General features: G+C 74.0%; 199 protein-coding genes, 4 tRNA genes, 4 pseudogenes and 1 riboswitch (1 of these 208 cut by a window edge). Of the genes and pseudogenes, 92 read left to right on the forward strand and 115 right to left on the reverse strand.

Features of this window, described 5'->3' with window-relative positions:
- The 5 genes from BM165_RS18870 to lepA all read right to left on the reverse strand — a co-directional run.
- On the reverse strand, window positions 1–1,073 hold a 1,073-nt coding region (locus tag BM165_RS18870; RefSeq protein WP_075013853.1), incomplete at its 3' end, for an ABC transporter ATP-binding protein.
- Window positions 1,074–1,203: 130 nt separating this feature from the next.
- Window positions 1,204–2,943 (reverse strand): MFS transporter, encoded by a 1,740-nt coding sequence (locus BM165_RS18875; protein WP_083427514.1) that lies wholly within the window; start codon window positions 2,941–2,943, stop codon window positions 1,204–1,206.
- Entirely contained in the window at window positions 2,912–3,604 is a 693-nt protein-coding gene (locus BM165_RS18880) for an LppX_LprAFG lipoprotein (RefSeq protein WP_075015108.1), read from the reverse strand. The genes BM165_RS18875 and BM165_RS18880 overlap by 32 nt, the downstream gene beginning before the upstream one ends.
- A gap of 60 nt (window positions 3,605–3,664) precedes the next feature.
- Entirely contained in the window at window positions 3,665–4,336 is a 672-nt protein-coding gene (locus BM165_RS18885) for an MOSC domain-containing protein (RefSeq protein ID WP_075015109.1), read from the reverse strand.
- Window positions 4,333–6,162, reverse strand: a complete 1,830-nt coding sequence (lepA, locus tag BM165_RS18890) for a translation elongation factor 4 (protein ID WP_075015110.1) — start codon at window positions 6,160–6,162, stop codon at window positions 4,333–4,335. Before lepA ends, BM165_RS18885 begins: the two co-directional genes overlap by 4 nt.
- A gap of 179 nt (window positions 6,163–6,341) precedes the next feature.
- Here lepA and rpsT point away from each other — a divergent pair, with 179 nt between their 5' ends.
- Complete coding sequence (gene rpsT, locus BM165_RS18895) at window positions 6,342–6,602, forward strand: 30S ribosomal protein S20 (protein WP_075015111.1); 261 nt, start codon at window positions 6,342–6,344, stop codon at window positions 6,600–6,602.
- A gap of 77 nt (window positions 6,603–6,679) precedes the next feature.
- On the opposite strand, the gene holA is transcribed toward rpsT, so the two are convergent.
- The 17 genes and pseudogenes from holA to BM165_RS18965 form a co-directional block, all read right to left on the reverse strand.
- Window positions 6,680–7,684: a DNA polymerase III subunit delta gene (gene holA / locus BM165_RS18900; RefSeq protein ID WP_075015112.1), complete on the reverse strand. Its 1,005-nt coding sequence runs from the start codon at window positions 7,682–7,684 to the stop codon at window positions 6,680–6,682.
- Window positions 7,685–7,740: 56 nt separating this feature from the next.
- Window positions 7,741–9,774, reverse strand: coding sequence for a beta-galactosidase (locus tag BM165_RS18905; protein WP_075015113.1), 2,034 nt, complete (start codon window positions 9,772–9,774; stop codon window positions 7,741–7,743).
- A complete protein-coding gene (locus BM165_RS25250; protein WP_244274328.1) occupies window positions 9,771–10,118 on the reverse strand; it encodes a carbohydrate ABC transporter permease in 348 nt (115 codons plus the stop codon). The genes BM165_RS18905 and BM165_RS25250 overlap by 4 nt, the downstream gene beginning before the upstream one ends.
- Entirely contained in the window at window positions 10,037–10,687 is a 651-nt protein-coding gene (locus tag BM165_RS25805; protein WP_244274329.1) for an ABC transporter permease family protein, read from the reverse strand. The genes BM165_RS25250 and BM165_RS25805 overlap by 82 nt, the downstream gene beginning before the upstream one ends.
- Window positions 10,684–11,556: a carbohydrate ABC transporter permease gene (locus BM165_RS18915; protein WP_244274330.1), complete on the reverse strand. Its 873-nt coding sequence runs from the start codon at window positions 11,554–11,556 to the stop codon at window positions 10,684–10,686. Before BM165_RS18915 ends, BM165_RS25805 begins: the two co-directional genes overlap by 4 nt.
- 85 nt (window positions 11,557–11,641) lie before the next feature.
- On the reverse strand, window positions 11,642–12,061 hold the full coding sequence (locus BM165_RS25810; protein WP_244274331.1) for a type 2 periplasmic-binding domain-containing protein: 420 nt from the start codon (window positions 12,059–12,061) through the stop codon (window positions 11,642–11,644).
- 55 nt (window positions 12,062–12,116) lie between these two features.
- Window positions 12,117–12,560, reverse strand: a pseudogene (locus BM165_RS26345) (ABC transporter substrate-binding protein); the annotation flags it as partial.
- 6 nt (window positions 12,561–12,566) lie between these two features.
- Window positions 12,567–12,983: a type 2 periplasmic-binding domain-containing protein gene (locus BM165_RS25255; RefSeq protein WP_208976808.1), complete on the reverse strand. Its 417-nt coding sequence runs from the start codon at window positions 12,981–12,983 to the stop codon at window positions 12,567–12,569.
- Window positions 12,984–13,038: 55 nt separating this feature from the next.
- Window positions 13,039–15,381 (reverse strand): ComEC/Rec2 family competence protein, encoded by a 2,343-nt coding sequence (locus BM165_RS18925; RefSeq protein WP_075015115.1) that lies wholly within the window; start codon window positions 15,379–15,381, stop codon window positions 13,039–13,041.
- A complete protein-coding gene (locus BM165_RS18930; protein WP_244274332.1) occupies window positions 15,378–16,343 on the reverse strand; it encodes a ComEA family DNA-binding protein in 966 nt (321 codons plus the stop codon). The genes BM165_RS18925 and BM165_RS18930 overlap by 4 nt, the downstream gene beginning before the upstream one ends.
- Window positions 16,344–16,482: 139 nt before the next feature.
- Window positions 16,483–17,466: a DegV family protein gene (locus tag BM165_RS18935; RefSeq protein WP_075015116.1), complete on the reverse strand. Its 984-nt coding sequence runs from the start codon at window positions 17,464–17,466 to the stop codon at window positions 16,483–16,485.
- Window positions 17,467–17,534: 68 nt separating this feature from the next.
- A complete protein-coding gene (locus BM165_RS18940; protein ID WP_075015117.1) occupies window positions 17,535–18,275 on the reverse strand; it encodes a histidine phosphatase family protein in 741 nt (246 codons plus the stop codon).
- Complete coding sequence (rsfS, locus tag BM165_RS25815) at window positions 18,272–18,868, reverse strand: ribosome silencing factor (RefSeq protein ID WP_083427515.1); 597 nt, start codon at window positions 18,866–18,868, stop codon at window positions 18,272–18,274. The genes BM165_RS18940 and rsfS overlap by 4 nt, the downstream gene beginning before the upstream one ends.
- Window positions 18,868–19,548 (reverse strand): nicotinate-nucleotide adenylyltransferase, encoded by a 681-nt coding sequence (gene nadD / locus BM165_RS18950; protein ID WP_244274333.1) that lies wholly within the window; start codon window positions 19,546–19,548, stop codon window positions 18,868–18,870. Before nadD ends, rsfS begins: the two co-directional genes overlap by 1 nt.
- Before the next feature lie 91 nt (window positions 19,549–19,639).
- The gene (locus BM165_RS18955) at window positions 19,640–21,088 is read right to left on the reverse strand and encodes a vWA domain-containing protein (protein WP_075015118.1); all 1,449 of its coding nucleotides are present in this window, start codon (window positions 21,086–21,088) and stop codon (window positions 19,640–19,642) included.
- A complete protein-coding gene (locus tag BM165_RS18960; protein WP_075015119.1) occupies window positions 21,088–21,975 on the reverse strand; it encodes an AAA family ATPase in 888 nt (295 codons plus the stop codon). The genes BM165_RS18955 and BM165_RS18960 overlap by 1 nt, the downstream gene beginning before the upstream one ends.
- A gap of 27 nt (window positions 21,976–22,002) precedes the next feature.
- Complete coding sequence (locus BM165_RS18965) at window positions 22,003–23,256, reverse strand: glutamate-5-semialdehyde dehydrogenase (RefSeq protein ID WP_083427516.1); 1,254 nt, start codon at window positions 23,254–23,256, stop codon at window positions 22,003–22,005.
- A gap of 65 nt (window positions 23,257–23,321) precedes the next feature.
- Between BM165_RS18965 and BM165_RS18970 the strand changes: the two genes are divergently transcribed.
- From BM165_RS18970 to BM165_RS18985, 4 genes are read left to right on the forward strand one after another with little or no spacing between them, the layout of a single operon-like run.
- A complete protein-coding gene (locus tag BM165_RS18970; protein ID WP_075015120.1) occupies window positions 23,322–24,314 on the forward strand; it encodes a metal ABC transporter substrate-binding protein in 993 nt (330 codons plus the stop codon).
- Entirely contained in the window at window positions 24,311–25,117 is an 807-nt protein-coding gene (locus BM165_RS18975) for a metal ABC transporter ATP-binding protein (RefSeq protein WP_075015121.1), read from the forward strand. The genes BM165_RS18970 and BM165_RS18975 overlap by 4 nt, the downstream gene beginning before the upstream one ends.
- A gap of 1 nt (window position 25,118) precedes the next feature.
- Entirely contained in the window at window positions 25,119–26,144 is a 1,026-nt protein-coding gene (locus BM165_RS18980) for a metal ABC transporter permease (RefSeq protein ID WP_075015122.1), read from the forward strand.
- Entirely contained in the window at window positions 26,141–26,560 is a 420-nt protein-coding gene (locus tag BM165_RS18985) for a Fur family transcriptional regulator (RefSeq protein WP_075015123.1), read from the forward strand. Before BM165_RS18980 ends, BM165_RS18985 begins: the two co-directional genes overlap by 4 nt.
- Here the strand turns inward: BM165_RS18985 and BM165_RS18990 are convergent.
- Window positions 26,551–26,991: a MarR family winged helix-turn-helix transcriptional regulator gene (locus BM165_RS18990; RefSeq protein WP_244274334.1), complete on the reverse strand. Its 441-nt coding sequence runs from the start codon at window positions 26,989–26,991 to the stop codon at window positions 26,551–26,553. The two genes, BM165_RS18985 and BM165_RS18990, sit on opposite strands and share 10 nt — an antisense overlap.
- A gap of 72 nt (window positions 26,992–27,063) precedes the next feature.
- Between BM165_RS18990 and BM165_RS18995 the strand changes: the two genes are divergently transcribed.
- Entirely contained in the window at window positions 27,064–27,720 is a 657-nt protein-coding gene (locus BM165_RS18995) for a maleylpyruvate isomerase family mycothiol-dependent enzyme (RefSeq protein WP_075015124.1), read from the forward strand.
- Entirely contained in the window at window positions 27,717–28,022 is a 306-nt protein-coding gene (locus BM165_RS19000; RefSeq protein ID WP_075015125.1) for a hypothetical protein, read from the forward strand. Before BM165_RS18995 ends, BM165_RS19000 begins: the two co-directional genes overlap by 4 nt.
- 24 nt (window positions 28,023–28,046) lie before the next feature.
- On the opposite strand, the gene BM165_RS19005 is transcribed toward BM165_RS19000, so the two are convergent.
- The 9 genes from BM165_RS19005 to BM165_RS19045 form a co-directional block, all read right to left on the reverse strand.
- On the reverse strand, window positions 28,047–28,829 hold the full coding sequence (locus tag BM165_RS19005; RefSeq protein ID WP_075015126.1) for an isocitrate lyase/PEP mutase family protein: 783 nt from the start codon (window positions 28,827–28,829) through the stop codon (window positions 28,047–28,049).
- 19 nt (window positions 28,830–28,848) lie between these two features.
- Window positions 28,849–29,331 (reverse strand): peptide deformylase, encoded by a 483-nt coding sequence (def, locus tag BM165_RS19010; RefSeq protein WP_075015127.1) that lies wholly within the window; start codon window positions 29,329–29,331, stop codon window positions 28,849–28,851.
- A 12-nt stretch (window positions 29,332–29,343) separates the two neighbouring features.
- Window positions 29,344–30,465 (reverse strand): glutamate 5-kinase, encoded by a 1,122-nt coding sequence (gene proB, locus BM165_RS19015; RefSeq protein WP_075015128.1) that lies wholly within the window; start codon window positions 30,463–30,465, stop codon window positions 29,344–29,346.
- The gene (obgE, locus tag BM165_RS19020; protein WP_075015129.1) at window positions 30,462–32,003 is read right to left on the reverse strand and encodes a GTPase ObgE; all 1,542 of its coding nucleotides are present in this window, start codon (window positions 32,001–32,003) and stop codon (window positions 30,462–30,464) included. The genes proB and obgE overlap by 4 nt, the downstream gene beginning before the upstream one ends.
- A 142-nt stretch (window positions 32,004–32,145) precedes the next feature.
- Complete coding sequence (rpmA, locus tag BM165_RS19025) at window positions 32,146–32,403, reverse strand: 50S ribosomal protein L27 (RefSeq protein WP_075015130.1); 258 nt, start codon at window positions 32,401–32,403, stop codon at window positions 32,146–32,148.
- A gap of 7 nt (window positions 32,404–32,410) precedes the next feature.
- The gene (gene rplU, locus BM165_RS19030) at window positions 32,411–32,722 is read right to left on the reverse strand and encodes a 50S ribosomal protein L21 (protein WP_075015299.1); all 312 of its coding nucleotides are present in this window, start codon (window positions 32,720–32,722) and stop codon (window positions 32,411–32,413) included.
- 185 nt (window positions 32,723–32,907) lie between these two features.
- Window positions 32,908–36,345: a ribonuclease E/G gene (locus tag BM165_RS26135; protein ID WP_083427517.1), complete on the reverse strand. Its 3,438-nt coding sequence runs from the start codon at window positions 36,343–36,345 to the stop codon at window positions 32,908–32,910.
- Between the two features lie 321 nt (window positions 36,346–36,666).
- The gene (locus BM165_RS19040) at window positions 36,667–37,434 is read right to left on the reverse strand and encodes a TIGR03936 family radical SAM-associated protein (RefSeq protein WP_075015131.1); all 768 of its coding nucleotides are present in this window, start codon (window positions 37,432–37,434) and stop codon (window positions 36,667–36,669) included.
- Window positions 37,434–39,359, reverse strand: a complete 1,926-nt coding sequence (locus BM165_RS19045; RefSeq protein WP_075015132.1) for a TIGR03960 family B12-binding radical SAM protein — start codon at window positions 39,357–39,359, stop codon at window positions 37,434–37,436. Before BM165_RS19045 ends, BM165_RS19040 begins: the two co-directional genes overlap by 1 nt.
- A gap of 113 nt (window positions 39,360–39,472) precedes the next feature.
- Between BM165_RS19045 and BM165_RS19050 the strand changes: the two genes are divergently transcribed.
- Window positions 39,473–41,932, forward strand: a complete 2,460-nt coding sequence (locus BM165_RS19050) for a putative bifunctional diguanylate cyclase/phosphodiesterase (RefSeq protein WP_075015133.1) — start codon at window positions 39,473–39,475, stop codon at window positions 41,930–41,932.
- 15 nt (window positions 41,933–41,947) lie between these two features.
- Here the strand turns inward: BM165_RS19050 and BM165_RS19055 are convergent, their stop codons facing one another.
- From BM165_RS19055 to ndk, 4 genes are read right to left on the reverse strand one after another with little or no spacing between them, the layout of a single operon-like run.
- The gene (locus tag BM165_RS19055) at window positions 41,948–42,778 is read right to left on the reverse strand and encodes an ABC transporter permease (protein ID WP_075015134.1); all 831 of its coding nucleotides are present in this window, start codon (window positions 42,776–42,778) and stop codon (window positions 41,948–41,950) included.
- Entirely contained in the window at window positions 42,775–43,551 is a 777-nt protein-coding gene (locus BM165_RS19060) for an ABC transporter permease (protein WP_075015135.1), read from the reverse strand. Before BM165_RS19060 ends, BM165_RS19055 begins: the two co-directional genes overlap by 4 nt.
- A 1-nt stretch (window position 43,552) precedes the next feature.
- A complete protein-coding gene (locus BM165_RS19065; protein ID WP_075015136.1) occupies window positions 43,553–44,506 on the reverse strand; it encodes an ABC transporter ATP-binding protein in 954 nt (317 codons plus the stop codon).
- Between the two features lie 44 nt (window positions 44,507–44,550).
- On the reverse strand, window positions 44,551–44,958 hold the full coding sequence (gene ndk / locus BM165_RS19070; protein ID WP_075015137.1) for a nucleoside-diphosphate kinase: 408 nt from the start codon (window positions 44,956–44,958) through the stop codon (window positions 44,551–44,553).
- Between the two features lie 73 nt (window positions 44,959–45,031).
- Here ndk and BM165_RS19075 point away from each other — a divergent pair, with 73 nt between their 5' ends.
- Together BM165_RS19075 and BM165_RS19080 are read left to right on the forward strand one after the other, a co-directional pair.
- Window positions 45,032–45,253, forward strand: a complete 222-nt coding sequence (locus BM165_RS19075; RefSeq protein ID WP_075015138.1) for an RNA polymerase subunit sigma-70 — start codon at window positions 45,032–45,034, stop codon at window positions 45,251–45,253.
- Between the two features lies 1 nt (window position 45,254).
- Window positions 45,255–45,788, forward strand: a complete 534-nt coding sequence (locus BM165_RS19080) for a Clp protease N-terminal domain-containing protein (RefSeq protein ID WP_075015139.1) — start codon at window positions 45,255–45,257, stop codon at window positions 45,786–45,788.
- A gap of 5 nt (window positions 45,789–45,793) precedes the next feature.
- On the opposite strand, the gene BM165_RS19085 is transcribed toward BM165_RS19080, so the two are convergent.
- The 3 genes from BM165_RS19085 to folC are packed head-to-tail and all read right to left on the reverse strand — an operon-like array spanning window position 45,794 to window position 48,434.
- Entirely contained in the window at window positions 45,794–46,669 is an 876-nt protein-coding gene (locus tag BM165_RS19085) for a proline dehydrogenase family protein (RefSeq protein WP_075015140.1), read from the reverse strand.
- Between the two features lie 32 nt (window positions 46,670–46,701).
- Window positions 46,702–47,097 (reverse strand): DUF4233 domain-containing protein, encoded by a 396-nt coding sequence (locus BM165_RS19090; RefSeq protein WP_075015141.1) that lies wholly within the window; start codon window positions 47,095–47,097, stop codon window positions 46,702–46,704.
- Window positions 47,094–48,434: a bifunctional tetrahydrofolate synthase/dihydrofolate synthase gene (folC, locus tag BM165_RS19095; RefSeq protein WP_075015142.1), complete on the reverse strand. Its 1,341-nt coding sequence runs from the start codon at window positions 48,432–48,434 to the stop codon at window positions 47,094–47,096. The genes BM165_RS19090 and folC overlap by 4 nt, the downstream gene beginning before the upstream one ends.
- 42 nt (window positions 48,435–48,476) lie before the next feature.
- Here folC and valS point away from each other — a divergent pair, with 42 nt between their 5' ends.
- The 4 genes from valS to BM165_RS19115 all read left to right on the forward strand — a co-directional run bounded on the left by valS (window position 48,477) and on the right by BM165_RS19115 (window position 53,867).
- The gene (gene valS / locus BM165_RS19100) at window positions 48,477–51,062 is read left to right on the forward strand and encodes a valine--tRNA ligase (protein WP_075015300.1); all 2,586 of its coding nucleotides are present in this window, start codon (window positions 48,477–48,479) and stop codon (window positions 51,060–51,062) included.
- A 100-nt stretch (window positions 51,063–51,162) separates the two neighbouring features.
- Window positions 51,163–52,149, forward strand: a complete 987-nt coding sequence (locus BM165_RS19105; protein ID WP_075015143.1) for an asparaginase — start codon at window positions 51,163–51,165, stop codon at window positions 52,147–52,149.
- 36 nt (window positions 52,150–52,185) lie between these two features.
- Entirely contained in the window at window positions 52,186–53,067 is an 882-nt protein-coding gene (locus BM165_RS19110) for a polysaccharide deacetylase family protein (protein WP_075015144.1), read from the forward strand.
- Between the two features lie 11 nt (window positions 53,068–53,078).
- Entirely contained in the window at window positions 53,079–53,867 is a 789-nt protein-coding gene (locus tag BM165_RS19115; RefSeq protein WP_075015145.1) for a hypothetical protein, read from the forward strand.
- Here the strand turns inward: BM165_RS19115 and BM165_RS19120 are convergent.
- A complete protein-coding gene (locus BM165_RS19120) occupies window positions 53,786–54,715 on the reverse strand; it encodes an oxygenase MpaB family protein (RefSeq protein WP_075015301.1) in 930 nt (309 codons plus the stop codon). The two genes, BM165_RS19115 and BM165_RS19120, sit on opposite strands and share 82 nt — an antisense overlap.
- Before the next feature lie 531 nt (window positions 54,716–55,246).
- On the opposite strand from BM165_RS19120, the gene BM165_RS19125 reads away from it, so the two are divergent.
- A complete protein-coding gene (locus tag BM165_RS19125; RefSeq protein ID WP_075015146.1) occupies window positions 55,247–55,843 on the forward strand; it encodes an endonuclease domain-containing protein in 597 nt (198 codons plus the stop codon).
- A gap of 127 nt (window positions 55,844–55,970) precedes the next feature.
- On the opposite strand, the gene clpX is transcribed toward BM165_RS19125, so the two are convergent.
- The 6 genes from clpX to BM165_RS19155 all read right to left on the reverse strand — a co-directional run bounded on the left by clpX (window position 55,971) and on the right by BM165_RS19155 (window position 62,300).
- Window positions 55,971–57,245, reverse strand: a complete 1,275-nt coding sequence (clpX, locus tag BM165_RS19130; protein WP_075015147.1) for an ATP-dependent Clp protease ATP-binding subunit ClpX — start codon at window positions 57,243–57,245, stop codon at window positions 55,971–55,973.
- A gap of 308 nt (window positions 57,246–57,553) precedes the next feature.
- Window positions 57,554–58,186: an ATP-dependent Clp protease proteolytic subunit gene (locus BM165_RS19135; RefSeq protein WP_075015148.1), complete on the reverse strand. Its 633-nt coding sequence runs from the start codon at window positions 58,184–58,186 to the stop codon at window positions 57,554–57,556.
- A gap of 20 nt (window positions 58,187–58,206) precedes the next feature.
- On the reverse strand, window positions 58,207–58,842 hold the full coding sequence (locus BM165_RS19140; protein ID WP_432276822.1) for an ATP-dependent Clp protease proteolytic subunit: 636 nt from the start codon (window positions 58,840–58,842) through the stop codon (window positions 58,207–58,209).
- A 311-nt stretch (window positions 58,843–59,153) separates the two neighbouring features.
- Window positions 59,154–60,674, reverse strand: coding sequence for a trigger factor (tig, locus tag BM165_RS19145; RefSeq protein WP_075015149.1), 1,521 nt, complete (start codon window positions 60,672–60,674; stop codon window positions 59,154–59,156).
- Window positions 60,675–60,760: 86 nt separating this feature from the next.
- Window positions 60,761–60,834 (reverse strand) — tRNA-Pro (locus BM165_RS19150).
- A 14-nt stretch (window positions 60,835–60,848) separates the two neighbouring features.
- Window positions 60,849–62,300 carry an amidase gene (locus BM165_RS19155; protein WP_075015150.1) on the reverse strand — a complete coding sequence of 484 codons (1,452 nt, stop codon included), beginning with the start codon at window positions 62,298–62,300 and terminating at the stop codon, window positions 60,849–60,851.
- A 45-nt stretch (window positions 62,301–62,345) separates the two neighbouring features.
- Between BM165_RS19155 and BM165_RS19160 the strand changes: the two genes are divergently transcribed.
- Window positions 62,346–62,416 (forward strand) — tRNA-Gly (locus BM165_RS19160).
- A gap of 802 nt (window positions 62,417–63,218) precedes the next feature.
- Here BM165_RS19160 and BM165_RS19165 read toward each other — a convergent pair.
- Both BM165_RS19165 and BM165_RS19170 read right to left on the reverse strand, forming a co-directional pair.
- Entirely contained in the window at window positions 63,219–64,859 is a 1,641-nt protein-coding gene (locus BM165_RS19165; protein ID WP_075015151.1) for an SIR2 family protein, read from the reverse strand.
- Window positions 64,860–65,290: 431 nt separating this feature from the next.
- Entirely contained in the window at window positions 65,291–66,385 is a 1,095-nt protein-coding gene (locus tag BM165_RS19170; protein ID WP_075015152.1) for a three-Cys-motif partner protein TcmP, read from the reverse strand.
- A 385-nt stretch (window positions 66,386–66,770) separates the two neighbouring features.
- Here BM165_RS19170 and BM165_RS19175 point away from each other — a divergent pair, with 385 nt between their 5' ends.
- On the forward strand, window positions 66,771–67,538 hold the full coding sequence (locus BM165_RS19175; RefSeq protein ID WP_075015153.1) for a DUF5131 family protein: 768 nt from the start codon (window positions 66,771–66,773) through the stop codon (window positions 67,536–67,538).
- Window positions 67,539–67,712: 174 nt separating this feature from the next.
- Here the strand turns inward: BM165_RS19175 and BM165_RS19180 are convergent, their stop codons facing one another.
- The 3 genes from BM165_RS19180 to BM165_RS19190 form a co-directional block, all read right to left on the reverse strand.
- Window positions 67,713–68,492, reverse strand: coding sequence for a transposase (locus BM165_RS19180; RefSeq protein WP_244274335.1), 780 nt, complete (start codon window positions 68,490–68,492; stop codon window positions 67,713–67,715).
- Between the two features lie 652 nt (window positions 68,493–69,144).
- Window positions 69,145–69,894 carry a DUF2290 domain-containing protein gene (locus tag BM165_RS26350; RefSeq protein WP_083427520.1) on the reverse strand — a complete coding sequence of 250 codons (750 nt, stop codon included), beginning with the start codon at window positions 69,892–69,894 and terminating at the stop codon, window positions 69,145–69,147.
- Window positions 69,800–71,956 carry a DEAD/DEAH box helicase gene (locus tag BM165_RS19190; RefSeq protein WP_075015154.1) on the reverse strand — a complete coding sequence of 719 codons (2,157 nt, stop codon included), beginning with the start codon at window positions 71,954–71,956 and terminating at the stop codon, window positions 69,800–69,802. The genes BM165_RS26350 and BM165_RS19190 overlap by 95 nt, the downstream gene beginning before the upstream one ends.
- A gap of 1,020 nt (window positions 71,957–72,976) precedes the next feature.
- Here BM165_RS19190 and BM165_RS19195 point away from each other — a divergent pair.
- On the forward strand, window positions 72,977–73,675 hold the full coding sequence (locus tag BM165_RS19195) for a GIY-YIG nuclease family protein (protein WP_075015155.1): 699 nt from the start codon (window positions 72,977–72,979) through the stop codon (window positions 73,673–73,675).
- Between the two features lie 96 nt (window positions 73,676–73,771).
- Here BM165_RS19195 and BM165_RS19200 read toward each other — a convergent pair whose 3' ends face one another.
- Window positions 73,772–74,032: a hypothetical protein gene (locus tag BM165_RS19200; RefSeq protein ID WP_075015156.1), complete on the reverse strand. Its 261-nt coding sequence runs from the start codon at window positions 74,030–74,032 to the stop codon at window positions 73,772–73,774.
- 537 nt (window positions 74,033–74,569) lie between these two features.
- On the opposite strand from BM165_RS19200, the gene BM165_RS19205 reads away from it, so the two are divergent.
- A complete protein-coding gene (locus tag BM165_RS19205; protein WP_143108237.1) occupies window positions 74,570–75,928 on the forward strand; it encodes a hypothetical protein in 1,359 nt (452 codons plus the stop codon).
- Between the two features lie 42 nt (window positions 75,929–75,970).
- Here BM165_RS19205 and BM165_RS19210 read toward each other — a convergent pair whose 3' ends face one another.
- The gene (locus tag BM165_RS19210; protein WP_075015158.1) at window positions 75,971–76,576 is read right to left on the reverse strand and encodes a hypothetical protein; all 606 of its coding nucleotides are present in this window, start codon (window positions 76,574–76,576) and stop codon (window positions 75,971–75,973) included.
- 971 nt (window positions 76,577–77,547) lie between these two features.
- On the opposite strand from BM165_RS19210, the gene BM165_RS19220 reads away from it, so the two are divergent.
- Together BM165_RS19220 and BM165_RS19225 are read left to right on the forward strand one after the other, a co-directional pair.
- Complete coding sequence (locus tag BM165_RS19220) at window positions 77,548–77,763, forward strand: excisionase family DNA-binding protein (RefSeq protein ID WP_075015160.1); 216 nt, start codon at window positions 77,548–77,550, stop codon at window positions 77,761–77,763.
- A gap of 41 nt (window positions 77,764–77,804) precedes the next feature.
- Window positions 77,805–78,935 (forward strand): site-specific integrase, encoded by a 1,131-nt coding sequence (locus BM165_RS19225; protein WP_177225254.1) that lies wholly within the window; start codon window positions 77,805–77,807, stop codon window positions 78,933–78,935.
- Window positions 78,936–79,118: 183 nt separating this feature from the next.
- On the opposite strand, the pseudogene BM165_RS19230 reads toward BM165_RS19225, so the two are convergent.
- Window positions 79,119–79,948, reverse strand: a pseudogene (locus tag BM165_RS19230) (IS5 family transposase).
- A gap of 67 nt (window positions 79,949–80,015) precedes the next feature.
- On the opposite strand from BM165_RS19230, the pseudogene BM165_RS19235 reads away from it, so the two are divergent.
- Window positions 80,016–80,225: pseudogene (locus tag BM165_RS19235) on the forward strand (IS3 family transposase); the annotation flags it as partial.
- Window positions 80,226–80,746: 521 nt separating this feature from the next.
- Here the strand turns inward: BM165_RS19235 and BM165_RS19240 are convergent.
- Both BM165_RS19240 and BM165_RS19245 read right to left on the reverse strand, forming a co-directional pair.
- On the reverse strand, window positions 80,747–81,613 hold the full coding sequence (locus BM165_RS19240; RefSeq protein ID WP_075015162.1) for an AfsR/SARP family transcriptional regulator: 867 nt from the start codon (window positions 81,611–81,613) through the stop codon (window positions 80,747–80,749).
- A 70-nt stretch (window positions 81,614–81,683) separates the two neighbouring features.
- On the reverse strand, window positions 81,684–81,899 hold the full coding sequence (locus BM165_RS19245; RefSeq protein WP_143108239.1) for a hypothetical protein: 216 nt from the start codon (window positions 81,897–81,899) through the stop codon (window positions 81,684–81,686).
- Window positions 81,900–82,149: 250 nt separating this feature from the next.
- Between BM165_RS19245 and BM165_RS19250 the strand changes: the two genes are divergently transcribed.
- The 19 genes from BM165_RS19250 (at window position 82,150) to BM165_RS19335 (ending at window position 111,165) form a co-directional block, all read left to right on the forward strand.
- Window positions 82,150–82,707, forward strand: coding sequence for a Pvc16 family protein (locus tag BM165_RS19250; protein ID WP_177225255.1), 558 nt, complete (start codon window positions 82,150–82,152; stop codon window positions 82,705–82,707).
- Window positions 82,704–83,591, forward strand: coding sequence for a hypothetical protein (locus BM165_RS19255; RefSeq protein ID WP_075015165.1), 888 nt, complete (start codon window positions 82,704–82,706; stop codon window positions 83,589–83,591). The genes BM165_RS19250 and BM165_RS19255 overlap by 4 nt, the downstream gene beginning before the upstream one ends.
- 20 nt (window positions 83,592–83,611) lie before the next feature.
- The gene (locus tag BM165_RS19260) at window positions 83,612–85,534 is read left to right on the forward strand and encodes a phage tail sheath family protein (RefSeq protein ID WP_075015166.1); all 1,923 of its coding nucleotides are present in this window, start codon (window positions 83,612–83,614) and stop codon (window positions 85,532–85,534) included.
- Between the two features lie 10 nt (window positions 85,535–85,544).
- On the forward strand, window positions 85,545–85,997 hold the full coding sequence (locus BM165_RS19265; RefSeq protein WP_075015167.1) for a phage tail protein: 453 nt from the start codon (window positions 85,545–85,547) through the stop codon (window positions 85,995–85,997).
- Window position 85,998: 1 nt separating this feature from the next.
- Window positions 85,999–89,088 (forward strand): hypothetical protein, encoded by a 3,090-nt coding sequence (locus BM165_RS19270; protein ID WP_075015168.1) that lies wholly within the window; start codon window positions 85,999–86,001, stop codon window positions 89,086–89,088.
- 1 nt (window position 89,089) lies between these two features.
- Complete coding sequence (locus BM165_RS19275; RefSeq protein WP_075015169.1) at window positions 89,090–89,557, forward strand: phage tail protein; 468 nt, start codon at window positions 89,090–89,092, stop codon at window positions 89,555–89,557.
- A 1-nt stretch (window position 89,558) separates the two neighbouring features.
- A complete protein-coding gene (locus tag BM165_RS19280; protein ID WP_075015304.1) occupies window positions 89,559–90,254 on the forward strand; it encodes a CIS tube protein in 696 nt (231 codons plus the stop codon).
- A gap of 3 nt (window positions 90,255–90,257) precedes the next feature.
- Window positions 90,258–90,419 carry a hypothetical protein gene (locus tag BM165_RS24945; protein ID WP_177225256.1) on the forward strand — a complete coding sequence of 54 codons (162 nt, stop codon included), beginning with the start codon at window positions 90,258–90,260 and terminating at the stop codon, window positions 90,417–90,419.
- Window positions 90,420–90,504: 85 nt separating this feature from the next.
- Window positions 90,505–91,503 carry a phage late control D family protein gene (locus BM165_RS19285; protein WP_177225257.1) on the forward strand — a complete coding sequence of 333 codons (999 nt, stop codon included), beginning with the start codon at window positions 90,505–90,507 and terminating at the stop codon, window positions 91,501–91,503.
- Between the two features lie 50 nt (window positions 91,504–91,553).
- Window positions 91,554–92,180, forward strand: coding sequence for a phage baseplate assembly protein V (locus BM165_RS19290; RefSeq protein ID WP_208976810.1), 627 nt, complete (start codon window positions 91,554–91,556; stop codon window positions 92,178–92,180).
- Window positions 92,181–92,187: 7 nt separating this feature from the next.
- The gene (locus BM165_RS19295) at window positions 92,188–93,798 is read left to right on the forward strand and encodes a hypothetical protein (protein ID WP_075015172.1); all 1,611 of its coding nucleotides are present in this window, start codon (window positions 92,188–92,190) and stop codon (window positions 93,796–93,798) included.
- Window positions 93,798–94,193: a GPW/gp25 family protein gene (locus BM165_RS19300; RefSeq protein WP_075015173.1), complete on the forward strand. Its 396-nt coding sequence runs from the start codon at window positions 93,798–93,800 to the stop codon at window positions 94,191–94,193. Before BM165_RS19295 ends, BM165_RS19300 begins: the two co-directional genes overlap by 1 nt.
- Before the next feature lie 5 nt (window positions 94,194–94,198).
- Window positions 94,199–96,448, forward strand: a complete 2,250-nt coding sequence (locus tag BM165_RS19305) for a putative baseplate assembly protein (RefSeq protein ID WP_075015305.1) — start codon at window positions 94,199–94,201, stop codon at window positions 96,446–96,448.
- A gap of 7 nt (window positions 96,449–96,455) precedes the next feature.
- Window positions 96,456–99,236 (forward strand): phage tail protein, encoded by a 2,781-nt coding sequence (locus BM165_RS19310; RefSeq protein WP_075015174.1) that lies wholly within the window; start codon window positions 96,456–96,458, stop codon window positions 99,234–99,236.
- Entirely contained in the window at window positions 99,229–101,001 is a 1,773-nt protein-coding gene (locus BM165_RS19315; RefSeq protein ID WP_075015175.1) for a hypothetical protein, read from the forward strand. The genes BM165_RS19310 and BM165_RS19315 overlap by 8 nt, the downstream gene beginning before the upstream one ends.
- A complete protein-coding gene (locus BM165_RS19320) occupies window positions 100,998–103,334 on the forward strand; it encodes an IPT/TIG domain-containing protein (RefSeq protein ID WP_075015176.1) in 2,337 nt (778 codons plus the stop codon). Before BM165_RS19315 ends, BM165_RS19320 begins: the two co-directional genes overlap by 4 nt.
- Before the next feature lie 9 nt (window positions 103,335–103,343).
- Window positions 103,344–105,140 carry a hypothetical protein gene (locus BM165_RS19325; protein ID WP_075015177.1) on the forward strand — a complete coding sequence of 599 codons (1,797 nt, stop codon included), beginning with the start codon at window positions 103,344–103,346 and terminating at the stop codon, window positions 105,138–105,140.
- Window positions 105,140–107,242, forward strand: a complete 2,103-nt coding sequence (locus BM165_RS19330) for an ATP-binding protein (RefSeq protein WP_143108240.1) — start codon at window positions 105,140–105,142, stop codon at window positions 107,240–107,242. Before BM165_RS19325 ends, BM165_RS19330 begins: the two co-directional genes overlap by 1 nt.
- Entirely contained in the window at window positions 107,239–111,165 is a 3,927-nt protein-coding gene (locus tag BM165_RS19335; protein WP_143108241.1) for an eCIS core domain-containing protein, read from the forward strand. Before BM165_RS19330 ends, BM165_RS19335 begins: the two co-directional genes overlap by 4 nt.
- Before the next feature lie 81 nt (window positions 111,166–111,246).
- Here the strand turns inward: BM165_RS19335 and BM165_RS19340 are convergent, their stop codons facing one another.
- Window positions 111,247–114,132 (reverse strand): glycosyltransferase, encoded by a 2,886-nt coding sequence (locus BM165_RS19340; RefSeq protein ID WP_177225258.1) that lies wholly within the window; start codon window positions 114,130–114,132, stop codon window positions 111,247–111,249.
- A gap of 968 nt (window positions 114,133–115,100) precedes the next feature.
- On the opposite strand from BM165_RS19340, the gene BM165_RS19345 reads away from it, so the two are divergent.
- A complete protein-coding gene (locus tag BM165_RS19345; protein ID WP_075015181.1) occupies window positions 115,101–115,406 on the forward strand; it encodes a hypothetical protein in 306 nt (101 codons plus the stop codon).
- Between the two features lie 817 nt (window positions 115,407–116,223).
- Here the strand turns inward: BM165_RS19345 and BM165_RS19350 are convergent.
- From BM165_RS19350 to BM165_RS19380, 7 genes are all read right to left on the reverse strand, one after another.
- Window positions 116,224–116,535, reverse strand: a complete 312-nt coding sequence (locus tag BM165_RS19350; protein ID WP_075015182.1) for a type II toxin-antitoxin system PemK/MazF family toxin — start codon at window positions 116,533–116,535, stop codon at window positions 116,224–116,226.
- A complete protein-coding gene (locus tag BM165_RS19355) occupies window positions 116,525–116,758 on the reverse strand; it encodes a hypothetical protein (protein ID WP_075015183.1) in 234 nt (77 codons plus the stop codon). Before BM165_RS19355 ends, BM165_RS19350 begins: the two co-directional genes overlap by 11 nt.
- Before the next feature lie 105 nt (window positions 116,759–116,863).
- A protein-coding gene (locus tag BM165_RS19360) for an IS5 family transposase (protein WP_432276823.1) occupies window positions 116,864–117,714 on the reverse strand; the annotation gives its coding sequence in 2 pieces (ribosomal slippage) (window positions 116,864–117,342 and window positions 117,342–117,714; 852 coding nt in all).
- Between the two features lie 42 nt (window positions 117,715–117,756).
- Window positions 117,757–118,587 carry an ABC transporter permease subunit gene (locus BM165_RS19365; protein ID WP_083427526.1) on the reverse strand — a complete coding sequence of 277 codons (831 nt, stop codon included), beginning with the start codon at window positions 118,585–118,587 and terminating at the stop codon, window positions 117,757–117,759.
- Window positions 118,588–118,618: 31 nt separating this feature from the next.
- Complete coding sequence (locus BM165_RS19370; protein WP_075015185.1) at window positions 118,619–119,515, reverse strand: ABC transporter ATP-binding protein; 897 nt, start codon at window positions 119,513–119,515, stop codon at window positions 118,619–118,621.
- Window positions 119,516–119,561: 46 nt separating this feature from the next.
- Window positions 119,562–120,539, reverse strand: a complete 978-nt coding sequence (locus tag BM165_RS19375) for an NAD(P)-dependent alcohol dehydrogenase (protein ID WP_075015186.1) — start codon at window positions 120,537–120,539, stop codon at window positions 119,562–119,564.
- A complete protein-coding gene (locus BM165_RS19380) occupies window positions 120,536–120,805 on the reverse strand; it encodes a hypothetical protein (RefSeq protein ID WP_244274337.1) in 270 nt (89 codons plus the stop codon). Before BM165_RS19380 ends, BM165_RS19375 begins: the two co-directional genes overlap by 4 nt.
- 220 nt (window positions 120,806–121,025) lie before the next feature.
- Here BM165_RS19380 and BM165_RS19385 point away from each other — a divergent pair, with 220 nt between their 5' ends.
- A complete protein-coding gene (locus BM165_RS19385; protein ID WP_075015188.1) occupies window positions 121,026–122,321 on the forward strand; it encodes an MFS transporter in 1,296 nt (431 codons plus the stop codon).
- Window positions 122,322–122,333: 12 nt separating this feature from the next.
- Here the strand turns inward: BM165_RS19385 and BM165_RS19390 are convergent, their stop codons facing one another.
- From BM165_RS19390 to BM165_RS19400, 3 genes are all read right to left on the reverse strand, one after another.
- On the reverse strand, window positions 122,334–125,063 hold the full coding sequence (locus BM165_RS19390; RefSeq protein ID WP_432276824.1) for a winged helix-turn-helix domain-containing protein: 2,730 nt from the start codon (window positions 125,061–125,063) through the stop codon (window positions 122,334–122,336).
- 76 nt (window positions 125,064–125,139) lie between these two features.
- Window positions 125,140–125,391 carry a putative antibiotic biosynthesis monooxygenase gene (locus tag BM165_RS19395; protein WP_075015190.1) on the reverse strand — a complete coding sequence of 84 codons (252 nt, stop codon included), beginning with the start codon at window positions 125,389–125,391 and terminating at the stop codon, window positions 125,140–125,142.
- Between the two features lie 31 nt (window positions 125,392–125,422).
- Entirely contained in the window at window positions 125,423–126,418 is a 996-nt protein-coding gene (locus BM165_RS19400) for an NAD(P)/FAD-dependent oxidoreductase (RefSeq protein WP_075015191.1), read from the reverse strand.
- A 91-nt stretch (window positions 126,419–126,509) separates the two neighbouring features.
- On the opposite strand from BM165_RS19400, the gene BM165_RS19405 reads away from it, so the two are divergent.
- From BM165_RS19405 to BM165_RS24425, 4 genes are all read left to right on the forward strand, one after another.
- Window positions 126,510–127,103 carry a helix-turn-helix domain-containing protein gene (locus tag BM165_RS19405; RefSeq protein ID WP_075015192.1) on the forward strand — a complete coding sequence of 198 codons (594 nt, stop codon included), beginning with the start codon at window positions 126,510–126,512 and terminating at the stop codon, window positions 127,101–127,103.
- Between the two features lie 125 nt (window positions 127,104–127,228).
- Complete coding sequence (locus BM165_RS19410; protein ID WP_075015193.1) at window positions 127,229–127,918, forward strand: hypothetical protein; 690 nt, start codon at window positions 127,229–127,231, stop codon at window positions 127,916–127,918.
- A gap of 107 nt (window positions 127,919–128,025) precedes the next feature.
- Window positions 128,026–128,646, forward strand: a complete 621-nt coding sequence (locus BM165_RS19415) for a DUF2306 domain-containing protein (RefSeq protein ID WP_208976811.1) — start codon at window positions 128,026–128,028, stop codon at window positions 128,644–128,646.
- 243 nt (window positions 128,647–128,889) lie between these two features.
- Window positions 128,890–129,039 (forward strand): hypothetical protein, encoded by a 150-nt coding sequence (locus BM165_RS24425; RefSeq protein ID WP_244274339.1) that lies wholly within the window; start codon window positions 128,890–128,892, stop codon window positions 129,037–129,039.
- Window positions 129,040–129,589: 550 nt separating this feature from the next.
- Here BM165_RS24425 and BM165_RS19420 read toward each other — a convergent pair.
- Entirely contained in the window at window positions 129,590–130,222 is a 633-nt protein-coding gene (locus tag BM165_RS19420; protein WP_075015194.1) for a TetR/AcrR family transcriptional regulator, read from the reverse strand.
- 91 nt (window positions 130,223–130,313) lie between these two features.
- Here BM165_RS19420 and BM165_RS24950 point away from each other — a divergent pair, with 91 nt between their 5' ends.
- From BM165_RS24950 to BM165_RS26140, 6 genes and pseudogenes are all read left to right on the forward strand, one after another.
- Complete coding sequence (locus BM165_RS24950) at window positions 130,314–131,267, forward strand: DoxX family protein (protein ID WP_075015195.1); 954 nt, start codon at window positions 130,314–130,316, stop codon at window positions 131,265–131,267.
- Between the two features lie 245 nt (window positions 131,268–131,512).
- Window positions 131,513–132,277 (forward strand): alpha/beta fold hydrolase, encoded by a 765-nt coding sequence (locus BM165_RS19430; RefSeq protein WP_280140736.1) that lies wholly within the window; start codon window positions 131,513–131,515, stop codon window positions 132,275–132,277.
- 583 nt (window positions 132,278–132,860) lie between these two features.
- A pseudogene (locus BM165_RS19435) lies at window positions 132,861–133,777 on the forward strand (IS481 family transposase).
- 284 nt (window positions 133,778–134,061) lie between these two features.
- The gene (locus tag BM165_RS19440) at window positions 134,062–135,891 is read left to right on the forward strand and encodes an MFS transporter (protein ID WP_177225259.1); all 1,830 of its coding nucleotides are present in this window, start codon (window positions 134,062–134,064) and stop codon (window positions 135,889–135,891) included.
- Between the two features lies 1 nt (window position 135,892).
- Window positions 135,893–136,330, forward strand: a complete 438-nt coding sequence (locus BM165_RS19445) for a universal stress protein (protein ID WP_075015198.1) — start codon at window positions 135,893–135,895, stop codon at window positions 136,328–136,330.
- 323 nt (window positions 136,331–136,653) lie between these two features.
- Window positions 136,654–136,959 (forward strand): Rid family hydrolase, encoded by a 306-nt coding sequence (locus BM165_RS26140; protein ID WP_075015199.1) that lies wholly within the window; start codon window positions 136,654–136,656, stop codon window positions 136,957–136,959.
- Between the two features lie 149 nt (window positions 136,960–137,108).
- Here the strand turns inward: BM165_RS26140 and BM165_RS25265 are convergent, their stop codons facing one another.
- The 4 genes from BM165_RS25265 to BM165_RS19465 form a co-directional block, all read right to left on the reverse strand.
- Window positions 137,109–139,082: a family 43 glycosylhydrolase gene (locus BM165_RS25265; RefSeq protein WP_075015200.1), complete on the reverse strand. Its 1,974-nt coding sequence runs from the start codon at window positions 139,080–139,082 to the stop codon at window positions 137,109–137,111.
- A 567-nt stretch (window positions 139,083–139,649) separates the two neighbouring features.
- Complete coding sequence (locus tag BM165_RS19460) at window positions 139,650–140,789, reverse strand: flavin monoamine oxidase family protein (protein WP_143108242.1); 1,140 nt, start codon at window positions 140,787–140,789, stop codon at window positions 139,650–139,652.
- Window positions 140,690–141,019 carry an FAD-dependent oxidoreductase gene (locus BM165_RS26145; protein ID WP_208976814.1) on the reverse strand — a complete coding sequence of 110 codons (330 nt, stop codon included), beginning with the start codon at window positions 141,017–141,019 and terminating at the stop codon, window positions 140,690–140,692. The genes BM165_RS19460 and BM165_RS26145 overlap by 100 nt, the downstream gene beginning before the upstream one ends.
- 214 nt (window positions 141,020–141,233) lie before the next feature.
- Window positions 141,234–141,815, reverse strand: a complete 582-nt coding sequence (locus BM165_RS19465; RefSeq protein WP_075015201.1) for a dihydrofolate reductase family protein — start codon at window positions 141,813–141,815, stop codon at window positions 141,234–141,236.
- Window positions 141,816–141,943: 128 nt separating this feature from the next.
- Between BM165_RS19465 and BM165_RS19470 the strand changes: the two genes are divergently transcribed.
- A complete protein-coding gene (locus BM165_RS19470; protein ID WP_075015202.1) occupies window positions 141,944–142,831 on the forward strand; it encodes a DUF4349 domain-containing protein in 888 nt (295 codons plus the stop codon).
- Window positions 142,832–142,838: 7 nt separating this feature from the next.
- Here BM165_RS19470 and BM165_RS19475 read toward each other — a convergent pair whose 3' ends face one another.
- From BM165_RS19475 to BM165_RS19515, 9 genes are all read right to left on the reverse strand, one after another.
- On the reverse strand, window positions 142,839–144,029 hold the full coding sequence (locus BM165_RS19475; protein WP_208976815.1) for a benzoate/H(+) symporter BenE family transporter: 1,191 nt from the start codon (window positions 144,027–144,029) through the stop codon (window positions 142,839–142,841).
- Window positions 144,030–144,109: 80 nt separating this feature from the next.
- Window positions 144,110–144,197, reverse strand: a riboswitch (ZMP/ZTP riboswitch).
- Between the two features lie 104 nt (window positions 144,198–144,301).
- A complete protein-coding gene (locus tag BM165_RS19480) occupies window positions 144,302–146,203 on the reverse strand; it encodes an acyl CoA:acetate/3-ketoacid CoA transferase (RefSeq protein ID WP_075015203.1) in 1,902 nt (633 codons plus the stop codon).
- Between the two features lie 13 nt (window positions 146,204–146,216).
- Entirely contained in the window at window positions 146,217–147,581 is a 1,365-nt protein-coding gene (locus tag BM165_RS19485; protein WP_075015204.1) for an MFS transporter, read from the reverse strand.
- Between the two features lie 331 nt (window positions 147,582–147,912).
- The gene (locus BM165_RS19490; protein ID WP_083427529.1) at window positions 147,913–148,392 is read right to left on the reverse strand and encodes a tryptophan-rich sensory protein; all 480 of its coding nucleotides are present in this window, start codon (window positions 148,390–148,392) and stop codon (window positions 147,913–147,915) included.
- Window positions 148,389–149,795, reverse strand: a complete 1,407-nt coding sequence (locus tag BM165_RS19495; RefSeq protein ID WP_075015206.1) for an alpha/beta hydrolase fold domain-containing protein — start codon at window positions 149,793–149,795, stop codon at window positions 148,389–148,391. Before BM165_RS19495 ends, BM165_RS19490 begins: the two co-directional genes overlap by 4 nt.
- A complete protein-coding gene (locus BM165_RS19500) occupies window positions 149,792–150,745 on the reverse strand; it encodes a CPBP family intramembrane glutamic endopeptidase (protein WP_075015207.1) in 954 nt (317 codons plus the stop codon). The genes BM165_RS19495 and BM165_RS19500 overlap by 4 nt, the downstream gene beginning before the upstream one ends.
- Window positions 150,742–152,016, reverse strand: coding sequence for an FAD-dependent oxidoreductase (locus tag BM165_RS19505; RefSeq protein ID WP_075015308.1), 1,275 nt, complete (start codon window positions 152,014–152,016; stop codon window positions 150,742–150,744). The genes BM165_RS19500 and BM165_RS19505 overlap by 4 nt, the downstream gene beginning before the upstream one ends.
- Before the next feature lie 35 nt (window positions 152,017–152,051).
- Entirely contained in the window at window positions 152,052–152,609 is a 558-nt protein-coding gene (locus BM165_RS19510; RefSeq protein WP_075015208.1) for a hypothetical protein, read from the reverse strand.
- 9 nt (window positions 152,610–152,618) lie between these two features.
- On the reverse strand, window positions 152,619–153,083 hold the full coding sequence (locus tag BM165_RS19515; protein WP_075015209.1) for a hypothetical protein: 465 nt from the start codon (window positions 153,081–153,083) through the stop codon (window positions 152,619–152,621).
- A gap of 206 nt (window positions 153,084–153,289) precedes the next feature.
- On the opposite strand from BM165_RS19515, the gene BM165_RS19520 reads away from it, so the two are divergent.
- The 3 genes from BM165_RS19520 (at window position 153,290) to BM165_RS19530 (ending at window position 159,625) form a co-directional block, all read left to right on the forward strand.
- The gene (locus tag BM165_RS19520; RefSeq protein ID WP_075015210.1) at window positions 153,290–156,586 is read left to right on the forward strand and encodes an ATP-binding protein; all 3,297 of its coding nucleotides are present in this window, start codon (window positions 153,290–153,292) and stop codon (window positions 156,584–156,586) included.
- Between the two features lie 547 nt (window positions 156,587–157,133).
- Window positions 157,134–157,922 (forward strand): SDR family oxidoreductase, encoded by a 789-nt coding sequence (locus BM165_RS19525; RefSeq protein ID WP_075015211.1) that lies wholly within the window; start codon window positions 157,134–157,136, stop codon window positions 157,920–157,922.
- Window positions 157,923–157,927: 5 nt separating this feature from the next.
- Entirely contained in the window at window positions 157,928–159,625 is a 1,698-nt protein-coding gene (locus tag BM165_RS19530) for an FAD-dependent oxidoreductase (protein ID WP_075015212.1), read from the forward strand.
- A 205-nt stretch (window positions 159,626–159,830) separates the two neighbouring features.
- Here BM165_RS19530 and BM165_RS19535 read toward each other — a convergent pair whose 3' ends face one another.
- Both BM165_RS19535 and BM165_RS19540 read right to left on the reverse strand, forming a co-directional pair.
- The gene (locus tag BM165_RS19535; RefSeq protein WP_075015213.1) at window positions 159,831–160,574 is read right to left on the reverse strand and encodes an arginase family protein; all 744 of its coding nucleotides are present in this window, start codon (window positions 160,572–160,574) and stop codon (window positions 159,831–159,833) included.
- A gap of 25 nt (window positions 160,575–160,599) precedes the next feature.
- Window positions 160,600–161,424 (reverse strand): M55 family metallopeptidase, encoded by an 825-nt coding sequence (locus tag BM165_RS19540; protein WP_075015214.1) that lies wholly within the window; start codon window positions 161,422–161,424, stop codon window positions 160,600–160,602.
- Between the two features lie 219 nt (window positions 161,425–161,643).
- Here BM165_RS19540 and BM165_RS19545 point away from each other — a divergent pair, with 219 nt between their 5' ends.
- Window positions 161,644–163,305 carry a glycoside hydrolase family 13 protein gene (locus tag BM165_RS19545; RefSeq protein WP_075015215.1) on the forward strand — a complete coding sequence of 554 codons (1,662 nt, stop codon included), beginning with the start codon at window positions 161,644–161,646 and terminating at the stop codon, window positions 163,303–163,305.
- Window positions 163,306–163,391: 86 nt separating this feature from the next.
- On the opposite strand, the gene BM165_RS19550 is transcribed toward BM165_RS19545, so the two are convergent.
- The 3 genes from BM165_RS19550 to BM165_RS19560 all read right to left on the reverse strand — a co-directional run bounded on the left by BM165_RS19550 (window position 163,392) and on the right by BM165_RS19560 (window position 166,792).
- Window positions 163,392–163,877: a DUF4396 domain-containing protein gene (locus tag BM165_RS19550; RefSeq protein WP_075015216.1), complete on the reverse strand. Its 486-nt coding sequence runs from the start codon at window positions 163,875–163,877 to the stop codon at window positions 163,392–163,394.
- A 155-nt stretch (window positions 163,878–164,032) separates the two neighbouring features.
- Entirely contained in the window at window positions 164,033–165,046 is a 1,014-nt protein-coding gene (locus tag BM165_RS19555) for a sigma-70 family RNA polymerase sigma factor (RefSeq protein ID WP_083427543.1), read from the reverse strand.
- Window positions 165,047–165,139: 93 nt separating this feature from the next.
- Entirely contained in the window at window positions 165,140–166,792 is a 1,653-nt protein-coding gene (locus BM165_RS19560; protein ID WP_075015310.1) for a hypothetical protein, read from the reverse strand.
- Between the two features lie 222 nt (window positions 166,793–167,014).
- Between BM165_RS19560 and BM165_RS19565 the strand changes: the two genes are divergently transcribed.
- Both BM165_RS19565 and BM165_RS19570 read left to right on the forward strand, forming a co-directional pair.
- A complete protein-coding gene (locus BM165_RS19565; RefSeq protein ID WP_075015217.1) occupies window positions 167,015–168,319 on the forward strand; it encodes a sensor histidine kinase in 1,305 nt (434 codons plus the stop codon).
- Window positions 168,316–168,981, forward strand: a complete 666-nt coding sequence (locus BM165_RS19570; RefSeq protein ID WP_244274343.1) for a response regulator — start codon at window positions 168,316–168,318, stop codon at window positions 168,979–168,981. Before BM165_RS19565 ends, BM165_RS19570 begins: the two co-directional genes overlap by 4 nt.
- On the opposite strand, the gene BM165_RS19575 is transcribed toward BM165_RS19570, so the two are convergent.
- On the reverse strand, window positions 168,966–169,388 hold the full coding sequence (locus tag BM165_RS19575) for a MarR family winged helix-turn-helix transcriptional regulator (protein ID WP_075015218.1): 423 nt from the start codon (window positions 169,386–169,388) through the stop codon (window positions 168,966–168,968). The genes BM165_RS19570 and BM165_RS19575 overlap by 16 nt on opposite strands.
- Before the next feature lie 64 nt (window positions 169,389–169,452).
- Between BM165_RS19575 and BM165_RS19580 the strand changes: the two genes are divergently transcribed.
- Window positions 169,453–170,700 carry a GNAT family N-acetyltransferase gene (locus BM165_RS19580; RefSeq protein WP_075015219.1) on the forward strand — a complete coding sequence of 416 codons (1,248 nt, stop codon included), beginning with the start codon at window positions 169,453–169,455 and terminating at the stop codon, window positions 170,698–170,700.
- On the opposite strand, the gene BM165_RS19585 is transcribed toward BM165_RS19580, so the two are convergent.
- Window positions 170,701–171,192 (reverse strand): ribose-5-phosphate isomerase, encoded by a 492-nt coding sequence (locus BM165_RS19585; protein WP_075015220.1) that lies wholly within the window; start codon window positions 171,190–171,192, stop codon window positions 170,701–170,703.
- A 26-nt stretch (window positions 171,193–171,218) separates the two neighbouring features.
- On the opposite strand from BM165_RS19585, the gene BM165_RS19590 reads away from it, so the two are divergent.
- Together BM165_RS19590 and BM165_RS19595 are read left to right on the forward strand one after the other, a co-directional pair.
- A complete protein-coding gene (locus BM165_RS19590) occupies window positions 171,219–171,887 on the forward strand; it encodes a DUF429 domain-containing protein (protein WP_075015221.1) in 669 nt (222 codons plus the stop codon).
- Window positions 171,884–172,660: an MBL fold metallo-hydrolase gene (locus BM165_RS19595; RefSeq protein WP_244274344.1), complete on the forward strand. Its 777-nt coding sequence runs from the start codon at window positions 171,884–171,886 to the stop codon at window positions 172,658–172,660. Before BM165_RS19590 ends, BM165_RS19595 begins: the two co-directional genes overlap by 4 nt.
- A gap of 16 nt (window positions 172,661–172,676) precedes the next feature.
- On the opposite strand, the gene BM165_RS19600 is transcribed toward BM165_RS19595, so the two are convergent.
- Window positions 172,677–173,429 carry an SDR family oxidoreductase gene (locus BM165_RS19600; RefSeq protein WP_075015313.1) on the reverse strand — a complete coding sequence of 251 codons (753 nt, stop codon included), beginning with the start codon at window positions 173,427–173,429 and terminating at the stop codon, window positions 172,677–172,679.
- A gap of 72 nt (window positions 173,430–173,501) precedes the next feature.
- Entirely contained in the window at window positions 173,502–174,164 is a 663-nt protein-coding gene (locus BM165_RS19605) for a mycothiol-dependent nitroreductase Rv2466c family protein (RefSeq protein WP_075015222.1), read from the reverse strand.
- 130 nt (window positions 174,165–174,294) lie between these two features.
- Between BM165_RS19605 and pepN the strand changes: the two genes are divergently transcribed.
- A complete protein-coding gene (gene pepN / locus BM165_RS19610; protein ID WP_075015223.1) occupies window positions 174,295–176,844 on the forward strand; it encodes an aminopeptidase N in 2,550 nt (849 codons plus the stop codon).
- A 68-nt stretch (window positions 176,845–176,912) separates the two neighbouring features.
- On the opposite strand, the gene BM165_RS19615 is transcribed toward pepN, so the two are convergent.
- Genes BM165_RS19615 through BM165_RS19625 form a run of 3 tightly spaced genes read right to left on the reverse strand, consistent with a single transcriptional unit; the run spans window position 176,913 to window position 179,314 of the window.
- Window positions 176,913–177,365: a DUF5130 family protein gene (locus BM165_RS19615; protein WP_075015224.1), complete on the reverse strand. Its 453-nt coding sequence runs from the start codon at window positions 177,363–177,365 to the stop codon at window positions 176,913–176,915.
- 54 nt (window positions 177,366–177,419) lie between these two features.
- Window positions 177,420–177,851: an aa3-type cytochrome oxidase subunit CtaJ gene (ctaJ, locus tag BM165_RS19620; protein ID WP_075015225.1), complete on the reverse strand. Its 432-nt coding sequence runs from the start codon at window positions 177,849–177,851 to the stop codon at window positions 177,420–177,422.
- A gap of 29 nt (window positions 177,852–177,880) precedes the next feature.
- Window positions 177,881–179,314, reverse strand: a complete 1,434-nt coding sequence (locus BM165_RS19625) for an amidase (RefSeq protein WP_075015226.1) — start codon at window positions 179,312–179,314, stop codon at window positions 177,881–177,883.
- A 37-nt stretch (window positions 179,315–179,351) separates the two neighbouring features.
- Here BM165_RS19625 and kynU point away from each other — a divergent pair, with 37 nt between their 5' ends.
- Window positions 179,352–180,608 (forward strand): kynureninase, encoded by a 1,257-nt coding sequence (gene kynU / locus BM165_RS19630; protein WP_075015227.1) that lies wholly within the window; start codon window positions 179,352–179,354, stop codon window positions 180,606–180,608.
- 59 nt (window positions 180,609–180,667) lie between these two features.
- On the opposite strand, the gene BM165_RS19635 is transcribed toward kynU, so the two are convergent.
- Window positions 180,668–181,534 (reverse strand): SCO6745 family protein, encoded by an 867-nt coding sequence (locus BM165_RS19635; RefSeq protein WP_075015228.1) that lies wholly within the window; start codon window positions 181,532–181,534, stop codon window positions 180,668–180,670.
- Window positions 181,531–182,139, reverse strand: a complete 609-nt coding sequence (locus BM165_RS19640) for an HNH endonuclease (RefSeq protein ID WP_244274345.1) — start codon at window positions 182,137–182,139, stop codon at window positions 181,531–181,533. Before BM165_RS19640 ends, BM165_RS19635 begins: the two co-directional genes overlap by 4 nt.
- Window positions 182,140–182,260: 121 nt before the next feature.
- Here BM165_RS19640 and BM165_RS19645 point away from each other — a divergent pair, with 121 nt between their 5' ends.
- The 5 genes from BM165_RS19645 (at window position 182,261) to BM165_RS19665 (ending at window position 188,846) form a co-directional block, all read left to right on the forward strand.
- Window positions 182,261–184,378 carry a prolyl oligopeptidase family serine peptidase gene (locus BM165_RS19645; RefSeq protein ID WP_075015230.1) on the forward strand — a complete coding sequence of 706 codons (2,118 nt, stop codon included), beginning with the start codon at window positions 182,261–182,263 and terminating at the stop codon, window positions 184,376–184,378.
- Between the two features lie 32 nt (window positions 184,379–184,410).
- Window positions 184,411–185,433, forward strand: a complete 1,023-nt coding sequence (locus BM165_RS19650) for a mechanosensitive ion channel family protein (protein WP_075015231.1) — start codon at window positions 184,411–184,413, stop codon at window positions 185,431–185,433.
- Window positions 185,430–186,722 carry an MFS transporter gene (locus BM165_RS19655; protein ID WP_075015232.1) on the forward strand — a complete coding sequence of 431 codons (1,293 nt, stop codon included), beginning with the start codon at window positions 185,430–185,432 and terminating at the stop codon, window positions 186,720–186,722. The genes BM165_RS19650 and BM165_RS19655 overlap by 4 nt, the downstream gene beginning before the upstream one ends.
- Window positions 186,719–187,150, forward strand: a complete 432-nt coding sequence (locus BM165_RS19660) for a globin (protein WP_075015233.1) — start codon at window positions 186,719–186,721, stop codon at window positions 187,148–187,150. Before BM165_RS19655 ends, BM165_RS19660 begins: the two co-directional genes overlap by 4 nt.
- 133 nt (window positions 187,151–187,283) lie before the next feature.
- Window positions 187,284–188,846: an ATP-binding cassette domain-containing protein gene (locus tag BM165_RS19665; protein ID WP_075015234.1), complete on the forward strand. Its 1,563-nt coding sequence runs from the start codon at window positions 187,284–187,286 to the stop codon at window positions 188,844–188,846.
- A gap of 98 nt (window positions 188,847–188,944) precedes the next feature.
- On the opposite strand, the gene BM165_RS19670 is transcribed toward BM165_RS19665, so the two are convergent.
- On the reverse strand, window positions 188,945–189,313 hold the full coding sequence (locus BM165_RS19670; protein WP_075015235.1) for a hypothetical protein: 369 nt from the start codon (window positions 189,311–189,313) through the stop codon (window positions 188,945–188,947).
- Between the two features lie 666 nt (window positions 189,314–189,979).
- Here BM165_RS19670 and BM165_RS19675 point away from each other — a divergent pair.
- Window positions 189,980–190,579: a biotin transporter BioY gene (locus BM165_RS19675; RefSeq protein ID WP_075015236.1), complete on the forward strand. Its 600-nt coding sequence runs from the start codon at window positions 189,980–189,982 to the stop codon at window positions 190,577–190,579.
- Between the two features lie 103 nt (window positions 190,580–190,682).
- On the forward strand, window positions 190,683–191,123 hold the full coding sequence (locus tag BM165_RS19680) for a YccF domain-containing protein (RefSeq protein WP_075015237.1): 441 nt from the start codon (window positions 190,683–190,685) through the stop codon (window positions 191,121–191,123).
- A 9-nt stretch (window positions 191,124–191,132) separates the two neighbouring features.
- Here BM165_RS19680 and BM165_RS19685 read toward each other — a convergent pair whose 3' ends face one another.
- The gene (locus BM165_RS19685) at window positions 191,133–191,546 is read right to left on the reverse strand and encodes an acyl-CoA thioesterase (RefSeq protein ID WP_075015238.1); all 414 of its coding nucleotides are present in this window, start codon (window positions 191,544–191,546) and stop codon (window positions 191,133–191,135) included.
- A 72-nt stretch (window positions 191,547–191,618) separates the two neighbouring features.
- Between BM165_RS19685 and BM165_RS19690 the strand changes: the two genes are divergently transcribed.
- Window positions 191,619–192,047, forward strand: a complete 429-nt coding sequence (locus BM165_RS19690) for a protein-tyrosine phosphatase family protein (protein ID WP_075015239.1) — start codon at window positions 191,619–191,621, stop codon at window positions 192,045–192,047.
- Between the two features lie 146 nt (window positions 192,048–192,193).
- Here BM165_RS19690 and ettA read toward each other — a convergent pair whose 3' ends face one another.
- Entirely contained in the window at window positions 192,194–193,864 is a 1,671-nt protein-coding gene (gene ettA / locus BM165_RS19695) for an energy-dependent translational throttle protein EttA (protein ID WP_075015240.1), read from the reverse strand.
- 115 nt (window positions 193,865–193,979) lie between these two features.
- Window positions 193,980–194,504, reverse strand: a complete 525-nt coding sequence (locus BM165_RS19700) for a single-stranded DNA-binding protein (RefSeq protein ID WP_075015241.1) — start codon at window positions 194,502–194,504, stop codon at window positions 193,980–193,982.
- Window positions 194,505–194,685: 181 nt separating this feature from the next.
- Between BM165_RS19700 and BM165_RS19705 the strand changes: the two genes are divergently transcribed.
- A tRNA-Arg gene (locus BM165_RS19705) sits at window positions 194,686–194,758 on the forward strand.
- Between the two features lies 1 nt (window position 194,759).
- Here the strand turns inward: BM165_RS19705 and BM165_RS19710 are convergent.
- Window positions 194,760–196,190, reverse strand: a complete 1,431-nt coding sequence (locus BM165_RS19710; RefSeq protein ID WP_075015314.1) for an ATP-binding protein — start codon at window positions 196,188–196,190, stop codon at window positions 194,760–194,762.
- 263 nt (window positions 196,191–196,453) lie between these two features.
- Here BM165_RS19710 and BM165_RS19715 point away from each other — a divergent pair, with 263 nt between their 5' ends.
- Window positions 196,454–197,197, forward strand: coding sequence for a DUF4333 domain-containing protein (locus tag BM165_RS19715; protein ID WP_075015242.1), 744 nt, complete (start codon window positions 196,454–196,456; stop codon window positions 197,195–197,197).
- 93 nt (window positions 197,198–197,290) lie between these two features.
- On the opposite strand, the gene BM165_RS19720 is transcribed toward BM165_RS19715, so the two are convergent.
- A complete protein-coding gene (locus BM165_RS19720) occupies window positions 197,291–198,322 on the reverse strand; it encodes an LLM class flavin-dependent oxidoreductase (RefSeq protein ID WP_075015243.1) in 1,032 nt (343 codons plus the stop codon).
- A gap of 133 nt (window positions 198,323–198,455) precedes the next feature.
- Between BM165_RS19720 and BM165_RS19725 the strand changes: the two genes are divergently transcribed.
- The gene (locus BM165_RS19725; RefSeq protein WP_244274346.1) at window positions 198,456–200,426 is read left to right on the forward strand and encodes a putative bifunctional diguanylate cyclase/phosphodiesterase; all 1,971 of its coding nucleotides are present in this window, start codon (window positions 198,456–198,458) and stop codon (window positions 200,424–200,426) included.
- Window positions 200,427–200,429: 3 nt separating this feature from the next.
- Here the strand turns inward: BM165_RS19725 and BM165_RS19730 are convergent, their stop codons facing one another.
- From BM165_RS19730 to BM165_RS19740, 3 genes are read right to left on the reverse strand one after another with little or no spacing between them, the layout of a single operon-like run.
- On the reverse strand, window positions 200,430–201,233 hold the full coding sequence (locus BM165_RS19730; RefSeq protein WP_083427544.1) for an SGNH/GDSL hydrolase family protein: 804 nt from the start codon (window positions 201,231–201,233) through the stop codon (window positions 200,430–200,432).
- A gap of 28 nt (window positions 201,234–201,261) precedes the next feature.
- Window positions 201,262–202,176 carry an NAD(+)/NADH kinase gene (locus tag BM165_RS19735; RefSeq protein WP_075015245.1) on the reverse strand — a complete coding sequence of 305 codons (915 nt, stop codon included), beginning with the start codon at window positions 202,174–202,176 and terminating at the stop codon, window positions 201,262–201,264.
- Window positions 202,177–203,598: a dihydrolipoyl dehydrogenase family protein gene (locus BM165_RS19740; RefSeq protein WP_244274347.1), complete on the reverse strand. Its 1,422-nt coding sequence runs from the start codon at window positions 203,596–203,598 to the stop codon at window positions 202,177–202,179.
- A 34-nt stretch (window positions 203,599–203,632) separates the two neighbouring features.
- Here BM165_RS19740 and BM165_RS19745 point away from each other — a divergent pair, with 34 nt between their 5' ends.
- Both BM165_RS19745 and BM165_RS19750 read left to right on the forward strand, forming a co-directional pair.
- The gene (locus BM165_RS19745; RefSeq protein ID WP_075015246.1) at window positions 203,633–204,127 is read left to right on the forward strand and encodes a flavin reductase family protein; all 495 of its coding nucleotides are present in this window, start codon (window positions 203,633–203,635) and stop codon (window positions 204,125–204,127) included.
- A gap of 44 nt (window positions 204,128–204,171) precedes the next feature.
- Window positions 204,172–206,775: a bifunctional FO biosynthesis protein CofGH gene (locus BM165_RS19750; RefSeq protein WP_075015247.1), complete on the forward strand. Its 2,604-nt coding sequence runs from the start codon at window positions 204,172–204,174 to the stop codon at window positions 206,773–206,775.
- On the opposite strand, the gene BM165_RS19755 is transcribed toward BM165_RS19750, so the two are convergent.
- Window positions 206,776–208,641: a putative bifunctional diguanylate cyclase/phosphodiesterase gene (locus BM165_RS19755; protein WP_075015248.1), complete on the reverse strand. Its 1,866-nt coding sequence runs from the start codon at window positions 208,639–208,641 to the stop codon at window positions 206,776–206,778.
- Between the two features lie 51 nt (window positions 208,642–208,692).
- Complete coding sequence (locus BM165_RS19760; protein ID WP_083427532.1) at window positions 208,693–209,571, reverse strand: ATP-grasp fold amidoligase family protein; 879 nt, start codon at window positions 209,569–209,571, stop codon at window positions 208,693–208,695.
- 77 nt (window positions 209,572–209,648) lie between these two features.
- Between BM165_RS19760 and BM165_RS19765 the strand changes: the two genes are divergently transcribed.
- Window positions 209,649–210,662 (forward strand): NADPH:quinone reductase, encoded by a 1,014-nt coding sequence (locus BM165_RS19765; protein ID WP_075015249.1) that lies wholly within the window; start codon window positions 209,649–209,651, stop codon window positions 210,660–210,662.
- 9 nt (window positions 210,663–210,671) lie between these two features.
- Here the strand turns inward: BM165_RS19765 and BM165_RS19770 are convergent, their stop codons facing one another.
- Both BM165_RS19770 and BM165_RS19775 read right to left on the reverse strand, forming a co-directional pair.
- Window positions 210,672–212,573: a hypothetical protein gene (locus BM165_RS19770; protein ID WP_075015250.1), complete on the reverse strand. Its 1,902-nt coding sequence runs from the start codon at window positions 212,571–212,573 to the stop codon at window positions 210,672–210,674.
- A 136-nt stretch (window positions 212,574–212,709) separates the two neighbouring features.
- Window positions 212,710–213,921, reverse strand: a complete 1,212-nt coding sequence (locus BM165_RS19775) for a hypothetical protein (protein WP_075015251.1) — start codon at window positions 213,919–213,921, stop codon at window positions 212,710–212,712.
- Between the two features lie 167 nt (window positions 213,922–214,088).
- Here BM165_RS19775 and orn point away from each other — a divergent pair, with 167 nt between their 5' ends.
- The 4 genes from orn to BM165_RS19795 all read left to right on the forward strand — a co-directional run bounded on the left by orn (window position 214,089) and on the right by BM165_RS19795 (window position 215,788).
- Window positions 214,089–214,778, forward strand: a complete 690-nt coding sequence (gene orn / locus BM165_RS19780; RefSeq protein ID WP_075015252.1) for an oligoribonuclease — start codon at window positions 214,089–214,091, stop codon at window positions 214,776–214,778.
- 58 nt (window positions 214,779–214,836) lie between these two features.
- Window positions 214,837–214,912: transfer RNA gene (locus tag BM165_RS19785), tRNA-His, on the forward strand.
- Window positions 214,913–215,127: 215 nt separating this feature from the next.
- Window positions 215,128–215,442, forward strand: a complete 315-nt coding sequence (locus tag BM165_RS24955; RefSeq protein WP_075015253.1) for a Wadjet anti-phage system protein JetD domain-containing protein — start codon at window positions 215,128–215,130, stop codon at window positions 215,440–215,442.
- A gap of 112 nt (window positions 215,443–215,554) precedes the next feature.
- Window positions 215,555–215,788: a hypothetical protein gene (locus tag BM165_RS19795; RefSeq protein WP_075015254.1), complete on the forward strand. Its 234-nt coding sequence runs from the start codon at window positions 215,555–215,557 to the stop codon at window positions 215,786–215,788.
- Window positions 215,789–215,897: 109 nt separating this feature from the next.
- On the opposite strand, the gene BM165_RS19800 is transcribed toward BM165_RS19795, so the two are convergent.
- A complete protein-coding gene (locus tag BM165_RS19800; RefSeq protein WP_083427545.1) occupies window positions 215,898–216,806 on the reverse strand; it encodes an MmyB family transcriptional regulator in 909 nt (302 codons plus the stop codon).
- Between the two features lie 178 nt (window positions 216,807–216,984).
- On the opposite strand from BM165_RS19800, the gene BM165_RS19805 reads away from it, so the two are divergent.
- Window positions 216,985–217,839, forward strand: coding sequence for an SDR family oxidoreductase (locus BM165_RS19805; protein ID WP_075015256.1), 855 nt, complete (start codon window positions 216,985–216,987; stop codon window positions 217,837–217,839).
- A 148-nt stretch (window positions 217,840–217,987) separates the two neighbouring features.
- Here BM165_RS19805 and BM165_RS19810 read toward each other — a convergent pair whose 3' ends face one another.
- Complete coding sequence (locus tag BM165_RS19810; protein ID WP_075015257.1) at window positions 217,988–219,328, reverse strand: GNAT family N-acetyltransferase; 1,341 nt, start codon at window positions 219,326–219,328, stop codon at window positions 217,988–217,990.
- Between the two features lie 109 nt (window positions 219,329–219,437).
- Window positions 219,438–220,703 carry an alpha/beta fold hydrolase gene (locus BM165_RS26150; protein WP_075015258.1) on the reverse strand — a complete coding sequence of 422 codons (1,266 nt, stop codon included), beginning with the start codon at window positions 220,701–220,703 and terminating at the stop codon, window positions 219,438–219,440.
- Window positions 220,704–220,902: 199 nt separating this feature from the next.
- Here BM165_RS26150 and BM165_RS19820 point away from each other — a divergent pair, with 199 nt between their 5' ends.
- The 8 genes from BM165_RS19820 to BM165_RS19855 all read left to right on the forward strand — a co-directional run bounded on the left by BM165_RS19820 (window position 220,903) and on the right by BM165_RS19855 (window position 228,631).
- Entirely contained in the window at window positions 220,903–222,408 is a 1,506-nt protein-coding gene (locus BM165_RS19820; RefSeq protein WP_075015259.1) for a mannitol dehydrogenase family protein, read from the forward strand.
- Entirely contained in the window at window positions 222,405–223,136 is a 732-nt protein-coding gene (locus BM165_RS19825; RefSeq protein WP_075015260.1) for an HAD family hydrolase, read from the forward strand. The genes BM165_RS19820 and BM165_RS19825 overlap by 4 nt, the downstream gene beginning before the upstream one ends.
- Window positions 223,137–223,281: 145 nt before the next feature.
- Window positions 223,282–224,907, forward strand: a complete 1,626-nt coding sequence (locus BM165_RS19830; protein WP_075015261.1) for a peptide chain release factor 3 — start codon at window positions 223,282–223,284, stop codon at window positions 224,905–224,907.
- Between the two features lie 84 nt (window positions 224,908–224,991).
- Complete coding sequence (locus BM165_RS19835; protein ID WP_075015262.1) at window positions 224,992–225,933, forward strand: 3-hydroxyacyl-CoA dehydrogenase NAD-binding domain-containing protein; 942 nt, start codon at window positions 224,992–224,994, stop codon at window positions 225,931–225,933.
- Window positions 225,933–226,670, forward strand: coding sequence for an acetoacetate decarboxylase (locus BM165_RS19840; protein WP_075015263.1), 738 nt, complete (start codon window positions 225,933–225,935; stop codon window positions 226,668–226,670). The genes BM165_RS19835 and BM165_RS19840 overlap by 1 nt, the downstream gene beginning before the upstream one ends.
- Before the next feature lie 51 nt (window positions 226,671–226,721).
- Window positions 226,722–227,945: a CaiB/BaiF CoA transferase family protein gene (locus BM165_RS19845; RefSeq protein ID WP_075015264.1), complete on the forward strand. Its 1,224-nt coding sequence runs from the start codon at window positions 226,722–226,724 to the stop codon at window positions 227,943–227,945.
- A 98-nt stretch (window positions 227,946–228,043) separates the two neighbouring features.
- Window positions 228,044–228,262, forward strand: a complete 219-nt coding sequence (locus BM165_RS19850) for a hypothetical protein (protein WP_075015265.1) — start codon at window positions 228,044–228,046, stop codon at window positions 228,260–228,262.
- 120 nt (window positions 228,263–228,382) lie between these two features.
- Window positions 228,383–228,631: a hypothetical protein gene (locus BM165_RS19855; protein ID WP_075015266.1), complete on the forward strand. Its 249-nt coding sequence runs from the start codon at window positions 228,383–228,385 to the stop codon at window positions 228,629–228,631.
- 7 nt (window positions 228,632–228,638) lie between these two features.
- On the opposite strand, the gene BM165_RS19860 is transcribed toward BM165_RS19855, so the two are convergent.
- The 4 genes from BM165_RS19860 to BM165_RS19875 all read right to left on the reverse strand — a co-directional run.
- Complete coding sequence (locus BM165_RS19860; RefSeq protein WP_075015317.1) at window positions 228,639–228,920, reverse strand: MoaD/ThiS family protein; 282 nt, start codon at window positions 228,918–228,920, stop codon at window positions 228,639–228,641.
- Entirely contained in the window at window positions 228,917–229,999 is a 1,083-nt protein-coding gene (locus tag BM165_RS19865; RefSeq protein WP_075015267.1) for a WD40/YVTN/BNR-like repeat-containing protein, read from the reverse strand. Before BM165_RS19865 ends, BM165_RS19860 begins: the two co-directional genes overlap by 4 nt.
- Window positions 230,000–230,085: 86 nt before the next feature.
- On the reverse strand, window positions 230,086–230,499 hold the full coding sequence (locus BM165_RS19870) for a hypothetical protein (protein ID WP_075015268.1): 414 nt from the start codon (window positions 230,497–230,499) through the stop codon (window positions 230,086–230,088).
- 61 nt (window positions 230,500–230,560) lie between these two features.
- Window positions 230,561–230,686, reverse strand: partial view of a L,D-transpeptidase gene (locus BM165_RS19875; protein ID WP_244274348.1) — the end only. The gene runs 1,062 nt beyond the window's last position; the window shows 126 of its 1,188 coding nt (coding positions 1,063–1,188); the start codon falls outside the window, past its right edge; it ends in the stop codon at window positions 230,561–230,563.

The raw sequence follows: 230,686 nt of genomic DNA on the forward strand, positions 1-230,686 counted from the left end.
GAGAAGACGTGGGACTCCCCCGGGCGGATGCCCACGTGGACGACCTCGCCCTTGGCCGGCGGCTTGCGGGCGTCGACCCGCAGGGTGAGCATCTTGTCGCTGGTGCCGGCGGTGTCGGCGGCGTGCAGGTTGCCGTAGGCGAAGGCGTCCGAGCCCAGCTCCTCGACCACGACGACCTCCACCGGCACGCCCTCACCGGCGCCGACGAGCTGCACCGACTCCGGGCGGAACCCCAGCGTCGCGGTGCGCGCGCCCTCGGCGGACAGCGCGCCGACCGCCGAGCGCGGCAGCGGCACCGTGTGCCCACCCAGCCGCGCACCCCCCTCGGTCAGCTCCACCGTCACCAGGTTCATCGCCGGCGACCCGATGAAGCCGGCCACGAACTCGTTCACCGGCCGGTCGTAGAGGTTGCGCGGGGTGTCGCACTGCTGCAGCAGCCCGTCCTTCAGCACCGCCACCCGGTCGCCCATCGTCATCGCCTCGACCTGGTCGTGGGTGACGTAGACGGTGGTGACGCCCAGGCGCCGCTGCAGCGAGGCGATCTCGGTGCGGGTCTGCACGCGCAGCTTGGCGTCGAGGTTGGACAGCGGCTCGTCCATGAGGAAGGCCTGCGGCTGGCGGACGATCGCCCGGCCCATCGCCACCCGCTGCCGCTGGCCACCCGAGAGCGCCTTGGGCTTGCGGTCGAGGTAGGGCTCGAGGTCGAGCACCTTGGCCGCCTCGGTCACCCGCGACCGGATCTCGTCCTTCTTCATGCCGGCGATCTTGAGCGCGAAGCCCATGTTGTCGGCCACGGTCATGTGCGGGTACAGCGCGTAGTTCTGGAACACCATCGCGATGTCCCGCTCCTTGGGCGGCAGGTGGGTGACGTCGCGGTCCCCGATCCGGATCGACCCCTCGGTCACCTCCTCCAGCCCCGCCAGCATGCGCAACGCGGTGGACTTGCCGCTCCCCGAGGGCCCGACCAGGACCAGGAACTCCCCATCGGCGACGTCGAGGTCGAGACCGTTGACCGACGGCGTGGTCGCACCGGGGTAGGTCAGGGTGGCGTGGTCGTAGGTGATGGCCGCCATGAGAGGGGTCCTTCCTGAGCCGAGGAGTTCAGGCGAACTGTGACACGCATGACGTTCCCACACCACAGCCAGGGGGGTACTGGCTCACTTCCGTGACCCGGCCGGGCGGCCCGCGCCGGGGTCCCGGGGGTCACCGCCCGCCGCGGCCCTCCCGCAGCAGCGCCAGCGCCGCGGCCGCCGCCAGCCCGGCGGCGACCGCGGCCCCGGCGAAGACGGTGTGCAGCTGGGTCAGCACGGCGGCGCCGGTGGCCGCGTCGTAGGCGGGACAGTCGGCCGGCGAGCCCGGGCAGACGGTGAGCGGGGAGCCGATCGCCTCGACCTCGGCGGTGAACCGGCGCAGCGCGACCGCGGTGAGCAGGGACAGCCCGACCAGCATGCCGACCGTCCGCGCCACGACGGCGAGCGCGCTGACGCTGCCGTGCACCGCCGGGCTGGTCACCGCCAGCAGCACGGCGTTGACCGGCGCGATGGCCAGGCCGAACCCGAGGCCCGCGGCGAGCAGGACGACGGTCGACCAGGCGCCGTCGAGCGACGTCTCGTCCCAGCCGGTCATCGCCCACAGCGCCACCGCGGCCAGCGCCATCCCGGCGGCCGCCACCACCCGCGGTGCCACCCGGCGGCACAGCCACCCGCCGGCCACCGCACCGACGGGCACCGCGACGAGCAGCCGCAGCAGCACCAGCGCCGCGCCCAGCTGGTCGCCGGGCGTGGTGGTGTTGCGGGCGAACAGCGGGACGTCGACCAGCGCGGCCACCAGCGCCACGCCGACCAGCAGGTTCACCACCAGCGCGCCCCAGGCACCGGCCGGGCGCAGCTCGCGCAGTGGCAGCACCGGGTCGGGGGTGCGCCGCTCGTGCAGCCAGAACGCGACCGCGGCCAGCGCGGCGAGGGGCAGCAGCACCGCGCCGTACGCCACCACCTCGGTGGCCGGGTCCGCCGCGGCGAAGGCCCACACCAGCGACCCCAGGGCCACGACGGCGAGCAGCGACCCGACGACGTCGACCTCGCGCACCAGCGCGGGCACCCCGCGCAGCGGCAGCACGGCACCGCGCGGCGAGGCGAGGCTCCGGGCCACCAGCGCCGTCCCCGCGGCGGCGGCGACCAGCACCAGCGGCGTCGTCGCGCCGGCGCCGTCGAGGAGCGGCACCCAGGCCAGGCCCAGCGTGACGTCCTCGGCCAGGGCGGGCGGCTCGGCCAGCTGCAGGCCCGCCGCGGCGCCACCGAGCAGCAGCAGCCCCAGCCCGACGGGGTCGGGCCGCCGCGCCGCGCCGGTGAGCACGACCCCGGCGGCGAGCACCAGCCCGAGCAGCAGGTTGAGCCAGAACACCGCCCGCCAGTCGGCGACGGCGAGCACCGCGGCGCCGGCCAGCGGCCCGAGCACGGCACCGGCCTCCTGCACCGCCCCGACGACGCCCAGCGGCACCGCGCGGCGCTCGGGCGGCCAGCGGTCGGCGACCAGCGCCAGCGTGGCCGGGACCAGCCCGCCGGCCCCGACACCCTGCAGCCCCCGCCCGGCGACGGCGAGGCCGAGGTCGGTCGCCGACGCGGTCAGCAGCGACCCCACGGCGAACAGCAGCAGGCAGCCGGCGAGCACCGGGACCCGGCCGCGCAGGTCGGCCAGGCGCCCCAGCAGCGGCAGCGTGGCGGTGTAGCCGAGCAGGAAGCCGCCGATGATCGGCGTCGCCCGCTGCAGCTCGTCGATGCCGACGCCGACCCCGGTGAGGATGTCGGGCAGCGCGAGGACGACGACGTAGGTGTCGGCCGCGGTGACCAGCACCGCGAGCGTGGCGAGGACGACCAGCGGCAGGCCGGGGACCGCGCGGCGGGCGGCCTCGGGTTCAGCCGACAGGCGGTGCGGTGATCTCGACATCGGCGTCGGGGTCGGAGAGCTCGATGGTGAAGGTGGCGTCCTGGCCGGCGGCGTAGAAGGGCCCGGTGAGCTCGGCGCGGCGCAGCTGGCCGCTCTCGGTGGCCACGGAGAAGCGGGCCTGCACCGGCTGACCCGGGTCCGCGCTGGTGAGCACCTCCTCGACGAGGGCGCCGGGCACCTCGGCGGTCACCTCGCGCACGACCTCGCCGTCGAGCCGGCGCTCCTCCCCCAGCTCGGCCGACTCCGCCTCGGCCAGGAACTGCGAGATGCCGGTGTCGGGGTCGAGCAGCGCGCCGGGGTCGCCGAAGCCGAACTGCGCGGGGTCGACGACGCTGAAGCCGCTGGTGAAGGGCAGCTGGGCGAACACGGTGCCGTCGACCGAGACCACCGCGAGGTCGAGGGAGGACCCGGCCGCCAGCACCTGCAGGGTGCCGTCGAAGGACGACGGCCGGGCGATGTCGCCCTCGCCGCCGGTGAGTGCCGTCCCCGTGGTGGGGGCGCCCTCGCTGGTGAGCACGAAGTGCAGGCTGCTGGTGTCGTCGAGCGTCGTCTTGGCGCGGGCCAGCAGGTCACCGGCCGACTCCTCCGGCTCGCTCGACCCGCAGCCGGCGAGCGCGACCAGCAACCCGGCCGCCAGCGCGGCAGCGCGGCGCAGCACCATCCCCGACCTCCCCGTTCGTGCCGGTGGGCCCGGCGCGGGCACGGTAGCGCGCCCCGGGGCTCAGGTCCGGGCGGTGGCCCCGGCCCCCGCCGTGGCGCGGGCGATGCGCGCGGCGAGCCTCGCCTGCGCCTTGACCGGGAAGGCCGCCAGCGCCGGCTCGAGCTGCGGGATCCGGTACGGCTGGGTGGTCAGTGCACGGAAGGCCAGGCCGGTGGTGACGCCGTGGCCCGGCCGGTGGACCACGGTCACCTCGTCACCGGCACCGAGCGCACCGGTCTCGAGCACCCGCAGGTAGGCGCCGGTCGCGCCGCGGGCGGTGAACCGCTTCACCAGGTCCGGCACGCCCCAGAAGCGGGCGAAGTTGGCGCACGGGGTGCGCGGTGCGGTCACCTCGAGCAGCGTCGTCCCGACCCGCCAGTGCTCGCCGATCTCGGCGCCGGTGAGGTCGAGCCCCGCCGTCCGCAGGTTCTCCCCGAAGCGACCGGGCGGCAGGTCGCGGTCGAGCTCGGCCGCCCAGACGTCGGCGTCCTCCTGGGCGAAGGCGTACACCGCCTGCCCCTCGCCGCCGTGGTGCTTCCGGTTGACCTGGACGTCACCGTCGAGGCCCAGCCCACCGACGGCGACCCGTCCGGCGACGGGGCGCTTGTCGATCCCGCTGCGGTCGGGGCGCCGGCCGGGCACCGGGAGCAGGTCGGCACCGGAGGTGCAGACGGCCAGGAGACGGCCGGTCACTTCTTCGAGGCGGTCGACTCGTTGGTGGAGAGCGCGGCGACGAACGCCTCCTGGGGGACCTCGACGCGGCCGACCATCTTCATCCGCTTCTTGCCCTCCTTCTGCTTCTCCAGCAGCTTCCGCTTGCGGGTGATGTCACCGCCGTAGCACTTGGCGAGCACGTCCTTGCGGATGGCGCGCACCGTCTCGCGGGCGATGACCCGGGAGCCGACGGCGGCCTGGATGGGCACCTCGAACTGCTGCCGCGGGATCAGCTCGCGCAGCTTGCCGGCCATCATCACGCCGTAGGAGTAGGCCTTGTCCTTGTGCACGATCGCGCTGAACGCGTCGACGGCCTCGCCCTGCAGCAGGATGTCCACCTTGACCAGCGAGGACTCCTGCTCACCGGCCTCGCTGTAGTCGAGGCTGGCGTAGCCGCGGGTGCGCGACTTCAGCGCGTCGAAGAAGTCGAAGATGATCTCGCCGAGGGGCAGCGTGTAGCGCAGCTCGACGCGGGACTCGCTGAGGTAGTCCATGCCGCCGAGCTGGCCGCGGCGGCTCTGGCACAGCTCCATGATCGCGCCGGTGTAGTCGCTGGGCGCGATGATCGTGGCGTTGACGACCGGCTCGAAGACGCGGTCGATCTTGCCCTCGGGCCAGTCGCTGGGGTTGGTGACGGTGTGCTCGGTGCCGTCCTCCATCACCACCCGGTAGACGACGTTGGGCGCGGTGGAGATGAGGCTGATGCCGGCCTCGCGCTCGAGCCGCTCGCGCACGATCTCCAGGTGCAGCAGGCCGAGGAACCCGACGCGGAACCCGAAGCCCAGCGCCGCGGAGGTCTCCGGCTCGTAGGTCAGCGCGGCGTCGTTGAGCAGCAGCTTGTCCAGGGCCTCGCGCAGCAGCGGGTACTCGCTGCCGTCGATCGGGTAGAGGCCGGAGTAGACCATCGGCTTGGGGTCGCTGTACCCGCCGATCGGCTCGGCGGCCGGCTTGTGCTGCAGCGTGACGGTGTCACCGACGCGGGACTGGCGGACGTCCTTCACGCCGGTGATGAAGTAGCCGACCTCGCCGACGCCGAGGCCCTGGACCGGCTTGGGCTCCGGTGAGATGACGCCGATCTCGAGCAGCTCGTGGACGGCGCCGGTCGACATCATCTTGATCCGCTCGCGGCCGGAGATGCGCCCGTCCACGACGCGGACGTAGGTGATGACGCCGCGGTAGATGTCGTAGACGCTGTCGAAGATCATCGCGCGGGCGGGAGCCGTGGCGTCGCCGACCGGCGGCGGGATCTGGGCGACGATCTCGTCCAGCAGCTCCCGCACACCCTCGCCGGTCTTGCCGCTCACCCGCAGGACGTCGTCGGGGTCGCAGCCGATGATGTGCGCGATCTCGGCGGCGTACCGCTCCGGCTGCGCGGCCGGCAGGTCGATCTTGTTGAGGACCGGGATGATCGTGAGGTCGTTCTCCAGGGCCAGGTAGAGGTTGGCCAGGGTCTGCGCCTCGATGCCCTGCGCGGCGTCGACCAGCAGGACCGCGCCCTCGCAGGCGGCCAGCGACCGGGACACCTCGTAGGTGAAGTCGACGTGGCCCGGGGTGTCGATCATGTCGAGGACGTACTCGTCGCCGTCGACCTGCCACGGCAGGCGCACGTTCTGCGCCTTGATGGTGATGCCGCGCTCGCGCTCGATGTCCATGCGGTCGAGGTACTGGGCCCGCATCTGCCGTGCCTCGATGATCCCGGTGACCTCGAGCATCCGGTCGGCCAGCGTCGACTTGCCGTGGTCGATGTGGGCGATGATGCAGAAGTTCCGGATCCGGGCGGGATCGGTGGCAGCAGGAGTCGTCACAGTGACCCCATCGTCCCACGGCGGGCTGCCCGCGCGGAGCGCCGTGCCGGGAGGCCCCCTCCCGGCCGGGGTGGGACGCCACGCCGCACGCTGGTAACCTGGCAGGCCGGTCCGCTGACGCATGCCGTCCGGACGCACCGACAGACCCTTTCCCTCCTGCGAGACACCGAGGCTCACGCGTGGCGAACATCAAGTCCCAGATCAAGCGGATCAAGACGAACGAGAAGGCGCGGCAGCGCAACGTCGCCGTCAAGTCCGCCCTGAAGACGGCCGTCCGCCGCTTCCGCGAGGCCGCCGCGGCCGGCGACGCCGAGGCCGCCGCCACCGCGCTGCAGAAGGCCGGCAGGGCGCTCGACAAGGCCGCCAGCAAGGGCGTCATCCACAAGAACCAGGCCGCCAACCGCAAGTCGGGCATGGCCAAGCAGCTGACCAGCCTGTGAGCTGAGCCCCGGCGCTCCTGGCGAGCCCCGTCCCCGCGAGGGACGGGGCTCGTCGCGTTCCCCGGCCCGAGCGGGCCTCAGTACCGGCCGCGCGCCCGGGAGTCGCGGCCCGTCGTGGCACGGATGTCGACGATGCGGCGCACCGCCCGCTCCAGTGCGTAGTCGGCGCTGGCCGCCACGCCCTTGACGTCGGCGTTGAGCTCGGCGGCCACGCCGATCGCCTGCTGCAGCCCGTCGATGCTCCAGCCGCGCGCCTGGGACTGCGCCTTCTTGACCTTCCACGGCGGCAGCTTCAGGGCGCGGGCGAGCTCCCCGGGGTTGCTCGTGTTCAGCGACGTGACGCGGGCCGCGGTGCGGATGCCGTCGGCGATCGCGTCGGCGATGAGCACGTGGGCCACGCCGCGGTCGAGCGCCCAGCGCAGCATCTCCAGCGACCCCCGCCGGTCACCCACCAGCACCCGCTCGGCGACGGTGAAACCGGTGACCTCCGCCTGACCGCGGTGGAAGCGGGCGACGGCGTCGGCGTCGATGGTGCCGCCGAAGTCGGCGACCAGCTGGGTGGCGGCGGCCGACAGCGACCGCAGGTCACCGCCGATCGCGTCGACCAGCGCGCTGAGCGCGTCCGGGGTGATGCGCCCGCCGGCGGCGCGGACCTCGTTGCGCACGAACGCCGCCCGGTCGCCCGCCGAGGTGATCCTCGGGCAGTCGTCGACGGCCCCGCCGGCCGCGGTCAGCGTCTTGATGAGCGCCTCGTTGCGCTTGCCGCCGTGGTGCACCAGGACCAGCGTCAGGTCCGGGTCGGGGTCCTTGCAGTAGCCGGTCAGCGCGTCGACCAGTGCGCCGGCCGCCTCGTGCACGCCGGCGACGACGACGAGGCGGTGCTCGCCGAACAGGGAGGGCGCCAGGACGTCGGCGAGCTGCCCGGCCGGCAGGCCGAGGGCGGGCAGTTCGTGCAGCTCCGCCTGCGGGTGGCGCTCGAGGACGGCGGCCCGGACGGCGGCCACGGCGCGCGAGCGCAGCAGCTCCTCCTCGCCGACGACGGCCCGCAGGCGGGAGGTCGGTGCCGGGGGTGCTGCTGCCACGTGCCGATGGTGTCACGCGCCGCCGACGTCCCCGCGGGGCTCCGCAGGGGTGCCGGTCAGTCCGCGGACTCCCGCACGACGGCCGCGCCCCGCGCCGGGACGACCACCTCGCCCCCGACCGCCGTCCCGGTGAGCAGCTCCGTCCCGCGGGCCGGCACGCGCTGCTCCTCACCGGTGTGGTCGAGGAGGAAGAGGTAGGAGCGCGCACCGTCGTCGGAGACGCGGCGGACGGCCTCCACGCCCGGTGGCACCGCGGCGGCCGGTTGCACGCCGGCCTCCCCGAGCACCCGGCGCAGCAGGGCGTCCCAGGCCGCGTCGTCGAGCTGGGTGGCGACGTACCAGGCGACCCCGCCCCCGGGCAGTGCGCGCCGGGTGACCGCCGGCTGGCCCGGCACGGGTCCGGCGAGCACCCGGGCGACGACCTCGACGTCGTCGTCGACGTCCCCCTCCTCGGACCAGACGGTCCCGCGCCAGCCGTGCTCGAGCTCGAGGACCTCGCCGGGCAGCAGCGGCAGGACCTCGGTCATCCGCACCCCGAGCAGGTCGCGGAACGCACCGGGGTACCCGCCGAGCCGGACGTGGTCGTGCTCGTCGACGACACCGGAGGAGCAGGTGACCACCACGTGGGCCCCGGCGGCGGCCGCCGCTGCGACCGCCTCGGCCGTCGCGTCGGTGCACAGGTGCAGGGTCGGGACGACGACGACGCGGTGCGCGGCGAGCACGCCGGCCAGGTCGGCGGTGGCCACGGGGACCACGTCGCTGGTCACCCCGGCGGACCGCAGGACGCGGTGCACCGCGAGGCCGGCGTCGAGGTAGCGCAGCAGCTCGGTGGGGCGCGAGGGGGCGTCGTTGGCCCACCAGGCCTGGTGGTCGAAGAGCTGGGCGACGTCGGCCCGGACGCGGGTGCCGCGCACCTCGTCGATGCTGCGGAGGGCGCGCCCGAGCTGCAGGACCTCCCGCCATGTCCGTGAGTCGGTGCCGGCGTGCGGCACGAGCCCGGAGTGGTGCTTCTCCGCGCCGGCCCGGCTGGCCCGCCACTGGAAGAAGGCGACGCCCTCGGCGCCGCGGGCCACGTGGACGAGGCTGTCGCGCACGGCCTCCCCCGGTCGCTTCGCCACGTTGACCGGCTGCCAGTTGACCGCCGAGACGGAGTGCTCCATGAGCAGCCAGCGCCCACCGCCGGCCAGCCCGCGGGTGAGGTCGGCGCAGAAGGACATCTCGGCGTGTGGGTCGGGCAGTCGGTGGTCGAGGTAGTGGTCGTTGGAGACGACGTCCTGGGTCGGCGCCCAGGTGCCGTAGTCCATGGCCCACTGGTGGCTGGTCACCATGAAGTTGGTGGTGACCGGGACGTCGGGGGTGATCCGGCGCAGCACCTCGGCCTCGGCGAGGTACTGGTCGAGCAGTTCGTCGGAGGAGAACCGGAGGTAGTCCAGCCGCTGGGTGGGGTTGCCGGTGGCCGTCGTCCGCCGGGGGACGCCGATCTCGGCCCAGTCGCCGTAGCGCTGGCTCCAGAAGGCGGTCCCCCACGCCTCGTTGAGCGCCTCCAGCCCGTCGGCACCGGTGCCGTAGCGGCGCTGCAGCCAGGCGCGGAACGCCTCCGCCGAGACGTCGCAGTAGCAGTGCACGTTGTGGCAGCCGAGCTCGTTGTTGACGTGCCACATGGCCAGCGCCGGGTGGTCGGCGTAGTGCCGGGCCAGGTGCTCGACCAGCGCGAGGGAGCGCTCGCGGAAGACCGGCGAGGACGGGCACCAGGTCTGCCGCCCGCCGATCGCGAAGCGGGTGCCGTCCTCGGCGACCGGCAGCACCTCCGGGTGCAGCCGCGCCAGCCACGGCGGCGCCGAGGCGGTCGCGGTGGCGAGGTCGACGCGGATACCGGCACCGTGCAGCAGGTCCATGACCTCGTCGAGCCACCCGGTGTCGAACCGGCCGGGCTCGGGCTCGAGCAGGGCCCAGCTGAAGACCCCGACGGTGACGAGGTCGACACCGGCCTCGCGCATGAGGGCGACGTCCTCGGCCCAGACCTCGCGGGGCCACTGCTCGGGGTTGTAGTCCCCGCCGAAGGAGATCGAGTCGGTGGGCCAGCGGCTCACCTGTCCGACCCCGCGGCCAGCCCGGCCCGCCAGTAGCGCTGCAGGACCAGGAACGTGACGATCAGCGGGATCACGGAGACGAGCGAACCGACGACGGTGAGGATCTGCAACTGCGGGTCCCGCGACACCTGCGACTGCCAGGAGAACAGCCCGAAGGTGATCGGCCACAGCTCGTTGTTGCGCAGCATGATGAGCGGGAGCAGGAAGTTGTTCCAGATCACGACGAACTGGAACAGGAAGATCGTCACCAGCGCGGGGCTCATCAGCCGGACGGCCACCGTGGAGAAGATCCGCCACTCGCTGGCCCCGTCGAGCCGGGCGGCGTCGATGAGCTCGTCGGGCACCGACGCCGCGGCGAAGATCCGGGACAGGTAGACGCCGAACGGGCTGACGACGCTCGGCAGGAACACCGCCAGAACGTGTTGGTCAGGTCGACACGCGCGAAGAGCAGGAACAGCGGCAGCGCCAGGGCGGTCGCCGGGACCAGCACCCCGCCCAGGACCAGGGCGAACAGCGCCTCCCGGCCGCGGAACTGGTACTTGGCCATGGCGTAGCCGGCCATCGCGGCCAGCAGCGTGCCGACGGCCGCGCCCAGTCCGGCGTAGAGCAGGCTGTTGAGCGCCCAGCGCAGGTAGATGCCCCCGTCGCGGGCGAACAGCTCCGAGAGGTTCTCCCCGAGGTTCCACTCGGCGAACCAGAAGCCGTTGCTGTCGATGAGGTCCGGCTGGGTCTTGGTGGCGTTGACGATCAGCCAGTAGACCGGCAGCAGGAAGTACACGGCCGCGCCGACCAGCAGGATCATCGCGGCGGCCACGGAGAGCGGGGACTCCCGGGTCGCTCCCCCGCGGGTCAGCCGCGAGCGGGAGGTGTCCTCGCGCTGGGGCCCGCTCTCGACGGGTGCCACGGTGCTCACAGTCCCGACCTCTTCGCGGTCGCGCGCAGGAAGGTGAAGGACAGGATGAACGTCGCGACGGCCAGGACCACCGAGATGGCCGCGGCCAGCGGGTAGTTGTTGGCACTCGCGGTCGTGTAGGCCAGCAGGTTCGGGGTGTAGCTCGACGTCACGTTGGTGGAGATCGCCCGGAAGACGATCGGCTCGGTGAACAGCTGCAGGGTGCCGATGATCGAGAAGACCCCGGTGAGCACCAGCGCGGGCATCACCAGCGGGATCTTGATCGACCAGGCGGTGCGGATCCCGCCGGCGCCGTCGACCTTCGCGGCCTCGTAGACCGACTGCGGGATCGCCTGCATCGCGGCGAAGATGATCAGCATGTTGTAGCCGGTGTAGGTCCAGGTCACGACGTCGGCGATCGACCACAGGATGGTGCCCGAGCCGAGGAAGTCGACGTCGAGGCCGCCGCCCTCCAGCAGGTCGACGATCGGGCTCAGCTGCGGGCTGTAGAGGAAGGCCCACATCAGCGCCGCGATGACGCCGGGGATGCCGTGGGGCAGGAAGAAGGCGATGCGGAACGTCCGCTTGAGCCGGGCGACCGCCGAGTCGAGCACCAGGGCCAGGAGCAGGGCGAAGGCCAGCATGATCGGCACCTGCACGACGCCGAAGAGCAGGACGCGGCCGACCCCGCGGAGGAACGCCGGGTCGGTGACGACGCGGGAGTACTGCTCCAGCCCCGCGAAGGTGGTGGTCGTCTCGCCGAAGATCCCGCCGGTGCGCTCGGTCTTGGTCAGGCTCTGGACGATCGCGTACCCGATGGGCAGCAGGTAGAAGAGGACGAACGGCACCAGGAACGGCAGGGTGAACCACAGCCGGGCCCGGGACCGCACCCCCGACCTCCCCGGCCGCCGCGGGGCGGCGGCCGGGGAGGCGGAGGTGGTTGGCGGAGCGACGACGGTCATCGGAGCTGCGAGGTCAGTCCGCGACCTGGACGCCCTGGTCCTCCAGGGACTGCCGCGACGCCTCCTGGGCGGCGGTCAGCGCCTCGGAGAGCGTGCCCTGGCCGTTGAGGGCGGCGGTGAAGCCGTCGCTCATGGCCGTGTAGGTGTCGGTCATGGTCGGGCCCCAGGTGAAGTCGGTGTCGACGTTGCCGGACGCCTCCTGGAAGATCGAGAAGATCTCCTGACCGCCGTAGAACCCCACGCCGCCCTGAAGCGCCGGGAGGTCCTCCCCGGCGTTGGCCGCCGGGAACAGGCCACCGAGCTCGTTGGCCATGGCCAGCGCCTCGGGGTCGGTGTTGAGCCACAGCGCGAAGCGCGCCGCCTCGGCCGGGTGCTCGGTGCCGGAGAGCACCGCGGTGGTCGAGCCACCCCAGTTGCCGGCGGGCCTGCTCACCCTCGCTCCACTGCGGCATCGGGGCGACCCGCCGGAGACCGGCGGTGCCGGCCGCGTTGTCGCGGATGGTCGAGTAACCCCAGGCCGCCGACGGCCAGCTGGCCACCTGACCGCCGTTCCAGGCCGCGTACAGGTCCGGGGAGAAGCCCTGCAGGTTGGTCGCGACGAGGTCCTCGTCGATCATCCGCTGCCAGTAGTCCGCCACCTCCTGCGCCTCGGGGCTGTCGACGTTGACCTGCACCTGGTCGCCGTCGAGCTCGAAGAGGCTCGCGCCGCGCTGCCACAGCAGCCCGGTGAACCAGTTCGCGTCGCCCTGCGGGAAGTGGGTGATGTAGGCGCCGGTGGCCTGCTTGAGCTGGACGGCGGCCTGGTAGTACTCCTCCCAGGTGGCCGGCGGCTCGGTGATGCCGGCCTGGGTGAAGAGGTCCTCGCGGTAGAAGAGGGCCATGGGACCGGTGTCCTGAGGGATCGCGTAGACGCCCTCGTCGCCGAGCTGCACCTGCGATCACGTCCAGTCGACGAAGTCGCCGGAGGCGTCGGAGACGCCCTCGCAGGCGCTGATGTCCTGCAGACCGTCCTGCAGCCGGAAGCTCGACAGCGAGTCGTACTCGATCTGGCTGAGGTCGGGCGCCGTGTCGGCCTCGAGGCCGTTGAACAGGTTGTTGTAGGTACCCGCGTTGCCCGCCGGGGTGGTCTCCACCTCGACCTGGACGTCGGGGTTCTCCTCGTTCCACATCTCGACGACCTGGTCCATCCCGGGCACCCAGGTCACGAAGTCGAGCGTGACCTCGCCGTCGGAGGCCTCGCAGGCCCCCCCGCCGCCACCGGCAGCGGTCTCCTCGTCCCCGCCGCCGCCACAGGCCGCCAGGGCCAGCACGGGCAGGGTCATCGCGGCCACCATCAGGCGGCGCTGGTGCTTCACACGAACTCCTCGTCGTTGGGGGTCCGGCAGAGGTGACGCTTCGTCCGGGCACGCGTCAAGGAACCTGGCCGTCTCCCACGACACCCCAGTCGTCGGCGTCACCGACGACGGCGAGGTCACCGTGCAGATCGGTCCGGTGGACCCGCATTCCTGCTCTGACCAGGGTCGATAGCAGTCCGGGCGCCGGATGCCCGTAGGTGTTGTCCGCACCTACGGATATGACGGCGATCCTGGCCCCCGTCGCGGCCAGGAACGCCTCGTCGGCGTCGGCGCTGCCGTGGTGCGGCACCTTCAGGACGTCGGCGGTGAGGTCCACGCCGCGGGCGAGGAGACGGGCCTCGGCCGCGGCGCCGAGGTCGCCGGTGAGCAGCACGCGGACCCCGCGGTGGGTGACCCGCACGACCAGCGAGAGGTCGTTCGGCTCGGCCGCGGCGGTCACGATCTCCGCGGGCGGGGCCAGCACCTCGAAGGTCGCGCTCCCCACCGTGCGCACGTCGCCGGGCAGCAGCACCTCCCGGCGGGCTCCGGCGCGGCCGGCCTGCGCGTCGAGGGCGGCCGAGCGGTCGTCGGCCGGCGACAGCGTCCCCGTGGCGATCGTGCCGACGTCCCGGCCGGACAACGCCCCGACCAGTCCGCCGACGTGGTCGGCATCGAGGTGGGACAGCAGCACCAGTGGCAGCACGTCGACGCCGAGCCGGTCCAGGCAGCGGTCGATCGGGCCGACCTCGGGTCCGGCGTCGACGAGCACGGCCTCACCGGGGCCGGTGGGCACGACCAGCCCGTCACCCTGGCCCACGTCGCAAGCGACGATCACCGCGTCGGGACGCGGCCACCCGTCACTCACCTGGCGCAGCGGCCAGCCGAGGACGACCACCCCGACGAGGACGGCGAGGGCGAGCGCGCGCAGCCGCGGGTGGCGCCACAGCAGCAGCCCGGCGGCCAGCAGGAGCAGGGTGAGCAGCAGGGCGCCCCGGGTGCCGGCGGGCCAGCCGCTCGCGCCGTCGGGCAGGGACGCGGCGGCCCGCGCGACGGCGACCAGCCAGCGCACCGGCCAGCCGGCCAGCCACACCAGGGCGTCACCGGCCAGGGGCACGACCGCGCCGACGAGCGCGGCGAGCAGGCCGAGCACCGTCGCGGGCGCCACGGCGGGCGCGGCCAGCAGGTTGGCGGGCAGGGACACCGGACTGACCAGGCCGGACAGCCCGGCGACCAGCGGTGCGGTGGCCAGGCCGGCGGCCGCGGCGACGGCGACCGCGTCGGCGAGGACCCCCGGCGAGCCACGACCCCGCAGCCGGCGGGACCACCCGGGGGCCAGCAGCACGATGGCCGCGGTGGCGGTCACCGACAGGGCGAAGCCGGCGTCCCGGGCCAGGCGGGGATCGAGCAGGAGCAGGACGACGACCGATGCCGACAGCGCGGGCAGTGCCGCGCGGGAGCGGCCGGACGCCAGGGCGAGCAGGCCGACCGCCCCCATGGCGGCGGCCCGGACGACGCTCGCGCTCGGGCGGGCGAGGACCACGAAGCCGGCGAGGGCCACCACGGCGACGAGCGCCTGCAGACGGGGGTCGGCCGCGCGTCTGCGCAGCGGCGCGAGCACGCCCGCGAGGACGATCGAGACGTTCGCGCCGGACACAGCGGTGAGATGGGACAGGCCTGCCCGTCGGAAGTCCTCGGTGAGCACGGGGTCCATGGCGCGGGTGTCGCCGACGACCAGGCCGGGCAGCAGGCCGGCCGCCGGGCTGTCCAGGACACGGTCGGCCGAGTCCGCCAGCCCGTCGCGCACCCCGCCGGCGGCCCGCTGCACCCACGGCGCCCCACCGACCGGCTCGGGCGGTCCGCGCGCGGAGAGCCGGGCGACGACGCCGTCGGCGGGCGCGGCGGGGCTGACGGTGACCCGGGCGCGGACGAGCTGGCCGGGCAGCAGGCCCGTCCAGCCGTCCTCGGGTGCGAACACCACGACCACGGCCGACAGGCGCGCCGTGCCCCCTCCGTCCTCGAGGGCGGTGACCGTGGCGTCGAGGACCAGACGTGGTGCGGCCGCACCGCCGATGCGGCGCGGGTCCCCGTCCACCTCGAGGACGACGTGCACCTGGCGGTCCCCGCCGAGCTCGGTGAGCGGGGACGAGGCGTGGACGGCGCCACGCACGGCCGCGGCAGTCGCGGCGGTGGCCACCGCCGCCAGCACCACGAGGACGACGAGCGCTCCGGAGCGGTCGCGCCGGGTGACCACGACCGCGGCACAGAGGACCGCAGCCGCCGCGACGGCGACCGACACGAGCGGTGGGACGTGGCCCGCGCCGAGGGTGACGGCCCAGACGGCGACCGCGACCGGCACCAGCCGGAGGTCGACCCAGGTCCAGCGCGGCGGGGCCGCTCGGCTCCCGGTCGTGCCCGTCACACCCGCACCAGGTCGGCCAGCTCGGCGTAGATGGCCGGGCCGATGCCGGGGACGTCGTCGAGCTGTTCGACGCTGGTGAAGCGGCCGTTCGCCTCGCGGTGGTCGACGATCCGCTGCGCGAGGACCGGCCCGATGCCGGGCAGGGCGTCGAGGTCGGTGACGGTCGCCGCGTTGACGTCCAGCGGCCCCGCCGACCCGGACCCGCCGCTCGGTGTGGGCCCACCCGCCGTGGCGGCGCCGGGCACGCCGACGGCGACCTGCTGGCCGTCGGCCACGACCGCGGCCAGGTTGACCGACGCGGGGTCGGCCTCGGGGAGCAGTCCGCCGGCCGCCGCGATCGCATCGGCCACCCGGGCGCCCTCCGGCAGCGTCACCAGTCCCGGACGGACGACCAGGCCCACGACCGACACGACGACGGTCGGCTGCTCCTCGGCGGCCCCCACCGCCGACGGCTCGGCAGGGGCGGAGGGCGTCGCCACCGGGGGTGCCGGCTCGACGCTCGGCCGGTCCAGCCACGTCCAGCCGACCAGCGCCAGGGCCGCGAGGAGCCCGGCCACCCACAGCGCCCGGCTGCCGCGCCGGCCGGGGTCGACGCGCACCGTCCGCGCCGGCACGCGGTGGCGTCCGAGGCCTGCCGGCAGGTCCGCCCGGTCGTCGTCGAGGTGGTCGTCGAGGTCGTCGTCGATCCCCTCCTCGAGGTCATCGAGGTCCCGGGGTCCGTGGAGGTCACGGGCGGGAGGCCCCGGGCGATCGCGCGGGACCGGGCGCCGGAGGAGGGCGACGCCGGTGACCCGGCGTCCGGTCGGGCCGTCACCCGGGTGGTCGGCATCGTCGTCGGGGTCGTCGGGGTGGTCGCCGGGGTCGTCAGCGGGAAGCCAGCCGGATCGCCGGCCCTCGGCGAGGAGCACCCGCATCCGGGCGCGGATGACGTCGGCGTCGTCACGGCGGGAGGTCAGGCGCACGCGGCGGACGTTAGGCAGGCCCGGGGGCGTTCCGGGCTGCCCTGGGAGGGGCTGTGGACGGCCTCCCCGCCTGTGGACGGGACGGCCACGGACGGACCCGCCCGGGTGCAGGCTGCGCTCCGTGTCCGGCCTCCTCCGCTCAGTCCAGCGGCCGCTCCTCCGCACCGGCGCCGGGATCGGCGCCCGCTGCTCGGTCGTGTCCGGGGTCGTCGTCGGCGCCCGTCGGCTGCCGCGCCGGCTGCTCCGTGGGCTGCTCCGTGGGCTGCTCCGTGGGCTGCTCCGCCGGCGTCACCACGACGCCGACCGCGCCGGGGCCGACGTGGGCGCCGATCACCGCGCCGAGCTCGCTGACGTACAGCTCCCGGATGCCGGGGATCGCCTCCTGCAGCTGGACGGCCAGCCGCTGCGCTCGGTCGGCGGCGGCCAGGTGGTGCACGGCCACCCCGGCACCCGGCCCGCCCGCGGCCTCGGCCGCCCGCTGCACGAGCCGGGTGATCGCGCGGGCGGAGGTGCGCACCCGCTCCAGGGGCAGGACGCGTCCGTCGGCGACGTGCAGCAACGGCTTGATCGACAGCGCGGTGCCGAGCAGGGACGCGGCCGGGCCGATCCGGCCGCCACGGCGGAGGTGCTCGAGGGTGTCGACGACGAAGAACGTGCGGGTCCGCTCCGCGGTGCGGTTCGCCGCCGCGGCGACGTCCGGGGCGCCGGCGCCCTCGGCGGCCGCACGCGCCGCCGCCAGGACGGCGAAGCCGGAGCCCATCGCCGTCGACCGGGTGTCGACGACGGTCACCACGTGCTCGCCGACCTGGGCGGCGGCCAGGCGGGCGGCGTCCCAGGTACCCGAGAGGTCGGCGGAGAGGTGGACCGAGACGATGCGGTCGGCGCCCTCGGCCAGCCGCCGGCGATAGGCGGCGACGAAGTCACCGGGCGTGGGCCGGGAGGTCGACACCCGCTGACCACGGGCGCCGAGGGCCCGGGCGACGTCCTCGGGGGTGATCTCCTCGCCCTCGCGCCCGGACCGGCCGGCCAGGACCACGTAGCAGGGCACCACCTCGATGCCGTACCGGCTCACGACCTCGGGCGGGAGGTAGGCCGTGGAGTCGGTGACCACGGCGACGGGCATCCGGCGAGGTTAGCCCGCCGCTCCCGGCCGGACCGCTGCGGAACGGACGGGGAGCGGACCGGCGGGGTTCAGGCGACGGCGTCGGCGTCCTGGGCCGGCGGCGCACCGCCCTCCGGGGTGGCACCGGCGTCCAGTCCGCCCCGCCCGGCGAACCCGTCGCCCCCGGCACCGGGGACGGCCGCGACGGCGCAGTTGTGCCGCGCCAGCCGCCAGCGTTCCCCCTGCCGGACGAGCTCGCTCCAGCCGCAGTTCGCGAGGGGGCCGAACACGCGGCGGTGCTGCGGGCCCAGCTCGAGCAGCGCCTCGATCAGTCGCCCGGCGGTCCCGCCGTGGGTGACGACGACGGCGACGTCGGCCGGCGGCAGGTCGGCCAGCGCGGCCAGGGCCCGGGCGACGACGGCCGCGTTGTCCTCCCCACCGCGACCGTGCACCGGCCGCCCGGCGAGCCAGTCGGCGTACTGCTCGGGATGGCGGGCGGCGACCTCGTCGCGGGTGAGCCCCTCCCAGGAGCCGAGACCGTGTTCGCGCAGCCGCTCGTCGAGTCGAAGCGGGACGTCGAGCAGCGCGGTGAGGGCCGCGGCGGTGTCCGCGGCGCGGACGAGGTCGCTGGAGACGACGACGGTCGACCCCGGGCGCAGGCCGCCGGCGAGGAGGTGCGGTGCCGTGCGCGCGGCCTGCGCCCGGCCCTCGTCGTCCAGCGGCGGGTCGAGCTGGCCCTGGAAGCGGCCCGCGGCGTTCCACGCCGTCCGGCCGTGCCGCCAGACGACCAGCCGAGGGACCCGCAGGTCGGGCAGGAGCGCGGCCGTCACCGGCCGGTCGGGTCGGTGTCCCCGGGCTCCTCCGCCGTCCCGTCGAGCAACGGGTCGCCCTCGAGCAGGTCGTCGTCGAGCAGGTCCTCGTCGGTCGCGCCCTCGGCCGCGGCGCCCGCGCCGTCGGCCCCCGGCTCGGCCGGTCCGGGCGCCAGGACCACGGAACCGGAGCTGCCGGGGTCCACGTCGTCGGCCGCCGGCGTCCCGGCGGAGCGGGCGACGGCGGGCGGGACGGCGCGGTCGACGAAGGGGATGGTCGGGCAGTCCTTCCAGAGCCGCTCGAGGGCGTAGTAGGCGCGCTCCTCGGCGTGCTGGACGTGCACGACGACGTCGACGAAGTCGAGCAGCACCCAGCGGGCCTCGGCCACCCCTTCGCGCCGGACCGGCTTGACGCCGTGCTCGCGCAGCCGCTCCTCGACCTCGTCGACGATCGACTGGACCTGGCGTTCGCTGGGGGCGGAGGCGAGCACGAACGCGTCGGTGATCGCCAGCCGGTCGCTGACGTCGACGATCGACACGTCGGTCGCGAGCTTGTCGGCGGCGGCCTGGGCAGCGAGCAGTGCGGTCTCCCGCGCCTCGGCGGAGGCGGTCATCAGGGCACCTCCTGGAGGTGGGTCGGCGGTGGGTCGGACGGACCGGCACCGGGCCGGTCGGCGCGCGGGCCGGCCGGACGCCCGGCCACCGGGTCCGCGCGGTAGAGGCGGCGCTTCTCGATGTACTGGACCACCCCGTCGGGCACGAGGTACCAGACCGGCATGCCGCGGGCGACGCGGTCGCGGCAGTCGGTGGAGCTGATCGCCAGCGCCGGGATCTCGACCAGGCTGACCGCCCCCTCGGGCAGGTGCCCGTCGGCGAGCGTGAACCCGGGTCGGGTGACCCCCACGAAGTGCGCCAGCCGGAGGAACCGGTCGCTGTCGCGCCAGCTGAGGATCTGGGCGAGCGCGTCGGCGCCGGTGATGAAGAACAGCTCGGCGTCGGGGCGCAGGCGGTGCAGGTCGGTGAGCGTGTCGATGGTGTACGTCGGGCCCTCGCGGTCGACGTCGACGCGGCTGACGGAGAAGCGCGGGTTGGAGGCGGTGGCGATGACGGTCATGAGGTAGCGGTCCTCGGCTGGGCTGACCGCCCGCTCGGTCTTCTGCCACGGCTGGCCGGTGGGCACGAAGACGACCTCGTCGAGCCCGAACAGACCGGCCACCTCGCTGGCGGCCACCAGGTGGCCGTGGTGGATGGGGTCGAACGTGCCACCCATCACGCCGACCCGGGTCCCCGCCACCGACCGAGCCTAACCGGACCCCGTCGGAGCCCGCGGCACTCCCGCGGGATCCGGTCGAGGGTCCCCAGGTGGGGGGCGAGGGGGTCCTCCGTCAGAGCGTGGTGACGAAGTCGGCGAGCTGGGTGGCGTTGCGGCACTCCACCATGTCGATGACCTCGCCGTACCGGTCGGCGGCGGAGTCCCCGCTCCCCCACAGCCGGCGCGGCTCGGGGTTGAGCCAGTGCGCCGACCTGGCCCGGCGGACCAGGTCGGCGAGCACCGGCAGTCCGGGCTGGCGGTAGTTGGTGCGCCCGTCGCCGAGCACCAGCAGCGAGGTCCTGGGCCCCACGGCGGTCGGCCAGCGGTCGGCGAACACCTCCAGGGCGTTGCCGTAGTCGCTGTGCCCGTCGAAGGCCACCACGTCGGCCTCCCGCCCGATCCGGGCGATCGCACCCGCGACGTCGGCGCCGGGCCGGAAGAAGCGGGTGACCTCGTCGGTGGCGTCGACGAAGGCGAACGCGCGGACCCCGGAGAAGTGCTCGCGCAGCGCCTGGGTGAGCATCAGCGTGAAGTGGCTGAACCCGGCCACCGACCCGCTGACGTCGCAGAGCACGACCAGCTCCGGTTTGTGCACCTTCCGGGGCCGGTGGTGGGTCACCACCGGCACGCCGCCGGTGCCCAGCGACGCCCGCACGGTCTTGCGGAAGTCCAGCCGGCCCTGGCGGCCCATCCGCCGCCGCGCGGACAGCTTGACCGCCAGCCGCCGGGCCAGCGGGGCCACCGCCCGGCGCAGCTCGGCGAGGTCGGACTGCTGCGCGCGCAGGAAGTCGACCTGCTCGGCCAGCGGGCGCACCGCGCTCCTCGCCACCCGCTCGCGGCCGCGCTCGGCGGCCGCGCGCCGGCGCACCTCGGCGTCGACCGCGGCGCGGAAGGCGGCCAGCCGTTCGCGCACGGTCTGCCGGGCCACCTGCTCGGCCAGCCCGCCGCGGCCGCCGTCCCCCAGGAGGCCCGCCAGCAGCTGGGCGACCAGCGTGTCCGGGGACAGCGCCCGCATCACGCGGTAACCGAAGTAGGACTGCCCCGACGGCGACGCCGGTGCCCGGCCCAGCTGGTCGACCGCCTGCCGCGCGAACCGGCGCAGCGCCTCGTCGTCGCCCTCGAGCAGCAGCCGCGCCAGCTCCTCCCGCATGCGCTCCGACAGGTCGCGCCCGTCGCCGTGGCCGTCGGGCAGGTCCAGCGTGGAGCCGTCGTCGTCGCCCGGCTCACCGCCGGTCTCCTCCCCGGACCCGTCCGGGGAGGAGGCGTCGGCGGGGCGGTCCGACAGCGGCCACCACAGGTCGAACAGCACGTCGTAGGTCGGCCGCTGCGAGGCCCGCTGCAGCAGCACGGCGGCCAGCCCGTGCCGCAGCTGCTCCCGCTCGAGCAGGTCGACCACGGTGAGGATCTCGGCGGCGTCGACGGCCTGGCTGATGCCGACCGGGATCCCCGCCTCGCGCACCGCCCGCACGAACCCGTCCAGGTGCCCGGCCAGCCCCCCGGGGACGGCCGACGGCGCGGACATCAGTTGAGCCGCAGCTCTGCGGCGGCGCGCTCCTGGTCGCTGGCGTGCTTGAGCACCACGCCCAGCGTCGAGCGGACCGCGGTCTCGTCCAGGGTGTCGAGGCCCAGCTCGAGCAGCGTCTGGGCCCAGTCGAGGGTCTCGGAGATCGACGGCGACTTCTTCAGCTCCATCGCCCGCAGCGCGCGGATCGTGCGCACCAGCTGCTCGGCCAGCCCCGGCGCCAGGTCGGGCACCCGCGAGAGCACGATCTCCCGCTCCCGCTCGGCGGAGGGGTAGTCCAGCGACAGGTACAGGCAGCGCCGCTTGAGCGCCTCGGACAGCTCGCGGGTGGCGTTGGAGGTCAGGACCACGGTCGGCCGGCGGGTGGCGGTCACGGTGCCGAGCTCGGGGATGGTCACCTGGAAGTCGCTGAGCACCTCCAGCAACAGCCCCTCGACCTCGACGTCGGCCTTGTCGGTCTCGTCGATGAGCAGGACGGTGGGCTCGGTGCGCCGGATGGCGGTCAGCAGCGGGCGGGCGAGCAGGAACTCCTCGCCGAAGATGTCGTCGTGGACGGTGTCCCAGTCCGCGCCGTCGGAACCCTGCGAGGCCTGGATGCGCAGCAGCTGCTTCTTGTAGTTCCACTCGTAGAGCGCCCGCGCCTCGTCGAGGCCCTCGTAGCACTGCAGCCGGATGAGCTCCGAGCCGGTCGCCGCCGCCAGCGCCTTGGCCAGCTCGGTCTTGCCGGTGCCGGCAGGCCCCTCGACCAGCAGCGGCTTGCCCAGCCGGTCGGCGAGGAAGACCGTCGTCGCGATCCGCTCGTCGGGCAGGTAGCCGGCGGTCGACAGGCGCTTGCCGACGTCGGCGACCGAGGAGAACTGGGGCAGCTGGGTCGGCGGGCGGGGCATGCGGCTCCTCGGACGGGGCGGGCCGGGTCAGCGGGTGTGGCCGCTGCCGGTGACGACGTAGGTGGTGCTGGTGAGCTCGGGCAGGCCCAGCGGCCCGCGCGCGTGCAGCTTCTGGGTGGAGATGCCGATCTCGGCGCCGAAGCCGAACTCGCCGCCGTCGGTGAACCGGGTGGAGGCGTTGACCATGACGGCGGCGGCGTCGACCCCGGCGGTGAACGCGGCGATCGCGGTCGCGGAGTCGGCGACGACGGCCTCGGTGTGCCCGCTCCCCCACCGCGCGATGTGCTCCAGCGCGGCCGGCAGGTCGTCGACGACGCGCACCGCCATGTCCATCGACAGGTACTCGGTGCCCCAGTCCTCGTCGGTGGCCGGGACGACGGCGGGGTGCGCGGCCCGGGCGGCGGCATCGCCGTGCAGCGTGACCCCGGCGTCGACCAGGGCGCCGAGCAGCCGCGGCAGGAAGGGGACGTCGCGGTGGACGAGCAGCGTCTCGGCGGAGTTGCAGACGCTCACCCGGTGCGTCTTGGAGTTGAGCACGATCGCCTCGGCGGTGGCCGCGTCGGCGGAGGCGTCGACGTAGACGTGGCAGTTGCCGACGCCGGTCTCGATCACCGGCACCTGCGCCTCGCGGACCACGCGCTGGATGAGCGAGGCGCCGCCGCGCGGGATGACCAGGTCGACGTGCCCGCGCGCCGACAGCAGCTCGCCCACCGAGGCGCGATCGGCCGGCAGCAGCTCCACCGACCCCTCGGGCAGGCCGGCCTTCTGCCCCGCCTCGGACAGGACGGCGACCAGCGCGGTGTTGGTGCGGAACGCCGACGCCGACCCGCGCAGCAGCGCCGCGTTACCGCTCTTGAGGCACAGCCCCGCGGCGTCGACGGTCACGTTGGGCCGCGCCTCGTAGACGATCCCGACCACGCCGAAGGGCACGCGGACCTGACGCAGCTGCAGCCCGTTGGGCAGCCGCGAGCCGCGGACGACGTCGCCCACCGGGTCGGGCAGGGCGACCAGGTCGCGCAGCGCCGCGGCCACGGCGGCGACCCGCCCGGCGTCCAGGCGCAGCCGGTCGAGCACCGAGGCGGGCGTGCCGTCGGCGGCCGCGGCCTCGACGTCGAGCGCGTTGGCCGCCAGCACCTCGTCGGTGCGCTCCACCAGCGCGTCGGCCATGGCCGAGAGCGCACCGTCCTTGACGTCGGTCGGCAGCGTGCGCAGCACGCGCGCGGCGGCGCGGGCCCGCAGGACGGAGGCACCGATCAGCGGCAGCTCGGCGGCGTCGGACACGTCGGGGAGGGTACGCGCCGCACCCCCCTCCCGGGACCGCTGCCGATCGTGTGAGAATGGTTCTCATGACCAGGACACCGACGCGTGCCGTCGCCTCCGCCGCTGCTGCCGCGACCGCCCTGCTGCTCGCCGGCTGCGGTTCCGACGGCGCACAGGCCGGCGCCGCCGACGGTGTGGCGGTGGCCGCCGCCTTCTACCCCCTCCAGTGGGCCGCCGAGCGGGTCGGCGGCGACCGGGTCGAGGTCACCTCGCTGACCCCGCCCGGCGCCGAGCCGCACGACCTCGAGCTCACGCCGCAGGACGTCGCCTCGCTGTCGGAGGCCGACCTCGTCGTCTACCTCGAGGGTTTCCAGGCCGCGATCGACGAAGCCGTCACCGAGGCGGGGGACGCCGCCTGGGACGCCGGCCAGGCTGCCGACCTGTCGCTGACCACCACCGGGGAGCACTCCCACGAGGGCGAGACGGAGGAGGAACACGCCGAGCACGCGGGCGAGGAGGAGCACGCCGAGGAGGGGCACGCGGACGAGGGCGGGGAGGTCACCGACCCGCACTTCTGGCTCGACCCCACCCGCCTGGCCGCCGTCGGCGACGCGCTGGCCGAGCGCCTCGCCGAGGTCGACCCCGACGGCGCGGCCACCTACGAGGAGAACGCCGCGGCGCTGCGCGGCGACCTCGAGGCGCTCGACGCCGAGATGGAGCAGGGCCTCGCGGACTGCGCGGTGACCACGCTGGTCACCAGCCACGACGCCTTCGGCTACCTCGCCGACCGGTACGGTCTGGAGGTGGTCGGCATCAGCGGCCTGAGCCCCTCGGCGGAGCCCAGCGCCGCCTCCCTCGCCGAGATCTCCACCCTCGTGCGGGAGCGCGGCGTGACCACCGTCTACACCGAGACCCTCGTCGACCCCGCCGTCGCCGAGACCGTCGCCCAGGAGGCCGGCGTGCGGACCGCCGTCCTCGACCCGCTCGAGGGCCTGACCGACGAGTCGGCCGGCTCCGACCACCTCGAGGTCATGCGCGCGAACCTGGCCACGCTGCAGGAGGGACAGGGCTGCGCATGAGCGACCCCGCACTCCGCCTCACCGGCGCCACCATCGGGTACGGCGACGTCGCAATCGTGCGCGACGCCGACCTGACCGTGCGGCAGGGCGAGGCGGTCGCGGTCCTCGGCTCCAACGGGTCGGGCAAGACCACGCTCTCCCGGGGCCTGCTCGGCCTGGCCACCGTGCTGGGCGGCACCGTCGAGGTGCTCGGCTCCCCGGTCGGGCGGCTGCGCGAGCGCGGCCGGGTCGGCTACGTCCCCCAGCGGCACACCGTCAGCGGCGCGATGCCGGCCACCGTCCGCGAGGTGGTCGGCGTGGGCCGGCTCCCGCGCCTGGGCCTGTGGCGGCGGCTGGGCCCGCGCGACCGCGCCGCCGTCGCCGAGGCGGTCGACGCCGTCGGGCTCGCCGACCGGCTCGACGACCCGGTGGCCTCGCTGTCGGGCGGGCAGCAGCGGCGGGTGCTGGTGGCCCGTGCGCTGGCCGCCGAGCCCGAGCTGCTGGTCATGGACGAGCCCACCGCCGGCGTCGACGCGGCCAGCCAGATGGCGCTGGCCACCGTGCTGGCGCGGGTGTCGGCCGCCGGGACGACACTGCTCGTCGTGACCCACGAGACCGGGGCGCTGTCCGGCGTGCTCACCCGCGCCGTCGTGGTGGACTCCGGCCGGCTCACCTACGACGGCCCGCTGGCCGGGGCGGGTCCCGCGGGCGGTCCCGACTGCCACCACCCCGACGAGCCCGCCGCCCCGCCGGTCCGGGGGTACCGGCTCGACCAGCCGCGGCCGGCGCCCGACGCGGTGCGCGTGCGCGACGGGAGCCGCTGAGGTGGAGCTGCTCGAGTACGGGTTCATGCAGCGGGCGCTGCTGGCCAGCCTCATGGTCGGTCTCGCCGCACCCGCGGTCGGCGTCTTCCTGGTGCAGCGGCGGCTGTCGCTGCTCGGTGACGGGCTGGGCCACGTGGCGCTGACCGGCGTCGCCGTCGGCGTCCTCACCGCCACGGCACCGGTCGGGACGGCGCTGGTGGCCGCGGTGCTGGGCGCGGTGCTCATCGAGCTCGTGCGCGCCCGCGGGCGCACCAGCGGCGACGTCGCCCTCGCCGTCCTCTTCTACGGCGGCATCGCCGGCGGCGTCGTGCTGCTCTCGCTCGCCCCGCGCGGGCAGGCCACCAACCTCGACGCCTACCTGTTCGGCGCCATCACGACGACGCAGGCCTCCGACGTCGCCGTCTTCGCCGTCATCACCGTGGTCGTCCTCGCCGTCGTCTGGATGCTCGGGCAGCGGCTGTACGCGGTGAGCGACGACGAGGAGTACGCCCGCGCCGTCGGGCTGCCGGTGCTGGCGCTCAACGTGGTGCTGGCCGTGCTGGTCGCCTCCACGGTCGTGCTGTCGATGCGGGTGGTCGGGCTGCTGCTGATCAGCGCGCTGATGATCCTGCCGAGCGCGGTCGCCCAGCTGGTCGGCCGCAGCTTCCGCAGCACGCTGCTGCTGGCGTGCGCCATCGGCGTCGTGGTCAGCGTCGCGGGGACCGCCGGCTCCTACTACACGGGCACCCCCTCGGGCGGCACGATCGTGCTGCTGGCCATCGCCCTGTTCCTGGCGGTCACCGCGGGGGTGACGCTGCGGGAGGCGACCGCGCGGCGGCGGCACGGCCGCCGGGCGGAGGTGCACGCCACCCACCCGCACGAGCACGGCGAGGGCTGCGGCCACCGGGCGGTGCCGCACGGCGACCACGTCGACTACGACCACGACGGGCACCTGCACGCGCCGCACCGGACGGTGTCCGGCATCCACTACGACGAGCACAGCGAGCGCGCCGTCGCGGCACCGCCGGTGGGGACGGAGCGACCGTGAGCGCACCCGAGGTCCCGGTCCGGCGGCAGACGCGGCAGCGGACGGCGGTGCTCGCGCTGCTCGACGAGCTCGACGGCTTCCGCACCGCGCAGGACCTGCACGCCCTGCTGCGCGAGCGCGGCGACGCGGTCGGCCTGGCCACCGTCTACCGGGCGCTGCAGGCGCTGGTCGACGACGGCCTGGTCGACGTGCTGCGCAGCGAGGACGGCGAGGCGGCGTACCGGCGCTGCTCGCCGGTGCACCACCACCACCTGGTGTGCCGCTCCTGCGGGCTCACCGTGGAGGTCGCCGACCCACCGGTGGAGCGTTGGGCGGCGCGGGTGGCCGCCGAGCACGGCTTCGCCGACGTGCAGCACCAGCTGGAGGTCTTCGGCACCTGCCGGTCCTGCGCCCCGGGGGCCGCGGCTCAGCGGTAGGGGTCGGTCACCTCGCGCAGCCGGGTGAGGGCCGCGCGCAGCTGCGCGGTCGCCTCCTCCCCCAGGTGCGCCGTCCACTCCGCCTCCACCTCGGCCTCCACCCGCCGGGCGATCGCCAGCAGCGCCCGGCCGCGCCCGGCGATCTGCACCAACCGGGCCCGGGCGTCGGTGGGGTCGGGCACGCGGCGCACGTAGCCGGCGCGCTGGAGCTGGTCGACCAGGTGGCCGGCGGTCTGCTTGGTCACCAGCGACTGCTCCGCCAGGTCGGTGAGCCGGGTGCCGTGCGGGCCGATCCGGGCGGCGATCCGCGCCTGGGCGAGCGTGAGGTCGTCGAAGCCCTCGGCCGCCAGCGCCGCGAGCACCCGGGCCTCCATCGCCCGGGACGGGTAGAAGCAGAGCAGGGCGAGGTTCTGGTGGTCGGGTTCGGTCACGGGACCCCTTGACGATGGTCAGGTCTTCTGACTAGATGGTCAGGTCATCGTACCAATCCCGCGGAGACCGTCATGGACCTCGACGACGTCTGGCGCACCATCGACTCCGAGCGGGCCGGCCTCGCCGACCTGCTCGCCGACCTCTCCCCGGCGGAGTGGGAGATGCCCTCCCTGTGCCCGGCCTGGCGCGTGCGCGACGTCGCCGCGCACCTCACGCTGGCGCAGATGGGCCCGTGGCCGGCGACCCTCGCGGCGATCCGCGCGGGCGGCGGCTTCGACCGGATGATCCGGGACACCGCGTTGCGCGTGGGGCCGCTGCCCGACGCGGAGTACGGCCGCCGGCTCCGGGCGATGGTCGGCTCCCGGCGGAAGGCGCCGTTCGTCTCCCCGGTCGAGCCGCTCACCGACGTGCTCGTGCACGGCCAGGACATCGCACTGCCGCTGGGGCGGACCCGGCCGGTGCCGCCGGCCGCCGCGGCCACCTCGGCGACCCGCGTCTGGGCGACCGGCTTCCCGTTCCGGGCCCGCCGGCGCCTCGCGGGCCTGCGGCTGGTGGCCACCGACTCCGACTGGTCGGCCGGCGAGGGCGCCCGCGTCGAGGGCACCACCGGCGACCTGCTGCTCCTGCTGACCGGCCGCACCGCCGTGGTGAGCCGGCTCTCCGGCGAGGGCGTGCACCGACTGCCGGCGGCGCAGGGCCGCCGGGAGGACACGAGGAGGACGCCATGACCTGGGCCGTGACCATGGACGTGGCCGAGCCGGTGGAGCTCTACGACGCCGTCCACCGGGCCCTGCTGGAGCGGACCGGCGGTGTCGTCGACGGCTTGCTGGTGCACCTCGCCCGGCAGACCGCGGACGGCTTCCAGGTCGTCGAGGTGTGGGAGTCGCGCGAGGACTTCGGGCGCTACAGCGCGGAGGTCGTCGGGCCGGTGGCCACCGAGGTGCTGCAGGGGCGGCCCCGCCGCCCGACGGTGGTCACCCCCTTCGACGTCCGGGGTCTGGTGCTCCCCAGGACGGACGTCGCCGTCTGAGGCGGGGCCGGTGCCGGCACCCGTTCAGTTCAGGGCGCGGGTGCCGGGCGGCAGGACGCCGCCGCCCACCATGTCGACGACGGCGTCCTGCAGCGCGGTGAGCGCCACCCGCTGGGTGAACGGGCCGGTGGAGACGCGTGCGACGCCGAGCTCCTGCATCTCGCGGGCCGGCAGCGACGCGCCGGGCACGCTGATGAGCGTCAGCCGGTTGCGGCCCAGGCCCTCGGCGACCGCGGCGATCTCGTCGCGGTCGACCAGCCGGGGGACGAAGACCACCGGCGCGCCGGCCTCCAGGTAGGCCCGCCCGCGGCGGATCGCCTCGGCGACCAGCTCGCCGCGGTCGGCGCCCTCGGCGGCCCGCACGAACGTGTCGGTGCGGGCGTTGAGCACGAACTCGATGCCGGCGTCGCGGCCGGCCCGCACGACCGCCTCGACGGCGGCCACCGCCTCGTCCAGCGGCTTCATCTGGTCCTCGAGGTTGCCGCCGACGACGCCCACCTGCATGGCGCGGCGCGCGGTCTCGCCGGCGTCGCCGTACCCGGCCTCCATGTCCATGCTGACCGGCAGGTCCACGGCGGCGGCGATCCGGCCGACCATGTCCAGGTGCAGGTCGAGCGGGATGTTCTCCCCGTCCTCGTAGCCGAAGGTCGCGGCGATGCCGTGGCTGGCGGTGGCCAGCGCGCGGACGCCGTCGGTGGCGGCCACCACCTGCGCGGAGACGACGTCCCACACGTTGGTGAGGACGAGGATCTCCGGGGCGGTGTGCAGGTCGAGCAGGGTGCGGGCGCGGGTGGCGAGGTCGGTCACGGAGCCGACCGTAGGGGGTTCAGCGGTCGCGCAGGGCACGCAGGGCGGTCTTGCGGGCCTCGCCGGTGAGCCGGTCGAGGAACACCTTCCCGTCCAGGTGGTCGACCTCGTGCTGCAGGCAGCGCGCCATGAGCCCGCTGCCCGACAGCCGCAGCGGCTCCCCGTGGACGTCGAAGCCCTCGACGACGGCGTGCACCGCCCGCACGGTCGGCGCCCAGATGCCGGGGATGGACAGGCACCCCTCGTCGCCGTCCTGGGTCTCCTCCGACAGCTCCACGACGCGCGGGTTGACCAGGTGGCCGATCTCGCCGTCGACGTTGTAGCTGAACACCCGGGCGCTCACCCCGATCTGCGGCGCGGCCAGCCCGGCCCGGCCGGGGTGGTCGACGGTGTCGAGGAGGTCGCGGACCAGGGCGGCCAGGTCCCGGTCGAAGGCCCGCACCTCGTCGGCGGGCGTGCGGAGCACGGGGTCACCGAGCTCGCGGATGGGGCGGATCGTCACCCGGGCAGTCTCTCAGCCGGGGATCCGGCGCCCGACCAGCACCATCTCGTCGCGGTGCACCACCTCGCGGCGGTACTCCGGGTCGAGGTCGGCGGTGCGCCGGCCGAGCAGGTCGGGCAGCTCGCGGGCGTCGTAGGCGACCAGCCCGCGGGCGACGACGGCGCCGTCGGGGCCGACCAGCTCGACCGGGTCGTCGGCGAGGAAGTCGCCGACCACGCCGGTGACGCCGGCGGCCAGCAGCGACGCCGACCGCTCCCGGACCGCGCGCACCGCGCCCTCGTCGAGCAGCAGCCGCCCGCGCGGGCGGCTGGCGTAGCGCAGCCAGAACTGCCGGCCCGACGGACGGCGGCCGTGCGGCTCGAACAGCGTGCCCACCCGCTCCCCCGCCAGCGCCGCCGCGGCCTGCGGGGTGGAGGTGACGACGACGGGCACCCCGGCGCCGGAGGCGATGAACGCGGCCTCCACCTTGGTCGCCATGCCGCCGGTGCCCACGCCGTTGCGCGAGGCGGTGCCCAGGGTGACCGCGGCGAGGTCGGCCGGGCCGGCGACCCGGTCGACGAGCTGTGCCGGGCCGGTGCGCGGGTCGCCGTCGTAGACGCCGTCGACGTCGGAGAGCAGGACCAGCGCGTCGGCGGCGGCCACGTGCGCCACCAGTGCCGCCAGCCGGTCGTTGTCGCCGAAGCGGATCTCCTCGGTGGCGACCGTGTCGTTCTCGTTGACGATCGGGAGGACGCCGAGGGTCAGCAGCCGCTCCAGCGTCTGGCGGGCGTTGCGGTAGTGGCCGCGCCGGGTGAGGTCGTCGGCGGTCAGCAGCACCTGGCCGACGACGATGCCGTGCCGGTCGAAGGCGTCGGCGTAGGTCTGCACCAGGCGCAGCTGGCCCACGCTGGCCGCGGCCTGGGCGGTGGCGAGGTCGCGCGGCCGGCCCTCGACCCCGAGCGGGGCCAGGCCGGCGGCGATCGCGCCGGAGGACACGAGGACCACCTCGCGGCCCTGCGCCCGCACCGCGGCGAGCACGTCGACCAGCGCGGTGAGCCGGGCCGGGTCCAGCCCGCCGGGCAGGGTGGTCAGCGACGAGGACCCGACCTTGACCACCACCCGGCCGGCACCGGCCAGCTCGGGCCGTGCGGTCACGCGCCGCCCTCCTCGCCGGGGACCTCGCCGGGCAGCGCGGCGCCGGCCGGGTCGTCGTCGGGCAGGTCGTCGTCGGGCAGGTCGTCGTCGGTCCAGGTGTCGGTCACCTCGTAGGGCACCCGGCGGGCCTTCTTGGCCGCCAGCCGCTCGGCGGCGCGCACCCGGTGCGGGGCGTCGATGCGGCTGTCGGTGCCCCGGCCGCCGAGGCCGGCGGTCTCCTCGGCCAGCGGCGTGCCGGCGGGGAGGCTCGGCTGGAAGTCGAAGGCGACGTCGCCGATGACGACCGTGTCGCCCTCCACGGCGCCGAGCCGGGTGAGCTCCTCCTCCACGCCGAGGCGGTTGAGCCGGTCGGCGAGGAAGCCGACGGCCTCGTCGTTGGTGAAGTCGGTCTGCCGCACCCACCGCTCGGGCCGGACCCCGCGGACGACGAAGGTCTCCTCGTCCTCGGCGGTGACGGTGAAGCCGGAGTCGTCGACGGCGCGCGGCGCGATCGTGAGCCGCGCGGGCTCGGGCGCCGGCAGCGACGCCCGGTGCTCCTCCACGGCCGCGGCCAGGGCGTAGCCCAGCTCGGCCAGCCCCTCGCCGGTGGCGGCGCTGACCGGGAACACCTGCAGCCCGCGCGCCTCCAGGGCGGGGCGCACCAGGTCGACCAGCTCCCGCCCGTCGGGGACGTCGATCTTGTTGAGGACGGCGACCCGCAGCCGGCCGACCAGGTCGAGCTCGTCGCCGCCGTACTCCGCGAGCTCGTGCTCGAGGGCCTCGATGTCGGTCTCGGGGTCGCGGCCGGGCTCGATGGTCGCCATGTCGACCACGTGCACCAGCACCGCGCACCGCTCGACGTGCCGGAGGAACTGCAGGCCCAGGCCCTTGCCGGTGGCGGCGCCGGGGATGAGGCCGGGGACGTCGGCCATGGTGAACACGACGTCGCCGGCGCGGACGACGCCGAGGTTGGGCACCAGGGTGGTGAACGGGTAGTCGGCGATCTTGGGCCGGGCCGCGGACATCGCCGCGATCAGCGAGGACTTGCCCGCCGACGGGAACCCGACCAGGCCGACGTCGGCAACGCTCTTGAGCTCGAGGACGGCGTCGAAGGCCTCCCCGGGCTCGCCGAGCAGCGCGAAGCCGGGCGCCTTGCGGCGGGGGTTGGCCAGCGCGGCGTTGCCGAGGCCGCCCTTGCCGCCCTGGGCCAGCACGACCCGCGTGCCGGCGCCCATGAGGTCGGCGATGACGCGGCCGTCGGGGGTGCTGACGACGGTGCCCTCCGGCACCCGCAGCACGCGGTCCTCGCCGTTGGCGCCGTTGCGGTGGCTGCCGGCGCCCGGGCGGCCGTTGCCGGCCTTCTGGTGGGGGCGGTGGTGGAAGTCCAGGAGGGTGTGGACGCCGGGGTCCACCTCGAGGACGACGTCGCCTCCGCTCCCGCCGTTCCCGCCGTCGGGACCGCCGAGCGGCTTGTACTTCTCGCGGTGCACGGAGGCGACGCCGTGCCCACCGTTGCCCGCGGCGACGTGCACGACGACGCGGTCGACGAACGCGGCCATGTCTGCTCTACCTGCTCACTGCCTGCTCAACGCCGACGAGCGCACGGGCCGTGCGGCCCGTGCGCTCGTGGCGTGGTGACGTACTGGAACGGCCCCCGTGCAAGGCCCCGCCGCGAGTGGCGGCGGGCATGGGGGTCCTTCGTCAGGCGTCGACCGTGGTGATCGAGACCGTCTTGCGGCCACGCCGCGTGCCGAAGGTGACCGAGCCGGGCAGCAGCGCGAACAGCGTGTCGTCGCCGCCACGGCCGACGCCGAGGCCCGGGTGGAAGTGGGTGCCGCGCTGGCGCACGATGATCTCGCCGGCCTTGACGACCTGGCCGCCGAAGCGCTTCACGCCCAGGCGCTGGGCGTTCGAGTCGCGGCCGTTGCGGGAGGACGAGGCGCCCTTCTTGTGTGCCATGTCGTCGTCAGCCCTTCGTGATGTCGCGGATGACCACGTCGGTCAGCGGCTGACGGTGGCCCTGACGCTTGTGGTAGCCCGTCTTGTTCTTGAACTTGTGGATGCGGATCTTCGGGCCCTTGGCGTGGCCGACGATCTCCCCGGTGACGGTCACGCCGGCCAGCGCCTGCGCGTCGCTGGTGACGGTCTCGCCGTCGACCAGCAGCAGGGCCGGGAGGGTGACGGAGTCGCCCGCCTCACCCACGAGACGGTTGACCGTGAACCGGTCGCCCACGGCCACCTTGTGCTGCCGGCCACCGGCCTTCACGACTGCGTACACCACTGAACTCCTCGATCGCTGCTGTCAGTCCCGCGATGCGTCCTGCGCGCACCCCGGCGCGGGCGCCGGGTGCTGGACGGGTCGCACCCCTGCTCGGCCCCGGGACGGAGCCCGGCCGGACGGTGCAACCCGTCCAGCGTACCCGAGCGGCCGGGACGGGGTCGAACGCGGCCCCGGCCGTGGGGTCAGCTGGCGGGCGGGCCGGCCGGGCGGCTGGCGGCCCGGCGGCGCCGCGGACGCACCGCCGCAGCGGCCGGCGCCTCGGCGACCTGCTCCGCAGCGGCGGGGGCCCCGTCGACGGGGGTCCCGTCGACGGGGACCTCGTCGGCGGGGCCCGGGTCGTCGACCCCGGCTCCCGGCGGGAGCTCCTCGTCGTCGGCGGACCCGGCGGCGTCCGGCGCGGACGGCTCCGGCTGCTCCGTGGGCTCGGGGGCGGGCCCCTCCGCGCCGGGGACCTCGGCGCCGATCTGCACCGTGACCTCGGCCCCCGTGAGCTCCGCCTCCGCGGCGTCGGCGGCGGCCGACGGCCGGGCCGCGATGGTCTCCGTGGCCGTCACCTCGGCGACCGTCTCGTAGGCCGCGGGGGCCCCCGCCACCGTCTGGTCGGCCGCGGGGGCCTCCGCCACCGTCTGGTCGGCCGCGGGGGCCTCCGCCCCGGGGGCGTCGGCGAGCGTCACCTCGGCCGGCACGTCGGCGGGCGTCGTGTCCTGCGCGGGCGCGTCCTCCGCGGTGGCATCGAGAGCGGGCGGGTCCTCAGCGGTGGCACCGACAGCGGGCGCGTCCCCCGCGGACTCCCCCGCGTCCTCGTCGTCGTCCGACGAGGCGGCGGCGAGCACGGCCGCGTCCTCGGCGGCCCGCTCCTCCCCCGACTGCCCCCGGTTGCGGCGGCCGCGGTTGCGCCGGCCGCCACCGGAGCGCTGCCCCTCGCCGGCGGCCTGGTCGGCGTCCGGCCCCGGCTGCTCGGCGACGGCGACCGCTGCCGTGGCGACCTCGGTCCGCTCGCGGTCGGCGTCCTTCCGCTCGTCCCGGCGCCCCTGGTCGCGCCGGCCGCCGGGGCCGTTGCCGGAGCCGCCACCGGAGCCGCTGCCGGAGCCGCTGCCGGAGCCGCTGCCGGACCCGGAGCCGTTGCCCGAGCCGCTGCGGCGCTTGTCGTCCACGGGATCGGTGTGGACGAGGACCCCACGGCCGCGGCAGTGCTCACACGGCTCGGAGAACACCTCGAGCAGGCCCTGACCCACCCGCTTGCGGGTCATCTGCACCAGGCCCAGCGAGGTCACCTCGGCCACCTGGTGCTTGGTGCGGTCGCGGCCCAGGCACTCGGTCAGCCGCCGCAGCACGAGGTCGCGGTTGCTCTCCAGCACCATGTCGATGAAGTCGATGACGATGATGCCGCCGATGTCGCGCAACCGGAGCTGGCGGACGATCTCCTCCGCGGCCTCCATGTTGTTGCGCGTGACGGTCTGCTCGAGGTTGCCGCCGGAGCCGGTGAACTTCCCGGTGTTGACGTCGACGACGGTCATCGCCTCGGTCCGGTCGATGACCAGCGAGCCGCCCGAGGGCAGCCACACCTTGCGGTCGAGCGCCTTGGCCAGCTGCTCGTCGATGCGCAGGTCGCGGAAGACGTCGCCCTCGCCGGTGTGCCGGGTCAGCCGCCCGGTCAGCTCCGGGGAGACGTGCGCGACGTAGGCCTCGACGGTGTCCCAGGCGTCGTCGCCCTGGACGACGAGTTCGCTGAAGTCCTCGTTGAACACGTCGCGGATGACCCGGATGGCGAGGTCGGGCTCGCCGTAGAGCAGCGTCGGTGCGTTGCTGCTCGACGACGCCTTGGTCTGGATGACCTCCCACTGCGCCTGCAGCCGGGCCACGTCGCGGGTGAGCTCCTCCTCCGAGGCGCCCTCCGCGGCGGTCCTGATGATCACGCCGGCGTCCTCGGGGACGATCTTCTTGAGGACGTCCTTGAGCCGCTGCCGCTCGGTGTCGGGCAGCTTGCGGCTGATGCCGGTCATCGAGCCGCCGGGCACGTAGACGAGGAAGCGGCCGGGCAGGTTGACCTGCTGGGTCAGGCGGGCACCCTTGTGCCCGATCGGGTCCTTGGTGACCTGGACGAGCACCTTGTCGCCGGACTTGAGCGCCTGCTCGATCGAGCGCTGCTTGCCCGACAGGCCCGCGGCCTCCCAGTTGACCTCGCCGGCGTAGAGGACGGCGTTGCGGCCCTTGCCGATGTCGACGAACGCCGCCTCCATGCTGGGCAGCACGTTCTGCACCCGGCCGAGGTAGACGTTGCCGGCGAACGACGTCGCCTGCGCCTGCGTGACGTAGTGCTCGACCAGCACGCCGTCCTCGAGGACGGCGATCTGGGTGCGCTCGCCGCGCTGGCGGATGACCATCCGGCGCTCCACCGACTCGCGGCGGGCGAGGAACTCGGCCTCGGTGAGGATCGGCGCGCGGCGGCGGCCGGTGTCGCGGCCCTCCCGGCGGCGCTGGCGCTTGGCCTCCAGCCGGGTCGACCCGGCGACCCCGCGGACGTCGTCGTCGCTGGTGGCCCGGCCGTTGCGGCCGGCGCGCTCCGGACGGTCGTCGTCGTCCTCGGCGGCGGGCTCGGCGGTGGCCTCCCCGCCACGGCGGCGGCGCCGACGGCGACGGCGGGTGCCCGAGGCGCCCTCGGCGTCGCTGCCCTCGTCCTCGCCGTCGGCGTCCCCGGCGGTGTCGGCGTCCTCGTCGTCCTCGTCGGTGGTGTCCTCGTCGGCGCCCTCGGAGGACCGCTCGCCGGTCTCCTCGTCGGCGTCCTCGCCGGTGCGGCCCCGGCCGCGGCCGCGGCGGCCGCGGCGCCGCCGCCGGCTGCCGCCGGTGTCGTCGCGGTCGGCCTCGTCGCGGTCGGCCTCGTCGCGGTCGGCCTCGTCGCGGTCGGCCTCGTCGCGGTCGGTCTCGTCGCGGTCGGTCTCGTCGCGGTCGTCGTCGGGATCGTCGTCGCGGTCGGTGTCGTCGGTGTCGGGCACGGCCACGACCGGGGTGTCGACGGCGGCCTCGTCGGCGGGGGGCTGCTCGTCGTCCGACCCGCCGCGGCGGCGGGAGCGGCCGCGGCGCGCACGCGGTGCGGGGGCCGGCTCGTCGTCCTCGACGGGCGGCGCGGCGTCCTCGACGTCCGGGGACTCGGGCAGCGGCCGGCGGCTGCGGCGGCGCGGCGCCGGGGCAGGCTCGGCCTCGAGCGGGGCCACGAAGCTCACGAACGCCGGGATCGCCGGTGCGACCGGCGGCGGGGAGTCGGCGGCCACGGGCGCGGCGGCGCCGGCCGGCCGGGTGGCCCGGCGGCGCGGCCGGGCGATGACGGCGGTGGGCTCGGGTGAGCTGAACTGGGCGCCGAACGGCGAGCCGATCGGCTCCTCCTCGGGCTCCTCGTCCTCGGAGCCGTCGGTGACCCCGTCGGTGACGCCGGGTCCGGGAAGGGCCTCGGGGAGGACCTCGGGGAGCGGCTCGCCCCCGGTCGCGCCCGTGGCGGCCCCACCGCCGGTGAGCACCTCCGCGACGGCGGCGGCGTCGCCGGCCTGCGGGGTGGTCGCGTCGTCCTGCCCGGCGCTGCCCGGGGTGTCGGGGGTGGTCGTCGTGTCGTCGTCCTGGTCGGCCACGAGGGCTCGCTTCCTGTGTGGTGCTCCCGGGCGCCGGCTCCCCTCGGGGGCAGGCGGCCGCGCAGGTGCACGGGTGGGGCGGGCCGGGCGGCCGCTCGGGGTGCGGCGGCGCGTCCGGCCTGCGAAGTCTGGGTCGGTCCCGGTCGGCGGTCGCCGCGGCCGGGGCCGGACTGCAGGTGGTGCGGACTGCAGGTGGTGCGGTGGTCTCGGGTGGTGCGTCGTGCTCGGAGCCTGGGGCCGGTGGTCTCGGGTGGTACCGGGCGGGCGCGTCACGTCTGGCAGCCGTGCCGCTCGACGGTGCGGTGGCGCCGGGCTCGCCGGTCAGACCGCGGCGTGCTCCCCCTGGCAGCGGGTGCGCGCCGCTCGGTCGGGACCGAGCGGATCGGCCACGGCCCCGCTGTCGTCGAGCCGGCCCTGCGCCTCACGCACGGCCCTGGGGGGCGACGGCGGGCGCAGGTCGGCGACGGCAGCGAGAGCGGCCACCACGTCGTCGGGTCGAACGGCGGGCGTCACCTGCCGGACGACCACGTGCAGTATGGCACGTCCCACCTCACCGTCCGCGGCCGCCGAGACGACGGGACCCCGCGCATCGACGTCGCGCAGGCCGTTCTTCGTGCGCTTGGCCACGGTGACCTCGTCGCGGGACAGGAACTCGGCCACCGCCGCGGACAGCGCGGCGGGCTCGATCCCGGGCAGCTCGATCGACCACCGGGCGGCGTCGATGCGGTCGGCCAGCGACCCGCCGCCCTCGGCCGCCTCGACGCACTCCAGCACGTCGATGCCCGGGGGCAGCGAGGCGTCCAGGGCGGCGCGGACCTCCTCGGGGTCCCGCCGCTCGGCCAGGCCGATCTCCAGGTACTCCGCCTCGCTGGCCGCCCCGGTCGGCGCCGCCCCGACGTAGCTGATCTTCGGGTGCGGGCTGAAGCCGGCCGAGAACGCCATCGGCACCCGGGCGCGGCGCAGCGCCCGCTCGAGCGCCCGGGCGAGGTCGCGGTGGGAGGCGAAGCGCAGCGGGCCGCGCTTGGCGTAGCACAGCCGCAGCTTCTGGACGGTCGGCGGCGGGGGCGGCCCGTCGGGCTGGCGGGCCACTACCGGACCACGGTCAGCGGCAGCAGGCTGCGCCCGGTCGGGCCGACCTGGATCTCGGTGCCCATGGTCGGGCAGACGCCGCAGTCGTAGCAGGGGGTCCACCGGCAGTCGGCGACCTCCTCCTCGCTGAGGGCCTCCTGCCAGTCGTCCCAGAGCCACTCCTTGTCCAGCCCGGAGTCGAGGTGGTCCCAGGGCAGGACCTCGTCCTGGGTGCGCTCGCGGGTGGTGAACCAGTCGAGGTCGACGCCGAAGACGGCGAGCTCCTCGGCGGCCGCCTGCGTCCACCGGTCGTAGGAGAAGTGCTCGCTCCAGCCGTCGAACCGGCCGCCCTCGCGCCAGACGCGCTCGATGACCCGGCCGACGCGGCGGTCGCCGCGGGACAGCAGGCCCTCGATCACGCCGGGCTTGCCGTCGTGGTAGCGCAGGCCGATCGAGCGGCCGATGCGCCGGTCGGCGTTGATCGCCTGCCGCAGCACCCGGAGCCGGTGGTCGATGGTCTCGGCACTGGCCTGGGCGGCCCACTGGAACGGGGTGTGCGGCTTGGGCACGAACCCGCCGATGGACACGGTGCAGCGGATGTCCTTGCGCCCGCTGGCCTCCCGGCCGGCGCGGATCACCTCGACGGCGAGCTCGGCGATCTCGAGCACGTCCTCGTCGGTCTCCGTCGGGAGCCCGCACATGAAGTAGAGCTTCACCTGCTGCCAGCCGTTGGCGTAGGCGGTGGTGACCGTACGGACCAGGTCCTCCTTGGACACGGTCTTGTTGATCACCCGGCGGATCCGCTCGCTGCCGCCCTCGGGGGCGAACGTCAGGCCCGACCGCCGGCCGTTGCGGGACAGCTCGTTGGCCAGCGTGACGTTGAAGGCGTCGACGCGGGTGCTCGGCAGCGACAGGCCCGTGTTGGTGCCCTCGTAGCGGTCGGCCAGCTCCCTGGCCACCTGGGCGATCTCGGAGTGGTCGGCGCTCGACAGCGAGAGCAGGCCCACCTCCTCGTAGCCCGTGGCGCGCAGCCCCTGGTCGACCATCGAGCCGATGCCGGTGATCGTCCGCTCGCGCACCGGGCGGGTGATCATCCCGGCCTGGCAGAAGCGGCAGCCCCGGGTGCAGCCGCGGAAGATCTCCACGCTCATCCGCTCGTGCACGCTCTCGGCCAGCGGCACCAGCGGCGTCTTCGGGTAGGGCCACTCGTCGAGGTCCATGACGGTGCGCTTGCCGACCCGGGCCGGGACGTCGTCGCGGGTGCGGGTGACCGCGGCGATGGCGCCGTCGGGGCCGTAGGAGACGGCGTAGAAGCGCGGCACGTAGACGCCGTCGACGCGGGCCAGCCGGGCGAGCAGCTCCTCGCGCCCGCCGGGGCGTCCCTGCTCCTTCCACGCCTTCACGACGTCGGTGATGTCGCCGACGGCCTGCTCGCCGTCGCCGAGGACGGCGCAGTCGACGAAGTCGGCGACCGGCTCGGGGTTGAACGCCGCGTGCCCGCCGGCGACGACGACGGGGTGCGTCTCGTCGCGGTCGCGGGCGTGCAGCGGGACGCCGGCGAGGTCGAGGGCCTCGAGCAGGTTGGTGTAGCCGAGCTCGGTGGCGAAGCTGACGCCGAGCACGTCGAAGTCGCGCACGGCGCGGTGCGCGTCGACGGTGAACTGGCCGACGCCGGCCTCGCGCATGAGGGCCGCGAGGTCGGGCCAGACGGCGTAGGTGCGCTCGGCGAGGGCGTCGGGCCGCTCGTTGAGCACCTCGTAGAGGATCATGAGGCCCTGGTTGGGCAGCCCCACCTCGTAGGCGTCGGGGTACATCAGCGCCCAGTGGACGGCGACCTCGTCCCACGGCTTGACCTGGGCGTTCAGCTCGCCACCGACGTACTGGATGGGCTTCTGCACCTGGGCCAGCAGGGGCTCGAGACGGGGGTACAGGCTCTCTCCGCTCATGACCGGTCCAGGGTAGACGCCGGGCACCGAGACCGGACCGTCCGTCGGTAAGCGCCCCTGGGTGATCGCATCTACACTCTTGGTGACCGACGGGGACGTCCTCGAGGGGGACCATGACCCAGCCGGCCGGCAACACCGGTGCGCTGCAGGACGCCGAGGGCGTCCCCCCTGACCGACCCCGGGGCCTGCTCCCCCCGGTCCTGCCGCCGCTGCGGCCGGTGCTCCCGCTCTCCCGGGGCCGGGCCGTCCTCGCTCTGCCCCGGGGCCGGGCGATGCTGGCTCTGCCCCGGGGCCGGGCGGTGCTGGCTCTGCCCCGGGGCCGGGCGATGCCGTTCGAGCAGTGGGCGGCCCACCACGCCTTCGTCCTGCGCACGCTCACCGTGCTCCTGCTGGCCGTGCCCGCCTACGCCCTGCTCCGTGGCCACGGCCCGGTGGCGGCGGTCCTGCACGCGCTCCCCCTGCTGGCGCTCGTGCTCGTGGCGCGGACGGGGTGGCTGAACCGGAGCACCCGGGCCGGTGCCGCGGCGCTGGGCCTCATGACCACCGCGGCGCTGGCCGTGCAGCTGTCCGGTGGCGCCACCGAGGCGCACTTCCTGTTCTTCGCGCTGCTGCCGCTGGCCGCGCTCTACGCCGCGCGGGCGCCGTTCCTGCTCGCGATCGCCTTCGTCGCCGTCCACCACTTCGTGTTCGGCACGCTCTACCCGCACGCGGTGTTCGACCACCACGCCGCACCGCTGCCGATGGCCGCCCTGCACGCGGGGTTCGTCCTGCTGGAGAGCTGGGCCTGCCTCGTGGCGTGGCGGCGCTTCGACGACCGGCGCGAGCACGTCGAGGCGCTCGTCGCCGAGCGGACCGCGGAGCTCTCCGCCCAGCGCGACGAGCTCGCGGGCCTGGCCGCCGTCGTCCAGTCCACCGCCGACGCCGTCGTCACGGCGACCCCCGACGGGCACCTCACCTCGTGGAACCCCGGCGCCGAGCGGCTCTACGGATGGCGCGCGGCCGAGGTCCTCGGCCGGCACGCCTCCCTGCTGTCGGCCGGCGAGCCGCTGCCCGACGACCTGACCACGCTGCCCACCGGCACCATGGAGCGCCGCCAGCGGCGGCGCGACGGGTCGGTGTTCGACGGCCTCGTCACGCTGTCGACCATCCGCGGGGACGACGGCACGCCGACCGGCGTCGCCGCGATCACCCGCGACATCACCGGGCGCAAACGCGCCGAGGTCCAGGCGCACGCGACCGCGCGGATGCTGGAGCAGCAGGCCGGGGAGCTGGCGCACCGGGCGCTGCACGACCCGCTCACCGGCCTGGCCAACCGGGCGCTGATGCAGGACCGCCTCGAGCACGCCCTCGCCGACCGGCGCGCCCGCCGGCACGCGGTGCTGCTGCTCGACCTCGACGACTTCAAGGCGGTCAACGACGGCGCCGGTCACGAGGCCGGCGACGCCGTGCTGAGCGCCGTCGCCCGGCGGCTGGAGTGCAGCGTGCGGCCGGCCGACACGGTCGCGCGCCTCGGCGGGGACGAGTTCGTCGTGCTGATGGAGGACGTCGAGGGCTCCTGCGACGTGGTGACCGTCGCCGAGCGGCTGCTGCGCGCGCTGCGCGAGCCGGTGGTGTGGGGCGACGAGCGGTTCACCGTGGGCGGCAGCGTCGGCGTCACCCTCACCGACGCAGGCGACCGCCGCGGCATGGACGACCTGCTGCGCGACGCCGACCTGGCGATGTACGTGGCCAAGTCCGGCGGCAAGAACCGGGTGCGGGTGTTCGAGCGCGGGATGCGCGAGGAGGTCGCCGCGCAGGACGAGCTGGTGCGCGACCTGCGGGCCGCCGTCCCCTCGGGCGAGCTGCGGGTGCTCTACCAGCCGCAGGTCGACCTGCGGACCGGCGCGGTCACCGGCGTCGAGGCCCTGGCGCGCTGGCAGTCGGGCAGCCGCGGGTGGGTCGAGCCGGCGGGCTTCATCCCGGCCGCCGAGGCCACCGGCGTCATCGACGCGATCGACGACTGGGTGATCGGCCAGGCCTGCGCCCAGCTGCGCTCGTGGGACGCGGCCGGCCTGCCGGAGCTGCGCATGGCGGTCAACGTCTCCCCGCGCCGGCTGGCCACCGGCAGCCTCGCCGGCTCCCTGGCCGCGGCCGCCCGGAGCGCCGGCGTCGACCCGGGCCGGCTGGAGATCGAGGTCCCCGAGGCGGTGGCCTCCGGACCCGACGCCGCGGCCGGCATCCGCGAGGTGCGGGCGCTGGGCGTGCACGTCGCGATCGACGACTTCGGCACCGGCTCCTCGTCGCTGTCCCGGCTGCAGGACCTGCCGCTGGACCGGCTCAAGATCGACCCGTCGTCGGTGGCGCTGCTCGCCGCGGACGCGGCCACCGGGTCGCTGGCCGACGCCGTCATCGCGCTGGGCAACAGCCTGGGCCTGGAGGTCGTGGCCGAGGGCGTCGAGCAGCCCGCCCAGCTCGCCGCGCTGCGCGCCCTGGGCTGCGACGCCGCCCAGGGGCACCTCTTCGGCTCCCCGGTGCCGCCCGACGCCGTCGAGCGGCTCGTCCGCACCGGGCGCCCGCTCGTCGCCGTCGCCTAGCGGGAAGTCCCGCCGCTATCGGAGCAGCAGGCGCTCCAGGCGGCGGGCGCCGACGGCCAGGCCGGCCAGTCCCATGACGAAGAGGTAGGCCGCCGACCCGAGCAGTGCCCACCGCACGTCGCCGGTCACCAGGCCGCGGACGAGCTCGATGCCGTGGTAGAGCGGCGTGCACTCGACGAGCAGCTGCAGGGGCCGGGGGTAGGTCGACAGCGGGTAGAAGGTCGTGGAGAACAGGAACAGCGGCAGGATCGCCACCTGCACGAACTCGAAGTCCTGCCAGCCGCGCAGGAAGGTGCTCACCGCCAGGCCGACGGCGGCGAAGGCGAACCCGATGAGCACCGCGGCGGGCAGCGCCAGCAGCGCCCACCACGAGCCGACCAGCCCCAGCACGAGCATCACCAGCAGGAACGCCGCCGAGTACACCGCACCGCGCAGCAGCGCCCACACCGTCTCCCCCACCGCGGCGTCGGCGGCCGACACCGGGGTGGCCAGCACGGCGTCGTAGAGCTTGGCGTAGCGCAGCTTGAAGAACAGGTTGAAGACGGCGTCGTAGACCGCGCCGTTCATCGCGGCCGAGGCCAGCAGCGCCGGGGCCACGAACTCCTGGTAGGTCAGCGCGGTGCCGGTGTCGGTGACGACGTCGCCGACCAGCGCGCCGATCCCGACGCCGATGGACAGCAGGTAGAAGAACGGCTCGGCGAAGCCGGAGACGAACACCAGCCAGCTGCGCCGGGCGACGAGCAGGTTGCGGAACACCAGCTGGCCGGCGCGGCGCGGCGAGAGCGGGTACAGCGGCACCACCCGCAGCAGCAGGGACGCCGGGCGGTACGCCGGCGGGGCGCTCACCGGACCAGCCGCCGCTGCAGCGCGCGGGCGGCCAGCGCGGTGCCGGCGGCGGTCCACAGCGCGAGGTGGCCGACGTGCAGCAGGGCCGACCCGCCGTCGACGGTGCCGAGCGCCAGGTCGCGGGCGAGGGTGACGCCGTGCCACAACGGGGTGGCCCACGCGAACCACTCCAGGACGGCGGGCAGCCGGTCGACCGGGAAGAACGTGCCGCTGAACAGGAACATCGGCACGATCAGGAACCGCTGCAGCGCGGCGAACGCGGCGTCCTCCTCCAGCGCGGCGGCCATCGCCGTCACCGGCGCGGCGAAGGCCAGGCCGGTGAGCAGCGCGACCGGCAGCGCGAGCACCACCAGCGGGCTCTCCGCCGCGCCGAAGAGCAGCAGGACGACGAGGAACGCCGCGGCCGACGTCGTCACCCGGAAGGCGACGTAGAGCAGGTGGCCGGCCAGGACGTCGACCGCGCGCGCCGGGGTGGCGAGCACCGCCTCGTAGAGCCGGTCCCACTTGATGGCGCCGAGCACCGGGTAGGTCGACTCCCCCGTGGCGGTCTGCATGGCGGCGGCCACCAGCAGCCCGGGGGCGAGGAAGGCGAGGTAGCCGACGCCGCCGGGCACGCCCGGGCCGCGGTCGACGAGCGTGCCGAGCGTGAGGCCCATCGCGGCGAGGAACAGCACCGGCTCCAGCACGCTGCCGACCGCGCTGCTGCGCCAGAAGTGGCGGTGGGCGGTGAGCCGCTGGCGGAAGAAGGACACCGCGGCCGACGAGACGGGCACGTCAGTCCACCAGGGTGCGGCCGGTGAGCCGGAGGAAGACGTCCTCCAGGGAGCTGCGGCGCACCAGCGACGAGACCGGCTGCAGCCCCTGCGCCAGCACCGCCGAGAGCGCGGCGTCGCCGTCGGCGGTGTAGAGCAGCAGCCGGTCCGGCAGCACCTCGACCCGTTCGGCCAGGCCGCGGGCCACCAGCGGGGCCAGCGCGTCGGCGTGCGCAGCCGGGCCGGGGCCACCCTCGGTGAGCGGGAAGCGCAGCTCGCACACCTCCCGCGTCGACCACGCGGCGATGAGCTCCGCGGGGCTGCCCTCGGCGGCGATCCGGCCGCCGTCCATCACCACGAGCCGGTCGCACAGCTGCTCGGCCTCGTCCATGTAGTGCGTGGTGAGCACGAGGGTGACGCCGCGCTGCTTGAGCCGGTAGAGCCGCTCCCACAGCACGTGCCGGGCCTGCGGGTCCAGGCCCGTGGTCGGCTCGTCGAGCAGGACGACGTCGGGCTCGTTGACCAGCGCCCGGGCGATGGTGAGCCGGCGCTTCATCCCGCCCGACAGCGGCTCCACCCGGTCACCGGCGCGGTCGGTGAGCTGCACGAAGTCCAGCAGCTCGGCCGTCCGCTGCCGCACCGTGGCCCTCGGCAGGCCGAAGTAGCGGCCGTAGACGAGCAGGTTCTCCGCGACGGTCAGCTCGAGGTCGAGGTTGTCGGTCTGCGGGACGACGCCGAGCCGGGCGCGGATGGCCGGGCCGTCGACGGCGGGGTCCATGCCGAGGATCCGCAGCTCGCCGGCGGTCGGCGGGGAGACCGCGCCGATCATCCGCATGGTCGTGCTCTTGCCCGCGCCGTTCGGCCCGAGGAAGCCGAAGGCCTCCCCGGGCGCGATGTCGACGTCGATCCCGTCGACGGCGGTGGACGTGCCGAACCGCTTCACCAAGCCCCGCGCCCGGACCAGCGGCTCCCCCATGTCCCCCATGCTGTCCCCGGCCCCCGGGGCGCCGTCCACCCGGTTTACAGGTCGGGGAAGAACAGGCCGATCTCGCGCGCGGCGGACTCGGCGGAGTCCGAGCCGTGCACGATGTTGGACTGGACCTCGAGGGCGAAGTCGCCGCGGATGGTGCCGGGCGCGGCCTTCACCGGGTCGGTGGCGCCGGCCAGCGCGCGGAACGCCTCGACGGCGCGCGGCCCCTCGACGACGAGCGCCAGCAGCGGGCCGCCGGTGATGAAGTCGACCAGCGAGCCGAAGAACGGCTTCTCGCGGTGCTCGCCGTAGTGCTCCTCGGCGACCTCACGGGTCAGGGTGCGCAGCTCGGCGGCCACCAGACGCAGGCCCTTGGCCTCCAGCCGCGAGACGACCTCGCCGACCAGGCCGCGGGCGACGCCGTCGGGCTTGACGAGGACAAGGGTGCGATCGGTCACGGGACGGCAGCCTACGGGTCACCTCGTGTCAACCGGAGTTGACATCCGGCCCGGTGTCAACCACAGTTGACGCATGGCCACCCCCACCGACGTCACGACCGCCGCCGCGGCCGACGACCCGGACACCGGCCTGCGCGCCGTCCGGGCCCTGCGCGACCTGGCCGACCGCCTCGAGGTGCTGCAGGTCGGCAACGCCCGGGCCCTCGGCTGGTCGTGGCAGCAGATCGCCGCGGCCCTCGGGGTCACCCGGCAGGCCGTGCACAAGAAGCACGCCCACGGCAGGAAGGACGTCTGAGGTGTTCGAACGCTTCTCCGCAGAGGCCCGCCGGGCCGTCGTCGAGGCACAGCAGGAGGCCCGCGACCTCCACGCCCCCCGGATCGAGCCGGTGCACCTGCTGCTGGCGCTGAGCCGCGACCCCGGCCGCGGGGGCACCGCCCTGCGGGCCGCCGGCCTCGACCACGCCGCCGGCCGCCGCGCGCTGCAGGCCGCCGGGCCGCTGGACGCCGACGCGCTCGCCGCCGTCGGCATCGACCTGGAGCGGGTGCGCACCGCGGCCGAGTCCGCGTTCGGCCCGGGCGCCCTGGACCGCCCACGACCCGCCCGCGGGGGGCACCTGCCCTTCGCCGACGGCAGCAAGCGGGCCCTCGAGGGCGCACTGCGGCACGTGCTGGCCGAGTACCGGCCACGCCGCGCGCGGGTCATCGACACCGGGCACCTCGTCGTCGGCGTCCTGTCGGTGCCCGACCCCCTGCTGCAGCGGGTGCTGCACCTGGCCGGTGTCGACGTCGCCCGGCTCGGCGAGGAGCTGGGGACCGCGTCGGCCGCCTGAGCCCGTCAGGCGCCCCGCGACTCGGCGAGACGCCGCATCCAGTAGCGGAACCAGTCGGCGCCGTAGGGCACGTACACGCGGGTCGGGACCCCGCGGCCGGCCAGGTCGTCGAGGACGTCGGGCCGCACGCCGAGCAACTGCTCGACGGTCACCGGCCCGCCCGCCAGCAGCAGTGCCTCGCGCAGCCGCCCGTCGTGGGTGGCCATCGACCAGGCCGCCCCCTGCCCGGCCAGCCGGGCGCCCAGCCGGAGGTAGGCGACGTCGGTGGGCTCCCCGTAGCGGTGCACCCCCGCCCGCTCGACGTAGGCACCCTTCACCAGACGGACGTGCACGCCGGCGGCGACGAGGGCGTCGGCGTTGCCGGGTGAGCGCAGCAGGTTGGCCTGGACGGTCGCGCCGAGCCGGTCGGCGTGCCCGCGGCCGGCGACGCCGAGCACGCAGCCGAGCACCGCGTCCGTGCGGACGGCGTCCTCCGCCCCGACCTGCACCCGCCGCCCCGGCGGGAGCGCGGCCGCGATGGAGGCCAGGCGGTCCGCGGTGCCGGCCGGGTCGGCGTCCAGGGCCAGGTGGCTCAGGTCGACCGAGAGCCAGACGTCGGCCGGTGGAGCCGGCAGGGCCGCGGCGAGGGACCGGTACTCCGCCGCAACCGCCTCGGCGGTGCCGACGTCGGTGACCCGCTCGCCGAAGAGGTCGACGCTCACGCCCCGGCCGGCGGACAGCAGCCGTCCGGTGACGGCCAACGCCCCGGCGCGGCCGCGCCCGGCCACGTAGCGGGACGCGGCGCGCCCCGCGAGCCGCTCGCCACCCGGCAGGGCGCGGACGGTGCGCTCGAAGCGCGTGCTGGTCGCCAGCCGGAACAGCACCGCGCGGTCGACTCCCACCCGGCCACCCTCCCAGAGCGCCGGCGGGCCGCTCAGACGGGCGGCGGGGCGGCCTGGTCCGGCGGCGCGGCCGGCTCGCCGAAGACGGCACCGAGCAGTTCCCTGCGCACCTGCAGCAGGTAGAGCCAGATCAGCAGGAAGACGCCGCCGACGAACCACATGGAGGCGTCGATCAGGCCGGTGAGGAGGAGCGGCACCTGCAGCGCGGTGCCGACCTCCAGGCCCCGCGGGCGCCGCTGGACGCCGCTGGCCAGCAGGAGGAGGGCGGCGAGCGCCAGCAGCAGGGTCAGCCGGACGCCACCGAGACCGGCCTCGGTCTGGGCGATGGCGCGCGGCACGAACAGCACCGCGATGCCCTCGAGCAGCAGGATCGCCGCGGCCGCCCCGCGCAGCGCCCGGCCCGCGCGGACCGGGTCGGGCGCCGTCATGCGCGGCCGCCCAGCACGGTGCGGGCCTCGCCGGCGGTGATGACGCTGCCGGTGACCAGCACGCCGGAGCCGCCGAGGGCGTCGTCGGGGCCGGCCTCGGCCAGCTCGATCGCCTCGGTGATCGCCTCGGGCAGGCGCGGCGAGACGCTCACCCGGTCGGCGCCGAACACGTCGACGGCGAGGGCGCCCAGCTCGTCGGCCGGCATCGCGCGGGGCGAGCCGTTCTGCGTGACGACGAGCTCGGCGCAGACGCCCTCCAGCTCGTGGAGCATCCCCTCGACGTCCTTGCCGCGCACGCAACCGACGACCCCGACGAGCCGGGTGAAGTCGAAGGACTCCCGGATCGCCTCCACCGTGGCGGCCATGCCGGCGGGGTTGTGCGCGGCGTCGACGAGCACGGTCGGGCTGGTGCGCACCCGCTCGAGCCGGCCCGGGGACCGCACGGCGGCGAACGCCGCCCGCACCGTCTCCTGCTCGACGGGCCCGGTGGCCGCGCCGGCGCCGAGGAAGGCCTCGACGGCGGCCAGCGCGGTCGCGGCGTTCTGCGCCTGGTGCGCGCCGAACAGCGGGAGGTAGAGCTCCTGGTACTCCCCGCCGAGGCCCTGCAGCCGCAGCTGCTGACCGCCGACGGCGACCCTGCGCTCAAGCACGCCGAACTCGGTGCCCTCGCGGGCGACGACGGCCTCCACCTCGACGGCGCGGCGGACCAGGGCGTCGAGCGCCGCGGGCTGCTGGTGGGCGAGGACGGCGATCGAGTCGGCCTTGACGATCCCCGCCTTCTCCCCGGCGATGGTGGCGACGTCGGGGCCGAGGTACTCGGCGTGGTCGAGCGCCACCGGCGTGACGACGGCGACCCGCGCGTCGACGACGTTGGTGGCGTCCCACGTGCCGCCCATGCCGACCTCGATGACGGCGACGTCGACCGGGGCGTCGGCGAAGGTGGCGTAGGCCATGCCGACCATGACCTCGAAGAAGCTCATCGGGTGCTCGCCGGCGGCGTCGACCATCCGCACGTAGGGCGCGATGTCGTCGTAGGTCTCGACGAAGCGCTCGGCGCTCACCGGCTCCCCGTCGAGCACGATCCGCTCGCGCACCGACTGCAGGTGCGGGCTGGTGAACCGGCCCACGCGCAGGCCGAACCCGCGCAGCAGCTCGTCGACCATCCGCGCCGTCGTCGTCTTGCCGTTGGTGCCGGCGACCTGGACGACGGGGTAGGCGCGGTGCGGGCTGCCGAGGAGGTCCACCAGGGCGGCGATGCGGCTCAGCGACGGCTCCAGCCGGGTCTCCGGCCAGCGGGCGAGCAGCTCGCCCTCGACGCGGGTCAGGTCGCTGCTCATCCTGTCCAGGATGCCAGCCGGGCGGTTCCTAGGATGGAGGGCATGGTCACCGACTCCGCCGCCCCGGTCAGCACCGCCCCGGGAGCCGGGGCCGGCGTACCCGAGAAGCCCACGCTCGACGGTCTCGAGGACGCCTGGGTCGCCCGCTGGGCCGAGCAGGACACCTACGCCTTCGACCGCGCCGCCGCGCTGGCCGCGCCGCGCGAGCGGGTGTACTCGATCGACACCCCGCCGCCGACGGCCAGCGGGTCGCTGCACGTGGGGCACGTGTTCAGCTACACCCACACCGACATCGTGGCCCGCTACCAGAGGATGCGGGGCAGGCACGTCTTCTACCCGATGGGCTGGGACGACAACGGCCTGCCCACCGAGCGCCGGGTGCAGAACTACTACGGGGTGCGGTGCGACCCGGCCCTCCCCTACGACCCGTCGTTCGAGCCGCCGGCGAAGCCGGGCAAGGACCAGGTGCCGGTCTCGCGGCGGAACTTCGTGGAGCTGTGCGAGCGGCTGACCGAGGAGGACGAGCGCGCCTTCGAGCAGCTGTGGCGCCGCGTGGGCCTGTCGGTGGACTGGTCGAACGTCTACCGGACCATCTCGGCCACCTCGCGGGCCACCGCGCAGCGGGTGTTCCTGCACAACCTCGCCCGCGGCGAGGCCTACGCGCAGGAGGCGCCGACCCTCTGGGACGTCACCTTCCGCACCGCCGTCGCCCAGGCCGAGCTCGAGGACCGCGAGCGGCCCGGCGCCTACCACCGGATCGCGTTCGCCGGCCCCTCCGGCCCGGTGTCCATCGAGACCACCCGGCCGGAGCTGCTGCCGGCCTGCGTCGCACTGGTGGCCCACCCCGACGACGAGCGGTACCGCGAGCTGTTCGGTCAGACGGTGCGCACGCCGCTGTTCGGCGTCGAGGTGCCGGTGGTCGCCCACCGCCTGGCCGAGCCGGACAAGGGCTCGGGCATCGCGATGATCTGCACGTTCGGCGACCTCAACGACGTCACCTGGTGGCGCGAGCTGCAGCTGCCCACCCGCGCGGTCGTCGGCTGGGACGGCCGGTTCGTGCCCGAGGCCCCCGACGGGGTGCCCGCCGAGGTCTACGCCGAGCTGGCCGGGAAGACGGCGTACAGCGCGCAGCAGCGGATCGTGGAGATGCTGCGGGAGTCCGGCGACCTGCAGGGCGAGCCGAGGCCGATCACCCACCCGGTGAAGTTCTTCGAGAAGGGCGACCGGCCGCTGGAGATCGTCACCACGCGGCAGTGGTACATCCGCAACGGCGGGCGGGACGCCGCGCTCCGGGACGCGCTCGTCGCCCGCGGCCGGGAGATCACCTGGGTGCCCGAGCACATGCGGTACCGCTACGAGAACTGGGTCGAGGGCCTCAACGGCGACTGGCTGATCAGCCGCCAGCGGTTCTTCGGCGTCCCGTTCCCCGTCTGGTACCGCCTCGACGCCACCGGTGAGCCGGTGTACGACGAGCCGATCCTGGCGCCGGAGTCGGCGCTGCCGGTGGACCCGTCCTCCGACGTCCCCGAGGGGTTCACCCAGGACCAGCGCGGCGTGCCCGGCGGGTTCGTCGCCGACCCCGACGTCATGGACACCTGGGCGACGTCGTCGCTGTCGCCGCTGGTGGCCTCGGGCTGGGACACCGACCCGGAGCTGTTCGCCCACGTCTTCCCGATGGACCAGCGGCCCCAGGCGCACGACATCATCCGCACCTGGCTGTTCTCGACCGTCGTCCGCTCGCACTTCGAGTTCGGTGCGGTGCCGTGGACGCACGCCACCATCTCCGGCTTCGTCGTCGACCCCGACCGCAAGAAGATGTCGAAGTCGAAGGGCAACGTCGTCACGCCCATCGACGTCCTCGAGCGCTACGGCACCGACGCCGTCCGGTGGCGGGCCGCCGGCGCCCGGCCGGGTGCGGACTCGCCGTTCGACGAGGCGCAGATGAAGGTCGGCCGGCGGCTGGCCATGAAGATCCTCAACGTCGGCAAGTTCGTGCTGGGGCTCGGGGTCACCGCCGGGCTCGGCGGTGAGCAGGTCACCGAGCCGATGGACCTCGGGCTGCTGAGCCGGCTGGCCGGCGTCGTCGAGGAGGCGACGGCGGCGATGGAGGCCTACAACTACACCCGCGCGCTCGAGGTGACCGAGGCCTTCTTCTGGTCGTTCTGCGACGACCACGTGGAGCTGGTGAAGTCCCGCGCGTACGGGACCGGGGCGGCGGCGGAGTCGGCGCAGGCGGCGCTGGCGCTGGCGCTGTCGGTGCAGCTGCGGCTGTTCGCGCCGGTGCTGCCGTTCGTCACCGAGGAGGTCTGGTCCTGGTGGCAGGCGGGCTCGGTGCACCGCGCGCCGTGGCCGGCCGCCGCCGAGCTGCCGGCCGGGGGCGACCCGGAGGTGCTGCCCGTCGTGGCGGCCGCGCTGGCCGGGGTCCGCAAGGCCAAGTCCGACGCCAAGGTGTCCATGCGGGCCGACGTCGAGTCCGCGACGGTGACCGCGCCCGCGGCCCAGGTGCCGCTGGTCGAGGCCGGCCGCGCCGACCTCACCGACGCCGGGCGGATCGCCTCGCTCACCGTCGTGGCCGGCGAGGGCCCGCTGTCGGTCGACGTCGTCCTGGCCCCGCCGGCCGAGGGCTGATCGCGCCCGGCCCGTCGGTGCCTCCGACGGGCCGGGCGGGCGCCGGTGCGGGATCGTTCGGGGCGGACGCCGACGCGACCACCCGGGGGGAGGACCGTCCGTGCCACTCGTGACGGTGCTGGCCACCGGCGGGACCATCGCCACCCGCACCGACGCGCACGGCGTCGGCACGGCACAGGACGCCGGCGACGACCTGGTGGCCCGGCTCGACCTCCCGCCCGGCGTCCGGGTCGGCGTCGAGGACGTCCTGCGGGTGGGCAGCTACCTCATGACGCTGGAGCGGGTGCACACCCTCGCGGTCCGGGCCGCGGAGGCGCTGCGGGACCCCGCCGTCGCCGGGTTGGTCGTCACGCACGGCACGGACACGATCGAGGAGACGGCGTACTTCCTCGACCTCTTCCACCGCGACCCCCGGCCGGTCGTGGTCACCGGGGCGCAGCGGCCCGCCGACGCACCCGACGGCGACGGCCCGCGCAACCTCGGTGAGGCGGTCACGGTGGCGGCCGACGACGCGGCGCGCGACCTCGGCGTGCTCGTCTCCTTCGGCGGGCGCGTCTTCGCCGCGCGCGGGGTGCGCAAGGGCCACACGCTCGCCGCCGACACGTTCGCCGCACCCGACACCGGCGCGGTCGGGTGGGTGCACGGGGACCGGGTGGGGATCGAGGCCCGGCCCGTGCGGGGCCCCGCGCTCGACCTGGCCGCGTTCGACCCCAGCGGCGTCCGGGTCGACGTCGTCGCCTGCCATCCCGACGCGGACGCCGTCGCGCTGCACGCCCTCGTCGCCGCGGGAGCCCGCGGGATCGTGCTGCAGGCCACCGGCGCGGGGAACGCCAACCCGGCGATCGCGGCCGCGGTCGGGGAGCTGACCACCGCCGGGGTCGTCGTCGTCACCTCCACCCGGGTGCAGGCCGGCCGGGTCGCCGCGCTGTACGGCAACGGCGGCGGCGCCGACCTGCTGGCCGCCGGCGCCGTGCCCAGCGGCCTGCTCCGCCCGTCCCAGGCGCGCGTCCTGCTCGCGGCCCTGCTCGGCGTGCACCGCGACCCCGGCACCGTCCGGGCCGAGTTCCTGGCCCGCACCACCGGCTGACGTCCCGTCGGCCGGCCCCAACGGAAGGGAAGTGGCATGGCCAAGGAGATCCTCTGCGCCTTCGGTGTCGACGTCGACGCGGTGGCCGGGTGGCTGGGGTCCTACGGCGGCGAGGACTCGCCCGACGACATCTCGCGCGGCATGTTCGCCGGCGAGGTCGGCACCCCCCGGCTGCTCGACCTCTTCGCCCGCCACGACATGACGACGACCTGGTTCTGGCCCGGGCACTCGATCGAGACCTTCCCCGACCGGTTCCGCCGGTGCGTCGACGCCGGGCACGAGATCGGGGTGCACGGCTACAGCCACGAGAACCCGATCGCCATGAGCCGCGAGCAGGAGTCGGCCGTGCTCGACCGGTCGATCGAGCTGATCACGGAGGTGACCGACCGGCGTCCGACCGGCTACGTCGCGCCCTGGTGGGAGTTCTCGCCGGTCACCAACGAGCTGCTGCTCGAGCGGGGCATCAAGTACGACCACTCGCTGATGCACGACGACTTCACGCCCTACCGCGTCCGCGTCGGGGACAGCTGGACGAAGATCGACTACTCACAGCCGGCCGAGACCTGGATGAAGCCGCTGGTCCGGGGCGAGGAGACCGACCTGATCGAGATCCCGGCGAACTGGTACCTCGACGACCTCCCGCCGATGATGTTCATCAAGTCCAGCCCGAACAGCCACGGTTTCGTCAGCCCGCGCCACCTGGGCGAGTCCTGGCAGGACCAGTTCGACTGGGTGTACCGCGAGATGGACTACGCGGTGGTCACCTTCACCGTCCACCCCGACGTCTCCGGCCGCCCGCAGGTGCTGCTCATGCTCGAGCGGCTGATCGAGCACGTGAACGGTCACGAGGGCGTCCGCTGGACGACGTTCGACCAGATCGCCGACGACTACGCCGCCCGGTTCCCCCGCCAGGCCTGACCGGGGTCCTCGTGTGCGGGGCCTGCGGCGTCCGGTCCGACGTCGACTGGGCGGCGCCGCTGCTGGGCTCCCTGCCCGCCCGGTCGGCCGCCGCGCGGGTCGTCCTCGCCGCGGCCGGCCGGCCGGTCGGCGTCCGGGCCGCGGCGGGGGGCTGGACCGTGCGCCGACCCACCGGCACCTGCCTGGTGGTCGGCACGCTGACGGCGCTGGTGGGCGCCGTCGGTCCCCGGGCCGACGCGGAGGTGGACCTGCCGGAGGTCCCCGGTGCCTGCCCGCCCGGGCCGGACCGCCGCCGGCCGGTGGTCCTCGTGCACGGCACCCTCCCGGGGTCGGACGGAGTGGTGGACGCCGGCGTCCCGGGCTGGGCCGAGCGGCTCCTGGGCGACCCGGCCGCCGCGCTCGCCGTGGCCGCGCGCGGCGACCCGCGTCCCGTGCTCGATGCGCTGCTGGCCGATCCGCTGCGCCGGCACGTGCGGGTCACCGGCCTGCGGAGCGCGACGCTGCCGGGCTGGGGTGGTGTTCCCGGCCCGCTCCCCGACGTGCCGGCCGCGGTCCTCCCCACCCGGGTCCCGGCACTGGCGGCCCTGCTCGCCGTGCGGCTGTCCGGCCGCCCGTCCGGCGAGCGCACCCGGACGCGGGTGGTCGTCGGCGGGACCGCGGTGGTCCTCGACGCGCTCGGGCCGGCGGTGCTCGGCGTCGGCACGGTGGACCCGTCCGCTCAGGCGGCGTCCTCCGCCGCCCAGGCGGGCGCCGGGCCCAGGCCCAGCCGCCAGCGCGCCGCCTCCTCCGACGGGCTGTAGGAGCCCAGCACCACCTGCAGGCCGCGCAGCTGGGCGCGGGTGACGGCGAGCTGCGCGGCACCGCCGCGGCCGCGGCCGGGCACCCCCGCGCACCCGGCCAGCGTGGGCGAGACCAGGTGCGCCGCGGCGCCGGACAGGCCGCGGTAGAACACGCGCTCCGGCGGGCTCAGCCCGGGCGGGGCGGCGAGGAAGGAGCGCAGCGAGTCGGGGACGGGCGCGAGCTCGCCGCGGTAGGCCGCCAGCGCCTCGGCCAGCTCGGCGGCGTTCCCCGGGAGGTCGGTGGCGCCGAGCTCCCGCGCGGTGCGGGCCCACTCCCCCACGTAGACGTCGGGCCAGCGGCGGCCGTACCGGGCGGTGAGGTCGCGGCCCACCCCCTGCTGCGCGGCGAGGAACGCGTCGGTGAAGGCCAGGTGCACCCAGCGCAGGAGGACGGGGTCGGACGCGGAGTAGGCCTGGCCGCGCACCCGGCCGCGGACGGTCCGGTGCATGCCGCGGACCCGGGCGGCCTCCCGCTCGGCGAGCTCCGCGGAGCCGAACGTGCTCACCACCAGCCAGCGGGCGGTGCCGGCCAGCCGCTTCCACGGGTCCTCGCGGTAGGCGGAGTGGCGCTCGACGCCGGCCAGCGCGAGCGGGTGGGCGGCCTGGCCGAGCAGGGCCGCGACCCCGCCGACGAGGGTGGACAGGTCGCCGTGCACGCGCCAGACGACGCCGTCGGGCTCGAACCAGCCCGGTCCCGTGCCGACCTGCGCGATGTCGCGGACCCAGTCCGGGGCGCCGGTCGGGTCGCCGGAGACCCGGGCGCGGAACGCCGCCCGCGCCGCGTCGGGCAGGGCGGTGAGGAGGCGCACCCCGCCGAGGGTGCCACCCCAGCGGATCGTGCGCCGCCTTTCGACGGTGGCCGGCCCGCTCGGGTCGGTGGTGTGCGGTTGCGGCGCGTTCCCGATGCCCGGTGCGCCACGACCGCGCACCGCTCGGCTCCACAGCCGGCCGGGTCCTCCACAGAGCGGCGGCGGGCTCCTCCCGGCGCCGGCCGGGCCGTGAGCGTGGCCGGGTGACCCGCGACCTGCGCCCGCTCCTCGGCCCGTACGGCGTCGTCCGCGCCTCCGACCTGGCCGGCCGGGTCGACCGGCACACCCTCACCCGGCACGTCGCCGGCGGACGGCTGCTGCGCCCGCACCGCGGCGTCGTCGCGGCCCCGGAGTGCTGGGACGACTGGCGGACGCGCGCTCTGGCGGGGGTCCTCGCCACGGGCGGTGTCGTGAGCCACGGGACCGCCCTGGCCGTGTGGCGGGTCCTCGAGGACGACGGCGGTCCGGTGCACGTGTCCGTCCCCGCCGGCCGACGCGCCGTCGCCGGCGACGGGGCTCGTCGTCCACCGCGTGCGGGACCTCGACGCGGACCGGCTCGGCCCCTTCCCGGTCACTCCACTCCCCCGCGCACTCATCGACGGCTGGGGCTGGGCGTGCGGCGCGCACGGCTCGCGACGGGAGGTCGACCGGCTGCGCGGCACGGTGATCGGGACGCTCCGGGACCGGCGGGTGCGGGTGGCGCACCTGCTCGACGCGGTGGCGCGGCGGCCGGCGCTGCCCGGGCGCCGGTCGCTGGAGCACCTGTTGCGGCTGGTGGATCAGGGGTGCCAGAGCGAGCTGGAGATCTGGGGCGTGCGGCACGTCCTGGCCGGGCGGGGCATGCCGCGCTTCGTGCAGCAGCACCCGGTGGTCCTGGCGGGTGGGCGGACGGTCCACCTCGACGCCGCCGTGCCCGAGCTGAAGGTGGCCGTCGAGCTGGACGGCGCCGCGTTCCACGGCAGCGCCGACGATCGCGAGCGGGACACCCGGCGCGACGTCGCCCTGGCGGCGCTGGGATGGGTGGTGCTGCGCTTCAGCCACCGACGGCTGACACGGGAACCGGAGGCCTGCCGGGAGGAGATCCTGCGCGTCTGCCGTACCCGGGCGGCGGTCCTCGGCGGCAGGTGATGTGCGGCTGCGGCGCGTTCCCGGTGCCCGATGCGCCACGACCGCACACCACGTCGCTCACCGGCCCTGCGACGCGGACGAGCCCGCCCCCGGTGACCGGGGACGGGCTCGTCGGTGGAGCTCAGCGTCAGGCGCTCTTCTCGCGGCGCTCGCGGGTGGGCTTGCGCGGCACGATGGTCGGGTTGACGTGCTCCAGCACGACCTCCTTGGAGATCACCACGGAGGCGACGTCGTCGCGGCTGGGCACCTCGTACATCACCGACTGCAGCACCTCCTCCATGATCGCGCGGAGCCCGCGGGCGCCGGTGCCGCGGAGGATGGCCTGGTCGGCGATCGCCTCGAGCGCGTCCTCGGTGAAGTCGAGCTCCACACCGTCGAGCTCGAACAGCCGCCGGTACTGGCGCACCAGCGCGTTCTTCGGCTCGGTGAGGATCTGGATCAGCGCGTCGCGGTCGAGGGCCTGCACGCTGGTGATCACCGGGAGGCGGCCGATGAACTCGGGGATCATCCCGAACTTCAGCAGGTCCTCGGGCATGACCTCGGCGAACGCGCTGGAGGCCTCGATCTCCTTCTTGCCGCGGATCTCCGCGCCGAAGCCGATGCCCTGCTTGCCGACCCGCTGCTCGATGACCTTCTCGAGGCCCGCGAACGCGCCGCCCACGATGAACAGCACGTTCGTCGTGTCGATCTGGATGAACTCCTGGTGCGGGTGCTTGCGGCCACCCTGCGGCGGCACCGACGCCGTCGTCCCCTCGAGGATCTTCAGCAGCGCCTGCTGCACGCCCTCGCCGGAGACGTCGCGGGTGATCGACGGGTTCTCGCTCTTGCGGGCGATCTTGTCGACCTCGTCGATGTAGATGATCCCGGTCTCGGCGCGCTTGACGTCGTAGTCGGCGGCCTGGATCAGCTTGAGCAGGATGTTCTCGACGTCCTCGCCGACGTAGCCGGCCTCGGTCAGCGCCGTGGCGTCGGCGATCGCGAACGGGACGTTGAGCATCCGGGCGAGGGTCTGCGCCAGGTGCGTCTTGCCGCACCCGGTGGGGCCCATCAGCAGGATGTTGGACTTGGCGAGCTCGACGGACTCGTCGCGGCTCGTGCGCTCACCACCGGCCTGCACCCGCTTGTAGTGGTTGTAGACGGCGACGGCGAGGGTGCGCTTGGCCTTCTCCTGGCCGATGACGTACTGCTCGAGGAAGTCGTGGATCTCGCGGGGCTTCGGCAGCTCGTCGAACTTGAGGTCCGACGACTCCGAGAGCTCCTCCTCGATGATCTCGTTGCAGAGGTCGATGCACTCGTCGCAGATGTAGACGCCGGGGCCAGCGATGAGCTTCTTGACCTGCTTCTGGCTCTTCCCGCAGAACGAGCACTTGAGCAGGTCACCGCTCTCACCGATTCGTGCCACCTGCTGACCTCCACCTCGGGGGATGCAGGCCCTGGGGGGAGCGGACCTGCGGATGATGTGTCACTGATGTGCCCGTGCTCGGTCCCGCTGGTGGCGGGGGCCGCGAGGACGGTCCTCCCGGCGCTGCCGGCCGGGGATCGGGCGCTCGCCGACCGTACCCGCCACCACCGACGCCGCGGGGCTCCGACGCCCCGGTGCGCCGGGGGCGCCCGACTCGCTCGTCACTCCCGGCACTGCCCCCCGAACGGTACGGGTTACGACCGCGACACGCGCGGCTTCATTCCCGTGCCGCCCGGGGGACGTGGGGGTCATGCCGTGGGCAGTGCGTTGAGCTTCCGGCTCTGGATGACCTGGTCGACGATGCCGTACTCCTTGGCCTCGTTCGCCGTCAGGATCTTGTCGCGGTCGATGTCGGAGCGGACCTGCTCGGCCGTCCGGCCGGTGTGCCGCGCCAGGATCTCCTCCATCTGCTTGCGCACCCGCTCGATCTCGGCGGCGTGGATCTCCAGGTCCGACACCTGACCGCCGGCCTCACCGGAGGGCTGGTGGATCAGCACCCGGGAGTACGGGAGCGCCAGGCGCTTGCCCGGCGTCCCGGCCGCGAGCAGGACGGCCGCGGCCGAGGCCGCCTGACCCATGCACACGGTCTGGATGTCGGGCCGGACGAACATCATCGTGTCGTAGATGGCCATCAGCGACGTGAACGAGCCACCGGGCGAGTTGATGTAGATCGTGATGTCGCGGTCGGGGTCGGCCGACTCCAGCGTGATCAGCTGGGCCATCACGTCGTTGGCCGAGGCGTCGTCGATCTGCACCCCGAGGAAGATGATCCTCTCCTCGAAGAGCTTGTTGTAGGGGTTGCTCTCCTTCATGCCGTAGCTCGTCCGCTCCACGAAGGAGGGGAGGATGTAGCGGCTGGAGGGCAGCTGGAAGTCACTCATCGCGGTCAGTCCTCGCCTGTTCAGTTGTCGGCGACCGGGTTGGCGCTGTCGGTCATGGTGGCGCGGCTGACGACGTGGTCGACGAAGCCGTACTCCAGGGCCTCCTGCGCGGTGAACCAGCGGTCGCGGTCGGAGTCCTTCTCGATCTGCTCGATCGGCTGCCCGGTGTGCTGGGCCTGGAGCTCGTTGAGCTCCTTCTTGGTCCGCCGGAACAGGTCGGCCTGGATGGCGATGTCGGCCGCGGTGCCACCGACACCGGCCGAGGGCTGGTGCATCATGATCCGCGCGTGCGGCAGGGCGTAGCGCTTGCCGCTGGCGCCCGCGGTGAGCAGGAACTGGCCCATCGACGCGGCCAGGCCCATCCCGTAGGTGGCGACGTCGCAGTCGATGAACTGCATCGTGTCGTAGATGGCCATGCCGGCGCTGACCGAGCCGCCGGGCGAGTTGATGTAGAGGTGGATGTCCCGCTTGGGGTCCTCGGCCGAGAGCAGCAGCATCTGTGCCGCCAGCTGGTTGGCGATGACGTCGTCGACCTGGGTGCCCAGGAAGATGATCCGCTCGCGCAGCAGGCGCTCGTAGACCGAGTCGTTGAGGTTCATCCCACCGGCGCCGCCCCGCATGAGCGGGGAGTACGCCGGGTTCGGGTCGGTGCTCACGGGTGTGGTGACCTCCGTTGGACTGTGGAGCAGGCCGGTCTCGGTGGGCGGACGGTGGGTCGGGAGGAGCGGGTGCCACGGCCCCTGCGGGCCGTACCCCCGTCGTCCGTCCCGAGTCACGTCGACCCTAACGCGCACCCCGGGGCCCGGAGTCCCGGCGCGGGGGCCTGTTCGCCGTGGGCGCAGCGGGCACGGCTCCGGACGCGACGACGCCGTCCTCCCCCGGGCTCCCGGGGCAGGACGGCGTCGTGGGCGGCCCCGTCCCGAGGCTCGCCCCGAGCTCGCTCGGGGTGAGGAGGACGGGTCCTTCCTCAGGCCTTGGTGACGTCCGCGGTGTCCTCGGTGGCACCCTCGGCCGCCTCCACGGCGACCGCCTGGGCGACCTCCGCGTCGGGCGCGTCCTCAGCGTCGTCGGCGGCGTCGTCGGCCGCACCGGCCGGCGCGGCGTCGTCGTCGGTCGCCTCGTCGGTCGCCTCGTCGGAGGCGGCCTCCGGGGCAGCGGCCCGGACGGTCTGCGGGCGCAGCGCGTCGAGGTCGACGACGTCGCCCGACGCGTCGGTGATCGTCGTCTGCTCGAGGAGCTGGGCCAGCGCCTTTGTGCGGCGGACGTCGGCGACGAACTCGGCGATGTTGCCGCTCTGCTGCAGCTGCTGGGCGTACTGCTCCGGGCTCATCCGGTTGCGAGAGGCCTGCGCCATGATCTGCGCGGACAGGTCGTCGTTGTCCACGGTGATCTCGCGGGCGTCGGCGATCGCGTCGAGGACGAACTGGGTGCGGATCGCGTTGCCGATCGACGTCCGCTGCTCGGCGTCGTAGGCCTCGCGGTCCTCCACGCCCGACATCGACAGCAGGGTGTCCCAGTCCATGCCGGCCTGGGCGAGCTCGTTCTGCATCGCGTTGTTGCGGTACTCGAGCTCGCGCTCGACCAGGCCCTCGGGGATCGGCACCTCGGTGACCTCGAGCAGGTGCTCGACCAGCTTGTCGCGGGCCTGCGCGCCCTGCTGCATGACCTTCACCCGCGACAGCCGCGACCGGACGTCGTCGCGCAGCTCGGCGAGGGTGTCGAACTCGCTGGCGGTGGAGGCGAACTCGTCGTCGAGCTCGGGCAGCTCCTTGGCCTTGACCGAGCGGACGGTGACGGTGACCTGGGCCTGGCGGCCGGCGTGCGGGCCCTGGAGCAGATCGGTCTCGAAGGTCGCCGACTCGTCGGCCGACAGCCCGCGGACGGCGTCGTCGAGGCCGGCCATCAGCGAGCCGGAGCCGACCTCGTAGGACATGCCGCTGGTGGTGCCGTCCTCGAGCACCTCGTCGTCGACGCGGGCCTCGAGGTCGAGGGAGACGTGGTCGCCGTCCTCGGCGGGGCGGTCGACGGCGGTGAGCATGCCGAAGCGCTCCCGCATCACGTTGACCTGCTCGTCGATCTCCTCGTCGGTGACCTCGACGTCGTCGACGGTGACCGACAGCTCGTCGAGCGCGGGCAGCTCGATCTTCGGGGCGACGTCGACCTCGGCGGTGAAGGCGAGGGTGTCGTTGTCGTCGAGGCGGGTGACCTCGATGTCGGGCTGGCCGAGGACGCGGACGGAGTTCTCGCGGACGACCTCGGAGTAGACCTCGGGGATGGCGTGCTGGACGACCTGCTCGAGCACGAGCGGCCGGCCGACGCGCTGGTCGAGCACCCGGTTCGGCACCTTGCCGGGGCGGAAGCCGGGCACGCGGACCTGCTTGCCAAGCTCCTTGTAGACCTCACCGAAGGCGTGGTCCAGGTCCCCCCAGGGCACCTCGATCGCCATCCGGACCCGCGTGGGGCCCAGTTCCTCGATGGTGCTCTTCACAGCGGCAGTGCTCCTCGGTACGACGGAAGGGACGCCGGGACGGGCGCCGGGTCGACCCCCGAGTCTAGAGACGCCGGGGGACGGGGTCGGGGTGGCGGGATTCGAACCCACGGCCCCCCGCTCCCAAAGCGGGTGCGCTACCAAGCTGCGCCACACCCCGTGGCGGTCCCGAGTCTAGGCGGGGAGCGCCGGACGCCGTCCGGCCCACGGTGCGGCCTCCTCCAGGGCGGCGGCCACGCGCACCAGCAGGTCCTCGCGGCCGACCGGGGCGACGAGCTGGACGCCGACCGGGAGGCCGTCGCCGGTGGTGTGCAGCGGCAGGCTGATCGCTGGCTGGCCGGTGACGTTGGCCTGGGCCGTCCAGGGGATGAAGGAGCCGATCCGGCGGCCCTCCTCGCGCGGCCCACCCGCGGTGAACCAGCCGAGCTCCGGCGGCGGCGCCCCGACGGTCGGCGTGACGAGCAGGTCGAACCCCTGCCCGCCGGCGTCGGCCGGTGCCCAGAACGTGGCCGCGCGGCGCGACCACGAGCCCAGCCAGGCGCGGGCGCCGAGGTACTCGGGGGCGGTCATCCGGCCGCCGGCGGAGCGGTAGTACACGTTGCGCGGCTCGAGCTCGTCGTCGGTGATCGGGCGGCCGAGGACCCGCTCGAGGTCGCCGAGCATGCGGGCGGTGTCGGCGGCGATGGTGGCGTTGAAGTGCCGGGAGAAGGAGTCGTCGAAGAAGGCGGCCGGGTGCGCCTCCTCGACGGCGAGGCCGAGCTCCTCGAGCAGCCGCCCGGTCTGCTGCACGGCGGCGCGGCACTCGGGGTCGTCGAGCCAGCGCTCGTCGGGCGGGGAGGCGCACAGCCCCGCGCGCAGCCCGGTGACCGGGGCACCGAGCTCCTGGACCAGCGGCCGGGGCAGCGCGGGCGCGGCGTAGGGGTCACCGGGCATGGGGCGGCCGACCAGGTCCAGGACGGCGGCGGTGTCGCGGACGGTCCGGGTGACGACGCCGTCGATCGTGGCGCCGGCCCAGCCCTCGCCGACGTCGGGGCCCTGGCTCACGCGGGCGCGCGTGGGTTTGAGGCCGACCAGGCCGCACTCGCTCGCCGGGACGCGGATGGAGCCGCCGCCGTCGCTGGCGTGCGCGACCGGCACCATCCCGGCGGCCACCGCCGCGGCCGACCCTCCGCTGGAGCCGCCGGTCGAGCGGGCGGGGTCCCAGGGGTTGCGGGCCGGGGCGTTGGCGGCGGGCTCGGTGGTGACGGTGGTGCCCAGCTCGGGGACGTTGGTGCGGCCCAGGACGACGAAGCCCGCGGCGCGGAACAGTTGCGCCAGGTGGCTGTCGCGCCGCCACCGGATGTCGGCGTCGCGGAGGGCGGCCAGGCCGTAGGCGGTCTCCTCCCCCGCTATGTGGCAGCCCATGTCCTTGAGCAGCAGTGGGACGCCGCGGAAGGGTCCGTCGGGCAGCGTGCCGGCGGCCTCGGCGCGGGCGGCGTCGAAGCGGTCGCGGAGGACGGCGTCGAGGTGGGGGTTCGTCTGCTCGATCCGGGCGATCGCGGCGTCGACGAGCTCGACGGGCGTGGCCTCCCCGCGGCGGACCAGATCGGCCTGGGCGGTGGCGTCGAGCTCCGTGGTCTGCGTCACCCCGGCACGCTAACCGGGAGGGCCGCTACGCTGGGCGGGCACCTCGCGGGTGTAGCTCAATGGCAGAGCCCCAGCCTTCCAAGCTGGCCATGCCGGTTCGATCCCGGTCACCCGCTCAACGCATAACCGCAGGTCAACGAGCCTGTCAGGCTCTCTGGAGAAACTCCGGAGGAGCCCCGGGACGGCCCGTTTGAACCCTTTCAGGACCCCTATTTTCCGCCGCGTGGGTCATGGATGGGTCACGCTGCTTGGCTCAAATCACCTGGTGAGCAGCCCCTCGGGCCACCGACCCGAGCCTCGTGACCCACTTGGGTCACGGACACCTCCTCAGGACCTGCAGCTCCGCGTGAACATTCGAAGACGGCGCAGGACAACCGCCGCCTTTAGTTCCTTGCCGCAGCCAGAGAATCTCACCCTCGCGGTCACGACGCGCCCATCGACGGCGTTCGCGGGACGCCGAGCCAGTTGACTGCGGCGATGCCCTCGCGGCGGCGGAGCGACTCGTTGACCCGGAATTGACCCAAGGTGCACGGCTGCTTGCGGTGATCGATGGACCCTCGGTCTGACCTGCGGCTTACGGTTGGGCGTGGTTGATCGACGACTACGGATGTGGGGTGCGTTGCGGAGTTCCTGCGGACTGTGTGCGGACTGAGATGACGCGATTTGCGGACTTGCCTCAGCCGTTCTGAGGGCCAGGCGCCCGCTCTACAGCTGGCTGAGGGTGCCGCCTGCAATGGCCGACGGATTAGAGCCGGTTCATGGGAAGCCAGAAGTATGGGTAAGCGCAAGAGGAGGCTATGCGCGTGGAGCGGGGCGTCGAGCCACCCTCACCGACCGCGGCGCCCATCTGGGTGATGACGGGCCACGCCGGCGATTAACAGCGTGCAACCGAGGAACTTCAGCGCCGCGGGAAGGGTCTCAGGAGTCGGCCCGCTGTTGCTGCTTGTGAACCCAGGCGCTATTCAAGCCTAGCGCCTGGTGCAGCTCGACCGGGTCACCCTCGAAGTCAGGGCCGTACGCCAGGCGGTCGTACTTACAGCTCAGCTTGGCCTGCATTGTGCCGACCGACTCGGTCTCACCGATTTCGGCCACTAGGAAGTTGCGCAGGGCCACCACGTCGGCCACCTCGTACGAGCACACCAGCCCGAAGTCCAGTGCCACCTGGCGGTCGTCGTCCAGAAGCTCTAGAAACGATTGCGCCCGTCGTTCCGCCAATCCCCGCATCCCGTACGGGCGCAGCTTGGTGGTGCCGCTGAGCAGTGCGCGAGCGTTCGCAGGGAGTCCATCGGTGTCCGTGACGCTGCCGTCCGCAGCGACGCGGCCAGCAGCCAGCAGCGGGTAGTAGATCGGGACGTACTTCGCTCCTCGGAACAGCCGGGGCAGGAGGTCATTGAGCAGCCGTTCCGGGTTGTGGTCCGTTGCGCCGAACAGCATGTCCCGGCACAGGTCCGCCCGGCTCAGTGCCCGGTATCCGCGCTCCCCGAGGCGCTCTAGCGTGCCGACCCCGACGACGACCTCAACGTCTTCCGGGTTTGCGCCTTCGTCCATGGGGAGGACGTGCACGCGACCGGAGGGCTCCGTCGAGAAGGTAAGCTCATAGACGCTTTCGCGCAACTGGCGGAGAAGCTTGACGGGGAACTTCTGCGGCAACTCGCTGAGCATGTTGTAAAGCGCCGTGAAGTCCGTGCAGACGAACTCGCGGATGCTCAGGGTGTGCCGGCCGACCGTCATGGAGCTCCGGGCGAAGGCGCCGCTTTCACCGGCGCGGGGGCGACGGACGAAGATGAGCTGGTCGTTGAGGACGTCGATCTGCTCGGGCGTCAGGCACGCGATAAGGTTGCTGAGCATCCGGTTGATGTGCGGGTCGCCCAGGCTGTAGCCGAGAAACATGACCGGGTGCTCAACTAGCATCGTCAGGAGTTTGGCGATCAGGTAGGGATTACGCTCCCAGTAGGCCGCATAGTCCTCGCTCGTCAGCACCATCGACTTGGGGTCGGTCACCGACCCGTGAATTTTATAGATCTCGCCGATGGCCTGGGTGGTGGCGAACAGGACGTCCTGCTGACCGACGAACACCTCGAGGTCCGGGAAGGTGGAGTCGAGGATGGTGTCCCAGTTGGTGGTGACCACCGCGTGTGCCCGCACGCGAGATAGCGCGTCAAGCTCAACCTTGGTTGCGGAGTCGTCCAGGTACGCCAGCCCGGAGATCGACTTGGCGACCTCGAACTTGAGTGGGTCCGCCTCCCCCTCGACCTCGGCCTGGTAGGACTCTCGTGACTCGGCGTACTCCTCGGCGCTATACCAGACGTCGTAGAACTTCTCGGCGATCAAGCTCGCAATCTGAGGCCGATCGTTTCCGGCCCGTCCGCGGTAGTAGGAAATGTGTCGACCGGTGAGGGTGGCGAACTGCTCAAGCAGCCCGTCCCAGTCCGGGGAACCGATGTACCGCCGCGAGATGCCCGAGCCCACGAAGAGAACCGGCAACGCCTTGGCCGCCACGAGGACATCACGCAGGGTTGCCACCTCCGCTGACACCTCTGCGTAGCTCTCCGTGCTCACGCGCCAACAGTATGCGAAGGGGCCGCCGGGTTCATGTGAAGCCGGCCATACGCGCGACGGTCGGTGGTGATCGGGTCGAGTGGTGTAGCGGCACTCTGGTACGGCGTGATCGCCCAGCCCAGAGCGTCGGGGTCACTGAACACTCTGACCCTCCCTTGAGGGCGCAACCCGATGTAGAGCCCCAGACGTCCAGGGACGCCCGGCTCCCACGGCGGCTGATGCGCCAGCGCACCGAGAGCAGGACCGGTTCACCCCAACCGACGGGATGATCGAGTCGTCGGGGACCTCCTGCTTGGCTGCGCTAATCTTCCAAGGTGTCGACCAGTGCTGTCGAGATCGGCGAAGTAGCGCCGCGGCCACGAATCAAGACGTTTCGGGCGTTGACAAGATAGGCGCTGATGTTCGACGTGACCTCTGCCGCACCCTCCCGATCAACGAGCGGATGCTGAGGCGAGCGAAACAAATGACCCGATGCGTAACGCGCCGCCGCCTACTACTTCGACCACGCCTCGATCCACAAGTGGCTTTAGTGCTCTAATTACATGTTCCGGCCGGTAAACCGTCTCAAAGAGGGCAAATTGGCGGAGTTCTTCCACGCGAACCCGTCCACTGTCTCGCAGTTTCTGCTCAAGCAGCCGCGCCAGGGGGCCGATCTGTGGCTCTTCCATGTCGAATAGCGTCTCAGCCTGATCATCGCGAGGGTCGCGGAACCCGACGCCTTGGGCGCGGTCGACCTCCCACAAGCTGTCCTTCATCTTCTTTACACCGAGGGGATGCCCGGTGCCAAAGACAAGATACAGCGGTTGACCATGCTTGGGAATCAGTTCAAAGTCGAGCAGATAGGGAAAGCCAGCCGCTTTGAGAGCCTGTCGGTAGCAGGTGAGAATATGCCGACTCTTCGCTTCGGGTGCCAAGCCATTAACGGTTCGCCAGGTTGGGTCGCCGCCGAACACCTCATCGCCGGCTTCGCCGAGGTTACTGACAAAACGAACGAAGTGTTGTGGGAACAGCGTGACGATAACCTCGCTCGAGACGTTCACCGCCAGGCGCTGCAGCAGCTTGTACGGCACCGGCGCATTACCCCAAGAGTCAAGGTTCGCAAAGATCGGCTGGCCCCAAGCGTTGATGCTGTCAAGCGCCGCTTCAAGATGATCAATACATGTGCCTTCGATAACCCTTACGGGCATCGCAGCGTCGGACCGTGGGCGATCAGGGAACGCCGTCCTAAGTGTCTTCCGAAGCATGTCAACGCACCGCTTATCGTCATCGATGAAGACGAAGCGAGCGACGCCTTTAGTCTTAGGGACATTGTCGATGAGCGCCTGCATTGCAATTACCGGGGAGCCGATCTCGCCGCCACTGTAGACGCCAGGGCCGGAGAAGCCTTCAGCGTAGGTGACCGACGGGTAGGCATTTGAGTAGGCCAAGAGGATGGGAAACCATCGATCAAGATAGCGGCGGTAAATATCATGCTTAGCGCCTGTGTGCTCCTCACGCGGCCACGGCACATCGCCCTTAACCGGCATTATCCCCCCTGATTGCTAAGAGTCGCACCGAAGTGTGCCACCTCTGCCCCTCCTTGGTGTGCCTCGTCGGCTGTCGGTGAGTCGGCGTCGCCGCCGGCGCGTACTTGACCGCGTCCGTCCATCCCGCTGTCGTCGCGGACGGGGCATGTCCGACCTCGGGGAACGGGCGGTACCGCGCACGGTTGGGCGCCTGCTGTGTCAGCCGAGTTCGGCGGGGTGTAGCCCCGAGCGCCCAGCGTGCCTTCTTTGAGGGGCGCTCCTCTCGGAGGGCCCTGCGGGGGGTCCTGTTCTGTATGTGGCCTGAGGGCTAGATGCGATCCGCTTTGGCAGGACTTGCCGTATCGAACGCTTGTTCGATGCCCCTCATGAGGGCTACGGTGCTGCCATGGGGTCAGCTACGGGCATCGAGTGGACTGAGGCGACATGGAACCCCACCACCGGATGCGACCGTATTAGTGCCGGTTGCGACAACTGCTACGCCCTGACTCTTGCAAAACGCCTCAAGGCGATGGGGGTGGCCCGCTATCAGACAGACGGGAACGAGCGAACGTCGGGACCGGGCTTCGGCGTTGTGGTGCACCCAGACGCTCTAGCAGCTCCCTTTGGATGGCGCGCGCCTCGACTGATCTTCGTCAACAGCATGAGCGACCTGTTCCACGCTCGGGTGCCAACCGAGTTCATCCAGCGGGTTTTCGCAGTCATGGAAGCCACGCCCCGTCACACGTACCAAGTCCTGACCAAGCGCCCAAAGCGGGCCGTTCGGCTGGCGGGAGAACTGCCTTGGCCAGGCAATGTCTGGCTTGGTGTGTCCGTCGAGAACGAGGCCGTGACGTGGCGGCTAGACGAACTGCGCGAGGTCCCTGCGGCGTTCCGCTTCGTGAGTGCGGAGCCCCTGCTTGGCCCCCTGAACAACCTCAACCTGTCGGGCATTGACTGGCTCATCGCTGGGGGCGAGAGTGGCCCTCGTCATCGCCCGGTTCAACACGACTGGGTCGCCGACCTACGCGACCAGTGTCTCGAGCAGGACGTCGCCTTCTTCTTCAAGCAGTGGGGTGGCGTCCGGCCCAAGAGTAACGGGCGAGAGTTGGACGGGCGAACGTGGAGCGACATGCCGAAGCGGGCGCCGGCTACTGCGTTGGCTGCGGTTGGCTAGACAACCTTCCCACATGTTCGTCCCCTTCGTCGTCGACGCTAAGCCCGCCGACGTCTGCCTAGCCTCCTGCGGGAATATCCCAGGGGTAACGCATGTCCTCCACGAGCGCCGTCCCTTACGACCTCGTGCATGGTTAGAGGCGGGCCGTGGTCGACCTGTTCAGGACCAGTTCGATTACGCCGCGGTACCGGCCGGCAGCGCGTTTGGTGTGCGGTGAAGCTGGTCGGGTCGTGAGGCTCGTTCCTGGCTGGAGACGAGGCCGGCGACCGCGGGCAGGATCGTGTCGAGGTGTTCTCTTCGGCCGAGGTGTCGGGACAGGGCTCGCCAGTTCTTCAGGTGGCTGATGCCGTGCTCCACGTGGATGCGCTGCGACGCGTGGGCTCTGCGTTCGGCCTCGTGCGCCGCGGCGACGGCGGGGAAGAGCGGGATCTGGTTCTTCCGCCGGGCCGGCCGCGGAGTGAGCACCGCGCCGGCGGTCTGGGTGCTCAGGCCTTGGTAGCCGGCGTCGACCAGCAGAGTGACGCCCGGGATGAGAGCCAGCAGCTCGACCAGGCCGGCCTGGTGGACCTGGGTCAGATCATGAATGGCGCCCGGCCGGGTCTGCCCGCAGAACAGCAGCCGCCCCGCGGAATCGGTGATCACCAACGCCTTGACCGTGTTGGCCCGCGCCTTGCCCGAGACGAACCGCTGCCGCCCCGCCCGACCGGCGGCCGGGCGGCGCACCCGCACCTCGGTGGCATCGAGCAGACCGACTTGCCCGGTGGCGCCCAGATAAGCGACCACATCGGCCAGCGTGCGCAGCCGGATCCCGCCCTCGACGGTGCAACCGCGCTCGGCCAGCAGCGGACGCACTCCCCCGACCGCCCGGGTAATCGTCGACCGGGACACCCCGAACCAGCAGGCCAGCACATCCTGGGTGACCCCTTGCCGCAGCTGCACCAGGGTGGCCAGCAAACCGGTCGATGAACACCAGCCGATACCGAGCGCCAGCTCCGACCGCCCGCTGCCGCGGCCGATCGGCCAGCCGCGCGTCCTGGCGTGCCTGCCAGCGCGGCCCGAGCTCGGCGACCAGCTCAGCCAGCACTTCCCGGGACAGTCCGGTCACCCGGCGATCGGCGACAGCAGCGGCTCGGGCCAGGCTCCTGGACACACCACGACCCTGCTCCGTCCTTCACGAGCAAGCCGCCCGCTAACCATGCACGAGGTCGTTAGGACCCGCCGATGAGCAACCCCGCTTGAGGGAACAACCGGCACACTTCTGCCCAGGAGGCAGCGTCGACCACCGGCCATTAGACACGTCAGGTCACCGTCTCCAGGGCGCCTCCGGTGGCGACGATGCGGTGCCCCTAGAGAACGCTAACGTCATCCCCAGTCGCCGCCGCTAACATCGTGAAAAGCACCCCCCGAGCGACTGTCGAGTCCGATATTTGGCACAGTATTCCTTCCAACATGGCCGTCCTGACCTCGTCGTGCCCAAGCCGGCTCGGTGAGCGGGGCCGCTATCCCTTAAGGCGGAAACCAGTTACATTCGACGGTGCACCCTAGACGCTCACGTCCCCCTACCCAGCCACGTTGATTCTGCGCAACTCGGCACCGCCGACCTAAGTTAGATAGTTTGATCGCGCCAGTCGATGTGCAGCCGAGACGTCTGGCCGGGAGTGAGGGTCCTTGGACCCCATTCGGCCCGGGGCATCCCAGTAAAGTAGCCTCCTTCATCCCAGAGCGCGGGGTAAAAGTTGGCGAAAATGAACTCAACGAAGTGCGCTAGTCGAAGCGGCCCACGACAGGCTATGCGACAGCCTGCACCGTTTAGCGTCAAGTGGGACGCAGGGTGTGCCTCGCTGGCCGCCTCTAGATCATAATCAAACCTCACTGCGGCATTAAGTCGGATTGCATCGGGACCCTCGCTGAGGTGCATATCGAGGACATCGAGAACTGGTTCCACCTGCAGCAGCTCTTCATCGACGGCTACCGGACAGGGGACATATCCCAAGCGGTGCTTCACTAGCTGCCCACCTTCAAAGTCGAACGACAGCTGAAGAAGCGCGCCATCGAACAGGAGCACGGAGTAGGCGCCGCTTGTCACCCAGCGTCGGTATGACGCGACTAGGGTGTCCGGACGTTCCACCAGAAACTCGGCAGCAGGATCGGTAGGGTGCCAGCTCACGGTTCGCCCGTTGTCGGAGACCGGGTTCACATATAAGGCGATTCCCTCGTTCAGAAGATAATCGAAAAGATTGGCTAGCTCGTCCCGAAGGACCCTAGAATTCCCTGCCGTCGTCCACTCCTTCGTCCAGCAGACGATTCTGCAGTCGCGATCTGAGTCCTGGCGGCAGGTCTCGCAGTTCGATATCACCTGACTCGAAGGCGTCGAGTAGTTCCTTAAGTCCGCGGGTTGCCCGCCGGAGGGCCGCCGCCTCAGTGTCGGTTCGGTCTCGATGGAGACGGCGCATGGTTGCCAACTGTTCGGAAGTTGGCGTCCTGAACTCCAGCCGATATTGGTGTGCAACGACCTCGTTGAACTCGTGGGCAATAGTTTCCATGCCGTCGCCCCAGCCACTGACGCGGATCCAAGCGCGGCTTCGTGTGAGTGCAGTGAAGAGCGTGTTGCGGCGCGTCAGCTGGTTGACGTGCCCGGACGCGTACTGAGCGTCGAGCGCGTACACCATTGGCGCCTCGTTGCCCTTAGCCCGGTAAATGTGAGCTATGGCGACCGAGTCGCGAACGAACACCTCGTCGACGCTTGAGCTGACGCCCACCAGATGGGAATCAATACCGTGCTGTAGGAGCGTACGTGCCAGCCGAGCGGCGCGACGCTTTGCTGTGTACGCGCTTGGCAACACGATCAAGATGTCGTCGTGGTCGAGTTCATCCTTTTTCAGATTCTCGGCTATCTGAGAGGCGACCCAGTCATCCTGCGCTAGCTCGTCCGCGAATGTCCGGAGCACGACCGCGTCGGTAGGCGTCAACAGCTGAGGAAAGTATTCGGGATAGCTGTCAGTCCGTCGTTGCAGGACGACGGCGCTGTCCGGCGTCATATCGCCGCGAACCGTCTCGTATCCGATATCCAGCCAAAGTGCCGGGTCGTCAAAGTGCTGCACTAAACCCTCTGGACGATATATGCCAAAGCCAAGCGCGTGCGCTGTCGCTAGTGTCCAGGGCGGGTTCCGATAACAAATTGGCAGCACAATGTCCCGCGCCGCTTCGCCCTCTCTGTTCTCGAGCGTAACGAGGCTGTCTCCCTCCGGAGTTGTCCCGAACAGCTCGTCGGTAGTCGGCATAGCCGTCTCTGAAAGACGCTGAAGCTCGTCGAATCCCCAGATGATCCGCTTAGGCTCCTTCGTGAATCGGTAAATCAGTTGAAAAAACTCCGGCGGAAGGTCCTGGGCCTCGTCGATCAGCACCGCATCGAATATGGGCTCAATCTGCCGATTCGCCGTAAGCGTTAGGAGTTCGCGACAGACGCCTTGAAAGGCGTCGTCCATGCCGTACGTACTACGGGCATAGTTGAAGTCCCGTCGAACCGCGCCGATGGTGTCTGCGATGACCTGATAGACGCCCTCTCGCGCGCCAGAGCCCCAGGCGTGCATGATCTGCAAGTGATCATAATCCGGCAGGTCGTTGGTCTGTTCAAAAGAGAAGCGCGTAACCAGGCCAAGGAGTTGTTGGTAGAGGGCCCTGCTTTGGAATGTGACTACCACGCGCCAGTCGGGATGCTTCGCATGCAAGTAGGCAGCCTTGAGAGCAAGGACGACCGTCTTTCCAGAACCAGCTAGGCCACGGATTCGTTGGGCGCCCTCAGGGGTCTCGATTGCGGCTCGTTTCTGCCACCTGTCGAGATTGGCGATACCCTTCTCGATCTCTCGGAGGATTGCGCCTCTTGAACGGTCCTCCTTCACGGAGGCCCGCTTCTTCGCCGGCTTGATCGTCGTGACGCTTTGCAGGGCCGCCTGAAGGGCGGCGTAAACGTCCGTATCCAGCCCAGGGAGGGTCTGCACAACGTCGACAGCTTGATCAGGTGAGCAGTAGCGGCCCTCGGTGCCCACTGGCAGCTCTAGCGTAAGGGGCGAGGAGAGAAGGGTCACTGTCTCGAGGGGAAAGGCCAGCTGGCGCCCCGTCCGCAGCCTCGGATTGCGTCCCAGATGACTCTCTAGGACCGCGTACAGCTTGTCCTGCTCCGCAATCAGACCGGTGAGCTGCTCCTGCGTCTGCGGGTAGACGTCAGCCACTTGAAATGCGACGAGCCCGTGATCGCGACTCACGAGCATGGCGTCTACGGCGACACGTTCGTCTGCGGTAGACAGCACCGGGTAGCCGAGGTAGATGGTGCCTTCTTCGATTGCGGGATCGAGTGCCTCGGCGAGGCCCCGCGCAATATTGCGATGGCGACTTTCGCCGTACACGACTTCCAGAGTCATGCGTACCTCCGTCGCTCAGAGCGTGACCCGCCTGCCAGCCTAAGGGCCGAGCAAGCCGGCGCAGCCAAGTGTTCTGAGGTTTACAGGAAGGCTCAGGCGCTGCGCGCCTCTCGCCGACAGGTCGGTCCGTCGTCGAACGTGCGCACGTGATCGCCACGGTCGGCGGAGCCGTGATGCGGTTGCTCGGTCATCCAACGTGGGCGCACTGGGGTGGACGCTAGTAGCTAAGCCTGGCGGGTCATCAAGATCAACCGCGTTGCCGGCAGAAACAACTGGCCTTGCGGCGCTAGGCTCACGACAGCACGCTCCGTGGTGCCGGTGCGGTCGCTGGGGCTTCCGCTTGCTCGCGCGTTCGAATCATGGTGGGGCGGCTGCTCGCACTGACTCCGCTCACCTCGGGCGGCGCTTGTCACCAGAATGCCCGCTTTCGACTCTGCTACATGCAACGCCGCTTCACCTTCGCTGGCCGCAGGGATCGCCTGCTCGGGCGAAGGCTTTGACCTGCGCAGACACCCCTCCTTCACGTCATCCCCGACATGATTTTGAGCTGCGCCCTGACCAGCGCCTAGAGTGTCTAGTGCGGCTTTGACCTGCAGGTTCAACATTGGCACCAGATGGCGCCGATCTGCCCCGTACGGCCCTTCTGCGGACTGGCTGCGGACTGCGGAAGTGAGCGGGCTCGGCCCCGTAGGACCGCTCGACGGCTTTCTGCCCGTGTCCCTGAAGGCGGCCTATGGGATACCTCCGAGGTGGCCGCCGCCGGCGTTCGCATTCCTGTAGCACCTCGTCGAAGGCCGGACAGACCCCAGCCTCGGTCCACTCCTGCGGCCCAAGGCTCGGCACCAAGACGGCGCGCCGTCACCGCCGGGGCCACCGCAGCCGAGCGGGCCGGGGACGATGCCGCACATGTCTTCCCAGCCGCCGTCGCCAGCAGCGGGTCGCATGCCGGCGCCCGCCACCACAAGCAATCCGGCAACCTCACCGCGAGACGAAGACCGGTCACTTGTGCAACCGCCTCCGGTGTCGGTGGCGCAGAAGTGGGGCTTCGGCATGGCCCCGGTGAAGCCGCCGGTGCAGCAGCGCCGGACGGCAGCCGTGGCCAGCCTGCTGTCCTTCTTCGCCAGTGACCTCGCCCCACGTGGGCGACTCGAGGAATTGCAGGAGCAGTTGGCCGAGGTCAAGGGCCTGTTCTCCCGAGCCCATCGGCAGGACCAGTGGGACTGGTTCACGGTTTGGCGCGCGCTGGGCCGACCCGGGCGCCGCCGCGCCCAGGAGTGCGCGCAGTCCCTCGGCCTGCTCCGCCGCGCCCTCGGCGCCGGCGAAGCGGGCGCCGCCCGGGACGCCGCCGACCGGTTAGCCGCCGCTGGTGGGCCCGCCAGCTTGCGCGCCTTCCTCGCCGGGCCGCAGCCGCTGACCGAGGGCTTGGGCTACCTGTACGTGCTCTCCACCCGGGAAAGCCCCCGGCTGCTCAAAATCGGGTACACCGAGCGCGCGGTCGAGGAGCGGGTCGCTGAGATCAACGCGGCCACAGGCGTGGTCATCCCCTACGGCGTCCGCGCAGTGTGGACCGTCCGCAACGCCCGCCGGGTCGAATCCAAAGTTCACCGCCTCCTGGCCGTCTGGCGCGTGCGGCCTGACCGGGAGTTCTTCGACATGGACTACCGCGATGCTCATCGGCTGATCAGCGACCATCTCCGCAGCGAGCGCGCCGAGCAGTGATCGTGCCCGTGGCCTCGGAGTGCGTGGAGTTCTCGGGTCGGCTTGGCCGGTGGGCGCCGGCGCAAGAACACCGACACCCACCGGCCGAGCGCCAGATCACAGCACCTGACAGAGCGCCACAACCGCCGCAATGGCCGACCCGGCTGCGCCGGTAATGGTGGCCGCGAGCATCGCAACGTCCCGGCGCCGCCAGGCACGCTGCCGGTGCACGGACCGCACCGCCGCGGCCCGCCGGGCACGAGCGGTGGCGTCGTCCCGTGCAGCACCGAGCTCCTCGCTGTGGCGGGCGTGCTGCCAGCCGCGCAGCTCGGCGGCAGTCCACGGGCGAGTCAACGGAGGAGTCCCATCGGTGGTCATGCCGGGCAGCGTGGCAACGGCGCGCCCTTTACGTCGCGGGCTGAGCGAAACTCGATAGCAGCAATTCGGAGCACGGCCCGGTGATGAAGCCGTTGGGCGAGCAACCGCGATGATAGTGATCGAGAGACGTCGGTCCGGCCGACGCCGCTTGGGAAGTGAAACTGACGAGACCTGCGGGGCCGCTGTCAACGCCGGTCCGGCCAGAACTCGTCGAGTATCTCGCGAGCCATCTCGTCCGCCGTAGCCCGGATCTCCCACGGTCCACGACAGCCACGAGGCGCGCCGTCCGGTACCGGGTACCGTGCCCAGCCGTGGCAGCTATGGGCGCCATCATGATTAACCGTGTCGCGTTGGAGTTGGCCGGTGCAAATCCGCATGGCCCCGGGGGTGAGGTACGGGCCCGGGCTGAAGGCAACGCCCTATCGGGAGTTCGAGCGCCGGGTCCGGCGCTACCCGAGGACGGCGCTCCTCCGGCGATGCGCAGCGACGTCAGCCGCACTGGAGCAGGTGTGGGCCGAGCGGCAACCGTCGCTACACATGAGCGTGCAGCCCTGGAGCCTGGCTGGGGTGGCTCGAACCTGCCTCGCGGCCGGGACGGAGGACCGCACCGCGAACGTTTCGGACAACACCGTCGCCTCGCTGTGCTCCCAATTCGTCAACGTCGGTGACCCCGACGTCGCAGTCGGCCTTGGCATCGAGCGCGTGATCACCAAGATGGCCTTCGAGCAGTTCGCCAGCCAGTACTCGGTGATGGAGAACCTGGCCCGAAGCGGGGCGCTTCTGCTTGATCATGCTGACGGCGTCCCAGGAGCCCCGCGCGCCCAGGACTGGATCGACCTCCTCGGCGTCGACCTGGAGCAGTACCTGCGGCTTGGGTTCGCCGCCTTCGTCGCCATGGTCGAGAACGGTGGCTCGGTGTCCCGCGAGTTGCTCCTCGACAAGCGCGTCGCGCCGGCTTTCGCCCCGGTCGCGCCCGCGGAGGCACTCGCCGTGCTCGACCGGCACTTTGTGGCTCCGCTGGACCGGCTGCGTGGACAAGCCCGAGATGCGGAGGCATCGGGGCGCGAGAAATGGTCCTGGAACCCCCTCTCCGCCACCCCGCTGGTGAAGATCGGCGGAGACCTCGTCGCCCCTGCAGCACACCTCATCCTGGACAAGATCACGACCACGGGGCTGTACTACACGGCAGCCCCGGCCTGGGGATCGCGGTTCACCGATGCACTCGGCACGATGTTCGAGAGGTACGTCGGCACACAACTCCGGCTGCTGACGCAGGCCGTGCTGCATCCCGAGATCGTTTACGGCCCGAACGGGGAGAAGGGCTGTGACTACCTGCTCATCTTCGACGAGGTGGTCCTGCTTGTAGAGGTCAAGACGCTGCGTCCGACCGTCCTCGTGCGCACCGGGCAGGACGACGGGGAGGCTGAGCTGACCAAGCGGATCGGGCACGCGCGGGACCAGCTCATCCGGACTGCCCAGCTTGTACGTGAACGTCACCCCGCCTTCGCGGCGATTCCGGATGATCGGCCCACGGTGGGGCTGATCGTGACGCTGGAGCCGTTTCATCTGCACCAGACTGGCCGGGCCGAGCAGTTGCTGATCAGTGCAGAGCTGGCTGTTGGTGCGGCGTGGGCTCATGATCTTGAGGGCACCGTGGCTGTCCTGGCCGAAGTGGAGGACGCGGGCGCGCGGCTGCTGAGGGTGCTGGGTGCCTCTGACCCGTGGCGGCGACACCTGCGTGAGGCGGCCGACGGCCTGCCGGATGCGGCGAATCCCATCCTCGACACTGCCTACGAGCGCTGGAGCGCCATGCCGCAGGACGCCGTTCAGCAGGCATGGGACAGCGATTCAGCTTCGGCGCACGGGCGCGGGGTCGTGCCTGACAGCGGTTTCTGAGTTGCCTCCGTCGCCCCCGTCGCCTCCGTCGCCTTCGTGGGCCTACCGGGGCGACTCCTGTAAGTCGTCGTCGGCGCTCGACCACGGCAGTTCTTGGTGGCGCACGTCCACGCCGGCCATGTCGTACAACTCTCGCTCACCGCGCTCGTTCATCCGGAACTCAACGTGAACGATGTCCTCGTAGGCAACCCTGCGGAACGCCTCGATGAGGTCGGCGAGGCCAACCCAATAGACCGCCCTGCGCCGCTCGCGGTCCGAGGCCACAAAAACGCCGTCCAAGGCCGAGCCATCATCGCCAGCGGCCAGTACAAACACGTAGCTGTGGATGAATTGGTTGCATAGTTCCCGGAGCGTGAGGGTCGTCGTGGTGACGTCCTCGAAGTCGTAAGCCCCGAGGTCGTCGGTCCTCAGGATGTCCGGTGTCTGACCGATGAGCTGATGTCGCTGCACCGGGATGGGCGACGTTGCGACCTTCTCCGAGACCTTGCGAGCCTCATGCAGTTTCCGAACCGCGTATGCACTCACCATGACATCGCGCTCGACCAGGAAGCTGGTCTGCTGGGTCCAGCGCCGCTGTGTCCGCCGCTTCTCCAGCCGGTCGGCCACCTGCGCCAGTTCGTGCCGCCAGGGGCCGGACTCCCAGATCACCCGCGCAGGCTAGTTCCCCCGCACGTGGTCCCGACGCCCTAGCCCGCGCCGCCGACTCCGGCTCGAAGCCAACCCAGCGGGGCGCGCAGCCGAGCGAGCGTCAGGGCGCCCTCGCCTCGCGCACCGACGCGGCGCGCGCAACTCATGGTCGGGTTCGTCATCGAAACGGGCCGCCTGCTCGTGCCAGTACCCGATCGCCTCCACCGGGTCATGGTCCCCTCGCCACGCTGGTTACCCGCGCTCGCGGCAGCACAAGAGAAGGCCTCGGGTCCAGGCGACACACCTCATGCACTCGGCGGCCTCGTCATTCGTGGTGACGAGTTGCCGGAGGCTCGTCAGCACCGTCGTGGACATGGGAAACAGCGGGAGCCCTGAGTACCAAGCTCGACAGCGTGAACATGGGCGGCGACGGCGGGAGCAGGAGTGCCGGCGCCGTCGACGAGTCGAGCAGCCGCCGGCCACCAAGGCCGCAAGGGCGCCCGACGGTGAGGTGGCCGGTCGCGAGCGACGCGCCGCCGCGCGAGCCTGTGGATGGTGCGGTGGGCCGATCACCCCGAAGAGCCGTGGACCGATCCCCAAGTGGTGCTCGCCCACCTGCCGGCACCGCGCCTGGGAGCAGAAGCGCGCCGCGGCGTCTTTCCGGACACCGGTCCAGGTTGTCGAGAGGCTCGTGCAGGTCCGCGTCCCCCTCGCCCCAACGCGGCGGGATTGGCCGAGGCTCCTCGAGGAGCTCGCCGACCAGCTCAACGACGGGCGCGTCTACGACCGCGACCTGTCGGGTCTCGCGCGGCAACTAGAAGTGGTGCTGCAGGCTTGCCGGCGGCGCGCACACCTGACCGGCGCTCCCAACGTGTACTGAGCCCGGTGTTCAGCAGGACCCACACTCATCGGGTCAGAGGATCACGCGGCGAGACGGCAGACAGGAGGGACGACCGGAGGCGCACCGGAGGACGTCGGCGAGGCTCGAGGACATGACGAGGCGAGCGGCGCAGGATGAGGCTCTTGACCGCGGCCCGCTGCTGACCGTCGCGCAGGCCGGCGAGTACCTCGGCACCGGCGAACGGTTCATTCGCCGGCTCATCACGGAGCGCCGCATCGCCTATGTCAAAGTCGGCAAGTATGTGCGCCTGGAGCGCTCGGCGCTAGACGCCCTTGTGGACGCCGGCCGAGTCCACAGCCAGCGCTGATCGGCGAAGACGCCCGCTGCATCGGCCGCCAGGGTCGCAACGTGACCAAGCGGACGTTCGGCACCGTCGATGAGCTTCCGAGCGGTCGCTATCGCGCTCGGTATCGCGGGCCCGACGGTCGGCGGCACGCCAAGGTCTTCAGTACCAAGGCAGATGCCTGGGCCTGGCTCGCCACTCAGCAGACGGACCTGCTCCGGAAGAGCTGGCGCGCTCCGACCGCCAGCCGCAGGACGGTGGGCGACTACGCCGAGGACTACCTCGCCCGCAACGACCTGCGCGAGAGCACCCGCGTCCTCTACGCGGGCCTGTGGCGGCACCACCTCGCTGAGCCGTGGGAGCACGTCCCCGTCGACGAGGTCACCCCCGCCGCCGTCCGCTCTTGGCACGCCAAGGCCGGCCGGACGACCGGCTCGACGGCACTGGCGCAGGCGTACCGGCTCCTGCGCGCCCTCCTCAACGTCGCAGTCGCCGACGAGGCCATCGCCTCCAACCCCTGCCGGCTGCGCGGCGCCGGTACGCCCAAGGCCTCCCGGCCGTCCCGCGCACTCACCGCGGCCGAGGCTCTGCAACTTGCCGAGCAACTGGGGAAGGACCGGAGAACCGAGCGCTACTGCGCCCTGCTGCTCGTCCTCGCCTTCGGCGGGCTCCGGTTCGGAGAAGCCACCGCACTACGCCGGTCCGACGTCCTGTCTGGTGGCCGGTTGCGCGTCGAGCGCTCGGTCCGACGCGTCGGCGGACGGTGGGTGGTTGGCGAGCCCAAGACCGACGCGGGCCATCGCACGGTGACCCTCCCCGCCGCGATCGCGGCCGTACTGGAGGAGCACCTGGAGAGGCACATCGCCGCTGCTCCGGACACTCTCCTGTTCGCCACCAGTTCCGGCGGCTACCTCGCCCGCAGCAACTGGAACTCGACCTTCCGGCGAGCCGCCGACGCCATCGGCTTACCGGCGGTCCGTCCGCACGAGCTCCGCCACACCGGCGCCACCCTGGCCGCTGCCACCGGAGCGACCACCAAGGAACTGATGCGCCGGCTCGGTCACTCCTCCCCCGCCGCGGCCCTGCTCTACCAGCACGCCGCCGACGACCGCGACGCCGAGATCGCCCGTGCCCTCGACGCCATGCTGGGTGCAGCTACCGGGACCTCGGAGGACCATCCGGACCGGGACGACTAACGCGCCCGAGGCGCGGTGGGTCACGCGTGGGTCACGTCCGGCCGCTGGGTCACATGTGGGTCACGAGCCCACATCAGGGGTTCGAAATGGGACGCTGACCAGCACAGACAGGGTCACAAGATCCCGCCTTCCAAGCTGGACATGCCGGTTCGATCCGGTCACCCGCTCAAGGAAGACATTGCATTACTCCGTTGGTAGGCGTCGGGCCCAGATGAGGGTGACCGCGAGCCGGACCGGGCGGTGATCGTCGGGGCGGTGCGGTCGCAGCGGAGCGCGAGGCGTTTGTAGGACAGCAGCCAGCCGAGGGTGCGTTCGACGACCCAGCGGTGCCGGCCGAGGCGGGCGCTGGAGTCGCGGCCGATGCGGGCGATCCGGGCGGTGATCCCGCGGCGGCGCAGGTAGCGGCGAACTCGCGGGTTGCCATAGCCCTTGTCGCCGTGCAGCGTGACCGGCCGGCGGCGCGGGTGGCCGCGGCCGCCGCGCTTGATCGCCGGCATGGAGTCCAGGATCGGCTCCACCAGCATGCTGTCGTTGCGGTTCGCGCCTGAGGCCGCAACGTTGAGCGGCAGCCCGGTGGCGTCGACGAGCAGGTGGTACTTGCTGCCGCGCTTCGCTCGGTCGGTGGGGTTCGGGCCGGTCAGCTCGCCCCCCCTCTTCGCCCGGACGCTGACCGAGTCCAGGCTCGCGCGCGACCAGTCCAGCCGGCCTTGCTCGCCGAGCCGGTCCAGCACGGCCCGGTGCAGTTAGTCGAAGACGCCGGCCTCGGCCCGCTCGTGCAGGCGGCGCCAGCACGTCCAGTCCGACCCGTAGCCGAGCTCGACCGGCAGCTTGGCCCAGCCGATCCCGGTCGACAGCACGAAGGCGATGCCCTCGAGCACGTCCCGATCCGACGTTCGTGGCCGGCCAGTGCGGCCGTGCACGGCCGGCTTCTGCGGCGGGATCAGCGGCTCGACCAGCGCCCACAACTCGTCACTGATCAGCCGCGGCGGCGGGGAAGACACCGACGACGAGATGCCCCGCACGCTGCGCCGACACCTCGTCAGCGGACAGAGCCCGAGGACCTACTTCCGCAACATCTTCTTGGACAACGCCATGATCGAGTCGTCCTGGTCCTCGATGCAGATCGAGCTGCTCGACCGACAGAAGTGGCGCACCCGAGTGGAGCTGGCCAACACCGTGTTCGACTACATCGAGATCTTCCATGACCGCCGGCGCCGCCACTCCCAGCTTGGCTACCGCACCCCGATCGAGCACGGGCTGGCGTTTCCTGCACCGTCCATCCCCGCCTGAGCCTCACAGGACAAGGGGTGACGAACCGGTGGGGCAGGTCACGCTCCACTGAACCCGGGGCGGTTCACCGCCCTCAGGTCCATGTCCGGTGACGCACCTCCCTACCCGCCGCACCGACCACCACATCGACTGCGGACCATCCCTGCGTAATCAGGATCACCAGCCGACACACCTGCTGCACCATCCGACGAAGCCATTGACCCCCAGTCGCATTCGAGGGGTTCGCCAGGGTTCGCGGACGTCTTGTCCACCCATGTCAGGCCACTGCAGCGTCCGCCGTAGTGCCGCGCGGTACGGCCTCGATCCAACCGCATTGCTGTACCGCTCTCCGCAGTCGAGTCGGCTCCACTGCTTCGAGCCCGTGCTCCTGGAGGGACGCCGGCGTGAACAGGGCAACACGCTGCGCGTCGCTCTCGGGAGTGCTCAGCCGAGGGCGAGAGCGCTGACTCGGAGCGGCGCGGGCGGCGGGTCATCGTCGAGGCGCGTCGACTTCCCGCGGTGTTGGGTCGATCGACCCTCGATCATCCCGCCCCAGGACCGACCCGGTTGAGGTCGACGGGCTGTCGCAGTCTGGCCTGAGCGACAGGGACCCCTGACCACTCGTGGCCGTCTGGACGGGGAGGGTGCCACGCCGCGCCGCTCCTCCTCCGTCCGGGAGCGATCAGCGACGCCAGTGCAGCGGACGGCTCGACACCCAACTCGCGGCCGATGAGTCTCCGGTGCTCCGTGAAACACGTGGTTGCCTCGCACCAGTTCCCTTCCGCCAGGTGCGCCTCGATGAGCACCCGTTGTGCGCTCTCCCGCAGCGGATCGGCGCTCACTGCCACGAGAGCCGCCTCCACCGCCTCGGCGTATCGCCCGACCGCCACCAGTTCCCGACTCATGCACTCGACGGCATGCAGAAGTCGTTGCCGCAACCGTTCGCGCTCGAAGACCGCCCAGTCGTCGTACCAGCCCGGCAGCATCTCGAGGGCGGCGAAGCTCGACGGGAGGACCGCGAGATCGGCCGGCCGCCGGGCGCCGGTGATCAATCGTGCCGCCCACTCCTCCAGCAGGTGGACGTCGACCTGAGCGCTCCCCCGCAGACCGAGGCACGACTTGTCGACGCGCACGAGCGTCACGCCCAGCGAGTTCAGTCGCCACAGCGCCGAGCGCAGGTTGCCCGCGGCCCGTACCTCGTCGACGTCCGGCCACAACCGGCTGGCGACGACCCGTCGCTCGTGCTCATCCCGGTTGATGGCGAGGAAGGCCAGCAGGCGTAACCCTCCGTCGCCGACTGTGCACGTCACGGCCCTCTGGCTGACGTACGGACGACCGAGCAGATGCACCATCGGGTGACCGGGCTTCTCGCAACGCGCCGCCAGGGCGTCAACCAGTTCTACCGTCACCGTGCCCCCGGAGAGGTGAGCCGACCGTGCTCGTGGTGGCCACTGTCGTCCGGCGCGCGTCACGGGGGCGTCACGGGGAGGAGAGCTCCGGCGGCTCGGCGGGGTGCTGGAACTGCTCGAGGAAGACCCGGATCTCCGCCACCGCCGGCTCCACCTCGCGCACCAGGACCACGCGTTCGGTGGCCGGTGACTCGACGTCGGCACGCATGTGCAGCCGGACCACCATCGCCTCGCCGTACCGCCAGACGCGCAGCACGCACACGCCGAGCTGATCGGGTGCTTCCACCGCCGAAGCGTGCGCAGTGGCCGTCACCCCGCCGCCACCCGACCGTCACGCGGTCCTGTGACAGCTGGGTGACGGCTGGGTGACGGTCAGCACCGAGCATTGCCGGGCACGACGACGTCCCCCTCGCTCGGCCCGGAAGGGATGCGCTGGATGACCCTCCACCTCGCCGCCCGCCCCGCCGCTACCGCGCCTCCCGGGTGTGCGTGACGTGGCCACGTACCGGGCGGTCGAGGCCACGTGCGATGCCGTGGTGGGTCTGCTCCGCGACAACTACCCGGCCGACCTGCCTGCACCGCCGCTGCAGTTCGGGGTCTTCACCAAGTCGGAGTTCGCATCTGGCCTCGGCGCAGGGGTGTCCCTCTTTCTCTACCGCGTCTACCTCGACGGGACCGACCGCGCCCCGAACGGTCGCGTGCTCATCGGCGGGCGGCAGCAGCAGCCGCACATGCCCCTCCAGTTGCAGTTCCTCCTGACCGCCTGGGCACCGGACGCCTCCCTGCAGCAGTTCCTGATCGGGTGGATGATGCGCATCATCGAGGACCACCCGGTCCTGCCCGCGGGTCTGCTCAACCGTCGCTACGACGACGACTCCCCCGTGTTCTTGCCGGACGAGACCGTCGAGCTGAGCGCGGCCGCGCTCGACACCGAAGAGCTGTTCCACCTGTGGGACCTCATCGGACCCGGCACCTACCAGCTCTCGGTGCCGTACCAGGCCCGCGGTCTGCGGATCGAGTCGACCCGGATGGTCCAGGAGCGGCCCGCCGTCCGGGAACGTGAGCAGCGCCACGTCGCGGGGCGTCGGCCATGACCTCGACGATCCCGCTGGAGCAGGTCTGCACCGGAACGGCTCTCGGGCTCGCGGTACACGACCTCCTCACCGACACCCGGGTCGCGGACGGGCTCGACGTCCAGGCGCGCCCGGCCCGAGGTGGGCGCACCACGCCGGCGTTCACGACGAGGTCGGGGGCCTACGCGTTCCGCGGCCTCGACGGGATGCGATCGGTCGAGCTGCCCGGCCCCGGGGACCCGGGCACTCCCCCGGTGCCGCGGGACTTCGACGTCAGCATCGTCGACCTGAAGGGCCGCTTCGTGGCCACGGTCCTGCGCGTGCCGGTGCCCACGCAGGGACTGGTGACCCACCACGTCCTCGGTCTCCCCGGCGGCAGCGTGCCTCCCGAGGACCTGCCCATCTACCTCTTCAGCGCACCCACGCGGACGTTCCCCGCACACCTGGCCGTGGTCCGCGCCCAGCTCGTCGACGGCGAGGACGGGCCGGCCGCCTTCGCCCGGCTCACCGTCCTCCTCGACCCCGACGGCCCTGCCGAACGGCGCCACAGCGGCGTCGCCGACGCGACCGGGGCCGTCGTCGTCGCCTTCCCCTTCCCCCGGTTCACCGGCGTGGCCGGCCCGCCCGGATCCCTGCCGCCGGCCGGCACCCATGGGGTGCCGACAGCAGAGCGCACCTGGCCCGCGCGGGTCCTCGTCCACCACGACCCCGCGGTTCTGCTGCGCCCGGCCGACCTGCCCGCTCCCACGCTGGACACGGTCCTCGCCCAGCGCCCGGCCCGACTGCAGGCGACGGCCACCGGACCTGCCCTGGAGTTCCTGGACGTGGCCGTCCCCTACGGCTCCGAGCTCGTCCTCCGGACGTCGGAGGACCCCCGGTCGCGCCTGCTCGTGGCGGCGCCGTGAGGCGAGGAAGGAGTTGAGACATGCCCGAGTACCTGGCCCCAGGCGTCTACGTCGAGGAACGGAGCTTCCGGCAGAAGACGATCGAGGGGGTGAGCACCAGCACCGCGGGCTTCGTCGGTCCGACGAGGTTCGGCCCGGTCGCCGGTGAGCCGGAGCTCCTCACCAGCTTCTTCGACTTCGAACGCATCTACGGGGGGATCGAGCCGCTGGACCACGGCGCGGGCGAGGTACCCAACGACGTGGCGCACGCGGTGCGCGGCTTCTTCGAGAACGGCGGCTCCCGGCTCTACGTGGCCCGTACCTACAGCCCTCCGGGCGAGGAGGACGACGGCTGCGCGCGGCACGCCATCGGCAGCACGGCGACCGACGATCCGCCGGGGCTGCTGGTACGGGGACGCCATCCGGGGGCTGCGGGGAGCGTGCCGGTCACCTTCTCCGTCCAGGCCGGCAACGACATCCTGGGCCGGGACGCCGTGACCGGCGTGCCGGTGCTGCGCGGCGCGACCGCGTTCGACACCGTGCTCGTCGTCGAAGCCGACGAACCCGCGTTGTACTGGCTCGAGGACTTCCTCGACCCGGCCACCGGGCAACCGACCTTCCGGCTGCGTCGGCCCTCCGAGGACCCGGACGGCGCCAGGCTCGTCCTGGCCCTGGGCGACGCCACGGTGCACGTGCTCACCGTGACCGTGACCGTCGGCGCACTGGGCCGGTTCAGCGACGAGCAGACCTGGGCCAACCTGAACCCCGACCCCCGGCACCGGCGCAGCTCCCTGCTCGCCGAGTTCGCCGCCGAGCCGACCCGCCGGGCGACGGAGCTGTACGTGCCGATCGCCATCCAGACCGACCCCGAGGCCAGCATCCCCGGCGAGCTCACCGACGGCGTCACGGTCCTGGAGGCGTTGCTGGAGGACGTACTGCGGGACAGCAGCCCAGCCGGCGGCACGGCGGCCGATCTCGTCCGGGACTTCCTGGTGCCGGCCACCGCCAGCATCCCGGCGGCGCCCCGCCCCCTGCAGGTGCAGGTGGTGCTCGCGAACGGCAGCGACGGTGGGCCACCCGGGGTCGCCGAGTACGAGGGCGACGAGGACGACAAGACGGGTCTGAAGGCCCTCGAGGACCTGGAGAACATCTCCATCGTCGCCGTGCCCGGGTCCACGAGGGGCGGCCTCTCGGTGGAACGGGAGTCGGTGGTCGCGACCATCCAGCAGCTGGTGATCGCGCACTGCGAGCGCATGCGCTACCGGATGGCCGTACTCGACTCCCCCGACCAGGCGCTGGTGGGGCAGGTGCTCGAGTACCGGGCCAAGATGGACACCACCCGGGCGGCGCTCTACTACCCCTGGATCACCATCGTCGACCCCCTCACGTCGCGGGAGATGAGCACGCCGCCGTCGGGCTTCGTCTGCGGCATCTACGCGCGCAACGACGTCGAGCGCGGGGTGCACAAGTCCCCCGCCAACGAGGTGGTGCGTCTGGCCATCGGGTTCGAGCAGCTGCTCAACAAGGCGCAGCAGGACGTGCTCAACCCCGAGGGAGTGGACTGCCTGCGCTACTTCGAGGGGCGCGGGCTGCGGGTGTGGGGCGCGCGCACGATGACGTCGGACCCGGAGTGGAAGTACGTCGCGCTGCGGCGCTTCTTCATCTTCCTCGAGCGGTCCATCGACAAGGGCACGCAGTGGGCGGTGTTCGAGCCCAACGGCGAGGTGCTGTGGAACCAGGTGCGGCGCACCGTCGAGGACTTCCTGTTCACCGAGTGGGCCTCCGGCCACCTCATGGGCGGGACACCCGAGGAGGCCTACTTCGTCACCTGCGACCGGACGACGATGACCCAGAACGACTTCGACAACGGGCGGTTGATCTGCCTCGTCGGCGTGGCGCCGCTGAGCCCAGCCGAGTTCGTCATCTTCCGCATCGGCCAGAAGACCCTCGAGAGCCGCGGCTAGGAGAGACGCCATGGTGTACCGCGACAAGCCCTACAGTCTGTTCAACTTCCTCGTCGACATCGGCGGTCCGGCGGCCGACAGCCCGGCCGGCGGGTTCCAGGAGGTCTCCGGGCTGGCCTACGAGTTCACCGTCGCCGAGTACCGGGCGGGCAACAAGAAGGACAACGCCCCCGACAAGATCAGCGGTGGGTACAAGGTGCCCGACGTGACCCTCAAGCGCGGGCTGATGGGCGACGACACGCTCTACACCTGGCTCGAGGAGGTGCGCAGCGGCAAGTTCGACGCCCCTCGCACCGTCACCATCGAGTTGCTCAGCGAGGACCGCCAGACCCGGGCCGCGGCGTGGAAGCTGGTGCGCGCCCGGCCACTGAAGTACACCGGCCCCACGCTCACCGGTACCGGGACCGACGTCGCGGTCGAGGAGATCGTCCTCGCCTGCGAAGGCCTGTCGATGGAGGTCTGAGGTGGGTGGCCCGGCGGGGCTGCGCATGCCGGGGATCACCTTCGAGATGGTGCCGCCGGTGCTGACCGACACGCTGCCCCGGATGGACGTCGCCTCCTTCGTCGGATTCGCCTCGGCGGGTCCGCTGCACGTGCCGGTCGTGGTCGAGGACGTCGCCCGCTTCCGCGAGGTCTTCGGCTCCGACGCGCCCCTGGCCCGTGCCGCCGGCAGCGGCGAGACGATCCATGCCCACCTGGGCCCCGCCGTCGAGGCGTTCTTCCGGGGCGGCGGGCTCCGGTGCTGGGTCGTCCGGGTCGCCGATCCCGAGCAGGCGCGGCGCAGCGCCTTCCCCCTGGCCGGGCTCGTCATCGGCGACCCGGACTCCGGCCTGTGGTCGCTGGCCACGGCACGCGCCAGGGCGGTGGGCAGCTGGGCCGACGCGCTGGGCGTGACGTCCCACCTGGTCGGCACCGGGCTGCCGCCCCTCACGCAGCTCGACGTCGCAGCCGGGCGCCTGGTGCTGAGCACGGACGCCCCCGTGGTACCCGGCGACCTGCTGCGCCTCACCGTCAGCAACGACACGCTCGCGCTCCTGACCGTCAGGGACGTCCGTCGTGTGGGCGCGGAGCTCGCGGTGGCCTGGGGCCGGTCCTGGGTGCTCCGCAGTGCCTGGGGCGCGTCCGGGCCCATGACGGTGCTGCGGGCGGGAGTGGTCACCCCCGGCGGTGAGGAGGAGGTGGCGGACCCACCTCGGGTGGAGCCCGACGACGTCCCCGGCTGCCTGCTGCTGACCTTCGCGCGAACACCGCCCGCCGTCGGGGTGCTGCTCCACCTGGCCCTCGCCGACGGCTCGCAGGTGGCCGCCCGCGTCGACGGTGCGCCGCAGGTCCGCCCGAGCGCGCCCTCCCTGCCCGGTGCCGACGACCGGCACGAGGTCCGCCGGGTGCGCGCCAGCGCCTGGACGGTGACGGAGGGGACTTCTGGTGCGGACCTCGTCGGCGCCGGGCCCCCCGTGGCCGAACGCCTCGAGCTGGTCCTGACGGTCTGGTCCGGCGAACACCGCAGCGCTCACATCGACGCGCTCGGCCTCGCACCCGCCCACCCCCGGTACTGGGCCGCGCTGCCGACCGATGAGCAGCTCTACCGCGCCGGGTCGGGGCCGGCTCCGGGGGCCGTCGACGGGAGTGACGGTGCAGACGGGTGCCGGGCCCCCGGAACGGCGGAGGCCGGCGTCGGCGGCCTGTGGTCGAGCGCCGCGGCGCCCCGCTTCCCGCTGGCCGGCCCGGACGCCTCCCCGACGACGTGGCTACCAATCGGTCTGCCCGAGATCGCCTCCCCAGCCGCGGCACGGGGACCGGTGACCGACACCGCGGCCCGCACCCGGCTGGCCCGCGACGGGCTGGCGACCTTCTCCGCCGCACTCTTCGTCGATCCGGACCTGAGCGATGCCGGAGCGGCCACCGTGGTGCAGCACGCCATGGCCAAGACGTCTCTGGACGTCCCGGCCCGGCCGCTGCTCGGCATCCACGCGCTCGTCCCGGTGGACGAGGTCACCCTCGTCGCGGTGCCCGACGCGGTGCACCCGGGATGGCACGCCGTCTTCGTTCCCCACCCGCCCGTCCCGGCCGCCCCGCACCTGTGGCCGGTCGAGCCCGGGAGCGGTACGGCGGCCCTGTGGTGGACGGCGGTCGCCGGCGCCGGGAGCTACGTCACGGAGCAGGGCGCCCGGAGCGACCTGGCCGGGTCCACCGTGCTGCTGGACGGTCCCGCACCGCTCGGCCCGTCCCTGCACGGATCCCTGCCCTCGGTGGGCCTGCCCCTGACCGCGTGCGGCACCTGTCCGTCGCAGCTGACGTTCCGCGTGCGGGCCCGGGACCGCGAGGGACGGGCCGGCCCGTGGTCGAACAGCGTGACCGCCGTCCTCCCACCTGCGGACTTCACCACCTGCGCCGGCGGCCTGCCCGCACCGGTGGCGCGTCTCGACGCCACCGCGGGTCCCGGGCAGCCCGCGTGTCTGCAGTGGCAGGACCGGCCCGGGCTCGATGCCGAGGTGGAGGACTCCCCGGATCCGGCGTTCGTCGTCGACGTCACGCGGCGCCGCGCCGACGAGCCCGGACGGGCGGGGCTCGGCGCAGCGACTCCGGCCGACCGGTACCACCGGGTGCGCTACGTCGGCGCCGGGCACCCCGGCCCCTGGTCGAACACCGTCGTCCGGCCGGGGAGCCCCGAGCCCGTCATGGTGGCCGACTCGCCGGCCCCCGGGGAGATCTCCGCGCCGCTGCTGGCGGTGCAGCGCGCCCTGCTGCGGCTGGCCGGCGGCCGCCGCGACCTGCTCGCGGTGCTCACCCTCTCCGCCCACTACCGCGAGGCGGAGGTGATCGGGCACCTCTCCGCCCTGACCGGCACCACCGGCCCACCCGGGGCGGCGATGCTCGGGAGCGCCGGGATCGGCCCACTCGACGGGGGCGAGGAGCACGTGCTGGGGCACGGCGCCGTGTACCACCCCTGGACCGTGGCGCGGACCGCGACCGGCGTGCGTGCCGTCCCTCCCGACGGGAGCGCCAGCGGGGTCATCGCGCGCCGGTCCCTCGAGCGGGGCGCGTGGGTCTCACCGGGCAACCAGGACATCGGCCCCGTCGTGGCGCTGACCCCGCCGTTCGGGGAGGACGCCGTCGGACGGCTCCTCGACGCCCGGGTCAACGTGCTCGCACGGCGGCCTGCCGGATTCGTGCTGCTGGCCGCGCACACCCTGACACCGGCGGCGGACGTCTCACCCATCGGGGTGCGCCGGCTGCTGATCCTGCTGCGGCGCCTGGCACTGCGCCACGGCTCGACCTACGTCTTCGAGCCGCACGGGCACCGATTCCGCGCGATGGTCCGGCGCTCCTTCGAGACGCTGCTGGCCGAGCTGTACCAGCGCGGCGCCTTCGTCGGAGCCGTACCCGAGGAGGCCTACCGCGTCGTCGGTGACCGGTCCGTGAACCCCGAGGAGTCCGTGTCGGCCGGGCGTTTCGTCCTCGAGCTGCAGGTCGCGCCGGCCCAGCCGCTGGTCTTCCTGCGGGTGCGGCTGGTCCAGCAGGGCTCCGGCGTCCTCACGGTGGCGGAGGTGTGAGATGACCGAGATCGCTCCGCTGTTCACCGCCTTCAACTTCCACGTCAGCATCCTGCTGGGGGACGCCGGCGACCCGCTGTGCGACGCCGCCTTCGCCGAGTGCGCGGGGCTGGAGATGTCGATGGCGGTCACGACCATCCGCGAGGGGGGGAACAACGGCGCGCCGGTCCACCTGACCGGCCCCGTCTCCTACGCCAACCTCACCCTCAAGCGCGGCATGTCGCGGCGCCTGGACCTGTGGAACTGGATGGAGCGGGTGGCCCGTGACGACGAGCGCTCGCTGCGCGCGACGTGCGAGGTCGAGATGCTCGCCGCCGACCGCACGGGGCCGGTCGCCGTCTTCGTCCTGACCGGCTGCCTGCCGGTCAAGCTCAAGGCACCAGCCCTCAACGCCCAGACCGGCATGGTGGCCATCGAGGAGCTGGAGATCGTCTACCAGACGATGAGCCTGCGCGCGGGTGGTGGGTGAGGTGCCCCAGCCCGCCCAGGTCGCCAAGGCACGCCTGCAGGAGATCCGGCTGGCCGACGGCGACCGGCCCTCGGAGGTCACCGACGAGAGCGCGACGCTCGAGGTCCCCTTCAACCCGGAGTCGCTCAAGGTCACCTACTCCAACACGGTGGTCGGGGGCGACCAGTCCGGCGGATCGGCGATCCAGTTCGTCTCCAGGTCCAGCACGAAGCTGGCCGTCGACCTGTGGTTCGACGTCTCCGTGCGCCCCGAGCTGCGGGACGTACGTGAGCTGACCAACAAGGTCAACCACTTCTTCGTGCCGGTACCGCAGGGTGAGGGCCTGGCCCCTCCACCGGTGCGCTTCAGCTGGGGCTCGTTCCTCTTCGAGGGCGTCATGCAGTCGATGGACGAGACCCTCGATCTCTTCTCCGCCGACGGGCGCCCGCTCCGGTCGAAGGTCGCCCTGAGCATCGAGAGCCAGGACATCCAGTCGCGCATCGACACCGCTGCGCTCGGCAGCGCGGCGACCCCCGGCACCCGGCCCCAGCTCCCCGCGGTCGAGGGCGAGGGGCTGCAGCAGATGCTCGGCCGCAGCGGCAGCCCGGAGGGCTGGCAGGCGGTGGCGCTGGCCAACGGCATCGAGAACCCGCGCCTGCTGACGCCCGGCAGTTTCATCGACCCGGCGCCGGGCGTCGGCGTGGTCCTGAGGAGGTAGGTCGTGCCCGTCGTCATCAACGAGCTCGAGCTCGTCGTCGAGTCACCCCAGCCCGGTCAGCCGGCCGCCGCACCCGCACCCGCGCCGTCCGGACTGACGCCGCTCGACGTCGCCGACGTCGTCCGGCACCTCGAGGAACGCCACGCACGAGTGAGGGCCGACTGACATGCCGCTGGCCACTCCGTCGCTGTACGCGGCCACACCCACGGTCTCCGTCGACGGGTCCGCGGACCCCGCCCTGGGAGCCCGCGTGCTCTCCGCGTCGGTGGAGGAGGACACGGAGGGTCTGCGCCGCTGCGAGCTCGTCCTCGGCAACTGGGGTGAGGCCGGCGACGGCCCGGGCTTCGTGCTCTCCGACCGCCGCACGGTGGACTTCGGACGCACCGTCGAGCTGACGGTCGGCGCCGGGGACCGGAGAGGCTCGATCTTCACCGGCGCGGTCACCGGCATCGAGGAGCAGTACCCGGCCGGCCGGGTACCGCAGCTGGCGGTCCTCGCCGAGGACGGCCTGCAGGACCTGCGGATGACCCGGCGGACGCGGACGTTCGAGGACGTCACCGACGAGGACGTCGTGCGGCAGGTCGCCGCCGACCACGGGCTGCGGGCGGACGTCGACCTCGACGCCGTCCACTACCGGGCGCTGGCGCAGCTCGGCGAGAGCGATCTCGCCTTCGTCCGCGCGCGTGCCCGCGCCGTGGACGCCGAGGTGTGGTTGACCCCTGGGGAGCTCCACGTGCAGGCCCGCTCCCGGCGCGACGCGGGGGAGGTCACGGTCACCTACGGGGCCGACCTCTTCGAGCTGCGGGTACTGGCCGACCTCGTCCACCAGCGCACCGGGATCGCGGTGACCGGGTGGGACGTGGCCGCCAAGGAGCCGCTGGCGCACGAGGCGGGCGCCACGGCGATCACTGCCGAGCTGGCCGGCGGCGCGAGCGGTCCGGCCACCCTGCAACGTGCCTTCGGGGCCCGGGTGGACCGGGCGGTGGACGAGGTCCCGCACAACTCGGAGGAGGCCCGGGCGGTGGCCGAGGCGTGGGCCCGCCGGCTCGCCCGGCGCTTCGTCACCGGTTCGGGCACCGCCGAGGGTGACGCACGGATCGCGGTCGGGGCCCGGTTGGTGCTCGCCGGTGTGTCCCCGGCCTTCGCCGGCGGCTATGACGTCACCGGGGTGCGGCATGCCTACGACACGGCCGCCGGGTTCCGCACCACCTTCCACGTCGAGCGCCCCGGCCTCGGCGGGGGCTCATGACCGGGAACGGTGCAGCGGACAGACGCTGGTTCGGCGCGTACCCGGCGCTGGTGACCGACGTCGTCGACCCCGACGGCCAGGGCCGGGTGCGGGTGCGGCTGCCGTGGTCACCCGATCCGGGTGGCAGCGCCTACGAGGCGTGGGCCCGCCTGGCGACGCTGATGGCCGGCAGCGGACGGGGCAGCTGGTTCGTGCCCGACCGCGGCGTCGAGGTGCTCGTGCTCTTCGAGGCCGGCGATCCGCGGTGCCCGTACGTGGTGGGCTCGCTGTGGAACGGCGTCGACGCGCCGCCCGAGGCGATGGACGGCGGCGGCACCAACCCGGTCAAGGTCCTCCGGTCCCGCAACGGCGTCACCGTCACGCTGGACGATCACGACGGCCAGGAGCAGCTGACGCTGAGCACCCCGGGCGGGCAGCGGGTGGTCCTCCAGGACGGTCCGGCCACCCTCACTCTCTCCGATGGCAACGGCAACAGCGTGGAGCTGTCCGCTGCCGGCATCCGGCTCTCCTCCCCCGCGACCGTCACGATCGAGGCCGGCCAGCTCGCCGTCTCGGCCGGGCTGGTCGGCGTGGACGCCGGGATGTCGAAGTTCTCCGGCGTCGCCAAGTCCGACACGGTCATCACCAACTCCGTGGTCAGCGCCAGCTACACGCCCGGCGCCGGGAACATCTGGTGAGCGGGCCGTGGTGAGACCCGAGCAGGTGGTCTGGCGCACGGCGGAGCCGCTCTGGCCCGACGCGCTCGCCGGCCGGGCCGCCTTCGAGCGCCCGGCGCTGCTGCGCCTGGCCGGCGACGACTTCATGGAGCAGGTGCTGGCGGCGGTGGGAGCGGGCGCACTGGCTCCGCTCGTGGCCGGGAGCGAGACGTGGCGCCGCCCGGGCGCCGGGCTGGGCACGGAGCACGCGCGCCGCGACGCCGACCCGGTGGTCCTGTTCCAGCCGACGCACGAGCGCTTCTACGTGGTCACCGGCTCCCTGGTCTGCCGCCGCTACGGCCATCCCGACCACGCGGTCCGTGCCGACCGGGGCGAGCAGGTGGCCATGGTCCTGCGCCGGCTCGTGCCCGCCGGCGCGGCGGCCGTCGACGCGGACGACGCCACGACCTACGTCGAGCACGGCTGGGTGCCCGCAGGGACCGCCGGGAAGTGGCAACCCGTCCCGCCGGGCAGCGCCCCGGAGGACGAGGAGCGCCTGCCCCTCTTCCCACTGTGCTGCGAGCGGGCCGGGCGACGGCGGCGGATGTGGGCCGGTCTCGTCCCGGTGAGCCGCCGGGAGGTCTACGAGGCGCCGGCCAGGGTCACCCCTGCGGACGTCGTCGGTTCCGACGACCCGCTGGCCGCCCTGGCCGACACCCGGCTGCAGGTGCTCGAGTCGGTGGTCGTCGGGCTGCAGATGGCCCGCGCCCCGGAAGGCGGCCCCGAGCCGGAGCCGGCTCTCTTGCGCGAGTCGCTCTTCTTCACCCTCGTGGACCTCGCCCGGTGGCTCGACGGCCCGGACGGCGTCCTGCCGGACTCGCTGGAGGACCGATCCCCGGTGCTGGAGGCGCTCGAGGCGACGTTCGCCGGACCCGTGACGTGGCGGGCGGCGCTCGGTACCGCGCTGACGAACGAGGCCGCCGCCGTCTTCGAGCCCGGGCACGCCGAACCCGAACCGGTGCGAGGGCTGACGGCGGAGGTCATCACCACGGCGATCACGGCCGTGGGCGTCACCGGAGGCCTGGCCGCCCCCGCGACGCAGGAGCGGTTCTTCACCGACGTGCAGGACGCCCTGACCGACGCCGACGCCGACGCCGAACGCGGGGCGGCGGGCGCCGGCGCCGGGGCCCCGCGGGCGGCGGCGGACCCGGCGGGTCCCGACGGGCCGGGGGTCTACGTCACCCGCCTGCTCCTCGAGCGTCCCCGGTGCGCCCCCGCCGAGCGGACGCGGCTCAGCGCACCGTCGCGGTCCTTCCGGCTCGCAGGCTTCCACGACCCGGACGCCCCGGCTCGCCCCGTGCGCATCGTCATGCCGGTCGACACGAGCCCCGGAGGCCTGCGCAGGTTCCCCCGCAACGTGTCGGTGGTGCTGTCCAACGAGCTGCGCAGGCAGCTCGACCGCGTCACCGAGGACACGCTGCGGACGGGCGATCCCGCCGATCCGCCACCGATCAGCTTCGGCATGGTCTGCCAGCTGTCGATCCCGATCATCTCCATCTGCGCGCTGGCGCTGCTGATGGTCCTCGTGGTGATCCTCAACATCGTCTTCTTCTGGATCCCCCTGTTCAAGGTCTGCCTGCCCGTTCCGGAGGAGGAGTGATGGTCGACGTCGCCGATCTGCTGGGACGGGGCGTCTCCTTCCCACCGCGGCTGGCGGAGGACGGCCGGGTGGCGTGGTCCTCGGGGCCGCAGAACGTGCGCGAGTCGATCCGCGTCGTCCTCGCCACCGACCCGGGCGAGCGGGTGATGCTGCCGGCGTTCGGAGCCGGGCTGCGCACCTTCCTGTTCGAGCCGAACACCCCCGCCACGCACCGCCTCATCGAGGAGCGCGTGGTCCGTGCGCTGGCCCGGTGGGAGCCCCGGGTGCGGGTGGACCGCGTCGACGTCGCCGCCGACGCCGTCGAGCGCCAGCAGGCCAACGTCACCGTCACCTACACGCTGGTCGCCACCGGAGAGCAGGGGCGCATCGGCATCGCCACGAGGGTCCAGGGGTGACCGCCATGAGCAGCGGCCCGCTTCCCGGACCCCCCGCCGTCGACGATCGCGGCTATCCCGAGCTGCTCGCCGAGGCGCTCGCCCGGATCCCGGTGCACAACCCGGAGTGGACCAACCGCAACGAGTCCGACCCCGGGGTCACGCTGCTCCAGCTGTGGGCGTTCATGGCCGAGTCGATCATGTACCGCAGCGCGCTGATCCCCGAGCGCAACCGGCAGGCCTTCCTCCGGCTGATCGGCTACCAGCGCGCGCCGGCGCAGGCGGCGAGCGGCCTCGTGGCCTTCGAGCACCGCAGCGGTCCCCTCACCTCCCGCGTGCTCGAGCCCGGCATCGAGGTGGCTGCCGGCTCGGTGCCCTTCCGCACCGACACCGGCCTCGAGGTCCTGCCCGTCACGGGCAAGGCCTTCCTCAAGCGGCTCGCGGTGATCAGCGACGAGGAGCGGGCCGACGTGGAGCGGGAGTATGGGGCGCTGTTCGCCAGCTTCGCCGAACCGGGCACCGACTTCGCGTTCTACGAGACCAGCGCCGTCGACTGGGCGATGGCGGGGCACGAGCCGGTGGATCTGACCACGACCGTCGACGGGGCACTGTGGCTGGCCCTGCTGGCCCGGCCCGGCGACCCGGTCGACGCGGCCCGGGAGGCGCTCGCGCACCGCATCCTGACGCTGGGCGTCGTCCCCGAACTCGCTGCCGACGGCCGGGTGCTGCCCCCGTCGGGTGCCCGGTCGCGAACCGGTTCCGGCATCGAGGTCAGCCTGCCGAACGTGGCCGTGCCGCTGCCCGACGAGGCGGCCGGGCGGATCGCCACGTACGTGCCGGTGCCGAGCCGGGCCGCGACCGACGTGCTGTCGACCGCCGGTGTGGTGCAGCTGGAGCTGCCCGGGCCGGACGCGCTCGCCACCTGGGCGCTGGACCCGACCGAGGACGGCGTCGGCGCATTCCCGCCGGCCCTCGAGGGTGCCGAGGCCGAGCGTCTGGTGACCTGGCTGCGCGTGCGCCCGGCTCCGCGCGCGTCGACCGGGTCGCCCGGCCCGGACGACGACGGGCCGGCGGCGCAGGCGACCGCCCGGCTGAGGTGGCTGGGCGTCAATGCCGCACTCGTCCGCCAGCGGGCGCACGTCGCCGCAGAGACGCTGGGCCGGGGCAGCGGGCAGGGCGACCAGGTCGTCGAGCTCACCCAGGTCCCGGTGCTGACCGACTCGCTGGTGCTCAGCGTCGCCGGCCACCCGTGGCAGCGCGTCGACGACCTCGCCTCCGCCGCCCCCGAGGCCCCGTTGGTCCAGGGGTCGTCCCCCGTCCTCGCCGATCCCGTCGAGCGGGTCGACGTCTACACGGTGGACCGCCAGTCCGGCGAGGTCCGTTTCGGCGACGGCATCCACGGTCGGCGTCCTCCGGCCGGGGCCGTCATCTCCGCCACCTACGACCACGGCGGCGGGCGCGCCGGGCTGGTGGCCGCCGGGGCGATCAACAAGGGCCCCAGGGTGCCCGCCGGCGTGACGGTGTCCAATCCCGTGCCGACCTGGGGCGGCGCCGAGGCCGAGTCGGTCGCCGACGCCGAGCTGCAGGTCTCCGGTTTCGTGCGCAACCGTGATCGTGGTGTCACGACCGGGGACTACGCGGACATCGTCCGGCGCACCCCGGGGATCGACCTCGGCCGGGTGGAGATCCTGCCGCTGTACGACCCGGAGCTCGGCGACGTCGCCTCGCCCGGGGTGGTCACCGTGCTGGTCGTCCCCCGGTACGACGCGCAACGGCCCGAGACCCCCGTTCCGGACCGCCAGTTCCTGGACGCCGTGTGCGCCCATCTCGATCCCCGCCGTCTGGTCACGACACGGGTCCACGTGCACGGCCCCGACTACGTGCCGGTCTGGCTGTCGGTCGGGATGACGCCGGTGCCAGGCCAGGACGTCGCCGTCGTGCAGCAGGCGCTGCGCACCGGACTGCGGACCTTCCTCTCGCCACTGGCCGGCGGGCGCGCGGCGACCGGGTGGCCGCTCGGGACGGACCTGGAGCGGCTGGAGGCATGGACCGTCGCCGCCCGGATGGAGGGAGTCGCGAAGGTCACCGGCGTACTGCTGTGCGGCAGCGACGGGGCCGACGTCGACCGGGTGGCCCTGACCGGCCTGCGGCTGCCCCGCCTGGTGGCGGTCTCCGTGCGCTCCGGCCCGCCGCAGCCCCTCGCGGAACTGCTCGGCGCGGCGCCGCCCCTGGACTCGCCCGTGCTGCCCATCCCCTACGTGCCGGCGGAGTGCTGAGGTCGCCGTGGACGTCAACGGCACCGGTTTCGTCCTCGTGATCGGCCGCACCGGATGGCTCGGCGAGGGCACGCCCGGCCAGGCTGCGGAGCCCCCGGAGGGCCTGGCGTGGCACTCGGCCGACCACACGCTACGGCTCGCCCAGCTGCCCTTCGTCTTCCCGGAGCGCTCCGGGAACCGGCGGCTGGGGCCGGCCGACCGCCGGGGAGCGGCTCGGGACCGGTACGGCAACTGGTTCTGGATCGGCCCCGACCACGACGAGGTGCGGCTGCAGACCCTGGGGACAGCCGGCTCCACCCGGTTCTGGCCCCGGCCCCAGCCCTGCCTGGCCGCGGAGCCCCCGACCGGTGACTTCGCCCCGGCCGGGTCGGCGGCACCGCAGGCGCAGCGCCTGGCCGGGCTCGCGGTCACCGACGACCATCACCTGGCCGTGGGCGTACCGGACGTGCCCGGTCTCCTGGTCTTCGACCTCCACGCCGGGGGGCCGCCGACCACCCTGACGTGGCCCACCGCGCTGCGCCCCGTCGACATGGCCGCCGCGCCCGGCGGCGGCCTGTGGATCCTCGACGGCACGGGCGGCCCCGGAGCCGCGCGGTACTGGGGGCTCGACCGGCTCTGGCGCATCCGCGACCTCGCGGAGCCGGGTGAGGCACCGCCACCACCGGAGGACTTCCTACCCCTGCCCACGGGCTCGGTCGGAGGCCCCGGTGACCCGGCCGACCGTGGCCCGGGCAGCGGGAACGGGGAACGGGGCAGCCCCGCCGAGGTCGCGACCGGGTGGGCCGTGGCGATCGAGGCCCTCCCGGACGGCTCGGTCCTCGTCCTGGACCGGGGCGACCCCCACCCGGCGCAGGTCCTGCGGATGCGCGGTACGCGGGAGCTGGGACGGATCCCGCTGGCACCCATCGTCGGGCCGGTCGACCTGGCCTTCCTCGGTGACGCCGGCGGGGTCGCCGGGACGGTCTTCGTCGCCGAGAGCCAGGGGGATCAGGCCTTCGCCCTGGCGTTGGCGGCCGACGGCTCGACGCTGACGCCCCAGACCCGGTACCTGCCCATGCGGCTGTTCAGCGGCAAGGCGCTCGTCGCGTCCCGCGACCAGGTCCACTACGACCTCGGCGAGCGCTGGCTGCCGGTGACCGACCGGCACAGCCCCCGGTACGTCGGCGCGGCGAGCCTCGAGAGGGGGCCCTTCGACGCCGGTGAGCCCGGCACCGTGTGGCACCGGCTGGCGATCGACGGCCGGTTCCCCCCCGGGACCGGCATCGCGGTGCTGTCCAGGACCGCCGACCAGCCCGACGCGCTCGAGCTCACGGCCTGGCGCGAGGAGCCCGCGCCCTACCTGCGCGGGGCAGGCAGCGAGGTGCCGTACCACCGCTTCGGCGCGCGCGGCGCCCCCGACGCGGGCACCGTCGAGGTCCTGCTGCAGCGCGCCAGGGGTCGGTACCTGCAGGTCCGGCTGCAGCTGAGCGGCGACGGCCGGCACACCCCGCGGCTGTGGGCGCTGCGGGTGCACCGCCCGCGGTTCTCCTACCTGCAGCACTACCTGCCCGACCTCTACCGGGACGATCCCGAGGCCGCGGACTTCCTGGACCGGTACCTCGCGAACACCGAGGGGCTGCTCACCGAGCACGAGGGCCGCATCGCCGCCGCGCAGCGACTCCTCGACATCACCTCCCTCGACGCCGAGCACATCGCCTGGCTGGGGGGATGGCTCGGGGCGACCACCGATCCGGCCTGGGACGAGGCACGGTCCCGGCTCCTGGTCCAGCACGCCGTCGAGCTCTTCGGCCGGCGCGGCACCGTGCGCGGCCTGGTCGAGGCCGTCCGACTGGCCACCGACCCGTGCCCGGACTCGACCATCTTCGACGGAACCCCCGTTCCGGGGTTCGGCGTGCGCGTCGTCGAGGCCTTCCGGACCCGCACCGTATCGCCGCCCGCCACGTCCGGAGGCGCTGGCGCCGTCACCAGCGGACCCCGCATCGTGGGCTCGGGTGCACGCTGGCTGGTGGACGAGGGCCGCGGCGAGCTCGACCGTCGCTACCGCGAGTTCGTCGTCGCCCGCCACCCCGACGTGGCGGCTCTCGAGGCGGTGTGGGGGCGCTCGGTGGCGGCGGTGGACGGGGACTTCGCCGAGCCCTTCCCCCCGCTGACCCCCGGTTCGCACCGCGAGGCCACGGAGCGTCGCGAGTTCATGGTGGCGTCCCTGGCCGTGCCCTACGCCGACGTGTCGGCGCAGGACGCCACCGCCTACCGGGGCTTCCTCGCGCAGCGGTATCGCGAGCCCGCCGCGCTCTCCGCGGCGTGGGGCCTCATCGGTGGCTCGCAGCTGCGCTCCTTCGACGAGGTGGCGCTGCCCGGAGCCGCCGTCCCATCGGACGGCCCGGCCCTGCAGGACTGGTTCTCCTTCGCCTCGGGCTACCTGCCCACCGTGCGCATGGCGCACCGGTTCACCGTGCTCGTGCCCATGTCCCTGGACTCCTCCGACGCCGCCCGGGCGGACCGGCTCGCCCAGGTGACCCGGGTGGTGGAGCAGGAGCGCCCGGCGCACACCGGCTACGAGGTCCGTCCCTACTGGGCGGCGTTCCGGGTGGGGGAAGCGCGAGTGGGGTTGGAGACCAGCCTGGCGCAGGGCAGCCGGTTCGTGGCACTGGTGCTCGGCGAGGGACGCATGGCGCAAGGGCAGCTCGGTGGTGGACACCCGTGGGACGTGCCGGACAGGTGGGTCGTCGGACGGGACCGGATCCTCCCCCGGACCGGCAGCACGCGGACGGAGGCAGGACATGGGTGACTTCGCGGACAGCCGGTGCGGGTCCGGCGAACGGGATCCCCGCAAGCGGGTGCGGTACAGCCACGGCATGGTGCTGGGCGAGGACGATCTGGCCCAGGAGCAGGCGTATCTGCGCGCACGGGACCACGAGGCCGTTCGTGCACTGCACGGCTTCGGCACGGTCGCCGGCCTGGCGGTCACCTGGGACACCGAGACGGGACAGCTCCAGGTCTCACCGGGACTCGCGGTGGACCCGGTCGGCCGGTTCGTGTGCGTCCCCGGAGCCCAGTGCGCGGACCCGGCGGCGTGGCTCACCGCGCACCGCGCGGATCTCCAGCAGGTGGAGACGAGCCTCCCGGGGCCGGTGAGCCTGTACGTCGTCCTGTGCCACCGCGAGTGCGAGACGGACACCGTCCCCGTCCCCGCGGAGTCGTGCCGCTCGGCGGAGGAGTCGTTGGCGGCCTCCCGCATCCTGGACTCGTTCGAGCTCCGGCTCCTGCTGGCGCCCCCGGTCGAGGCCGGCGAGACGGCCGGTGGTGCCCTGGCGCGCGCCGTCGACCGGATCCTCGCCACGCTCGCCTCGCTGCCCGAGGACTCGCTCGTCGACGTCGACCCCGTACGCCGGGAGCTCATCGCCTGGGCCACGCGGGCGCGTCCGGAGCTCGCCACCGCTGCGTGCCTGCAGCCGCCCGCCGACAACTGCGGCCGGCGGGCCGACGACGTCTCGACGGCGGTCCTGCTCGCCCGGGTGGACGTCGAGGTCGACCTGGGCGGCGACGGCACCACGGTGGTCCTCACCGCCCGACCCGACGTGCAGCCGGACGAGCGCCCCGTGCTCCTGAGCACCCGGTTCCTGCAGGAGTGGCTCACCGAGGTGCTCCTGCACCCCGAGCTCCTGGGGCCGCCGCCGATCGAGGACCACAACGCGCTGCTCAACCTGGCGGTCGGAGACGTGCACACCCAGTACCTGCCCGTGGACGGTCACCGGCCGCTCGAGGCCGACCTCGACGCGGGCGGGCACGCGCTGGGCCGCCTCGCGGCCTCCACCGAGCCGCACCACGCCGTGCGCGCCGCCGAGGTCTTCACCGGCGACCTCGCCCGCGGACCGGGCGGCGGGGCGCGGATCGAGCAGTTGCAGGGCACCCCGCTGCGGACCTCGGCCGGCGGCGGTCCCACGACCGGCGACGTGCTCACCTTCGACGGGACGCAGTGGGTGCCCGCACCGATCGAGACCGGTCGCCCTCCCGCCCCGGCCCAGCCGGCCCGGCCCCTGGTGACGATCGAGCCGGTCGGCCGGGCGCGCGGGGGCGACCGGGACAGCAGGTCGGTCTTCCTGCTGTGGTTCCACCCCGACACCCTCGTCGGCGAGGTCGCGCTGGCGGACACCGCAGGCAGCGCGCTCACCTACGAGACGCAGCTGTTCATCCGCGCCGAACGGTGCACCGAAGGCGGGCCGCCCTCGTTGGACCTGGTCACGGGTGTGCGGATCGCCCAGCTCAGCTGCAGCACCTTCCGCATCGACGTCCTGGACAACGACGTCCCGCTGCTGCGCTTCGTGCTCGTCCTCAGCGAGATCGGTGTGGTGGTGGACGGTGTGCGGACGACGCTGCTCGAGCACTCCCTCGACCGGGGTCTCGCCTGGCTCGGCGGCGAGGGCAAGACGGTGACCACCTTCGTCGTCGACCCCTCGGTCCTGGAGCAGACGTTCCCCGGGTTCCAGGACGTCACCGACCGTCCGCTGCTGCCCGGCGGCAGCCGCTTCACGCTCGGGCGGGTCCAGTCGTGACCATCGAGCTCCCCCTGCAGGGTGCGCACCTGACGGGCGGCCTCGAGCGGGTGTCGTGGTGGAACGGGCGCATCCTCACCGCCGAGGACATGACCGACCACCAGCGCGCCGTCGACGAGGCCGACCGCCGGCTCGGTCGCACCGGCGGCGCCGGCGTGGTCGACGGGCTGTTCGTCTCCCGCCGTCCCGACGGCCGCAGTGTCGACGTCACAGCCGGGCTGGCCGTCGACGAGACCGGGGAGACGCTCGCGCTGGGCACCGACGTCACGGTCCACCTCGTCCCGCCTCCCGGTCCGGCGGCCCGGACGCCACCGGCGGACTTCGTCGCCTGCCGGACGGTTCCCCAGGCGGCCACGGTGGCGGGCACGGGTGTGTACCTCCTGACGATCGCGTCGGCCGCGGGCAGCCGGGGTGCCGCGCCGGGGTCCGCCGCCACGGGAGTGGGGGCGAGCGCCTGCGGCCCGCGCTTCGACGTCGCCGGCGTGCAGTTCCGGCTGGTCGAGATCGACATCGGCGGGCTGGCGGAGGCGGGTGGTCACGGGAAGGGCGATCTCGGCGTCCTGGCGTCCCTCCGTAGCCGCAGGCGCGATCCCCGGCTGCGCAACGTCATCGCGCACGTGCTCCTGGACACCCTCGTCCGGGCCCGGTCCCTGCTCGCGCCCTTCGGTCCGCCCGGCCGGTACACCCCTGCGCTGCAGCGGCTCGCGGACGGCGGCACGCTGGCCGCCTGCGAGGTGCCCCTGGCCGTCGTCGTCTGGGCCGGTGACCGGGCCGACTTCGTCGACACCTGGGCCGCCCGGAGGACGCCCTCGACTGCACCCGGGGCCTGGCCGTCGGCCTTCATCGGGGCGCGGGGGTCGGACGGCGGCCTGCCGGTGCTCCTGCAGTTCGCCGACCACCTGGGCGCGCTGGTCGGCCCCGGCGTCCCACCGGCCGGGCGGCTGACGCGGGAGGCGCGGCAGCACTTCCGCTACCTCCCCCCGGCGGTGCTGCTCCCCCTGGTCGAGCGCAGCGGCCAGCAGGGCGTGGACCCTTCGGTCTTCCTGACCGGGCTGCGCGTCCGCGATGGCGGGTCGATGGTGGCCGGCCGCGTCTGGCCGCTGCTGACCGCCTCGCTGACGGCCCCCGTGGTCGACCTCGACGCGGACGTCGTGCTGCACAGCTACACCGTCGAGGAAGCGGTGGACGCCGGTGCCGGTCAGCCCTATCTCGTCCTCGCCGCCGACCACCTCCGCCACCTGGCGACGCCCCCGGTCGAGGACGGCCGGCCGGTCATCACCGGGGTGAGCCCGCCCGGTGACCACGAGATCGGTTCCCGGATCACCGTGCACGGGAGGAACTTCGCGGTGCCGGACTCGCACAACACCGTGACCGTCGGCGGCGCGCGGGTCCGCCGGTTCCACGCGGGGACCCCGGGGACCGCCCTGGTCTTCGACGTGCCGTCGATGCCCCGCGTCCCGAGGACCGCATCGATCGTCGTCTCGAACGAGGGCGGGACGGCGGACACCCCGATCTCCGTCATCGCGCCGGTGGTCGTTCCCCAGGGCGCCCTCGAGATCGCCGAGGACCTCGCGGACCTCGCGGGGAAGCAGCTGGACCCGGGCGAGACGGTCACCGCCCACTGGCTCGTCACCGCGCTCACCGACGTCCCGGGGGTCTACACGTTCAGCCCGCTCGTCTCGGGCTCGTCGAACGTGCCCGACCGGGTCTGGCTCGAGACGGCGGCCGTGGTCGACGACGCAGGCAACGAGAAGGACACGTTCGAGCTGGCGCCCGCGACCGCCGGGTCCGGTGAGGCCGTGCGGATCGGGATCCGGATCACCATCCCGGTGGGGACCGAGCAGGCGGACCTGGCACTGCGGTGCACCCTGGTCGCCAACCCGGCCGATCCTCTCCTCAACCGCACCTCGTCGCTGGTGCTGCTCACCGTGAGCGGCAAGATGCAGGCATCTGATCCACGGACCACCTTCGGGGTCCCGTTCCTCGTCGGCGGCTCGGGCGGCGTTGCCGACGACGGCGCGCTCGTCATGGCGCCGGGTGATCGCGGGCAGATGCTGATCGCCGAACGCTTCGACGCGGCGGCGACGGTCACGTACACCGCGAGCATCACGCCGGCGACCCCGGGCTTCTGGGTGCTCGAGCAGCCCACTCCCGGCCCGTCGCAGGAGATCGCCGTCGAGGCGGGCTCCCCGGGCCTGTTCGGCGTGACGGTGCGCTCGCTCCGCGAGGACCCCAGCCCGTCGCGGACGCTGCGGGTGCAGGTCTCCGCCGACCCCGGCGGGGGCGCTGAGGGCTACGTCTCCTTCGTCCGTCTCCGGCTGCGGAACTCGTGAGGTCCCGGGATGTCCGCCTCCCCCTCGGCCGTGCTGCGACTCCGGATGCGCCACGGCGGTCCGGGGAGGCCGCCCGATCCGTCCTCGGCGCCGACCCGGCTGGAGCGTGCGGAGCTCCACCCCGACGGGCTCCCCCCGTCGGCCGTGCTCGTGGTGCGGCGGCTGACGGCCGTCCTCCCGCCGTTCGAGACCGCCCCCCGTTCCTCCCGAGGGGACGGTCCCCGCTGGGACCACCGCCTCCGGCAGGAGCTCACCGACCTGGCCCGCCGCGCCGCGCGACCGGACCGTGGCAGGCTGCCCGACGACGCGGAGGCGGTGCTCTTCGGCGACCGTGCCGAACTGGTGGCCTGCCTGGTCACCGACCTGCTCCGCGGCGTCGCCGACCGCTGCTGGTGGTGGGAGGGACCGCTGCTGGGGACCGGGACCACCGACGTCGCCGCCGTGCTCGCTCGGGACGTCGCCCTCCTGCCCGGTGCGCTCGACCAACTCCAGACCTGGGACCTCGCCGACGCGGCGGTGCGACGGTTGCCCCTCGGTCAGGCCACGGCGTTGCTCGCCGGCATCCGGCGCACGTTCGCTCTCCCGTCCGCTGCCCCCGGCAGCCGGGCGGCGACCGCGCCGGGCAACGTGCTCTCCCATGGCCGGGCGACCGACCGCGAGGCGGGCACAGCGGAACCACCGTCCGCCCGGGGCGCCGCCGACCCCGCCGTCGACGGGCGCGGGAACGGAACGCCGGACGTGGCCGCGTGGGAGCGCTGGCTCGGCTCCTCTGCCGTGCCGTCGTCCCTCGACGGCGAGCGTGCACTCCTGCTCGCGACCGCACTGCTCCTCGTCCGGGCTCCCGGGGCCGCCCGCTCGGCGGTGGTGTCGGCGGCCCTCGAGCGCGACGCGTCGCGCCGGGACGTGGCGCTCGGTCCCGATCCCGCTCGCCGCACGCCCGATGCGGGGCCGGCTCCGGAGGGGTTCCCGGAGTCCGGCGCCGGCTCGGCCACGCCCGCCGGGCCGAACGACAGCTCCGTCGCACCGGGCGTCGGTGCCGTTCACGTCGACCGCCCCGACGCGGGCCCGGCGGGCGGGATCGGCGCCCCCGGTCCCCGGGGCGCCGGCGACGCCCCGGGGGCCGGCGCATCGGGCGACGCCGCCTCGACCCCGCCCAGCGGGAGCCGCACGCCGGCCGATGCCGCGGCTGGGTCCACGAGGTCCGGGTCCTCCGGGTTCCCCGGCCCGGTGCCGGTGCCGGTGACCGAGCAGGAGCCGTCGCCGGGCGACGGATCCGTCTCGGGCCTGCCCGAGGCGGTCCGCACCGGGTTGGCCGGCGTCTTCTACCTGATCGACCTCGTTCCCCGGCTGGACAGGTGGACCGCGGACGGCGTTCCTCCCGGGGCCGGGGAGGCGTGGCACGCGGGGCACCTCACCGGCTGGGCACTGCTGGAGGCCCTCGGCCGCGGACTCCTCGCCGCCCACCCCTCCACGGTCGCGGGGGAGGCCGATCACGACGGCCTCTGGCGGCTGCTCGCCCGGCTCGACGGGCGCCTGACGGGAGTGCCGACGGTCGCCCTCGACCCTGCGGTGGTCACCCGCGTCGGTCAGCGACTCGCCGACGAGCTCGGCACCGACGTGACCCGCGCGATCGACGCGCTGCGGGTGCCGGGGCGCGTCGACCACTCCCGCACCCACGTCGACGTCGTCATGGACCTCGAGTCCATCAGCGTGCCGGTGCGGATGGCCGGACTGGACCGGGACCCCGGCTGGGTGCCGGCGCTGAGCCACGTGATCGCGTTCCACTACGCCCGCGGGGGCCCGTGATGGCCGCCTCCCCCTTCGCCGCGGTCCCCCTCACGCCCGCGGGCCACTTCCGGGTCAACGCCCACGCCGCCACGTTCCACCTGCTCGCTCACCTGCAGGAGCTGGCCGCGGCCGGGGCGCTCGACCTCGACGAGACGTTCGCCCGGCATCCGTTCCTGACCGGCTACCTCGACGGGATGTGCCCCTACCTGCCGAAGGACCTGCACTGGGCCCAGGGGCCGGCCTGGTGGGCGGAGAACCTGCGGGCGTGGGAGCGTGCCGCCACCGTCCACCTCCCGCTCGCCGCCCTCGACGCCACCGGGCTCGGCCTGCGGGAACGACACGCTCTCGTGCTCGCGGGTCTCGTCGAGGAGGACTCCCGGTTCGGCTCGGTGTTCGCCGAGATCCAGCGCCCGATCGAACCCCGCCGTCCGACCCTGCAGACCCTCGCCGCGATCCTCGGGGACGACGTCGACCCGTGGTCGGTGCACGCGGCGCTCACCTCCCGCGGCCTGGTCGAGACCGTCATCGGCGGAGGCCCCAGGTCGGAGGACGTCGTCACGGTGCCGGCCGAGCTGTGGGCGGTGCTGCGCGGGACGCCGCAGGAGCAGCCGCTGCCCTGGGGCGAGGTCCTGGACCGGGACGAGCTGGACGGGGCCGAGGACCTGCTGGTCCCCGACGGGCTGCGTCACCAGGTCGACGCGCTCGTCAGCCGGCTGGGCGCGTCGGGTGGGCGCGGTGCTCCGCGCGCGGTCCTGGTCCGCGGCGCACACGGGAGCGGACGGCGGCGGGTGCTGGGCGCGCTCGCCCGCGGCCTGGGCCGCGGAGCCCTGTTCGTCGACGCCGACCACCTGGACGATGCCCGCTGGGCGCGGCTCGGCGCGCTCTGCACCGCGTTGGGCGCTCTTCCCGTCGTGCGGTACGCGCTGCTCCCCGGGCAGGCGGTCGCGGTGCCGGCGGTGCCCGGGCTGGTCGGCGTCCTCGGCCTCGCGGTGGGCTCCGAGGGCGGGCTGACCGGCCGCGTCGCCGAGGCTGCGATCCGCCTCGACGTCCCCCGGCCCGGACCGCGCGAGCGCCGGGCGCACTGGCTGGCCCACCTGCCGCGGGTGCGCGAGGACGACCTCGACGGCGTGGTCGACCGCCACCTGCTCCCGGGAGGACAGATCCGGCGCGCGGCACGGCGGGCACGCGAGATCGCCGACCTCGACGGCCGGGGCGACGTGGTCGCCGGCGACGTCGGGCGCGCCTGTGCCGAGCTGGGCCGGGAGCGGCTGGACGTGCTCGCCCAGCGACTGGACCCGCCGGGCGGGACGACGCGGCTCGTGTGCGACGAGGCGTCGGAGTTGCAGTTGCTGGCCCTCGAGCTGCGCTGCCGGCACCGGGAGCGGGTGCTCGGAACCGTCGGGCCGGGATTCGGCGGGACGACCGGCACGGGCGTCCGGGCGCTGCTGACCGGGCCGAGCGGGACCGGGAAGACGCTCGCCTGCCGGCTGCTGGCCGCGCAGCTGGGGATGGACCTGTACCGGGTCGACCTGGCCGCCGTGATCGACAAGTACGTCGGCGAGACGGAGAAGAACCTGCACCGCATCCTGTCCGCCGCCGAGGAGCTCGACGTCGTGCTCCTCGTCGACGAGGGCGACTCGCTGCTGGGCAACCGCACCGAAGTCCGCTCGGCCAACGACCGCTTCGCGAACCTGGAGACCAACTACCTGCTCCAGCGGCTGGAGACCTATCAGGGCATCGTCCTGGTCACCACGAACGCCGCCGAGGGCATCGACCCGGCCTTCCAGCGGCGCATGGACGTCGTCCTCACCCTCGTCGAACCGGGGCCGATGCAGCGCTGGGAGCTCTGGCAGCTGCACCTGCCCGCCGATCACCGGGTCTCCCCCGGCCATCTCGACGAGGTGGCCGCGCGGGCGGAGATGACCGGCGGCCAGATCCGCAACGCCGCGATGCAGGCGACGTTCCTCGCCCTGGACGACGGGCACGTCGTCGACGACCGGCTGCTCGACCTGGCCGTCGCGGTGGAGTACGGAAAGGCCGGGGCGGTCTCCCCGTTCCAGCGCACTCTCGGCGAGCAGCGCCGGCGCCGCTCGGAGGCGTTCCTGGAGGCCCTGCCGTGAGCCGCGCCGCCGTGCGGGAACGGGCGTCGGGACCCTCGGCGGCGCGGGACGGCGGGCACCGGCCGGCGCCACACCACAGGGGCAGCGCTCCGACACACGGGCTGACTCCGGTGCCACGCCTGGCGGTGCAGCGCCTGAGCGTGAGCGAACCGCACGACTCCCTGGAGGTGGAGGCCGGCGCGGCCGCCCGGCGCATCGTGGGCGGACAACGGGCCGGCCCGGTCTCGGCCGTGGGCGGGGGCCCCCAGCGCGTCGCCGTCGGCGAGGACGAGGAGGTCCAGCGGGTCGCCGTCGGCGAGGACGAGGAGATCCAGCGCGTCGCCGTCGGCGAGGAGCCCACCGAGGACGACGGAACCGTCCACGGATTGGTGAGCCGGCTCGCCGCCGGCCGTCCAGCGATGACGCCGGGTGTCTCGGCGGCGCTGCGAAGCCCGACCGGGGGGTCGCCCATCCCGGGAACGATCCGCTCGACGATCGAGCCGCGGCTCGGCGTCGACCTGGGCGGTGTGCAGGTGCACGACGGTCCCGAGGCGCAGGGCACGGCGTCCCGGCTGCAGGCGCGTGCGCTGACCCACGGCAACCACATCTTCCTGGGGCGCGGCGAGTCACCGCACGACCTGTCGCTGATGGCGCACGAGGCCACGCACGTCGTCCAGCAGGGTGCGATCGGGCCGGCCGCCGGCGGTTCGGGTGACGGGGCGGTGCAGCGGCTGCCCGCCGTCGTCAGCGACGGGCTGGCGGACTACGCCAACTACGTCCCGGGCTACCGCCTCCTGACGGTCCTGATCGGTTACGACCCGCTCGCCGACGCCCCGGTCGAGCGCAGTGCCGTCAACCTCGTCGGCGGCCTCATGGCGCTGACGCCGCTCGGGAACCTGGTCCTCGAGAAGCTCAGCGAGCTGGGCATCCTCGAGGACGCCTTCGCCCTCGTCGATCGGCAGCTCGCGACGTTCGACCTGTCGCTGGAGCGCCTCGAGCAGCTGGTCACCGAGGCCTGGGACGAGATGGACTTCCTCCGTCTCGACCCCTTCGAGTACAACCTCGGCGTCCTGACCGGGAAGCTCGCGACGCTCGTCGCCGACGTGACCGGTTTCGGGACCTCGGTGCTGGGGCCGTTGCTGGACCTGGTCAAGGACGCCGCCCTCGACGTCGTCGAGCCGCTGCTCGAGGCTGACCCCGCCTGGTCGCTCATGACGAGCGTCCTCCGCCAGGACCCGCTCCGCGGGGAGCCGGTGGAGGCCACCACCGTCGAGATCCTGGACGACTTCCTGCGACTCATCGGCCGGGAGACCGAGCTCCAGCAGATGCGCGAGAAGGGCACCCTGCAGGAGACCGCGGACTGGATCGACACCCAGCTCGCCACCTTCACCGGGCTGCTCACCCAGTTCGAGTCCCTCTTCGCGTCCGCGTGGGAGGCGATCCAGCCCGAGAACCTGCCCGACCTCATGCCCAGCCTCCAGGCGTTGGCCGGGCGGGTCGTCGACCTCCTCCGGCAGGCGTGGGACTTCGCGGTGACGGTCGCGGCGAAGGTCCTGGAGCTGGTGAAGACGGCGCTGCTGGGTCAGCTCAGCACATTCGCACAGCAGGTGCCGGGCTTCCCCCTCCTCGCGGTGGTCCTGGGCCGTGACCCCTTCACCGGCGCGGAGGTGCCCCGGTCGGCGACGAACATCATCCGCGGCTTCATCACCCTGCTGCCCGGTGGGAACGCCACCTTCGACCAGCTCGCCGAGACCGGCGTCATCGAGCAGGCGGCGGCGAGCATCGAGGGGGCGATGTCCGAGCTCGGCATCACGTGGGAGATGGCCACCGGGCTGTTCCTCGGGATCTGGAACTCGCTGAGCATCGACGACCTCGTCGACCCGATCAGTGCATTCGAGCGCATCCGCGACCAGTTCGGCGAACCCATCGCCCGGCTGTTCGCCTTCGTCCGCGTGGTCCTGCGCGAGGTGTTCACGCTGCTGCTCGCGCTGATGAACTTCCCGACCGACGTCGTGGTCCGCATCGTCACCAACGCCATGGCGGCGTTCGAGGACATCACCCGCGACCCGGTCGGCTTCCTGCTCAACATGCTGGCCGCGGTCCGGGAGGGATTCACCCGGTTCTTCGGCGGCATCGTCGACCACCTGCTCGGCGGGTTGACCGACTGGCTCTTCCGCGGAGTCCGGCAGGCCGGGATCGAGCCGCCGACCGAGCTGACGCTGGAGAGCGCGCTCGACCTGCTCCTGCAGGTCCTCGGCATCACCGAGGACCGACTGTGGGAGAAGCTCGCCGAGCGGATCGGGCAGGAGCGGGTCGACCAGATCCGCGGGGCGATCGAAGAACTCACCGGCATCTGGACGTTCGTCCGGGACGTCGAGGAGCGCGGCGTCGTGGCGATCTGGGAGTACGTCCAGGGTCAGCTGTCGAACCTGTGGGACGTGATCATCAGCGCGGCGCGCGACTGGATCATGCAGAAGATCGTCATCAAGGTGACCACCTGGCTGCTGAGCTTCCTCGACCCCACCTTCATCATGACGGTGATCAACGGGTTCATCGTCCTGTTCAACGCCATCAACTCGGCCATCGAGTACGCCCGGGAGATGCTCGACATCGTCGACCTCTACGTCGGCACCATGGCCTCGGTGGCGCGCGGGGACATCGAGCCGGGCGCGGCGATGATGGAGCAGGGGCTGGTCTCCGCGATCCCGGTCGCCATCGGCTTCCTGGCCTACCAGGTCGGGCTGGGGAACATCGGGGACAAGATCGCCGAGATCGTCGGCGGACTGCGCGACATGGTCGACAAGGCGCTGGACTGGCTGCTCGACCAGGCCGAGCGGATGCTGCAGTCGGTGCTCGGGCTGCTGGGAGCCGGCGGGGCCGACGAGGCCGCAGCGGCAAGTCAAGCGCCTCCGGCCGACCTCGACCCGACCGACCACGAGGCCGTGGCGACACAGGTGGTGCAGGACCTGGAGCAGGAGAGCGACGCAGCGGATTACGCCTCTCTGCGTGCCGCCAAGGAGGCACAGGCCCGCACGATCGAGGCAACTTACACCCCGATGTTGGAGCCTGGCATCGCGTTGACGATCATCTTCGCAGAACCCGTTACCGACTTGACCGATGAGGACGTCGACTTCGACGTGGTCATCGCGCCGAACACCAAGAGGAAGAAGGGCGCCGCCAAGTTCCGGCCCGAGGCTCGACTCGTGGGCGGCGAACTCGTCATCGACCGGATCGGCGAGGAGACGAAGACGTTCACCGTCGGGGACGAGGTCCAGATCTTTGGCAAGGGCCCGAAGAAACCGGTCTTCTGTATCACTGGATTCGCAAGCCAGACCGCGGGCAACACCACCTACCTCGAGGTGAAGGTGAAGGTCGTGGAATACCCGACCACGGCCTTCCCGATGGGTTCGCCCTTCTCCTTCGCTGCCGTGGCTTATGGTTGCACCGGCGGGTGGAGCGAGCCGGTGGAGTCGGTACGGCCGCTGCCTCGTGAGGTCTTCGACGTCGAGATCAACAGGCCGTTCGATCACGTTTGGGGCTACGGGAGGGACGAGACAGCGCGGAAGGTGGCCGTGCACATCCTGAACTATCGTGCGCACGGGCTGGAGAGTTACAACCCGACCGACAAGGAATGGGAGCACATTGCGGAGGAAGGCACCGGGGGGGCGCACAGTGCCGCCAACATGGCATTAGCGGACAACACCGTGAATGCAGATCTGAACAAGTACTACCAGCGCGTGGTGACACATCGGCGTCTCGCGCTCCTCGCGACACCCGTATATGAACCTCGCGCCCTGCGCGACGTCATCGAAGAGCAACGATGGTCACTGGAGATGCAGCGCGAGTACAAGCTGTGGGTGTATCAGAACGAGCTCCGCCCGAGCAGACGCCTGACCCGGCACACGAGCAAGTACGGCCCCGGTGAGTACCAGAAGTTGGAGTAGTGGCGGCGTGCTGCGGTCACCGACACCGGAGGACTGACTTCCCACTGCCGCTCCCGCACGCCGAGGGGGGTGCCTTGATGATCAGGGATGGGCTTCGATCCGCGTGCCGAGTCCGTCGTCGAGCGTCCTCCCCTCCCGCCGGCGCCGGAGACTCTCGACGCCGATGTGGTGGAAGATCCCGGGCGACAGCTGAGCGGTGGCGAAGCGCGCGGCGAGGAACCGCCGCTGAGCAGCGTCCTGGGATGACGCCGGGAAGATCTTCTCCAGATCCGCCCGTCTCACCAGGCTGGGGTTGAAGGTGAAGTGCGCGGCCGGCGCGAAGGCCCAGCCGTCGCGGTCCGTCCACCGGATCGGCCGGTCGGTCACCATGTGCCGGGGCAGCACGCGCTCCCCCCGGTGCCGCAGGCGGACCTGGCCGACGTCCGGGTTGCGGTCGAGCACGTCGCGAGCCCGCCCGAGCCAGCTCTCGTCGGCCGTCCCCGCCACCCAGTCGTCCTCGAGGTGCAGCACGTAGGGCCTCGACGCGGCGGCGGCCCTGGCCATCAGCTCGCGCGTCCCGTCCCCGATCGACAGCAGCGACCCTGCGTGGACACGCAGCTCGTCCACCCAGTCCCAGCCCTCGACCAGACCGACCGTCTCCTCGTCCGGACTGTTGACCTGGACGACGACGTGTGCGGTCTCGAGCAGGCCGGGCGCGGACGCCAGCAGAGCCGACACCGTCCGTTCCAGCAGCCGTGGCCGCTGACCGGTGAGCAGGCTGACCGTCACCTCCCGTCCGTCCACGATGGGCCGCCGAACCGCCGCAGCCGGGCTGGCGCGGAGCAGGCCGTTCGACGAGACGGGCAGCAGATCGACGTCCACACCGAGCTCCCGCGCCAGCGCGGCACACCGCAGCTCGTCCTCTCGGCCGTCGTCGATCCACAGCTCCCCGTCTCCGGTGAGGTGTGGCCGCAGGGCGAAGGGCGCGGCCGCCCGGCCACCGGCCGTCGGCGGGCCGTGGACGAACACGAAGTCGAAGTCGCCGTCGAGGGGATGGTCGTACCAGGCGTGCTCGCCGCCGTCGGCCCATCGGCGGCGGGTGAGGCCGGTGACGACGATCTCCACGCCCGATCCGAGGCCCAGCGCCCGCAGCAGGCCCCGGGTCCGCTCAGCGCGTCGCCGGTCGTGTTCCAGGACGACCACGGAGGCGGACGCCTCGACGGCATACCGCGCCAGGACCGCCGTCGACGCACCACTTCCGCACTCCAGGACGCGGCGGGGTCGGCGGGCCGACAGGTACGCCGCCAGCTCCAGCGCCGTCTCCCGGGCGACGGCGCACGGATCGGACCACAGCTCGGCGCGGTCGAGGAGCACCCCGAGGCCCACAACGGGAGACCGCGGCGCCGCCGGCACGGTGATCCGCTGGCGAGACGGAACCGTGATGAGCGGGGGTACCGGCGCGGTCAGCACCTGCCGCAGCCGTGCGGCGGCCGCGCTGACGGCTGTCGCCGTCGGAGGATCGACGTCGTCCCGGATCAGCCGTCCGATGCGCCTCCGGAGTTCGGTGCGGTCGATCGCTCCCGCCAGGTAGTCCTGGTGACAGCGGCGGGCACGCTGGTACAGGGCGCTGAGCCTCCGCTGAGCGGCGAGCCGCGCCGGCGAGCCGATGCCCGTCTCCGGGGAGCTCGTCAGCGAGCCGCTGTGCCGCCGGCGGTGGTGCAGCGGCTCGCCCACGTGGGCCACCGGAGCCGCCATCCGCAACAGGTTCACCAGCAGCGTGTCGTAGCCGAACCGATACCCGGGATGGATCCCCCCGATCGACCGCAGCACGTCGGTGTCGGCGAGCCCGCAGTGGTGCCCGATGTGCCGCATCCGTTCCGACAGCGGCTCGAGCACGCGATCGTTCGTCTCCACCGAGACGCGGCCTCCGGCGTGCAGCTGCTGGGCACCGATCGCGAACTCGGCATGACGCTCACGGAGGGCCGAGAGGTAACGCGCGACGCGCTCCGTCTCGCTCCAGTCGTCGGCGTCCTGCACCCCGAACCACGGGCTGTCGGTGGCGGCCAGCACGACCGCGTCGGCAAAGTACCGGCCGTGGTTGGTGTCGAGGTCGAAGCGGACGAGTCGCTCGTCGTCGACGTGCTCCAGCAGCGGCCACGGCGATCTCGGGTCCCCGTCGTTGATGACCACCAGGCGCAGGTCGCGGTGGGTCTGGGCGAGGGCGCTCTGCACCGCGCCGACGATGGTGTCTTCCGCGCGGTAGTAGGGCAGTGACAGCGTGACCGCCGGTGACCCGGTGCCGCGATCGGTCTGCTGTCGCTGGTCCGTCGACATCACCCGCTCCACCTCGGACACCGGCACCGCCTTCCACCTCGAGCCGGACGGACGCCTGGTGCTGGTGTTGCTCCGGTGGATCGTGGCGACGTAGAACGAGTCGTCCGGCAGCGCCAGCACCCGCTTGGGGCACGGCGACCACAGGAAGCGGGTGTCCTCCCCGGTGCGGACCGCGGGGAAGGGATTGCGCCGCCAGAAGTCGCGGCGGTAGGCCATGGTGCCTCCGGCCACCCAGTCCCGCGCACCGTTCTGCGGGTAGCGGTAGCGGTAGGCCCGGTCGCCGTCGACGTCGCGGAACAGCAGCGTGGCCAGGCCGCACACGTCGGCGCCGGAGTCGAGCAGCGCAGCCACTTGGTGGGACACTCGCCAGCTGGCGGACCAGTCGTCGTCGTCCCAGTGGACGACGATGTCCCCCTCGGCGAGCTCGCAGGCCAGATTGCGCTTGGCGCCGAGCGGCAGGCCCGGAGGGCGGCGGTGGTAGTGGACGGCCGGGTCGTCGGGCATCAGGTCCTCGACGGCGTCGACGCCGTCGTCCACCACGACGAGCGTGAGGCGCGGGTAGTCCTGCGCGACGAAGCACCGGATCGCCGTGGCGACGAAGTCCCGCCGGTCTGCCGTCGGCATGATGCACGACACCAGGGGGGGACCGTTCACCGCCGGCACCTCGCCGGCGCCGGTGAGACGGCGGCCGGACGAAGCGACGTGGGCAGCCCGACCGAGGACCATGGTTCAGTGGGTGTGCGACGTCCCGGCTCCGGCGACACGCCGACCCACCGGTTGCTCAGGGGACGGCGATCTGCGTTGGTGCCGGAAGCTGCCGGCCGGATCGGACCGGCCGCCTGCCCACTCATCCGCAGCGGTGGGAGCTCCCCCCACGATCCGGCCGACGACTCGTGTGAGCAATCGGCTGCGATGCGTTGCCCCTTGGCGGGACCCCCAGCCATGACTGCAACAGTCCTCTCTGGTGTGGCTGGGGTCCAGGACTCCAGCCCTGGCAAGGCCCTGCCCGACGAGGGACCGAGCACGATCCCCGAACACCCTCGTCGAGGGCCTGGAGGGACGGGCTCGTCGGCTCGATGCGCCCGTCAGCGCCTACACGGAGGACGCTGCGATGCGGTCGTTCTCCGCCCTGCTGTGGAACGGCGTCGGACCGGCAGCGCCCGGACACCTGCGCGCAGTGCGGCCGGCGGTCATGACCGGGACTGCAGCTCGACGAGCCGAAGACCGACGAGTCCTGCAGGACCGTGCCACTCCCCCGTTCGGCCATCGAGGCACCCCGCGCTCGGGCGTGCCGAAGGGATGCTGGCGACCTCGAGTCCGTTCGATGCCCGGTTTGCCTTGAGGCGGCTCTGGACGCACGGGAGGTGCTGGGAGTCGAGGCGGCGGGCTACCACACCGGGAAGACGCCGGTCCGCACGAGTGTGTCCGCGCCGTCCCGCAGCTCGGTGTCGTCTGCATCGACACGCGTTCTGGCGAGCGACCACGCAGTGTCCGCCACGGTCCGATCTGTCGGCACCGGCACCGCCCGAGACCGCCGAGTCGACGTCGTATGGCTGGTGTGCGTAGGAGGCCGTGGCCCTGGCCCTCCTCCGCCCAGCCGCCGTGTCGGGCACCATCCGGCCGTGGACCCCGAGCAGCTGCTGCGGACGGCGGCCGACCGGCTGGACGCGCTGGCCGCCCGGACGACCCCTGGCGACTGGCGGACCGGCGGACTGCTGGCGACCCGGCCCGAGGTGGTCACGCACCTCCCCGACGGGAGCACCGAGCACGTGGCCGAGGCACGGGCCGGGACCGGTGCGTGGATCGCGACCCTCTCCCCCGCGCTGGCCCCGCCTCTGGCGAGCTGGCTGCGCACCGCAGCGACGCACGAGCCGGTCGATCCGGCGGCCGAGGCGTTCGCCTGGGCACTGCTCGCGCGGCTGGCCTGACCGGGCGGGTCGTCGCCGCAGGCACGCCGTCACCTTCCCTTCCGCGGGTCACGGCAGCGACAGGCCCACCTTGCCGCGGTCCGGACGCCAGCAGCACGAAGGCGTCCTCGATGCGCTCGAACGGCAGGACGTCGATCAGCGGCACGCGCTCCGCTGGTGACCGTTGATGTACTGCGGCGGCGTTGCTGTACGCGTTGCCGCAGTCGGTCAAGAGGCGGGCCGGCCCTCACGGCCGACGCGCCTCTGACCTGCAGTTCTACTGTCGGGCTGACAGGATGTGAGCCTGCGACCCCTTGACCCCCAACCGTCGGCAGCGTGTCCGCTGACGTCCCGCGACGGCCGTCTCCGCAGGTCAGGCGGCATACGCAACGAGGGTGTACTCCCGCGAATCGGGGCGAACCGGGCGATGGTGGTCAAGATGGTGATCACGGACGCAGCGCCCGGAGTGCACCGGTGCCGCCAGCCTTGGACCTGACAAGTGCTGGCCGAGCACACGGGCCGAGGGAGGGATCCGCTCGCATGAGGGCACTGCCGCCTGGGTGCGTCAGGAGCTTCCCCGGACGCGAGCACTCACGCTCCGCGACGAGCGTGGCCTCCAGACCGCCCTGCCCGTCCGCCCGCGTCGCACCGGCGACGTTCCGCGGGTCGGACTGGTCTACGGTGCCGTCGCCCGGCGGGCGGGTCATGGCCGGTGGACCGTGGGGGCGCTCGCGTCCGTGGTGGTCGCCGCCCATCTGGCCACGAGCTTGAGAGCGTCCTCAGACGGCGTCCCGGGCTCGGCGGTGAGCCGCTGGCGGGACAGGTTGCGGGGTGTTGGTCACAGGCCGAGGACCAGGCGCAGCGCGGCGTCAACCTGGCGCAATTCGTCGAAGCTGAGGTGCCCGGCCGACTCACCTAAGCGCTGCGGGTCCACCGCACTCGTCTGTTCGGCCAGCACCCGGGTCGGGCGACCGTCGACGGAAACCTCAGGACGGAACGTGGCCGCTCGGGCCGAGGTGGACGTCGGCGCGACCAGCCAGGTCGAGAGGGGCAGCAGGTCGGACTGGACGACGACGGCATAGCGGGTGCCGGCCTGCTCATGGCCCCGGGCGCCGCGGGGAGAGCGCAGGCGGTAGACCTCACCACGCACGCAGCGTCTCCATGTCCCGGAGGACCTGAGCGCTCTCGGCACGGTCGGTGTCATCGGCTGCCAGCGCAGCGGCCTCGGCGCGCAGCCTGTCCTGCGCCACTGTCTTGGCGGCATCGATCAAGGCCGCTCGAACGGCTGTGGAGACAGAGGTGCCGTCTTGCGTCAGGACGGCCAACGCTCGGCGCGCGTCTTCGTCGGGGCGGAAGGTGATCGTCTCGGCCACTCCCGAACTGTCTCACGGGAAGTAAGACGCGGGGAGGGCGCTGTGCACTGGCCCCCGAAGGCAGCTCCGACACGAGCCTCAGCGGCGCTCAAAGGAGACGTTGCACTAGTTGTTCGGTATGCGGCGGGCGCAGATGAAGGTGATCGCCAGGCGGGCCAGCGCGGTGATCGTCGAAGCACTGCGGTCGGAGCGCAGGGCCAGCCGTTTGTAGGACAGCAGCCAGCCGAGGGTGCGTTCGACGACCCAGCGATGGCGGCCAGCCGGGCGCTGGAGTCCCGGCCGAGGCGGGCGGTCCGGGCGGGTGCCGCGCCGACGCAGGTAGCGGCGGACCCGCAGGTTGTCGTAGCCCTTGTCCCCGTGCAGCTCGACCGGCCGGCGGCGGGGATGTCCGCTGCCGCCTCGGCGGATGGCCGGCATCGAGTCCAGGATCGGCTCGACGAGCATGCTGTCGTGCCGGTTGGCGCCGGAGACGGCGACGTCGAGCGGCGGCCCGGTGGCATCGACGGGCAGGTGGTACTTGCTGCCGCGCTTACCGCGGTCGGTGGGATGGGGGCCGGTCAGCTCGCCCCCCTTTTCGCCCGGACGCTGACCGAGTCCAGGCTGGCCCGCGACCAGTCCAGCCGGCCTTGCTCGCCGAGCCGGTTCAGCACGGCGCGGTGGAGCTGGTCGAACAGGCCCGCCTCGGCCCACTCGTGCAGGCGGCGCCAGCACGTCCAGCCCGACCCGTAGCCGAGCTCGGTCGGCAGCTTGGCCCAGCCGATGCCGGTGGACAGCACGGACGCGATGCCCTCCAGCACGTCCCGATCAGAGGTGCGGGGCCGCCCGGTGCGGCCGTGCACCGCCGGAGGACGGGGTGGGATCAGCGGCTCGACCAGCGCCCACAGCTCGTCACTGATCAGCCGCGGCGGCGGGGAAGACACCGACGACGACGTGCCCCGCAGCCTGCGCCGAGACATAACCGCCCGACGGAGCCCGACGACCTACTTCCGCAACGTCTTCTAGTTCGTGTCCCGCCGGTACAGCAGGACTGTCCCGACCGCGAGTGCGACGAGCGTGTAGCCGCCGAAGACGAGTGCGTTCTCGGGCCGGGTCAGCGCCACGGCAAGCGTCTCGGCGGATGCGAATCCCGAGTCGTCGTTCAGCAGGTGATTGCCCGCGACGAAGGGAAGGAAGCGGGCGATCTCGTCGGCGAGGAACAGCCGGAACAGGTTCTCGACGACGAATCCCCAGACCAGGAGGCCGCCGATCGCGGCCGTGCTGTTGCGGACCACCATGGAGATGCCCAGTCCGAGCACGGCCGAGAGCGTGGTGTACAGCAACGCCCAGCCGATCGTCGTGGCCACCGACGAGGTGTCGCCGGCGTCGAGCCCGGCGATCACGGCACCGCCGAAGCCGGCCGCCAGGCCGACCGCCCCGAGGACCAGGCCCACAGTGGCAGCGACCAGCGTCTTCGCCAGCACGATGATCCAGCGCGCGGGACGAGCGGCGAGGGTGCTCGCCAGCGTGCCGTGCTGGACCTCGGACCCGAACAGCAGGACGCCGGCGATCGCCGCGAGCATCGCCGTCACGCCGGTCCAGAGGAAGCCGACGTCGGCGACGTACTGGACCCGGTCGGTGACGAACGTCGAGACCGCCCACGAGACCGCGAGTCCGCCGCCGAGGGCCAGCACCAGGACCGTTCCGGTGGACCGGACGGTCACCGCCTTGATCCATTCGCTCTTCAGGGCGGCGGCGACCGCCCGGGCGTCGCCGCGTGGAGTGCGCGTATCGAGGTGCCGCAGGTCGGGGGTCGTCGCACTCGGGTTCGTCGGGGCATGGGAAGTGGTCATGATCGGGTCCTCGCGATGGATGGGTGGGGGATCAGGCGGAGGCGAATTCGGCGGTCGGCCGCGTCATGTCGAGCAGGCTGTCCTCGAGGGTGCGGGAGACGTCGGTCAGCTCGAGGAGGCGGATCCGGTGGTCGAACGCGATCTGCGACACGGCCGCTCGGGTGGTTCCCCGGAGGATCAGCCGGTCGGCCCGCACCTCGCTGGCGACGCCGTGTGCGGCGAGGTGCTCGAGGAGTTCGGTGGGCTGAGGCGTCTCGACCCGCACGTCGACGTCGTTGCGTGCGGTGATCGCCTGCACCGACTCGGCGGCCAGCAGCCGTCCTCCCCCGACGACGACGAGGTCGTGGGCGAACATGCTGAGCTCGCTGATGAGGTGGCTGGAGACGAACACCGTTCCCCCACGTGCGGCGAAGCCGGCCAGGTAGTCGCGCAGCCAGCGGATGCCGTCCGGGTCGAGACCGTTGGAGGGCTCGTCGAGCAGCAGCACCTGGGGGTCACCGAGCAGCGCCGACGCCAGTGCCAGGCGCTGGCGCATCCCGAGGGAGAAGGTTCCGGCCCGCTTGTCGGCGGCCGGCTGCAGCCCGACCTCGGCCAGGACGTGCTCGACCCGCCGGCTCGGGATCCCGCTGAGGGCTGCGGTGGCGCGCAGGTGGTTCCGGGCCGTGCGGCCGGGGTGCATGCTCCTGGCCTCCAGGACCGCGCCGACGGTTCGCGCCGGGTGCCGGAGGTCCCGGTAGTGGACGCCGGCGTAGCGGACGTCCCCCCGGTCGGGCCGGGTGAGCCCGATCATCATCCGCATGGTGGTCGACTTGCCGGCCCCGTTCGGTCCGACGAATCCGGTCACCCGGCCGTCGGTCACGGAGAAGGTCAGATCGTCGACGGCGAGGCGGTCGCCGTACTTCTTGGTGAGCTGGGTGAGGGTGATCATCGGTCGGCGCTCCTGGCGGTGGGGTTCGGATAGGGGGACGAGCGGCTCAGAGCACCGAGACGACGACCTTGCCGCGGGCGTGGCCCTGCTCCACGTGGTGCAGGCCGGCCGCGGTGTCGGCCAGCGGGAAGGTCCGGTCGATGGCCGGGGTGAGCTCGTCGGCGTCGACGAGCCCGGTGACGTCGAGCAGGTGATCCCGCGTCCAGTCGCTCGGCAGCGGCCGGAACCGCTGGCTCACCAGACCGTCGAGGACGACCACACGCAGGATCGATCCGATCGGGCCGAACACGTTGCCCGGTGCGCCGCCGGCGTTGAAGACGAGCGTGCCCGTCGGGGTCAGTGCCCGGCGCAGCCGGCGCAGCGGCTGGTTGCCGACGTTGTCGAGCACGACGTCGTAGTGCTGACGCCCGTCGGTGAAGTCGGCGCCGGTGTAGTCGACGACGTGTGCGGCGCCGAGAGAACGGACGAGCTCGACGTTGCGCGTGCTGCAGACGCCGGTGACCTCGGCACCCAGCGCCACCGCGATCTGGACGGCGAGGTGGCCGACCCCGCCCGCCGCGCCGTTGACCAGCACCCGGTGACCCGGACGCACCTCCCCCACGTCGCGGATGGCACGCAGGGCCGTCTCCCCCGCCATCGGAACGGCCGCCGCCTCCTCGAACGAGAGGCTTTCGGGCTTGAGCACCACGCGGTCGGCGGTGGCCCGGGCGAACTCGGCGAACGAACCGTCGAACCAGCCGAGCACCTCGTCCCCCGGCCGCAGGTCGCGGACGTTCGCGCCGACCCGCTCCACGCGCCCAGCCCCGTCGGCCCCGGCGATGCGGTGCTTCGGCCGGGTCAGTCCCACCCCGCCCATGAGCCGCGCGACGTAGGGGTCGCCGCGCAGCATGTGCCAGTCGTAGGGGTTGATCGCGGCGGCGTGGACGCGGACCAGCACGTCGTCGGCCCCGATCTCGGGCGGGTCGACGTCCATGAACTGCAGGACGTCCGGCGAGCCGAACCGGTCCTGGACGATCGCCTTCATCGCTCCTCCTCCGAAGTGGTGGGGGGCACCGGCGCCGGTACCGCGGTGACCGAGACGAGGGGCAGTCCGACGTCGCGGAGCTTCCGCAGCAGGCCGTGCAGTGCGGCCTGGTCGACGACCGGGCCGTGGATGGTGGTCGTGCCGTCGGTCTCCGGGGTGAGGGCCATCCCGTCGAACCAGGCGGCCCACCGCGACTCGAGACGTCCCTGGACGCGGATCTCGTACCGCCCGGGGTCGTGCTGGTGGCCGGTCGACATACCGCTCATCGGAACCTCGCGCTGACTCTCGTGGGCTGATCTCTGGGTGCACACGAAAGCTAGGAGCGGATGTGGTGAGCCCGGATCACCACGATGTGGGGATCGCGGTGGTGATCCGGCCGGGCCGCGGCGCCGGGGCGACCGCGCGGCAAGGGGTATCGGACCGCACGCCTGGGCCGCGACACTCGCGCCCCGGGCTCCCGAGCGGAGCTCGGGAGGGGAGCACCCCATGACCCACGTGTCCGGGCGCACGCCGACCGTGCACCCACCCCCGGCTCGCTCCGGCGAGGTGCGGGTCGCGGCCGAGCCGCAGCCGGTCGGGTGGGCCTTTATCGCGCTCTACGCGGCGGCGTACGTGGGCACCTGCCTGGTGCTCATCGCACCGCTGCTGGTGACGCTCGCACTGAAGGTCGACACGATCGTCGGCGACGATCAGGCGCCCAGCAGTCTCGCCCTGGTCACCGGGATCGGCGCCCTGGCGGCGATGCTCGGCAACCCGTTCTTCGGCAAGCTGAGCGATCGCACGTCGGGGCCGTGGGGCATGCGGCGACCCTGGATGGTCTTCGGCCTGCTCGGCGGCTCCCTCGGCGTCCTCGTCGTCGCTGCGGCACCCACCGTCCCGATCGTCGCGGTGGGGTGGTGCGTCGCGCAGTTGTTCTTCAACGCGCTGCTCGCGGCGTTGGTGGCGGTGCTCCCGGACCAGGTCCCCGTGGCCCAGCGCGGAGTGGTGTCCGGTGTCCTCGGCATCTGCCTGCCGGTGGCCTCGGTGAGCGGCACCTTCGTGGTCCAGCTGTTCGCCGGCAACCAGGTGGCGATGTTCCTGGTGCCGTGCGCGATCGGGGGGTTCTTCGTCCTGCTCTTCGCGGGAACGCTGCACGATCGCCGGCTCCCCCGGGGCGCCAAGCCTCCCTGGTCTCTGCGCGAACTCGCGGGCATCTTCTACGTCAGCCCGCGGAGGAACCCGGACTTCGCGTGGGCGTTCTCCAGCCGCTTCCTGTTCGTCCTGGCCTACGCCTTCCTGACCACGTACCAGGCCTACTTCCTGCTGGACCAGATCGGCACCGCCGAGGCAGAGGTGCCCCGGCAGATCTTCCTGGGCACCCTCGTCCAGGCGGCCGTCCTCGTCATCGCGTCCCTCGTCGGCGGCCGGCTCTCGGACCGGATCGGCCGGCGGAAGGTCTTCGTGTTCACCGCGTCGGTCGTCTACGGCCTGGCGTTGTTCGCGGTCGCCGTCGCGAGCGACTTCGACGGGTTCCTCGTCGGCATGGCGATCAGCGGGCTCGGGTTCGGCGTGTACATGGCCGTCGACCTCGCGCTCGTCGCCGACGTGCTGCCGGGTGGGGACAACGCCAAGGACCTCGGTGTGCTCAACATCGCCGGCGCGCTCCCGTTCACCGTCGCGCCGGCGCTCGCCCCGGTGATCCTGGCGGTCGGGGGCGGGAGCTACGGCGTGCTGTACGCGGTCGCGGGACTGTGTGCCGTCGTCGGCGCGTTCGCCATCCTGCCGGTGCGACGGGCGCGCTGAGGTGCGGAGCGTCTACCGGTCGCTCCGGGCCGACATCAGGTCTAGCTCCTCGCCGCGGCGGACTGCTGAACGGCGGTTGTTGACGCCGAGCTTGGCGTAGATGTTCTTGGTGTGCGTCCGCACGGTGTTCAGCGAGACGAAGAGCTGGCGGGCGATGTCCGGGCCGTCCAGGTGCGTGCCGAGGAGTCGGAGGACGTCCAGCTCGCGCGGGCTGAGCGGGTCGACCAGCCCCTGGTCGACCCGAGCCGCGTCTGCCGCCGTGCCGAGTGCATCGAGAAGGCTTCGCGCGTAGGCCGCACCGCTCCCCTGGGTCATCTCTCGGAGCAGAGCAGCCATGGGTGCGCCCTCGTCCACGAAGATCCGCACGTAGCCCTCGGGCTCGGCCAGCGTCATCGCGCTGAGCAGCGACGCGCGCGCAGCCGGGAGGTCGCCGCCCGCCCGGTGTGCGAGGGCCTGGAGCACCAGGATCTCGATGACCGTTCCGGTTCGCCCGCCGTCCTCCGCCGCCCGGAGCAGGCGTTCGAGCAATCTCCTGGCCCCGAGGAGCGACGGCTCGGAGCGTTCTGCCGAGTGTTCGGCCAGCAGCACGCGGGCAAGGGTGACGTGCTGGAACTCGCGGAGATAACTGAGCTCGTCGTCGACGGTCAGCCCCTGCTCGCGTACCCACGCCCGCGCGACGGCGAGCCTGCCCTGGGTCAATGACAACCGTGCCCTGATCGCCGGGATGGGCTGCACGTCCGGGGAGAAGTCCGTGTTGTAGACACGCTCTGCCTCGGCGAGCAGATCCAGGGCGCCGGCGGGATCCCGGTCGAGCTGGTGCAGCCGAGCCATGGTGACCCGCCAGCGGTACCGGTTCTTCGGCAGGCCGGCGGAATCGCCGAGCTCGGAGCTGATCGACAGGTGCCGGCGAGCGGCGTCGAGGTCGTTGCGCTCGCGGAACAGCTCGGCCATGCCGACGTGCATGTCCGCCGCTCCCCGCAGCACGACCGCGGGGTCTCCGGTGGCTATCTGCAGTCCTCGCCCGTAGTAGCTCATCGCTTCACGGAGTCGGCCCTGCGCGACGCAGAGGTCGGCCAACGTGATCGCACCGCCGACCTCGTCCGAGCGGCGCCCGGCCCGTCCCAGCGTCGCCATGCCGTCCGAGTACCAGTGTTGGGCCGCCTCGAGATTCCCGGTCCGCCAGTGTGCGAGCCCGATGAGGGACTCCGCCGCCCCGCGGCCGAGGTGATCGTCGGGACCGGCGAGGTCGAGCGCCCGCTGCGCGTGGGTCAGGGTGCCGGCCACGTCCCCGGCGACGAGGGCCAGTCCGGCGCGGTACATGGTGATCTCGGTGGGGAGCCGACGGAACGCATCGTGGTCCACCACGACCATGTCCCCCGGCGGCTCCCTGCTCGACGTCGTCGGGTCCACCCATCGCTCGGCGTCGCGGAGCCGCGGCTCGACACCGCGGACGTCGCCCGTCGACATGAGGGCCCCGACGTACCCGACGGCCAGCACCGGCCGGACGCCGAACAGCTCGTCGGGCAGGGCCTCGAACCAGCGCCGCAGCGTGGCCTCCTGCCGCACCTGGCTCATCGCCGGCATCGCCCGTTCGACCAGCTCCGCCGCCCGCTCGAAGTCCTCGGCGGCCAGGGCGTGGTCGATCGCGGCGGACCGGTCGCCCTCGCGCTCGTACCAGTTGCTCGCCCGGACGTTGAGCGCCCGGACGCGGTCGGGGTCCTCGTCAAGCAGGCGCGCCCGCAGCACCTCGCCGAAGAGATGGTGGTAGCGGTACCACCGACGGCGGTCGTCGAGCGGGACCAGGAAGAGGTTTCCGCGCTCGAGAGCCTCGAGCATCGCCTTGCCGCCGTCCTGACCGGTGACGGCATCGCAGAGGGGACCCGTGAGCCGGCTCAGGACGGACGTCTGCAGCAGGAAGCTGCGCACCCGTTCCGGCTGGCGTTGGAGGACCTCCTCGACCAGGTAGTCGACGACGAATCGGTCGTCCCCGGCGAAGCCCGCGATGAAGCTCGCCACGTCGTTGCGACCCTGCATCGAGAGCGCCGCCAGTTGCAGCGCGGCGATCCACCCTTCGGTACGTCCTTCGAGCGCGGCGACCTCACCGGCCGTCAGGGTCAGCCCCATCACGTCGCCCAGGTAGGTCTCAGCCTCGTCCGGCGCGAAGCGCAGGTCGGCGGCACGGACCTCGACCAGCTCACCCCGTGCCCGGAGCCGCGCCAGCGGCAGCGGCGGGTCGACCCGGGTGGCGATGACCAGGTGGATCTGCGGCGGGAGGTGGTCCAGGAGGAAGCCGACGCCGTCGTGGACGTCCCCCGCCTCGATGACGTGGTAGTCGTCGAGGACCAGCACGAGCTCGTCCGGGACGGACTGCAGCTCGTTGAGCAGGGTGGCCAGCACCGCGTCCGTCGCCGACTGCGGCGACTGCAGGAGTGCGAGCGCCTGCGCACCCACATCCGGAACGGCCGTCCTCACAGCGCTCACCAGGTACGTCCAGAACGTCGTCGGATCGTCGTCCCGCTGATCGAGGGACAGCCAGGCCACGAGCGTGCCGTCTGTCCGGGCCGCCGCAAGCCACTCCGTCAGCAGGGTGGTCTTCCCGAACCCGGCCGGCGCGGACACCAGCACGAGCGGCGGCATCTCTCCACGGCTCACGCGGTCCACGAGCCTCGGGCGCGCGACCAGGCCACGACGCCGCCTCGGCACGTGCAGCTTGGTCTCGAGCAGAGGGCCTGCCACGACCACCTCCCGGAGGGGTCAAGGAACCCTGTGCGGAGCGCATGGTGCCAGCGCGGACCGCCGGCGTCGACACCCCTCGTCGTCAGGCCGCCCCGCGAAGGAGGATGCGAGCGCGGAGCCGGTGCAGCCGCGGCATCAGGCCGTACATGACGATCGGTACTGCCACGGTGGCCAGCAGGAACGTGCGCAGGACGACCGGGACGTCCTCCAGCACGCTGCTCATCGCCAGATTGAGCACGGTCAACGTGGGCAGGACGGCGAGCCAGATCATCAGCGCCAGCTGGTGCCTCGACGGTGGCGGAACCGGGGTGGGGTCGGGTCGATCAGTGGACATGTCGTGCTCCTTCTCTCTCGTTCGCGGTAGGTCAGAACCCGTGTCGGCGGTCGCCGAGGACGGCAGCGGTCAGGCCAGCTTCGAGCGCGGCCGAGAAGCAGCCGCCGGTCGAGTGGTGGTCGTCCACCGCGCGCTCGACGTCCTCCTGCACCAGATCGGCGTTGATGGCGATCGCCGCCGCGATGGCGGCACCGGCCGACGCGATCACCTGGGCGCGCGGGTCGACGACGTTCCCGGCGGCCCACACGCCGTAGGCGCTGGTCCGACCGGTGGCGTCGACCGCGACGAAGCCGGCGTCGTCGACCTCGCACCCCAGTCCCGTCAGCAGGCCGTCGGGGTGCGGCACGTTGCTGGGCCGGATGACGACCGCCGCTCGCGGGATCAACCGACCGTCGGCCAGCTGGACGCCGGTCAACCGGTCCGCCTCGACGACGAGCCGGGCAACCTCACCCCGGACGATCTGGATGCCGCGCGCCTCCAGATGGAGGCGTTCGGCCGAGGTCAGGTCGTAGGTGTGGGCGAAGAAGACGACGTCGTCGGACCACTGGCGCACGAGTTGCGCGTGCTGGACCGACCCAGCCTGGGTGCCCAGCACGCCCAGGGGCTCGTCCCGGACCTCCCACCCGTGGCAGTACGGGCAGTGCAGCAGGTCCCGGCCCCAGCGCTCGCGGACGCCCGGGATGCCCGGTAGCTCGTCGCGGACGCCGGTGGTGACCAGGATCCGTCGGGCGTTGAGCACTCCGCCGCCGGCGAGCCGGACGTGAAGGCCCGGTTCGATGCCGACCACCCGGTCCTCGATCAGTTCGACGCCGTAGCCGGCCACCTCCATCCGGCCGGCGGCCGGCAGGTCGCCGGGGGGCATCCCGTCGCGGGACAAGAAGCCCTGCATGTGCACCGCCGGTGCGTTGCGCGGTGCGCCGGCGTCGACGACGGCGACCCGTCGTCGGGCCCGGCCCAGCACCAGAGCCGCACTCAGGCCGGCCGCTCCGCCGCCGACCACCACCACGTCGTAGACCATCGCCTCCATGGCGATCACCTCCGCCGCGAAGACTCCGCGCGACGGTCAGGCGGCGACAAGATCCGTTGCTGTTCCTGGGAACACCTGGTGAGGTGACGGCGTGGAGCAGCCGGCAGCGATCCAGGCCGCTCTGGCCGGCGTCGGTCCCAGGCTCCGGCGCGCGCGGGCGCTGCGGCAGATCACGCTGACCGAGCTGGCCGCCGCGACCGGCATCTCCAAGAGCACCCTGAGCCGGCTGGAATCCGGCCAGCGCAAGCCCAGTCTCGAACTGCTCCTGCCGATCGCCCACGCTCACCAGATCCCGCTCGACGAGCTGGTCGGCGCGCCCGAGATCGGCGACCCCCGCGTGCGCTTCACCCCGCGCAACCGCAACGGCCGCACCGTCGTGCCGCTGACCCGGCAGCCCGGCGGCATCCAGGCGTGGAAGACGATCATCCCGCCGGAGCCCGGCGAACCCGAGCTCCGCACCCACGAGGGCTACGAGTGGCTCTACGTGCTGGCCGGCCGGGTGCGACTCCTCCTCGCCGACCACGACATCACCCTGGGCCCCGGCGAGGCCGCCGAGTTCGACACCCGCGTGCCGCACTGGTTCGGGCCGGCCGGCGACCAGCCGGTGGAGGTCCTCAGCCTTCTCGGTAGGCAGGGTGAACGCATCCACGTCCGAGCCGCTCCACGGCGGAGGACGGACGGATAGCGGAACCCGGCACGGAATCACCACACCGGTCACCAGGTGATGTGATCCCCCGTTCCTCCCCCTTCTCCAGGCTTCGAGTCGTGAACCGGCAGCTGCCGGTACCCATTTGGACCGAGGAGTCGGACGTGACCATCACGACGTCGATGCTCGCGCGGGCAGCCGGGATGTCCGCCGTGCTGTCCGGGCTGCTGTACATCGTCATCCAGCCCATCCATCCGGAGGAGAACGCCGCCACGGTCACCAGCACCGCCTGGGTGGTCGTCGCGGCGATGACCATCGCCATGGCCGTCCTCGGCCTGGTCGGTGCCTCGGGGATCTACTTCCGCCAGGTGCGCGAGTCCGGTCTGCTGGGCCTGGTCGGCTACCTCATGTTCGGGTCGTTCTACCTGGCCGTGACCGCGTGGACCTTCGTCGAGGTGTTCGTCCTCCCACGGATCGCCGACGAGGCACCGCAGTTCGTGGACGACTTCCTGGGCATTCCCGCCGGCGTCTCCGCCCAGGGCGATGTCGGTGGCCTGCCGCTGCTCTTCACGGTCGTCAGCGGGCTGTACCTGGTCGGCGGCCTGGCGTTCGGCATCGCCGTGTACCGCGCCGGCATCCTGCACCGTGGGGCAGCCGCGCTGCTGGCCGCCGGGACCGCCGCGTCCCTCGCCGCCGCGGTGCTGCCCCACGCCGTGGGCAGGTACGCGGCCGTGCCCGTCGGCATGGCGATGGTGTGGCTGGGCTGGTCTCTCTGGTCCGAGCAGCGCACGTCGGCGACGCCGTCCGTGGCCCAGCGCTCCGGCTCGGACCGCGACCCGGTGCCGGCACGATGACCGCCAACCGCAGGTCGGTCGTCGACGAGCCGCGTCGCGACGTGCCGGTGCTGCCTGCACCCCGGGAGGGCAGCCCGCGGCGGGGGCCAGGCCCGGGGACCTGGCTGGTGCCCCTCGGGCTGATCGCGTTGAGCCTCGTCCCGATCATCGCCGGTTCGCTCCGGCTGGTCGAGCTGTCGGGCGGGGCGGCGATCCTGCCGGCCAAGCCCACGTCGCCGCTGCCGCTCGTGCTGCACATCGTCAGCGCGAGCCTCTACTCCGTCCTGGGTGCGTTCCAGTTCTCCTCCGGTTTCCGGCGGCGCAGGCCCGGCTGGCATCGCGTCGCCGGACGGCTCCTGGTGGTGCTCGGGCTGGTGGTCGCTCTGTCGGCCCTGTGGCTGACCATCTTCACTCCCCTCTTCGAGGGTTCGGGCCGGCTCTACCAGGTGTTCCGGCTGGTGTTCGGCTCGGCGATGGTGCTCAGCATCGTCCTGGGCTTCCTGGCCATCCGTCGTCGCGACGTGGCCCGGCACCGGGCATGGATGATCCGGGCGTACGCGATCGCGCTGGCCGCCGGCGCTCAGGTGTTCACGCTCGGGATCGGGGAGGCGATCGTCGGCAAGGGCGACACCAGCAACGCCCTCTTCGCCGGCGCAGGCTGGGTGATCAACCTCGCTGTCGCGGAGTGGGTGATCCGCCGGCGCCCGGCTCGACGCGTCGTCCCGGCTCGAGCGCGCGCACAGCGATGAATCGGCGCCATCCGCAGCCCTGCCCCACACGCGCTGACACATCCAGCGCTGCGGCCGCCGCCGGCAGGGCGACTTCTACCTGCGCCGCCCCACGAAGCCCACGTCCACGAAACGGAGGGCCGATGCCCACCACGCGGCTCGACAACGTGACAACGCCGTCCAGCTGACCATCGGCAGCAAGCGACAGGCTCCTCGTCCCGTCCACCCCGGCAACGTCCAGACTCCAGACTCGGAGAGCACGACATGACAGAGAACCGAATGCCCCATCCCGTCCGCGTCGACGCAACGCTGGACCCGTCGCTCTCCCGCGGGTCGTGGCGGGTGAAGTGGCTGCTGCTGATCCCGCACGTCGTCGTGCTGGTCATCCTGTGGGTGGCCATCGCCCTGAAGTAGGGACCTGGCGGGCTTCCCTGCACTCGATCCGGGACCTGAGGAGGGTGCCGGCCGGACAGCGGATGCTGACTACGGCGGCGCGGGTGACGACAGCGGCATCTCCCTGATACCCACCGGCAACAACCACGGCAATGGCGATGAGGCAATGGCCCTCGCGATGCCCTCGTGTCGACAGAGGCACGCTGGAGGCACGGTCGATGGCAGATGGCCGTCCGACCAGGGGTTCGGAACGCTATGAGCCCTGGCCTTCCAAGCTGGCCATGCCGGTTCGATCCCGGTCACCCGCTCCACGCGTCTCCGTAGCGCACCCGGCCTTACAGGCGTTGTGGCGAGGCTCTGGAGGAGCCCCCGGACGGCCCGTCCCTGCGCACCCCAGCGCACGCCCGCCGCTTCCCCGCCACCGCCTCGACGGCCCAGTCGTGACGATGCCGTCCCGATCACCGATCGTGCTGCAGGGCGACCACACTGAGCCAGACCGGATGCATGGCGCCGCCCCCCGGCTGACCCGTGGTGGGCACGGGGGGTCTCGATCACCGGAGTACTGAGCCGCTCATCGAGGAGCGGCCGCTCGCTCGTCGTCGGTGCGCTGCGCGGAGTGGCGACCGGTTCCGCGGGGGCCCAGGGTCAGGACGCCCGCTACCTGCCGCGCCGCCGCAGCAGCGTCGGAGCCGAGGCTCGTGGGCAGGGCACCGGTGATCCACAGACTCGCGAAGCCGTGCACCATCGACCAGGCGGCCAGGCTGGCGGTCCGGGCGTCGGGTCCAGTTGCCTCGGGGGAGGCTGCGCTGATCCCGCTCTGCAGAGCGGTGGTGCTCCGCTGGCGCGCCGCGCGGACGTCGGCGTCGTCCGGCTCGTACAGGTCCGGGCGGAACATGACCTCGAAGTGGGCTCGGTGGGTGACGGCGAACTCGACGTAGGCGACGCCGACCTCGAGGAAGTCTCCGGTGCCCTTCAGCGCCTCGGTCAGCTGGTCGGCGAGCAGGTGGAAGCCCTCGGTGGCGATCGCGGTCAGCAGCCCGGTCTTGTCGCCGAAGTGGTGCGCCGGTGCCGCGTGGGAGACGCCGGCGCGCCGAGCCAGTTCGCGCAGGCTGACCCGGGCCGGCCCGACCTCCTCGATCATCCCCGCCGCCTGGCGCAGCAGTTCCCGGCGCAGGTCACCGTGGTGGTAGGGGCGGTCCGCCATGAGCGGAGCCTAGGCCGACAATTTTGTCATTGACAAGTTCGCCGTGTCGGGTCAAATCTAGCCATCGTCAAGTTCTCGGGAGGAGGGCGTCATGACCCCCTTGTTCGTCCTGATCGGCGCGTCCGGCGTCGTGTTCGTCGTCTCCGCTGCGACGTCGCGGTCGCTGCACGGGCACCAGACCACCGCACTCCGAGGTGGACTGGCCGCGATGTTTGCCCTGACCGGCACTACCCACTTCGTGGCCCTACGGGAGGACCTGATCGCGATGGTGCCGCCGGCGCTGCCGGCGCCCGGGTTGCTGGTCACCGTGACCGGGGTCCTGGAGTTGGCCGGAGCGGTCGGGCTGCTGTGGCGGCCCACCGCGCGCTGGTCGGCCGTGGGCCTGACCGGCCTGCTGGTCGCGATGTTCCCTGCCAACGTCCACGCCGCACTGTCCGGCAGCGGACTGAACGGCGAGGCGCCCACCCCGCTCGGTGTCCGGACGGTGATCCAGATCGTGTTCATCGCCGCCGCGGTCGCCGTCTGGGCCGGCCTGCGACGGGACGGGCGCAGCGCACCAGCGGAGCGAGGCGACCGTGCGAGGCAGATCGCGACGCTGCCGCCGGCTCACGGGCCCGCGTATCCGTCCTCCCCCGGGGTGGTGATGGTCTCCCGGTTGGAGCTGCGATCCCTGCGGGACGTCCCGGGGTTCCTCCGCGCTGCACTGCGTCTGCGGCGCGCCTTCCGGACCTCGGCCGGCGCCATCACGCTGCGGCTGGCCGCCAGCCCGCTGGCCGGGACGTTCTGGACCTGGTCGTCGTGGGCCGACGAGCCGGCGCTGCAGGAGTACACCCGGTCGCGTCTCCACGTAGGCGTCATGCGGTCCTACCGCACCAGCATGCGGGGCTCGGCGTTCCACGTCCTCGACCCCGCGCAGGTCGAGGTGCCCACGACCTGGGCCGAGGTGCGCGCGCTGACCGGGTCGATCCGGACGGACTCGGAGTCCTCGTCGGATCGGTCTCATGCCGTGACGGGTGCGGGGCAGACCCCCGAACCGGAGAACTGAACGTCGAACGCCTGGGGGCGACGCGGCGCATGCGTCGCCCCCAGCCCCCACGTTCCCGTGGCACAGGACAAGGAGACGGGTATGACGAGCAGCTTCCTCGATGCCGACCACCGCGACCGGGCCCAGGGACAGGAGGCCGTGGCATGAGCGCCGCCGATGCCGTCGCGTACCACCCACCACGCACGGCGACCGTCGGCGAGGTGGACCTCTGCTACGACGCGTTCGGGAGGCCAGATGCCCCTCCTATGCTCTTGATCATGGGTCTGGGCTTCCAGCTCATCCACTGGCCAGAGGGCTTCTGCCGGCAGCTGGCCGCCGAGGGGTTCCGGGTGGTCCGGTTCGACAACCGAGACGCCGGCCGCTCCACACACCTGCCCGGACGCCGCTACTCCCTCGACGACATGGCCGACGACGCGGTCGGCCTCCTCGACGCCCTGGGTGTCGACTCAGCGCACATCGTGGGTGCCTCCCTCGGCGGGATGATCGCGCAGACGACGGCCATCAGGCATCCCCGTCGCGTGCGTTCGCTCGCCTCGCTCATGTCGACCACGGGTCGCCGCGGCGCCGGCCGGACCTCCCTACGCGTCTTCCGCCACGCCCTGGCCCGACCGCCCCGGACCGAGGAGGAGGCGATCGAACGCCGCGTCCGGGTCTTCTCCACGATCGGGTCGACCGGCTTCGACCAGGACCTGGACGAACTGCGACGGGTCAGCGCGCTCGCGTTCGAGCGCGATCCCGACGCGCGTGACGGTCGTCGACGCCAACACCGCGCCGTGCGCGCCGCCCCGGACCGGACCAGGGCGCTGCGAGAGCTCACGGTCCCCACCGTCGTCATCCACGGAACCGAGGACCTGATGTGCCACCCGTCCGGCGGACACGCGACCGCCGACGCCATCCCTGGCGCACGCCTCGAGCTCATCACCGGGATGGGCCACGACCTGCCGCCCGGAGCCTGGCCCGAGATCCTCCGGGCGATCACGGACAACGCCGGACGCGCCGAAGCACAGTGACGTCGTCACACGTCGATCCCGGCCCGGACGGGTGTGGTCCCTCCGCGTGGTGGAGCGGAGACCCCGCTCAGGAGGAGTCTCATTCCGGCGAGCGCCACGTCCTCTTCGGACATGGATCGTGAGCCGAACGCGACAGGCACACGCGAGGCCACGCATTGGGTCCACACGCCTTCTCCTGCAGCCGTGTTCGAGAAGCCCTTCGGGCATCTCGTCAGAACTCGGGCCCGGTGCCGACGCGATGGGGCCGACGTTCGCCGGCCTCCGGGTCGGCGAACCGACACCTCGCCGAGCTGGGTGACGCCCGGGCTTGGCGGCGTCCCGCCCGGTGGTTGCACGTGCGGCAGCGGACCGGCAGCCGGTGCTCCCCCTCGGCGACTGGGGGGCAGGCGCCGTCGTCGGTCGAGCCCCAACCGTGCTGCTAGGTGTAGTGCCCACGGACGTTGTTGACGGCGTGGCTGGTTGATCAAGGAGGAGACCTCCGGACGTAGTGGGTGTGTCTAGGACTCACCACGCCGGAGGTCTCGTCTTGGAGGTTAGGCCGCAGTTGTCCGTCTACGGGCGCTGGCTGCTCGTGCAGCGGGTCATGTCGGGTCGGCCGGTGGCGCACGTCGCCGCCGAGCTGGGGGTCAGCCGGGCGACCGGCTACAAGTGGTGGCGCCGCTGGCAGCAGGAGGGTCTTGCCGGCCTGCGCAGCCGCTGCAGCCGCCCGCGCACCAGCCCGGCCAGGACCCCCGATGACGTCGAGCGGCGGGTGCTGGCGCTGCGCCGGCAGCGGCGGCTGGGCCCGGCGCGGATCGCCGGCATCCTCGGGCTGGCGCCCTCGACGGTGCACCGGATCCTGACCCGGCACGGCATGCCGCGGTTAGCCTGGCTGGACCGCCCCACCGGCATGCCGGTGCGCTACGAGCGCGGCCAGCCCGGCGAGCTGGTGCACGTCAACATCAAGAAGCCGGGTCGGCTACGCGCGGGCGGCGGCTGGCGGGTGCACGGCCGCGACAGTGCCGCCGGACGCCGCAGCCACGCCGCTCTGGCCCGCGGTGAGCGGTTCGGGCTGGAGTTCGTGCACACCGCCGTCGACGATCATTCCCGGCTGGCCTACAGCGAGGTGCTGCCCGATGAGCAGGCCGCCACCGCGGTGGCGTTCTAGGTCCGAGCGCAGGCGTTCTTCGCCGACCACGGCATCACCGTGCAGCGGGTGCTGACCGACAACGGCTCCTGCTACCGCTCCCGGCACTGGCGTGAGCAACTGGCTGCTGCCGGCATCACCCACAAGCGCACCGGCCCTATCGGCCGCAGACCAACGGCAAGGTGGAGCGGCTCAACCGCACCTTGCTCACCGAGTGGGCCTACGCCCGCCCCTACGCCTCAAGCCAGGAACGGACCGACGCCTTGCCGGCCTGGCTGCACACCTACAACCATCACCGCGCCCACACCGCGCTCGGCGGACGGCCTCCGATCAGCCGCACCCCCGTCAACAACCTCCCGGGGCACTACAACTAGGCCACCCAGGCCACGGAGTCGGCGGTGGCGCCACCTCGCCGAACAACCATCGCACGCCATTCAAATGCGAACGACCGTCAACTGCCGCCCCTGCCTCTCGGTCGAATTGACACGTCCGGAGGGTCCCGTCAGGATCCGGAGTGATCCGCGTCACATGTGTCTTGAGGACGTCGAGGTGCCATGGAGTGAGGTCGGAACGAGGCCTCGCACTTCCCACACATCGAATCGCCGCACCAACGCGACTTCACCTAGTTTCTTGACCCACTTCGAGAGGAGCGCTGTCCATGTCCACAGCACTGGCGGAAATCACGGAAGTGGGCTCGGACGACGCACGTCGACCCTTGATGACCTCCAGGAACATCGCCTGGATGAATCTCGGGTTCTTCGGGGTGCAATTCAGCTTCGGGCTGACCCAGAGCGCGGTGAACCCGATCTTCCTGTTCCTGGGGGCGGACGCGCACGACCTGCCGATCCTCAACATCGCCGGCCCGATCACCGGCTTGTTGATCCAGCCGATCATCGGCGCGATGAGCGACAAGACGTGGCATCCGAAGTACGGCCGGCGAAAGCCGTACATCATCGGCGGCAGCATCGTGATGATCGCCATCTTGTTCCTCTTCCCGCTGGTGACCGCGCTCTGGATGGCCGTGATCTGCCTGTGGCTGGTGGATGCGGGCAACAACACCGCGATGGAGCCCTACCGGGCGTTGATCTCCGACCGGCTGCGGAAGGTGCAGATCCCGAGGGGCTTCCTGATCCAGAGCATGTTCACCGGTGCCGGGGCGGTACTGGCGAACGTGTCGCTGTTCATCTTCCAGAAGGTGCTCCCCGGCGGCGGTGAGGGAGGGGTTCCCACCTGGGTCTTCGTGGTGTTCTGGTTCGGCGCGGTGTGTGCCATCGTCACGGTCGGCGTTGCGATGCTGCGGACCACGGAGGTCACGCCGACCGACGAGGAGCTGGCGCACCTCAAGACGCAGTCGAAGGGGCTCTCCGCCACGGTCCGCGAGATCGCCGAGGCCGTGAAGGTGATGCCGATCGGCATGCACAAGATCGGCCTGGCCTTCCTGTTCCAGTGGTACGCGATGTTCATCTACTGGCAGTTCGTCAGCGTCAGCGTCGCCGAGTCGGTGTGGAACGCAGCCCCGGACTCTCCCGGCTACGAGGAGGCGGCCGGCTGGGTCGGCCTGATGAACGGCTCGTACAACTTCGTCACCATGCTGTCGGCCTTGTTCCTGCTGCCGCTGTGCCACCGCTACGGCGGCAAGAAGGTGCACGCCGGCACGCTCACGCTGGCCGGCCTCTCGCTCGTGTGGCTGTCGACGATCGAGAGCCAGTGGCTGACCCTGGTCCCCATGATCGGCCTCGGCATCTGCTGGGCCAGCATGGTCGGCGTGCCCTACCTGATGGTGGCGAGCATGGTGCCCCGGGAGCGCACCGGCGTCTACATGGGCATCTTGAACATGATGATCGTGGTCCCGATGCTCATCCAGACGCTCACCTTCGGCTGGATCTTCGAGAACCTGCTGGGCAGCAGGGGCACCAACGCGATGGTGCTCGCCGGCGCGCTGCTCGGTTGCGCGGCCCTCGCCATGCTGTGGGTGAACTCGCCGAAGTCCGACGAGGACTCCAGCGTGATGCCGCTCGCCGGGCGTCGCGAGATCACGGTGTACGACCGGGTGGTGGTCGGCTCGGACGGGTCGGCGTCCGCGCTGTACGCCGTGGCCCGGGCGCACGAGGTCGCCTCTGCAGCGGAGGCCCGGGTGGTCGTGGTCTCCGCCTACGACCCGGACGACGCCGGCCGGCCGCACGAGCCCGTGGACGGACGCCGGCTCCTCTACGGGCGGGAGGCGGCCCGCGCGGCCGTGCACAAGTCGGTCCGGGAGATCACCTCCGAGCGGGTCCGGGACATCGAGCAGGTCGTCGTCGCCGCCAAGCCCGCCGAGGCGCTGCTCCGGGTTGCCGGAGCCAGTCCGGCCAGCTTGATCGTGGTGGGCAACCGCGGACTCGGGGCTGACGAGGGCGAGATGCTCGGATCGGTGCCGGCGGAGATCGTCCGCAAGGCCGTCTGCGACGTCCTCGTGGTCCAGACCTCGGCCCTGCACGAGGAGGTCTGACATGGGCGACATCAAGCTGATCATCGCGGGAGTGGACGGCTCCGACGCGAGCCGAGCGGCGCTGCACTGGGCCTACGACGAGGCGACGCACCACGGTGCCTCCCTGACGGTGGTGATGACCTGGCACCCGCCCACGCTGCCTCAGTCGCCGCCGTTCGGGGCGTTGACGGAGAAGGACTACGAGAGCCAACCGAGGCTCGAGGCGCTCGGGGTCCTCGACAAGCTGGTTGCCGAGTTGGAGAAGCGGACACCAGAGGTCGACGTGCGGACCGCGATCGAGGAAGGCAGCCCGGCGAAGGTGCTGATCGAGCGCTCCAGGGGTGCCGACCTGATGGTCGTCGGGTCCCGGGGCCACGGCGGCTTCGCCGGGATGCTGCTCGGCTCGGTCAGCCAGCACCTCGTCGCCCACGCGGAGTGTCCGGTCGTCGTGGTGCGCTGAACGAGCGGCGGTGCTCCACGGAGGCGTTGCCGATGTCGACCGTGGGTGCGGTGTGTCGGGCCAGGTCGGCGTAGGCGTCGGCAGAGGCTGCGTTGGCAGGTCGTCGTCGGCGTCTTCCCCGCCGCCGGGGCTGGATCGTGACGGGGGTGTCGACCCCCGTTGACCGCTGAGCGCCGGCCTCGGCCGGTGCAGAGGCACGGGGGACGACAGCCGGGTGGGCAACTGTGACACCGCCGTCCGGAGTAACGGGGACCGGCGCGGCGACCAGCAGGTGCACCGGTGCCGCCGTGCCGCGTGCACGCGGCGAAGCGCGACACGGTGTCGTGTCCGATGCCCACGGGGACGATCCCGGCACGGGTCGACAGTTGATCGGCACCGACCGCGTCCCTGGGTCGCCCCTGTACAGCCAGGGTGTTCGGGTCAGGGATCACATCCACGTCTCCCGGATGACCGGCACCGACCCGGTGACAGGCGTCCTGGCCGGCGGGACGATCCAGGAGCAGACGCGCCAGGCCATCGCCCACCGCCCGGCGATCCTGGAGGCCGGCGGCGCCAGTAGCGACGACGTCGTGGAGGTCGACGTCCTGTCGACCGACCCGGCAGATCCCGCCGACCTCGACGAGGAGTAGCGCGAGCGTCCCGACCGATCCGCCCGCACGTCACGCGGCCAGACCCGGCGTCGAGCTGCCCGGGATTCTCGTGTCCATCCGGATGACCGCGACCACCTCCGGAACGGGTCACCCGAGCTCAGGGGAACCCGACCGGACCGGTGGAGAGGTCACCTCCCGGTCGGGGTCTCCTTCAGGCTGTACACCCGCACGTAGTCGAACTCCGCCTCGAACTGCTGGGTCGGGTCGACCGTCCCCTGGGCGAACAGCGCGATCTTCTGGTCGTCGCCCAGCGTGTGCGTCCAGGTCTGGCCGCGCTCCCAGTTCGTCCCGTCCTGGCTGGTGTAGCCGGTGTAGCCGTGGGTGTCACCGCCGGCCGCGGCGCGCTCCGCACCCCGGAGCTCCTCGACCACGACGCGCAGGTACGTCCACTCCTCCGACGGCGGGCCGATGACGGAGTTGCCGTAGCGCGACCAGCCCTCGCCCGCCTGCTCGGCACCGATCTCCTTGGCCCACTCGGTCTGCCGGGTGTTCCAGATCGAGGTGTTGGTGAGCTTCACGTAGTGGTCGGTGTCGCCGTAGATCCCGATCCCGGCCTGGGCGAAGTTGAAGCAGCAGTCCTCGTCCGGGATGTCCGTGCGCACGCGCGTCTCGACCACGTAGTCGCCTCGCGGGGCGTCGCGGGTCAGGACCCAGGCGGTGTCGACGTCGACGTACGTGTCGCCGGGCTGGATGTCGACCGTGAGCACGCCGCCGCCGACCGTGTGGTCCGGCGGGTCGGCGGGAGCGTTGTCCCCGCGGTCCCAGGTCCACTCACCGGCGAGCGCCGTGCCGTCGAACTCGTCGGAGTACTCCCCCAGCGGCCTGTGCGGTGCCTGGGTGTCGACGAGCCGCGTCTGGTGGCGGGAGACCTGGCCCTCCTGCGCGGCCGGTGCCGGCATCCTGCCGTTGGACGGGCCGCTGCCGCCGTTGACGGTCGGCCAGCCGTCCACCCAGTCGATCGCGTCGAGCAGGGCGGGCCGCTTGGTGAGCCCGGGCTCGAACGCGAAGAAGGGGTCGTTCTGGTCGACGGCGTGGTAAATGGTCCACCAGTCGCCGTTCGCGTCCTGGAACACCGTGTTGTGCCCGGTGCCCGTCCACTCGTTGCCGTTCCCGTAGAGGAACGGCGTGCCACCGGCCTGCGTGTCGGTGAAGGAGTTGCCGAAACGGTCGACGAAGGGCCCGAGCGGGTCGGTGGAGCGGCCGACGAACACCGCGTAACCGGTCAGTGCTCCGTTGCAGCAGTTCGTGGCCGACACGAAGATGTAGTAGTAGCCGTCCCTGTAGACGACGTTGGTGCCCTCGTACTTGTTGTCGATGGCGACCATCACCGGGTTCGCGGCCTCGGCGCCCTCCTCGGTGAGCGTCAGTTCGGCGCCGTAGACGCCGCCCCGGTAGCTGCCGTAGTAGAGGATGCCGGTGTCCTCGATGGAGTCGCCGAGGACGTCGGGGTCGTACGTCCAGAGGAAGTCGCACGCGCCTGCGGCGCCGGCGGGGCGCGGGTCCACGACGGGCTCGTCGTAGAACGTCCACGGGCCGGTCGGGGTGTCGCTCACGGCGACGCCGATCGCGTTGTCGGTGTCGCAGTCCTCGACGCCGCTGGTCGCGGCAGTCGTGTCGGTGACGCCGAAGAACAGGTAGTACTGCTCGTAGGTGGTGGAGTAGACGACCTCGGGCGCCCACAGGGCCGCGTCGTCCTCGGCGTAGCCGGGCAGCCCGGCGGTGCCCTGCGGGAACGCGTCCCCGACGTACGTCCAGTTGACCAGGTCGGTCGAGGTCATCATCGGGATCCGGCGGAAGACCGGGTTCCCGTCGGCGTCGACGTCCTCGTCGTTCAACGGGTCGGTGGTGCAGAACATGTACCAGGTGATCTGCCCGGTCCCCGGGTCCTGGGTGTTGAACACCGTCGGGTCGGCGCAGCTCTCGACGACGCCGCCCGCGGGGATCACCGGGAGCAGGGGGTTCTCGTAGGTGCCGGGGTTCTTCCCGCCCTGTCCACCAGGGGCCGCGGCGCTCGTGGCCGGGAACACCAGTCCCAGCGCCACGAGAACGGCGATCAGGAGCGACGTCCGAGCGAGGCGACCGGGGACGGGCGACTGTGCCATGCGGGTCTCCTCAGCGCCGGGCAGTCCGCTGGGCGGACCCCCCTCGGGAAGTGTCGGGAACGTAACAGGTACGGCCGGTTCACCGAAGGCGGAAATGGCGAAACGCGGGGCCGACACGCGGAATGGAGATCCGAGTGCACGGCGGGCGACCGGGAACGCAGGTCCTCGCAGCGCCGCCGCGATCGGTTGCGCCGCCGCCGTCGAACGGAATGGTCCGAGGGCGCCGGACCGGGCGCCACGATCGCGCATCGGTGCTGGTGGGCGGCGAGATCACGGGCCCGCCGTCCGCCGGGGGCGCTCCCCCGGCACGGCCACGACGGCGCTGGCCCTCACCCTGCTCGTCGAGCACCGGCGCGCCGTCGACGCCGACCCCGACGACCAGGTGCTCCAGGGACCCTCCGTGCGCCTCACCCGAGGGCGGTGACCGGCGCTCGAGGCACGCAGGAGGTACGGGCAAGGGCGAGACACTGCGCTGGACGGGGACGGCCGTTCCTCGGGTCCCGAGCCGGCCGTGCCGGTTCGATCCCGGTCACCCGCTCCACGCGATCCGGCGAATCGACGGGCCCGTCAGGCCCCGTGGGGAGGACCCGAGGACCTCGGCGCGTCGAGCACCTCCCTCGCCGTGGCGCGGCCCGATCGCACGGCGCCCTCCATGTAGCCGCTCCACTCGACGGCGTACTCGGAGCCGGCCCAGTGGACCCTGCCGACCGGCGGCCGCAGCGACTCCCCGAAGGCCGTCCAGACACCCGGGGCGAAGTGCGCGCCGTAGCAGCCGCGGGTGAACTCCTCCTCGCTCCAGTTCTTCTCGACGTAGGAGGTGGGGTGGGCGGCCTGCTCCCCGAAGTGCCGGACGAAGCAGCCCAGCACCTGACGACGCCGCTCGGCCTCGGACAGGCGCTGCCACCGGAGTGCCTCCCCTCCCTCCACGAAGCCGAGCAGGACACCGACCTCGGCCTCCGACGGTGAGACGTCGAAGGTGACCTTCACCGGGCCACGGTCGGACGCGGCCTGGCCGTTGAGGCCGTCCTCGCGCCAGAACGGCGTCGGGTAGGCCGCGAAGGCCTTCACCACCGTCCCCGCCGGGAGACGCTGGGTCAGCTGATCGCGGGCCGCGGGCAGGGGCGGGTCGTCGACGAGTCGCCCGGCGAGCGTGGGCGGGATGGCGACGACGACCCGGTCGGCGGCGTGCTCCCGGCCGGACCGGGTCCGCACCGTCACGCCGGCACGGTCCTGGGTGATCGACGCGACGGGGTCGCCGAGCCGGACGTCGAGCCCCTCGGCCAGCCGCTCGGCGACCACCACGGAGCCACCGACGACCCGGTCCTGCTGCGCGCCGTGGTCGACCGCGACGAGGGTCTCCAGGTCGCCGTTGCCGACGGCGTAGCAGAGAGCGTGGAGCAACGAGATGTCACTGGCGTCGGCCGCGAAGACCGCCTCCGTCGCGATGTCGAAGTACGCACGGCCGCTGCGCGTCCGCAGCGTCCGCCGTACCCAGGTCCGGAAGGTCTGGCCGTCCAGCACGTCCGCGCGCGGGTGCGCCCAGGGGCGCGCCGGGTCCACGCTCCGGGCGAGCCGTCCGAAGCGCGACATCCCCTGGGCGAGATCGGTCAGCGCGAACGGGCCGAGCCCCGGGACGGCACCCTTGCGCCCCTCCATGCGCGAACGCCTGCTGCCGAGCTCGACCACGAGCTCCCCTCGTCGTTCCACGTGCGGAACGTGGCGAGTCCGAGCTCCTCGACGAGCGCGTACATCCGCTGGTGGCCCTCGCCGATCCACGCGCCTCCCAGCTCGATCGGCCACCCCTCGACCACACCGCCCTCCAGGCGGCCACCGACCCTGTCCCGGGCCTCGAGGACGACCACCTCGGCGCCTCCCCGCTGCACTTCCCGCGCCGCGGTGAGACCGGCCAGTCCTGCGCCGACGACGACCACCCCCACCAGACACCTGTCATCCGACCGGATCCGGTCAGTCGTGGACGAGCCGAGCTCCCGCGGACCTGCATAGCGCGCCGGTGTGCCCGGGCGGAAGGACCTCGGGGCCCGCCCCCGGCTGCGGCCACGCCTCGACGTACCGGGGCGCGGTCCTCGGCGGGGGACGTCGGGACGAGTGCCGCGCAGGGGCTCCGTCGACGTCGACGGGCCCGGTCGCGCCTCAGCCGTGCAGCGTCGGGCGGTAGACCAGCTCCTGGGTCCGGCCGTCGAGCGTGCGGCTCTCGAGCAGCTCGAGGTCGAAGTCGGCCGCGCCCGCGAAGACCGGCTCCGTCCCGGTCCGGCCGGTGATCACGGGGAAGACCGTCACCTGGACGCGGTCGACCAGGCCGGCGGCCATCAGCGCCCGGTTCATCGACAGGCTGCCGTGCGAGCGCAGCGGCACCGCCGACTCCTCCTTGAGCCGGGCGACGACGTCGACGGCGTCGCCGCTGACGAGGGTCGCGTCCGGCCAGTCGAGGGGGCCCTCGAGCGTCGTCGACACCACCGTCGTCGGCATGTCCCGCATCCGGGTGTTCACCGGGTCGAGCGCTCCGGAGGCGGCGCCCGGGCCCAGCATCTCCACGAACTCCCGGAAGGTGTGCGCGCCCAGGACCATCCGCTGGTCCGGGCCGTACGCGGCGAGGCGGCGGTCGAGGAACTCGGGGCCGTGCTTGCCCCAGTAGCCGCCCCAGTCACCGCGCTCGTCGAAGGAGCCGAAGCCGTCGAGGCTGCAGAAGACGTCGAAGGTGTACGTGGCGGTCACGGTGTGCTCCTCGCGTGCGGTCGGCCGGTCAGAGGTGCAGACCGGCGACCGCCCCGGGAGTCATCGCCGGTGTCACGATCACGCATCGGCGCTGGTCGGCCGCGAGATTCCGGGCCTACCGTCCCGCCATGAGGCGCTCCCTCGGCACGGCCATCGCGGCGCTGGCGCTCACCCTGCTCGTCGGCTGCACGGGCGGCGGCGCGGGCTCGGACAGCGCGGGCTCGGACAGCGCGGGCAGCGCCACCGACGTGGGCCCGGTCACCGCCGCCCCGGGAGATCCCGAGGTCGCCCCCGCCGAGGCCGACCCCGACCGGCAGGTGGTCCAGACCGCCACCGCCTCCGTCGCCGTCGAGGACCCGGCCGACGGCGCGCAGCGGGTCAGCGAGCTGGTGGAGTCCGTCGGCGGGCGGGTCGAGGAGCGCACCGAGCAGGCCGCGTCCGGGGAGGACGGGGTCGAGGGCGCCGTCGCCGACCTCGTGGTGCGGGTGCCGGCCGGGGAGCTGACCGGCGTCCTGGCCGACCTGGAGGACCTGGGCGACGTCGGCAGCGTGTCCGTGTCCCGCTCCGACGTGACCACCACGGCGGTCGACCTGGACGCGCGGATCTCGGCGCTGCAGACCTCGGTGGCGCGGCTGCAGGCCCTCATGGCCACCGCGGCCTCCACCGAGGCCCTGCTGGCGGCCGAGGGCGCCCTCTCCGACCGGCAGGAGGAGCTGGAGTCCCTGCGGTCCCAGCGCGCGCTGCTGGCGGACCGGGTGGAGCTGTCGACGCTGCACGTGCACCTCGAGCCGTTCGGCGTGGCGCCGGTCGGCGGACCGGGAGGCTTCCTCGACGGGCTCGGCACCGGGTGGCGGGCCCTGGTCACGGCGCTCGGCGCGGCGGTCGTCGTGCTCGGCGTCGCCCTCCCCTGGCTGGCACTGGCCGCGCTGGTCACCGCGGCGGTCCTGGTGCCGCTCCGCCTCACCCGGCGGCGGGCCGCCGTGGCAAGCGCGGCACCAACGCCGCCGCAGGACTGACGGGTCCTCACCCGGCGGACGACCGTCCCCGGCGGAGCACGAGGAGGACCGCGAGCCCCGCCGCGAGCGCCCAGAACGCGGCGCTCACCCCGGCGATCGCCACACCCGAGGCGGCCGTCGCGAACACGACGACGGCGGGGACCCGGTCGGCGGGCTCCGCGAGCGCCGCCTGCAGCGACGCGGCGAGGGTCGTCAGCAGCGCCAGCCCCGCGACCGCGGGCAGCACCCCGGCCGGGGCCAGCAGCACCAGCGCGCCCAACGCGGCGGAGGCGACGCCGATCAGGACGTGGACGACGCCCGCCGTCACGCTCGCGATCCAGCGCCGCGAGCGGTCCTCGCCCGCCTCCGGCCCGACGGCGAGCGCCGCGCTGATGGCGGCGAGGTTGACGGCGTGGCCCCCGGCCGGCGCGCCGGGCACGGTGCCGACGCCGGTCACGAGCATCGAGCGCCGCCAGGGCACGTCGTAGCCGAGACCCTTCATGACGGCGACGCCGGGGACGTTCTGCGAGGCCATCGTCACGAAGTAGAGCGGCACGGCGATACCGAACACCCCGGCCGGCGTGAACGCCGGGACCGTGAGCTCCACCCGGGGCACGAGCGTCGCGGGATCGACCGGGGCCCCCGAGGCCGCGACGTGGACGCCGATCACGAAGGCCGCGGTGAGGAAGGCGAGCGGCGCCGCCCAGCGCGGCAGGAGCCGCAGGGCCAGCAGCCAGGTGAGGACGACCGGCGCGACCGCGAGCGGGTTCGCCGCCAGCCCGGTGACCGGCCCGAGGCAGAGCTGGAACAGCACCCCGGCGAGCATCGCCTGGGCGACCGACGCCGGGATCCTGGCGATGAGCGCGCCCAGCTGCGGCACGAGGCCGGTGAGCACGACCAGCACGCCGGCGACGAGGAAGGCGCCGACCGCGGCGGGCCATCCTCCCTCCAGGGTGCCGGTCGAGGCGAGCAGGGCCGCACCGGGCGTCGACCACGCGACGGTGATCGGCATCCGGGTCCACGCCGCGAGCAGGATGCAGGACAGGCCCATGGTCACCGTCACCGCGAGCAACCCGCTCGACGCCTGGCCGGCGTCCGCACCGACCCCGGCGAGACCGCTCAGGACGACGACGAAGGCGCTCGTGAAGCCGACGAGAGCCGACACCACCCCGGCCGAGACCGGCCGGAGCACCCCGTCCGGCGCCGGGGCCGCCGTCACGCGGCCACCCGGTGACCCGGCGTGGGACGCGGCTGCGGGTCGCGCGGTGCTGGACAGGCGGTCATCGGGCTCCTCGGTGTGGCGGGAGCCCAGGCGCGCGGCGGTCGTCGATCGACGGGGCCGCTCCCCGGTGGTGACCCACCTGCAGCGCCAGTCACGGCCCGTGCCGAGCCTGGAGCGAGTGCCCGGGCGCCGACGAGATCAGCCGCGCGCGTGCTCGTCGCGGACTGCCGGGCACCTGCCTCCGGTGACCACCGGAGGGGCGGACGAGCTCAGCGGGGGCGCTGGCCGAAGTTGGGGTGGAGGTCGTGCTCGGTGAACTCCCGGCCGAACTGGCGACGGAGGAACGCGTTTGTCGAGTAGCGCGTGGAGGAGAGGAAGAAGCGCTCCTCGTTGCTCCTGACCATGGCGAAGAAGGGATCGGCCGCGTCGGGGCCGAGGTCGAAGTTGTCGTAGTTGACGACGACGTGCACCCGCCGGTCGAGCGCGGTGAACCGGCGGTGCAGCTCCCGGGCCAGGTCGTCGGCGTCGTGCGCCGTGACCAGCCGCAGCCCCTCGAAGTCGACGTAGACGGTGTCGGTGGCCGCGTCGAGACGGAACCGCTCCTCCATGCCGACGGGAGGCCGGTCGCGCAGCCCCATGAGTCGGTCGCGGAAGATCGCCGCGTCCATGGCGCGCAGGTCGTCGCTGATGTCGGGGGCGACGTCCATGTGGGCCAGCACGTCCCGTTCCACGTCGACGCCCGGGGCGACCTCGACCAGCTGCAGCCCCCGCTCGGTCAGCCGCAGGACGCACCGCTCGGTGACGTAGTGGACACCCTGCCCGCGCTCCGCGGCCAGGCGCCCGTTGAAGGTCACCTGCCCGACCCGGTCGCGGAACTTCGCGACCGCGCCGGTGTCGTCGATGACCAGCGCGCCGTCGCGCACCGCCACCCGCGAGCGGGCGGTGAACGTGCCGAGGAAGAAGACCGCCTTGGCGTTCTGGCTGATGTTGATGAAGCCGCCCGCACCGGCGAGCCGGCGACCGAACCGGCTGACGTTGACGTTGCCCTCCACGTCGGCCTCGGCCATGCCCAGGAACGCCTGGTCCAGCCCGCCGCCGTCGTAGAAGTCGAACTGGTAGGGCTGGTCGATGATCGCCTGCGGGTTGGCGACGGCGCCGAAGCTCAGCCCACCGGCCGGGATGCCGCCGACGCCGCCCGGCTCGACGGTCAGCGTGATCAGGTCGAGGATCCGCTCCTCGGCAGCCACCGACCCCACCCCCTCGGGGATGCCGATCCCGAGGTTGACCACCGCGTTGGTCGACAGGAACATCGCGGCGCGACGGGCGATCACCTTGCGCGCGTCGAGGGGCATCGGGGCCAGCCCGGTGCTCGGCGCGACGACCTCTCCCGTGTAGGAGGGGTTGTAGACCTCGGCGAAGGTCTGGCCGTGGTTGGCGGGCTGCGCGACGACGACGGCGTCGACGAGGATCCCGGGGACCTGCACCTCCCGCGGGCTCAGCGTCCGGTGCTCGGTGACCCGCTCGACCTGCACGATCACCACACCGCCGGAGTTCTTGGCCGCCTGCGCCATCGACAGCACCTCGAGGGTGAGCGCCTCGCGCTCCATCGTGATGTTGCCCTCGGGGTCGGCCGTCGTCCCGCGCAGCAGGGCCACGTGCACCGGCTGCGCGGGGAAGAACAGGTGCTCCTGCCCGCGCAGCGTCACCAGCTCGACCAGGTCCTCCGTGGTGCGCTCGTTCATCCGGCCGCCCCCGTGGCGCGGGTCGACGAAGGTGCCGAGCCCGACCGTGGTCACCACCCCAGGACGGCCGCCGGCGATCTCCCGGAACAGGTGGCTGATCACGCCCTGCGGCCAGCAGTACGCCTCGATGCGCTCGTCGAGGGCCAGCGCGCCGAGCCTCGGCACGAGCCCCCAGTGCCCGCCGATGACCCGGCGCACCATGCCGTCGGCCCCGAAGTGGTTCAGCCCGCGCGTGCCGCCGTCGCCCTGGCCCGCCGCGTAGACCAGGGTGAGGTCCCGCGGCGAGCCGGTGGCCTCGAAGCGCCGTTCCAGCGCGAGCGCGAGCTCCTCGGCGAATCCGACGCCGACGAAACCGCCGGTCGCGACGGTGTCGCCGTCGAGGACGATCTGCGCCGCGGCGTCGGCCGAGATGACCTTGTTGCGCTGCACCGGACGGCGCGGCTCAGCGCCGGCCGGCGCCGGCCGTCGCCCGGTCGGCAGCGGGGTCGCGCGTCAGGTCGCTGTGCGCCGTCTCCCGGCTCAGCACGACGGCGATCACCGTGAGCACCGCGGCACCGGCCAGGTACAGCGAGATCGGCGTGGAGCCGCCGTACTCGATCAGCAGCGCCGTGGCGATGATCGGCGCCAGGCTGCCCGCCACGATCGAGGACACCTGACCGGCCACCGACAGACCGCTGTAGCGCACCTGGGTGGAGAACAGCTCCGAGAAGAAGGACGCCTGCGGCCCGTACATCGCCCCGTGCAGGACCAGGCCCACCGTGCCGGCGAGCGCCAGCAGCCAGAACGACTGCGAGTCGTACAGGGCGAAGAAGACGAAGCCCCACACCCCGATGCCCACGGCCCCGACCAGGTAGACCGGCCGGCGACCGAACCGGTCGGACGCCGCCCCCATGGCGGGGATGGCCACGAAGTGGACCGCGGAGGCGATGAGTGCCGCGTTCAGCGCCGTGCCGCGGGACACCCCCGCCTCGTCCGTGGCGTAGGCCAGGGCGAACGCGGTGAAGAGGTAGTAGCCGATGTTCTCCGCCAGCCGGGCGCCGATGGCCAGGACGATCTCCCGCGGGTAGTCCCGCAGCACCTGGACGACGGGCAGCCGGGGAGCCTCCTCCGCGGTGGCGGCCTGCTCGCGGGCGGCCTGGAAGACCGGCGACTCCTCGATCGACACCCGGATCCAGAGGCCCACTGCCACCAGCACCGCGCTGAGCAGGAACGGGATGCGCCAGCCCCAGGTCTCGAACTGCTGGTCGGTGGTGAACGTCGAGACCAGCGCGAGGACGGCGACGGCGAGGAGGTTGCCCGCCGGGGCGCCGGCCTGCGGCCAGGAGGCCCAGTACCCGCGTCGCTCCGGCGTGCCGTACTCGGCGGCCATCAGCACCGCCCCGCCCCACTCACCTCCGAGGGCGAAGCCCTGCACCAGCCGGAGCAGGACGAGCAGGATCGGCGCCCACACGCCGATGGCCGCGTAGGTCGGCAGCAGCCCGATGAGGAACGTCGCGCCGCCCATCAGCATCAGCGTGATGACCAGCATCTTCTTGCGGCCGACCTTGTCGCCGAAGTGGCCGAAGATCACCCCGCCGATCGGCCGGGCGGCGAAGCCCACGGCGTAGGTGGCGAAGGCCAGCAGCGTGCCGACGAGCGGGTCGAAGTCGGGGAAGAACAACCTGTTGAAGACCAGCGCGGCGGCCGAGCCGTAGAGGAAGAAGTCGTACCACTCCACGGTGGTGCCGACGAGGCTGGCGCCGACGACCTTGACGATGGACGTGCGCGACCCCGGCGGGACAGCGGCTTCCTGGTGAGACCTGGACAAGGCTCATCCCCCTATGCGTGTGCAGGATCCGTCGAGGTTCCGGATGTCTCCGGCCGAGGGGCGGGAGCCCTCGGCGATCGGGGTGGTCGTCGCCGGTACGCGGTTCGGCGCCGCACGGGACCAGGCAGGAGCCACAGATGGCTGTGCGGATCCACGGTCACCCCCTGCTGCCGGAGCTCCGGCCACAGCATCCCCGGGTCGCGGCACATCGGCGAGTTGCGGGCCTTCTCGATCCGGTGACCCGCGCCGGGCCACGGCAGAGGACCGCCGGCGAGGGAGGCCGCCACCTCGGGGGCGGGCGGTCACGACGTCTGGACGCGATCCCGGCCCGTCAGTCCCCGGTGCCCGAGGGGCGCCTCGGGTTCAGTCGCCACAGCCGGTACGTCCACGGCAGGTCGTAGGCGAGGACGTAGGCCGTGTACGGGGCCAGGGCGTTGCGCGAGCGTGCGTCCCCCATGACCGAGCGCTGCAGCGCCGCCAGGGGAACGACGAAGGCGCACAGCCCGACGAAGCCGGCACGAGCGCTCCGGCGGCCGAAGAAGACCCCGTTCCAGGCCTCGTTGCCGACCAGGACCGCCAGGCTCCAGGCGGTGCTCCGGGCGTCGCGACGGTCGATGCTCCGTGCCAGCACGTAGCCGATGACGCCGTAGTAGAGCGCTCCCACCGCCAGGAAGGCGGGCAACGGCAACTGCCGGCGCGGAGCGGTGAGGCTCCGGAACCAGGCCATCGCCCCCCTCCCGATGAAGGCGTTCCCCGCGACAGCGGCCACGCCCGTGCAGGCGCTCGCCTGGAGCACCGGTCGCCGCCTCATGCCGTGCCCGATCCCGCGCCGCCGTCGTCGACCGCGCCGGCACGCGCCGGGTCCTCCGCCCGCCTCTTGAGCGCCTCGTTCATCGCCACGAAGGCGGGCAGGGTGTTCCGGTCCAGGGACGCGGCGACGAACGGGACGAGGACACCCCGGAAGGTCTCCTGCTGGACCAGCCGGGTACCGCCGGCCTGCGGCTGGAGCAGGAAGGTGTGCTCGGCGTCCATCAGCCCGGGCACACCCAACCTGCCGCGCCACCGCAGCTCCCGGTTGACGGCGACCTCGACCAGTCGGGGGCGCAGGGTCATCGCCCGGCCGCCGACCGGCTGCATCCTCAGCGTCAGCCGGCAGCCGGGACCCACGGTCCCCTCCGCCCGCACGATGAACGGGTTCCACTCCGGATACGCGGCGAGGTCGGTGAGCACCTCCCACACCCGTGCGGGCGTCGCCTCGATGTCGACGTCGGTGGACAGTCGCTCGGACATGGCGTTCTCCTCCGGTGGGGTGGGGGTCGGGGCAGCGGACGCCTGTTCGAGATCAAGACGCTCGCGGAGGAACGCGGCCTGGGCGGCCACTGCCCGATCCGCCGCGGGGCCGGCCCTGAGGGTGGGATACGCGTGCAGGGCGCCGGGCTCCTCGAGGTGGTCGACGGCCACGCCGGCGTCCTGGAGCCGCCGGCGCAGCAGGCGGACGTCGTGCACGAGGATGTCGCGGGTTCCCGCGGTGATGTGCACGGGTGGGAGTCCGGCCAGGTCGCCGTGCAGCGGGGACAGCCGGTGGTCGCCCAGCGGGGTCCGGCTCGCGTAGGCCGCGGCCGACGGCTGCAGGAACTGCCGACTGAGGACCGGGTCGGCAGGCTCGGTCCCGGGGATCTGCGGATTGGTGAGGGTCAGGTCGACCCACGGCGCCACGAGCACCAGTGCCGCCGGCAGGGGGCTCCCGGCGGCGACCAGGGCCCGGGTCGCGGCGAGCGCCAGGGCACCACCGGAGCTGTCCCCTGCCAGCGCCCAGCGGCCCGCTCGCAGCACCCCGCTCGACGTCAGGGCCCGTAGAGCGGCGACGACGTCGTCCAGCGCCGCCGGGTGCGGGTGCTCCGGCGCGAGCCGGTAGTCGATCACGACGGCGGCCACCGACAGCTCCGCGCCGAGCGCGGTCAACCAGCGCCACTGCCCGGACACCGGCCCCGTCACGTACGACCCGCCGTGCAGGAAGACCAGCACGCCGCGGTCGGCCGCCGAGGGCCGGAGCCACGTGACGGGCACCCCGCCCGCGGTCCGCATCTCCACGTGCTGACCGGCCCGGAGCGGCGGACGGGGCATCCGCCCCAGCCGCTGGATGCGGACGTTGAGCGGGAAGGGCAACCGTGGCAGCCCCCGGCTGGCCAGGCGGTAGAGCGCCGTGCCGGTCACCGTCGCCCCGCCGGCTGCCCGGGAGCCCGACGGGACGGCGCTCGCCGGCCCGCCGGAACCGCTGGAGGCCGCGTGCCGGTGGCGGCGGAGGCGCCGCGCGCCGCCGGGCGACCGAGCCGGCCGCGGGTGGCGGCCAGGACGACCAGGCCCACGGCCGCGAGGGCCAGCAGGTGCACCGGGCCGACGGTCCCGTCGGGGTACAGCCGGGGCAGGAGGCCGGCACCGCCGAAGCCGCTGCCGTCGGTCGTCGCGTTTCCCGCCGCGTGGACCAGGCCGACAACGAGCAGGCTGCCGGTGCGGTTGGCGACCCAGCCCTGCAGGAACCGGAACGGGACGGCCGTCGCGGTGATGAACAGCAGGACGGCCACCCCGCCGAGCCAGCCGTTGCCGGCCGCCAGGGAGGCGTGCTGCAGCGCGAACAGCGGTCCGGTGACCAGTGCGGCCCGCACCGGCCCGTGCCGGTCCTGCAGGCGGGTCTGGAGGAAGCCCGTCCAGGCGACCTCCTCCGCCCAGTTGGTGGTGAGGAAGCCCAGGAGCAGCTGGACCAGCAGTCCGGAGAGCAGTGCCGAGACGAGCACCCGGCCGATCGCCTCCGGCGCCCCGAGCAGGGCTCCGGCCACCGCCGCGGCGGCCACCGGGACGACGACCAGGACCAGGCCGTACCAGCGCAGGGGCACCCGCACCCGGACCGCGCGCCGCCACAGCGCGCGCACGCCCGCCCGCCCGCCGACGACGCCGGTGATGACGACCGCCGGCAGCAGCAGGCCGAGCAGGTTGGCCGCGACGACGAACGGAGCAGTGGGCAGGTCCACGCCGTACCAGGCGGGCGCGAGGACGGGCTGGAAGGCGATCGCCTGGCCGACGGGGAAGGACCAGGCCAGGAAGCTCGCGACGGGGTGCCTGCGGACGACACCGGCCAGCCGGCGTCCCGCGCCGACGGGCGACCTCATCGCAGGGCGCGGGCCGGCGCTCCGGCCGGCCCCAGCAGGGTCACGTCGACGTGCTCGTTGCGGATCCCGATGGCCATGAAGCGGGAGAACAGCCGCAGCAGCGGCGGCACCCGCGACATGACGCGCAGCGGCACGGGGACCCCCCGCGGCGGGACCGGGTCCCCGGCGGCGCCGAACATCTGCCGCTGGACGCCGCGCTGCACCAGCTGGGTGACCCGCGTGGGGAGGTCGCGGCGTCGCTGCACCCGCCGGAGGTCCCGCGGTGTCACGGCACCCCTGCGCAGGGGGAGGACGAGGGCGTTGGCGGCGGCCACCGCGTCCTGGACGGCGAGGTTGATCCCGACCCCCGCGACCGGGGACATGGCATGCGCGGCGTCACCGATGCACAGCAGCCCCGGCCGGTACCAGCGGCGCAGCCGGTTGACCCGGACCTCCAGGAAGCCGGTGTCGTCCCAGCTGCGGAGGGCACCGTCGAGCCGGTCGGCCAGGAAGGGCATGGCGCGCGCCAGGTCCGCCCGGAGCGCCTCGATGCCCGCCGCCCTCAGCGACGCGACCGTGCCCTTCGGCATGGTGTAGGCGCCCTGCCAGTAGCCGCCCCGGTCGATCATCGGGAGCAACCGACCGGGAACGAGCCGCGCGAAGGACGCCCCCGGATCCCCCGCACGCTTGGGCAGGCGGTACCAGAGCACGTCCATCGGGGCGCCGAACTCGACCGGGGACATGCCCGCCGCCCGCCGCACCGCGGAGGAGCGTCCGTCGGCAGCGACCGTGAGCAGCGCGCGCAGCTCGCCCTCGGAGCCGCCGCCGGCCGTCCGCCGGTAGCGGACCCCGGTCACCGCGCCGTCCTCCTCCACGAGCCCCACCACCTCCACCTGCCGGTGCAGGGCGAAGGAGGAGGACCGCGCGGCCTCGGTGGTGAGGAAGTCCAGCAACTCGTACTGCGGCACCATCGACAAGCACTGGAAGCGACCCGGGAGCCGGGTGAAGTCGCCGAGCGTGACGAACCCGTCGTCGGTCATCAGCGAGATGCTGGTCGTGCGCTGCTGGGGCAGCTCCTCGAAACCCTCCAGCAGGTCGAGCTCCGCGAGCACCTGCATCGTCGAGGCGTGCACCGTGTCGCCGCGGAAGTCGCGCAGGAAGTCCGCGTGCTTCTCGAGGACGACGACGTCGATGCCGGCGCGGGCGAGGAGGAGTCCGAGCACCGCCCCGGCAGGGCCGCAGCCGGCGATGCAGACGGTCGTCGTCGCGGGGAGATCCTGGGTGGTGGTCATGGCGTCGTCCTTCCAGAGTGGGGCGGGGCCGACGGTCACGAGGAACTCGACGACAGGACGGGCGGGGCCGACGGCTGCTCCGCCGGCTGCGGCCGGCGCGCCCGGTACCGCCGCACCCCCCAGAGGACGGCGGCGTCGCAGATCAGCAGCCCGACCAACCCGGGCACGGTCATCGCCCATCCGGTGCCGTCGCCGACGACGACACCCCACAGCAGCTTCCCGCCGGCCATGGCGTTCAGGAGGACCAGGCCCCAGCCCACCGACCGCCGCCAGAAGGCCAGGCAGTAGGCGGTCAGTGCCAGGGGTGCGAGCGTCGCCTGCGCGAACTTCTCCAGGTCCCAGGTCCCGGTGATCCACTCCCGCTCGAAGTCGAGGAACTCCAGGATCTGCGGATCCGGCTGGGCGGGCGCCGGGAACCAGGAGATGCTGGTGGCCAGCGCGACGAGGGTGCCGGCGATGCCCCAGCCGCTGCGCCGGTGGGCGAACCAGGCCAGCGGGATGAGGAAGAGCGGCCTGATGTACCAGCTCAGCGGGTTGGCGTGCCGGTCGAAGGCCCAGTCGCCGAAGTCGGCGAGGAGCTGCGCGATGTCCATGACGGTCTCCTAGAGGTGGGTCGGTGCGGGTCCGCGGGAACCCGACTGCGGTGCCGTCCAGGCGGAGGCGGGGAGCCGGGAGGCCAGGACCAGCAGCGCGACGGCGGCCAGGCTGACCGCGGCGAGCGAGATCGACTGCAGGACCTGGTCGGTGACGGTCGGCAGGACCGACACGTGCGCCTGGTGGTAGAGCTGGTGCGGCAGGTTCGTCACGACGACGGCCAGGCCGACGGCGCGGGCGAGCCAGACCCCTCCGCTGAACAGCGCGACGAGCGCGACGGTGCCGACGGCGAGGTTGCCGAGACCGACGTCGCGGAGCAGGTGCTCGTTGTAGGGACCGTCCGGGCTCACCCAGTGGTGTCCCATCCCGGGGAAGTCGGCGTAGAAGGAGGCCGGGAACACGGCCTGCCAGAGCCCGACCACCAGTCCGAAGAGGGCGAACCACGCCAGCAGGACCTTGACGGCGAGACGCATGCGGACCTCCGGAGGAGTGCGGATCCGGGTGGGGGCCGGCGGGTCACCGGTGTCCCGGGGAGACCGTCGGGCCCGGCCCTTGACGGATCGTGGGCGTCTCCTTGACGGGTCCCGCGCGGGCGCGACGCCGAGGGGCGGAGATCCGGCCGTCACGGGGCAGGATGGCCCGACGGCGACCCGGCGGGCGCCGGAGAGGCAGGTGCGCGGTGCAGTTCGACGTCCTCGGACCGCTGCAGGTCCTCGATGCGGGGCGGCCGCTGACCCTCGGGCGGCCCAAGCAGCGCGCCGTCCTCGCGATCCTGCTGCTCGACGCGGGCACGGTGGTCCCGCTCGACCGGCTGGTCGAGGAGCTGTGGGGCCTGCACGCGCCGCCGCAGGCCCTCGCCTCGGTGCAGGCCTACGTCTCCCACCTGCGCCGGCTGCTGGAACCGCAGCGCCTACCCGGGGCACCCGCGACGGTGATCGTGAACCAGGCGCCGGGCTACCGCCTCGTGGTGGGCCCCGACGACGTCGACGCCGCGCGCTTCGAGGCCCTCGCGCGGACCGGACACGACCTCCTGCAGCAGGGGGAGGCACCGCGCGCGGCGGAGACGCTGCAGACGGCTCTCGGGCTGTGGCGCGGGCCCGTCCTCGCCGACCTCGCCGATGCCCCCTTCGTCCAGGCCGAGCGGGCCCGGCTGGAGGACCTCCGGCTGACCGCGCTGGAGGACCGGCTGACCGCCGACCTCCGCACCGGCCGGCACGCCCGGATCGTCGCCGAGCTCGAGCAGCTGACCGGCGAGCACCCCTTCCGGGAGCGCCTGCAGGGTCTGCGCATGGCCGCGCTCTACCGCTGCGGGCGGCAGGCCGAGGCCCTGCAGAGCTACCAGCAGTTCCGCGCGCAGCTGCGCGAGGAGCTCGGCCTGGACCCCGGCCAGGCGCTCCGGGACCTCGAACGGGACATCCTCTGCCAGGACCCGCGACTGGACGGGACGGCGACTGCCACGGACTCCGGGAGCACGCCCGCGCCGGCTCCCGTCCCGACGCAGGTCGTGGCCCGCACCGCCGTCGAGGCCGCGGACGTCGGAGCCCCGGCCGCGCCCGGCGGTCCGGTCGGGCGCGAGGCACAGCTGCGGGTGGTCGACGAGGCGCTGGCCGGGACGGCGACCGGCCGGGGACGGATCATCCTGGTGGCGGGCGAGCCCGGGATCGGGAAGACGAGGCTGGCCGAAGAGGCCGCGCGGCGCGCCCGCGCATCCGGGGTGGCGGTGGGCTGGGGGCGCAGCGACCAGGACGCCGGGGCCCCGCCGTTCTGGCCGTGGACGCAGGTGTTCCGGGCCCTGCTCGGGGACGGGACGCCCGGAGCGGCCGGTGCCGGGCTCGGCTCCTCCGCCGTCGAGCTGGCACCGATCCTGCCGAAACTGGCCGGCGGCGGCCCCCGGCCCCCCGCACCCGTGATCGACCCGGAAGCGGCCCGCTTCCGGGTCTGTGAGGCAGCGACCGCGGTGCTGAGGGGTCTCGCCTCCGGCCGACGCCTGCTGGTGGTCCTCGACGACCTGCAGTGGGCGGACGCCGCCTCCCACCGGCTGCTGAGCCACCTGGCCACGACGGTGGCCGACGCACCCGTCGTGGTGCTGGTGACCTACCGGGACCCCGACCTCGACGCCGGGGAGCCGCTCGCCGACACGCTCGCCGAGCTGGCACGGGCGGTCCCGGTGGACCGGCTGGAGCTGGCCGGTCTGGAGGTCGCGGACGTGGCCCGGGTCATGGCGTCCCACATCGGCACGGACCCCGACGACGAGCTGGCCCGGCTGGTCGGGGACCGCACCGGCGGCAATCCGTTCTTCGTCATCGAGGTGCTCCGCCTGCTCGCCGCGAACGGCTGGCCGGAGCGGACCGCGGGCGAGGCGGCGGCGCTGGTCGCGCAGCAGGTCCCCGCCGGCGTGCGCGACGTCCTCCGCCGGCGTCTCGGCCGGCTCCCCGACCAGACCCACACCGTGCTGCTCGTCGCGGCGGTCATCGGTCAGGAGTTCGACCTGGACGCCGTCCGTGCCGTGACGGGGCTGGACGACGACGACGCGCTCGCCGCCGTCGAGCTCACCGTGTCGGCCGGGCTGGTCGTCGAGGACCCCGCGACGGTGGGCCGCTTCCGCTTCGCCCACGCGCTCATCCGCGAGGCCATCTACGGGGAGATCAGCCGCGCCCGCCGGGCCCGGCTGCACGCCCGGGTGGGACAGGCACTGGTCGACCACCGGGGCGAGGACGTCGACTCCGTCCTGCAGCTGGCCCAGCACTGGTGGCTGGCCGCGCCGGTGGTCGGCGCCGAGCGGGCGGTCCCCCACGTGATCGCCGCGGCGGAGCGGTGCCTCGACACGCTGGCGCACGAGGAGGCCGAGCGGCAACTGCGACGGAGCCTGGACCTGCTCGCCACCATGCCCTCGACTCCCGGACGCGCCGCCTCGGAGCTGCACGTCCAGATGCGTCTCGGCACGCTGCTGGTGCAGCTGCACGGCAGCGGCTGCGAGCACGCCTGGGTCCAGTTCAGCCGGGCACGTGAGCTGGCCGACGACCTCGGCGACGGGTCAGCCGTGCTCGCCGCCAGCCGCAGCCTCTACGAGGTGGCCTTCGCGCGGGCCGACCACTCGGCCGCTGCCGCTCTGGCCGAGGGCATGCTCGACATCGCCAGGAGCAGTGACGACCCGGCCGCGCTCGTGGTGAGCCACCTGTCGCTGGGTCGCACCCTCTGGTCCCAGGGCCGGCTGACCGCCGCCAGGGACCACCTCGAGCAGGGCCTGCAGGTGGCGGGCCCGGTGGACGGCCGCGAGTTCCTGCCGCCGCGGATCGTGTTGCAGCTCCAGCTGGCCGCGGTGCTCACGTCCCTCGACGAGCCGGACGCGGGGATCGAGCTGCTGGCGACCGCCGTCAGGGACTCGCGCGGTGGATCCCCGTTCGCGCAGGCCCTCACCCTCACCGGGGCGGCCCTCGTCTCCGCCATGCGCCGCGACCCTCCGGCGGCCCGGAGGTGGGCCACCGAGACGTTGGAGCTGGTGGAGCGCTGGAACCTGCCCTGGCCGGCTGGGTACGCGGCCGTGGTGCTGAGCTGGGCGCGCGCGATCGAGGGCGATCCCGTGGACGCGATCCCCGCCCTCCGCGGTCACCTCGCGCGGACCGAGGCCGGTGGCACCCAGCACCTGGTCGGGTGGGGCCTCGGCCTGCTGGCCGAGGCGCACCTGCGCAATGACCAGCCCGTCGAGGCCCTGCACCTGCTCGACGACGCGCTCGCCCGGGTCGCGCGCACGGGTGAGCGCTCCTACGAGTCCGAGCTGCACCGCCTGCGGGCGCTGTCCCTGGCCGCGCTGGCACCCCCGCGCTCCGAGGAGGCCCGCAGCGCTCTCCGGCAGGCGGCTGCGGTCGCCCGCGAGCAGGGGTCGGCCATGCTGCTGCGGCGCGCCGCGGAGACCTGCCGCACGGTCGCGCCCGATGGTCACAGCGGCAGCCGCGACCACCCCGATCCGCAGCCCTGAGCCGGCTCCCGCGGGCAGAAGCCGGCCCCGGTGAGCAGCGCGGCGACCCGGCGGTCGGCAGGGGGGGGCAGCGGTGAGCTCCTCGATGCCCGACGCCCGGAGCCGGTCCACGACCTCGTACACCAGCCGGCGTCCGAGGGAGGGGTCCCGGTAGGCCCCCGTCAGGGCGAGACCGCACAACCGCGCCGTCGTGGGATCCACGGAGCGGACCACCGCCACCCCCGCGAGGCCGCTCGCCGTCGCGGTCAGATCGCACAAGCCGTACCACTCGCAGGTGGCGTCGTGGTCGTCCAGAGCACAGGCGGACAGCAGCCCCTCGGCCTCGCGCCGCTCGGGAGCCGCGTCGAGCCGCCGGAAGACGATGCCGGCCGGTGAGCCACGCGGGATCGGCGCCATCGTCCCTCCCCTGACCGCGGATTCCGGCCCGACGGTCCCGGCGGTGGCTTGACGCCCGCTTGGCGCCGCGCACGCGCGGCGAGCCAACCGGGCGTCAAGGCCCGGCGGCGACGCTCTCCCCATCCACCAGCCCTGACGGAGGGGACGTCCCATGGACAGCGTGCTCGTCACCGGCGGCACCGGACTGCTCGGGCGCCGGGTGGTCCGCGCCCTGGCAGCCGACGGCCATCCGGTGCGGATCCTGAGCCGGAGCCCGGCCTCGCCGCCGGTCTCCGGAGCGGAGGTGACCGTGGCCGACCTGAGCACCGGAGTCGGCCTGCCCGAAGCGGTGGCGGGCGCGACCGCGATCGTGCACTGCGCCACGGACCCGCGGAACTCCCGGGCGGTCGACGTGGAGGGGACCGAGCGGCTGCTGGAGGCCGCACGCGACGCCGGCCGACCGCACCTCGTCTCCGTCTCGATCGTCGGCATCGACCGCATCCCGGTGACGTACTACCGGGCCAAGCTGGCCGCCGAGGAGGCGATCGCGCGGTCCGGGCTGCCGTGGACCGTCCTGCGCACCACGCAGTTCCACGGGTTCGTCGAGGAGCTGCTCGGCCGCCTGGTGCGGCTGCCGGTCGTGCCCGTGCCGCGCGGCTGGCGGCTCCAGCCGATCGACGTCGAGGAGGTCGCCCGCCGGCTGGCGGACGCCGTGACGGCTGAGCCCGCCGGCCGGCTGCCCGACCTCGGCGGTCCGGAGGTGTTCCCGGTCGCGGAGCTCGTCCGCGACCGCCTCCGCAGGACCGGGCGGTACCGACCGGTGGTGGAGGTCCCCCTTCCCGGCGCGCTCTCCGCGGCGCTGCGAGCGGGCGCGAACCTCGTCCCGGGCAACCACTCCGGCGGGCGCACCTGGCGGGAGTTCCTCGACGGCCGTTCCCCGTCCCCGCTCCCGGAGGGCTGACCACCATGAGCACCAGCACGGACGTCCTCGTCGTCGGCGCCGGCCCGACGGGGCTCACGCTGGCCTGCGACCTGCGCCGCCGTGGCGTCGACTGCACGGTCGTCGAGCGAGCCACGACCCACCACACCCGGTCCCGCGGCAAGGGCCTGCAGCCGCGCAGCCTCGAGGTCTTCGACGACCTCGGGATCGCCGAGGCCGCCCTGGCCGCCGGCCGGACCCACCACCACCTGCGCCTGTACTCGGGCGGACGGCTCGCCCTGGACCTCGACCTACCGGCTCGCCCGCCGCAGCCCGGGGTCCCGTACCCGAACCTGGTCGTCCTGCCGCAGTGGCGGACCGAGCAGGTGCTGCGGACGCGACTGGCGGAGCTCGGCGGCGTGGTCCGGCTCGGGCAGGAGCTGGTCGACCTCCACCAGGACGACGACGGTGTCACCGCCACCGTGACCGACGACTCCACCGGGACGGTCGAGCGGATCCGAGCCGCCTTCGTCGTCGGATGCGACGGCGGGAGCAGCCGGGTACGGACGCTGGTCGGCATCCCCATGCGCGGCGAGAGCCACGAGGAGCACTTCGTCCTGGGTGACGTCCGGATCGAGGGACTGCCGGCCGACGGCCCGTCCTACGCCTGGTTCGACGACGACGGGTACCTCGCCGCCGACCCGCTGGACGGGAGCGGGACGTGGCAGGTGCAGGCCGGCGTCCGGCCCGACGCCTCCGGCACCCTCAAGACGGCGTCCCTGGAGCTGTTTCAGCGCCTGTTCGCCGAGCGGGACTTCGGACACGTGCGGTTGAGCGACGCCACCTGGCTGTCCGACTTCAACCCCCGGGTCGCCATCGTCGACCGCTATCGGGCGGGACGGGTGCTGCTGGCCGGTGACGCCGCCCACGTGCACAGCCCCGCCGGCGGGCAGGGCATGAACACCGGCATCCAGGACGCCTACAACCTCGGCTGGAAGCTCGACGCCGTCCTCCGAGGACGGGCCGGCCACGCCCTCCTCGACACGTACCAGGAGGAGCGGATGCCGGTCGCCCGCGCGGTCCTCGCGAGCAGCGACCTCGGCCACAGCGCCTTCTTCTCCCCCCATCCCGTCATGACCTTCCTGCGCAACCGGGTCCTGGTGCCCGCGCTGCGGCTACCGGTCGTCCTGGACCGGCTCCTTGACGGCGTGGCCGAGCTCGACGTGGGGTACCGGGACAGCTCGCTGGCCGGCGAGCCGGCCGGCGTGGATCGCACCGGCGACGGAGAGGCGGCCGGCGTGGTGGACCGCGTCCGGTTCCGGCACGGCCCGCACGCCGGCGACCGCGCACCGGACGCCGAGGGGCAGGACGGCGAGGGCACGCCGGTGCGGCTCTTCGACCTCTTCCGGGGCACCCACTCCACCCTGCTGCTGTTCGACGGCCCCGCCCCGACCGACGCCGGGTACCGGCGGATGGCCGCCACCGCACGGGCGGTGGGCGCTGCCCTGGGCGACGACGTCCGCACGTGGATCGTGGTGCCCGGTGACCGGCGGCCCGACGGACTGGACGACGTGGACGTGTTCTTCGACCCCGATCGCGACGCCCACCACCACTACGCGGCCACGGCGGAGTCGCTGTACCTGGTACGACCCGACGGCTACATCGCCTTCCGCAGCCAGCCCGCCGCCGCCCGACCCGTGCTCGACCACCTCGGCTCCGCGTTCCGGCTGCACGCACCGGCGTGAACCCGTCGACCTCCCGCCGCGTCGCCGATCGGAGCAGCTCGGCTGGGTGGAGGACCGGCAGGGCCGGGGCGCACGACTGGTGTGGTGTCCGGTTCAGCCGGAAGAGGCTCGCCGGGTCATAGCGGGCCTCGAGCCGGCGAACCCGGTCGAGGCCCGTTTCGGAGGAGGCCCGCACCTCCTCCGGTGCGTCGTCGGACCGGAGGGCTCAGCGGTCGACGAGAGCCCGCACCGCCGCCAGGACCCGCTCGTGGGCGTCCGCCCGCCGGTCCTGGTGCCAGGTCGCGGCCAGCCCGACCGCGACGACGCGGCCGGTGTCCAGTACCCGCCCGACCGCCGCGAGGACGTCGTCCAGCGGCGGGCCGCCGGGCGCCGGGAACAGCAGGTCCGGGACGTCGCCGGGGTCGCACACGTCCAGGTCGACGTGCAGGTACAGCTCCCCCTCCGGCAGGTCCGCCGCGGACAGCCCGCCGACCGGCCGGCGCAGCACCCCGGCGTCGGAGAGCAGGCGGTGCTCGGGCGGGTCGGTGTCACGCGCGTCGACGAGGACCAGCCGCGACGGCGACGTGGGCCGCAGCCCGAGCGCGTCCGGGAGGGTCAGGGTCCCGATGCCCGCGGCCAGCGCCAGCGGCATGCCGCCGAGGTAGCCCGACGTCGTGGTGGCCTCGGTGTGGAAGTCCGCGTGCGCGTCGAACCACACGATCCCGACGTCGCGGCCGGCGCGCTGCAGCCCGGCGAGCACCCCGAGGCTCGTGGTGCAGTCCCCGGAGACGACGAGCGGCCGGTCCGGCGCCGCGGCCACCTCCGCGGCGACGCGCTCGTAGAGCACCGCCATGCGCTCCCACGGCGTGCCGGGCGGCAGGTCCGCGGTCAGCTCCCGGTCGACGGCGGACCCGGTCGTCAGCCCGGGCAGCCGCTCGTCGAGGTGGTAGGGCACCGCGATCGTCGTCATGCCCCGATCCTCTCGGCAGCGGCGCTCACTCCGCGACGGCGCGGGCCAGCAGCACGACGGTGACGAAGGTGCGGTACAGCTCGATCGGGTCGGCGTCGGTGATCCGCACGTCCAGCGTCCCGGCCCGCTCCACCCCGACGACCCGGCACGCCAGCTCCGCCAGGTCGGCGGTGCGGAAGGTGACCTCGAGGGTGGCCGGCAGCTCGATCCGCGGCAGCCGGGCGTCGGGCAGGGAGCGGATCGCGGCTGCGGCGCCCTCGCGGATGAGCCGGCAGGCCTCCGCCGGGTGCAGGCTGTCGGCGGCGAACCGCGACACCGAGCGCTTGACCACGACGGCGGTGACGTCGGGGCACACGGCGCGGGCCTCCTCCGCCGTCGTGTCGTCGCCGGTGACCAGCACGACCGGGACGCCGTGGCCGAGGGCGACCAGCGCGTTGATCCCCGACTCCCCCACCTCGACGCCGTCGAGCCGGACGCGCGCGACCGTCCGCGGGTCGTAGGTGTGCGACAGCGCCGAGGGCTCGCCGGCCACCGAGCCGTGGTAGCTGACGAGGAACACGGCGTCGAAGGACGCGTCGAGCCCCTCGGTCATGTACATCGGCTTGTGCCGGCCCGACAGGTAGCGGGCGCCGCCGAGCAGCCGGTCGGGCCGCAGGTTCTGCATGGTCGAGTGCGAGTCGTTGACCAGGAACTCCGTCGCCCCGGCGTCCATCGCCCCGGCGATGGCGGCGTTGACCTCGTCCTGCAGCAGCCGCCGGTAGTACTCGTACTCCGGCCCCGGGCCGCGGCACTGGGCCCAGTCCACGACGCCGGCGGTGCCCTCCATGTCGGAGGACAGGTAGACCTTCACGGGGCTCCTCTCCGGCGGCGCCGGGCGCGGCCGCCACCCGCGACGGTGCCCCGTCGGCACCTCCCGCGACACCGGAGGGCGGGACGTAGAGTGGGCGGCGCCGGACCGGTCCAGCAGCGCTGCTCCCGGAGGCCCTCCGTCGGCCCGCCGCTCCGTGCTCCCGTCGAGAATGCGGCCCGCCGTGGCCCCGCTCACCCCCGATCACCCTCGAGGAGCCCCGTGCCCGAGACTCCCCCTGCCCGCACCGCGCCCGCCGACTGGTGGCGCCAGGCCGTCGTCTACCAGGTCTACCCGCGCAGCTTCCGCGACCTCGACGGCGACGGTCTCGGTGACATCCGCGGCGTCACCGAGCGCCTGCCCTACCTGCGCCAGCTCGGCGTCGACGCCGTCTGGCTGAGCCCCTTCTACCCCTCGGCGCTGGCCGACGGCGGCTACGACGTCGACGACTACCGCGACGTCGACCCGAGGCTCGGCACCCTTGCCGACGCCGACGAGATGATCGCCCGCGCGCACGAGCTCGGCATCAAGGTCGTGGTGGACGTCGTCCCCAACCACACCTCCGACCGGCACGCCTGGTTCCGCGAGGCGCTGGCCTCTCCCCCGGGCTCGCCGGCGCGCGACCGCTACGTCTTCCGCGACGGCACCGGCCCCGACGGCACCCTGCCGCCGTCGGACTGGATGAGCCACTTCGGCGGCCCGGCCTGGACCCGCGTGCCCGACGGGCAGTGGTACCTGCACCTGTTCGCGCGGGAGCAGCCCGACCTGAACTGGGACGACCCCGAGGTGCACGAGGACTTCCTCGAGACCCTGCGGTTCTGGTCCGACCGCGGCGTCGACGGCTTCCGGGTCGACGTCGCCCACGCGCTGGCCAAGGACCTGGGCGAGCCGCTGCGGAACTACGGCGGCGTCCACCCCGACGCCATGACCGAGCTGCCCCTCGACGGCAGCCACCCGCTGTTCGACCGCAACGAGGTGCATGAGATCTTCCGCGAGTGGCGGAAGGTCCTCGACTCCTACGACCCGCCGCGCTCGGCCGTGGCGGAGGCGTGGGTGACCACCAGCCGCCGCGTCCTCTACGCCCGCCCCGACGAGCTCGGGCAGGCGTTCAACTTCGAGCTGCTGGTCTCGCCGTGGTCGGCCGAGCAGTTCCGCGTCGAGATCGACGCCGCCCTGTCCGCCGCCGCGGTGTGCGGTGCCTCGGCGACGTGGGTGCTGTCCAACCACGACGTCGTCCGGCACGCCTCGCGCTACGCCCTGCCGGCCGGCACCGACCTCGACGCCTGGCTGCTCGGCGACGGCACCCGGCCCGAGCCCGACGCCGGGCGTGGCCTGCGCCGGGCGCGGGCGGCGACCCTGCTGATGCTGGCCCTGCCCGGCTCGGCCTACCTCTACCAGGGCGAGGAGCTGGGCCTGCCCGAGGTCGCCGACCTGCCCGCCGAGGCGCTGCAGGACCCGATCTGGGAGCGGACCGGGCACGCGCAGAAGGGCCGCGACGGCTGCCGGGTGCCGCTGCCGTGGACGCGCGAGGGCTCCTCGTTCGGCTTCGGGGCGGCCGGCTCGTGGCTGCCGCAGCCCGCCGGCTTCGGCGAGTTCTCCGCCGAGGCCCAGGACGGCGTCGAGGGCTCCACGCTGGAGACCTACCGGGCCGCGCTGCGCCTGCGCCGGGAGCTGCGGGGCGACGAGTCCCTGCAGTGGCTGGGCACGCGGCCGGTGGCGGAGACGCACGTGCTGCACTTCCGCCGGCCGGGCGGCTGGGAGAGCGTCACCAACTTCTCCGACGCCGACGTCGACCTCCCCGAGGGCGAGGTCCTGCTCGCCAGCGGACCGCTCGGCGACGGCGTCCTGCCGCCCGACACGACCGTCTGGCTGCGCCGGGCCTGAGCCGGCCGCGACGCCGGGGCGGACACGCGCCCGATCGCCTCGCGCGCGCGAGAGGCGATCAGGCCGCCCCGGCGTCGCCGGTCCCGTCAGCCGTGGTGCGCGTGCACGACCGCGTGCCCGCGGCCGCGGCTCATGAGCCAGCGGTTGACCGGCGTCGTGACGACGAAGGCGACCGCCAGCGCGCCGGCCAGCGCCAGCCAGAACAGCGCCGAGGCCACGCCCGCCTCCATCGCGCCCGGCACCGACACCATGACCGCGTTGTCGACCAGCTCCATCACCGCGATGGAGACGGTGTCGGCGGCCAGCGCCACCCGCAGCGCGCGGCGGAAGGTCAGGCCGGCGCGCAGCACGCCGCGCATGGTCAGCGCGTAGCCGAAGACGAACGCCAGGCCGACCGCCAGCGCCACGGTGGCCGCGGCCGACCACCCGAGCGCGGTGCCGATCACCATCCCGAGCACCTCACCGATGGCACACCCGGTGAGGCAGTGCAGCGTCGCCTGGACCGCGGCGGACCAGGGGACCGGGCCGTGCCCGTGGACCGCGTGCGACTCGTGTACGGACTGTGTCGTCATCTCGTCCTCCTCCGACACAGTCTGTTGTATACCCCCTGGGGGTACCTGTCAACGACCCGTGGCGGGACACACGACCGCCGCCCCACCCGGGAGGGCGGAGCGGCGGTCGGGGGCGTGCGGTGGCGTCGGGAGGCGGTGCGTCAGGAGGCGGTGCGTCAGGAGGCGGTGCGTCCCGAGGCGGCGTCCAGCTCCTCGGCCGCCGGCAGGCCCAGCCGGGCGAACAGGTCGTTGTCCAGGTCGAGGAAGCTCGTGATGTGCCGGATCCGGCCGCCGTCGATCTCCAGCACGTGCAGCGCCCACGGTGCGTGGCCGCCGTCGGCGGTCGGCCGGTACTGGGCCACCGCGGGGCAGCCGTTGGCCTCGGTCTGCACGAACCGGGAGTCCCGGCAGCCGCTGCCGGGGCCGAGCATCCAGGTGCCGATGTCGGCGGCGCTGCCCAGCCACATCTCGAACGGCGGCATGTGCTGGGTGGCGTCCTCGTGCAGCAGCTTCACGAAGGCGTCGATGTCGTAGCGCTCGAAGGCGTCGAGGTAGCGGGCCAGCAGGTCGCGGGAGTCGTCGTCGAGCGGGCGCTGCTCCGGGGAGCCGCCCATCGCCGCGAGGGTGGCGCGGGCCCGCTGCAACGCGCTGTTGACCGAGGCCACCGTGGTCTCGAGCAGGTCGGCGACCTCGTCGGCGTGCCAGCGCAGCACGTCGCGCAGGAGCAGCACGGCGCGCTGGCGCGGCGGCAGGTGCTGCAGGGCCGCGACGAACGCCAGCCGCACCGACTCGCGGGCCACCGCGCGCTCGGCCGGGTCGCCGTCCTCGGGCAGGACCGCCCGGTCGAGGACCGGCTCGACCCAGGCCTCGGCCGGCCGCTTGGCCGCCAGCGACGCCTCCACCGGCGACCAGGACTGCCCGGACAGGTCCATCGGCAGCGCCCGGCGCTGCCGGCCCGAGAGCTGGTCGAGGCAGACGTTGGTGGCGATCCGGTACAGCCAGGACCGCAGCGACGAGCGGCCCTCGAAGGAGCCGAAGCTCTTCCACGCCCGGACCATCGTCTCCTGCACCGCGTCGTCGGCGTCGAAGCCCGAGCCGAGCATCCGGTAGCAGTAACCGGTCAGCTCACGACGGTGCTCGAGCAACCGTGGGTCGAGCTCGTCGGACACCCCGCTCAGCACGCTGGTCACCACGGACCACCTCTCCCCTTCGACCGTCTCTCCCCGTCGGCGGGCGACAGTCCACCACGGGGGACCGACGGAACGGGAGCCCCCGGACCGGTGCTACTGGTACGTGACCAGCTGGGGACGCGGGGAGACCTGAGCGATGGTCTCCTCCGGCGTCAGCATCGGGACGTCCTCGTCGTAGAAGTTCTTCCAGCCCCAGGCCAGGCCCTCGGGGCCGACGCCGCGCAGCACCCGCCAGGTGTCCTGCTTGGCCGGCTGGGAACCCTGCCCGTCGGCGTGCACCATCACCGACAGCTCGTCGCGGGACAGGTCGACGGACTCGCGGCCCGGGATCATGTCCACCCGGAACTGGTGCAGCACCAGCAGCTTCTGCGGCAGCCGCTTCTCGCGGGTCAGGTCGGCCAGCCAGGTCACCACCCGGTTGACCTCCTCGATCGACACCGAGCCGATCTGGGTGAGGTGCACCTGGTTCGGCAGCAGCCGCCACTCCGGGTCCAGCGCGAGGCCGACGTGGGGTTGCTCGAGCAGCGACCGGTACCGCTCGGCCTGGGTGACGAAGTCCGTGCGGCCGGGCTGCAGGTCGATCACCACGTACAGGCCCGCGGCGGCGGCGGCGTCCACCCACGGCTGCAGCAGCTCGACGGGCGCCTCGTAGGAGTAGTCGCCCTCCTCCGTCGCGAACTCCGAGGCCACCGTCGCGATGATCTCGAACGCCGGCACGACCGTCGCGTCCTGCACCAGCGCCTGGTACGGCGCGGCGGTGTCGCGGGCGCGCTGCACGGCGGCGTCGACGTCCTGCTCACCCAGCACGCCGAGCCCGGCGGTGCCGGGGTGGCCGTAGAGCGCGACGAGGAAGTGCTGCGGGAAGAGCACCTGCCCGCCGGCGGGCAGCTGCGCGCCGGTGGCCGCCGTCTCGAGCTTCCAGTCCAGCCCGTCCTCGGCGCCGAAGCCGGGACCCAGCGCGACGACGGTGTCGGCCCCGGCCACCGCCTCGACGACGCCGGTCGAGCCCCGCGGGTCGGTCTGCCCGCCGGTGACCTGCACCGCCGCGCCGGCCGCCCGGGCGGTGGCGACGCCCGCCAGGGACGCCGGGGCGCCGTCGGCGAGGACGACGGTGCCCTCGAGCGGCTCGGCGCGCTCCACCTCGGGCAGCTCACCCGAGGCCTCACCGGACGCCGCCTCACCGGACGCCGCCCCACCGGCGTCCGCGGGGGTCAGCGCGGCGGGCGCGTCGGGCTCCAGCGCGGCGACGGCGGCCACCTGGCCGTCGGCCGGCACCGGGTCGGCGTCCGCCAGGTCGAGGCCGGTGGCCGCGGCGACGGCCTCGGCGGTGGCCGGCACGGTGACGACGTCGGCGTCGCCGGGTGCGCCCTCACCGCCGACGGCCAGCACCGAGGTGGCGCCCAGCCGGTCGAGCTCCTCGGCGACGGCGTCGTCGCCGGCACCCCCGCCCTCGGGATCGAGCAGCAGCGGCACGCCGAGGCCGACGGCGGCCGAGGCGCCCAGCAGGGTGGCCGCGGCGTCGCCGTCGGGGGCGACGACCACGACGCCGGCCTCCTCGAACAGCGCGCGGCTGGCGCTGACCGCAGCGGCGGCGGGCTCCTCGTCGGCGACCAGGGTCAGCCGCTCGGCGGGCGCGGCGGTGGCGGCCCGCGCGGTCCCGGACTCCTCCCCGCCCCCGCCCGTCGATGACGTGCACGCGGCCAGCAGCAGGGCGCTGACGGCGAGGGGGGCGGCCCGACGTCGCACGAGCGGCACCTCCGTCCGCCGGGCACCCGGTCGCGCGAGGACGCGACGGCGGCGGTGCGCCCGGCGCGGCCGACAGTAGCGAGGTCCTGGACACCACCGCCCGGTGCCGGGACGATCGGCGGCCGACATGGACGGGACAGCAGCGCGTGTCGGGCCAGCCCGACAGGACATCGGCCGGTTGACGGGATCGGCCGGGCGGCCCCGCGTCGCCACGCTCGTCCCATGACCACCGAGACCCTCGCGCCGCCGCCCGTGACGACCCCGCCGGACCCCCGCACCCGCCTCGTCCGCCAGGCGCTCGTCGACTCCGGCTACGCGCTGGTGTCGCTGCCGGCCGGGATCCTCGCCTTCGTCCTGGTGGTCACCGGCGTGTCCGTGGGGGTGGGCACGCTGGTGATCTGGGTGGGGGTCGCCGTCCTCGCCGGCACCCTGCTCGCCGCCCGCGGCCTGGCCACCGTGGAGCGGGCGCAGCTGCCCGTGGTGCTCGACCGCCCGGTCCCCCGGCCCGCCTACCTCGTCCCCGACGGCGGCCGGGTGCGCCGGCTGCTCACCCCGCTTCGCGACCCGCAGTCCTGGCTCGACGCCCTGCACGCGGTGCTGCGCCTGCCGCTGGCCGTGCTCGCGTTCAGCGTCACGGTCACGTTCTGGGCCCTGGCGCTGGGTGGGATCAGCTACGGCGCCTGGGACTGGGCGCTGCCCGACCCGTCGACCGATCCGGACAACACCGACCTGCTGGAGCTGCTCGGGTTCGAGTCCTCCTCCGGGCGGCGGATCCTCTTCTACTCGACGATCGGCCTGCTCGCGGCGGTGGTGCTGCCGTTCGCCGTCCGCGCCGTCGCGCTGCTGCACGCCCAGCTCGGCCGCGCCCTGCTCACCTCCCGCGCCGCCGCGCAGGCCGAGATCGGCCGGCTCTCCCGCGGCCGCGACGCCGCCGTCGCCGCGGAGGCCGTGGCGCTGCGCCGGCTGGAGCGCGACATCCACGACGGCCCGCAGCAGCACCTCGTGCGGCTGGGCATGGACCTCTCCCGCGCGCAGCGGCAGCTCGACCGCGACCCCGCCGCCGCCCGCACCACCCTCGCCGAGGCCGGCGTCCTCGCCCGCGAGGCGCTGGAGGAGCTGCGCGCGCTCTCCCGCGGGATCGCCCCGCCGGTGCTGGCCGACCGCGGCCTGGCCGCCGCCCTCACCGCGCTGGCCGCCCGCTCGCCGGTGCCCGTCGAGCTCGCCGTCGACCTGCCCGAGCAGCGGCTGGCTCCGGTCACCGAGAACACCGCCTACTTCGTCGTCAGCGAGGCGCTGGCCAACGTCGCCAAGCACAGCGGCGCGCGGGTGTGCCGGGTCGCGGTGGGACGGGCCGGGGACGTGCTGCGGGTCGTCGTCGAGGACGACGGCGACGGCGGGGCGCTGCTGGTCCCGGGGCACGGCCTGGCGGGGCTGGCCGACCGGCTGCGCGCCGTCGACGGCGTCCTGACCGTCGACAGCCCGCGCGGCGGCCCGACCCGGGCGACCGCCGAGCTGCCGTGGTCGTGAGCCCGGCCGGCCGGCCGCTGCGGGTGGTGCTCGGCGAGGACTCGGTCCTGCTCCGCGAGGGACTGGTCCGGCTCCTGGAGGAGGCGGGCACCACGGTCGTCGCCGCGGTCGGCGACGGCCCCTCGCTGGTGCGCGCGGTGACCGAGCTCCGTCCCGACGTCGCCGTCGTCGACGTGCGGATGCCGCCGACGCACACCGACGAGGGGCTGCGCGCCGCCGTCGAGGTGCGCCGTGCGGTCCCGGGGACGGCGGTGCTGGTCCTCTCGCAGTACGTCGAGGTGGCCTACGCCGACGAGCTGCTGGCCGACGGCCGCGGGGGCGCGGGCTACCTGCTCAAGGACCGCGTGACCGACCTCGACCAGCTGCTCGCCGCGCTGGCCGACGTCGTCGCCGGGGGGACCGTCCTCGACCCGCAGGTGGTCGCCCAGCTGTTCGCCCGCCGCCGCGCCGACGACCCGGTGCGGCGCCTGACCCCGCGCGAGCGGGAGGTGCTCGGGCTGATCGCCGAGGGGCACTCCAACACCGCGATCGCCCGGCAGCTGGTGGTCACCCCGGGCGCCGTCGAGAAGCACACGCAGCGGATCTTCGCCAAGCTCGGCCTGCCGCCCGACGAGGACCGCAACAGCCGCGTGATGGCGACGCTGGCCTACCTGCGCGGCTGAGCCGGCGCCTGCTCCAGGTTGGCGACCATCCGCGCCAGCCCGTGCACGACCTGCGCGTACTCCTCGGCGGTCAGCCCGTCGGCGACACGGCGGCGGAACCGGCCGACGGCCTCGGCGACCCGCTCGTGGGCGGCGCGTCCCCCGGCGGTGAGCGACGTCGTCCCGTCGCCGGCCAGCCAGCCCCGGGCGGCGAGGTCGGCGAGCACGGCGTCGACCTGCTCGGGAGCCGCGAAGGAGGCCAGCGCCGCGACGAGGTCGGCCCGCGGAGCGGGGCGCGCGGCGAGGGAGTCGAGGACCTGCCAGTGCCGGCGGGTGAGCCCCTCGGCGGCGACGACGTCGTCGAGCCCGCGCTCGAGCAGCTCGTCGAGCCGCCTCACCCACCACCCGACCGGCCGCTGGCGCTCCACCGCTGCATCGTGGCACCGCGATACGAGGTCGCGGGGCGTCGTCCCCGCCCGGTAGACAGCAGGGGTGACCGATCCCGCCGGCCCGCCCCAGTTGCGCCCGATCACCGACGAGGAGTGGCCGGCCTTCACCCGCGCCATGTTCGACACGTTCGGCGAGGAGCCGCCCGCCTCCTACCTCGACGCCGTCCCCTCCGTCGCCGAGCTGGACCGGACGCTGGGCCTGTGGGACGGCGACCGGGTCGTGGCGACGGCGGGCATCTACAGCCGCGAGCTCACCGTGCCCGGCGCCGTCGTGCCCTGCGCCGGGATCACCTGGGTGAGCGTGGCGCCGACCCACCGGCGGCGCGGGGTGCTCACCGAGGTCATGCGGCGCCAGCTGACCGAGCTGCACGAGCAGGAGCGGGAGCCGGTCGCGGCGCTGTGGGCGTCGGAGTCGTCGATCTACGGCCGCTTCGGCTACGCGCCGGCCACCTGGCGCGGCGCGCTGTCCGGCGAGGTGTCCCGGCTGCGGCTGCGCCCGGACGTCGACCTCGGCACCGGGCGGGTGGACCGGGTGGACGCGGACGGCTACCGGGCCGCCGCCGTGGGCCTGCACGACCGGCTGCGCCGGACGGTGCCGGGCAACATGGCCCGCGACGACCGCTGGTGGGACCGGCAGCTGCGCGACGACCCCGACCAGCGTCGCGGGGCCTCCGCGCGCCGGTACCTGCTGCACACCGAGGCCGACGGCACGGTGAGCGGCTACGCCGCGTTCCGCGTGCGCGCCCACTGGTCCGACGACGGCCTGCCCGACGGCACCGTCGTGGTCGAGGAACTCCGCGGCGACCGGCCGACGGCCTCCGCCGCGCTGTGGCGGTTCCTGCTGTCGCTGGACCTGGTGCGCACGATGCGCGCCCCCGGCGCCTCACCGGACGAGCCGCTGCGCCACCTGCTCGCCGACCCGCGGGCGCTGCGCTCCCGGCCCTGGGACGCGCTGTGGGTGCGGCTGGTCGACGTCGGCCGGGCCCTGGCCGCGCGCCGCTACCCGGCCCCGGTCGAGCTGGTGATCGAGGTCCGCGACACCACGTGCCCGTGGAACGACGGCCGGTGGTGGCTGCGCGGGCACCCGGCCGGGGCGTTCTGCGCCCGCACCGACGGTGACCCGGACCTGGTGGTCGACGTGGAGGCGCTGTCCGCGGCCTACCTGGGCGGGGTCTCGCTGGCGACGCTGCAGGCGGCCGGCCGGGTGACCGAGGTGAGCCCCGGGGCGGTGGTCCAGGCCGGCACGGCGTTCCGCTGGCCGGTCACGCCCTGGTGCCCCGACGAGTTCTAGTCAGACGACGTCACCGCGCGTCGGCAGGCCACCCGCGGGGCGGTGCCGGTTCTGCTCGTAGTCGTGGACCAGCCCGATGCGCCGCGCGTGCCGCTCCTCCCCGCTCCACGGGGAGGCGAGGAAGTGCAGCACCAACGCCGTGGCCTCCTCGACGGAGTGCTGGCGGGCGCCGATCGCGCAGACGTTCGCGTCGTTGTGCCCGCGGGCGAGCTCGGCGGTCTCCCGGTTCCACACCAGCGCGGCGCGCACGCCGGGGACCTTGTTCGCCGCGATCTGCTCGCCGTTGCCCGAGCCGCCGATGACGACGCCGAGGGTGCCGGGCTCCACCACCACCCGCTCGCCGACCTCGAAGCAGAACGGCGGGTAGTCGTCCTGCGGGTCGTACTCGTGGGCGCCGCAGTCGACCGGCTCGTGCCCGGCCTCGGTGAGCGCCTGCTTGAGGTGCTCCTTGAACTCCAGCCCGGCGTGGTCGGTGCCGACGAAGACGCGCATGGCCGCGAGTCTGTCAGGGTCGCCCCGTGGCGGTTCTCGGGGTCGACGGCTGGCGCGGGCGCTGGGTCGGTGCCCTCCTCGACGGGCGCGCGGTCCGGCTGCTGGACCTGCCCGACGCCGGCGCCGTCCTCGCCGTCCCCGACGTCGAGGTGGTCGCCGTCGACATGCCGATCGGGCTGTCCGACGACGGCCCGCGCGCCTGCGACGTCGCCGCCCGGGCCCGCCTCGGGCGGGCCGGCAGCTCGGTCTTCCCGGCGCCCGTGCGGGCGGTGCTGGCCACCGACGACTACGCCGAGGCGCGCCGGGTCTCCGTCGCCGCCACCGGCGGGACGTCGCTGTCGGCGCAGGCCTTCCAGCTCGTGCGGTCGATCCGGTCCCTCGACGACGCCCTGGGCGACCCGCCCGCCGGCCACGTCGTCGAGGTGCACCCCGAGCTGGCCTTCCGCGCGCTCGACCCCACCGTCGCCGACCCGAAGGGCACCGCGCGCGGGCTGGCGCAGCGGCTGGCGGCGCTGCGCCCGGTGATGGACGTCGACGCCGCGCTGCTCGCCGCGCCGCCGAGGGTCCCGGCCGTCGACGCGCTGGACGCGTGCGCCGCGGCGTGGTCGGCCCGGCGGGTCGCCGACGGCGTCGCCGACTGCCTCGGGGACGGCGCGACCGACGCCCGCGGCCGCCCGATGCGGATCTGCTGGTGACCTTCGCCGAGGTCGCCGACGGGGTGTTCGTCCGCCGGCACGCGTCGCTGGACCTCAACTGCGGGCTGGTGGTCGGCGACGGCGCCTGCCTGGTCGTCGACACCCGCTCCTCCCCCGCCGAGGCCGCCGACCTCCTCGCCGCGGTGCGCCGGGTGACCCCGCACCCGTGGACGGTCGTCAACACCCACGCCCACTTCGACCACTGCTTCGGCAACGCCGCGTTCCGGCCGGCGACCGTCTGGGGCTCGCGCGGGTGCGCGGCGGACCTGCTCGCCACCGGGGAGGCGCAGCGGTCGGCCCGGGTCGCCGAGCTCCTCGCCGGGGGCGACGCCGACGCCGCGGACCAGGTGCGGCGGGCGCCGCTGGACCCGCCGGACGCGCTCGTCGACGACGTCGCGGTGCTCGACGTCGGCGGCGTCGAGGTGGTGCTGCGGTTCCTCGGGCGCGGGCACACCCGGCACGACCTCGTGGTGGAGGTCGACGTGGTGGAGGTCGACGAGCACGTCGTCTTCGCGGGGGACCTGGTGGAGGAGGGCGCGCCGCCGGCGTTCGAGGACGCCTTCCCCGCCGAGTGGCCGGCGACGCTCGGGCGGCTGCACCTGCTCGCGCCGGGCCCGGTCGTGCCCGGGCACGGCGCCGTCGTGGACGCCGGCTTCGTCGGCACCCAGCGGCAGGAGCTGCTGGCCGTGCTGGCGGCCGTCCGGGAGGGCCGGCTCGACCGCGGTCCCTACGACGAGGCGACGATGCGGACGGCCGCCTCGCGGCTCGGGTGAGGCAGCGGGGTCCTCCTCAGGTGAGGCGGCGGACCACCGGCAGTGGCAGGACCCGCAGCAGCGCCGACACCGGGCGCCACGGCCACTCGGGCACGTAGGCGCGCACCGGCTCCCGCTCGATCGCGGCGACGAGGGCGTCGACCCCGGTGTCGAGGTCGACGGTGAACGGGCCGCGCCGGCCGGCGTTCAGCTCGGTGGCGATGTAGCCGGGCAGCACCGTGGTGACCCGGATGCCGGCGCCGAGCAGGTCGGCGCGGATGCCCTCGGCGAGCGCGTTGAGCGCGGCCTTGCTGGCGCCGTAGGCGGTGGCGCGGCGCATGCCGCGGACGGAGGCCACCGAACTGACGACGACCAGGTGACCCGAGCCCTGCGCGCGGAACAGCTCGACCGCGGCCTCGCACTGGGCGTGGGTACCGAGCACGTTGGTGACCAGGACGGCGCGGTTGACCGCCGGCCTCCCGCTGCCGACGGGCGCCCCGTTGCCGATGCCGGCGTTGGCGACGAAGCGGTCGATGCCGCCCAGCTCGGCGGCCAGCGCCGGGACGCCCGCGGCGACGGCCCCGGCGTCGTCGACGTCGATGGCGGCCGTGGCCACCCGGATGCCAGGGGAGGCGGCCAGCAGCTCCCTGCGCAGCTCGTCCAGCAGCGGCCCGCGGCGGGCGACGAGGGCGAGGTCGCGCCCGCGGGCGGCGAACCGGTGGGCCATGCCCCGGCCCAGGCCGGAGCTGGCGCCGGTGATCAGGATGCGCTGGCGGACGGGTCGCGACACGCCCGGCAGCATGTCACCCGCGCACCTCCGCGGATGTGCCCGGTGCACGTCCGCGGAAGTGTGCGGAGGGGTTCACGAGCGGGTCAGCTCGAGCGTGTCGGCCGGCACCGAGGACATGTCCGGGCCGCTGGTGCGGGTGCGCTTGAGCTCCCAGAAGTCGGGGAGGTTGGCGAGCAGGACGGCGCCGTCGAAGGCCTTGCCGGCGTCCTCGCCCGTGGGCACCTGGCTGATGACCGGGCCGAAGAAGGCCACGCCGTCGATGTGCATGACCGGGGTGCCGACGTCGTCGCCGACCGGGTCCATGCCCGCGTGGTGGCTCTTCTCCAGCGCCTCGTCGTAGTCGGTGGAGGTCGCGGCCTGCGCGAGCTCGGCCGGCAGGCCGACCTTCTCCAGCGCCGGCGCGATCAGCTCGTCGAGCTCCCTCTCCTCGTGGTGCCGGAGCGTGCCCATGGCGGTGTAGAGGTCGCCGAGGACCTCGTCGCCGTGCTGCTGGGCGGCGGCGACGGCCACCCGGACCGGGCCCCACGCCTGCTCCATCATCTGCTGGTACTCCGGCGGCAGGTCACGACCGCGGTTGAGCACCGCCAGCGACATGACGTGCCAGTGCAGGTCGATGTCGCGGACCTTCGCCGCCTCGAGCACCCAGCGGCTGGTCAGCCACGCCCACGGACACAGCGGGTCGAACCAGAAGTCGACGCGGGCCCGGGTGGGGGCGCTCTGGACTGCCTCGGTCATCGGTGGTCTCCCTCTCGTGGTCCGGTTCGCCGGCCCGGTGCGGACGGGCCGCTGCCGCTGGCAAGTGCCCCGCGCGGCCGGTTGTTCCCCGTGCCCGCCGGGCGTGTCGGGCGTCCGTAGGCTGCCGGGCGTGGCCGTACCCAACCTGACCCGCGACGACGCCGCCGCGCGCGCCCGCCTGCTGGCCGTCGACAGCTACGACCTGCGCTTCGACCTGACCGACGGCGACGGCCGTCCCGGCGCCGGGACCTTCCGCTCGACGACGACGGTGACGTTCACCTGCCGCGAACCGGGGGCGGGCACGTTCGTCGACCTCGTCGCCGAGACCGTGCGGTCGGCCACGCTCAACGGGGTCGAGCTCGACGTCTCCACCTACACCGAGGAGGGCGGCCTGCCGCTGCCCGGCCTGGCCGCGGAGAACACCCTCGTCGTCGACGCCGACTGCCGGTACTCCAACTCCGGCGAGGGCCTGCACCGCTTCGAGGACCCCGAGGACGGGCAGGTCTACCTCTACACGCACTTCGAGCCGGCCGAGGCCAAGCGCGTCTTCGCCTGCTTCGACCAGCCCGACCTCAAGGGCACCTACGCCGTCCACGTCGTCGCGCCGTTCGACTGGCAGGTCGTCTCCAACACCGGCGGCCGCACCATCGAGGCCGGCCCCGGCGGCTCGCAGCTGGTGCACTTCGAGCCCACGAAGCGGCTCTCGACCTACCTGGTCGCGCTCATCGCCGGGCCCTACGCGCGGGTCACGGACGCCTACGAGGGCATCCCGCTGGCGCTGTACTGCCGCGCCTCGCTGGCCCAGCACCTCGACCCCGAGGAGCTCTTCCGGGTCACCAAGCAGGGCTTCGAGTTCTACCACCGGGTGTTCGACTACCCGTACCCGTTCGACAAGTACGACCAGCTGTTCGTCCCGGAGTTCAACGCCGGCGCCATGGAGAACGCGGGCGCGGTGACGGTGCTGGAGGACTACGTCTTCCGCTCGCGCACCAGCCGCGCCCGCTACGAGCGGCGCGCCGAGACGGTGCTGCACGAGCTCGCGCACATGTGGTTCGGCGACCTCGTGACCATGCGCTGGTGGGACGACCTCTGGCTCAACGAGTCCTTCGCCACCTACATCTCCACGCTGTGCCAGGCCGAGGCCACCGAGTACACGACCGCGTGGACGACGTTCGCCAACACCGAGAAGGCCTGGGCCTACGCGCAGGACCAGCTGCCCTCCACCCACCCGATCGCCGCCGACATGGTCGACGTCGCCGCCGTCGAGGTGAACTTCGACGGGATCACCTACGCCAAGGGCGCCTCGGTGCTCAAGCAGCTGGTGGCCTACGTCGGCCGCGAGGAGTTCCTCGCCGGGATCCGGCAGTACTTCCGCGACCACGAGTACGGCAACACCACGCTGGCCGACCTGCTCGACCCGCTGTCGGCGGCCACCGGCCGGGACCTCTCCGAGTGGTCGGCGCAGTGGCTGGAGACCAGCCAGGTCAACACCCTGCGGCCGGTGTACGAGCTCGACGACGACGGCCGCTACGCCTCCTTCGCGATCGAGCAGACCGCGGTCCCCGAGCACCCGGTGCTGCGCCGGCACCGCCTCGCCGTCGGCCTCTACGACCGCGGGCCCGGCGGGCTGACCCGCACCACCCGCGTCGAGCTCGACGTCGACGGCGCCCGCACCGAGGTGACCGAGCTGCTCGGGCACCCGGCCGCCGACCTCGTGCTGGTCAACGACGACGACCTGACCTACGCCAAGCTCCGCCTCGACGAGCGCTCCCTGGCCACCCTGCGCACCGACATCGGCGCCCTCCCCGACTCGCTGCCGCGGGCGCTGTGCTGGTCGGCGGCGTGGGACATGACCCGCGACGCCGAGCTGCCCGCGCGCGACTGGGTGCAGCTGGTGCTGGCCGGCATCGACGCCGAGACCGAGATCAGCGTGGTGCAGTCGCTGCTGGCCCGGGTGCAGTCGGCGCTGACGTCCTACGTCGACCCGGCCTGGGCCGACACGGGGTGGACGGCGCTGGCGGACAAGGCGCTGCAGGCGCTGGAGGCCGCCGGGCCGGGCAGCGACGAGCAGCTGCAGTGGTCGCGCACGCTGGCCGCGGCCGCCCGGACCGAGGAGCACGCCGCGGTGCTGCGCGGGCTGCTCGACGGCTCGCGCACGGTTGAGGGGCTGGCCGTCGACGCCGACGCCCGCTGGGCCTTCCTCGGCGGGCTGGTCGCGATCGGGGCGGCCGGCGACGCCGAGATCGCCGCCGAGGCCGAGCGCGACGCCACGGCCACCGGCATCCGCCGCGCCGCCACCGCCCGCGCGCTCCGGCCGACCGCGGAGGCCAAGGCGGAGGCCTGGCAGCAGGCCTTCCACGACGCCGACGTGCCCAACGCCGTGCACGAGGCGCTGGTGGCCGGCTTCTGGCACCCGGCGCAGCGCGAGCTGACCGCGGGCTACGTCGAGCGCTACTTCGCCGAGATCGGCCCGATGTGGGAGCGGCGGCCGGGCGAGATCGCCAAGAACGCCGTGCAGTACCTGTTCCCGCCGGTGGTCGAGGAGCGCACACTGCAGGCCGCCGACGCGTGGCTCGGGCAGGAGGGGCACCCCGCTCCCCTGCACCGGCTGGTGTCCGAGGGCCGCGACGGGATCGCCCGCGCCCTGCGCGCCCGGCAGCGGGACGCCGCCGGCAGCTGAGGAACGGAACACGAGAGGCCCAGGACCCGGCGGGGTCCTGGGCCTCTCGCGTTCTGCGGGTCCGTCGTCTAGTGCGTGCGGGCGCCGCGCGGGTGCCCGGCCTGGTCGGACAGCTGGCGGAGGCCGTTGACGATCCCGCCGACGAGGTCGCCGGACGAGAACGAGTTGGTCATCGACAGCACCGCGAGCGCGCAGGCGCGGTCGGGCAGTCGGCGGGCGGCCGAGGCCCCGGTGACCACCTCGATGACCCGCTGCCCCGGCGAGATCGCCAGCAGCACCGAGTCGGCGGGGTCGCCGCCGCGCGCGTGCAGCTCCTCGGCGCGGATGCGGGTCTTGGGGCCGAGGTCACCGATGTAGAGGGTGAACCGCAGGCCGGTCTCGCGCGAGGACATCGTCAGCGCCTCGTCGAGCCGCGCCAGCTCGCGGTAGCTGAAGATCGTGTCGTAACCCTCGTCGGCACGGTTCGGCGCGGTGACGTCCGTTCCGCTGTCGTGGGGTTCGGCATCCAGCACGCGGGTCATCGCCGGCCTCCGGGGTCGGTCGTGGAGTGGAGAGGGAGGGGGTTCACGCTCGGGTCACCAGGTGCCGCGGGCCCCGCCGAGCGGGCCGCCGGGCGCGGGGGCCGGGCCGTCGGCCGAGGCCGCCGTGGCGCCACGGGTGCCGGCGATGACGCTGGAGCCGACGGTGCTCGAACCGGAACCCGAGCCGGACCCCGAGGTGAGCACGCCGGTGCCGTCGCCGGAGGCGCCGTGGCCGGAGCTGATCGACGCCGTCTCGCCGTAGAGCGAGGAGCCGACCGCCTGGGTGTCGCCCTCGCCCGCGGCGTGCGCCGGGGCGTTGCGGGGCTGCGGCTCGTACCAGACCGGCTCGTGGTCCCACGGCTGCCCCGGCTTGTAGACGACGCCTTGGCGCTTGCGACCGCCGGGCAGGTAGGTCAGCGCCCAGAACAGGACGTAGACGGCCAGCGGCGCGACGACAAAGACGAGCAGGGTCTCGACGACGGTCACGCCCGGAATCTACCGCCCACCGTGATCACCTATGCGTCGGCGTCCCAGCACGGCGGGTGGCGATCCGCCCACGGCCGCGCCTCCTCCAGCGAGGCCGCCAGGGCGATCAGCGTGACCTCGTCGGCCGGGCGCCCGACGAGCATGGTGCCCACGGGCAGGCCGTCGTCGGTCCAGTGCAGCGGGACACTGACGGCCGGCTGCCCGGTCACGTTGTAGAGCGCGGTGAACGCGGCGTAGCGCTCGTTGCGCGCGAAGTCCTCGGCGCCGTCGCCGTCGGCGTCGAACCAGCCCAGCGGGCGCGGCGTCATCGTGGTCACCGGCGCCAGCAGGACGTCGAAGGCGTCGACGGCGGCGACGTAGCGCCGGGAGAACAGCCGCAGGACGGTCAGCGCCTCCATCGCCTCCTGCGCGGACAGCGCGAGCCCGCGGGCGCGCAGCTCGCGGGTGAGCGGCCGCAGCTCCGCCACCCGGTCGGCCGGCACCGGCAGCAGCGTCCCGGTCAGCGACCACACCCGCTCGAAGGCGCGCAGCAGGTCGGGGCCCAGCAGGCCGCCCGGCACGTCGACGACCTCGTGGCCGAGGGACTCCAGCAGCCGCGCGGCGTCGTCGAGGGCCGCGGCCACCTCCGGCTGCACGACCGCGCCGGGCATCGGGGACTCCAGGGCCCGGCCGATGCGCAGCCGGCCCACCGGACGGTCGGCAGCGGCGAGGAAGGTCTCGCCGGGCGGCAGCGGCGGCGCCCACGCCGGGTCGCCTGTGACCGGGCCGGCCATGGCGTCCAGCATCGCGGCGGCGTCGCGGACGGTGCGGGCCAGCGGGCCGTTGGTGCCCAGGCCGGTGACGTCGTTGCCGAAGGGGGCGTTGCTGACCCGGCCGCGCGCGGGCTTGACGCCGACCAGTCCGTTGACGCTCGCCGGGATCCGGATCGACCCGCCGCCGTCGCTCCCCTGCGCGAACGGCAGCATGCCGGCGGCCACGGCGACGGCGGCGCCGCCGCTGGAGCCCCCGGCCAGCAGGGCCGGGTCCCAGGGGCAGCGGGCGGGGCCGACCAGGTCGTTGTCGGTGTAGGCGGGGAAACCGAACTCGGGGGTGCTGGTCTTGCCCACGCTGATCGTCCCCGCGGCGGCCAGCCGGGTGACGACGGCGTCGTCGACCGTGGGGACGAAGTCGGCCAGGACGGCGCTGCCGAAGGTGGTGCGCACGCCGGCGGTGCTGTTGAGGTCCTTGATCGCCGTCGGCACGCCGAGCAGCGGCGGCAGGTCGCCGCCGCGCAGCGCCACCCGGTCGGCCTGCGCGGCGGCGGCCAGCGCCCGCTCGGGCGTGACGGTGACGAACGCGCCGAGGCCGGCGTCGAGGGCCTCGACGCGGGCCAGGGCGTGGCGCACCAGCTCGGTGGGGCTCACCTCCCCCGCGCGGACGGCGGCCGCCTGCTCGAGCGCGGTGAGGTCGTGCAGCTGCGTCACGGTCGGCGACGCTAGTGCCGCGGGGTAGACAGGCGCCGTGCAGCTCACCCGTGCCGCCGCCGAGGCGCTCGACGACGCCGATCCGCTGGCCGGCTTCCGCGGCCGGTTCGCCGGCACCGACGACGACGGCCCGGTCTACCTCGACGGCAACTCGCTGGGCCGCATGCCCCTCGACACCCCTGCTGCGCTGGCGCGGGTGGCCGAGCAGGAGTGGGGCCGCGGGCTGGTGGGGTCGTGGGAGACGTGGATCGACGTCGGCACCCGGGTCGGTGACCTGATCGGCACCGGCGTCCTGGGCGCGCGCCCCGGTGAGGTGCTGCTGGCCGACTCCACCTCCGTCGACCTCTACAAGCTGCTCGTGGCCGCCGCCGACGCCCGCCCGGGCCGCGACGTGCTCGTCTGCTGCGCCGACGACTTCCCCACCGACCGCTACGTCGTCGCCGGGGTGGCCGCCGCCCGCGGCATGACCGTCCGCGAGGTGCCCGCCGACGTCGACGAGGGCCTCGACCCGGCGGTGCTCGCCGGCGCGCTCGACGAGCGGGTCGCCGTCGTCGTGCTGTCGGCGGTGGCCTACCGCTCGGGCGCGCTGGCCGACGTCGCGGCGGTGACGGCGGCCGCCCGCGACGCCGGCGCCCTGGTGCTGTGGGACCTCTCGCACGCCGCCGGCGCGGTGGCGCTGGACCTCGCGGCGGACGGCGTCGACCTCGCCGTCGGCTGCACGTACAAGTACCTCAACGGCGGGCCGGGCGCGCCGGCGTTCCTCTACGTGCGGCGGGAGCTGCAGGAGGAGCTGCGCCAGCCGATCTGGGGCTGGTTCGGCCAGCGCGACCAGTTCGGCATGGGCCCGGCCTACGACCCGGTGCCCGGGATCGGCCGCTTCGCCGTCGGGACGCCGCCGGTGCTGGCCGCCGCGGCGGTCGAGGTGGGCGTGCGGCTCGTGGCCGAGGCCGGGATGGACCGGCTCGCGGCCAAGGGCCGGGCGCTGACCGGGCTGCTGGTGGCGCTGGCCGACGCACACCTGGCCCCGCACGGCGTCGCGCTGGCCAGCCCGCGGGACCCGGCGCGGCGGGGGTCGCACGTGACGCTCGCGCACCCGCACGCGTGGCAGCTCACCCGGGCGCTGGTCGACCGCGGCGTGGTGCCCGACTTCCGCACCCCCGACCGCGTCCGGTTCGGCCCCGCACCGCTCTACACCCGGTTCGTCGACGTGTGGGACGCCGTCGACCGGTTCCGCGCGCTGCTCGACGACGGCGGCTGGACCGCCTACCCCGCGGAGCGCTCCCGCGTCACCTGATGAGCGCGGCAGGGGAAGCGATCCCCTCGTCTCGAGGCCCGCGACGTGCGGATCGCCTCCTATGCCGCGTCCGGCGCCACGCCGATCGGGTTGCGGTCGGGGAACAGCCCAGCGGTGACGAGGGCCCGGCGCACGGGCGTGAGCAGCTCGGCCAGCCGGTCGCAGCGCACGTCGCCGATCGCCCGCCAGGGCGCCAGCGCCAGCCGGTCGGTGTCGGCCTCGATCGCGGTGGTCATCGCCAGGCCCTCGGCGCTGAGCCCGTCGCCGTCGAGCCAGCCGCGGGCGGTGAGCTGCCCGACGGCGGCGTCCCAGGCACCGTCGTCCCACCCGCGGGCACGCTGCAGCCACTCGCGGTCGACCCGCCCCGCCGCGGCCACCAGCACGTGCGAAGCCGCGCCGGACACCTCGCGCTCGAGCAGGGCCGCGTTGTGCCCGTCGCCGCGGTGCTCGCGCAGGGTGGTGACCGCCTGCCACAGCGCCAGGTGCGGCTCGTCGGGCGACGGCAGCGCGGCGTTCGCCGCGGCCAGCGGCCGGCCCGGCGCGTCGTCGACCGCCTCCGCCGCGCCCCGGGCCAGCGCCGCGGCCTCCGCCGCCTCCGCCGAGGTCACCCACTCCCCCAGCACCCGGCGCAGCGCGGCGTCCGCCCCGGCCAGCCGCGCCTCGAGGGCGGCGGCCGGGGTCACGGCGTCCCACACGGCGGGCACGCGGCGGGCGACGAAGCCCGGCGCGAAGTTGTAGAAGGTGGCGGTGACGACCGCCGGGCCCACCGGGCCCAGCGGCGCCGCCCGCAGCGCGAAGTAGGTCGACCAGAAGCCGGACAGGCCGGCCGCCTCCCCCGCCGACCGCGCCTCCTCGGCGAAGTAGGTGACCGCGTGCAGCGGCTCGGCCAGCGCCCACAGCCGCCGCCCGGTGCCGGGGGAACTCACGCCGAGACGCTCTCGGGCATGCCGAGCCACTCGTGCCAGCGCGGGTCGACCGTGCGGGCACCCAGCAGCCGCCACGCCGCACCGCTGGGCGTACGCGGCGGGTGCGGCAGCTTCCAGCCCAGCTCGGCCAGCGACCGGTCGGCCTTGGTGTGGTTGCACCGGCGGCACGCGGCGACGACGTTGTCCCAGGTGTGCGTGCCGCCCCGGCTGCGCGGCACGACGTGGTCGATGCTGGTGGCGGAGCTGCCGCAGTAGACGCAGGTCTGCCCGTCGCGCGTGAACACCGCCCGCCGCGACAGCGGCACCTGGGCCGGGTAGGGCACCCGCACGTAGCGCGTGAGCCGCACCACGACGGGTACCGGGAGGCTGAGCCGCTCGGCGTGCACGACCTCGGCGGCGGCGTCGACCGGCACCGCCTTCTCGGCCAGGACCAGCACGATCGCGCGCCGGCTGGACACCACGCACAGCGGCTCGTAGGTGGCGTTGAGGAGCAACGTGGCCGACGTCGTGCCGGACGAGGGCACGGGCAGGCGGGGGACGGGGACGGGGTCGCGCCGCGGACCTGGGTGGCCCGCCGACGACGACCCGGTCGCGGAACGCGACACGGATCACCTCCGGACGCCCCGGACCGCCGTACCGGGGCGGCCCGCGGGCAGCCCCATACTGCCCTGACCGGGGTCACCGGCGCTCGCGGGAACGCACGGGGCTGCCGTTACGGTCGGCCGGGTGCGCTACCCAGACGCCGAACGGCTCGACCTGGTCGAGGACCTGCACGGCCACCGCGTGGCCGACCCCTACCGCTGGCTGGAGGACCCCGCCGACCCCCGGACGCAGGCGTGGACGGCGGCCCAGGACGCCCTCGCCGCCGACGTCCTCGGCTCGCTCCCCCTGCGCCCGGCCTTCGCGGCCCGGCTCGAGCAGCTCGTGCACGCCGGCGCCGTCGGCGTCCCGGTGCACCGGGGCGGCCGCGCGTTCTCCACCCGCCGCGACCCCGGCCAGGAGCACGCCGTCCTGCGGGTCCGCGAGCCCGACGGCACCGTGCGCGTGCTCGTCGACCCGGTGGCGGTCGACCCGTCCGGGACGACGACGCTCGACGCGTGGTCGCCGTCGTGGGAGGGCGACCGGCTGGCCTACCAGCTGTCCACCGGCGGCGACGAGGAGTCGCGGCTGCACGTCCTCGACGTCGCCACCGGCGAGCGGCTCGACGGGCCGGTCGACCGCTGCCGCTACTCCCCCGTCGCCTGGCTGCCCGGCGGCGAGGAGCTCTTCTACGTCCGCCGCCTCGCCCCGGACCGGGTGCCCGCGGGCGAGGAGCAGTTCCACCGCCGCGTCTGGCGCCACCGGGTCGGCGCCGACCCCGACGACGACGTCCTCGTGCACGGCGGCACCTTCGACCCGCCCGCCCTCGACCCCACCAACTACTACGGCGTCCGGGTCAGCGCCGACGGCCGCTGGCTGGTCGTCTCGGCGTCGGCCGGCACCGCACCGCGTGACGACGTCTGGCTGGCCGACCTGACGGGGGACGGCGGGCTGCGGGAGCTGCAGGTCGGCGTCGACGCGCAGACCGCCGCCTGGGTAGCCCGCGACGGCCGGCTGTGGCTGATGAGCGACCGCGGCACCCCGCGCTGGCGGCTCGCCGTCGCCGATCCCGCCGACCCCGCGACCTGGCCTGTGGAGGCGTGGGCCGACGTCGTCCCGCAGTCCGACGACGGCGTGCTGTCCGACGTCGCGCTGGTCGACGGGGCGGACGGGTCGCTGCAGGTGCTCGCCGTCCACTCCGTCGACGCCACCGACCGGCTCTCGGTGTGGGCCGCGGACGGCTCGGGCCGGCTGGCCGACGTGACCGGGCTCCCGCCGGGCAGCGTCTCCGGTGTCAGCACACCGCCCGAGGGCGGGACGACGGCGTGGGTGGGCTACACCGACCACGCGACCCCGCCGTCGGTGCTGCGCTGGGACGCCGCCGACCCGACGGCGCTGGCCGAGGACGAGCGCGCGCCCGTGGCCGGGGAGGTGCCGGAGCTGACCGTCGTGGAGACGCACGCGACCTCGCCCGACGGGACGCCGGTCCACCTGTTCGTGCTGTCGGCTCCGTCCTCGCCCACCCAGCCCCGCCCGGACACCCCCCGCCCGACCGTGCTCTACGGCTACGGCGGGTTCAACGTCCCGCTCACCCCGTCCTACTCGGCGCAGGCGCTCGCCTGGGTCGCCGCCGGCGGCGTGTGGGCGGTGGCCAACCTCCGTGGCGGCTCCGAGCACGGCGAGGAGTGGCACCGCGCGGGCATGCGCGAGCGCAAGCAGAACGTCTTCGACGACTTCGCCGCAGCCGGGGAGCACCTGGTCGCGCAGGGCTGGACGACGCACGGGCAGCTCGCGGTGATGGGCGGGTCCAACGGCGGCCTGCTCGTGGGCGCCACGCTGACCCAGCGGCCCGGCCTCGCCGCGGGCGTCGTGTGCAGCGCGCCGCTGCTGGACATGGTCCGCTACGAGCGCTTCGGCCTGGGCCGCACCTGGAACGACGAGTACGGCACCGCCGACGACCCCGTGGAGCTCGGCTGGCTTCTCGCCTACTCGCCGTACCACAACGTGCGCGAGGGCACCGCCTACCCGGCGACGCTGTTCACGACCTTCGAGTCCGACACCCGGGTCGACCCCCTGCACGCGCGCAAGCTCGCCGCCGCGCTGCAGGCGGCCACCGCCGGCGACGCCCCGGTGGTGCTGCGGCGGGAGACCTCCGTCGGCCACGGGGCGCGTGCGGTGAGCCGCACCGTCGGACTGGCCGCCGACCAGCTGGCGTTCCTCGCGGCGGCCACCGGACTGTCGGACCGGAGCGTGCCGGGCTCCTGACATCTCGTGCAAACCTGACACCATGGGCGGTGATGACTGACGCACCCTCCGTAGTTGCCGCTGACGGCGGCCTCGCCGGCGCCATGCCCGACTGCGTCTCCGACCCGGCCACCCTCTGCGCCCGGGTCTACGAGCTGTCCGGCGTCGACTGGCTGGCCACCCACGCCGACGCCCTGATCGCCACGCCGGCGAGGATCCTGCTGGTCCTCGTGCTCGCCGCGGTCGTGCGGGCGCTCCTGCACCGGGGCATCCGGCGGCTCACCGACCGCACGGCCACCGGCTCGATGCCGACCATCCTGCGGCCGTGGCGCAACCGGGTCCGGGCCGCCGACCCCGACGGGGTGGAGACGATCGCCCAGCGGCGCACGCAGCGGGCCGAGGCGATCGGGTCGGTGCTGCGCAGCGTCGCGTCGTTCGTCGTCATGGGCATCGCCGTCGTGTTGGTGCTCGGCGAGCTCGGGGTGAACCTGGCGCCGATCATCGCCAGCGCCGGCGTCGTCGGCGTCGCGCTCGGCTTCGGCGCGCAGAACCTGGTCAAGGACTTCATCGCCGGGATCGGCATCATCCTCGAGGACCAGTACGGCGTCGGGGACGTCGTCGACCTGGGCGAGGCCAGCGGCACCGTGGAGGCCGTCGGGCTGCGGATCACCCGACTGCGCGACGTCAACGGCGTCGTCTGGTACGCACGCAACGGCGAGATCCTGCGGGTCGGCAACAAGAGCCAGGGCTACGCGCAGGTCGTCATCGACATGCCGGTGGCGCACGACACCGACCTCGAGCGCTGCCGCACGGTGATGCAGGAGGTCGCCGACGCGATGTACGCCGAGGAGGAGTGGGCTGCGGTGCTGCTGGCCGAGCCGGAGTCCCTGGGGGTCGAGCAGATCCTCTCCGAGGGCGTCTTCATGCGGGTCCAGGTGCGCTCGACCAACGCCGACCAGTGGCGGGTCGGCCGGGAGCTGCGCCTGCGGCTCAAGGAGCGGTTCGTGGTCGAGGGGATCCGGACGCCCCCGCCGCTGATCGGCGCCACCGCGGCCGGCGCGGCCGGCGCCCGATGAGCGCGGGGGACCCAGCCGGCGGCGACGGGCGCCCGAGCTTCCGGGCGGTCTTCGCCGTCGACGAGTTCCGGCCGCTGTTCGGCACGTTCACGCTGTCGACCATCGGCGACGAGCTCGCCCGCGTCGCCCTCACCGTCCTCGTCTACCAGCGCACGGACTCGCCGCTGCTGGCGGCGTTCACCTTCGCGCTGAGCTTCCTGCCGTGGGCGGTGGGCGGGCCGGTGCTCGCGACGCTGGCCGACCGCTTCCCCCGGCACCGCGTGCTCATCACCAGCGACGTCCTCCGGGCGGGCCTGGTGGCGCTCATGGCGGTCCCCGGCACGCCCCTGGCTGTGCTCGTGGCGCTGCTGTTCGCCGTCTCCCTCTGCGCGCCGCCGTTCGAGTCGGCCCGCTCCGCGCTCATGGCCGACGTCCTCGAGGGCGAGCGCTACGCGGTCGCGACCTCGCTGACCAACGTGAGCCTGCAGCTGGCGCAGGTGATCGGGTTCGTCGCCGCCGGCGCGCTGGTCACCGCGTTCAGCCCGTCGGTGGTGCTGCTGCTCGACGCGGCGACCTTCGCCGTCTCGGCCCTGTGGCTCGCGGTCGGCCTGCAGCGGCGCCCGGCGCCCGTCGAGTCCTCCGGGGAGCCCTCGTCGGTGTGGCGGGAGGCCGGCGAGGGGCTGCGGCTGATCGGCGGCAGCCCGCGGCTGCTGGCGATCATCGCGCTGCTGTGGACGGGCACGCTGTTCGCCAACGCCGCCGAGGGCATCGCCGCGCCGCTGACCGACGACCTCGGCGAGGGCGCGGTCGCGCTGGGCGTGCTGCTGGCGGCCAACCCGATGGGCGTCACGATCGGCGGCCTCGTCGTCGCCCGGCTGCTCGGGACCGCGCGCAGCGAGCGCCTCCTGCCGGCGCTGGTCGTGCTGTCCCTGGCACCGGTGCTCCTCGCCGGGCTGGTCGCGCTGGCGGCCGGCCCGGGGCGCGGGGCGTACGTGCTCGTCGTCGGCCTGCTGTTCGTCGCCGGCCTGGGCGCCTCGTGGACGATCCCGCTCAACGTGGCCTTCGTGCAGGCGGTGCCGCCGGCGATGCGCGGGCGGGCCTTCGGCGTGGCCGTCAGCGGCCTCTACGGCGTGCAGGGCCTGGGTGCCCTCGGCGCCGGCCTGGCCGCCGAGGGGGTGCCGGCCGCCGCGGTCGTGGCGATCGCGGGGGGCGTCGGGCTGGTCGCCGTCGTCCCGTGCCTGCTGGCCCTCGTGCGCAGCCGACCCGGCGTGGCGGGACGGCACCGGGCTGCGGGACCATCGGTGCCATGAGCGAGGCGAGCCGGTCCCTGCCCTCGGCACGGACCTTCTACGAGGAGGTCGGTGGCGAGCCGGTCTTCGGTGCGCTGGTCGCCCGCTTCTACGAGGGCGTCCGGTCCGACCCGGTGCTGGCACCGCTCTACCCCCAGGACGACTGGGAGGGCGCCGAGACCCGGCTGCGCCGCTTCCTCGAGCAGTACTGGGGCGGCCCGACCACCTACTCCCAGCAGCGCGGCCACCCGCGGCTGCGCATGCGGCACGCCCCCTTCGCCATCGGCCCGGCCGAGCGCGACGCGTGGCTGCGGCACATGCGCGACGCCGTCGACTCCCTCGACCTGACCGCCGAGCAGGACGCCACCCTGTGGGGCTACCTGACGATGGCCGCGCGCAGCATGCAGAACCGGTTCCCCGACGAGGTGGGCGGCGACCTCTCCCCGTGACCGCCCCGTTCCGGGGGTCGGCGACGGCCGGCACGGGTAGCATCCGTACCGGAACACAGCGTCGCGGGGGACGCTGGAAACACGGCCTCCGACCGGTCTCGGGGGCCCGCTCCCGGGGGAGGCCCGCCCACCCATGACGCTGCTGCAGGTCCAGGGCCTGACGAAGTCCTTCGGGGCCAGGCGGGTCCTGCGGGACGTGTCCTTCAGCGTGGGCGAGGGCGAGATCGTCGGGCTCGTCGGCACCAACGGCGCCGGCAAGTCGACCCTCGGCGACGTGCTCGCCGGCATCACCGCGGCCGACGGCGGGACGATGACCCTGATGGGGCACCCCTACGCCCCGCTGTCGGTGGAGGACGCCCGGCACCTCGGCGTCGGGGTCGTGCAGCAGCTCGTCCGCATCGACCCCGGGCTGACCGTCGCCCAGGCCGTCTTCCGCGGCACCGCGCAGGCCGGGCGGCCCCAGGCGGAGCTGCGCCCGCAGGCCCAGGTGCTGCTCGCCGAGGTCGCCCTCGACGTCGACCCCGACACCCTCATCGGGGACCTGCCGCACTTCGTGCACGGTCTGGTCGAGACCGCGCGCGTGCTCGCCGAGGACACGCGGCTGGTCGTGCTCGACGAGGTGTCGGCCGCGCTGCTGCCACTGGAGGTCAGCCGCCTGCACGCCGTCACCGGGCGGCTGAGCCGGCAGGGCCGCGGCGTCCTCTACATCAGCCACCGGCTGCCGGAGATGCTCGAGGTGGTCGACCGGGTGCTGGTCCTGCGCGAGGGCCGGATCGCCCTGGACAGCGCGAGCGCCGACCTCGACCCCGTCCGACTGGCCGCGGAGACCGTGGGCGCCCCGGTGACCCTGCCGCCGCCGCGGGTGGCGTCGGTGGCCCCGCCCGCCCCGCAGGGGTCCCCCGCCGGCGACGACGCCCCGCAGGAGCTCGTGCCCGCGCGGGCCACCGCACGGCCGCTCCCCGCCCAGGACGAGGTGGCCCTGCAGGTGCGCAACCTGCGCGTGCCCGGCCGCGTCGAGGGCGTCGACCTGCTGCTGCACCGCGGCGAGGTCATCGGGCTGACCGGGCACCGCTCCTCCGGGGTCGCCGAGATCGCCGACGCCCTCACCGGGGAGCTGCCGGCGGTCACCGACGAGCTGCTGCTGCACGGCGAGCCCCGCTCGCTCGGCCCGGCCGACGACCGCGGCCTGCGGCTGCCGGCCTACCACCCCGACGAGGACGCCTACGGCGTCGACCCCGGCGAGACGATCGCCCGGACCCTCACCCAGGAGGCCTGGGGCGCGCTGACCGACATCCGCAAGGAGATCGCCTCGCTGCGCGGCGTGATCCGGACGGTGCACCGGCTCGACGTCAAGACGCTGAGCATCAGCACCGTCTTCGGCGCGCTCTCCGGCGGGGACCAGCACAAGCTGGCGCTGGCGCGGTGGATGGCCTCGGCCCACGACGTCGTCGTGCTCCACGAGCCCACCCGCGGCCTCGACGTGCGGGCCCGCATGCAGGTGCGGCAACTGCTCGACGAGGCCACCGCGCACGGGACGTCGGTCGTCGTCGTGTCGGTCGACCCCGACGAGCTCGCCGAGTGCTGTGACCGCGTGGGCATCGTGTCCGGGGGCCGCGTCGCCCGCTGGATCGACACCCGCGAGCTCGCCGTCGACGCGGTGCGCGACCGCATCGTCGAGGCGGCCACCGCGGCGTAGGAGCGGGACCGGATCACCCCGCACCGGTCATCCCGCACCGGCCGTGCCGGTGCCGACGCCCGGCCCTGCCTCCGTCCGGGCCGGGCGTCGGCGGCCGCTCAGACGCTGACCGTCGCCGCGACGGCCCGCAGCTTGTGCCGCGCGAGCGCGAGGTTCGCGGTGACCCGGTTGAGCACGAGGTAGATGAACAGGCCGGCGTTGCCCTGGCCCTTGAGCACGTTGATCAGGTGGTACTGGTTCTGCAGCGTGATCAGGATGTCCTCGACCTCCTCCTTGATCTCGAGGTCGTTGATCGTGCGGAGCTTCGCGCGGATCACGTTGGAGTTCCCCGCGGCCGCGACGTTGAGGTCGAAGCCGGGGGTGCCGCCGAAGGCGAGGGCCATGCCGCTGTCGATGTCGACGATCGCGGCGCCGTTGGCACCCTCGATGGCGAGCAGCTCGGCGATGACGTTGTCCAGTTGTGCCACGGGTGGGGCTCCTGTCGTCTCGAGGGGGGGACGCAGCGGGGCGCTGCGCACCGGGTCCGGAGAGGACCCGGGTCGACCGGACGGACCGGACGTCTCTGTGTGTGCGGCCCGCGGGGGGAGCGCCGCGTCGTGCGGCGCACCGGGCGGGTCGCGGTGCGGGACTCCCCCGTCGACGGCGGGTGACGGGTCCGGGGGCGGGGCGACCCGGGTCGGCGCGTCCGGCCCGGACCCGCCGCCGCGGAGGCGGTCGGGCTCCGGTGGCCGCTCCGCGGGCGGCTCCTGCGGTGCGGGGCGTCCCCACGACCACAGCGACGCCCACCACCCGGTTGCCATGCCAGTCGTTTCCGCCTGTTCCTGCCTTCGCCGAGGGGCCCAGGAACCCCAGACAACACGGCGCCCGGAGGCCCGGCAAACCGGCGGACGTATCTGCAGGTGAGCGCGCCGCCACCGAACGCGACCGGCCCGGAGGGCCCCGCGGAGGGGCCGGGACACCCCTACCGCGGCCCGCACGGGCTCCGCGACGGCGATCCCCCGGGGGTCAGGGCCGCCGGCGCGGACGGGGTCCCGGGCCCGCGCGACCGCAGGTTGGTCGCCGGTGGCCGGTAGGGCAGACTCGGCGCGTTCCCGCGGCGCCCGGCCGGTGCCGCCCCGCCCTCAGGAGGATCCTTGGCCACCGCTTCCGTGCCGGCGTTCCCCACCCGGCCGCTCGTCCTCGCCGACCTGGTGCCCGCCGTCCGGGCCCGCAACGTCGTCCTGGTCGCGCTGGGCGTGCTGTTCACCGCCCTGCTCGCGCAGGTCTCGGTGCCGGTGCCCGGCTCGCCGGTCCCGGTGACCGGGCAGACCCTCGCCGTGGTGCTCACCGCCGCCAGCCTCGGCCCGGCGCGGGGCGTGTCCGTGCAGGTCGTCTACATCCTCGCCGCCCTGGTCGGGCTGCCGTTCTACTCGGAGGCCTCCGGCGGCTGGGACGTCGTCGTCGGCGCGACCGGCGGCTACGTCTTCGGCTTCATCCCGGCCGCGTACCTCATCGGCCTGGCCGCCCGGCACGGTGCCGACCGGCGCTTCCGCACCTCGGTGCCGCTGTTCGTGGCCGGCCAGGCGGTCGTCTTCGCCGTCGGCGTGCCGTGGCTGGCCCTGGCCACCGGCATGAGCGCCGCGCAGGCGCTGGAGGCGGGCTTCTACCCGTTCATCCTCGGCGGGCTGGTCAAGGCCGCCGTCGCCGCGGCCGTCCTCGGGGGCGCCTGGCGGGTGGCGCGCCACCGGAGCTGACCCCGGCCGTACCGCGTCGTGCCCTGCTCCCCCTCGGGAGCGGGGCACGACGCGTTCGGCGGCCGCCGCGGAACCCGGCGGCGCCGTGGTCCGTGGACTGGGTGTGGACACCCTCCGCACACTGCTCAACCTGGTCTGGCTGGTCCTGCACGGCTGGCTGCTCGCCCTCGCCTACGCCCTCGCCGGCGTCGTCGCCTGCCTGTTCGTGGTGACCATCCCGTTCGGCATCGCGGCGTTCCGGCTGGCCGGGTTCGTGGTGTGGCCCTTCGGCCGGACGACGGTGCGCGCACCTGGCGCCGGGGTGGCCTCGGCGGTGGGGAACCTCGTGTGGTTCCTCGTGGCGGGCTGGTGGCTGGCGCTGGTGCACCTGGTCGCCGGCATCGCGTTCTGCCTGACGGTCGTCGGCATCCCGTTCGGGGTCGCGTCGTTCAGGCTGGCCGCCGTCGGGCTGTTCCCGCTGGGCAAGCGGGTGGTCGACTCGGCGCCGCCGCGCGACTGGATGCACGCCGGCAGCAGCGTGGCGCAGGCGGCGCCGCTGCGCTGACGCCGGGCGTCACTCCCCCGGCTCGTCCTCCCAGCGGGCGAGGAACTCCCGCTCGTCCGCGCTGAGCCGGCGGGGCCGGTCGATGGTGAAGTCGAAGGGCACGAGCAGCGTGCTGCCGGTGACGGCGAGGCGCTCGTGGTCGAAGACCTCGTAGTGGCAGGTGAACGCGGCGGCGCGCACGTCCGACACCCAGATCTGGACGTCGAGCGGGCGGGCGGAGTAGACGACCGGCAGCTTGTAGCGGATCTCGTGCGCGGCGACGACCGTGCCGCGGCGCAGGCCGGTCCGCTCCTCCAGCGACGCCCGCTCGAAGAACAGCGCCACGCGGGCCATCTCGAAGTACTGCAGGTGGACGACGTTGTTGACGTGGCCGTAGGCGTCCATGTCCGACCAGCGCATCGGGACCTGCACCGTGTACCGCACGGTGCGACACCCTGCCGCACGTCCGCTCGCGCCGTCGACGCGGTCACGGGCGCACCGTCCTACGGTGCCGTCGTGGGCACCTGGGACGACGGCGGACCGGGTGTCGTCGTCCTGCCGTCGGGACGCCGGGTACGCGGCCGCGGGCTCCGCGCGCCGGTGCCCGCCGGACCGCTCCCCTCGTTCGGCGTCTACCTGCTGGGCCGGCCACCGGGCGCCCTCGGCTGGGAGAGCCGGTGGGTGCGCTGGCCGGACTTCCGGCTGCCCGCCGACCCCGCCGCCCTGCGCGCGGCCCTGACCGAGGTGTGGGAGCGGTCGGCCGGCGAGCGGGTCGAGATCGCCTGCGGCGGTGGGACCGGACGGACCGGGACGGCGCTGGCCTGCCTGGCCGTCCTCGACGGCGTGCCGGCCGCCGAGGCCGTGGCCCTCGTCCGCCGCGTCTACCGCCCGCGCGCGGTGGAGACCCGCCGTCAGGCCCGGTTCGTGGCCGGCTTCGGACCCTGAGACGACCGGGGGACGGCCCGGGACGACGCGGACGACCAAGACGACCGGGATGGCCCGGACACGTCGACGGCCGGCCGGAGCGGTGCTCCGGCCGGCCGTCGGCTGGTGAGGTGCCGGCACGGCCCCGCGGCAGGGGGCCGCGGTGGCTAGTCCCGGGTGAGCTTGCGGTAGGTGGCCCGGTGCGGGCGCGCCGCCTCGGGGCCCAGCCGCTGCACCTTGTTCTTCCCGTAGTCGGCGAAGTTGCCCTCGAACCAGAACCACTTCGAGTCGCCCTCGTAGGCGAGGATGTGGGTGGCCACGCGGTCGAGGAACCACCGGTCGTGGCTGACCACCACGGCGCAGCCGGGGAAGTCCAGCAGCGCGCCCTCGAGGCTGGTGAGCGTCTCGACGTCGAGGTCGTTGGTCGGCTCGTCGAGGAGCAGCAGGTTGCCGCCCTGCTTGAGCGTGAGGGCCAGGTTCAGCCGGTTGCGCTCACCGCCGGAGAGCACGCCGGCCGGCTTCTGCTGGTCCGGGCCCTTGAACCCGAACGCCGCGACGTACGCGCGCGAGGGCATCTCGACGTTGCCGACCTTGATGTGGTCGAGGCCGTCGGAGACGACCTCCCACAGGGTCTTCTTCGGGTCGATGCCGCTGCGGCTCTGCTCGACGTAGGAGATCTTGACCGTCTCGCCGACCTTGATCTCGCCGTCGTCGGGCTTCTCCTCGCCGACGAGCATCTTGAACAGCGTGGTCTTGCCCGCGCCGTTGGGGCCGACGACGCCGACGATGCCGTTGCGCGGCAGCGTGAAGGACAGGTCGTCGATCAACACGCGGTCGCCGAAGCCCTTGGTGAGGTCGTTGCTCTCGACGACCACGTTGCCCAGCCGCGGGCCCGGCGGGATCTGGATCTCCTCGAAGTCCAGCTTGCGGAACTTGTCGGCCTCGGCGGCCATCTCCTCGTAGCGGGCCAGTCGGGCCTTGCTCTTGGCCTGGCGGGCCTTCGCCCCCGAGCGCACCCACTCGAGCTCGTCGGCCAGCCGCTTCTGCCGCTTGGCGTCCTTGGCGCCCTCGACCTTCAGGCGGGTGGACTTGGTCTCCAGGTAGGTGGAGTAGTTGCCCTCGTAGGGGTAGGCCCGGCCGCGGTCGAGCTCGAGGATCCACTGGGCGACGTTGTCGAGGAAGTACCGGTCGTGGGTGACGGCGACGACGGTGCCGGCGTACTTCTCCAGGTGCTGCTCGAGCCAGGCCACGCTCTCGGCGTCGAGGTGGTTGGTGGGCTCGTCGAGCAGCAGCAGGTCGGGGGCCTCCAGCAGGAGCTTGCACAGCGCCACGCGGCGGCGCTCACCGCCGGAGAGGACGGTGACGTCGGCGTCGCCGGGCGGGCAGCGCAGGGCGTCCATCGCCTGCTCGATGCGGGCGTCGAGCTCCCACCCGTCGGCGTTCTCGATGACCTCCATCAGCTCGCCCTGCTCGGCGAGGAGGGCGTCGAAGTCGGCGTCGGGCTCGCCCATCGCCGCGCTGACCTCCTCGAAGCGGGTCAGCGCGTCGCGCAGCGGCTTGACCGCCTCCTCGACGTTGCCGCGGACGTCGAGCTCCTCGTTGAGCGGGGGCTCCTGCAGCAGGATCCCGACCGTGGCGTCGGGCGCGAGCATCACGTCGCCGTTGGACGGCTGCTGCATGCCGGCCATGATCTGGAGGACGGTGGACTTGCCGGCCCCGTTCGGGCCGACGACGCCGATCTTGGCGCCGGGCAGGAACGACAGGGTGACGTCGTCGAGGATCACCTTGTCGCCGTGCGCCTTGCGCGCACGCACCATCGTGTAGATGTACTGAGCCACTGGGGGTAGAGCCTTCCGTCGGTGCGCGGGATCGGTCCGCGAGGAGGGGCGGGCCGGTGTGTGCCGGCCCGGCCCCCGTACGTTCTCGGTCCCGATCCTCCCAGTTGGCAGGCCGCTAGTGCAGGGCCGGTTCCGGCAGGGCACCGAGCTCGTGCTCGAGTGCCTGCGCCGCCGCGGAGGTCTCGGGGTCCAGCGTGTACAACGGCTCGACGGGGCCGTCGTAGTCCCGCTCGTCGGCACCGTCTGCGGCCGGTGGCTCGGCCGCGGCCGGGACGGGCGCGGCCCGCTGGGTGCGGCGGAAGTCGGCGGTGCCCCGCGCGAGGTTCGGCCCGACCGCCTCGGCCTTGACCCGCGGCCTGCTGCGCGGCCCCTGCTCGGACTCCCACTGGTCGGTGCGGATGACGCCGCGGACGACGACGGGGTCGCCCTTGCTGAGGCTGTGCGACACGTTGCCGCCCAGCTCGCCCCAGCACTCGACGTCGACGAAGAAGGTGGCCCCGTCGACGAAGCCCTGGGTGGCGCCGTCGTACCGCCGCTCGGTGGAGGCGAGCCGGAAGTTGGTGACGCTGCCGCCCTGCGTGCGGACGCGGCTGGGCGAGGTGACGACGTTGCCGATCACGGTGATCTCGGTGGCGCTCACGGTGCTCCTCGGGTCTGTCCTGGCCGGCACGGTGCCGGTCCGGGCACGACCCTGGGGCCGCCGGGAGCCGGACGGCGCACGTGCGGACGACCTGTGGAGCCCGGGCCGCCTGTGGAGGACGGGCGCCGCGATGTCACCGGGGCGCCCCGCGGCGGCGGGAGGTGTCATCATCGGCGACCGAGCGCCCGTAGCTCAGCGGATAGAGCAGGTGCCTTCTAAGCACTTGGTCGCAGGTTCGAGTCCTGCCGGGCGCGCTCAGGCCCCGCCGACGCGCCCGCCGGGCAGCCGCACGCGCAGCACCGTCCCACCCGGCCCGGTGTCGATGCCGATCTCGCCGCCGTGGTGCTGCACGACCCGCCGCGAGATGTCCAGCCCCAGGCCGGTCCCCTGGCCGACGCCCTTCGTCGTGAAGAACGGGTCGAACGCGTGCGCCCGGGTCTCCTCCGACATCCCCGGGCCGCTGTCGCCGACCTCCACGACCACCGCACCCCGCTCCCACCCGGTCCGCACCCGCAGCGTCCCGGCGTCGCCCATGGCGTCGAGGGCGTTGTCGACCAGGCGGGTCCACAGCTGGTTGAGCTCGCCGGGGAGGGCCTGGATGCGCGGGACGTCCTGGCCGTAGTCCCGCTCGACCCGCACGCCCGGGGGGATCCGGTGGGCGAGCGTCACGAGCGTGCTCTCCAGGCCCTCCGCGACGTCGGTCCGCTGCATCGACGCCCGGTCCAGCTGCGAGTACGACCGGACCGCCGCCACCAGGTCGGAGATGCGCTGCGTCGACTCCTTGACCTCGGCGAGCAGGACCGTGACCGACAGGGTGCTGGCCACCCACTCCAGCCCGGCGGCGAGGGGGTCCTCCCCCACGACCCCGGCGGCCCGGTCGCACCACTCGGGGTCGGCGCCGGCCGCGGCGAGCGCGGGCGCCAGGACCCACTCCCGGGCGACGTCGTGGTCGGCCAGCCAGTCCGCGAGCTCGTCCTCCCGGTCGGCGAGGACCATCGGGCTCTCCCCGCCCGGACGGGACCCCAGCTCCTGGCGCAGCGCGTCGAGCCCGGTGAACTGCTCGGCGCTGACGGGGACGCCGGCCAGCCGGCGCAGGGAGGCGAACATGCCGTCGCAGGCCTCGGCGAGGGCGTCGACGGCGCGGGTCGCCGCCGCGGCGGGGTTGTTCAGCTCGTGCGCCAGGCCGGCCGCGAGGGTGCCGAGGGCGGCCAGGGCCTCCCGCTGGCGGGCCATCGTCTCGTAGTTGCGCGCCGACCGGGAGACGCCCTCGGTGAGCAGAAGGCCCAGCGGGAAGCGCGCCGTCCAGATCCGGCGCAGCTCCGCGGCGGGGATCCGCAGCACCCGGCCGGGGGCGACGGCGCGGCCGGTGGCCAGGTAGGCGCCGTGCTCGTCCCAGGCCCGGAACCCCCCGGCCCACCGTCCCGGCACGTCCATCGTCCCGAGGACGGTCTCCTCGTGGCCGACGTGCCGCAGCAGGTCGATGCTGCCGTCGAGCAGGACCCACCAGGACTCGGCCGGCTGGTTCTCCACCCAGAGGACGTCCTCGGGGCCGAAGTGCACCTCCTCCCCGGCCGCGGACAGCTCCTGGAGCTGGTCGTCGGCGACGCCGTCGAAGAGGGTCATCCCGCGCAGGTCGTCGGGGCCGGCCCGCCGGGGCCCTCCGTCGGGAGGAGCTGACCTGGTCATGTCCGCGACCTCCTGACGCCCCGGGACGGTGCGCCGCATGCAAGCACGCGGGGGCGTCCTCCCGGACGGTCCCGGGCGCCGCGGAGCGCCGCCCTGCCCGGTGGCCACCGTGCGCCCGGCGGCGTGCGCACCCGGTGACGACCAGGGTCCCGTCCGGGCGCTGGCGGTGGCTTGCAAGTGATGTCGAAGGTCGCTGCAAGTGGGGCGCGGCACGGTGCTTCCGAGCACCCGGGACGGACCCGGGACCGATCGAGGAGCCCGACATGACCCAGGTCCAGAACCCCTACGGTTCCCCCAACCAGCCGCACGGCCACGGCGCCCAGGGACACGGCGCCCAGGGACACGGCGCCCAGGGACACGGCCCCCAGGGACACGGCCCCTACGCGCCCCCGTCCTTCCCCGCGCCGGGCGGCTTCGGCCCGGGCGGCCCGGGCTTCGCACCCGGCACCCCGAACGGCTTCGGCGGGCCGCCGGCGAAGAAGCGCACCGGCGCGGTCGTCGGCAGCATCCTGGCGGCCCTGGTCGTCGCCGGCCTGGGCATCGGTGCCTTCTTCCTGCTGGGCGGGAAGGTCCTCGACACCGCCGAGGCCGAGCGGCAGATCGTGGCGCTCACCGAGGAGCAGGCCGGCGTGACCGTCACCGACGTCACCTGTCCCGAGGACGTCGAGCTCGCCGCCGGCACGGTGTCGACCTGCACCGCCCAGGTCGAGGGCCAGGAGGTCAGCTACACCGTCGAGCAGACCGACGACGAGGGCAACGTGACCATCGCCAGCGAGGACGTCTTCGTCCAGGTCGCCGACGTCGAGGCGGCGCTGGTCTCCACCTTCGCCACCGACGCCGGGCTGGACGTGACCGCCAGCTGCGACGCCGACGACCGCACCGTGCTCGTCGCCGGGGACGGCCTGCAGCTGACCTGCACCGCCACCCTGGTCGACGACCCGAGCGACACCGGCGAGGTCCTCGCGGACATCGACGCCGAGGGCAACGTCACCTTCGACGCCAGCTGAGACCGGGCGCCCCCTGACCCGGGCGCCGCGAGCACAGGACACCGGGAGCCCGGGACCGCCACGGTCCCGGGCTCCCCGGCGTCGTGCGCGTCGTCAGCGCGAGCCGGCGGGCACCCAGCCGATCGCCGGAGCCACGTGGCGGGCGAGGTTCTCCAGCAGGGCGGCGTTGTACTCGACGCCGAGCATGTTCGGCACGGTGACCAGCAGGGTGTCGGCCTCCCGGACGGCGGCGTCCTTCGCCAGCTCCTCGGCCACCCGGTCGGGCTCGCCGACGTAGCTCCGCCCGAAGCGGGCGCGCACGCCCTCGAGCAGCCCGACCTGGTCGGAGGAGCGCCGCTCGTCGCCGAAGTAGGCGCGGTCGAGATCGGAGACGACGGGGACGACGCTGCGGCTGACCGACACCCGCGGCTCGCGCTGCCACCCGGCCGCGGCCCAGGCGGCGCGGTACCGCTCGATCTGCTCGGCCTGCAGCTCGTCGAAGGGCACGCCGGTGTCCTCGACGAGCAGCGTCGAGCTCATCAGGTTCAGCCCCTGCTCGGCGGTCCGGACGGCGGTGGCGCGGGTGCCCGAGCCCCACCAGATGCGGTCGGCCAGGCCCGGCGACTGCGGCTGGACGGCCAGCCGGCCGCGCGCGCCGCCGGTCGTCCCGGGGTCGGCGTCGACGACGGTGGCGCCCCGCAGCGCGGCGAGGAACAGCGCCGTCTTCTCGTGGGCCAGGTCGGCGTCGGTGGCTCCCTCCGGCGGGACGTACCCGAAGGCCTCCGAGCCGCGCAGCGCCGTCTCCGGTGACCCCCGGCTGACGCCGAGCTGCAGCCGGCCGTCGCTGAGCAGGTCGGTGGCCGCGGCCTCCTCGGCCATGTACAGCGGGTTCTCGTAGCGCATGTCGATCACGCCGGTGCCCAGCTCGATCCGCGAGGTGCGGGCCGCCATCGCCGCCAGCAGCGGGAACGGCGCGGCCAGCTGCCGGGCGAAGTGGTGCACGCGGACGAAGGCGCCGTCCAGGCCCAGCTCCTCGGCGGCGACGGCGAGCTCCACCGACTGCACCAGGGCGTCGCGGGCGGTGCGCACCTGCGAGCCGGGGATGGGCTGCCAGTGACCGAAGGACAGGAACCCGATGCGCTTCACGCGTCACACCAGCGCGGTGCGCGGGACGGGTGTTCCCGGTGAGGCGGAGCCCTCACCGTCTGTGATCGGTCGACCACGACATTCCGGGCGCCGGTTCCGCCGATCCGGCCAGGGCGTCGGCCACCCTGTCCGGGTGACTCTCAGCGCCTCCTCCGTGCCCCTGCCCCGGGCCGGCCGACCCGGCGGGCACGCCGGCGCACCGGCGGGGGCGAGGCTGCGGGCCATCGACACGCTGCTGGCCGACCGCGGCCAGATGTTCCGCGCCCTGTTCCTCTCCTCCCCCGTCCCGCAGGCCCTCGTCGACCTCGACGGCCACCTGCTCGTGGTCAACGACGCGCTCTGCGCGCTCGCCGGCCGGGGCATCGACGACATGGTCGGCCGGCACGTCGACCTGCTCGCCCACCCCGACGACGCTCCGCTGAACGACGACGTGGCCGGCGAGGACGGCGCGCTGGACCCGTGGCTGCGCCAGGACGGCGAGCGCCGCCTGCGCCGCGCCGACGGCAGCGAGGTGTGGGTGCAGCAGTCGCACGACGTCGTCCACCGCAGCACCGGCGAGCCGCAGTTCGCCGTCCTGTCGCTGGTCGACGTCACCGACCGCCGCCGCGCCGAGGAAGACCTGGTCCGCCGGGCCTTCACCGACCCGCTCACCGGGCTGCCCAACCGGCGCGCACTCACCGACCGGCTCAACCACGCCCTCGCGCTCTCCCGCCGCCGGGGGCTGCAGGTCGGCCTGGTGCACATGGACCTCGACCGGTTCCAAGCGGTCAACGACACCCTCGGCACCGAGGCCGGCGACCAGCTGCTCAGCCAGGTCGCCGACCGGCTGCGGTGGAGCACCCGCGTCGAGGACACCGCCGTCCGGCTGGGCGCCGACGAGTTCCTCATCCTCGCCGAGGACGTCGAGGACCTCGACGGGCTGCGCGCGCTGGCCGACCGGCTGCTCGCCGTCCTCGACGACCCGTTCGTGCTGGGCGGCCGCGAGATCGTGCTGTCGGCGTCCGTGGGCCTGACGCTGGGGTCCGACGTCGCCCCCGACGACCTGCTCAAGCAGGCGCACAGCGCCCTGGCCCGCGCCAAGCGCGACGGCAGCCGGGCCCGCATCGAGGTGCACGACGGCGGCCTCACCGAGGACGAGGTCGACCTGCTGCAGCTCGAGACCGACCTGCGCCGGGCACTGGACGCCGACGAGCTGCGGCTCTTCTACCAGCCCATCGTCTCCCTCGCCGACGAGACACTGCTGGGCTACGAGGCGCTCATCCGCTGGCAGCACCCCACCCGCGGGCTGCTGCCGCCGGGCGCCTTCCTCGACGCCGCCGAGAACAACCGGCTGACCTCGCGGCTGGGTGCCTGGGTGCTGCGCCGTGCCTGCGACGACGCCGCCGGCTGGCCGGCCGGCCTGCGGGTGCACGTCAACGTCTCCGCCCGGCACCTGGCCGAGGAGGGGTTCAGCGAGCTGGTCGCCGACGTGCTCGACGCGTCCGGCCTGCCGCCGGAGCGGCTGGAGCTGGAGATCACCGAGTCGACGGCGCTGTTCGCCGCCGAGGCCACCCTGCAGGCCGTGCAGGAGGTCACCGCGCGCGGGGTGACGTTGGCGCTCGACGACTTCGGCACCGGGTACTCGGCGATCACCGCCCTGCACCGGCTGCCCATCCACACCGTCAAGATCGACCGGTCCTTCGTCGCCGGGGTGGTCCGCGAGCCGTCGTCGGCCGCGCTGGTGCAGGGGCTGCTGCAGCTCGGCCAGGGCATGGGGCTGCAGGTCATCGCGGAGGGCATCGAGGACCTCGACCAGGCCGACTGGCTGCGCCGGCACGGCTGCGCGATGGCCCAGGGCTACGCCTTCGGGCGGCCGGCGCCGCTGCCCGGCCGCACCGACACCACGGTCGCCGAGACACTCGTCGGGCAGGCCGCCGAGGAGGCCGCCGCGGTGCTCGGGGCGGTCACCGGCGAGCTGGAGGCCGTCGAGGACCTGCCCGTCGCCGGCGGCGACGGGGTCGACCTGCTGCCCCTCGATGACGAGCGGCCGTTGCCGCCGCGCCCGTTCCTGAAGGTCGTCGACGACATCGCCGAGGACCCCGACGGGGACGGGCCGCCGGCCTAGTCGTCAGGCGCGCGGCAGCGTCAGCGGCACCGGGCGCTTCGGCGCACGCCCGTCGCCGGAGGAGCGCCCGCGCAGGCGGCGGGCGATCCACGGCGCGACGAACCCGCGCACCCACGCCACCTCCTCGGCGACCGCCGCGCGCAGCGCCCGCGGCGGCGCCGGGGGTAACGGGGTGCGCCAGTCGCCGTCCCCGTCGCCGGGGACCGGCACGCCCAGGGCCGCGGCCGCGGCCAGCGCGGTGCGGCGGTGCCCCTCGGCCGTGAGGTGGATGCGGTCGCCGTCCCAGAGCCGCCAGTCCAGCAGCCAGCCGGCGCCCCACTGGTCGAGCACGACCGCGCCGTGCCGCGCGGCGATCGACCACACCGAGGCGTTGAACACCGCCACGCGGCCGCGGGTGCGGCGGATGAGCGGGGTCAGCCGCGGGTCGACCCCGGTGGCGAGCACCACGTCGGCGCCGTCGGCGCGGAAGCCGGCCACCGCCTCCTCCAGCGCGGCGGCCAGCCGGTCGGGGTCGGCACCGGGGCGGAGCAGGTCGTTGCCGCCGGCGACCAGGCTGACCAGGTCGGGCCGCGCGGCACGGGCCACCGGCACCTGCTCGGCGAGCACCTGAGGCAGCAGCCGGCCGCGGATCGCCAGGTTGGCGTACTCGACGTCGTGCGGGCTCGCCGCGGCGAGGTGCCCGGCCAGCCGGTCGGCCCAGCCGCGGTACTCGCCGGGGCGGGCGGGGTCGGGGTCGCTGAGCCCCTCGGTGAAGGAGTCGCCGAGGGCGACGTAGCGGCGCCAGGAGGAGCGGGACGGTGCAGGCACGGGCTCCACTGCAGCACGGCGGGGGGGTTCAGCCGTCCTGCGGGTCCTCCTTCATGCGCTCGCGGACGTCGGGCGGGAGGAACTCGAGCAGCTCGCCGGGCAGGAAGGGCAGGTCCAGCAGGGACAGCTTGGCCCGGCTGCGCGCCGCCGAGCGGGACCCCTGGATGCGGACCAGCTGCCCGGCGCCGGGGCGGTAGGACACGGTCAGCTCGTCGCCGGGGTCGAGCTGACCGCGGAGGACGCCGTCGACCTCCACCGCCGGGCGGCCGCTGCTGATGGTGAGCGAGAGGGTCTCCCGGGCGCCGAGCAGCACGGTCCGCGAGATGCCCTGCGCGGGCGCGGCGGGCGTGAGCAGGATGCCCTCGACCTCGGGGCTGACCACCGGGCCGCCGGCCGCGTAGTTGTAGGCGGTCGAGCCCATCGCGGTCGCGATGATCACCGCGTCGCAGCGGACGTGGGCGTAGCGCTGGCCCCCGACCGACAGGTCGGCGGTCACCATCCCCTCCCCCGGCACCCGGGCCAGCACGGCGTCGTTGAACGCCGGGTCCTCGCGGTCGCGCCGCCGCACGACCAGGCAGCCGCGGGACTCGGTGCGCACCCGGCCCTCGGCCATCGCGGCCAGCGCCTCCCCCAGCTCGCCGCCCTCCACCTCGGCCAGGAACCCGAGGTGGCCGAGGTTGACGCCGAGCACCGGCACCGGCCGGTCGCTCACCAGCCGCATGGCGCCGAGGATGGTGCCGTCGCCGCCCAGGGCGATGAGCCCGTCGGTGGTGCCGGCCAGCTCCTCGGGCGTCACCGGGGTGACACCGGCGAGGCCCAGCCGGGCGACGTCGGCCCGGTCGGCCAGCAGCTCGACGTCGGCTCCGCCGGTCCACGCGCTGACCTGGCGTACGGCCGCCGAGGAGTCCCGCGTGGGGTGCAGGACCAGGCCGATGCGCGCCACTCAGCCGCGCCAGGTCTCGAGCAGCCGCAGCCACACCTCGCTGACCGTCGGGTAGGCCGGGACCGCGTGCCACAGCCGGCTGATCGGCACCTCGCCGACGACGGCGATCGTGGCCGCGTGCAGCAGCTCGGCGACGGCCGGGCCGACGAACGTGACGCCGAGCAGCACCTCGCGCCCGGGGTCGACGACGGCGACCGCCGTCCCCTCGTAGCCGTCGGCGAGCAGCGCCGCGCCGGCCACCGAGCCGATCGGGTACTCGACGACGCGGTGCGGAAGGCCGGCCTCGCGGGCCTGGGCGGAGGTCAGGCCGACGCTGGCCACCTGCGGGTCGGTGAACACCACGGCCGGGGTGGCGGCGCGGTCGGCGGTGGCGGTGTGCGGCGACCAGTCGGCACCGGACACCTCCTCGCCGCGGGCGCGGGCGACGATCGCGGCACCGGCCTGGCGGGCCTGGTACTTGCCCATGTGGGTGAGCAGCCGCCGGCCGTTGACGTCGCCGGCGCCGTAGAGCCACGGCAGGCCGCGCACCCGCAGCGTGTCGTCGACGTCGAGGTACCGGCCGGGCTCGAGGCCGACGGTGTCCGCCCCGATGGCGGTGGTGCGCGCCTGCCGGCCGGTGGCGACCAGCACCTCGTCGCCGCGCACCTCCTCCCCGCCCACGGTGAGGACCACCTCGTCGTCCTCGCGGCGGGCGGCGGTGACGTCGGCGTCGAGGCGGACGTCGACACCCCGGTCGCGCAGCGAGGCGAGCACGGCGTCCCCGGCCTGCGGCTCGGCGTCGGGCAGCAGCCGGCCGCCGCGCTGCAGCAGCGTCACCCGCGAGCCGAGCGCGTGCCACGCGAAGGACAGCTCGCAGCCGACGTAGCCGCCGCCGACGACGAGCAGCCGGCGGGGGGCCTCCTTCGCGCCGGTCGCCTCGCGCGGGGTCCACGGCTGCACGCCGTCGAGGCCCGCCACCGGCGGCACCGCCGGCTCCGACCCGGTGCAGACGGCGACCGCGTGCCGCGCGGTGAGCCGGACGCGGCCACCGTCGGGCGTGGTGACGACGACGGCACGCTCGCCGTCGAGCCGGGCGGTACCGCGGACGAGGTCGATGCCCGCACCCGCGACCCAGTCGACCTGGCCGGTGTCGTCCCAGTCGTGGGTGAAGGAGTCGCGGCGCGCCAGCGTGGCGGCCACGTCCTGTTCACCGGTCACGGCGGCCGCGGCGCCCTGCACGGTCCGGGCGGCCGCGAGGGCCTCGGTGCCGCGCAGCAGCGCCTTGCTGGGCATGCACGCGTAGTAGGAGCACTCCCCGCCGACGAGGTGCTCCTCCACCAGCACCGCACTCAGCCCGCCCCGCACGACGACGTCGGCGAGGTTCTCCCCGGTCGGGCCGGCACCGAGCACGACGACGTCGTAGGTCCTGTCTGCGCTGCTCACGGGGCCATCCTGTCCGGTGTGGTCGACTGGCCGCATGCCCGTGTCCCGCGCCGACTTCAGCGCCGCGCTCCGGCAGTACCCGGCCGGGGTGGCGCTGCTGACCGTCCGCGACGACATCGACGACGTCGGCGCCACCGTGACGTCGGTGACGAGCGTGTCGGCCGACCCGCCGCTGGTCGCCGTCGGGCTGAGCGCGGACGGCTACCCGGCCGAGGTGCTCGAGGCGGTGGGCACGTGCGCGCTCACCGTCCTCGCCGCGGGTCAGGCGATCCTGGCCAGCCGGTTCTCCTCGGCGGGGCGCCCCTCGGCCCGGCACCTGCTGGAGGCGGTGCCATGGTCGCGGGCGCCGCACAGCGACGCGATCGTGCTCGACGGCGGCGTCGTCGCGCTGGACTGCCGGCTGGAGCGCCTGGTGCCCGCCGGTGACCACGTGCTGGCGCTGCTCGTCGTCGAGGCGGTGCCGGTCCTGCACGACGGCTCCGCCCCCCTGCTCCGCCTCCGCGGCCGCTACGTCGACGCCCCCGGGTGACGCGACCTCCTGCGCCGGTCGTCCGGGGGTTAGCGTCGACGGCGATGAGCCAGCCGCAGCCCCCCGTGCCCTCCGGACTCCGGCGTGCCCTCGCCCGCGCCGAGCGGGGTGTCCCCCTCGACGCGGGCGAGGCCGAGGTGCTGCTGTCGGCCCGCGGGCTGGGCGAGGGCGAGCCGCTGGACCGGCTGCTCACCGCCGCCTCCCGGGTGCGCGACGCCGGCCTCGCCTCGGCCGGGCGGCCCGGGGTCGTCACCTACAGCCGCAAGGTGTTCATCCCGCTCACCCACCTGTGCCGCGACCGCTGCCACTACTGCACCTTCGTCACGACCCCCGGGCAGCTGCGCCGCGAGGGGAAGGCGCCGTTCCTCTCCCCCGACGAGGTGCTGGAGATCGCCCGGCAGGGCGCGGCGCTGGGCTGCAAGGAGGCCCTGTTCACCCTGGGCGACCGCCCGGAGGACCGCTGGCCGGTCGCCGCCGAGTGGCTGGGGGCGCACGGCTTCGACTCCACGCTGGGCTACCTGCGCGCCGTCGCGATCCGGGTCCTCGAGGAGACCGGCCTGCTGCCGCACCTCAACCCCGGCGTGCTCACGTGGGAGGAGGTCCAGCGGCTCAAGCCGGTGTCGGCGTCCATGGGGATGATGCTCGAGACCACCGCGACCCGGCTGTGGTCGGAGCCCGGCGGGCCGCACTTCGGCTCCCCCGACAAGGAGCCCGCCGTCCGGCTGCGGGTGCTGGAGGACGCCGGCCGCTCCGCCGTCCCGTTCACCACCGGGGTGCTGCTGGGCATCGGCGAGACGCCGGCCGAGCGGGTCGACGCCGTCCTGCAGATCCGCGCCGCGCACGCCCGGCACGGGCACGTGCAGGAGGTCATCGTCCAGAACTTCCGCGCCAAGCCGCGCACCGCGATGGCCGCCCACGACGACCTCGCGCTGCAGGAGTACGTCGCCGCCGTCGCCGTCACCCGGCTGCTGCTCGGCCCGCGGGCGCGGGTGCAGGCCCCGCCGAACCTGTCCGACTCCACCGAGCTCGGGCTGCTGCTGCGCGCCGGCGTCGACGACTGGGGCGGGGTCAGCCCGCTCACCCCCGACCACGTCAACCCCGAGCGGCCCTGGCCCAACACCGACAAGCTCGCCGCGCTGACCGCCGAGGGCGGGTTCACCCTGCGCGAGCGGCTGGCCGCCCAGCCGCGGTACGTGCTCGAGCCCGAGCCGTGGCTCGACCCGCGGGTGCGCCCGCACGTGGCCGCGCTCGCCGGGCCCGACGGCCTGGCCGTCGAGGGCCGCGTCCCCGCCGGGCTGCCGTGGCAGGAGCCCGACGAGGCGTGGGTCTCCACCGGCCGCACCGACCTGCACGTCGAGGTCGACACCGTCGGGCGCACCGGCGACCGGCGCGGCGACTTCGACGCCGTCTACGGCGACTGGGCCGACCTGCGCTCCCGCACGGAGAAGGCGCGGGACGGCTCCTCCACCGCCCTCGCCGTCGGCGACCCGGAGGTGCACGCCGCGCTGCGCGCCGCCGAGGCCGACCCGGCCGGGCTCTCCGACGCGCAGTACCTGGCGCTGCTGGGCGCCGACGGCCCCGACCTCGAGGCCCTGTGCGCCCTCGCCGACGCCGTCCGCCGGGCCACCGTCGGCGACGACGTCACCTACGTCGTCAACCGGAACGTCAACTTCACCAACGTCTGCTACACCGGCTGCCGGTTCTGCGCCTTCGCCCAGCGGCGGACCGACGCCGACGCCTACACGCTGTCGCTGTCCGAGGTGGGCGACCGCGTGGACCAGGCGTGGGCGGCCGGCGCCACCGAGATCTGCATGCAGGGCGGCATCCACCCCGACCTCCCGGGCAGCGCCTACCTCGACCTGATCGGCGAGGTGAAGCGTCGGAAGCCGGAGATCCACCTGCACGCGTTCTCCCCGATGGAGATCGTCAACGCCGCCGCCCGCACCGGGCTGTCGTTCGCGGACTTCCTCACCGCCGCCAAGGAGGCCGGGCTCGACAGCGTCCCCGGGACGGCGGCGGAGATCCTCGACGACGACGTGCGCTGGGTGCTGACCAAGGGCAAGCTGCCCGCCGCGACCTGGCTGGAGATCATCGGCACCGCGCACCGGGTGGGCCTGCCGACGACGTCGACGATGATGTACGGCCACGTCGACGCCCCGGCGCACTGGGTCGCGCACCTGCGCACCATCGCCCGGCAGCAGGACGAGACCGGCGGGTTCACCGAGTTCGTGCTGCTGCCGTTCGTGCACCACAACGCGCCGATCTACCTCGCCGGCGTGGCGCGCCCCGGCCCGACGGTGCGGGAGAACCGGGCGGTGCACGCCGTGGCGCGGCTGCTGCTGCACGGGCGCATCCGCAACATCCAGACCTCGTGGGTCAAGCTCGGCGACGCCGGCACGCGGGCGGTGCTGCAGGGCGGGGCCAACGACCTCGGCGGCACGCTGATGGAGGAGACGATCAGCCGGATGGCCGGCAGCGAGAACGGCTCGCTGAAGACCATCGCCGAGCTCGAGGCGGTGGCCGCCGCGATCGGCCGGCCCGCCCGGCAGCGTACCACCGACTACGGCACGCCCTCGGAGGAGCGCATGCGCACCGCCCGCACCGAGGCCGGCCGCCGGGCACTCACCCTCTCGATCACGCCCGCCTGATCAGAGGGCCGCGACCTCCTCGCGGGGCTCCGGGACCGCACCGGAGGGCATGTCCCCGACGGGGTCGTGGGCAGGCGCGGGCAGGGGCCGGCCGAACAGGTACCCCTGCGCGTGCGAGCAGGCGAGGTCGCCGAGCACCGCGTGCTGCTGCGGCGTCTCCACGCCCTCGGCCACGACCTCCAGGCCGAGGCTGCGCGCGAGCTCGATCATCGAGGCGACCAGCGTCGTCGACCGGCCGTCGGAGCCGAGGTCCTGCACGAAGCTGCGGTCGATCTTCAGGACGTCGGCCGGCAGCCGCCGCAGGTAGGCCATGCTCGAGTACCCGGTGCCGAAGTCGTCGATGGCGATCCGCACCCCGAGTGCCCGCAGCGCGGCCAGCCGGCCGACGGCCTCGTCGACGTCGCGCAGCAGCACGCCCTCGGTGACCTCCAGGGTCAGCTGACCGGCGGGCAGGCCGGTGTCGGCGAGGACCCGGGCGACCACGGTGACGACGTCGTCGTCGGACAGCTGCCGCGGCGAGAGGTTGACCGCGATGCCGATCGGGCGGCCGGTCTCGGCCGTCCACGCCGCCGCCTGGGAGACCGCCCGCTCGAGCACCCAGCGGCCGATCTCGACGACGAGGCCGCTGGCCTCGGCCTGGGGGATGAACTCGGCCGGCGGGACGAGGCCGCGGCCGGGGTGGCGCCAGCGGACCAGTGCCTCGTAGCCGGTGGTGCGTCCGTCGGCCAGGTCGATCGTCGGCTGGTAGTGCACCTCCAGCTGCCCGGACCGCGTCGCGGCGGCGAGGTCCTGCAGCAGGTCGGCCTCGCACTGGGCGGCCTCGGCCATGCCCGGCACGTAGCGGACCATGCGGTTCTTGCCCAGGGCCTTGGCCTCGTACATGGCCAGGTCGGCGTTGCGCAGCAGCGTCCCAGGACGGCGGTCGCCGGCCGTGGCGGTGTCGGCGAGCCCGAGGCTGACGTGCACGGTCAGCAGCCGCCCCGCCACCTCGACCGGCTCGGCCAGCGCCGCGAGCACCCGCTCGCCGACGGCCGCGGCGGCGGTGGCGTCCCCGCCGACCACGACGGCGAACTCGTCACCGCCGAGGCGGCCCACCTCGTCCCCGACCCGGGTGCAGGCCAGCAGGCGCTCACTGACGGTGGTGAGCAGCTGGTCGCCCGCGGCGTGGCCGAGGGTGTCGTTGACGTCCTTGAAGTCGTCGAGGTCGAGGAACAGGACGCTGACCTGGCCGCTGCGGCGCTCCAGCAGCCGGACCAGGCCCTGCATGAACCGGGTGCGGTTGGCCAGGCCGGTGAGCGGGTCGAAGAGCCCCTGCCGCTCGTTGAGCCGCCACGAGGCCAGGTTGGCCAGGCTCGCGGCCAGCACGAACCCGCCGTGCACCGCGGCCCACACCCACGGGTCGCGGAAGGCGGCGTCGTGGTGGAACACCGAGTGCGGGAAGAGGGTGCCCACGAGGCCGTGGTGCAGCACCACCACCGCGAGGGCCAGGCCGAAGGGCGTCCAGTCCTGGTAGAGCGACACGAGGCCGACCACGACGAAGAAGGAGAAGTGCGCCTCGGTCAGCCCGTCGAAGACGTGCACCAGCAGCACCGACGTCGCCAGCAGGCTCACCGTCGTCCCGGCCGCGCGCAGCGTGCGGCCGGCACCCGGCAGCAGGTTCGCGGTCAGGGGGTAGGCCGCGGCCGCGGTCGCCGCGAGGGCGGCCGGCCCCGACCAGCCACGGGTGAGCGCGAGAACGCCGATGGCCAGCGCCTGGACGGCGGCCAGCCGCAGCAGGACCGCGTGCCGGCGCTGCCACACCTCGTCGGGCAGCGGGCGGCCCTCGGGGAGTGCACGGCGGAGGCGGCCGAACGCGGAGAGCTCCATGCCGCCTCATCGGCTCCGGCCGGGTTCCGGACCAGTCCGGTTCCGGCAGGGTCACCCCCCGGGGGGACGGCGCGCCGCGGCGGACCTCCGGCCCAGCGGCGGGAGGGTCCACCAGCTCCCCAGCAGCTCGTCGAGACCCGGCTCCAGGCGGCTGAGCCCGGCGCCGGGATAGGGCGTGAGCTCGCCGCCCCACAGCCGGCCACCGGAGCGGTAGAGGTCCACGCGCAGCATGTCGAAGCCGTCGGCGACCGCGGCGGCGGCCGCCAGCAGGTCGGGCAGCCACTCCGGCCGCGGGACGTCCGGGCCGGGAGGGTAGCCCCAGGTCCAGGGCAGCGGCTCCCAGTCGGCCGTGTAGAGCCGCCCCCGCAGCCCGTCGCGCCGGTCGGTGTGCACGCCGACCAGCCGCGGGACGCCGTCGAACACCAGGACCTTGAGGTCGGCCGGGGCCTCCCCCGGCGGGCCGACGTGCTCCTCCACCAGCAGGCACGGCCGCGCGTGGCGGTAGGCCCACTCCTCGCTCTTGCGCCAGTAGCGCTCGGCGACCCAGCCGGCCGTGCGGGCCGCGAGGTCGGCGGGGTCGGGCCGCCCCTCCCCCAGCAGCACCCGCCGGCAGGAGTGGTTCGGCTTGAGCACCCAGCGGTCGGGCAGGTCGACGTCGGCCAGCTCGGCGACGTCGGTCCCGGACCAGTACGTCCGCGGGACCGACAGCCGGCCGGGGGCGCGCGCGGCGAAGTGCTCCTTCATGGCCAGCTTGTCGCAGGTGGGGGCCAGCAGCGGCCGACGGTCGGAGGTGACCCGCCGGTCGAGCTTCTCGGTGAACGTCCGGGGGGCGCGGAGCGGCGGCAGGCGGCCGTGGTGCCGGCGGTAGGTGCGGGCCCGCCGCAGCGACGACGGCAGGAGGCGGGTCCAGGCCGGGGGGAACTCCTCCACGCCCCCCTCCTACCGCGCGGAGGGGCCGGCGGAACGGTGCCGTACGACACCGGTGGCGACGTGGGTAGTGCGGGGGCGTGCGCGCCATCACCTACACCCGCAACGGCGGCCCCGAGGTCCTCGAGCTGACCGACCGTCCCGTCCCCGAGCCCGGCCCCGGCGAGGTCCTCGTCCGGCTGGCGGTGGCCGGGGTCAACCCGACCGACTGGAAGTCCCGGACCAACACCTCACCCGGCCCCGGCGGTCAGGTGCCCGGCCAGGACGGCGCCGGCACCGTCGAGGCCGTCGGCCGCGGGGTCGACCCGGCGGTCACCGGACAGCGCGTGTGGGTGTGGGAGGCGGCCTGGCAGCGGCCCTGGGGCACCGCGGCCGAGTACACCGTCGTCCCGCTGCGGCAGGCCGTGCTGCTCGGCGCCGACGCCTCCTCCGAGCTCGGCGCGGCGCTGGGCATCCCCTTCCTCACCGCGCACCGCTGCCTCACCCTCGGCGAGTCGGTGCCCGACCGGCTTGGCCCCGGCGCGCTCACCGGCCGCACGGTGCTCGTGCAGGGCGGGGCCGGCGCCGTGGGCAACGCGGCGGTGCAGCTCGCCCGCTGGGCCGACGCGACCGTGGTCGCCACGGTGAGCAGCCCCCGCAAGGCCCAGCTGGCGGCCGCCGCCGGCGCCTCGCACGTCGTCGACTACCGGCAGCAGGACGTCGTCGCGGAGGTGCGCAAGGTGGCGCCGAGGGGCGTCGACGTCGTCGTCGAGGTGTCCGCGGCCCGCAACGCCGCCGTCGACGCGCAGGTGCTCGGCGTGCACGGCGCGGTGGGGATGTACGCCGACGACGGCGGCGCGGAGGTCACCATCCCCGTGCGCGCACAGATGGGACCCAACGCGCGGTGGCAGTTCGTGCTCGTCTACACCGAGCCCGAGCGGGCCAAGGCGCTCGGCGTCGAGGACGTGACCGCCGCGGTGCTCGACGGTGCGGTCCGGGTGGGCGAGGACGCGGGGCTGCCGCTGCACGTGTACCCGCTGGCCGACACCGCGGAGGCGCACCGCGCGGTCGAGGGCGGCGCCGTCGGCAAGGTGCTGGTCGACGTCACGGCCTGAGCGGCGCGGTCAGTCGGCGGCGGAGGCGGGCACCGGCAGCGCCAGGCTGTCGCCCGCGACCTCGTCGATGCCCGCGGGGCGCCCGGCCCCGGGGCGGACCCAGGCGGTCTCGACGATGGTGACCACGGTGCGGTCGACGGCGCTGGCGTACTCGGCGCCGGACAGCTCCTCCGGGGAGCCGGGGTAGCGCACCCCCTCGCGCAGCAGGTCGCTGACGTTGCCGCTGCCGTTGCGGTCGGCCAGCGCGCGCAGGTCGCGGGCGCCGGGCACGTCGGCCATCTCGACGGCGGACACCGATACCACGACCGGGCGGCCGTCGATGTCGGTGGACCACAGCGCCCGGGTCAGCCCGGTGCAGTCGCCGGCCTCGAAGAAGTCCGCGACGTCGCCGTAGGAGTTGCCGACGCAGGTGTCGTCGACCTGCACCTCGCGCAGGACGAAGGTCCGGCCGTCGATCACTGTGCGGGTGCCCGGCGTGGGCCCCGCGGGGGTCGGCGTCGCCGGTGGGCTGCTCGCCACCGGCGTCTCCTGGGCGGCGGCGCCGTCGTCGTCGTCGGTGAGCAGCCCGACGAGCAGACCCACCAGCACGACGGCGGCCAGCACGGCGGCCGCGGACAGCAGCACCAGCCGGCGGCGGGCTGCGGGCGGACGCCGACGCGGCGCGACCAGCGGGACGGGCGGCGGCGCGACCGGCGCCCGCACGGCGGCCGGGGCCGCGACAGGAGCAGCAGCCGGAGCGGCGGCGGGGCGCTCCTCGGCGAACAGGCCACCCAGCCCGCCGGTGGCGTCGGCCGGCTCTGGCTCGGGGACCGGCGCCGGGTCGGGGGACGGCGGTGCCGGGGGCGCGCCGGTCCCGGACTCGAGGGCGGGCGCCTCGAAGCGGGCGGTCGCCGGACGCGACGGCGGCGCGGCCGGGACGGCGGGTGCGGGTGCCGGGGCGGGCGCGGCGTCGAGGCCTGCGGCGGCGCGCGCGGCGGCCTCCTCGTCGGCCCGGATGGCGGCGGCGGCGACGGCGGCGGCGGCGGCGGGGTCCACCAGGGGCCCGGGCGGTGACGCCGCCGGCGCCGGGGAGAACGCGGCCGGGTGGACGGCGGCGGCCTGGTGGAGCGGGGCCGCCGGGTCGAAGGCAGCCGGGCCGAAGGCAGCCGGGCCGAACGCGGCCGGGTCGACGGGCGGAGCGGGCGAGGCCGTCCCCATGCCGGTCCCCATGGCCGGCGAGGCGGCCATGGCGGCGGGGGCCAGCAGCTCGCGGCGCCGCAGCACGTACGGCGAGTAGGGGAACCCCTCGCCGTTGAGCTCCTCGACCGTGGGGCCGCGGCCGTCGAAGCCCAGCGCGGTCAGCGCGGCCCGGACGTCGGCGGTGGTCCACAGCCGGGGGTTGTCGACCCCGGCGTAGCGGGCCGCGCGGGAGATGCCGAGCAGCAGGGAGCGCGGTTCCAGGAGCGCGACCTGGTCACCGTCGCCGAGGTCGCCGTCGGCGGGTAGCAGGCCGGTGAGCTCGCCGGTGAGCACGGTCAGGCGGGCGATCCGCCCCGGCTCGAGCCCGGCGCGGCGCAGCCGCACGGCGGCGTCCATGCCGGCCCGCATCAGACCGTCCAGCGGGGTCGAGCCCCCACCGGCCAGCTGCAGCACCTCACCGGGCCCGGCGCCGGGCCCGATCGTCCAGGAGCCCTCGGGTGTCGCGGTGACCACGCCGCTCTGGCGGACCACCTCGACGATCCGCACCACCGCCACGCCCTCGGGCACGAGGAGGACGGCGTCGGAGAGGCGCCGCCCCACGGGGCCGTCGACGACCGGGATCGACGCGACGACCGCGCCGCGGACGGCGCCGCCGCGGTCCCACCGGGTCAGCTCGGCGAAGAGCGCGCGCTCCCCCGCCGTCTGCGGCGGCACGGGCGTCAGGGGCAGCACGTCGTCCTCCGGGAGCGGGTGGGGTACAGGGGCGCGCGGGCGGGCGCGGTGCCGGGCGCCCGGCGTGGTCCGGGGCGGGTGCCCGGAGGTGCGGTTGCGGGCGACGCTACGTCATGTGACGGGACGGTCCGGCTCGTCAGCGGGCCGACGCGCCGCCGGCGACCGGCACGGCGGCCCTGGCGGGCTCCACCGGGACCAGCCAGGCGGCGTACGCGCGGCTGCGGGCGACCAGGTCGACGACGGTCCACAGGAGGGTGAAGGACCCCAGGACCAGCGCGATCGACCACCACGACCAGTCCCACGGCGGCAGCAGCCCCGCCGCGTCCTGCAACCAGCCGGCGGCGTACACCGCGGCCGCGGTGGCCGGCGCCGCGCTCCAGCCCGGCAGCCGCCAGGTGACCGAGAGGTCGACGCAGACCGCGCCGACCAGCAGGACCAGCGGCAGCACCGAGGGCGGGAAGCCCAGCGCGACCAGGCCCAGCCACATCACGGCGCGGTAGCCGAGGTAGACGGCGACGACGGTGGTGGCCGTCCAGCGCAGGCCGGTGACCCGCCGCGCCACGAGCAGCGACAGCAGCCCGGCGCACAGCAGCCAGGCCGGGTGCACCCAGGACGGGACCGGGAGCATGAACATGGTCGGCGTCTGGCCCTGCGAGGCCGCGAAGTCCAGCAGCTGCTGCTCGGCCGTCGTCGCCCCGGCCTCGTAGGCCCGCAGCGACAGGACGCCGTACTCCTGGTGCTGGTTGGGGAAGACGACGTTCTCGACGAAGAACAGCCACAGGCCCAGCGACACCAGGTCGCGGACGCGGCCGGGCGCGGCGTAGAGCCACCAGCCGCGGATCGCGCCGGCCAGCATGATCGCCGTCCCGATGTAGAGCAGCGCGTGGCTGGGGCTCCAGCTGGTGATGTCCAGCCCGTTGACGCGGTGGTTGACGATGTCGATCGGCACCGCGACCAGGAACGTGCCGATCCCCCACTGCATCAGCCGCAGCGCGCGCCGGTCGACGCCGTAGCCGGTGTAGGAGTGGAACAGGACGAGGGCGACGACGACCGCGGTGCCCGCCGAGTTGAGCAGGTGCGGGGGCGCCAGGTCGTCGCGCAGCCACCGGAAGTGCCAGGACACGTCCCAGGTTGAGCCGAGCATCTTGAGCAGGAACGCACCGAGCCAGGCGGTGTAGATCCAGCGCAGCTCGGTCGCGCTGGTGGCGCGCCCCGGCCGGCCGGGCGTCACGTACGCCGGCCACAGCCAGCGCAGGAGCGCGACGGGGTGCCGGAGCGCAGCGCCCAGGGAGCCCGGAGCCGGGGGCACCGTCCGGGGAGGCGGTGCGGGTGCGGCGGATCGGGGCACGGCGGAACTCCCAGGGATGGAGAACGGGATGCGGCGAGGCTACCGGCGGGGATGCCGGATTCCGACCCCTCCGGTGGCGTCGGTGTGGCGGGTGCGGTAGACGGTGGACGCGCGGACCACCGGGACGGGCGGGACGCGCGGTCGCGTGCGACGTAGGGTCGGTCGCCGTGGCGGACAACGGCGGACACCTGGTCTGGATCGACTGCGAGATGACCGGGCTCGACCTCACCCGGGACAAGCTCATCGAGGTCGCCGTCGTCGTGACCGACTCCGAGCTGCGGGTCCTGGACCCCGGGCTGGACCTGGTCATCCACGCCGACGACGCCGACCTCGAGGGGATGGCCGACGTCGTCACCGAGATGCACGCGAAGTCCGGCCTGACCGAGGCGGTGCGCGCCTCGACGCTCACCCTGGCCGACGCCGAGCAGCAGGTGCTGGCCTACGTGAAGCGGTGGGTGCCGGAGCGGCGCACCGCCCCGCTGTGCGGCAACTCCATCGGCACCGACCGCGGCTTCCTCGCCCGCGACATGCCCGAGCTCGACGACCACCTGCACTACCGGATGGTCGACGTCAGCTCGATCAAGGAGCTGGCCCGCCGCTGGTTCCCCCGCGTGTACTTCGCCCAGCCGCAGAAGGGGTTGGCCCACCGCGCGCTGGCCGACATCGTCGAGTCCGTCCGCGAGCTGGCCTACTACCGGCAGACGTTGTTCGTCGACGCGCCCGGCCCCTCGACGTCGCAGGCCCAGCGCGCGGCGACCGAGGTGGCCGGCTCCTTCGCCGACGTCCTCGCCGCCGCCGACGCGACCCCCCCGGCCACCGCGCCGGGCGCCGCACCCCCGGCCGCGTCCGGGAGCTGACCGGCTCCGGTATCCTCGTCCGTGCTCCCCGGCACCGCGTGCGCCGGGAGTGCACGTGGTGGGTGTAGCTCAGCTGGTAGAGCACCAGGTTGTGATCCTGGGTGTCGCGGGTTCGAGCCCCGTCACTCACCCCACGTGAGAGGCCCTGGTCAGTTCGCTGACCAGGGCCTTCACCCGTTCCGGCGCCGTTCGCGGCGGCCGTCGGAGCCTCGCTGCCCCCTCATCGGGGGGCAGAACGGGGGCAGTGACGGGGCGACTGCGCGACGCGGAACGCTCCCGACGGTGCGGCTGGTCCTTCCCGACCGACGGCACGGAGTACACCCACCATGTCCCTCGAGCCGCCCAGCCTGTGGATCGAGCAGCGCGGCCGCCGGCACCGCGTGTACTGACACGACACGACATCGACACCCACGGCTACGCCATCCTCGCCCGAGTCCGCGCGGTCGCCCCGCACGCAACGAGCGTCCTGATGGACACCGCGACGCTGCTGGCCCACCGGCCGTTCTGGTCCACCGGAGCCGCACCGCGAACCGATCCGCTGTCCCACCTGACGGCGACCGAGGCGGAGGTCTACGCCGCGCTGTGCGCGGGCACCCACGGAGTCGGCGTCCGGTTGGAGCAGGAGTTCGTCCGTTTCGACCTGGTCACGGCCGCGCTGACGTAGACCCTCACCCCCGCCCGTCCTCGTCCCCAGCGACGCGTCGCTCCGCGCGCCGCGCCTGGCCTGTCGGTGGTCGGGCGTCGCCGGGCCCGCACGGTGGACGCGGGGGAACGCGGTGAGGCTCGAGCAGGAGGCGCGCGTCCTGCGCGGCGAGGCGCTGTCGTCGCTGACGCTCGCGACGGCCGCGTTCAACTCGCCGCACCAGGAGGGCCGCACCACCCAGGTACGCGACGCAGAGGCCGCCGTGGACATGGGCGCGGTGTGGGCCGCGCACCGGCCGGGCACCCCAGACACCGGCCGCGAGCAGCCCGGATGCGCGCTGGCCGCCGGGGACCCGGCGGCCGACTGAGCCGTCAGCCCGACCCGATCGGACGCGGACCCGGGGTCGGCCACCGAGGGGGCTCGGTGAGCGACATCGCTGGCGAGCTCTCCTGCGCCCACCGGGTCTACGGGACCGGTCAGGCGGAGCGGTCCTGGCTCGTCCGGTCGCGGCCGGCGAGCTCCCGTGTGGCCGATCCGGTCCAGCTGGCGAGGAAGGTCAGTGCCTGCTGCGACGGTGAGCCCGGTTCGGCGGTGAAGGTGATGAGCGTCTGGCCGGGGTCGGCGGCCAGGGCCATCGCCTCGTAGGCCAGCGTGAGGTCTCCGACGACCGGATGGTGGTAGCGCTTGGTGCCGGTGGTGTGCCAGCGCACGTCGTGGGTGGCCCACAGGGCGCTGAACTGCTGGCTGCGGGTGGTGATCTCCCCGATGAGTTCCCGCAGCTCCCGGTCGTCGGGGCTGCGGCCGACCTCGGCACGGAGCTGGGTCACCGCGTCGGAGGCGGCTCGGTTCCAGTCGGGGAAGAACTCGACGGCCCGCGGGTCCAGGAAGATGTAGCGGGCGAGGTTCGGTGGGCGACCGGCGCTGCTGGGTCCGGCGTCGTCGAACAGATCGGCGTAGAGGGCGCGGGCGAGCGGGTTGGCGGCCGGGACGTCGAGCCGGCCGTTCTGCACGAACGCCGGGACGCCGGCCATCGCGCCGAGCAGCTGCTGCACACCCGGGCGGACCGCGGCCCGGGCCGGACGGCGGCGGGCGCGGGCCGCTGTCATCGCCCCGCGGGTGAGGTCGTAGAGGTGTGCGCGCTCGGCGTCGTCGAGCTGCAGCACCCGGACCAGCGCCTCGAGGACGCTGTCGGAGACACCGTTCGCGTTGCCCCGTTCCAGGCGGGTGTAGTACTCGACGCTCACGCCGGCGAGCAGCGCCACCTCCTCCCGGCGCAGCCCGGGCACCCGCCGGTGCCCGCCGTAGGTCGGCAGCCCGGCCTGCTGCGGGGTGATCCTGGCCCGGCGGGTGGCCAGGAACTCGCGCAGGTCCTTGCGGGTGTCCACGGCGACCACGGTAGGTCCGCCGGGACCCGCGTGAGGGTCCCTGCCAGTACCCCCTCACAGCAGGCTCTCCCACGCCGCGGCCGGGCGGCGTTTCCTCGGTTCAGCGGGTTCGACCAGCTGCCCGTCCCGCGCGGGCGTCACCTCGCCCACCACCCGAGACCCGAAGGACTGCACTGACATGACCGACAAGAAGATCTGGCTCGTCACCGGCGCCGGCCGCGGCATGGGCACCGACATCGCCCGCGCCGCCCTGGACGCCGGGCATGCGGTCGTAGCCACCGGCCGCAACCCCGACCGGGTCACCGCGGGACTCGGCGCGCACGAGGACCTGCTGGCCGTCGCGCTGGACGTCACCGACCCCGCCAGCGTGCAGGCCGCCGTCGACACCGCAGTGCAGCGGTACGGCCGCATCGACGTGCTGGTCAACAACGCCGGCAACTTCTACGCCGGCTTCTTCGAGGAACTCGCCCCGACGGACTTCCGCGCCCAGATCGAGACCAACCTGTTCGGCCCGCTGAACGTCACCCGCGCCGTGCTGCCGGTCATGCGCGCCCAGCGCTCCGGCCTCGTGGTGACCTTCAGCTCCACCGCCGGCATCACCGGAGGGGAGTTCACCTCCGCCTACGCCGCGTCGAAGTTCGCCCTCGAGGGGTGGAACGAGTCGCTGACACCGGAGATCGCGCCGTTCGGCATCCGCACCATGCTCGTCGAGCCCGGCTTCTTCCGCACCGAACTGCTCACCGAGGACTCCACCCGCTACCCCGAGCCGACGATCGACGACTACGCCGAGCGCACCCGGCAGACCGTCACCGCCTGGCACGGCATGAACGGCCAGCAGGGCGGCGACCCCGCCAAGCTCGCCCACGCCCTGGTCCAGCTCACCGACTCCGACACCCCGCCGCTGCGCTGGCCCGCCGGCGCCGACGCCGTCGCTGCCTTCGAGCAGAAGGCCCATCAACTGCTCGCCCAGGCCGACGCCCACCGCGACCTGTCCAGCTCGCTGGCCCACGACGCCGCCCCTGCCAGCGCCTGACCTCGGGCAGGGCCTCGTCCGGCCGACGCCGGGTCAGTTGCTGATCGCGGGTGCCGCGCCGATGTAGCGGTCGTCGTCGACCTGCGAGGCCCCGGTCAGGCGACCGACCGGGGCCTCCCGTCGTCCCGGGACTCCCCACTCGCGGGGGTCAGCGCGGGCGGGTCTCCGGGAACAGCAGGTCGACGACGCGGGCCGCGACCGGCCGCGGCGCGTGGCCGGCGAGGTCCGGCCGGGCGTCGGCCCGGACGAGGACGTGCGCGGGCCCGCCGAGGTCGGGCACGACGAGGTCGAGGCCGACCACCGGGACGCCGAGGGCCCGGGCGGCGCGGACGGCCGCCGCGGCGACCCCGGGGTGCAGCCGGTCGGTGACGTCCTCCGCGGTCCGGCGCGCGGCGGCGACCACCTCGCCGTCGACGACGACCACCCGCACGCCCTCCCCCGCCGGATCCGCGGCCCCCGGCACGTCGACCCCGGCGGCCGCCACGACGCGCCGGGTCACCCGCAGGTCGTCGCAGCGGCTCAGCGCCACGGCCGTGGTGAGCTCCGTCAGCGACCCGCGGGTGAGCACGCAGCGGGCGCCGAGCGTGAGCCGCAGCTCCCCGGAGGCCGTGTCGGTCACCTCGACCCCGATGCCCCGGCGCAGGGCCTCGTCGGCCAGCACCCGGGCGCAGGGGGCGAGCCGGTCGAGTCCGGCCGGCGCGGGGACGAACAGCGGCGCGTTGACCGCGTTACGGCGCTTGACCACCAGCGCGGGCACCTGGCGGAAGCCGAGCCGCCGGTAGAGCGCGATGGCGCGCTCGTTGTCGTGCAGCACCGAGAGGTCGAGGTAGCTGCGTCCCCGGGCGAGGTAGCGCTCGGCGAGCACCCGCACCAGCGCCTCCCCGGTGCCGCGCGGCGCGTGGTCGGGGTCCGCGGCCAGGCACCACAGGCTGCTGCCGCCCTCGGGGTCACCGAACGCCCGCACGTGGTCGACGCCGGTGACCGTGCCGACGACGCGCCCGGTGCGCCGGTCCTCCGCCACCAGGTAGCGCACCGTCCGCGTCGAGTGGTCGTGCCAGACGGTCGCGCCGTCCCCGGGCACCATGCCGACCCGGCTGACGATGCGCCCCATCTCGGCGACGTCGTCCGGGCAGGCGACGGTGCGCACGAACACATCCTCGATGAGCTCCCGACGCGGGCGGTACCGGTGCAGGTCCAGCCGGAAGGTCAGCGACGGGTCGAGGAACAGCTCGCCGGGCGCCATCCCCAGCAGCACCTGGGGGTCGCGCGGGTAGATGCAGATGTCGCGGTGGCCCTCGGCCTCCCCGCGCAGCGCCTCGACCAGCCGCTGCGGGTCGGGGAAGGTCTGCCCGAACACCAGCCGGCCCCAGCCGAGGTCGAGGACGGCCTCGGTGTCCATGCCGCGCAGCTGGTGCTCCGACGGCGGTCGCCTGGGGGTGCCGGTGATCGTCGGGACGGCCGCCAGCGACCGCGTCCTGTGGGTCCTCACGAGGGGCTGCCACCTGTGCTGGTACCGGCGCGTCGGGCGGCGTGCTGCACCCTCGGCCGTGTCGCTCCGACATGCCCAGCGAGCAGCAGACGAAACAGAGCCGTAACGGTCAGCGCGGAGCCGCGGCCTCCGCGACGGGGATCCGCCGGGCCGGCCCGGCCGGGACGAACGCCGACGACGCCCGGAGCAGCTCGTAGAGCCCCTGGGCGACGACCGCCCACCGGCCGGCCGCCGGCTCCCCGCGCAGCCAGGTCGCCGCGGCGGTCAGGAGCTGCAGACCGGCCGACGCCTCGAGGTTGAGGTGCACCGGCAGCGGGAGGACCCGCAGCACTCCGGCCGGGTGGTCGGTGAGCAGGGTGTCGGCCAGGCCGAGCGCGCCGAAGGAGGTCAGCAGCACCCGGGTCCGCGGTCCCCACGGCCGGGTCCAGGGCACGGTCAGCAGCGCCAGCGTGGTCACCACGTCCAGGGCGGCGTGCGCCCGCGGCGGCAGCGGCCGGCGGGCGGCCAGGGGGTCACGCTGCTCCGACCGGGGGACGACGTCGTCCCCCGGGGTGCCGCGGGCGTCCAGGTCCCCGGCGAGGAACGCCGCCACCAGCCGGGCGGACACGTCCGGCGCCGACCAGTGGGCGTTGTGCGCGGCGCCCTCGATGACGACCAGCCGGCCGTCGGGCAGCAGCCGGGTCACCTGCTCGGCCCACGCGTCGTCCAGCGTCCGGTCGTGCCGGCCGCGCACCACCAGCGTGGGCGCGGCGACGTCGGGCAGCCGCCGCTCGACCGGGTCGTCCGCGCTGCGGACCAGCTGCTGCACCATCCGGGCGACGCCGGTGGACGCGTACTCCACCTGGAACAGCGCCTGGAGCGTGGGGACCTCGAAGACCATGTTCCGCAGCACCTGCGGGTACTGCTTCCACGGCCGCCGGTAGCGCGGGTCCGGGGTGGGCCCGGACAGGACCAGCCGCTCCACCCGGTCCGGGTGGTGTGCGGCGAGCTCGACGGCGACCTGCGCGCCGATGGAGTTGCCGAAGAAGCTCGCCCGGGCGATGCCGCGGGCGTCGAGCCAGTCCACCAGGTGGCCGGTCTGCGTGGCGACGTCGGGACCGCCGGGCCAGCGCAGCCCCGGGTCGCGCGGCGAGCGCCCGAACCCGGGCAGGTCGGGCGCCAGGACCTCGTGGCCCAGCGCGGCCAGCCGCCGACCCAGCGGGACGAGGTAGCGGCTGGACAGGCCCAGGCCGTGCACCAGGACGACCGGGGTCCGACTCCCGCCCGCCGCGGCGGGCCAGGTCCGGGCGTGCACCCGGGTGCCGAGGGCGGGCAGGTCGGTCCACTCGTGCCGCGGGGCGGGGCCGGGAGGGCGCAGGGAGGGCAGGGCGGGCACGGTTGCTCCGGGAGGTCGGGCGGACCCCGCGGCTCGGGGCACCGCTCCCCTACCCGCGTCCGGGAGCCGCACTACATCCGGGAGTTGCACCACATCCGGACGATCGCGGGTTGGAGACGCCGGCGGTGGGGCATGGGAGGGGCCGCGGCCACGGGTGAACAGCCACCCCGTCCCGCCCCTCCTCACTGAGAGTTCCCCGATGACGTCTGCCCCGCCCCGGGCCGTCCCCCTGTCCGACCGGACCCTCGCCGACCTCCCGCCGGAGGTCTCCGTCCCCACCTACGACCGCGCGGCGCTGCGGCCCGGCATCGTGCACATCGGCGTCGGCGGCTTCCACCGCGCCCACCAGGCCGTCTACCTCGACGAGCTCGCCCGCCGCGGCGAGACCGGGTGGGGCGTGGTCGGCGTCGGCCTGCACAGCCGCGAGATCGGTGAGGTGCTCGCCGACCAGGACGGCCTGTGGACCGTGGTCGAGCGCGGGGCCGACGGCGACCGCGCCACCGTCGTCGGCGCGCTCACCCGGTACCTGTACGCGCCCGACGACCCCGAGGCGGTGCTCGCCGCGCTGACCGACGAGGGCACCCGCGTGGTGAGCCTGACGATCACCGGCAGCGGCTACCGGATCGACGCGCACAGCGGCGAGTTCGACGCCGAGGACCCGCACGTCGCCCGCGACCTGGAGGACGCCGGCCACCCCGAGACGGTCTTCGGCTACCTCGTCGAGGCCCTGCACCGCCGGAGGCAGGCCGGACGGGCGCCGTTCACGGTGCTGTCCTGCGACAACATGCAGTCCAACGGCGCCGCGGCCCGCACCGCGGTGGTGTCCTTCGCCCGGCTCCGGGACGACGACGGCGGTGACCTGGCCGACTGGATCGACCGGCACGTCGCGTTCCCGAGCAGCATGGTCGACCGGATCACCCCGACCACCACCCCCGAGGGCCGGGACGCCGTCGCCGCCGCGACCGGCGTCGACGACCGGTGGCCGGTGGTCACCGAGCCGTTCCGCCAGTGGGTCGTGGAGGACACCTTCTGCAACGGGCGCCCGCCGCTGGAAGAGGTCGGCGTCCGGTTCACCGACGACGTGTCGCCGTACGAGACGGTGAAGACCCGGCTCCTCAACGCCGGGCACAGCGCCATCGCCTACCTGGGTTACCTCGCCGGGTACCGCACCACCGACGAGGTGATGGCCGACCCGGTGTTCCGCACCTTCCTCACCCGGCTGATGGCCGAGGAGATCGCGCCGCACCTGCCCGAGGTGCCGGGCGTCGACCTGGCCGGGTACCAGGCCACGCTGCTCGACCGCCTGGCCAACCCCCGGATGGCCGACCAGCTCGCGCGGCTGTCCCGCCGCGGCTCCACCAAGATCCCCAACTACCTGCTGCCGTCCGTGCGCGCCGCCCTGGAGGCCGGCACCCCGCACCGGCTGCTGTGCGTCGCGGTCGCCGGCTGGCTGCGCTTCCTGCGCGGCCACGACTACGCCGGCGAGGAGGTGCCGATCCAGGGCCCGCGCCCGGACCTGGTGCCCCTCGCGCAGGAGGCGGGCGGCGACGCGACACCGCTGCTGTCGGAGCAGTCGGTGTTCGACCACGTCGGGCAGGACCCGCGCTTCGCCGACTGCGTGCAGGCGGCCCTCTCCGCGCTGGACCGGCAGGGGCCGCGCGAGGTCATCGAGGAGTTCCTCGGCACCCGCGGGGACGGCGCGTGACCGGGCCCGCTCTCGACCCGGCCGCGGTGACCACCCTGCTGTGCGACGCCGACGGCACGCTGTTCCCGTCCGAGGAGCCGGCGTACGCCGCGTCGGCCGACGTCACCAACCGCTTCCTGGCCGGACTGGGGGCGGAGCGCGCCCTCGCGCCGGAGGAGCTGCAGCGGATGACCAACGGCAAGAACTTCCGGGCGGCCGCCGCGCAACTGGCAACCGGCCACGGGCGCGAGCTCGCCCGGTCCGACCTCGAGGACTGGGTGGCCGAGGAGAAGGACGTCGTCACCGCCCACCTGCGCACCGTGCTGCGTCCCGACCCGGCGGTGCGCGGGCCGCTGGAACGGTTGTCCGGCCGGTTCGCGCTCGCGGCGGTCACCTCGAGCGCCACCTCCCGGCTGGGCGCCTGCCTGGAGGTGACCGGACTGGCCCCGCTGTTCGCCGCCGGCCGCCGGTTCAGCGCCGAGGACTCGCTGGCCGAGCCCACCAGCAAGCCCGACCCGGCCGTGTACGTCCACGCCGGTGCCGTGCTCGGGGTCGGCCCGGCCGAGGCGGTCGCCGTCGAGGACTCGGTGAACGGCGCGCGGTCGGCCGTGGCCGCCGGTTACCCGACCGTCGGGTTGCTGCAGTTCGTCCCGGACGGCGACCGGCCCGCCCGTGCCGCGGCGCTGCGCGAGGTCGGCGTCGCCGCGGTCGTCGGGTCATGGGCAGAGGTGGAGGACGTCCTGCGCTGACCCGCCGGGCACGCCGTCCGGTGCGGGACGGCCTGGCGGGGCACCCGGGAGTGCGCGACGCCGCTGTGCTGTTGTACGACGCGACCGGACGCCGACCGGGAGGGTCGGCGCCGTCGACGCGCGCACCACCTCAGGGAGACCCACGATGACCACGACCGTCCCGCTCCGCCAGGCCGACGACGGTCCGGCGTCGGCCGACGTGGTCGCCGAGGCCGCGCGGCGGCGGACGTTCGCCGTCATCAGCCACCCCGACGCCGGGAAGTCGACCCTGACCGAGGCGCTGGCGTTGCACGCGCGGGTGATCGGCCGGGCCGGCGCCGTCCACGGCAAGGCCGGGCGGCGCGGCACGGTGTCGGACTGGATGGACATGGAGAAGGCCCGCGGCATCTCGATCACCTCGGCCGCGCTGCAGTTCTCCTACCGCGACGCCGTCGTCAACCTGCTCGACACCCCCGGGCACGCCGACTTCTCCGAGGACACCTACCGGGTGCTCACCGCCGTCGACGCCGCGGTGATGCTGGTCGATGCCGCGAAGGGTCTCGAGGCGCAGACGATGAAGCTCTTCGCCGTCTGCCGGCACCGCGGCATCCCCGTGGTCACCGTGGTCAACAAGTGGGACCGACCCGGCAAGGACGCGCTGGCGCTGATGGACGAGATCGCCGAGCGCACCGGCCTGACCCCCACCCCGCTGACCTGGCCGGTGGGGATCGCCGGCGACTTCCGCGGCGTCCTCGACCGGCGCGACGGCAGCTACCGGCGCTACACCCGGACCGCCGGGGGCGCCACGGTCGCCCCCGAGGAACTCCTCTCCCCCGCCGAGGCCGCCGCGTACGAGCCCGACGCCTGGGCGCAGGCGTGCGAGGAGGCCGATCTGCTGGCCGCCACCGCCGGCGAGCACGACCAGGACCTGTTCCTCTCGGGCGTGACCACCCCGGTGCTCTTCGCCTCCGCGGTCTCCAACTTCGGCGTCGGCGCGCTGCTCGACGTCCTCGTCGACCTGTCCCCTGCGCCCGCCGGCCGGCCGGACACGGACGGGACCCCGCGTCCCGTCGGCGGACCGTTCAGCGCGTTCGTGTTCAAGGTGCAGTCGGGCATGGACGCCGCCCACCGCGACCGGCTGGCCTACATCCGCATCTGCTCGGGGGTGTTCGAGCGCGGCATGGTCGTCACCCACGGGCCCACCGGCCGGCCGTTCGCCACCAAGTACGCGCAGCACGTCTTCGGCCGCGAGCGCGAGAGCATCGACCTCGCCTACCCCGGCGACGTCGTCGGGCTGGTCAACGCCTCGGCGCTGCACGTCGGCGACACCCTGTACGCCGAGCGCCCGGTCGCCTTCCCACCGCTGACCACCTTCGCTCCCGAGCACTTCGCCGTCGTCCGCAGCCTCGAGACGGCCAAGCACAAGCAGTTCCGCCGCGGCATCGCGCAGCTGGAGTCCGAGGGCGTCGTCCAGGTGCTGCGCTCGGACCGGCGCGGCGAGCAGGCCCCGGTGTTCGCCGTCGTGGGCCCGATGCAGTTCGAGGTGGCCGCCCACCGCATGGAGCACGAGTTCTCCGCTCCCGTACGGCTCGAGCCGCTCCCGTACACCCTCGCCATGCGCACCGACGAGGCCTCGGTCCCGGGCATCACCGCCACGACCGGCACCGAGGTCGTGCAGCGCAGCGACGGCGAGCTCCTCGCCCTCTTCACGACCAAGTGGGTCATGGGCATGGTGCGCAACGGCAAGCCCCACCTCACCCTCGAACCCCTGGTCGCCGCCCAGCTCGACTGACACCCCCGATGTGACCCGAATCGCAACGGGAGGTCAGGTGTGTTGCGATGCACCGGGGACAGGACGAGCGCACCGGGAGCCCACGTGGACCGGAGTCAGGACACCGTCGCGGTCATCGGGGCCGGGACGATCGGGCTGTCGTGGGCGGCGCTGTTCGCCGCGCACGGCCGCACCGTCCGGGTGCAGGACCCCCGTCCGGGCATCGGTCCCGAGGTCGCGGCGGCGGTGCGTCACCTCACCCGGCTGCAGCCGCAGGCCGGGGACCCCGGCGAGCTGCTGAGCCGCATCGAGGTGGTCGACGACGTCGAGGCCGCCGTCACCGGTGCCGACGTCGTCCAGGAGAACGCCCCCGAGCGGCTGCCCCTCAAGCAGGAGCTCTTCGCCCGGATCGAGGCCGCGGCGCCCGAGCGCGCACTGATCGCCTCCTCCACGTCGGCGCTCATGCCCAGCGACCTCGCTCGGGAGATGCGCACGCCCGAGCGGCTGGTGGTCGGGCACCCGTTCAACCCGCCGGAGGTGCTGCCGCTGGTCGAGGTGGTGCCCGGGGAGCGGACCGCGCCGTGGGCGGTCGAGGCGGCGGTCGCCTTCTACCGCTCGCTCGGCAGGAAGCCCGTCGTCCTGCACCGGGAGATCAACGGGTTCGTCGCCAACCGCCTGCAGTCCACGCTGTTCCGCGAGTGCGTGTGGCTGGTCTCCCAGGGCGTGGTCAGCGCCGCTGAGCTCGACGAGATCGTCACCGAGTCCATCGGGATCCGCTGGGCGACGGCCGGGCCGTTCGAGAGCTTCCACCTCGGCGGCGGCCCCGGCGGCATGCGGCACTTCCTCGAGCACCTCGGGCCAGGGATGGCGCGGCGCTGGAAGGTCGTCGAGCAGCCCGAGCTCGACGAGGCGACGGTCGAGCTGGTCAGCGCCCAGGTGGAGGAGCGCTTCGCGGGGCGCACCTACGAGCAGCTGACCGACGCCCGGGACCACGCCCAGCTCGCGGTCATCGCGGCCCGGGACGCCGCCCGGGACGAACCGGCCTGATGGACGCCGACGAGGTCCGCAGGCAGCCGACGACGCCGCTCGGCGCGCCCGCCTACCCGTCCGGGCGGTACCGGTTCACCGGCCGCGAGTACCTCAACGTCCTGTACCGGACCGACGCCGAGGCGATGCGGCGCGTGGTGCCCGAGCCGCTGACGGTCGGCGACCCGCTGGTCAAGTTCGAGGTCATGCGGATGCCCGACGTCACCGGACTGGGGTCGTTCACCGAGTCCGGCCAGGTGCTGCAGGTCGAGTACGAGGGCGAGAGCGCCGACTACCTGCACGCCATGTACGTCGACAGCCTGGCCTCGATCGCCAGTGGCCGGGAGATCAGCGCCTTCCCGAAGAAGGCCGGCGCACCGGGCCTCTACGTCGACTCCGACACCCTCGTCGGCACGCTGGACTACGGGACGCTGCGGGTGGCCACCGCGACGATGGGCTACAAGCACGCGCCGCTGACCGAGGAGGACGCGGTCGCGGAGGTCGGCCGGCCCACGTACGGGCTGAAGATGCTGCCCGGCTACGACCGGCGCCCGCGGATCCTCGAACTGGTGCGCAGCCAGATCACCGACATCACCGTGCGCGGGGCCTGGACCGGGCCCGCCCGACTGCAGCTGTTCGAGCACGCGCTCGCGCCGCTCGCCGACCTGCCGGTGCGGGAGATCGTCTCGGCCAGCCACATCCTCGCCGACCTCACCCTGGGCAGGGCGAGCCTGGTCCACGACTACCTGCAGGACTGACCCGACGCCGCCCGACGGCGCCGGACCCCGAGCAGACGGGAGGAACGGGTGATGGCCGCACCGCTGGAGGGCGTGCGCGTGGTCGAGGTGGCCAACTGGATGGCCGCCCCGGGTGCCGCCGCGCTGATGGCCGACATGGGCGCCGACGTCGTCAAGGTCGAACCGCTCCGCGGCGACCCCATGCGGGGAGCGACCCGGCAGCCGAGCGTCCCCGAGGGCCAGGACCCGATCGACGCCGCCTTCGAGATGGACAACCGCGGCAAGCGCAGCATCGCCGTCGCCATCAACACCGAGCGCGGCGCGGACCTGGTGCGCGGGCTGGCCGCCGGGGCTGACGTCTTCCTCTGCAACCTGCTGCCCTCCCGGCAGACGCGCTTCGGGCTGGACGCGCCGGCCCTGCACGCCCTGAACCCGCGCCTGGTGCACGCCACACTGACCGGCTACGGCCCCGGCGGACCCGACGCGGCCCGTCCCGGCTACGACCTCACCGCCTTCTTCGGCCGCGGCGCCGTCCTCGACGCGATGAGCGAGCCCGCCAACACCGCGCCGCCCCGGCTGCGCCCGGCCCAGGGCGACCACACCGCCGCGCTGGCCCTCTTCGGCGGCGTGCTCGCCGCGCTGCGCGTCGCGGAGGCCACTGGTGAGGGGCAGGTGGTGGACGTCAGCCTGCTGGGCGCCGCCGCGTGGACGATGTCCAGCGACCTGTCGGCCACGCTGGTCGACGGCGTCACGCCCACCCCGCAGGGCCGTATCGCCCGGCCGCACGCCCTGCACGGCGGGTTCCGCTGCGCCGACCGCCGCTGGATCCTGCTGTTCATGCCCGAGCCGCACTGGTGGCCGCCGTTCTGCGCGGCCGTGGGGCACCCGGAGTGGGCCGAGGACGAGCGCTTCGCCTCCTACGGCGCCCGCGCGGCGAACATGCCGGAGCTGACCCGGCTGATGGACGAGGCCTTCGCCACCCGGCCGTTGGAGGAGTGGTGCACCCTGTTCGACGAGCGCGGCTTCATCTGGGGCCCGGCGTCCACCGTCTCGGAGTTCGCCGCCGACGAGCAGGCCGCCGCCGACGGGCTGTTCCCCGAGATCGAGGACGCCTCCGGGCGGCGCTTCCGCACCGTCCGCGCGCCCCTGCGCCTGCGGGGCCTCGACGTCGGCCCGCGCGGGCGCGCGCCCCGAGTGGGCGAGCACACGGCCGCCGTCCTCGCCGGCCTCGGCGTCACGGGGGACGACCTCGCGGCGATGGTGCGTGACGGCGTCGTCGGGGGTCCTGCGGTCTGAGGGCCGGCGCGGACGACTGCTCCGCTGACGGGCCCGGGCGCCCGACACGCCGGAGCGCGCGGCATGGCCCGCGCCGCCCCCGGGCACCCACCTCCCCCATGCGGGACTGGCGTGAGCACCTCGACGGACTGACGCTGGAGAGCCGGCTCAAGGCACTGCTGGTGTACGAGCTGGCCTCCGACCGGGTGCCGGGGGCACCGCTGGAGGTGACGACCGAGGCGGTGCGCGCCGTGGCGACGGCGGAGGGCCTCGACACCGGGCAGCCGTGGATCCAGGCGGCCGCCGCCCGGATCAGCGCCGACCCGCCCCGGGCCTGAGGCGCCGGCGTCCGGCCCGCCGCGTGCCCGGTGGGGCGGGTGGGACCGGTGTGCGGTGCGGGACCGGACACGCGCCGGCCGGTGCCGCCCCGCGTCGTGCCGGCTGGGGACGCTGGCCCCATGACGACGACCGCCTACGCCTACGGGACCGCCCACGCCGTCGTGATGGTCGGCTCGGTCGGCACCCCGGAGGGACTGCAGCCCCGGCAGATCGGCCCGGCGCACGCCACGATCGGCCGCGTGCAGGGCCGCAGCCGCAAGTCGCTGTGCGGTGCCTACGTCGCCGTCGACGAGCAGCTGGTCTGGCCGCCGGAGGGCTACGAGGAGTCGCAGCTGTGCCCGGAGTGCGCCGAGCTCGCCCGCCTCTGAGCGCTCCTCAGCCGCCCGCCACCGACGGCAGCACCTGGACGACGGCGCCGTCGCGCAGGGCGGTGTGCACGCCGTCGACGAACCGCACGTCGTCGCCGTCGACGTAGACGTTGACGAACCGGCGCAGCACGCCGGCCTCGTCCCGGATCCGCCGCTCGAGGACCGGGTGCTCGGTGGCCAGCGTGTCGAGCAGCCCGGCCACCGTCCCCGGCCCCGGCTCGAGGAGCAGCCGGCGCCGCCCGCCCACCAGGTCGGCCAGCACGCCGGGCAGGAGCACCTCGACCGTCACGGCAGCCGCCCCGTCCGGACGCACAGGACGTCGGGCAGGTGGTCGGCGACCAGCGTGAAGGACTCCCCCTCGTCGGCGCTGGCCCAGACGCAGCCGTCGCGGGTGCCCACGTACACGCCGGTCGGGTCGGCGTCGTCCACGCAGACGGCGTCGCGCAGCACCGCGGTCCAGGAGGCGTCGGGCAGGCCGGCGCCCACCTCGGTCCAGCTCGCGCCGGCGTCGCGGGTGCGGTGCACCCGCAGTCGCCCGCCCGGCGGCGTCCGGTCGGCGTCGGCGACCAGCGGCACCACCCACGCCGTGCCGGGGGTCCGCGGCGAGGCGGCCACCGGGAAGCCGAAGTCGGCCGGCAACCCCTCGGCGATGGAGGTCCAGCTCGCGCCGGCGTCGTCGGTGCGGAAGACGCCGAAGTGGTTCTGCGCGTACATCCGGTCGGGGTCGGCGGCGTCGACGGCGACCTTGTGCACGCACTGGCCGTACTCCGGCGGCGGCCCGGGCAGGAACGACGTCGTGATGCCGCGGTTGCGCGGCTCCCACCCGCCGGCGCCGTCCTCGCTGACGTAGACGCCGCCGGTGCTCATCGCCACGACGACGCGGTCGCCGGCCGGGTGCGGCAGCACCGTGTGCACGGCACCGCCGCCGGCCCCGGGCTCCCAGGTCGGCCGGTGCGGGTGGTCCCACAGCCCGCGGACCAGCGTGAAGCTGACCCCGCCGTCGTCGCTGCGCCACAGCGAGTGCGGCTCGCAGCCGGCCCACACCACGCCGGGCCGGGCAGCGACGTCGGGACGCAGCTGCCAGACCCGGGCCAGTGCCGCGCCGGTGTCGGCCGGGAAGCGGATGGCGCCCTCGTCGGTCTCCGACCAGGTGGCCCCCAGGTCGTCGGACCAGGTGACCGTGGGGCCCCAGTGCCCGTACTGGACGCCGGCGAGCACCCGCGGCGCGGCACCGCGCACGTCGACGGCGACCGCGGCGACCTCCTGGGCGACCAGGTGTGGCCCGTCCAGGCGCCAGGTGCGGCGGTCGTCGTCGCTGCGGGCCAGCCACAGTCCCTTGCGCGTGCCGATGGCGAGCACGTCGGCCACGGCGGCCTCCGGTGTCCGGGGGCCCGGCCGGCCCCGTCCGGGAGGGGTGACCGCCGCGGCCGCCGGAACTGAGCGGTGCCCCCGGCTCAGCGGCGGGTGGCGCCCCCGGGGCCGTCGCCGGTCACCTTGGCGTGGCCGTTCTGGTCGGCGAGCCCGGGCGCGAGCTTCTCGGCCTCGGCCCGCAGCCGCTCCGCGGCCGACGCGTGCTCCTTCGCCGACGCGGCCCGCTGCCGTGCCTCCTGCTCGGCGAGGCGGGTGCGCTCCTCGACCTCCGCGCGCTCGCGGCGGGCGCGGGCGGCCTGCTCCTCGGCCAGCGCCTGCTCCTTCTCCGCCTGCGCACCGCGCAGGCGGGCCTCCTCGAGGTGCTCGCGCGCCTGCACGCGCTGCTGCTCACGGCGCTTGGCGCCGGCCACCCGCTGGCGCTTGGCCAGCGCGAGGCCGATCAGCGCCAGCACGATCAGTGCGGCCACGACGATGAGGACGATCAGCCAGGTCTCCACGACGCCTCCCCTTCCGGAGTCAGCCGGGAGGTGCCCTGGGCGGCGAGTCGGGAAACGGAGATCACTTCAGCGCGCTGCCCGCGCGCCACTCCTCCCACGGGATCGTCCAGTCGGCGATGTCCGAGGTCAGCGTGCCGGCGCCGGAGCCGCGGATCTCGACGACGTCGCCGGGCCGGGAGAACTCGTA

Source organism: Geodermatophilus obscurus (assembly GCF_900115395.1).
Lineage (GTDB): Bacteria > Actinomycetota > Actinomycetes > Mycobacteriales > Geodermatophilaceae > Geodermatophilus > Geodermatophilus obscurus_B.

Coding starts and splice junctions, on each gene's coding strand:
- BM165_RS18875 (WP_083427514.1), bottom strand. CDS start 2,943: ATGTCGAGATCACCGCACCGCCTGTCGGCTGAACCCGAGGCCGCCCGC.
- BM165_RS18880 (WP_075015108.1), bottom strand. CDS start 3,604: ATGGTGCTGCGCCGCGCTGCCGCGCTGGCGGCCGGGTTGCTGGTCGCG.
- BM165_RS18935 (WP_075015116.1), bottom strand. CDS start 17,466: ATGCCCGTCGCCGTGGTCACCGACTCCACGGCCTACCTCCCGCCCGAG.
- rsfS (WP_083427515.1), bottom strand. CDS start 18,868: ATGACCGCCTCCGCCGAGGCGCGGGAGACCGCACTGCTCGCTGCCCAG.
- BM165_RS18955 (WP_075015118.1), bottom strand. CDS start 21,088: ATGTCCGCGCCGTCGGCCGTCCCCGGGGGGCTGGCCGGGCACCTGGAC.
- BM165_RS18960 (WP_075015119.1), bottom strand. CDS start 21,975: ATGCCCCGCCCGCCGACCCAGCTGCCCCAGTTCTCCTCGGTCGCCGAC.
- BM165_RS18970 (WP_075015120.1), top strand. CDS start 23,322: ATGACCAGGACACCGACGCGTGCCGTCGCCTCCGCCGCTGCTGCCGCG.
- BM165_RS18975 (WP_075015121.1), top strand. CDS start 24,311: ATGAGCGACCCCGCACTCCGCCTCACCGGCGCCACCATCGGGTACGGC.
- BM165_RS18995 (WP_075015124.1), top strand. CDS start 27,064: ATGGACCTCGACGACGTCTGGCGCACCATCGACTCCGAGCGGGCCGGC.
- BM165_RS19000 (WP_075015125.1), top strand. CDS start 27,717: ATGACCTGGGCCGTGACCATGGACGTGGCCGAGCCGGTGGAGCTCTAC.
- obgE (WP_075015129.1), bottom strand. CDS start 32,003: ATGGCCGCGTTCGTCGACCGCGTCGTCGTGCACGTCGCCGCGGGCAAC.
- rpmA (WP_075015130.1), bottom strand. CDS start 32,403: ATGGCACACAAGAAGGGCGCCTCGTCCTCCCGCAACGGCCGCGACTCG.
- BM165_RS19045 (WP_075015132.1), bottom strand. CDS start 39,359: ATGAGCGGAGAGAGCCTGTACCCCCGTCTCGAGCCCCTGCTGGCCCAG.
- BM165_RS19050 (WP_075015133.1), top strand. CDS start 39,473: ATGACCCAGCCGGCCGGCAACACCGGTGCGCTGCAGGACGCCGAGGGC.
- BM165_RS19065 (WP_075015136.1), bottom strand. CDS start 44,506: ATGGGGGAGCCGCTGGTCCGGGCGCGGGGCTTGGTGAAGCGGTTCGGC.
- BM165_RS19075 (WP_075015138.1), top strand. CDS start 45,032: ATGGCCACCCCCACCGACGTCACGACCGCCGCCGCGGCCGACGACCCG.
- BM165_RS19090 (WP_075015141.1), bottom strand. CDS start 47,097: ATGACGGCGCCCGACCCGGTCCGCGCGGGCCGGGCGCTGCGCGGGGCG.
- folC (WP_075015142.1), bottom strand. CDS start 48,434: ATGAGCAGCGACCTGACCCGCGTCGAGGGCGAGCTGCTCGCCCGCTGG.
- valS (WP_075015300.1), top strand. CDS start 48,477: ATGGTCACCGACTCCGCCGCCCCGGTCAGCACCGCCCCGGGAGCCGGG.
- BM165_RS19110 (WP_075015144.1), top strand. CDS start 52,186: ATGGCCAAGGAGATCCTCTGCGCCTTCGGTGTCGACGTCGACGCGGTG.
- BM165_RS19135 (WP_075015148.1), bottom strand. CDS start 58,186: ATGAGTGACTTCCAGCTGCCCTCCAGCCGCTACATCCTCCCCTCCTTC.
- BM165_RS19170 (WP_075015152.1), bottom strand. CDS start 66,385: ATGCCGGTTAAGGGCGATGTGCCGTGGCCGCGTGAGGAGCACACAGGC.
- BM165_RS19175 (WP_075015153.1), top strand. CDS start 66,771: ATGGGGTCAGCTACGGGCATCGAGTGGACTGAGGCGACATGGAACCCC.
- BM165_RS19190 (WP_075015154.1), bottom strand. CDS start 71,956: ATGACTCTGGAAGTCGTGTACGGCGAAAGTCGCCATCGCAATATTGCG.
- BM165_RS19200 (WP_075015156.1), bottom strand. CDS start 74,032: ATGACCACCGATGGGACTCCTCCGTTGACTCGCCCGTGGACTGCCGCC.
- BM165_RS19205 (WP_143108237.1), top strand. CDS start 74,570: ATGAGCGTGCAGCCCTGGAGCCTGGCTGGGGTGGCTCGAACCTGCCTC.
- BM165_RS19220 (WP_075015160.1), top strand. CDS start 77,548: ATGACGAGGCGAGCGGCGCAGGATGAGGCTCTTGACCGCGGCCCGCTG.
- BM165_RS19255 (WP_075015165.1), top strand. CDS start 82,704: ATGACCTCGACGATCCCGCTGGAGCAGGTCTGCACCGGAACGGCTCTC.
- BM165_RS19260 (WP_075015166.1), top strand. CDS start 83,612: ATGCCCGAGTACCTGGCCCCAGGCGTCTACGTCGAGGAACGGAGCTTC.
- BM165_RS19265 (WP_075015167.1), top strand. CDS start 85,545: ATGGTGTACCGCGACAAGCCCTACAGTCTGTTCAACTTCCTCGTCGAC.
- BM165_RS19275 (WP_075015169.1), top strand. CDS start 89,090: ATGACCGAGATCGCTCCGCTGTTCACCGCCTTCAACTTCCACGTCAGC.
- BM165_RS19300 (WP_075015173.1), top strand. CDS start 93,798: ATGGTCGACGTCGCCGATCTGCTGGGACGGGGCGTCTCCTTCCCACCG.
- BM165_RS19305 (WP_075015305.1), top strand. CDS start 94,199: ATGAGCAGCGGCCCGCTTCCCGGACCCCCCGCCGTCGACGATCGCGGC.
- BM165_RS19315 (WP_075015175.1), top strand. CDS start 99,229: ATGGGTGACTTCGCGGACAGCCGGTGCGGGTCCGGCGAACGGGATCCC.
- BM165_RS19325 (WP_075015177.1), top strand. CDS start 103,344: ATGTCCGCCTCCCCCTCGGCCGTGCTGCGACTCCGGATGCGCCACGGC.
- BM165_RS19330 (WP_143108240.1), top strand. CDS start 105,140: ATGGCCGCCTCCCCCTTCGCCGCGGTCCCCCTCACGCCCGCGGGCCAC.
- BM165_RS19365 (WP_083427526.1), bottom strand. CDS start 118,587: ATGACCACTTCCCATGCCCCGACGAACCCGAGTGCGACGACCCCCGAC.
- BM165_RS19370 (WP_075015185.1), bottom strand. CDS start 119,515: ATGATCACCCTCACCCAGCTCACCAAGAAGTACGGCGACCGCCTCGCC.
- BM165_RS19375 (WP_075015186.1), bottom strand. CDS start 120,539: ATGAAGGCGATCGTCCAGGACCGGTTCGGCTCGCCGGACGTCCTGCAG.
- BM165_RS19380 (WP_244274337.1), bottom strand. CDS start 120,805: ATGAGCGGTATGTCGACCGGCCACCAGCACGACCCCGGGCGGTACGAG.
- BM165_RS19385 (WP_075015188.1), top strand. CDS start 121,026: ATGACCCACGTGTCCGGGCGCACGCCGACCGTGCACCCACCCCCGGCT.
- BM165_RS19395 (WP_075015190.1), bottom strand. CDS start 125,391: ATGTCCACTGATCGACCCGACCCCACCCCGGTTCCGCCACCGTCGAGG.
- BM165_RS19400 (WP_075015191.1), bottom strand. CDS start 126,418: ATGGAGGCGATGGTCTACGACGTGGTGGTGGTCGGCGGCGGAGCGGCC.
- BM165_RS24425 (WP_244274339.1), top strand. CDS start 128,890: ATGACAGAGAACCGAATGCCCCATCCCGTCCGCGTCGACGCAACGCTG.
- BM165_RS19420 (WP_075015194.1), bottom strand. CDS start 130,222: ATGGCGGACCGCCCCTACCACCACGGTGACCTGCGCCGGGAACTGCTG.
- BM165_RS24950 (WP_075015195.1), top strand. CDS start 130,314: ATGACCCCCTTGTTCGTCCTGATCGGCGCGTCCGGCGTCGTGTTCGTC.
- BM165_RS19430 (WP_280140736.1), top strand. CDS start 131,513: ATGCTCTTGATCATGGGTCTGGGCTTCCAGCTCATCCACTGGCCAGAG.
- BM165_RS19440 (WP_177225259.1), top strand. CDS start 134,062: ATGTCCACAGCACTGGCGGAAATCACGGAAGTGGGCTCGGACGACGCA.
- BM165_RS19445 (WP_075015198.1), top strand. CDS start 135,893: ATGGGCGACATCAAGCTGATCATCGCGGGAGTGGACGGCTCCGACGCG.
- BM165_RS25265 (WP_075015200.1), bottom strand. CDS start 139,082: ATGGCACAGTCGCCCGTCCCCGGTCGCCTCGCTCGGACGTCGCTCCTG.
- BM165_RS19470 (WP_075015202.1), top strand. CDS start 141,944: ATGAGGCGCTCCCTCGGCACGGCCATCGCGGCGCTGGCGCTCACCCTG.
- BM165_RS19490 (WP_083427529.1), bottom strand. CDS start 148,392: ATGAGGCGGCGACCGGTGCTCCAGGCGAGCGCCTGCACGGGCGTGGCC.
- BM165_RS19500 (WP_075015207.1), bottom strand. CDS start 150,745: ATGAGGTCGCCCGTCGGCGCGGGACGCCGGCTGGCCGGTGTCGTCCGC.
- BM165_RS19505 (WP_075015308.1), bottom strand. CDS start 152,016: ATGACCACCACCCAGGATCTCCCCGCGACGACGACCGTCTGCATCGCC.
- BM165_RS19510 (WP_075015208.1), bottom strand. CDS start 152,609: ATGGACATCGCGCAGCTCCTCGCCGACTTCGGCGACTGGGCCTTCGAC.
- BM165_RS19515 (WP_075015209.1), bottom strand. CDS start 153,083: ATGCGTCTCGCCGTCAAGGTCCTGCTGGCGTGGTTCGCCCTCTTCGGA.
- BM165_RS19525 (WP_075015211.1), top strand. CDS start 157,134: ATGGACAGCGTGCTCGTCACCGGCGGCACCGGACTGCTCGGGCGCCGG.
- BM165_RS19530 (WP_075015212.1), top strand. CDS start 157,928: ATGAGCACCAGCACGGACGTCCTCGTCGTCGGCGCCGGCCCGACGGGG.
- BM165_RS19535 (WP_075015213.1), bottom strand. CDS start 160,574: ATGACGACGATCGCGGTGCCCTACCACCTCGACGAGCGGCTGCCCGGG.
- BM165_RS19550 (WP_075015216.1), bottom strand. CDS start 163,877: ATGACGACACAGTCCGTACACGAGTCGCACGCGGTCCACGGGCACGGC.
- BM165_RS19565 (WP_075015217.1), top strand. CDS start 167,015: ATGACCACCGAGACCCTCGCGCCGCCGCCCGTGACGACCCCGCCGGAC.
- BM165_RS19585 (WP_075015220.1), bottom strand. CDS start 171,192: ATGCGCGTCTTCGTCGGCACCGACCACGCCGGGCTGGAGTTCAAGGAG.
- BM165_RS19605 (WP_075015222.1), bottom strand. CDS start 174,164: ATGACCGAGGCAGTCCAGAGCGCCCCCACCCGGGCCCGCGTCGACTTC.
- BM165_RS19615 (WP_075015224.1), bottom strand. CDS start 177,365: ATGACCCGCGTGCTGGATGCCGAACCCCACGACAGCGGAACGGACGTC.
- BM165_RS19650 (WP_075015231.1), top strand. CDS start 184,411: ATGACTGACGCACCCTCCGTAGTTGCCGCTGACGGCGGCCTCGCCGGC.
- BM165_RS19655 (WP_075015232.1), top strand. CDS start 185,430: ATGAGCGCGGGGGACCCAGCCGGCGGCGACGGGCGCCCGAGCTTCCGG.
- BM165_RS19660 (WP_075015233.1), top strand. CDS start 186,719: ATGAGCGAGGCGAGCCGGTCCCTGCCCTCGGCACGGACCTTCTACGAG.
- BM165_RS19665 (WP_075015234.1), top strand. CDS start 187,284: ATGACGCTGCTGCAGGTCCAGGGCCTGACGAAGTCCTTCGGGGCCAGG.
- BM165_RS19710 (WP_075015314.1), bottom strand. CDS start 196,190: ATGACCAGGTCAGCTCCTCCCGACGGAGGGCCCCGGCGGGCCGGCCCC.
- BM165_RS19715 (WP_075015242.1), top strand. CDS start 196,454: ATGACCCAGGTCCAGAACCCCTACGGTTCCCCCAACCAGCCGCACGGC.
- BM165_RS19745 (WP_075015246.1), top strand. CDS start 203,633: ATGCCCGTGTCCCGCGCCGACTTCAGCGCCGCGCTCCGGCAGTACCCG.
- BM165_RS19750 (WP_075015247.1), top strand. CDS start 204,172: ATGAGCCAGCCGCAGCCCCCCGTGCCCTCCGGACTCCGGCGTGCCCTC.
- BM165_RS19755 (WP_075015248.1), bottom strand. CDS start 208,641: ATGGAGCTCTCCGCGTTCGGCCGCCTCCGCCGTGCACTCCCCGAGGGC.
- BM165_RS19805 (WP_075015256.1), top strand. CDS start 216,985: ATGACCGACAAGAAGATCTGGCTCGTCACCGGCGCCGGCCGCGGCATG.
- BM165_RS19820 (WP_075015259.1), top strand. CDS start 220,903: ATGACGTCTGCCCCGCCCCGGGCCGTCCCCCTGTCCGACCGGACCCTC.
- BM165_RS19830 (WP_075015261.1), top strand. CDS start 223,282: ATGACCACGACCGTCCCGCTCCGCCAGGCCGACGACGGTCCGGCGTCG.
- BM165_RS19840 (WP_075015263.1), top strand. CDS start 225,933: ATGGACGCCGACGAGGTCCGCAGGCAGCCGACGACGCCGCTCGGCGCG.
- BM165_RS19845 (WP_075015264.1), top strand. CDS start 226,722: ATGGCCGCACCGCTGGAGGGCGTGCGCGTGGTCGAGGTGGCCAACTGG.
- BM165_RS19850 (WP_075015265.1), top strand. CDS start 228,044: ATGCGGGACTGGCGTGAGCACCTCGACGGACTGACGCTGGAGAGCCGG.
- BM165_RS19855 (WP_075015266.1), top strand. CDS start 228,383: ATGACGACGACCGCCTACGCCTACGGGACCGCCCACGCCGTCGTGATG.